Genomic DNA, 229,027 nt, shown 5'->3' on the forward strand with positions numbered 1-229,027 from the left:
AACCCCGGCCCGGCCGTCCTCATGGGACACGTCGACTCCCGCGACGGGCCCGCCGTCTTCTTCGACCTCCGCGACCTGACGGCCGGGGACGTGATCGAGGTCGGCCGCAGCGACGGTACGACGGGCCGGTACGCCGTCGAGTACACCCGGCAGGTCCCGAAGGACGAGTTCCCGACTTTCGAGGTCTTCGGGGCCGCGCCGGAGGATGTGCTCCGGCTCGTCACCTGTGCCGGCGAGTTCGACCGCGGTGAGCGCAGCTACCTCGACAACCTCGTCGTGCACGCCCGCGCCGCCTGACGACCGCCGTTGCAGGACGCGCCGAGATGTCCGGTTACCGCCCCGGGGTCCGGCTCTGGCGGACACTGGACGGGTGACCGTGCCGCGAGCGAGGACGCCGTCCGGGCCGGACCGCCGGTCCGCGTGGTCCACGCTCGTGTCCGGCGTGTCCCGGCTCGGGAAGGTCCCGCCGCTGCACGTCGTCCTGGCCGTGACCGGGATGCTCCTGCTGGTCGGCGTCGTGATGGTCCTGTCGGCGTCGGCCGGTGGACGGACCGTCGCGGACGGGATGGTGCTCACCGTCTTCGTCCGGCACCTGATCTTCCTGCTGGCGGGCGTCGCCGCGTTCGCGGCCGGGATGACCCTGCGGCCGTCGGTGCTGCGGGCGTGGACGCCCCTCTTGCTGCTCGCCTGCGTCGTCGCGCTCGTGCTGGTGCTGGTGCCCGGCATCGGCGAGGTCCGTGGCGGCGCCCGCAGATGGATCTCGGTCGGCGGGTTCACCGTGCAGCCCGGCGAGGCGGTCAAGGTCGTGCTGCTGCTGTGGGGCGCGCACGTGCTCGCGTTGCGGGGCAGGGCCGTGCGGCACGCCCGCTACGCCGTCCTCCCGCTGGTCCCGGTGGTGATGATCGTCGCGGCGCTGCTGATGCTCCAGCCGGCGCTGAGCACGACGGTCGCGCTCGGCGTCGTCCTCGTCGCGCTGCTGTTCTTCGCCGGGGCGCCACTGGGACTGATCGCCGCGCTGTCCGGCGGTGCCGTCCTCGGGGCCACCGTCCTCGGGCTCACCGCCGGCTACCGGCGCGAACGGCTGACCACGTTCCTCGGCTCCGGCGACGAGCTCGGCGCCGGCTACCAGTCCCGCCAGGCGCTGCTCTCACTGGCCGACGGCGGACTGTTCGGCACCGGCCTCGGCCAGGGCCGCGCCAAGTGGGACTACCTGCCCAACGCCGCGAACGACTTCGTCTTCGCGGTGATCGGGGAGGAGCTCGGACTGCTCGGCGGGATCGCCGTGCTCGGGCTGTACGCGGTGCTGGCCTGGGTGGGCCTGCGCGTCGCGGCCCGCACGAGGGACCCGTTCCTGCGGCTGGTGACGGCGGCGACCGCCACCTGGGTGGTCGTGCAGGCGGTGATGAACGTCGGCTACGTCGTCGGGCTGCTCCCGGTGACCGGGCAGCAGCTGCCGCTGGTCTCGGCGGGCGGCACGGCGCTGGTCAGCACCCTGTTCCTGCTGGGGCTGGTCGCCAACGCCGCCCGCCGGATCAGGTAGACCGCAGGTCCCCGCGCAGCACCGTCGCCCCACCGGTGTCGACCACCCGGAAGCCGGACGCGTCGGAGCGGAGCACCGACGAGTTCAGGTTGCAGACCATCGGGTTCTCGCCCGTCCCGATGAACTCGCCCGCCCCGACCTCGCGGCCGTCCGACGCCTCGACGACGACGCGGTACGTCGAACCCGACCGGAACCCGTCGGCGTCCAGCACGATCTCCACGCCCCACGTGTGCGGGATCGCGACCGCGGTGGCCTCGACCGCCGGATCCATCGCCTGGACCGCCACCGGCTCGCGGGGGATCCCGTCGTGGTCGCCGACCGCGTACCCGACCGCGCCACCGACCAGGATCGCGACCGCCGCCGCGGACGCGACCGGGAGCCAGCGTGGACGCTTCCTCGTACCGGGCTCGCGCCCCTCGGCGCGGGCGGCCGCCACGATGCGGTCGCCCAGGTCCGGTGGGGGAGCGGGCGCCCGGTCCAGCTGCGCGGGATCGACCCGGCCCAGTGCGGGCAGGACCGACGAGATCTCCGCCAGCTCGGCCCGGCACTCGGCGCAACCGTCCAGATGGGCCGCCACCGCGGCGGCCTCGTCGCGTGGCAGACGTCCGATCGCGTGGTCCCCCAGCGACTCACGCAGTGCCCGGTGCTCGTCCGGAGTCACGGTTCCACCCCCATCTCGTCCATCGCCAGTCGCAGTGCTTTCAAGCCGTAGAACACCCGGCTGCGGATCGTCCCGACCGGGACCCCGGCCTCCGCCGCGATCTCCGCGTGTGGACGGCCGCGCAGGTACGCCTCCACGATCGCCTGCCGGTGCTCGGGCCGCAGCCGCCGCAACGCCTCCTCGACCAGCCAGGTGTCCACCAGCGCGTCGTCGGCGGGGCCGATCGAGTCCCTGCCGGACTCCGGCTCGTCGGTGAGCTGCCGGCGCCAGGGTCGCACCGTCAGCCGGCGGATCTCGTCGATGACGACGTTACGGGCGATCGCGAACAGCCAGACCCGCAGGCTCGCCACCGACGGGTCGAACGCGTCGGCCCGGCGCCAGGCGCGGAGGAAGACCTCCTGGACCGCCTCCTGTGCGCCGCCGTCGTCGCCGAGCTGGCGCAGGGCGTACCGGTAGATCTCGGGGCCGTGGGCGCCGTACGCGGCGCGGAGCCCGGCCTCGGTGTCGAGCCCGGGGTCCGGGGGTGGGGCGACAGCCCCTCCGCCCACGGACCGCAAGCCGCGTCTGCGCGCCGTCATCGGTGTCCGGAACCTCCTGAACGTCCCCTGTCCGGGGTGGGTACGTACCCGGGGGCGGGGGTGTTCACGGGTTCGGTGTGGGATAGGCTCGTGGATGTCCGATCGACACGATCGGGCATGCGGGCGTAGCTCAATGGTAGAGCCCCAGTCTTCCAAACTGGCTACGCGGGTTCGATTCCCGTCGCCCGCTCAGAGCTTCTACCAGCGAAAACGGCGCCCACTCCCGATCATGGGAGGGGCGCCGCTGTCGTTCCGTGCAACTAGCGTGCAATTAGCCGACATCGTCTTCGGTGCTGTCCTCGTCGCCCTGGACCAGGTCGTTGAGCCGTTGGGCGATGGCGCGGTCCCGCTCAGTCGTCGCGTGCTGGTAGATCAGCGCGGCCCGCATGGAGCCGTGGCCCATCCGGTGCATCAGCTCGCGGGTGCTGGCCCCGGCCGTCGCGGCGAGGTGGTTGCCGGTGTGGCGCAGGTCGTGGAAGTGAAAGCCACTCGGTAGGCCCGCGGCGACGACGGTGCGGGTCCAGGCAGTGGCGCGGTGGAAGTTGCCCCGGCGCAGCGGGCCGTCACGGTCGCCGGTGAACACCAGGCCCTCCGTGCCGTCCTCGGCGTACTCGGCGATGTGCTCGCGCAGTTCGGTCACCAGGACGTCGGGGAGGGCCACGGTGCGGGCTCCGGCCACGGACTTGGTCGGGCCTGCCTCGATCTCTCCGTTCTTGTGTTCAGCCAGCCGCCGGTAGACGTGGACTGCTCCGCCGTCGAGGTCGATGTCGCAGCGCCGTAGCGCGACCAGCTCGCCCCAGCGGAGCCCGGTGAAGGCCGCCGCGAGCACGAGGACCCGGAACCGCGGTGGGACGAGCCCGGAGAGCTTCGTGACCTGGGCGACGGTCGCCGTCGGTCGCTCCGGAGTCCGGTGTTGACCCGCTCCCTTGATCCGGCACGGGTTGCGCTTGATCAGGCCGTCGTCGACGGCGGTATTGAGGACGGCGCGCAGCAGCCGGTAGGCCTTGGCGGTCCGGTCCTCCGAGCGTCCCTCGCGGAGCAGGGTGGCTCGCCACGAGCGGATCAGGTCGGTGCTGATCTGGCCGATCGGGTAGTCACCGAGGTACGAGGCGAGGTGCAACCTCCACACGCTGGCGTACTCCTCCCGAGTCCTGCGGCTGATCTTGTGCTCGGCGATCCATTGCTCGGCGAACTCGCGCAGCGGGATCTTGCCGAGGGCCGGGTCGGTCCAGTCGTCGCGGAGTAGCTCGGTCTCGACAGCAGCGAGCCACTGCTCGGCCTCACGCTTGCGAGCGAAGGTGTCGGGCGCGGCCCGTCGTCGGCCGTCGGGGCCGAGGTAGGAGGCCTGGTAGCGCCCGGAGGGCAGCTTCCTGATCAGCCCGAAGCGGCGGTGTCCGGGGCGGTTGCCGCGTGCCATCAGCCCACCTTCCGAAGCTGTCGGCGGACGTCGCCGGCGGTCACCGGTTCGACCCGTCCGGACTGGACGAACTCCTCCAGGTCGGCGACCCGAAGCCGCACGTGCCGGCCGACATAATGGAAGGCGATCCGGCGTTCAGCGATCAGCCGGCGGACGAAGCGCACGGAGGTATTGAGGTAGTCCGCCGCCTCCGGGACGGTCAGGTACCGCGTGGTCATGACGTCTCCTTCCGGGATCGCGTGGTGCGTTGTTCGCGTCGTCGTTCGGCGATGCCGAGTGCGATCTCTCGTTCGGCGTCGTTCCGGTGTCCGAACTGGACGACCTGCCAGTCGTTGACGACCAGCACGGAACCCGAGTCGGCGGGGGTGTCGAGGCCGGCGAGGGTCTCGCCGAGGCGGTAGGTGCGGCGCTCCCCGCGGATAGTGCCGAAGGTCGTGGAGTAGGCGCGGGACTTGGTCAGGAAGTGGCCGCGGAAGCCGAGCATGTGCGCCCACCGGCGCAGGTTCAGCGCCTCGTACTGCTCCTGGCCACCGAGCTCCCACGCGGTTTCGATCAACCGTCGGTGGTGCGGGGTGATGTCGAGATGCCGGACGTGGGCGATGTCGCGGATCGGCCGGTCGGTCGCCTCGGACTTTCCGGTGCCCTTGGTGGCGTACTTGGCGACGTAGGCGGCCAGGGCATTGTCGGTGATCTCGCCGTCGTCGTCCTCGAGCGCGGCCGCTGTAGTCGAGGTGATGGGGCGGATGTCGACCTGCTTCCCCCATGCCAGCGGGAGCGGTGTCCCGTCCGGTCGGGCCACGACGAGGGACACCGAGCTTGCTGCGTCCCGGACCGCGACGCCCAGGGCCTCGGTGGTGATCCAGCCGGGTGGTGCGGTGGTCGGCCCGTCGGGTCCGTCGAGGCGGACGACTGCGTGGAAGTGCACGAGCCCGCGGCGCTGGTACTCGGCGACCTTGGCGTAGGAGAGCCGGGCGTGGTCGTGGAACTCGCGGACCTTGACCCCGAGCATCCCGGCGAGCAGCCGTCGGAGTCGGATGGCGAAGCGGTTCCAGAGCTTTCCGGCGTGGGCCTGCCAGAGCACGGCGCCGACGTAGTCGTGGGTGTCGGGGTCGATTGCGGTGCCGACGCGGGGGTCGTCGCGGTGGTGCTTGTCCCCGCAGCCGCAGGGGACGACGAGCCCGCGGGCGGTGACGCGGCGGGTGTGGACCGGCCCGAACGACGGGGCGGTGAGGGTGACGAACGCCCGTGGGTGCTCGGTGGCGGTGTCGGGGACGCCCTTGCCGCCGGCCATTCCGGAGCGCAGGAGGTGGTAGGCGTCGGAGGCGTAGCGATCCGAGCAGGCCGGACAGACCGACGCGCGCCGGTTGCCGCACGGAGCGAGGATCTCGCCCTCCCGCTCAGCGAGGACGGTGCCAGTGGCTCGGTCGTGGATGCGCGACGAGCCGGTGAGGTGGATCGGGGCGGCGCAGCCGCCGATGGCGGTCACTTCGCGGCGCCAGTCCTGGAAGTTCTCGGAGCGCAGCAGGTGGGACAGGTCGTGGTCGTGCTGGGTGGTTGTGGCAGCCGTCATCGCGGCATCCCTCCCGGGACGGGTCGAGGCTGTGGGTGGGCGCCGGCCCCCGCTGGGAGCTGGTCGCACAGCGGCGAGGCCGGGCCGGGTTACCGGCGGTGGGCGCGGTGTTCGTGCTCGATCTCGACCGGTCCCGGCGTGTAGCCGTGGTAGCGGGCGAGCAGGCGGGCGGCGGCCCGGTAGGAGCTGGCGTGACCGACGAGTGCGCCGTGGTCGTTCTCGACCCGGTAGCGGCCGGCCTCGCGCAGCACAGTGCCGCCCTGGCCGGTGTGGCCCAGGCACACCAGGGCCTTGCCCGGCTCGACAACATCGACCCCGATGAGTCCCGTGGAGCGCTGCGGCACCTTCTTCGGCTCGGAGGCCCGGGCTGGTGTGGGGATGGGGTGCAGGTGGTCCCAGCGGGACACCATGTCGCGCGTCTGCTTGGGCACGAGCACGGAGCGGGCCGGTCCTTCCGAGCCTGCGTGGTGGACGTGGTGGGTGCCGCCGAGCCGGAGGTGGCCGGTGTCGAGGAGCTGGGCCACGGTGTCCCCGTCGTGGCGGGCGAGCGCGTCCGTGCAGCCGGGGCGGGCAGGGTCGGCCCGCAGGACCTGTCCGGAGCGCTCGACGAGGAACAGCCCCGGGTCGTGGGCGAGGCCGACGATGCGGGCGACCTCGCGCGGGTCCTGGGTCGCGGCCGGGCCGTGGTCGTCGGGCTGGACGGTGACTGGGTCGCCGAACAGCGCGTCCTGCACGGTGCCGGCCTGATCGGTCATGCTGACCACCACCAGGTGGCGCGGGCTTCCCAGGACCACTCTCGGGCGAGCTGGCGGATCACGTACCACTCCGCCACTAGCGCGCCGCCGGTCACGATCCAGAACCAGCCCGAGGCCGAGCCGAGGTAGAGCCAGGTCCCGCCGACGATCACGGCGAAGAGCAGGGTGAGCTTGGCCCAGGTGCGCAGGGCCCATGCGGTGGTGGTGCGCATCAGGCAGCCCCCCGCTCGGTGTCGCCGTCGTTGTGGAGGTCGATCACGTCGGCGTCCGGCGGCGGGGCGCAACGTTGGACGAGTTCGGCGATGTCGTCGTCGGAGACGAACGCCGCGCGGAAGCGGACCGGGAGCCGCGACCCGCGGTCGATGACGAAGCCGATCCCGGCGTGGCGGGCGTCGCCAGGGATCTCGTCGGCCAGCGCCCCGCGCTCGCGGGCGCCTTCGCCGAGGACCATGTCGACATGGGATGCGGCGGTGACGCCGAGGCAGATCCGTTGGGTGAACAGCTCTCGCACGTCGAGGACGTCCTTGGACGGCTCTTGGAGGTAGCCGTGGACCGCGAACAGCGAGGCGCGGCCTTGGGTCATGATCTCGGCCAGCAACCGCAGGGCCTCGCGCACGGACGTGCGGTCGCCGTAGGCGGTGAGCATGGCCATCTCGTCGATGACCAGCAGCTCCACCGGTGTTTCGATGCTGGGTGTGGCGGCGCGGATGTTCTGTTCGCGCATGTCGTCCTGGCGGTCGCGCATGGCGTCGCGGAACTCGGTCAACAGCTCCAGGGCCTCGGCCATGGTGGTGGCGTAGCGGTGGAACAGCGGCGCGCCCTGTTCGGTCTCCACGCCGCCCTTGAGGTCGACCATCCACACCCGCACGACCCCGTCGCGCAGGCACGGCCCGACCCCGCGCAGTGTGGACCACAGGATTGACCCCTTCCCGGACCCGGAGGCGCCAGCGACGAGCCGGTGTCCGCCGACGAGGGGCGCGGTGAAGGGTTCGCCGCGTTCGTTGTCGCCGATCTCGACCGCGCCGAGGTCGACGTCGTCGGCCTGTTCGGGGATGTCCGGCGCGGGGATGGTGCGGGTGAAGGGCAGCTCCCACTCGATCACCACCGCGACGACGCCCGGCCGGTGGCGGGTGATCGCCACCCGGTGCGCGATCAACGCCTCGTAGAGAACAGAGGCGCGTTCCTGCCAGAACGCGACGTCCTGCCCGCGGACCATGCGGACGTAGACGGTGTCGATCGTCGACGACGAGGAGCGGACCCGGAGCACGCGGGGGACGAGCTGTTCGCCGCTGTGGCGGTGCTCGCGGGTCAGGCCGCAGTCCGACATCAGCTGTGTCCACCGGCGACCGCGGTAGACGGTCCAACGGCGCCAGGCGGCCCGCAGGTGCGGGGCGGCGAACCGGTCGAAGCTGGCCGGGTGCGCCCGTCCCCACACGGCCACACCGGCCATCAGGACCGCGAGAGCGGCGGCGGTGATGAGCGGGCCGAGGCTGAGCGCGAGGCCGAGCCCCAGCAGTGGGGCGGCGATGAAGCCGGGGTGTCGGGCGAGCCAGGCGGCGGCCTGGAACTCGCGGCCGGGTGGCCGGGTGGCCCGGGTGCCGTGCCGGGCGGGGCCGTTGATGCGAGTTGCCGATCTACTACGCTTGCTCATTGCTACCAGTCCTCACGAATCGAGACCGGGTAGCGGGGCGCCCGCCGTGTGTTTCCGCCAAGAATCCATCTCGGCGGGCACCCCACCACCCGGGTGGTCACTTCTGTGCGCGCAACGCGCCGCGCGCCGAATCCAGATGCACGGTCAACACGGCGACGTCGCGGGCGAGGTTGTCGTGGGTGTTCTTGAACCCACCCGTGCGATACGGGATCCCGTGCAGGGACCGGCGCAACTCCCGCATCGCGGCGTCCAACTCCTCGACGGTGCGGTCGACGGCCTTGGACATGTCACTTCCTCCACTCCCGGGAGACCAGTTCGGCCTCCCACTTCTTCGCCGAACTGGCCATCACCTTCAGCGAGCTGTGCGACTTCTTCGCCGCCGCCGAGATCTCGTCCGGGGAGGCGTGCGACCAGTGCTGGCCGTCGCCGCCGGCCTTCGCTGACGTGCCCTTGCCGGCGGTCCGGCCTTGCTTGCCCCTGCCGCTGTCGCCTGCCTTGGCGGCGACCTTCTCTGCGTCGGTCAGGGCGTCGCCGACCAGCTGCAGGGCCCGCCAGAACTCGCCGTACTTGCGCAGCGCGCGCCGGTTGACCTTCGGCAGGGTTTTGATCCGGTCCCGCGGCCCGAGGCTGAGCGCCATGACCTCAGACCCCCTTGCGGATCGCGACCTGGGCCAGCCGGAGGCCCTCGGCGACCCCGGCCTGCCACGCCTGCTCGGTCGGGATCACCGGATGGTCATGACGCGACCAGCGACGCCGCTCGATCTCCAGGCGTCGCACGAGGCGTCCGACACCGGTGGTGGCGCGCAACCGGGTCTTCGTGGTCGTGGTCATCGCAGTACCTCCTCCATCTCGCTGTTCTTGGTTTCGGTGGTCAGGTCGACGTGTCCCCAGCAGTGCGGACACACCCCCGACCCGCCGCATTCGCCGCACTCGTCACCGGCGATCGAATGGCCGTAGCCATCACATTCGTCGCAAGCCCGGCTACCGCTGCATTCCGTGCACGTCATTGGTGCTCACCCCTTGATGTGAGGACACAGGTGTCCCCGTCTTGGAACTGCCATGGAGTCGCCGGAAAGCACTCCGGCCGGAAGGAATGGGCCGGGTCAGGCGGCCGGTCCGCTGATCGCGCGGACCCCGATCTTCTGCTGCTGTTCGGTCAGGTCCTGCTCGGCCTGCTCCAGCACCCCGCGTAGGCGGGTGATCTCCGGGCGGTCGAGGAACAGCGTCACCGTGCCGCCCGACCCGGCCGCGTCGAGCGTGACTCGGTCGTCGTCCGGGTAGAGGTGCGTGGCGAACGTCGTGGTCTCGTACAAGTGCATCCCGACCGAGACGGTGGAGGAGGGCAGGAAGTCCGGGCGGTCGGTCACGACTCGCCCCCGTCGTCCTTGCCCCGCCGTGCCGGCATCGGGGCCGGGGTGGCGTGCTTGAGCCCCATCGCCTTGAACGCGATCCCGGAGACCGTGCGCCCGTCCGGCGACTCGATCGAGTACGGGTTGATCTTCGCGTCGATCAGCTGCACTCGCGCGTCCTCCGGGAACCCCTCGCCCGGGTCGGCGGTCAGGGTCACCTTGATCTCCTCGCCCTTCGGCGCCCGCTGGCCCGCCTGGACCTGGAGCTTCGCGAACAGCGACACCACGAACTGCGTAACGCCGTCCCGGTCGGTCACCGGCACTTCGGCGCCGTTCGCGTCCTGCCGGGTCTTGGGTGCGGGTGGCTCCACCACCGTGAGCTTGAAGCCGTCGAGCACCACCGGAAGATCCCTCATCACTCACTCCTTCGTTAACCTGACCAGCTTGGCTAGCCATATCAGGGTGACTGGCCTGACTAGTCATGTCAACCGTGGATAAGGAAGATGGCTAGCCGGGCTAGTCAGCAGACCGATACCGTGGTGACATGAGCACGCCAGCCGAGTTCCTCGCGCATCTGGACCCGGAGGATCCGCGCACCCCGTCGCAGCAGATCTCCAACCAGATCCGCGCCGCGATCAAGCTCGGCAAGCTCAAGGCGGGGGAGAAGCTGCCCTCGCAGCCTGACCTCGCCGAGCGCTACGGCGTCGCCCGCGAGACCGTGAAGGCAGCGCTGCGTCCCCTCTATGCCGAGCGGCTGCTCATCAGCCGGCAGGGGAGTGGGGTGTTCGTCCGCGCCCAGACCGAGCTACCGGTGGGGCTGCGCCCGCACATCGAAGCCGCGTTCGAGCGCCCCGACGTGCGCATCGACTTCGCCGGGTTCTCCGGCGAGACCCTCGCGGGCACCCTGTCCGAGGTCCTGGACAAGGTTCGCGCCGGACGACTCACCCCGGAGTCCATCGCTATCCGGATCATGCTGTCCGACCCCGGCGCACCTCTCGCCCTGCCGTGCCGGGCGGACACCGCCGCCGACGACCCCGCCGTCCGCACGCGCGCAGACCGCATCACCCGCCGCGCCGTGGACAGCATCACCGACGGCGTGCAGGAGCTTGCCGGCCTCGGGCTCGTGAAGACCGCGACGGCCCAGGTCCGCGCGCACAGCGCAGCACCCCTGTTCAAGCTCTACCTGCTCAACGACGAGGAAGCGTTCTTCGGCTTCTACCCCGTCCTGGAACACACCGTCACCATCGACAAGGAACAGGTGCCGATCTTCGACCCGATGGGCAAGGACGCGACCCTGTTCCACTTCTCCACCGGTGACGACGCCGAGACCAGCAACGGCCCCCAGTACGTCACCCAGGCACGCACCTGGTTCGACTCCGTGTGGAACACGATCACCCGGGAGTATCCACGGTGACCCTCCCGACCGGAACCCACACACAGCTTGTCGACCTGCTCCGTGGCGCCCGCGTCGTGCTGCTGGATTTCGACGGCCCCGTCGCGCACCTGTTCGCCGGCCATCCGGCACCCGACGTCGCCGCCGCCGTCCGCCAGTTCGCCACCGTCCGTGGCATCGATCTGACCGAGGTCCGCACCGACGACCCGCTCGTCCTGCTCCGCGTCGCATACCGCCACTCGCCCGAGTCCGGTCGCGATGTCGAGGCCCATGTGATCGAGCACGAGACCCGGGCCGCTGCGGTGGCTGAGCCGGCCCCCGGAGCGCACGAGCTCATCCGGACCGTGGTCGCGACCGGGCGCACGGTGCTGGTGGTCAGCAACAACTCAGAGCGGGCCATCCGGACCTACCTCGCCCGCCACGATCTGACCGAGCACGTCGCGCACATCATCGGCCGGCCCTTCGGGCACCCCGAGCAGATGAAACCCGACCCGCACCTTCTCCACGCAGCGCTGGATATCGCCCGAGCGGCACCGGCCGACGCGGTGTTCGTCGGTGACTCAATCACCGATGCACTCGCCGGGGTCGCCGCCGGGGTGCCGTGCATCGGCTACGCCAAGCGGCCCGAGCGCGCCGAAGGGCTCACCGACGCGGATGCCCTGCTCGTCGTCGACGACATGCACACCATCGCGACCGCGCTACGCCCGTGACCACGCTCCGTCCCGACGTCGCCCAGACCGCACACGCGCGATGGCCTGACCTCGCACCCGCGTGGACCGACACCCTGTCCGAGGAGCTGGCCGACGTCTGCGCCGCGCTCGCGGTGACGCCGACCGGCCGGACGTTTCCCGCCAGATCCGCCCACGTGGTCGAGGCGACGTCCAACTCCGGCGCACGCCTGGTCCTGCGATCGAGTCCCGACCCGCATGCCGTCCACCAGGCCGCCGTACTCGACCGACTCGCGCATGCCGGCCTCGCGCCCGTCGTCCACCTGCTGCGAAAGACCGCTACGGGCATGTGGACTGCGATGGACGTCGTCGAACCCGGGACATCGTTCGCCGAGCAGGAGCCGAAGCCCTCGGATCTCGCGGGGGTGGCAACGATGCTGCGCACCCTCTCCGTCGAGGACGGGCTGCCATCGCTGCCCAGCATTGTGCCGTGGCTTCGTGCGCGTCTCACCGATCCGCCGTCTGATGACCAGCCGCCTCACCGAGGTCCCGAGCCCGCCGCCGTCCGTCAGGCAGCGACCGTCGCTCTTGATCAGCTCGCCGCCGACATGTCAGCCGCGTTGTGCCACGCCGACCTGTCACCACCTAACGTGCTCCACGGCGCCTCCCAGCTGTGGTTCATCGACCCTCGCGGGATGAGCGGCGAAGCCGCCTACGACATCGCCGTCCTCGCCTTGAAGCTCAGCGATGACCACTTGGACACCGCCAGAGCGCTCGCCCGCAGCATTGCGCTGTCCAGCGGCAACGACCCCGAGCGTGCCGACTCATGGGTGACTGTCGCCGACGCCGCGACCGTCTGACCCCGGCGGCTGTCCGGACGTCAAGCATCAGGTGAGACCGGAACGTCAAGCATCAGCCGGGACACGACAACGGCGGCAGCGCACGCTGTGTCTAGACCTTCCATTCGGTATCAAGCGGCGCCTCCGGCGCCGGGTTGCGCGCGGCGCTGCGGCCTCCGGCCGGTCGCCGCGCTACCCCCCGCTCGTTCAGCAAGCCGCGATCCCGTGCGTGGCCAACGGACGGGGGCAGCTACCTGGGGCACTGCGCGCACCCGATCAGTAACACTCGGTCGCCTTCTCGCGATGTTCGTCGTTGCAGACACCACCGCACAAACCGGGGGCCCAACGCACATGGCACGAACTGGCGAGAGCGACACTGTCTGGGAGCTGAAGCCCCACACGAGTGCTAAGCACGACCTCTTGACCGGATACCTCAAAGGATGGTTCCCGATCTTGAGCCGTTGGAACGACCGGATCGTCTTTCTCGACGGCTTCGCTGGACCCGGCGTCTATAAGAACGGGGAACCCGGGTCGCCGACCAAGGCCCTAGAGGTTCTACTCTCCCATCGTCATCTTCCAGCCATGACGAACAAGACTTTTGTGTTCCTGTTCAATGAAGCAGAGCCGGACCGGCACGAATCCCTAAACGCGGTTGTCCAAGAATTTATCGCCAGTCACCAGCCCTGGCCTCCCAATATTAAGGTGCAGGTCGCAGGCGACAGCTTCGAGAACGTGGCCGAAGGCATTTTGGCGCACCTAGACGAACAGAAGAGGAATCTCGCTCCTACCTTCGCCTTCGTCGACCCATTTGGCTTAAAGGGACTGCCCATGGATCTACTCAGGCGCCTCCTGTCGTTCGACCGGTGCGAGCTATTTGTATATTTTGACTTCAACGCAGTCAATCGGTTCGCAAGCGCTGGAAACATCGACGATCGCCTGACCGAGCTATTTGGTACTGACCGCTTTAAGGACGCTGCAGGGCTAGCCGGTCCGGAGCGGAAGAAGTTCTTGCATGACCTGTACCAGAGTCAATTGATAGAGGCCTGCGGATTCCCGTTCGTCAAGAGCTTCGAGATGGTCAACGAGACGGGTCACACTGGATACTACCTATTCTATGGAACCCGCCATGTCACCGGACTTCGTGTGATGAAGGACGCGATGTGGAAGGTGGATCCGGGCGGTGGCGAAAAGTTCTCTGACGTTCTAGCGGGTATCCCTGTATTGTTCGGAGACGAGGTCGACACCGAACCACTCCAGATCGACCTAGCGCAACATTTCAAGGGTCAGACCGTGAGCATAGAGCTACTGGAGCATTACGTCCTAACGGAGACGCCATACGCGGCTTCACACCTCAAGAAGCTGACTCTAAAGCCGATGCAGATCGCGGGTCAGATCACGTGCGTAAATCAGGCTCGGCGAAACACATATCCCCCTGGGACCCAGGTCGTATTCCCAGGCTAGACGGCGCCAGTTTCAGGTTTCGGATACTCACTCCACTCGCGACCGTCGAGGGTCCGCCCTCCTTGTTTCGGAGTTCGTCCGCCCCATTGCTTAAAGAAGAATGGAACCCCTTGAGCCTTGGTCTCGTCCCGAAGCGAACGCACCCAGTCGGGATCGAGATGCCTAGCGCCCGCTCCACTTTCACCACCGGCGATAACCCAGTCGATTCTATCGAGGTCAATACCGTACAGCGGGCCGATTAGCGGTTCGGCAGATAGGAACTTGACCGCCGCGCCAGTTGATCGGAGATGATCGATCCGGCCAAACTGATCACTAGACTCGACACTGACTCCCATCCACAGGTTGGCTGGCCAATTCAGCTTTTCCGCGAGCCGGGCAAGACGCAGCGACCGCTTAGTCAGAACTTGGTACGTATGCCGCGGAGTCTCCGCAATCTCCGCAAAGACGTCCCGAATGTAGCTCAGAGGAACTTTCGCATGGAAAAGATCGCTCATGCTATTTACGAATATAATCTTAGGGCGTCGCCAACGTGACGGAACTCCCAACGCGTCAGGATGAAGAGTGACTCCGAAACCTGGCCCTGAGGTAACACCGTTGCCGTCGTTTTGATATCGCGGTTGGCCCATTGCCTTAAGCCGACCTGCAAGCTTCAGCGCGTAGCAATTGTCGCATCCCGAACTGATGCGATCGCAGCCCGTCGTCGGGTTCCAGGTTGCCTCGGTCCACTCGATCGCGCTGCTTTGTGCCATAGAGTCGAGACTATAGCCTCCGGGGCCGCACGTCGAACACGCGTTCGGCATCGGAGTGTGGCCAGTGCCGACCGCAGCTCTCCAGGAACGTCAACCGCTCAAGACGATGCCCTCGCCGGGCGGCAGGTCTCCGGGATGGCCGGGGTGTGGCATCCCGACGACCTCCCGGAGGGCTACCACACGACGTCCCGGGGGCGGAGCTGGACGAGGTCGGCCAGGCGGTTGCGTCGGGGGCCGCCCCCGGGCCGACGCGCGGTCGGGGGCGTTGCCCAGGTCGACGGGATGCCACACGAGCACCGGGCGCGGGTGCGTGAGGAACTGAGTGACGATCGGTCCATACGAGCCCGGAACCGCGCGGACGTCCACGGACGCACGCAGCCGCTTGACCAGCGCGTTCAAGCCGTTCGGCCGGTCGCCCTCGTTGCTTCGGGACGAACGAGTCTCTACTGCCCATGCATCACGCACTCGCAAGCGATTGGATCACACAGATAGCCTGCCGTGCGTGGTCGATGCTCCGCAGCCTGTCAGTGAGATGCCGACGTGGGACGGCTTCCTACTCCCTGTCCTGCAGGTCCTCAAGGACGGCGAGACCGTCCAGGCTCGCGAGGTCCAAGATCGTGTGGCTGACCACGTCCAGCTCACTGACGCTCAACGGGCTGAAGTCCTCGAATCCGGGCAGCAGCGCTTCCGAAATCGCATCGGTTGGGCGGTCTCATCGCTGGCGCGTGCAGGAGCGCTCGACCGCCCTCGGCGTGGGTCCTACACCGTGACCGACGTTGGACGGCGACTGCTCGCCGAGCACCCACAGCGCCTGGACGAGGTCCACCTGAGGCAGATCCCGGCGTATCGCGACCACGTTCCGGCCCGGCGTGCGCATTTCCCGTCGACCATTTCGGTGGAGCAGAGTCAGCACAGCTCTGGTCTTGACCCGATCGAGCAGATCGAGGCCGGTACCGCCCGACTCCGAGCCGAGGTCAGCACGCAGCTTCTCGAACGGTTGCGCGCCGCGAGCCCGGACTTCCTCGAGCAGTCGGTCCTCGACGTGCTGGTCGCGATGGGCTACGGAGGGGTCGAGCAGCGCGCCCGCCGGATCGGTGGCAGCGGCGACGGCGGGGTCGACGGCGTCATCGACCAGGACCCGCTCGGTCTGGCCCGCATCTACGTCCAAGCCAAGCGATACGCCCCGGACACCGTCGTCGGTCGGCCGCAGGTGCAGGGCTTCGTCGGCGCCCTACATGGCCAACAGGCCACCCAAGGTGTCTTCATCACCACGAGCACCTTCTCCCGCGAGGCCCTCGACTACGCCCGCTCCGTCAACGCAAGCGTGATCCTTATAGACGGGGAGCGGTTCGCGAACTTGATGATCGACCGCGGGGTGGGCGTTCAGGTCGAACGAACCTACACGATCGTCAAGCTGGACGAGGACTACTTCGAGTAGTGCCCGGACCGCACGGATCGCCGACCCGCCGCCTATACGCGGACCGCTACAGCGGTCGGGTGAGCCGGAGCAAACCCGGAGCGGACTCTCGACGACCACGCACAACGCCCGGTGACAATGCGACACGAACGCCCAGCTCAGCTGGCACTAAGCGACATCTGGTGACACCACCGGGCACCGCGCGACCGCTTTCGGGACGAAGTGCCCATGCCCTCGCCGGGCGGGCGGGTCTCCGAGATGGGAGCGCCCCGGGTCCGGCTGGCGGTTCCCGTCGTGGGGTGGCAGCGGGCGTGCCATCTCGACGACCTCCCGGAGGGATCACGCCACGGACAGGGAGCAAGCCTGTGCGGGTGCTCGGGGTGCGGCCGACGTCTAAGAACGGGGCGTCGCGACGTAGGTGGTCCAGTGCGATGGGCAGGTTGCCCCGTGTCGGCGACGTGATCGGGCTACGCGAAGTCGACGAGATGGCGCGAGCCAGATCTGAGCTGCACAGGTTCAGTGCCCTGGCGCGTTGATCGCGGGTAGCCGGTCGAGCAGGGCGCGGGCGTCGCTGGTGATCCGCGAGGTCCGGTGACGGAGTGTCCGCCGACATGGACATCGAACGGTGCGCAGCGGATTCAGTGCTGGGTCCTCAACCCCTGTGCAATTCGGGTCAGGCGGCTCCGCGAACTACCTGGCGCGCCTGCCCTCAAGGAGCTTCAGCACCGGGCGCGGTTCCGCTGAAAGGCCGGACCGGGCCGGCTCGGGCCAGACCGGCACGTCGTCCGCCTCACCGCCGAAGGCGAGCACCGTCTGGGCAGCGAGGTCGCCAGCCGCCTGTATGAAGCCCTCAGCACCCATGAGGCGCATCGAATTACCCCCGTTGATCAAGGGCCATAGCGCACCAGACGCGTTCGACACCTTGTTCGGGTCTGATCCGTGGGCGAGCAGATCACGGAGGTTCTTCATGTCGGCGAGGTAAGCGACCAGCTCCTGCTTTCCTGAGTACACGACCCACCTAGATCTATTGCCTGCGGACGTGCCTTTTACGCGCGTCCGCAGGCCCCAATCGCTTGTGAAGAGCTTGACGCCATGCTTGTCGCCAGCGCTGCGGAGCTTGTCCGGATTCACCGGCAGCGTCCGCTGACTCGCTGTATCGCGGAGGATGTCGTTGAAGAACGACTCGAGTGCTGCGTACGACATGGTGAAGATGGCCCACCGGAGCGCGTACTGCTTGTTCGACCGGCCGAGCCTGCGCCCATCGAGGCCCTCGAGCTCGTCGATGTCGCGATGAAGGGTCACGAGCAGCGTCGGATTGACGAGCCCCGCAGCGAGGGAGCTGGCCGCTTCGAGCACGATTGGCAGACGCGGGTGCGCGGACATGCTCGAACGCTACAGAACGTGTGCCACGTAGTCGTGTCCGAGTCGCACTAGTGCCCCAGAGCCCTACCTGGTACCCCTCCCACCAGCACCGATGCACCACGGGGCTCCAACACCAGTGCAACTCATGCCAGAGCCGTGGGAGATAGAGGCCTGTTTGACCAACTGCCTGACAACTGCGGCGGCACCCGGCGGACGTCCAGGAACTTCACGAGCCCGCTCACCTGATCGTCGTCGCCCGCCCAGCCGGTGTCACGGTTGCTTCACACCGAACGAGTCGTGCCCTCGCCGGGGGGCAGGGCGCCACCTGCGATTCTCATACTCACTATCTCCGGGATGGCACTCAGTAGGCGCGGGGGAGCGGGCTCACTCCCGGGTAACCCTCAGGAATCAACGGCAGATGCAGCCGATGGACCCGTCGCCCATGGAAGATGCGGTAGCGAGTCCGTGCAGCGCACGAGGGGTAACGGCGAACGTCGAGTGTCGCCGGAAGCAGTGGATCTTGTCTCCGGCGGTTTGAGGGGTAGATGTTGACGTTCGCGATGGGGGTGGTGGCCGTCCCTCTTACAGCTCGCGGACGAGTCGGCCCGGATTCCCTGCGACGAGGACGCGGTCAGGCACGTCGCGCGTGACGACGCTGCCTGCCCCGACGACGGTGTTTGCCCCGATGGTCACGCCGGGGCAGACGATGACCCCGGCTCCGAGCCAGGTGTTGCTTCCGATGCTGATGGGAAGGGGGCGTTCCCATCCTTCGCGCCGGCGGTCGTGGTCTTCGACGGGGTGCTGTGCTGTGAGGAGCTGTGTCCGCGGTCCGATCCGGACGTCGTCGCTGATGGTGATCGTGGCGTCGTCCATGAACAAGGCATCGTGGTTGACGAAGGCGCGATGGCCGAGGGTGATGTGGGTTCCGTAGCTGCACTGGAAGCGGGGCATCACCACGACGCCGTCGCCGAGCTGTCCGACGAGCCGCCGGAGGAGAGACTCGCGCTCGTCGTCGTTATCGGGACCGGTCGCGTTGAACCCATGGAGGAGGCGCCAGCAACGACGTCGGTCGTCGACGAGGTCGGGTTCGTCGAGGTACCAGTCGTTGCGGAGCATGCGTTCCTTGTGCTCGCCCACACTTACGATCCTGCGTCCAGAGATCCGCGGGTACAAATCCGGTACAAGTCAGCCTGACCAGCGATGCCCAGCGACAACCCACCCCGACCAACGAACCAGCAGGTCAGAGGCTGAGTCGCCGGTGTTATGGGTGGTCGGTATTTCCCCAGCGGCAGTACATCTCCAAGTGGTCGGTCAGCGGGACTGTCAAGTTTCCGGTGTAACTGAGGTTGGTCGGGTTACGTGCGTCCGGCGGACAGGCGTCCGTCGAAGGCGATGTCGAAGGCGTTCAGGGCGGGACCACCGGGGAGGTCCAGGCTCACCTGGCCGAGGTCTACGGCGCCCAGGTGTCCCGGCAGACGATCTCGACGATCACCGACAAGGTCATCGAGGCGATGGTCGAGTGGCAGAACCGGCCACTCGACCCGGTCTACCCGGTGATCTTCATCGACGCGATCCACGTCAAGATCCGCGACGGGAAGGTCGCGAACCGGCCCGTCTATGTCGCGCTCGCGGTGACCTGTGAGGGCCGCCGGGAGATCCTCGGGCTCTGGGTCGGGGACCCCAGCAGCGGTGGCGAGGGCGCGAAGTACTGGCTGCACGTACTCGCCGAGATCCGTAACCGCGGCGTCGGTGACGTGCTCATGGTTGTCTGTGACGGCCTGGCGGGGCTGCCGGATGCGATCGGCGCGGTCTGGCCCGCCACTATCACCCAGACCTGCGTGGTGCACCTGCTGCGCAACAGCTTCCGCTACGCCGGCCGCCAGCACTACGACGCGATCGCCAAGGCCCTGCGACCGGTCTACACCGCACCCACCGAGGCTGCGGCGACCGAGCGGTTCCTGGAGTTCTGCGAGGCCTGGGGTGAGCGGTATCCGGCGATCGTGCGGCTCTGGGAGAACGCCTGGGCCGAGTTCGTGCCGTTCCTGGGGTTCGACGTCGAGATCCGCAAGATCATCTGCACGACGAACGCGATCGAGAGCGTGAACGCCCGGATCCGGCGGGCGGTCAAGGCCCACGGGCACTTCCCGAACGAGGCCGCCGCGCTCAAGTGCGTCTACATGGCGATCATGAGTCTCGACCCCACCGGCACCGGGCAGCACCGGTGGTCGATCCGCTGGAAGCCCGCCCTGAACGCCTTCGACATCGCCTTCGACGGACGCCTGTCCGCCGGACGCACGTAACCCGACCAACCTCAGTTACACCGGAAACTTGACAGTCCCCTCCCCGGCGGCGCATCGATGCCCTGGCGCTCGATGTGCGCGTCGATGGTGTCCTTGATGGACTCGCTGACCTGGTCGGCGTGGTCGAGCGCGTCCGCCAGGCCATGGCGGAAACGCAGGGTGCCGCCTGCGTGGTCGGCGAGCGGACCGTAGAGCCGCATCCCCTCGGTGGCGAACCGGTGCAGGTCGATGTCGCGGCCGCCGTCGCGGCCGGTGACGTAGTGGTTCGCCTGGGCGCGGACGGCCTCGCGGCGCGGGTGCTCGGTGACCGGCATCCGGTAGTAGCCCATCTCGTCGGGCCAGTCGGTGACGTCCCGGCCCCGATGGAAGCGCGCCACCCGCGGCGCGCTGCCGGCCGCCAGGTGCTCAGGGAGAGCCGGGCGCGGTTGACAGCCGCGGGTACCGAGCGTAACTTTTGCTCAGTCGAACTGACAAAATAAGCACAAAACGTCAGAACGTCTGACACACGCCGAAGTAGGAGAGAAGCTCGGATGGCCAAGATCTTGTTCGTGATGACCGGTGCGACGTACTGGACGCTCAACGACGGAACCAGGCACCCGACCGGCTACTGGGCCGAGGAGTTCGTGGCTCCCTACTCGGCGTTCAGGGATGCCGGACACGAGATCGTTGTCGCCACTCCGGGTGCGATCGCGCCGACCGTCGACGCGGTCAGTCTGACTCCGGACATGGCCGGTGGTGAGGACGCCGCGAAGGAGCAGGCCGCGGTGATCGACGGAGCTGAGGAGCTCCGGAGGACGATCGACCTGGGGGAGGTGCAGCTCTCAGACTACGCCGCCGTGTACTACCCTGGTGGACACGGCCCGCTGGAGGACCTGGCCTTCGACAGGGACTCAGGAAAGCTGCTGATCGACGCGCTGGGATCCGGCAAGCCGCTCGGTATCGTCTGCCACGCACCGGCGGCCCTGCGCGCGACCGTCGCCGACGACGGGACGACACCGTTCGCGGGCTACCGCGTGTCCGCGTTCTCCAACGAGGAGGAGCGGCAGGTCGGTTTGGCGGAGAAAGCGCCGTGGCTGGTCCAGGACGAGGTTGTGAGCCTCGGTGCGAAGTACGACGAAGGCGAGCCGTGGGCTCCGCACATCGTCGTCGACCGTAACCTGTACACGGGCCAGAACCCTGCTTCGTCCGCCCCGTTGGCAGAGGAGCTCCTCAAGGCGCTGCCCTGATGACGGTGCTCCGCTGAGGTGTCGACCCACCGATGCACCGACAGGAGAGGGCTGGACCGGGCTGACATGACGAGCGCACCCCGCCTCGACCACGTCCTGGATGCCACCTACGCGTGTCTCACGCGGCATGGTGTGCGGCGCACGACGATGGATGACATCGCCCGAGAAGCGGGGATGTCGCGGTCAGCGGTCTACCAATATGTCCGCAACAAGGACGACGCCGTGCGGCGGCTCGCCGCGCGCCTGCACCTGCAGGCGACGGAGCGAGCCTCCGCCGCGGCGGAGTCCGACGCACCATGGCAGGAGCGAGTGCGGTCAGTGCTGCAGGTCAAGCTCGACCTGGTGCTCGAGCTGGCAGGCGACTCTCCGCACACCGCCGAACTGCTGGATGCGAAAGCACGGCTCTACGGCGACATCTGCATCAATTTCACCGGCCGCGTCGGTGAGCTCCTGACGAGTCTGTTCGCTGAGGCGAGTCCTTCCGGAACGGCGCCCGAGGACGCCGCCGCGATCTGCACTGCGCTGGTGACCGGCCTGGAGTCGACCCCGGACAACGTCCGACTGCTGCCGACCGCTGTCGATCTGCTCACGGCTGGACTGGCCACCTCCGATGAGCCGGCCTGAGGCTCGCGTCGCCGCTCGTCGGCACGACCGGTGGGGGTGGCGCAGACGGTCGGCGCACTGACCGTCGGTCAGTGGTGTCCACCAAAGTGGTGTGCGACCCGGTCCTGTTGAGGGCTGTGGTGTCGACGTGTAGGGCGGCCACCGCGTGATCTTCTGGAGACCTTCCACAGTGCTTCAGGAGTTCCACGCGATGACCGCACCCTCCAGTATCGACCCCTCTGAGTTCCTGCACGAGCAGCTGTCCCAGGCGAGGTCCGGCTCTGCTTCGTCGGCAAGGTCAGCCCGGTGCACTTCTTCTGGGGCGGGATGGACCTGGCCTGCACCCGGTTCTCTGGGCGCCCGGCACCGCCGCACCCCGGCGGCGCCCCGAACTGCGGTTGACTGGGTCATGGTCGAGGGCTACTCCCGCGAGCTGAGCAGCTGCGGGTTCTGGCCCGGCGGCGGCGACGAGGGCGCCTTCTACGCCTACGCGGACCCGGCACCCGACGGGTTCGCCGAGCAACCGGCCGGACCGGACGGCGCCCACTACAGCACCGAGTTCCAGCAGTTCCTGTTCCCCTACGAGGCCGCCCGGGCCGCCGCCGACCCGGACCGTGCCGTCAGCGAGTTCCTGCACGCCACGTACGAGGCCGCGGCGAACCTCGGGCACTGGGACCGGGCCGGCCTCGAGGACGACCCGTTCCGCTGGACCACCGACCCCGCAACTCCGAGGAGGAGTACATGACCGTCAAGCTCGCCGCCGTCTACTACTCGGCCACCGGCACCGTCGACGCCATGGCCCGCCGCGCCGCCGAGGCAGGCGAGAAGGCCGGCGCCGAGGTCCGGCTGCGCCGGGTCGCCCGGCACGCCACAACCGGCGGACGTGCGGCGACCGACGCCCAGGCCGCACACGCCGAAGCCGCACCCGAGACCCCGGAGGCCACACCCGACGACATCGTCTGGGCGGACGCCGTCCTCTTCGGATCCCTCACCCGCTACGGCAACATCGCCGGTCAGCTCAAGACCTTCATCGACGGGACTGTAAGAACATCGGTGTAACTCCGATCAAGGAGTGTGGACCCGATGACAGACCTGGCAGACGAGCCGGTGGTTGACCTCGACGCGGTAACCGACGGCCCGGCCGAGGGTGCAGGCCCAGCCGGGCTGGACCCTGTCGATGAGCAGCTGATCGCCCAGCTCGCCGGCCGGGCACGGGCGAACGGGCTGGAGCTGACCGGGGAGAATGGTCTGCTCGCGCAGCTGACCAAGCGGGTCCTGGAATCCGCTCTGGAAGGTGAGATCACCGATCACCTCGGCTACGAGTCCCACGACCCGGCCGGCCGTGACGGCGGGAACTCTCGCAACGGTCACCGGTCGAAGACCGTGCTGACCGAGGCCGGGCCGGTCGAGCTCGATGTGCCCCGGGACCGGGACGGCTCGTTCACCCCGAAGATCGTCGCCAAGCGGCAGCGCCGCATGTCCGGGGTCGACGAGCTCGTGCTGTCGCTGTCGGCGAAGGGCCTGACCACCGGGGAGGTCCAGGCTCACCTGGCCGAGGTCTACGGCGCCCAGGTGTCCCGGCAGACGATCTCGACGATCACCGACAAGGTCATCGAGGCGATGGTCGAGTGGCAGAACCGGCCACTCGACCCGGTCTACCCGGTGATCTTCATCGACGCGATCCACGTCAAGATCCGCGACGGGAAGGTCGCGAACCGGCCCGTCTATGTCGCGCTCGCGGTGACCTGTGAGGGCCGCCGGGAGATCCTCGGGCTCTGGGTCGGGGACCCCAGCAGCGGTGGCGAGGGCGCGAAGTACTGGCTGCACGTACTCGCCGAGATCCGTAACCGCGGCGTCGGTGACGTGCTCATGGTTGTCTGTGACGGCCTGGCGGGGCTGCCGGATGCGATCGGCGCGGTCTGGCCCGCCACTATCACCCAGACCTGCGTGGTGCACCTGCTGCGCAACAGCTTCCGCTACGCCGGCCGCCAGCACTACGACGCGATCGCCAAGGCCCTGCGACCGGTCTACACCGCACCCACCGAGGCTGCGGCGACCGAGCGGTTCCTGGAGTTCTGCGAGGCCTGGGGTGAGCGGTATCCGGCGATCGTGCGGCTCTGGGAGAACGCCTGGGCCGAGTTCGTGCCGTTCCTGGGGTTCGACGTCGAGATCCGCAAGATCATCTGCACGACGAACGCGATCGAGAGCGTGAACGCCCGGATCCGGCGGGCGGTCAAGGCCCACGGGCACTTCCCGAACGAGGCCGCCGCGCTCAAGTGCGTCTACATGGCGATCATGAGTCTCGACCCCACCGGCACCGGGCAGCACCGGTGGTCGATCCGCTGGAAGCCCTTCGCCGACAGCGACAGCACGAGCTCGTCGACCCCGGACATGCGGCGCTGCCGCTTGGCGACGATCTTCGGGGTGAACGAGCCGTCCCGGTCCCGGGGCACATCGAGCTCGACCGGCCCGGCCTCGGTCAGCACGGTCTTCGACCGGTGACCGTTGCGAGAGTTCCCGCCGTCACGGCCGGCCGGGTCGTGGGACTCGTAGCCGAGGTGATCGGTGATCTCACCTTCCAGAGCGGATTCCAGGACCCGCTTGGTCAGCTGCGCGAGCAGACCATTCTCCCCGGTCAGCTCCAGCCCGTTCGCCCGTGCCCGGCCGGCGAGCTGGGCGATCAGCTGCTCATCGACAGGGTCCAGCCCGGCTGGGCCTGCACCCTCGGCCGGGCCGTCGGTTACCGCGTCGAGGTCAACCACCGGCTCGTCTGCCAGGTCTGTCATCGGGTCCACACTCCTTGATCGGAGTTACACCGATGTTCTTACAGCCCCCGGTCAGCAGCCCGTCGCTGTCGGATACGTGGAGCAGAACTGCTGTAGCTCGCTCGGCCCGCCGGGAGGGCTGGAGGTGAGGGAGGAGAATTGGCCGAGGGGGCTCTCGTCGATCGCTCTCTGGATTTGGTTGATCTTGACCGCTGTCCAGAGAGTGATGATGAGGAACGTGATGGAGGCAAGGCTGGTCAGCACGTAGGTGACCGCTCGGAGAGCCTGCATCGGACGTGACTCGCGAGACAGAGCCACCTGCCCCCGCGCAGGGGTAGCAGGAGGAGCGGGCCGAGGGCCGTACTGGCCCGGCGAGGTTGGATGGGTCACACAGGCTCATCGACGTCCGGTCCGGTAGTGCTACACGTACCGAGGCCGCCCCAACTACCAGACGACACAGGCTGGTCGTGCGTCGACCCCTTCACACTGAAGTGGCCGTGACCAGAGCCGTGCGACCCAGTGCGTGCAATTGGCGTGCAACTATCAGCGGTCAGCCACGGTCACTCGTAGGGTGTGCTGTCCACTGTTTTCGCAGGTCGGGGTCGAAGAGTCCCAGTCTGGCGAGGCCTTCCAAACTGGCTACGCGGGTTCGATTCCCGTCGCCCGCTCCACCATCTGACCAGCGATAACGCTGATCGGATCTGATCTTGAGACAGACTTCGTGCATCAAACGTGGTGCGAGTCGGTCCTAGCGTTGACTGCATGGCAGGTCGTCAGCCCGCGAGTACGGCTCGCGCACGGGGCAGCATCACCACGCTTCCGAGCGGCACCATCCGGGTCCGGGTGTACGCCGGGATCGACCCGGTGTCCGGTCGCCGGCACTACCTCACCGAGCTGGTCCAGCCGGGCAAGAAGGCACAGCGCGAAGCCGAGGCCGTACGCGCCCGGCTGCTCGCCCAGGTCGAGGAGCGCCGGAACCCGCGGACGAACGCGACGGTCGACGAGCTCGTCCGGCGGCACCTGGACCAGTTCGTCGGGGCGCCGAACACCCTGCAGATGTACCGCGGTCACGTGAAGAACCACATCTCGCCACTGCTCGGAAGGATCAGCATCGGCCGCCTGGATCCGGAGATCCTGGACTCGTTCTACGCCGAGCTGCGCAGGTGTCGCATCCACTGCTCAGGCTCAGGGCTCGTTGACCATCGGACTCGCAAGGACCACGAGTGCGACGACCGATGCCGTCCACATCAGTGCAAGCCGCTGTCGGCGACGACGATCCGGCACATCCACTTCATCCTGTCCGGTGCCTACAAGCGTGCCGTCCGCTGGCGGTGGGTCGGGGTGAACCCGCTCTCGCAGGCCGAGCCGCCGCCGGCACCGAAGTCGAACCCGCGGCCGCCGAGTGCCGAGCAGGCCGCGCAACTCCTCAACAGGGCGTGGGACGACCCGGACTGGGGCGCCCTGGTCTGGACGGCGATGACGACCGGGGCCCGCCGGGGCGAACTGTGCGCCACCCGCTGGACGTGGCTCAATTTCGAAGAGGGCCGCGAGACGCTTTGGTTGCAGAGCGGGATCCGCAAGAGCGAGGACGGCTGGGTCGAGGGTGACCTCAAGACCCACCAGCAGCGCCGGATCGCGCTCGACGCCGAGACTGTCGCGGTACTCAAGGACCTGCGATTGCGGGCCGTGAAGCGAGCCGAGATGCTCGGGATCGAGCTGGCGGCGGACGTGTTCGTGTTCAGCCCCGCCCCCGACGGGGCGATATTCCCGACGCCGGACAGCGTGACCCAGCGCTACGACCGGATGGCGAAGAAGCTCGGGATCGAGACGACATTCCACAAGCTGCGGCACTACTCGGCGACGGAGTTGATCGTGGGCGGTGTCGATCCGCGGACCGTCGCCGGGCGGCTCGGGCACGGGGATGGCGGGACCACGACGTTGAAGACCTACACGGCGTGGGTATCGGAGGCGGACCAGCGGGCTGCGGCCGGGCTGGGGGCACGGATGCCGGAGCGTCCTACGCGTGCCGAGGAGGAACGGCGGGCTGTCCGGGTGTCGGAGCATCCCTACGAACACCTGGCCGATGCAATTGCTGCGAAGATTGTAGCGGGCGACCTTACGACTGGGACACCGCTTCCGCCAGCGGAGCACATCGCTGTGGAATCTGGCGTTTCGCTGTCAACGGCTCGGCGGGCAGTTCGATTGCTGAAGGAGCGAGGTATTGTTAAGTCACTGGGGGGTCGCCCGGTCATTATTCTGAATGCAGTGACTAGTGCACCGGTCCGAGACAGTTCTACTGCGACCGACTCGACTTCGACCCCCACCGACCAGCGAGGCGGCAGTCGAACTGTGCCGCACCGGGGCGCTGCGGGTGTGGGCGCTGGTCGAGGACGTGGTGATCGTCGTCGGCGGCCCGCGGACCGGGAAGACCGGCTGGTTGGCCGGGCGGGTCCTCGACGCCCCGGGTGCCGCTCTGGTGACCTCGACCCGGATGGACCTGCTGGACCTGTGTGGGCCGTTGCGCGCGGCTCGGGGGCCGGTGGCGGTGTTCAACCCCGCCGGCCTCGGCGATCGGTCCTCGACGATCACGTTCGACCCACTGACCGGATGTGCCGATCCGGTGACTGCGACCGAGCGGGCCACGGACATGCTCGCCGCGGTCGCGTCCGGTGCGGGTGGGGATCGGGAGTTCTGGGACGGCCAAGCCCGCCGTGTGCTGGCTGCGTTGCTGCACGCGGCGGCGTTGGGCGGTAAGGCGATGGCCGAGGTCCTGGGGTGGGTCGCGGATCCGGACACGGCGGGGCGTGAGGTGCCGGCGTTGTTGCGGCGCTCGGGGGTCACGGCGTTCGAGCAGGACGCGATGCAGTTCCTGACCACCAACGAGCGCACCCGATCGTCGATCACCTCGAGCGTGATGCCCGCGCTGGGGTGGCTGACCCATCCGGCCGCTGCCGCGGCGGCCGAGGCGGGGGAGGGCTTCGACGTCGCCCGCCTACTCGAGGAGCGCGCCACGGTGTTCCTGCTCGGGGCGGAGGAGGCCCAGACCGCGCCGCTGGTGTGTGCGCTGACCGGTCACATCGCCCGCGAGGCCCGCCGCCTCGCGGCAGGGCGACCCAAGGGCCGCCTCGACCCGCCGCTCGGGTTGTTCCTCGACGAGGCCGCGCTGATCTCTCCGGTCCCGCTGGAGTCGTGGACGGCGGACATGGGTGGTCGCGGGGTGACGATCGTGTGTGCGTTCCAGTCCCGTGCGCAGTTGTTGGCGCGGTGGGGTGAGCACAAGGCGGCGACGATCCTGAACAACACCGCCGCGGTGATGATCTTCGGTGGGACCCGGGACAAGTCCGATCTGGAGTTCTGGTCCACCCTCGCAGGCGACCGGGACGAGAAGGTCGCCACCACCGACGAGCACGGCCGGGTCGCCTCGCGCAGCGTGCGCAAGGTGCCGGTGCTGGCGCCGGCGCAGATCGCGAACCTGCCCGCCGGGCGGGTCGTGGTGATCCGACGCGGGATCTCGCCAGTGATCGGCCGGGCCCGGATGGCGTGGCGCCGTCGCGATGTCCGCCGCCGCGCCCGCGGCCTGGCGCGGGTCGAGGCCGAGTCCCGCCGTCACCACCGACGCGAGGCGGTCCGGACGTGGGCCGATCTGCAGGTGGAGCGGGTCCTGGTGGTGCTGGCTGCACGGTGGCCTGCCCGGTTCGGGGAGGCCGCGGCGCGGTTGCGGTCGTCGAACGCGATGTTCGCCGAGCTGCGCGCTATCCGCAGCACCGACCAGCCCGAGGACCGGCCGGCGCTGATCGAGCCCGCCGACACCCCGCACGAGAGTGACGGCAGGGAGCAGCGATGAGCGCCGGAGACTACGAGCTGCTGACCCCGGGCGAGGCCGTGGACCGGCTCGCGGCCGACCTGCCCGGCGGCCGGGCGGACGCCGAGCAGGTCATCGCCTCCTACCTGCAGGACGCCACCGGCAACTACGGCCGACCATCCGAAGGCTGGCGACTGGATGAGTTCGACCTCGACGACGCCCAGACCCGGTTCGGGTGGGTCGACTTCGCCGGCGGGGAGACCGTCGCCCGAGCGCGGGCTCGCGCCGAGGGGGTGGCGGTGGCCGCGGTGCGGGAGTCCGCCGGAACCTCGGCGATCACCGACCGCGAGCGCCTGGAGGGGCTGCATTCGGATGCGGAGATGTGGGGTTACCGCTCCATCTCCGTCGGACTCGACGAGCTCACCACCACCGTCGGATGCGAGCCGCAGCCGCGCTTGGTGACCGTCGCCCGGGACGGGCGGGAGCGCTCGCACCGCGAGGCCACCGCCGCCCACGACGCCCGCGTCCGTGCCGCAGAAGCCGCGGCCGAAGCCGCCGCGCTGAGCCAACACCAGGAGCACAGCCACGACGGCCACGCCGACGACACCGACCAATCCGATCGCGATGACGAGGAGGACCGAGTGAGCGCCCCGGACCATGACCGCGACCACGCGACGGCCGAGGTCGAGACCGACGAGCGCGGAGATCGCGAGCGGGTCCTCGACGAGGGCCCGGGCGCGTTCGCGGGCGGGTTGTGGTTCACCCCGGACGAGGACGCCGAGGGCAGGGTGCGGCCGTTGACCGAGTCCGAGATGCGCCACTTCTCCCACCTGGTCCAGCAGTCCCAGGCCGACGCCGTCGCAGGCGACCTCGACCAGGAACCGGCCACCGGAAGACCTCCAGCCGGAACCACTGACGCTGATGCCGGAGCCGATGCGGCGGGGTGGGAGCAGTGAGCGGGCCCTCCCACCCGGCCCACCCCGACCCGGGCCCGGCCGAGGCCGGCGGGGCCCTAGCTGGGCTGGCGCGGGAGATCGAGGTGCTTCGCCGGCAGGTCGCCGAGTTCGAGCCGCTTCCGGGGCAGGTGGGGGAGCTGGGCCGCTTGGTCGGGCAGCTGTCTGAGGCCCTGGCCGCGGTGACCGCGCGGCGCCGGGTCCCGGCGGCGCCGTCGTGGCTGATGGCCCCGACAGATACCGGTGAGATCGCCGCGCTGCTCGAGGAACTGTGCGTGTGGGCGGAGTCGGTGTTCCTGCGCTACCCGGACGGGGCGAAGGTGCTGGCCGAGTGCTGGATGTGGCATCCCGACGTCGTCGAGGAACTGCTCTGGCTGATGTATGCCTGGTGCGCCGCGTACCAGGGCCCGGCGGCCTCGGTCGGGGCGGCGGGGGACTGGCACGACCGCCAGCGCCCCGGCGTCGTGGCCCGGCTACGCAAGTCCGTTGGGTCCTGCTCGATCGAGACCCACCAGACCCGCCCCGGCTGGAACACCCCACCCGGCGGCCCGGTCACAGTTCCCGGTGTCGAGCACACCGAGCTGATCGTCAGCTGGTGGGCGGGGGCCCGCGACAGCGCCCCACCTGAGCCCACCGCACCCGCCGGGCCGGTCGGGGGTGATCGGTCGTGACCGGGCAGGGCTACTGGGCCCGGTTGCGGGCGGCGGTGGCGGTGGTGCGGGAGGTGAAGCGCGCCTATGACATCGACATGCAGCAGATGCGAGCCCGGGCCGAGGCGTCTCTGGACGGCGGTGAGGAGTACCGGGCGCTGGTCGATCAGCGGCGAGGAGATACCGACGTCGCCGACGAACGCGCAGACCGGTTGTTCGCACTGGTCGACCAGGCCAGGGCCGACGTGCTTGATGCGCTCCGGGGCCGATCGGTGGACAGCGCCTGGCTGATCGAGCAGGCCCGCGAGGTGGCCGAGACCGCCACCAGGGCTTACAGCCACTACCCGGACAGCGACAAGGACGACGACCGCACTCGCCCGGTGCCCGAACAGAACCGGGAGCTCCCCGAGGGCAGTGCCGCGGAGGCCGCCGCCGAGGAGCCCCTCATCGAGCGCACCGACGATGCGGACACAGCTGGTGTGGTCGACGCCCGAGCCACCGAGGCTGCGGGCGAAGCGGGGTCGGTAGTCGCGAGCTGGCCGCCGTGGCAGGACGCCCAGCGACTACGCGACCCGGACCTCGACGGGCTGGCCGAGGTGCTGGAGGAGATCACCGCTGCCGAGCGGGAGCGGTGGGAGGCCGCGTTCGACGAGGCCGACGAGCTGGACTGGATCGTCGCCGGCGTCGATGACGAGCGGGACCGCCAGCAGTGGCAGACCGAGACGGACGGCCAGCCCGACGAACTCGACGACTCATCCTCCGAAGACGACCCTCCCGGCCCGAGCCCGGACGACAGGGTTGATCCGTCCCGGCCAGACGAAGCCGCCGCGGGCGACCGCGGTGACGAAGGCGGTGCCGGTGGCCTGGTGCCGGATCCACTCGAGCAGGCGCGCCAGGCGCTGGCGGCGGTCCGGCTGGATCTCCTCGACGATGCCGACGAGACCGGGCGTGGCTGGTGCGAGGACCCGTGGCGAGACACCGGGGCCGACGACGGACAGGACGATCAGCGGTGAGCGCCCACCCCACAGCGGCCTCCACACGTGGGGCGCGGTCGCGGGTGGCGCTGTGGCTGCCCGGCCTGGCGGTGGCGATCGGGGCGGCGGTGGCGACCGCGCACGGCCTGTTCGAGGTCGCCGTCGCCGCCCGGGTCCCGGTCGGGGTCGCCTGGATCTACCCGCTGATCACCGACGGCCTCGCCCTGGTCGCCTACGGCGCCACCGCCCGCCTGCGTGGCTCGGGTGCCCGCTACGCCTGGGCGGTCGTGATCGTCTCCGCCGGGCTGTCCGGGCTCGCCCAGGCGGTCTACCTCGCCTCCGACAGCGTCACCACCGGCGGCGCCCTGGAGGTGAGCCCTGCCCTGCGGTTCGGGGTCGGGGCCTGGCCCGCGATCGCCGCCGCCGTCGTGGCGCACCTGCTCTACCTCCTCGCCGCCGACCAGCCAGCCGACACCGGCGAAGGACCAGTCGAGGAGGGGCACGAGGAGATCGGGTCCTCCCGCCCGCGTGTCCCGGCGACCATCTCCGTCCCACGGGACAACGGGACGCCCCTGTCCCACTCGGACTCTGTTGAACCGGGGCCCGGTGTCCCGCCCGCGGTGGACGGGCCGGTGATCCCAGCGCCGCCGCGACCGGCTTCCCAGCCCGCGCAGCGCCCGGCGTCCCGTCCCGGGGACGGGGTGGGTGCGGGCGCGCAGGAGCGCGCCCGCACCACAGCCCAGCACCACTGCGACACCCACGGGGCCCTGCCCACGGTGCGCGAGCTCCAGGACCTCGCCGAGGTCGGCCGGGGCACCGCCGCCCGAGCCCTCCAACAGCTCCGCGACCACCCGCCACAGACCGCCAGCGGCCTGCACCTGGTCCCCGACGAGCCCCACGACAGGACCCAGTCATGACCACTTCCGCCCGACAGAGCCACCTGAGCACCCGCGCCACCCACGCGACCGAGCCCAGCACCGGAACCGAGCGCGACTTCACCGAGCAGACCATCAAGAGCCCAAGATCAAAGCGATCACACCGAGGCATCACGATCCGAAGGGAGTGGCCGGCCTCCGGCCGGCCACTCCAATACCCGGGTGCCTCCGGCCGCCATGACCCGCGTTTCATGATCGTTTCGGGGTGGTCGGGGTGCTGAGGATCGCCACGGGCTACTCGCCGGACTACCTGTTGAAGGAGGTCGCGGCCGGGCGAGAGAACTACTACACGGGCGCGGTCGCCGAGGGTGAGCCGCCGGGGCGCTGGTGGGGTGCCGGGGCGGAGAAGCTCGGTCTGCACGGCCTGATCGACGCCCGGGATATGCGCGCGCTCTACGAACAGTTCCTCGACCCTCGTGACGAGGGATTCCGCGACCCGTTCCGGTGGGACGAGGTCGAGACGCTGGGACACACGGGACGCAAGTACCTGTCCCAGGACGACCTCTACGCCGCCGCGCTGGAACGCGAACCGGACGCCTCGGCGGAACGCCGTGCCGAGCTCCGGACAGAAGCCGGGAAGGCGGCCCGGCACAACGTCGCGTTCCTGGACGCGACATTCAGCGTGCAGAAGTCGGTGACACTGCTGCACACGGCGTTCGAGGCCCGCGAGGTCGCTGCCCGCAAGGCGGGGGACGAGGAGATCGCAGTGGCGTGGGGCGAGTTTCGCACGGCGGTCGAGGACGCGATCTGGGCTGGCAACAACGCCGCCCTGACCTACCTGCAGGACAAGGCCGGATACGCCCGGATCGGTCACCACGGCGGCTCGGCGGGCCGGTGGGTCGACGCGCACGCGTTCACGGTGGGGTCGTTCTTCCAGCACGACTCCCGGGACCGGGACCCGCAGCTACACATCCACAACGCGATCCTGAACCGGATCCAAGGCCCGGACGGGGCATGGCGGACCCTCGACAGCCGGGCGATCCACCGCTGGCGAGCGGGGGCCGGCGCGGTGGGGGAGCGCACCACCGAGGAACGACTCGCCTCGACGATCGGCACGCTGGTCGCGACCCGCCCCGACGGGAAGTCCCGCGAGGTCGTCGGGGTCTCCGCCGAGGCGATGTCGTTGATCTCCACACGGCGTCACGCGGTGACCGCGAAGGCCGCCGAGCTGATCGAGGCGTTCGAGACTCGCTACGGGCGAGCGCCGAACGGAATCGAGCGCGACCGCCTCGCCCAACAGGCCACCCTGGCCACACGGGCGGCGAAATCCCACGACGGCGAGACCCGCGAGCGGTTCCTCGACCGCATCAACGGCCGGCTGCGCGCCGACATCGACGGGGGCCTGGCCGGGATCGCCGACACCGCCCTCCTGTCCCGCCGCGCCGGAGTCGAGCCAATGGCGTTCAACCCGCAAGCCGTGATCGAGATCGCTCTGGAGGACGTCGCCTCACGCAAGTCGGGCTGGACTCGCTCGGACCTGACCCGGGCAGTCAACGCCGCACTACCGGACTACCTCGGCGTCGCCGACGGCGACGACGTCGCCACGCTGCTGGACCAGCTCACCGACCACGCCCTCGAACACGCAGTGGCGCTCGATTCCGAACGCCCCGCAGCCACACTTCTACCCGACGAGCTGCGCCTGGCTAACGGCGAGTCCGCCTACGTCGCGCCGGGCGGCCGGGTCTACAGCACTCCGGATCAGGTCCGCTCCGAGCGGATCCTCCTCAGTGCGACCAGCGCACGCGACGGCACCGCGCTCACCCCCCACAACGCCGACAGCTTCTTGCGCACGTTGAGACACGAGGGGACCGAGCTCGGCGTGGACCAGGCTGCCGCCGTGCGCGGGATCCTCACCTCCGGCGCTCGCGTCGAGACCCTCGTCGGGCCGGCCGGAACCGGGAAGTCCTTCGTGGTCGGGTCCCTCGCCCGCGCGTGGGGCGACCCCACCCTGCGGTGCCACACTTCGGATCTTGATCCCGTCGGGCCGTCGGCCGGGCGCGTGTTCGGGCTGGCGACCAGCCAGCAGGCGACCGAGGTCCTCACCGGAGAAGGCCTCCAGGCCTCGAACATCACCCGCTGGCTCGCCACCCAGGATCGACTCACCGCTGCGGCGTCCGAGCGCCGCGCGGTCGACGGTGACGAGGGGTGGCGGCTGCGAGAGGGTGATCTGGTGGTGGTCGACGAGTCGGGGATGACCGAGACTGCCGCCTTGGCCGCGATCCACGACCACGCCGACCGGGCGGGAGCGAAGCTGCTGTTGGTCGGGGACCACCGCCAGCTCGCCGCGGTCGGTGCCGGCGGTGGCATGGATCTGCTCGCGGCGGCCGGGTCACGCTACGAGCTGGCCGAGGCCCGACGGTTCACCGCCGAGTGGGAACGCGACGCAACGCTGCGTCTGCGGTCGGGAGACGAGAGCGTCCTGCGCATCTACCACCAGCAGGGGCGTCTCCTCGACTCCGGCACCCAGGATCAGGCCGAAGCCTCCGCCGCACGGGCCTGGCTGGCCGACACCCTCGATGGACGACGCTCGATGCTGCTGGTCGACTCCAATGAGCAGGCCGCCCGCGTCTCGGCCGCGATCCGCAACGAGTTCGTACGCCTCGGGCGGGTCGACGAGCAGGGAGTCCTGCTCGGGCGGCAGGGTACGACCGCCGGGGTCGGTGACCTGGTCGAGGCCCGCGCCAACGCTTGGGACCTGGCCGGTTATGAGGGCAACCGGCGTGGGCCGCTCAATCGCGATCTGTTCCGCGTGACCGCCGTCCGAGACGACGGCGGACTGGAGGTCACCATCGACCCGCAGGGCCAGGGTGTCGGGTCCCGGCTCGTGCTGCCCTCCCGCTACGTGGCGGAGAACCTGGTGCTCGGATACGCCGGGACCACCCACGCCGGACAGGGGGCCACCGTCGACACCACGCATTCCGTCGTCAGTCCTGCTACCCGTGCGAACTCTTTCTACGTCGGGATGTCCCGCGGCCGCGCTGCCAACACTGCCCACGTCACCACCCGCACAGCGCCCGATGACCCAGCTCACGGCAGCACAGACCGCCACGAACTGCGGCGCGACCCGGTCGCGGTACTCGCCGGAATCCTCGAGACCGGCCACGCAGCGCTGCCCAAGTCTGCAGTCGCGATCGCCACCGAGTCCGCCGACGAGGCGATCAGCACGCGGACCGCAGCCGAGCTGCTCGCCGACGCGGCCCAGCTCGCCGCCACCGAACGCACCGCATCATCACTGGACCACCTTGTCAGCGACGGATCGCTCACCCCGGGTCAGCGGGCTCGGATCGCCGCCGAGGACGGAACCGCCACCCTGACCCGGGTCCTGCGTCGCGCCGAACTCGCGGGCCACGACCCCCACATCGTGCTCACCGAAGCAATTCAACGGGGCCCACTGACCGGAGCCCGCAACGTCAGCAACGTCGTCTACTCGCGCATCCGCGACACCCACCGCCTCGACCCCGTCGGCGAACGCTGGACGGACTGGACCCCTCGAACCGACAACCCGGAGTGGAACGACTACCTCAGCCGACTCGCCGACACCGCGGACCAATGCGCAGTCGGCCTCGGAGCCGCCGCGGTCGAGGAACCACCTGCTTGGGCAATCGAGGCCTTCGGCCATCCACCTGCAGACGCACGATCCCGGGCGCGCTGGCGAGACGAGGTCGGCCGAATCGCTGCCTACCGCGAGCTCCGGGGTCACAACGATCCCGTCGACGCACTCGGCCCCGCACCGAAACCGGGACAGGTCGAGGAGTTCGCCGCACACCGCGCAGCCTGGCGAGCCCTGGGCTGCCCGGAGATCGACCGCGAGCACCTGGAGCTCTCCAACGGACAGCTCCGCATACGAATCCGCGCCTACGAACGCGAACTGGCCGCCGCGCCCCGCTACGTCGCCAACGAACTCGCCTGTACTCGACAGGCGATCGCAGCGAACGAGCGAGACGCCGCCGTGCACCGTGCGGCCGCCGAGAACACCGCTGACCCCACCGAACGTGGACGCCTGACCGAACTCGCCGCCGACGCTGCATCGATCGCCGGAGTCCTCGACGAACGCGCGCGTGAGCTCCAGGGTATCGACGATGCCCGCGCCAGATGGCTCTTCCACACGTCACAGACTCGGATACAGGCCGAACTGTCCAGAGCCGAACTGTCAGCCCGCGACGCCGACGACGACCCCGAAGACAGGGTCACCGCCGTGGAATGGAAGGCCGTGCACGACCAAGCACTCGCCGACGACGAACGACACCGTGAGATCACCGCGAACGACATCCATCTCGACGCCCCGATCGACACAGAGCGGCCCACACATGGCGACACTGACGGCCTTGCGGACAGTGGCCGTGCCGACGTCCGCGAGGACGCCGAGCGACGTCCGGTCCCGGTTCTGGAAGACGCCGTTCGGATCCCCGACGCGGCTGAGACCACGAATCATCTCGACTACGCCGGGCGAGTGCTCGACGAGATCCGCTACCGGGACTCGGCCGAAGCGGCAGAGGCGGAACGCACGGACGAGCTGGCTCGCTGGTACACCGAGCGGCGCTCGGACGCCGACGGCTACGTGGACGAAGATGGTCTGGCGGAGATCTGGGCCGACGAATGTTCCTGACTGCGCTGCGTGGGAGCAGTAGTCGATCGACCGTCCTCGGGCAACGCGGGGATGATGTCCAGGGGTGGCGGGGCCTGATGGCGCCACGCCCACCGCAGCGTCGCGCGGACCCCGTCCCCCCAGCCGGGCTGCAATCGCGCAAGTCTCGGCTGCAGCTCCTCGAATCTCTCCGCCGCCAGATATTCGGCTTCGATCAGCTCCTCGTAGGCCGATTCCCGGGTCCGCGTCGCCGGCGCCTCTGCCGGCCGAGGGTGTCCCCACGCCGGCCGACAGACGGCGCACGCGAGCCACTCGCACGTCGCCAGCACCGCGGCCGCGTACCAGTCCAGAACGCCCCGGTCACCTTGCTCCGCGTTGAGGCGGTTAGCGGCGGCCCAGGCAACCGCGAACTCCGCACGGGGGACGCGCAGATTCCCCGCCGGGATACGTGCCACCTGCTCTGCGGGGACTGCCACGAGCCAAGAGTGTCAGCCGACACCGACATCCACCACCGACAGCGCCCCGTTCGGACGTGCATGCTCGCTGCTCCAGTCGGGGAAACAAGGACGAGGCAGCTCAAGCTGAGTAGCCGTGAGCCGCACGGTGAGTCGGATCCGTCGCTCCGACAGGCGTCCGGGTGTTCACCGGCCTCAGGGGCTCGACTCAATATCTCAATGAGTATTAGTATGTTTGTGTGGCTCTCGATGACACGTGCGAACTCCTCTGTCTGGATCTACCCCATGCCGAGCGCATCCGGGCCAACCTGCCCGAGGTCGGACATGTGCAGCCGGCGGCGGAGACGGCCCGCGCCGTGGGAGATCCGAACCGCCTGCGGATCGCGGCAGCCCTGTTGGACGGCGATGAACTCTGCGTATGTGACACCGCCTGGGTCGTGGGCGCTTCACAGGCGCTGGTCTCCCATCATCTGCGGCAGCTCCGGGGTGCCGGTGTCGTGACGTCCCGGAAGGACGGGCGGATGGTGATGTACCGGCTCTCGGAGCGTGGGCGCGCGGTGCTGTCGGTGCTGTTCAACCTCGAGGCCGAGCCTGTGAGCGAAGGAGCCGACCGTGTCTGATGTGTGCTGCGGACCAGACCAGGCAGGCCCTGGAGCCGAAGCCGAGGAGGGGCCTGCCCGGATCTGGGAGGTACGGGAGCTCCAGCTCGCTGCGCTCGCTGCCGTCCTCCTCGCGGCTGCCTGGCTGCTCGAGCTCGTCGGCGGCGTGCCCGAGCTCCTTCCCACAGGCGTTGAGTTGGTGGCCGCGGTCGTGGCGGCCTCGACATTCGTTCCGGCCGCGCTGCGCAACCTGCGTCACGGGCGGATCGGCGTGGGCACGCTTATGACGATCGCAGCGATCGGTGCGATCGCCCTCGGGCAGGTTGCCGAGGCCGCCCTGCTCGGGATCCTGTTCTCGATCGCGGAGGGCCTCGAGCACTACGCCGTCACCCGAACCCGTCGCGGCCTGCGCGCTCTGCTGGGGCTCGTCCCACCCACCGCATCGGTTTTGCGCGAGGGCAGCGAGGTCATCCTGTCGCCCGACGAGCTCGCGGTCGGGGACATGTTGCTGTTGCGCCCAGGTGAGCGGGCGGCCACCGACGGGATCATCCGGACGGGCCGCACGAGTCTGGACACCTCCGCGATCACGGGCGAGTCCGTTCCCGTTGAGGCCGGCCCCGGCGACGATCTCTACGCAGGCACCATCAACGGCGACGGCGCGATCGAGGTAGAGGTCACAGCACCGGCGTCGGACAGCTCGTTGGCCCGGATCGTGCACATCGTCGAGCAAGCACAGGAGCGGAAGGGCGCAGGCCAGCGGCTCGCCGATCGCATCGCTCGGCCATTGGTTCCGGCGATCATGATCCTCGCCGCGCTCATCGCCGGAGTCGGCGCACTACTCGGCGACCCGTTGCTCTGGTTGGAACGCGCACTCGTCGTCCTGGTCGCCGCCTCGCCGTGCGCACTCGCGATCTCGGTGCCGCTCACGGTCGTGGCCGCGATCGGTGCCTCCAGTCGTCACGGTGCCCTGATCAAGGGTGGTGCCGCCCTGGAGGAGCTCGGCCGCATCCGTGCAATCGCGCTCGACAAGACCGGCACGCTGACACGCAACCGGCCCCAGGTCATCGATGTCCTCACAGCGTCCGACCGCGTCGCTGGGACCGACGTCCTCGCTATAGCAGCGGCGTTGGAATCCCGCAGCGAGCATCCCCTCGCCCGAGCGATCCTCGCCGCTGCAGAGGAGCGGTCGATCGCGCTCGAACCTGCGGACGACGTCACCGCGGTCGCCGGGCACGGTCTGACGGGAGCTCGGGACGGCGTCACGATGAGATTGGGGAAGCCGGGCTGGATCGAGGCGGGCTCGACGGCTGCCGACATCGCACGGCTGCAGGACGAGGGGGCCACCGTCGTGCTCGTCGAGCGTGCCGGGGCATTGATCGGTGCCGTCGCCGTCCGGGACGAGCTGCGCCCTGAGGCGCCCGAGGCGGTCCGCCGGATCCGCGACCTCGGAATCGATGTCGCCATGCTCACCGGCGACAACCGGCGTACCGCAGGAACGCTGGGTGAACAGGTCGGAATCGACATTGTTCACGCCGAGCTCCACCCCGAGGACAAAGCTGCTCTGCTGCCTCACATCGCCCGTGGCCGCCGCATCGCAATGGTCGGCGACGGCGTCAACGACGCTCCCGCCCTTGCCACTGCCGACGTCGGGATCGCGATGGGTGCGATGGGTACCGATGTCGCCATCGAGACCGCAGATGTCGCGCTCATGGGTGAGGACCTGCGTCATCTGCCTCAGAACCTTGCTCACGCGCGCCGTGCGAGAACGATCATGTTGCAGAACGTCGGCTTCTCGTTGCTGATCATCGGTGCGCTGATCCCACTCGCCGCCTTCGGGATCCTGGGCCTGGCCACCGTCGTGGTCATCCACGAAGCGGCTGAGGTGCTGGTCATCCTCAACGCGGTACGAGCCGCCCGCGCCCGCCCCGTGCCTGGGCTGACGGCCGCACCGGCCGGAAGCGGACCGCACCACGTGACCATCGAGGCTGCGCCCGTCGCCGACGACCCGTGCTGCGCACCGGCCGCTCGCGCGGACGGGACATGGCGGACCACAGATGGATCTGAGCCAACCCTGCAGATCGTGCCGACCGACCAGCCCGACCTGGTTGACGACGAAGGAGGCAGCTGCGGGTGTTGTGGCTCCACGTCTCCGGTGCGGGCGGTGGCAGATGACAGGACGCCGGGACTCTGATCCGGCCCGGTGGGACGTGCGCTGAGCGTGTCAACCTGAGTTGGCCCCACCGTGACGGCTTGATCTGGCCCCACCTGGAGCCGGAGCGGCCTGTTGTGACGGTCTGATTTGGCCCCACCCCGCCGACACGCCGGGCGCGATGACGGCTTGAATTGGCCCCACCCGTGTCCGGGCAGGCCATGATCGGGCTCCAACCCGTTCGCGGGAAGGAGCCGGGGTTGGGGTCGAGCAGGGTGGAGCTGTTCGAGGCGATCCGCCGCGACGCGAGACGCGAGGATCTCGGGGTCCGCGAGCTCGCGCGGAAGTATCGGGTGCATCGGCGCACGGTGCGCCGGGCGTTGGACTCGGCGCTCCCGCCGCCGCGCAAGGTCCCGGTGCGGCGCGCACCCCGGCTGGATCCGCTCAAGCCGCTCATCGACGGGATGCTGCGCGAGGATCTGACCGCGCCGCGCAAGCAGCGCCACACCGCCCGGCGGATCCACGCCCGCCTGGTCGACGAACATGGTCAGGACGATCTGAAGTATCCGACGGTGCGCGACTACGTCGCCCGTCGGCGCGCGGAGATCGCGCTGGAGGCCGGGCAGCTGCCGGAGGCGTTCGTCCCGCAGACCCACGAGCCGGGGGCAGAGGCTGAGTGCGATTTCACCGAGCTGTTCATCGATCTGGCCGGGACCCGCACGAGGATCTTCCTGTTCACGCTGCGGCTGTCCTACTCCGGGCGGGCGGTGCACCGCGGGTTCACCTCGCAAGGCCAGGAGGCCTTCCTCGAAGGACACCTCGAGGCGTTCGCCCGGTTCGGCGGCGTCCCTTGGGACAAGATCCGCTATGACAACCTGACCCCGGCGGTCGCGCGGGTCCTCGGCGGCCGCGAACGCGAGGAGTCCACCCGCTGGGTGACCTTCCGCAGCCACTATGGGTTCGACGCGTTCTACTGCGAGCCCGGCAAGCGCGGCGCGCACGAGAAGGGCGGCGTCGAGCACGAGGGCGGCCGGTTCCGCCGCAATCACCTCGTCCCCGTGCCGAAAGTCGAGTCGTTGGCCCAGCTGAACAGCCGGCTCGAGGCCGCCGACGACGCCGATGACGCCCGCCGGATCGCCAACCGGGTGCATACCGTCGGGCACGACTTCGCCACCGAGGCGCCGATGCTGCGCCCGCTACCGGCCGAGCGCTTCGAGCCCGGGGTGATGCTGACTCCGCGGGTCGATCAGCACGCCCGGATCCCGGTCCGCCAGGCCCGCTACTCGGTGCCTGCCCGACTGATCGGACGGCGGGTGCGGGCGCTGCTGCGCGCCTCCGAGCTCGTGGTCCTCCACGATCGTCGCGAGGTCGCCCGACACGCCCGAGCCACCGCCAAGGGCGCCGAACGGCTCGTGCTCGACCACTACCTGGAGGTCCTCGAACGCAAGCCCGGCGCGCTGCCCGGCGCGACCGCGCTGGTCCAGGCCCGCGCCTCGGGGGCGTTCGCCAGCGAGCACGAGGCGTTCTGGGCCGCGGCCCGCAAGGCCCACGGCGACGCCGGGGGTACCCGCCAGTTGATCCAGGTACTGCTGCTGCACCGTCACCTGGACCGCGACGCCGTCCTGGCCGGGCTGCGCGCGGCCACCAGCGCCGGCGCCACCTCCGCCGACGTCGTCGCGGTCGAGGCCCGCCGCATCGCCGACGAGCAGCCGCGGGCGGCCGAGGCGATCGCTCCGGCGCCCGCCCCGCAGCGGGTAGTGAGCCTGACCGAGCGCCGTCTGGCCGACCCGGACGCCACGGTCGCCGCCCTTCCCCCGGACCGTCGGCCGCTGCCCGCGGTCAGCGCCTACGACGAGCTCCTACACCGCCGCACGACGACAGGGTCATCGGCACCGCCACCAGCGACCACGTCATCGGCCAGCCTCGAGGGAGGAGCGTCATGACCCAGTCCCGTCGTCGGCGCCGGAACATGACCGAGCAGGCCGCCACCGCGGCGATCGATCAGGCCTGCCGCACGCTGCGGCTGCCGACCATCCGCACCACCGTTGACGACGTCGTCATCGGCGCCGAGCACGAGCAGCTGACCTACCGCGGGTTCCTGGCCGAGCTGCTGCTGGCCGAGTGCGACGACCGGGACCGGCGGCGCTCGGTGCGCCGGGTCAAGGCCGCCGGGTTCCCTCGCGAGAAGTGGATCGAGGACTTCGACTTCGCCGCGAACCCGAACATCAACCCGGCCACCATCCACACCCTGGCCGGTTGCGCCTGGATCCGCGCCGGCGATCCGCTCTGTCTGATCGGGGACTCTGGCACCGGCAAGAGCCACCTGCTGATCGGGCTCGGCACCGCCGCCGCGCAGCAGGGCTTCCGGGTCCGCTACACGCTGGCCACGAAACTGGTCAACGAGCTAGTCGAGGCCGCCGACGAGAGACAGCTGGCCAAGACCATCGCCCGCTACGGCCGCGTCGATCTTCTGTGTATTGACGAGCTCGGCTACATGCAGCTCGACCGCCGTGGCGCCGAGATGCTGTTCCAGGTCCTCACCGAGCGGGAGGAGACCGCGTCGATCGCCATCGCGAGTAATCAGGCGTTCTCCGGCTGGACCGGCACCTTCACCGACCCGCGGCTCTGCGCGGCCATCATCGACCGGCTCACCTTCGCCGGACTGATCATCGAAACCGGTACCGACTCCTACCGGCTGGCTCACGCGAAGGCCCAACGCGCTGCGACCGCCTGACTTCGAGTCATCGCGAATGCCCGGCGGCCCGTCCGTTCGTGTGGTCTCCGAGCGTGTCGGGAGCAAGCCGGGGCGGCCAGCGCACTTCTCGACCGCCCCGGCCGCCACAGGGATCAGCTGCTGACCTTCTCCATGCTGTGTCCGGAGCAGCAGGTGGGGTTCTGCTGCCCCGGGCAGCCCTCTGCGGCGCTGCGGGTCACGGTGACCTCGCACCCGCACTGCGGGTCCGGGCAGCGGTAGATCTCGCCTTCGCGCAGGGCCATCACAATCACACTCCTCGTCTGTCCACTCGCTGGTGATCACCAGCTGTCTGGGACGCTAGAACCCGGCCCCCGGGGCCGGGTCAACAATGAGGACATGGCCATGCCACACGCTGATCGCGGACCAGCCGCAGACGCCGCCGACACCGCGAGGTTGACCACCGGACAGGCGTGCCGAGCGGCCGGGGTGACCCGCAAGGCGATCCGCGTCTACGAGCAGCAAGGCCTGCTGACCGCCCCCGCCCGCACCACCAGCGGCTACCGGCTGTTCAGCGAAGCCGACGTGGACACCCTGCGGTTCATCCGTCGCGCCCGGACGCTCGGACTCGGGATCGACGACGTCGCCGAGGTCCTCGCACAGCGGCGAGCCGGCGCCTCCCCCTGCGACGCAGTACGGACCCACGTCACCGCGCGCATCGACGAGATCGACACCACCATCGCCGAACTCCAGGAACTACGCGCCAGCCTCGTCGCCGCCACCGACACCGACTGCACACCCCCAGCCGCAGACCCGACGATCTGCCCGATCATCGAATCCCGATAACGGCTGGCCGACCCGGCCAAGGCGCGAGATCTAGGCATGAGCCCCATGCCCGACCATCGGCCCGCCGGACCTGGTCCGATCAGCCTCGACGCTGGCGACGCGGCCGAACTCGTGGAGATGCTCGCCTTCCTCGGCGACTGGCTCGACGGCACCGACACTGACTTCGCCGGATCGCTCCGACGATTCACCAGCGGCGGCTACAGCCTCGCCGACCTGCACGCCGACCTCGCCCGCTTCGCGTTCCTGCTCGGCGACGACGGGGACCGACTCGTCGGACCCAGCCAGACATAACCCCTGGCCAAAGCCTAGATCATCAAGTGGGGCCAGATCAGGCCGTCCACGTGGGGCCAGTTCGGGTTGACACACTCAGTGCGCCTGTGCCGTCATTCATCGTGTCCACGATCGGTAGTGGTGTGACGCTGGATCGCGCTGATCAGCTCTGGACGGTGCGTCGTTCTAGGAACACGGTGTCGCGCCATCGACCGTCGTGCTGGCCGATGCGTTCGCGGACGCCGAGGGTGCGGTAACCGGCAGCGCGGTGCAGGGCGAGGCTGGCGCGGTTCTCGGGGAAGATCGAGGTCTGCAGGGTCCAGAGGCCGGCATCGTCCGCGGCGCAGACCTGCTGGCGGATGAGTGCCTTTCCGATGCCGCGGCCCCGGAAGCCGTCGGCGACGTAGATCGATGTCTCTCCGACGCCGCTGTAGACGGGCCGGTTCGAGACGGGGCGGACGGCGGTCCAGCCCACGACCTGGCCGTCGAGCGCGGCGACCCAGCGGTGCTCGCGAAGCCAGCCGGCGTCGAGGTCGGCGCGGTCGGGCACGTCGGTCTCGAAGGTCGCATGGCCGGTGGTGATGCCCTCGCCGTAGATCCGGAGCACCGCGTCCCAGTCGTCGTCGGTCATGGCGCGGACGGTGACGTCGTCGGGAATGTCGTCGGGGCAGCAGGGGCCGGGGGCGAGCAGGCCCATGACGGCGTCCGCGGCATGGGGCAGGCCGGTGCAGCAGTTCGGGTTGACCGTGACCTGTGTGGTGGTGCCTTCCTTGCGGAGGATGACGAACCCGGTTTCGGCGAGCTTGCGCAGGTGGTGGGAGCAGGTCGCCTGGCTGATGCCCACCAGCTCGGCCAGCCGGCCGACCGGGACCGGGTTCCCGGCAGTGGCGACGGCGTGCAGCAGCCGCACCCGCACCGGCTCGGCGAGGCAGGCGAACCAGTGCGCGTAGGTGGTGGCGTCGTCCGCAGGGAGCTGTGCTGCCTGCGAGTCGGTCTGGAGCACGCTCATGAACCCAGTATCGACGACGATCGATGGTTGCGTCCATCGATGTCGGTCGATACCTTCGAGCGACATCAATCGATGAGCGTCGATGGAGGCGTGATGGACGGAAGCGCGGGGCTGCCGGTCGTGGTGATCGGTGCCGGCCCGGTCGGATTGGCTGCGGCGGCTGAGCTGGCCGAGCGTGGTGTCGAGCCGCTCGTGCTGGAGGCCGGAGCGAGCGCGGGAGCGTCGGTGCTGGAGTGGGGCCACGTCCGGCTGTTCTCACCGTGGGGCTGGCTGATCGACCCGGCCGCGGAGCGGCTGCTCGCCCCGACCGGTTGGGTGAGTCCGGATCCCGAGGCCTATCCGACCGGCGCGGAGTGGTTCGCGGGTTACCTTGCGCCGTTGGCCGCTGCCCTGGGGACGCGGGTGCGGACCGGGGCTCGTGTGGTGGGAGTGACCCGCCGCGGTCGGGACCGGGTGGTCGACGCCGGTCGCGACAGCGAACCGCTGATCGTGCGGACCGCGGACGGGGAGCGCATCGCGGCTCGAGCGGTGATCGACGCGTCGGGTACCTGGACGACCGCGAACCCGCTCGGCGGTGACGGTCTGCCCGCGGTCGGTGAGACGGAGGTCTCGCAGCGGGTGCGGGCCGCGATCCCGGACCTGACCGATGCCGCGCAGCGGGCACGCTACGGCGGTCGGCACGTCGTCGTCGCGGGGTCGGGACACTCGGCGCTGACCGCGTTGGCCGGGCTGGCGGCGCTCGCCCGTGAGGAGTCGGGAACCCGGATCTCGTGGGTGCTGCGCCGGCCAGACTTCGGTCAGGTGTTCGGCGGTGGCGAGGGTGACCAGCTTCCCGCTCGCGGGGCGCTCGGGGTGCGGGCCTCCGAGGCTGTCGAAGCCGGACTGGTGGATCCGGTGTTCGGGTTCCGCACCGAGCGGATCGAGCAGGTCGCCGACGGGACGGTGGTCCTGATCTCCGACGAGGGTCGCAAGCTGTCCGGCGTGGACGAGGTGCTCGTGCTGACCGGGTTCCGGCCCGAGCTGGGCTGGTTGTCGGAGGTGCGGACCGAGCTGGATCCGACGCTGCAGGCGCCGGTCCGGCTGGCGCCGCTGATCGACCCGAACGTGCATTCCTGCGGGACCGTGTACCCGCACGGTGCCGCCGAGCTGGCGCACCCCGAGCCGGGGTTCTATCTGGCGGGGATGAAGAGCTACGGGCGCGCGCCCACGTTCCTGGCCCGTACCGGTTACGAGCAGGTCCGATCGATCGCCGACGCCCTGATCGGTGATCACGAGGCTGCCGCACGCGTGGAGCTGGTGCTCAACGAGACCGGTGTCTGTGGGGGAGCGGGACTGTTCGACGCCGACGAGTCGGACGCCGCGACGGCATCGGGTAGCGGTTGTTGCGGTCCCGCCGTCCCGGTTACGGACCCGGCTGGGGCAGCCTCCTCGTCGTGACCTCCGACGAGACACCGGCCCGACCCGCTCGCCGTCGCGGCGGGCAGGCCGGCGGAGGGTTGACGTCCCGTGGCCGGTGGCGGGTCCTCGTGGTCCTGTGCGTCACCGAGATCACCAGCTGGGGCGTGCTCTACTACGCCTTCCCCGTGCTGACGCCGTCGATCGCGGCCGACACCGGATGGTCCGTCCCGTCGGTCACCGCGGCGTTCTCCGCGGGGCTGGTGGTCTCCGCGCTGGTCGGGATCCCGGTCGGGCGTGTGCTGGACCGTCACGGTCCCCGCTGGGTGATGACCGCGGGCGCGGTCGTCGGCGTGCCGGCCACGCTCCTGATCGCCAGGGCCGGATCGTTCCCGGCCTTCGTGGCGGCGTGGCTGCTGGCCGGGATCGCGCAGGCGGCGACGTTCTACCCGCCGGCGTTCGCGGCCCTGACCCGGTGGTGGGGCTCCGACCGGGTTCGTGCGCTGACGGTGCTGACCCTGGTCGCGGGCCTGGCCAGCACCGTGTTCGCCCCGCTCGCCGCGGCGTTGCTGGAGCCGTTCGGATGGCGGGAGACCTACGTGGTCCTCGCCGTCGTCCTCGGGGGCGTCACGATCCCGGCGCACCTGTTCGGGCTGCGCGGGCCGTGGCCCGACCCGGTCGCCGCTCCCGTCCACGACGGCGCCGCTCCGGCGGTCGTCGACGACGATCCGGCCCGGATCCGGCATAGCAGGGCGTTCGGGCTGCTGGTCGTGGTGGTCACTCTCGGCGGGTTCACCAGCTTCGCCGTCACGGTCAACCAGGTTCCACTGCTGCTCGACCGCGGGATGTCGACCGATCTCGCCGCCTGGGCCCTGGGTCTGGGCGGACTCGGGCAGGTCCTCGGCAGGCTCGGCTACGGCCCGCTCGTCCGACGCAGCACCGTCCGCGGCCGCAGCATCGCCGTGATGGCCGCGCTCGGCGCGACCACGATCCTGCTCGCCGCCCTGCCGGGGCCGGTGTGGGCACTGATCGCTGCAGCGATGCTCGCCGGCGCCGCCCGCGGAATCTTCACCCTTCTGCAGGCCACGGCGTTGTCGGACCGCTGGCACCCGCGCGTCTACGGCCGCCTCAACGGGATCCTGTCCGCACCGGTCATGGTCGCCGTGGCGATCTCCCCATGGGCGGGGAGCGCGCTCGCGGGTCCGCTGGGTGGCTACCCCGAGGTGTTCGTCGTACTCGCCGGAGCCGCGGTGGTCGCCGCCGCTCTGGCAGGTGGAACCCTGCCGCGTCGAGCGGACTGACAGCGGCGACCCGGCCCGGCGCCATCTGTTCACTTGACTCATGGATTCGATGCTGATCAAAATAGACGAGTGTCGAACCAAGGGTCGATCTGTCGCTCGGTGCTCGTGGAGCGCCCCCTCGACGAGCCGGAGTCGACCGAACTTGCGCGAGTGTTCAAGGCACTCGGGGAGCCGGTACGCCTGCGGCTGCTGTCGCTGATCGCCTCGCACGCGGGGGGCGAGGCGTGTGTGTGCGACCTGTCCGGCGTGTTCGAGGTGTCCGGCCCGACGATCTCGCACCACCTCAAGGTGCTGCGCGAGGCGGGTCTGATCACCGGGGAGCGGCGGGGGACGTGGATCTACTACCGGACGGTCCCGGCCGCCCTCGGTCGTCTCGCGGGTCTGCTCACTCCCGCCGACACCGACACCGACACGGCTCCTGCGGCCACCGCACCTGCGAACTGACGTACGAGGACGGACGTGACCACCCAGAACCCCACCGACGACGGCGCCGCGGTCGTCGCCCGCCTGTCGACCCTCGACCGCTTCCTGCCGGTCTGGATCATCGCTGCAATGGCGGCCGGCCTGCTGCTCGGCCGTCTGGTTCCCGGACTCGCCCCGGCCCTGGACACCCTGGCCGTCGACGGCGTCTCGTTGCCGATCGCGCTCGGCCTGCTGATCATGATGTACCCGGTGCTGGCGAAGGTCCGCTACGACCGCCTCGACACCGTCACCGGCGACCGCAGGCTGTTGCTGGCCTCTCTGCTGCTGAACTGGGTGCTCGGCCCGGCTCTGATGTTCGTACTGGCCTGGCTGATGCTGCCCGACCTGCCCGAGTACCGGACGGGTCTGATCATCGTCGGGCTCGCCCGGTGCATCGCCATGGTGATCATCTGGAACGACCTCGCCTGCGGTGACCGCGAAGCCGCCGCCGTGCTGGTCGCGCTGAACTCCGTGTTCCAGGTCGTCATGTTCGGCGTGCTGGGCTGGTTCTACCTCTCGGTCCTGCCCGGATGGCTCGGCCTGCCGGTGACCGACCTCGACGTCTCCACGTGGGAGATCGTCAAGTCCGTGCTGATCTTCCTCGGCATCCCGCTGCTCGCCGGCTACCTCACCCGCAAGCTGGGGGAGCGGGCCAAGGGCCGCGAATGGTACGAGGAGAAGTTCCTTCCCCGGATCGGGCCGTTCGCGCTGTACGGCCTGCTGTTCACGATCGTGCTGCTGTTCGCCCTGCAGGGCGAGGCCATCACCTCACAGCCACTCGACGTCGCCCGCATCGCGCTGCCGCTGCTCGCCTACTTCGCCCTGATGTGGGCCGGCTCCTACGCTCTCGGCCGAGCCGTCGGCATGGGCTACGAGCGCACCACCACCCTCGCCTTCACCGCCGCCGGCAACAACTTCGAGCTCGCCATCGCCGTCGCCATCGGTGCGTTCGGCGTGACCTCCGGGCAGGCGCTCGCCGGCGTCGTCGGGCCGCTGATCGAGGTGCCGGTGCTGGTCGGGCTGGTCTACGTCTCCCTGTGGCTTCGCCGCCGCCTGTTCCCTGCGCAGCCCGATGTCGTGTCCCGCACCTGATCCACCACGTCCACACCACGATCGCCCTTCGAGGAAGAAGGCCCGCCATGACCAGCCCGTGGCACCGCGACACCCTCTCGATCGACCAGCAGCTCGCCCTGACCACCGCGGCCACGAACCTGGCCCGGGAGTTCGACGACACGTTCGGCAAGGAGACCATCGAGCGGTTCCTGCACTCGTCCTACGACGAGTTCGCCGGCCGCGCGGTCGTGCTGAACTTCCTGCCGCTGCTGGCCGAGCGCTTCGCACGCCAGCGGCTGCGGGCCCTGGCACGGGTCGAGGGCCATAGCAACGACGGGCGACCGGTCGCGCTGTTCCTCTGCACCCACAACGCCGGTCGGTCACAGATGGCCCTCGGCTACTTCACACACCTGGCCGGGGACCGGGCCGTCGGCTGGTCGGGCGGCTCGTCCCCCGCACACACCGTCAACCCGGCCGCCGTGGCGGCCATGGCCGAGGTTGGCATCGACATCAGCTCCGAGTTCCCGAAACCGTGGACCGACGAGATCGTCCGCGCCGCCGACGCGGTGATCACGATGGGATGTGGCGACGCCTGCCCCGTCTTCCCCGGCCGCCGCTACGAGGACTGGGACATCGCCGACCCGGACGGTCTCGACCTCGACGCCGTCCGTCCGATCCGAGACGCCATCGAGCAGCGGGTCCGCCAACTCGTCGGCGAGCTGCTGACCGCCCCCGTCTGACATCGATCCCACCCCGGACCACCGATCCCAGGAGAGCACCCTGATGGCCGACGCCATCCCCGAAGTCCTGTTCGTCTGCGTCCACAACGCCGGCCGGTCCCAGATGGCCGCCGCGCTGCTGGACCACCACGCCGCCGGAACGGTCCGCGTCCGATCGGCCGGCTCCGCACCGGCGGAGAGCATCAATCCCGCGGTGCGCGAGGTCATGGCCGAGCTCGGTATCGACCTCGGCAAGGAGATCCCGAAGCGGTTGACCATAGGCTCCGTCGAGGCTGCCGATGTCGTGATCACGATGGGCTGTGGCGACGCGTGCCCGGTGTTCCCGGGCAAGCGCTACCTCGACTGGCAGCTCGACGATCCCGCCGGGAAGACCCTGGACGAGGTACGGCCGATCCGCGACGACATCGATGCCCGCGTTCGTGCCCTGCTGGGCGAGCTGACCGGCGTCGGGGCGCAGGCGAGAACGTCATGACCGGTGTGCCGTCGGTCCTGTTCGTGTGCGTCCGCAACGGGGGGAAGTCGCAGATGGCTGCCGGTCTCATGCGGGCCGCTGCCCAGGACCGGGTCGAGGTCCACTCCGCCGGTACCAGCCCGGGCGCAGCCGTCAACGCCCTCTCCGCGCAGGTGCTGGCCGAGGCGGGCGCGGACATCACCGGTGAGACGCCCAGACCGATCGACCCTGCGCTGCTCCAGCGCGTCGACCTCGTGGTCACCCTCGGCCGGGAGGCCCACGTCGAGGGAGGGGACACCGGGGCCCGCAACTGGGACACCGACGAGCCCTCGGAACGAGGGATCGAGGGGCTCGAACGAATGCGCCTGATCCGCGACGACATCGCCGCCCGAGTGGACGCCTTACTCACCGAGCTGGCCGTTCGTAACTCTATGCCGAATCAGCTCTCTCGGAGTGTGGTCGTCTGCCTCGGGCCCCGGTGGCCAGGCGGGTGGAGTTGTTCGAGGCGATCCGCCGCGGCCGGCTACCGGAGACTGTCGATCCGGGCGCTGGCCGAGCGTCATCGGTACACCGGGGCACGGCCCGCCAGGCCCTGGCCTCGGCGGTCCCACCGCCGCCCCGTAGAGCGGGGCTGCGGCCTCGGCCGACGATCGAGTCGTGGAAACCGACCATCGACGCCTGTGGAGGCCGGCCGGTCGGCGCCGTGCCAGCAGCGTCCCATCGCGCACCGGGTCTGGCAGCTGCCCAGCCAGATCCGGGCCATCGCAGATGACGGCAGCCGGAGCCAGAACACTTGACGTCACTCATCTCTCCGCGCACGAGCGCCCTCGGTGCACACTGAGGCGATGCGGGTAGAACTATTGGTGATCCGAGACTGCCCCAACGAGGAGACGGCAGCGAGTCGTCTACGTGATGGTCTCGACGCCACCGGGCATGAGGCGACACCCGTGGAGGTCCGGACGATGACCGAGGAGTCGATCGCCGGGACCCCGGAGTTCGCAGGATCCCCCACCATCCTCATCGACGGGATAGATCCGTTCGCCGAGCAGACAGCCGGACCAGCTGGGAATTCCTGTCGGATCTACCGCTCGGAGGCTGGGGTGTCGGGCGCTCCGTCGCTAGAGCAGCTCCGACAGGTTCTGAGCAGCTGACCCGGCCCCGAAAGAAGGTGGCGGATGGCGTGCTTGATCCAAGCTCGCGATCGACGGCCAGCTCGTAGCGGGAACCGAGGCGCTTGGCCACGACGCCTTCCAGCCCCTGAGCATCTACGGGGGCCAGGACCGCGCTCGCTGAGACGTCGGTGAAATGCGCTGGCGTCGTGAGCCGGCCCGGCATGGAGAGACCGAGCTCGCGGAGCACTTCTCGCCGGTGTCTGGACGGGTGGTTAGCTGCGGCATGTCGTCGACTCTCAGGACGTCGAACACCACCATCGACACCGGGACGGCTTCGACGAGGGCAGGCGAGGGGCTGGAGTTGTGCAGCCGCTGCTGCAGGAGCTCGAAGTCGCTGCGGCCGCGCGCGTCGAGGGCGACGATCTCGGCGCCGAGCATCAGTCCGGGCGGGAGCTCGAGCTCTGCGAGCATTGGGTAGCCGTCGGTCAGATCCCGTCCGTTGCGGGACCGCAGCCGGATCCCGGATGACGTGGTGGCCACCAGTCCGCGGCTATTTGACTGAACTCCGACCGAGGAGGTGGTGCAGCCACTGCGATTGCACCACCTCCTCGAGAGGGATGCGTATCAGACCGCGTGCCCTCGGAACCGACGTAGCCGCAGGCTGTTGCCGACCACGAAGACCGAGCTGAACGCCATCGCTGCCCCGGCGATCATGGGGTTGAGCAGGCCTAACGCTGCGAGCGGAATCGCCGCGGTGTTGTAGGCGAAGGCCCAGAACAAGTTGGTCTTGATCGTGCCCAGGGTTCTGCGTGCGAGGCGTACGGCGTCGGCGGCGGCGCGCAGGTCGCCACGGACGAGGGTGATGTCGGATGCCTCGATGGCGACGTCGGTGCCGGTGCCCATGGCCAGGCCGAGGTCGGCCTGGGCCAGTGCGGCGGCGTCGTTGACTCCGTCGCCGACCATGGCGACGACTCGGCCTTCGCGCTGCAGGCGCTCGATGACGGCGAGTTTGTCGGCGGGCATGACGTCGGCGATGACGGTGTCGTCGGCGACGTCGATGCCGACCTCTGCGGCCACGGAGTCTGCGACGGCGCGGTTGTCCCCGGTCAGCAGTACCGGTCGCAGCCCGAGGCGGCGGAACTCGGTGATGGCCTCGGCGGAGGTGTCCTTGATGGTGTCGGCGACGACGAGCACGGCGCGTGCCTGCCCGTCCCAGGCGACGGCGACGGCGGTGGCGCCGCGGGCCGCGTCGGCCGCGGCTGCGTCGGCGAGCTCATCGGTCAGTGGGGTCGACCATTGCTCGAGCAGGCGTGGTCGGCCCACGATCACGGCGTGACCGTCGATGACCCCCTGGACACCGAGGCCTTCGTGGTTGGTGAAGTCCTCGACGCCGGGGAGATTCCCGGTGCGTGTCTCGGCGGCCGTGGCGATCGCGGTGGCGATTGGGTGCTCGGAGGCCTTCTCCAGGGCGCCTGCCAGTCGAAGCGCGGTGGCCTCGTCGGTTCCGTCGGCGGTGTGGACGGCGGTCAGGGACATCTTGCCGGTGGTGACGGTGCCGGTCTTGTCGAGGACGACGGTGTCGACCTTGCGGGTGGACTCCAGGACTTCGGGCCCCTTGATCAGCACGCCCATCTGGGCGCCCCGGCCCGTTCCGACCAGCAGCGCGGTCGGTGTGGCCAGGCCGAGTGCGCAGGGGCAGGCGATGATCAGCACGGCGACGGCAGCGGTGAACGCCGCGGTGGCGCCGGCCCCGGCGCCCAGCCAGAATCCGAGCGTCACCACAGCGACCGCGATCACGATCGGTACGAAGACTCCTGAGATCCGGTCGGCGAGGCGCTGGACGGCGGCCTTGCCGTTCTGGGCGTCTTCGACCAGCGATGCCATCTGGGCGAGCTGGGTGTCCGAGCCCACCCGCGTGGCTTGGACGACCAGGCGCCCGCCGGCGTTGACGGTGGCGCCGACGACGGTGTCGCCGACGGCGACCTCGACCGGGACGGACTCGCCGGTGAGCATGGAGGCGTCGACAGCCGAGCGGCCGTCGACGACCGTGCCGTCGGTGGCGATCTTCTCTCCGGGCCGGACGACGAACCGGTCCCCGACAGCGAGTTCGGCGATCGGGATGCGAACCTCCGAGCCGTCGCGCAGGACGGCGACGTCCTTGGCCCCGAGTTCGAGCAGGGCGCGCAGGGCGGCGCCGGCGCGGCGCTTGGAGCGCTGCTCGAAATAGCGGCCGGCGAGGACGAACGTGATGACACCGGCCACGACCTCGAGGTACATGTTGCCGGCGCCGTCGGTGGGTGAGACCGACAGCTCGAAGGGGTGGACCATGCCCGGAGTTCCTGCGGTACCGAAGAACAGCGCATAGACCGACCAGGCCATCGCCGCCGTGGTGCCCATGGAGATGAGGGTGTCCATGGTGGCCGCGCCGTGACGCAGGTTCGTCCATGCTGCGCGGTGGAACGGGGCGCCGGCCCAGGCCCAGACCGGCGCGGTGAGGACCAGGCAGAGCCACTGCCAGTTCACGAACTGCAGGGGCGGGGTCATCGACAGGACCACGACCGGGACCGACAGCAGGGCTGCGCCGAGGAGACGGTCGCGCAGGGGACGCAGCTCGTCGTCCTGTTCGGCGGTGTCGTCGGCGGTGTCGTCGCCGCGGTGCGGCGGGGTCGGAAGGACGGCCGAGTAGCCGGCCGATTCCACGGCGGCCACGAGCGCGTCGGTGCCGACGCCGCCCGGCGCGGAGACCTTCGCCTTCTCGGTCGCGTAGTTGACCGTGGCGCTGACTCCGTCGAGCTTGTTCAGCTTGCGCTCGACGCGGTTCGCGCAGGACGCACACGTCATGCCGCCGATGGCCAGCTCGATTTCGCGGACCTGGTCACCGGACGGGGGAAGGGTCGCGGTCATCAGTGGCCTCCGTCAGTGTGCGGGTGGCCGGTCTCGACCGAGCCGGGCGTGGCCGGCGCGGCCGGCGCGGACCCGGTGGTCGGGACCGTGAACTGCGCGGTGCGGACCTGGCCGTCGTGCTGGAAATCGAGGAACAGCCGGTAGGTGCCGGTCGAGGGGACCTCGGTGTGGAAGGTGATTCCGGGCCCGGGCTCGGTGGTGCCGTCCCCGGGTGCGCCGTCGGGGTGGACGTGGAGGTAGCCGAGATCGCCGCTGCGCAGCGCGACCAGGTGGCCGTAGGCGCCCAGGTAGGGCTGCAGGTCGCGCACCGGCTGGCCGCGGCGGGTCACGGTGAGGGTGACCGGGCTCGACCGGCCGGGCTCGAGCACCCCGTCGAGGGTCACCTCGTAGCCCCCGGGGGCGATGGCGCTGCGGTTGGCCTGCGGTGTGACGGGCGCGAAGGTGCCCGGGGCGAACAGGTCGACTCCGAGCGTCGTGGCCTCGCCATCGGTGGGGGCGAAGTCGGCGAAGGCACGATAGGTGCCTCCGCCGGGCAGGGTGATCGGGGCCCGCCAGGTGCCGTCCGGGTCCATCGTCGGGTGCAGGTGCTGGAAGTAGGCCGTGTCGCTGCGCACGACGATCAGGTGCATCCGCTTCTCGTGCTCAATGTCGAATCCGGTGATCGCGGCCCCGTCGGGGCCGGTGATCCGGAACGCGAGCTCGCTCGCCTCCCGGGCGGGGAGCGTGCTCGAGGTGGGCGTCAGCGTCAGGCCGCCCTCGGTCGAGGCCAGGCCGGCGGGCCCTGTCGATCGGGAGGCGGTGGGAGCGCCGTGACCCGCCGCCGGGTCAGCCCCGTGGTCGGCGGTCTGCGCGGTGGGGCGCAGGTGTGCGGTGGGGGCATCGATGGTCGCGCCGGTCGCGAATGCGCCGGCTCCGAAGAGGACGACAGCCGCGCCGTAGGCGGACAGTCGTGCTGCGGTCTTCATCGTCGGAAGTCCTTCGGTGAGACCCGGCACGGGTGGACGGCCGCGCGCAGCGGGCTGCGGGGCCGTGACCCGTACCGGGTGGCGGACTGGTGCTGGTCCTGCTCAGGCGGCGGTGACCTCGTACCCGGCTTCCTTGACCGCTGCGCGGACCGCGTCAGGGGCGACCTCGCCGTCGCTAATGACGGTGACCGCACCAGTCGGCAGGTCGACCGTCACGTCGGTCACACCGGAGATCTCGCTGATCTCCTCGGTGACCGACGAGACGCAGTGCCCGCAGGTCATGCCGGTGACGGTGTAGGTGGCTGTGGTCACAGCGCTCATTCCTCTCTGTCGTCGTACTCAGGAACGGACCAGTCGCGCGATCGCGGCGCTGGCCTCTTGGATCTTCTGCTCGGCGACGGGGCCACCTTCGGTGGCGGCGTCGGCGACGCAGTGCTTGAGGTGCTCGTCGAGCAGGCCCAGGGCCACCGCCTCGAGGGCTTTGTTGACCGCCGACACCTGGGTCAGGATGTCGATGCAGTACTTGTCCGACTCGATCATCTTCGTGATCCCGCGGACCTGGCCCTCGATCCGACGCATCCGCTTGATGTGGGAGTCCTTGCTGTCGGCGTATCCGTGCTGCATCGCCCTACCTCCTCGTGACACCTCCAGCATACCCCTACGGGGTATACGCATACAACCGTGTCGATCCATGATCCCCACCGGATCGCCGGGGGCAGGTATGGCGCAGCACCAGCCGATCACCCGAGATCGGACGACCGAGCCGAGCCATGTCACGAATCAGTCAACTAACTGAGCACGCCCTTGCTTGATACCCCCATGGGGTATGGGGTATCCATGTGACATGAACCCCGGAGAGCGATCGAGCAAGGACGCAGACGGGCCTGCTCACCACCCACACCGAGCGACCGAGACGACGGGCAGCGCTGCCGGACCGGCCGAGGAGGTCCGCCCGGCGGTCGCATCGGTCGGTGTCGGCCCGGGCGAGCAGCCGCACCATCACGAACCCGGTGCGCACGAGGGGCACGGCGGGCATCAGGGACACGACGGTCACGGCGGTCACGGCGGTCACGGCGATCACGGCGATCACGTCGGGCAGTTCCGGCGGCTGTTCTGGGTCATGCTCGTCCTGGCCGCCCCTGTGGTCGGGTTCAACGACATGTTCGCCCACCTGGTGGGCTATCACCTGCCTGCTGGCGAGTGGGTGCGGTGGGTCTCGCCGGTGCTGGGCACAGTGATCTACCTCTGGGGAGGGCGCCCGTTCCTCACCGGCGCCATCGCAGAGGTCCGCTCGCGCACGCCGGGCATGATGCTGCTGATCGGCCTGGCGATCACAGTCGCGTTCATCGCGTCCTGGGGTGCCAGCCTGGGCCTGCTCGACGGCGAGCTGAACTTCTGGTGGGAGCTCGCGCTGCTGGTCGTGATCATGCTGCTGGGGCACTGGATCGAGATGCGCTCACTGGCCCAGACCACCTCGGCGCTGGACTCCCTGGCGGCACTGCTGCCCGACGAGGCCGAGCGGGTCGACCACGGCGATGTTGTCGTCACCGTCTCACCGGCCGACCTGGTGGTCGGCGACATGGTCATCGTCCGGCCTGGCTCGTCGGTGCCCGCCGACGGAACGATCGTGGACGGGTCGGCGAACATCGACGAGTCCATGGTGACCGGCGAGTCCCGCACGGTGCGGCGCCAGGCCGGTGATCAGGTCGTGGCCGGCACCGTTGCGACCGACTCGGGACTGCGGGTCGAAGTCACGGCGACCGGGGACGACACCGCGCTGGCCGGGATCCGCCGGCTCGTGGCCGACGCCCAGGCCTCGTCGTCGCGGGCTCAGCGTCTCGCCGACACCGCGGCCGGTTGGTTGTTCTGGTTCGCCCTCGGCGCTGCCGTGCTCACCGCGGTGGTCTGGTCTCTGGTCGGGTTGCCCGACACCGCCGTGGTGCGCACCATCACCGTGCTCGTCATCGCCTGCCCGCATGCTCTCGGGCTGGCCATCCCGCTGGTGGTGTCCATCGCCACCGAGCGTGCCGCCCGGGGCGGCGTGCTGGTGAAGGATCGTCTGGCGTTGGAGTCGATGCGCACCGTCGATGCCGTGCTGTTCGACAAGACCGGGACCCTCACCCGGGGCGAGCCGACCGTCACCGGCATCGAGCCGGGCGAGGGCCGCGCCGCGGACGAGGTTCTCGCTCTCGCGGCCGCGGCCGAGTCCGACAGCGAACATCCCCTGGCCCGAGCGATCGTCGGCGCGGCCCGCAAGCGGGGTTTGACCGTGCCCCCGGCGCGCGAGTTCTCCTCGTCTCCCGCGGTCGGGGTCGAGGCCACGGTGGACGGCACGCGGATCCAGGTCGGCGGACCCCATCTGCTCGACCAGCACGGCGCCGCCGAGTTCTCGGTCGCGGACCAGTGGCGCCGCCAAGGGGCGATCATCCTGCACGTCCTCGCCGACGGGGAGGCCATCGCTGCGCTGCGACTGGCAGACGAGATCAGGCCCGAATCCCGGGAGGCCGTCGAGGCCCTGCACGCCGTCGGCACCCAGGTGGTCATGATCACCGGTGATGCCCGGGCCGTGGCCGACACCGTCGCCGCCGACCTCGGCATCGACCGGGTCTTCGCCGGAGTCCGCCCGGAGGACAAGGCCGCCAAGGTGGCCGAGCTGCAGAGCGAGGGGCGTCGGGTCGCGATGGTCGGCGACGGCGTCAACGACGCTCCTGCCCTGGCCCAGGCCGACGTGGGTATCGCGATCGGGGCCGGGACCGACGTCGCGATCGGTTCCGCCGGTGTCATCCTCGCCTCGTCCGACCCGAGGTCGGTGCTGTCGGTGATCGACCTGTCGCGTGCGTCCTACCGGAAGATGAAGCAGAACCTGTGGTGGGCGGCCGGCTACAACCTGGCCTCCGTCCCGCTGGCGGCCGGGGTGCTCGCTCCCGTCGGGTTCGTCCTGCCGATGAGCGTCGGCGCGATCCTGATGTCCGCCTCGACCGTCGTCGTCGCCCTCAACGCTCAGCTTCTTCGCCGTCTCGACCTGACGCCGGCGCGCAGCACAGCACGTCTCGCCGGCGCCGACACCGGGGTGACGCCATCGCGTGGCGGTCCGGTCACAGAAGACCGTCGATCGACGTGACACCCTCGCGCCGGGACGACGGCACGGCACGCGCGGACCGGGCAGCCGCCCCGGTACCGTGACCGACATGGGCAACAGGCGAGAAGGGCTGCAGCTGGTGCTGCTGGTCCTGCCTGTCCTGCTCGGCCTGCTCGGGATGCACGCACTCGTCGCCCCGGCCCCCGCCGCAGACACCGGGCACGAGGTCGCGGTCGCAGCGACAGCGACCGGGCACAGCGACCACCGTGCCGACGCGGCATCCGCGCCACCGGCACCGGTGGCAGCTGAACAGCCGATGCCGGCCGACCACGGCGAGCACGACGCCACGCACGCGCTGCACCTGTGCCTGGCCGTGCTGGCCGCCGCCGGGCTCGCCCTGCTCTCGGCGTGGCTGTTCCTCGGACGCCTGCCGCTCCCGGTCGCACTCACCGCGGCCCGCCAGCGTCCCCGCGGCCGACCTGCCCAGCGGCCACCACCCGTCCCCCGACGACTCGCTCAGCTCTGCGTCCTGCGGACCTGATCGGCCCCCGGCGCGGCAGAGCGCCGGATCCCGGCCCGATCACCCGTAATCGACACGGAGAGCCAGAACCACAGATGAAGATCACCAACGTGGCCACCGCGGCCACGACACTGACCGCTGCCCTCGTCCTGTCCGCCTGCGGCGGCGCAGAGCCCGCCGACAGCGCCCCACCCGCGGCCACGGCCCCCGCCCCGACCAGCGCCGCCGCTCCGGGCGCGACGGTCTCGACCGAGCACAACCAGACCGACATCGCCTTCGCCCAGGGCATGATTCCGCACCACCAGCAGGCCGTGGAGATGGCGAAGCTGGCCACCGACCGCGCCGGTAGCGACGACGTCCGCGGCCTCGCCACCGCGATCGAGCAGGCCCAAGGCCCGGAGATCGCGCAGATGCAGACCTTCCTCACCACCTGGGGCGCACCCGCATCCGGTGGTATGCCCGGGATGGACCAGGGCGGCATGTCCGGGATGGACCACGGCGGAATGGGCCAGGGCGGGATGGGCCAGGGCGGGATGGATGACGGCGGGATGGCCGGGATGATGACGCCTGACCAGATGCGCCAGCTCGGGCAGGCCGACGGCGCCGCCTTCGACCGCATGTTCCTCGAGATGATGATCGCCCACCACGAGGGTGCGGTGCAAATGGCCCAGACCGAACTCGCCGACGGAATCAATCCCGAGGCGAAGGCACTGGCCCAGCAGATCATCGACGCCCAGCAGGCCGAGATCGGCCAGATGCGCCAGCTGCTCGGCTGACCATCCTCCGGCCACGGGCGACGACGGTAAAGAGAGCCGCACTCACCCTGGCCGATACGGGTGGGGGGTATGTACCGTGAACCGGAATACCCCCCACCCGTATCAACGATGGAGACTGCCAGATGGTGAAGAATGCGAGTCGGCCCGCTGCCCGAGATCCGCTGTCCGCCATGGTCGCGGCCGTCACATCCGAGCCCGGCCGGGCGGTTCTGCGCTGTCTGCTCGGGTGCGCGGTGCGAGCGCTGTCTGCCCACACACCGCCCCGCGATCGCGGCTCTGCACCTTGCGAGGGTCGATGACCACGCAGCCCCGACGGTCTCCACATGTTGTCCATGGTTCGACCCGCCGAGCCCACCGCGATGCCGGAGCACGCCCCGGCTGAAGAGAGACCACCACCGCTGATGATCAACGCACGTCCGGTAGACCGCACGAACCTCAAGCTCGGTAGACCCCGAGCACCCCTGACCTACGCCGTGCTGGCCGCGGGCATCGCCGTACTGCTGGTGGGCTGCGGCGGGCCGGCGCAACCGGCCGCCGCGCCCGCCGCCGCCGGCACCACCGCCGACGTGTTCGAGCAGGTCGGCCACGTCCACGGGGTCGGAGTCGACCCTGCCGACGGCAGCACGGTCATCGCAGGCCACCACGGCCTGTTCAGCCTCACCGCCGAGGGAACAGTGACGCCGCGCCAGAATCCGCAGGCCGGCGGCCCCGACCTGATGGGCTTCACCGTCGCCGGCCCGAACACCTACCTGGCCAGCGGCCACCCCGCCCCGCAGGACACCAGCACACCGAACCCGCTCGGCCTGGTCCGCAGCACCGACCGCGGTGCCAGGTGGGAGCCGATCAGCCTGCACGGCGAGGTCGACTTCCACGCCCTCGACGTCGACGGCACAGCTGTCGCCGGCCTCGACGCCACCCGCGGACTGCTCCTGACCAGCACCGACAGCGGCCAGAACTGGCAACGACAGGCCTCGCTGTCCGCTCTCGACATCGCCTTGGCGCCCGGGGAGAACACCCGGATCCTGGCCACCACCGAGGCCGGCGTGATGGCCAGCCAGGACGGCGGCACCACCTTCACCAGCGTCGCCGGAAGCCCGCTACTGGCCTACCTGGCATGGGCCGACGACGGCAGCGTGTACGGGATCGCGCCGGAAGGAACGCTCTACTTGAGCACCGACCGGGGCGTGACCTGGCAGCGTCGGGGTGCCACCGCTGCCCCACCGCAAGCGATCAGTGCCGACCCCGGAGGGCGGCTGACCGTGGTGACCGAAGTCGGGGTCGAGCGTTCCACCGACGGCGGCGTCACGCTGGAGCGGCTCGCCTAACCGGGAGCTCTCACCAGAGCCAGGCGCTACTGGAAGTGATCGTCCCCGCAGGAATCCCCGTCGGCTTGCGATGGGGTAGAGCGATCAGGGCATGCAGATCAGGGCATTCGTCTGCGGCGATGCTGCGACCGTGTCGTCCTCACCAGCGAAGACATGGGGGCGGCCATGCGTCGGCCGGCCACCGACCACTGCAGCCCGATCGCTCGGGGCACCAGGCCACAGCGCGCATCCCCATCGTCCGACTCCGTGTTGCTCGACGCGACGACGCGGATGCAGGGTCGCCACGAGCCGGCTGGAGCGAGCTGATTCCGCCGACAGCGCGGTGTGGTCGTTCAATCACGGGTACTGCCGAGGCCGATTGGAGCTAGCCGTATCGGCGGCAGCACGCACTACCTGGAAGTGCGTGCTGCCGCGGAACCGGACGGGACGCACGATGCGTCCGTCGGACCGCCTGTACACCCGCACTCGTGAAACCTGTTGCGGGGTACGTGCCGTGGCCCGCCGCCATCGGCCAAGGGCCTCGCCACAGAGGGCCGGGAGCCGCTGCGTCTCGTTCACGATGACGCCCGCGAATCGGGTTCATAGATAGAGCTGGTGCAGTCGTCCAGTTGCCGGGCTGTGTGATCTTGAGGTCCTGGCCCTCGGGTTGTGCTGTCCTGCACCGACGCGCCACGTGGCTTGAGTGGGGCCTTGTCTCCACCGGTGCAGAACCGAGCGGCCGAGGCGTGGTCGGCGTACTCGGTGCTACCACCGGTAGTCGACCATGGCGTGCCGGGAACGCCTCTCTCGGACGCTGCCCGATCGTTGAGCTCAGCACGGGGCACGCGGGCTTCGAATGCGAGTAGCTCGAGGCGATGCTCGATAACAGCCGATCGCTCCACCCAGCGGCCCGTGCGCACCAGCAAGACCGTGTTGCCGTTGTCGGCGATGAGCCCGTGGCGGAGGACCGCCGTGGCGTGGTCGAGGACATGTCTAGACCCGACGGAACCACTCGGCATACCAGGGTCATGGAGACTGAGGACGAAACGGTCGATGAGCATATCGGGACTAAAGCCGGGAGCACCAGTCCAGGTCACAATGAGTGACGCCTTCTGGGGGGTCGGTCTGTGACCGGTCCGGCTGAGAACCTGCCGCCGACCTCGTCCGCTCAACAACGTGTCACTCCGGAGAGCAGAAAGCACAGAGTCTCGCACCCAGTGGAAAGAATGAGTGTTGTCACACATGAATAAATCCCTTGATGTCGAGTCGCAATCGGTAACAGATTTGGATAAAGTGGGGCAGTGGCGGACAAGGTGAGACATTGGCAAGTATTTGGCAGCGGCCGCATAGGCGCTGGAAGAAATTCCGACCGGAAGCAGCCCATCATCAATTGCCTGTCGATATGAAGACAGCGAAGTATGTGCCGAGGGGCAAGGTCAGGCGGCAACTAAAGGCGTCGAGGTAGACACCTAGGTAACCTAGCTCCTGAATGATTGAAGGAGAGAGTAGGGCGACCCGTAAATCTCCCTGGCGAATATTGCGCGAGCCGGGCAATCAGAAACGCTCTCAGCGGCGCTGCCCGGTTCGCATAGCCGCATCTGCAGGCACGCCGCAGGCGCCGTCGGCGCATAGCTCACCCAGTCAGCTCCGGCGGCTCATCAGCCCTTCAGTAGCCGGGAGCCTCAGCCCTGGAGGGCCGCGACGAGCCGATTGCAACCTCCAGCCGCACCACCGCAGCATCGAGCCATGCCGACGCGCACGAGACAGGCGAGTGACGGGTCGCCGCACCGAACGACTGCGCGGATTCAAGCGAGCGAATCGCGCTCGCAAGTAGCCCACCACGAGGTCGGTGGCAGCGCCACAGATCAGGGCCATCGCGACGGTCAGCACACTGACAACGAGCTGGGGCCCGGTCACCCCATCCGAAAATGGGTGAGGCCAGACACCGCCCGGCGGCGTCAACCACTCGAGCCCAGATGCTTCAGACGGGCGCCCCAGCCACTTACCCGCTAGGTGCAGGGCGGGCTGGATCACGATGGTCGCGCTGAGGAGGATTAACAGGCTGCGGAATTGCGGCGCGATCCACCAATGCAGCCCGGTGACTGTTCCGACGAGGACAACCAGGTAGAGAGCGTGTGTCGGTTGTTCCCGACCGAGCACATCAACCATCAGCGCCGCCACAACCGTGGCGATCAGCCCACTGGCCCAAGCGCCGCGTGACTGTGACATCCCGCCGACGCGCGCAATCCTCGTCCGAGACTGCGCGACCGCTGCCATGTCCCCAGTCTCCCTATGCCGTGCTGTGACAACGCTGAGAGACCGTGCCGGACCATCGTCGCCAGCAATCCGCGAGAGGAGCTTGGTCGCGCTGCTGCGATACTACTGTGCGTAACCGCCTGCCGTGCATCGTCACTCGTGCCGGTGGCTCGGCTGAGTGGTGTCGGACCGGGCCCGCAATCGGACTGGATGGATACGTGCGATGCAGCACCGGCGGGTAGCGGCGTTGCCAGAGCGAGCCTGTCGTCGCGGACCGTCAGGGCCAGGCCCGCAGCTAGGCGGTAGTGATCGGCAATCGCATTCGCCGGCCGACTAACGCGATGGCGTCCCATCAGCCGTCCGACTGCCCCCGGCCGCGGCTCTGCGCCGCTTGACCAGTAACTCGATCAGCGGCGAAAGGACACGTGGATGTGATCGTAGTGCCCGCCCACCGGATCTGCGGCGTCGTACACCCCGCCGCCGGTGTAGTCGCTCCACTGTCCGGAATCTGTCTCGGGCCGTAGCCAGATCTGGCCCTGCCAGATGACGTAGGAGACGTCGAGGGCGACGGCGTTGCGCCGGAACCATTCGGCGATCAGCCAGCCGTCGTCGACGTCGCGGCCGGAGGCGAAGGTGCCGGCGGGTCCGGGGAACAGGTCGCACCCCTTCCCGAGAGGGTGATCGCTGGTCGGGTTCGCCGGGCGGTCGGCAAAGCACCGTGTCGATGCCAGGTACGTGGTCTCGCTGAGCGCACCGAAGGTGGTCCGCACCTGCTCCAGTGCGAACCGCGTCGTGGGGGTCACACAGCCCCGGGTGGTCGGGTCGTCCTCGGTGCAGCCGGCTGGGCGCGGCCGCGGGCCGCCGTCAGTCATCGGGCGCGGGGGAGCACAGCTCCCGCCTTCCGCAGTCTTGCTCACCCCGGTGGTTCGCGCGCCGCCACCGACCTCCGCAAGCACGCTGGCGGCGGTGTCCTCCCATTTGGCATAGGCAGTCGGGAACGCCGAGCGCTGGACCGCCTGGGCGGCCTCCCACAGCTCCATGTCGGCCCATCCGGGGATCTGTAGCAGCCGGTCGTAGAAGATCGCGGCCGAGTACCGGGGATCGGTGACCTGCTCGGCCGAGCCCCAGCCCATCGACGGGCGTTGCTGGAACAGCCCGAGCGAGTCACGGTCGCCGTAGTCGAGGTTGCGCAGGCCGGACTCCTGTAGCGAGGTGGCCACGGCGATCCACACAGCCCGCTCCGGTACCGCGTGGTCCCGGCCAACCGCGACGATGGTTGCGGCGTTGGCGAGTTGCTCGGCGCCGAGTCCGCTGGAGCCGGTCGCGGTGATGGGCACGGCCGCTGCCGGGGGCAGGCACCCCGGCCTGGTCGCTACCGGGGTGAGGAAGTGTCCCATCGTGCTCCGGACCAGTACCAGCCCCGCGGCGAGGACCCCTACGACGACGCCGACGGCGAGCAGCCGAGCACCCAGCCGTCGCAACGCAACGGCGGCGTGTCCGACGCCGTTCACCGCCCCATGGCGGCCGCTCCGCTGGGTGGTCGTCGCGGACGGCTGGGTTTGTCCGCTCCTGCGGGGATCACCATCGTCGGGCGGCCCCGGGCAGGTCGGCCAGTGGCCGCGTCGTCTCCACCGGGGTGGGGGCCGGCGGCTGCTGGACAGCACGGATGGCCGGTAGCGGGCGAGTGGGGCTGTCGTCGCGCTGGCCGACCGCCCACAGTCGGATGGTCGGGGGGTCACGATCCGCTTCGCTCTGCGCTGCTCGGGTGTCCTCGGCGGGTGCGGTGAGCAGCCCGCGCCGATACAACAGCGCGAGGGCGAACCCGCACAGCAGCCCGATGACTAGTAACACCAACCACGGCGCGTAGGGGGCGCCGAGCGAGCGAGCCAGGTCGATCGCCCATCCCGTCCCTGCGTTACCGAGCAGGATCCCGACCCCGCACACGGTGTTGTAGAAGCCGTAGTGGGTGGCGACGAGCCGGTTGCGGGCGAGCCCGACGATGGTGTCCATCTCGAAGGGCAGGACCACGGCGGTCCCGATCGCGAGCAGCGCCGCCGTCGCCAGCAACGCAGCTATCCCCACCACCGTCGCGGCCACCGCGGCGACGTCGGGGAACGCGACGAGTACGGCGTCGGCGGCGAGCAAGGGCACGAACGCCGCACCGAGCACGAAGAGGCCACGGCTGAGCGAGGCTGCCGGCCCCCAGCGCGCACGACACCACGCGGTGACCTTCATCTGTGCGGCGATGGTGACACCACCGGAGACGACATAGAGCGCGGTCACCAGCGCTGTACCCAGCTCGCCATCACCGGCCAGTGTCCGCGCGTGCAGCGGCAGTGCCAGATACACCTGGTAGGACAGGACATAGGTGCCGATCATCGCGACCGAGAAGGGTAGGAAGCCGCGGGTCGCGGCGACGTCGCGCCACTGGGTCAGGACCGGACGCCGATCGGCGTCGGTCCCTCGGTCGGCATCACCTCGTCGGGCCGGCAGAGCCCGGATCTGGAGCACCGTGAGCACCGCGAACACCGCCGCCGCCACCAGGCAGGTGACGGTGAAGTCGATCCCGGTCAGCAGCAGCCCCACGACCGGGCCGACCACGATGCCCGCTTGGTAGAACACGCTGAACAGCGCGAACGCCTCGACCCGCCGTTCTCCGGCGTCGCGGGCGATGTAGGCGCGCACGGCAGGGTTGAACAGCGCCCCGGCGAACCCGGTCGCTGCCGAGGCCACGACCAGGGTCGCCACGTTGTCGACCAGACCGAGCAGTGCGAATCCGCCGGTCCGTAAGGCGCACCCGGCCACGATCATCGGCTTGTAGCCGAACCGGTCGGCCAGGCTGCCGCCCACCAGGAACATGCCCTGCTGGGAGAAGTTCCGCACCCCGAGGATCACCCCGACCAGCAACACTGAGAGTCCCAGGCCCTGGGACAGGTGATCGGCGAGGTACGGGATGAGCATGTAGAAGCCGAGATTGATGGTCAGCTGGTTGAGCAGCAGCAGCTGGACTGGCCGGTCGAACGACCGGTACCTGTCGAGGACGCGCATCAGCTCTCCGGCCTGTTGGGCGCGAGCACTGTGGTGCAGCGGGTCCAGCGGTGGACCTCGATCGCGTCGGGTCGGTCGATGACGTCCGGGGCGTGCACGGGTGGGCCGCTGACGGTGATCCCCTTCGCCTCGCAGAACTCGTCGTTGTAGACGGTGTCGAAGTAGCGCTGCGGCCCGTCGGGAAAGATCGCGGCAATCCGGGTGTCCTGCGGCCGGGTCCGGGCGAGCCAGCCGGCCACCGCACCGACCGCGCCCACGCTCCAGCCGCCGCTGGCATAGCTGGCACACGCCATCGCCCGGCATGCCGACACTGCTTCGTCCGCCCCGACCCAATGCACTTCGGAGAAGATGCTGTGATCGACGTTGCGCGGATGGATGCTCGAACCCAGCCCGCGCATCAGTCGCGGCCGTGCCGGCTGCCCGAAGATCGTCGATCCGACGGTGTCGACTCCGACGACCTCGAGGTCGGGCAGGTACCGGCGCAGCGCACTCGAGATTCCCGCCGAATGGCCACCGGTGCCGACCGAGCACACCAGCACGTCGATGTGGCCGAGTTGGCTGCGCAGCTCGTCGGCGAGGGTGGCGTAGGCGCTGACATTGTCGGGGTTGTTGTACTGGTCCGGGCACCATGCGCCGGGATGCTGGTCGAGGATCTCGGCGACGCGCTCGCGACGCGCCTGTTGCCACCCACCGCACGTTGCAGCGGCCTGCACGGTCACCACCTCGGCGCCGTAGGCACGCAGCAACCGGTACATCAGCGGTTCCATACCCGGATCGGATACCAGCGTCACTGGGTGGCCGAAGGCGATACCGGCCAGCGCCAGTCCCAGGCCTAGCGTGCCGCTGGTCGATTCGACGATCCGGGCACCCGGGTGGAGGTCACCGCGCTCGCGTGCCTGCTCGACCATGTGCAGCGCGGGGCGGTCCTTGATGCCGCCGGGGTTGGCGCCCTCGAGCTTGGCCCAGAAGCCCCGCCCGCTGGGGGCGAACGGCGCATCGATCCACACCGTCGGGGTGGACCCGACGACGTCGGTCAACGTCAGGCAACGCCGGGGCGCGACGCCCGGGCGATCGAGGGGAACAGTGGTGAAGGGCAGGGACATGACAGACCTCGTTCAGGCACAGCGCTACGCCGCGCCGGGGAGCAGTGATGGGACGCAAAGAGACGGCGCCTCGGGGCGATAGGCCCGAGGGCGGCCGCTTCTAGGTCCGAGAGATCTGCGCCAAGGTCAGGTGGTCACGCCCGGCGGCCGGCCGGGCGGGTGTGGTCTCGACCGCGCTCATCGTCCACGGGGGTGCCCGAGGTGCAGCCACCACGCGAACGGCGATACCAGTTCCCGCCACGACGTCGGGCGGGGCGGGACGCTCCCCGCGAGCCGTCAGAGTCGACTCGTCATGGCCGCCTGCGTCGTGGCATACCGGAGCTTCGTGATCCGAATGCGGCGCGGTGCCGCCATCGGACTCGGCCTCGTCGTGATGGTGCTGACCCGACGGCTGACCGACTGCAGCTGTCACGTACAGCTGCGGTCCCGCGGACTGCGTCGGTGGTCCGTCGGCGACGAGGTCAGGCTCGTGGGACGAGGCGGGGTGCAGCCCACACACCAGCACCATCGCGGCCAGAACGACAAAAAGGACAAAACGCCGGGTCCAGAGGGTCAGCTCCCGCGCGTTCAGCGCACCGACGGTCTCGCTCACAGTGACCGAACCGTACCAACGCCACGGTCACGGCGGCGCCGGGGAGTCGGGACCAGACATCGACCTCCCGGATCCGCCCCCGCCGCGGAGAGCCTGCGGTCGTCACCCAGCGGTCCTGGGTGCGCTCTCGGGGGCCCGGCCCCTTCAGCGGGCGGATTGAACGGGGGGCTCGGTCGCGACCGGCAGCAGCAGTGTGATCGTCGACGTGATGGTGCCGACAGTGAGTCGCCCGCCTTCGCTCTCGGCGAGCCGGCGAGCCAGCGGCAGGCCCATGCCGACCCCGATATGGGTGTCGGTAAGGGCAGACGTCGGGATACCGGGACCTTCGTCGCCGATCTCGACGGCGATTGCGTCCTCGCCCAGCTCGCGGGCGGCGACCGACACGGCCCCTGTGCCGTGGACGAAGGCGTTGTCGAGGAGCACGCCGAGGATCTGGCGGATCGCGGCCGCCGATGCGTTCGGCCGGGGGAACGCATCGGGAACCAGGATCGAGAACCTGCGTCGGTCCTGGGCGAGGCGAGGACGCCACTCGTCGTCAAGCTCGGAGAGCAGCGTGGAGAGCTCGGCCGGTGCCGAGGTCGTCTTGCGTTCGCGGGCCAGGGCGAGCAGCTCGGCGATCGTGCGTTCGAGCCGATCGATCGATCCCAGACTGTCGGCAATCTCGGCCGTCGTCATGCGCTCCGGCCGGTCGAGTGCGGACTCCAACCGGAGCCGCAGGCCGGCCAGGGGCGTGCGCAGTTGATGCGAGGCCTCGGCCGAGAAGGCTCGCTCGCGTGCGATCAGGTCGTCGAGGCGCTGCGCAGTTCGGCTGAGGGCTGCGCTGGCCCGGTCGGTCTCGGCGATACCGGTCGCATCCGGGCTGATGCTGAAGTCTCCGTCGCCGAGTCGGTCGGCGTCGTCGACCAGGCGGTCTAGCGGCCGGGACAGCCGTATCGCCAGCCGTCGTGCCAGAAGCCATGCCGATACCAGCACCACAGCGGCGAGGCCCGCCATCCCCAGCCAGATGGGCCCCAGGGCCTCGTAGACCTGGGACGAGGGTGCAGAGGTGCGGATCGCACCGATGATGTCGCCCGTGTCGTTGACCGGGACCGCGACGATCAGATCCTCGACAGGTGCTGGGCCGGTCCGGTTGCCGAGAACGTAGTCGACCGGCGCATCGCCGTGCGCGGGGCCAGCTCCGAGCAGCAGCGTCCCGTCGTCGTCGTAGAGGGCGATCGCTGTTCCGCTCGGACCGTCCGGTAGGCGTGTCGGTACGCGGTCCTCGGTGAGGTCGTCCTGCACCGTGCGAGCGGCGAACTGGGCGAGTCGCCGGAGCGAGGAGCGCTCCTCCGACACCACGAACTCGGCGAGGCCGATGAACAGCGGTATCCCGAACAGCGCCACCGCGAACGCTGCAGCGGTGACAGCGAGTGCCACGATCCGCGACCTCATCGCTCGGCCCGCGTGCCCTCGGACGGCCACGTCGCCGGAGCCGGTCCTGGATCCTGTGCAGGATCCTTACCTGGGCGGTGAGTTACACGGTGTGTGTGCACTGGTCGGCCATCGCAGCGAGGACCTCCCGCGGCCCTGTGTAGGGATCGCGGCCGTGGGCAGTGCGGATGTTGTCGACGAACAGGAGGTCACCGCTGTGCCATGGCTCGCGGACAGCGTTGGCGGAGTATGCCTGGATGATGTGGGAAACGAGGTCCCAGCCGATGGGGGTGCCGTCCCCGAAACAGGTGGTGGCCGGTAACCCGTCGGGCCCGAGCACGTCGCGCAGTTCAGCGGCTGCGTCGGGTCCGAAGACCCACTCGCTGTAGTAGGCGATGTCGTTGAACCAGCAGCGCACGCCTGTGACGGGGTGTCGGATCACGGCCGGCCGTCGTTGTCGGGTGCGGAGTTGCCCGCCGCGCCGCCACTCGACGTCGATGGAGTGGGCTCGGCAGTAGTCCTCGACGCCGCGTCGGTCCCCGACGCCGAAGGCCTCTGACCAGGACGGGCCTACGTCGCCGTTGTACGTGCGCATCAGCATCCAGCCCTCGCGCTCACACCGCTTGACCAGACTCGCGGGCAGCGCCGGGAGAACTGCCGAGGAGTCGACGAGCACCGTGGCCCCGCCGACGACCGGCGGGGACAGACAGACGAACATCATCGAGGCGGGGAATCTGTCGCGGTAGGACAGTTCGTGGTGCGGACACATCGGGATCCCGCGTGGCCACCGCGTCACCGAGTACAGGCCGTCGGCGTAGGACAACCGGGGTGAGAATGTCTCGCACTCGAGCATCAGGTCGTCGGCGAGCATCCGAACCACGTCGCCGGCCAGGATCGGGTCGTAGAGGCCCAGCCCGCGGACCAGCACGGCACCGTGTTCCACCACGGCGTTGCGCAGCGCGCGACGCGCCTCGAACGCCCACCGCAAGGGATCGTCCGGCTGGATCTGCAAGAGGGCAGGTGCGTCGGGGCGGCACACGATCTGGAGCTCCTCGACGTCGCTCCACGTATGCCGTGGGGAGAGTGGCCGCGGCGGGCGAGGGTGGTGCGAGGACATCTCGACTCCTCATGGTGCCTGCCCGGAAGTTACGTCGACGCCGGGACAGCTCTGGTGGCCAGTTCGCGGGCCGGGTTGCCGCCCCAGGTCTCGCCTGCGGGGACTTCCTCGCCCTTCATGAGGAACGAATCGGCCTCGATCACGGCGTCATCGCCGATGGTGATCCCGTAGTGCACGAAGGCGCCGATCCCGAGCGTGACCCGGGCCCCGATGACAGTGGAGTCGGATTTGAACGCGCCGTCTTCCTGGGAGTGGTTCTGGACGATGCTGCGCTCATTGAGCGTGCAGTCGTCACCGAGACCGACGAACGGTCGCTCGATGAACGAGGCGCCGTCGTCGAACAGGCGAGCACCGACCCGTACGCCGAGCATTCGCAACAGCAACCCCTTGAACGGTGTGCCGTTGAACAGCATCAGGTAGCTCGGAGCCGGCACCTTCCAGAACCGTTCATGACCCCAGAAGATCGGCGCATAGATCGAGCAACCCCCCGGCGCCTGCAGGAGCAGGCGTCGCACCGACCGCTCGACCGCGGTGAACCACCCGACGGTGAACGCGATGATCAGGACCTGAGCGACCAGGATCTCGGCCGCGCCGAGTGTGACTTCCCAGAGCGCGACCCCGGGCACCAGGATCACGATCCCGAACACGTAGAGCCAGCGCGCTATCAGGTGCAGGGCGATCGTGACGGCGTTATGGCGGTTCTTGCCCCGAAGCGCATGCCGAAGTCGCCGCTCGCCGAGTTCGAGTCGTGCGTCGCGCGCGACCGTGCGGGGGATTTCGAAGCTCGGCGAGCCGAGCAGGCCGACGCCCTCGCGGACGGGCCCCTCGACGGGGATCATCACCTTGGTGCCGAGCAGGCAGTTGTTCCCGACCCTGCCATGCGAGGGGTAGACGATCCGGTTTCCGAAGAAGCTGTTCGCGCCGATCGTGGTCCGGGACAGACGAAAGGAGGTGCTCGAGTACTCCGCATTGACGATCGAGAGGTCGTCGGCGACCACGGTTCCGGTGCCGATCCTGGTGAGGTAGGGCGATTCGTGTTTGATCAGCATCCCGAAGTTGTTGCCGGTCTGCACGAGCGGCCGCAGGTCATAACCGACGGCCCGTAGGTAGTGTGGGATCGCCGAGCTGTCCCCGAGCAGCATCGTGAACGTGACACTGTTGGTCAGCAGAGCGACGGCTCGATGCAGGAAGTAGTGCACTCCGTAGAGTGGATACACGTGGTCCGGCCGCACCACGCGAGCCAGTAGCCGCGGCACGGTGATCATCACCAGAAACGCCACGAGTAGGACGCCGAAGAACACCACGAAGCTCAGAGCGAGGATCTCGGCGTAGAAGTACCAGTGGACGAACGCCTCCGGGCCCGGGAACAGCAGGGCGCTCAGCTGGGGGACCTCGCGTAGCAGTAGTGCGATGCCGCCGAGTGAAAGTGGGAGGGCTATGCCGAGGGTGATGGTCAGCTGGACCAGTGAGTAGATGATTTTGCGGGTCGGTCCCGGCCTGGCTGGTGGAACGGTGCAGTAGTCCACGCCGGCCGGGCGGGCGGGTGAGCCGTGCCAGCGCTCGCCTGCGGGTATCTGCTGACCGCTCAGCAGCGCAGAGGTGTGTCCGAGCTGGCCGCCGTCGCCGACGTGCGTGCTGATTTCGAGCACCGTGGCCTCACCGACGAACACATCGTCTCCGAGGGTGACTGATCCGATCTCGATGACACCGTCCCGGGCCCGGTAGCAGGAGAACATCGCGTCCTTGCGGACGACCGAACGGTGCCCGATCGAGAGCAGGTCGGTGCACACCGGCACGGCCTGGGCGAACAGCGCCACGTCGCGACCGATCCGGGCACCGAGCGCGCGGAGGTAGAGCACATACAGTGGCGAGCCGCGGAAAAAAACCAGAGGATTCCTGCGGACAAGCGTCTTGACGATCCAGAACCGGACATAACCTAGGGACCAGATCCGGATCGTGCGCGGCGTCCACCGCCCGATCAACACCCACTTCACCACGATCGGGAACAAGCACAGGAACGCGAAACTCGCGGCTCCGATCGTGACCGCACGCCCATAGAGATCGAGCAGTGTCGGTGACACGAGGAACCACTCGTAACCCAGGTACAACACCAGCGCCATGAGGTAGGTCCAACCCAGCACGAAGGCCACCTGGAGCACACCGCACAGGACGTAACCCGGGGTGCCGACGCGGCGGACCGACGCCCCCCGGTCGAGAACCATCGCCGGCTCCTGTGGCGCAGTCGACGGACGGTGCGCGGTCGGAGCGACGGAGGCCGCCAGGCCGGCGAGTGTCGGAGTGGCGTACACATCGTGCATCGACAACGTCGGCAACTCGGGGTCCCTGCGGACATAGGCGCAGAACTTGGCCATCGTCAACGAGTCCGCGCCGAGCTCGAAGAAGTTCGCCTGCGGAGGAACCTCGTCGCGGTCGAGTACCTCCGCCATGATCTCTGCCAGCCGCTTCTGCGCCGAGGACGGCGACGTCGGCGCCGATGCTGAAGCCGGCAGTGCAAGGGCGGTGGCCAGCTGGCGCAGCGTGGGGTGCTCGTAGATGTACTGGATCGACATCGACGGCAGGTCCGGGTGCTTGCGTACCTGGGCGCAGAACTTCGCCATCGTCAACGAGTCGGCCCCCAGGTCGTTGAAGAAGTCTGCGTCGGCCGGTACCAGTTCGCGGTCCAGAACCCCGGCGAGCACCTCACCCAGGAGTGCTTCGGCGCCAGTCGGGGCCGCGGCGACACCCTTCGGTACTCGAGCAGGGACGACCAGCGACGCGTGCTGTACCGCCGTCGGCTGCGGCGTGGATGCCCCCGAAGGGACGGCATTCGGGTTCGGAGGTTCCAGCTCGAAACGACGACCCCGTGCGAGCGCCCCTGCCTCGAGGCGGCCTCGGTACTCGATGCGCCCGTCGGGGGTGATGTACCCGAGATCGCCTGTGCGGAAGATCCGCTCGGACGGGTTGCCGGGCACCCCCAGTGTGTCAGCGACGAAGGCCGACTTTGCCAGCTCGTCACGGTTGACGTAGCCGCGGGCCAGGCCGACCCCGGCGATCCCGATCTCGCCGATCAGGCCGTGCGGAAGTGGGGGATGCGGGGCCTCGAGGTCCAACACGACGATGCTGTAGGTCGGCAGTGGAACCCCGAGCGAGGTCGGGCGACCCGGCTCAAGTTCGGCCCAGGTGGAGGCGACGGTGGCCTCCGGCGGACCGTAGGTGCCGATCAGTCGACGTCCGGGACGTCGCCAGCGTCTGATCACCTCTGGTGGGCACGATGCATCCGAGAGCACCAGCCGCAGAGCGAGCAGCCCCTCGTCAAGCGCTGCGAGCGTCGCGGCTTTGGCCCGCAGCGCGGTCACATACTGCTCTTCCAGGAAGCGCCACAGCGCGTTCCCGTGCAGGGTCGGCCCGGCCGGCGGAGCTACCACCGTGGCCCCTGAGATCCAGGGCAACCAAGTCGCCTCCACCATCAGGTCCGACGCCGGTGATTGCCCCTGGAACACTCGGTCACCGGGCCCGATGCCGTACACCTCGCCCGCCACACGAACGAAGTTGCATACGCTGCTGTGCTCGATCGCGACCCCGTGCGGACGTCCGTCGTTGTCGAAGGTGTAGACGATGTAGGCGACCGACCCACCCGGTAGGTCGCGCTCAAAATCCAGCAATCGCCGGGAACTCAACTCGCCGATGAAGCGCCCCGCCAGGTCGAGCGCGACGACGGTCGTCGCTGCCCACCGCTCGAACTCGGGGACCCCGGCCGCGACGATCGAGGTCGTGAACACCAGACGCGCGCCCACATCGACGACGATGGCAACCACCTGCTCGGCGCTGAGGCGCACATCCAGCGGAACATAGGCAGCACCGACCTTCACCACGGCAAGCATCGCGACGCAGAGATCAGCCGGGTCGTCGAGCAGGAGCGCGACCCTGTCCCCGCGACCGATGTGGTGCAGCCGCAGGTAGCGGGCCATCCGGTTCGCCGCGTCGTCCAACTCCAGGTAGGAGAGGGCGCCATCCGCCGTATCCACCGCCAAGCGGTCGGCGCAACCGAACTGGACCAACCAGTCGCACTGCGCTTCGAACAGCCCCTCAAGCCGCTCGGCCAGACACGTGTGTACGGCTTGTGGCCCGTCCTGATCGATCAGAATCCGTTCTGACGCAGGACTCTCCGCCTCTGTTCCGGTCGTCTGCGACGTGTCGGGACCGCGTCGTACGCCCACCCGAACAAGATCGTCAGGGACCTGCGCGAGTCCTTTCCAACGGGTCATCGGTCCGCTCCCGAGCTGCCACGCGGCGCCTCAGCACCCGCTCGGTTAAACAAGGGTCGGTGCTTTTGTTCGAATAGTCTGCTATGGGGCCCATCTAGCAGTGTGGTGCTGATGTCGAGCTGTGTTGCGATGCCCGAACGCCCGGTGAAACGGGCGACGGTGCTCTCCCTGTGCGGCAAGCTTCCTCGCCTCGGGCGCATGTGCCAGGAAGTGACGGGCCGACCCTTGCCCCGAGAATCGCGAACGCCTCTGTCACTTGTAGCGAGCATCACCGAAACGGCCGTACCTGCGTCGCGAGCCTCAAGGGAGGGCCACTCTGAGAAGACGTCACTCGCGCGACCAGGTGAGTCGAGTCGACAAGGGCCACGTCGAGTGTCGGGGCTTATGCGGCTCCGGGCGCAAGGCGTCACCGGCTCTGTGATCGTCATTTGATTCCTTGAACGCGACAAGGGCCCCTGCAGGCCGGTGATCTCTCCGTGCATAACCGAAAACGGCTCCAGCGCTTCCCGCTGCACCTCCGAATGCGTTATGGCAACGCAATATAGCGCCGCCTCAGCAAGAGGATGGCAAAACGATCGCGAGGTAACCGAAAGAGAGCGATCAGCTGAAACAATCTTGGTCAGAGAGGGTGCGCCCCAGGGCAGGGAGAGGCGCCGCGCCGCCGAGCGGGTTGCGACAGGGCCAGGCCCGTGCAGGGGCGGAACTGCCCGTGGTCAGACTGCGCTCAGGCGTCCGAGCGGCGGCCTCGCCGGACGGCGATCGACCATCCGCATTCCCCGATCAGCGAGTGGCGCGGAGCTTCCCTGACGACCGGGGCGATGCGCGGGGCCGACTCGACGGCGGCAGGCAGCGCCCTGATGAGGGGGCGGGCAGATCGGACGTGCCGCCGCAGGAGGTGGAGGACAGCGGTGATCCCCACCAGCACAGCAGGGAATGCGATCTGGGTGGCGACCGACGGCGCCGCATCGGTCACCAGGTGGCGTAGATCGTTACCGGGACCAGGCAGGTGGCCGGACAGCGTCCACAGCCCCGCAGGCACGTGCAGAAGGGGCAGTGCCGCCAGGGCACCTGCCAGAGCAGGAGGTGCCGCGACCGAGCGTGCGGTATCGAGCCGACGCCACAGCCATCCGATCAGCAGCGCGCCGAGAGCGTTGGTCGGCATGTGGACCGGATGATCGCTACCGAGATCCTCTGCCAGCCCGGCGCCAAGGGAGCCGGCCGTGGCCAGGAGCAGGAGCACGATCGACGTCGGGGCGTAGCCGCGAGGCCCGCGGCCCCTGGGCCCCGCACCGCTACGGTCCGCTCGACGTCCCGGACACGCGACACGCGGGGTGCTGCTGTCCGGCACGATTCTGCCCCCTGCTTCTTCCCGGATGACTACCAGCGGGGTTGCGCTAGGGGTGGGCTCGGTGCAAACCGTCACCGTGTTACGCCGACATGGCGCCACTTGCGGCGTGCCGATCTCAGCGGGCCGCCCCGCCTCCACGAGCCTTCTCCTCGGCTGATGCGCGCACGACCTGGACCTTGTCACCCTCGACGAGATCGTTGAAGAACGCCTCGGCCTCGCCGGTGTCGAGCTTGACGCATCCCGCGGACGCTCTCGCCCGGTCGCCGCCGTGGAAGGCGACACCGCCGTCGGCGAAGAAGACCGACCACGGCATCGGCGCAGGGTTGCCGTCAGGACCGGTGAACTCACCGCTGACGTGGTCCTTGTTCTTGCGGTAGACCCGGAACGAGTGTCCCAGAGGCGTCTCCTGTCCGGCTCCGCCGGACGCGATCGGAACCGGACCACGGGTGACCTTGCCGTCGCGCAGGAGCCAGGCGCGTTGCGTGTCGAGATCGACGCACGCCCGTGCCGAGACCGAGCACGGAGTACCCGGTGCGACGGCCTCCGCGTGGGCCTGGGTCGCGACGTCGCCCTGCTCGACGTCGGCGAGCGCGGTTCCACCGAGGCCGATCCCGGCTGCGGCGACGATCGCGGCGACGACGATCCGGCTGCGGCGTGGTCGTCGGGTCGTCGGATTCCCCATCTGGTGCTCCTGTTCGTGGGTCGCCGTCACCGCACTCGGGGTAACGAGACTCGGCATCATCCGTAACGAGAGACGTTCGAGGCTGACCGAGGTTGTCACGCTTCGGAGTCGGATCTGGCGGTGGGTGACCCCGGGGGAGTCCCGGAGGGCCGCGGCCGGGTGGTCGAGAGTGGCCGACCCTGCACCGCTAACCTCGTCGATGACGGAGGGAGTGCACGTGCGGCGGATTGCTCGATGGTCAAGCGCCATCGCGGTCGCCGTACTCGCCGTGCTCGCGGTGGGTGTCTTGTGCGCAGGAGGTGCGACTGCGGGCGAGCCCCCGGCCCCTGTCGGTCAGGAACGCTCGCACGGATGCCACGGTGCTCCGCTGCAGGACATCGAGCACGCCGCCGCGAGTCCGGTCCGCTTCGCCGACGGCGTGACGAGTGTGCCGACCGTCGACCTCGCCGTTCTCTGCGTCAGGACCGTTCCCGTAGGAGTGGTCCGCTCGGCGGTGCCGGACGACACCCCGCCGGCTCCCGCACGCGTCTCGACAGCTGATCTCCAGGTCTTCCGGATCTAGACACCGCTGCGCGCTCCCACGCCCGCAGCCCCTTGTCAGATTCGGGATACCCGTATGTCGACGTCCTGTACGTCCCTGTCCGCCTGCCTCCCTGCTCCGCCGCCCGCCGGTGCCGGAGCCGTCGTCGCACTCGCGGCCGGAGCCCTGGTCACCGGTGCTCAGGCCACCTACGACGAACTCGATCTCCAACTGGTCGACGACGAGGTCCGTCCGGTCGCGGCGCTGTCGCTCGAACCGGCCTCGATCCCGACTCCCGACCGTCCCGCGGTCGTCACGCCTGTCGCTGCGTCCGAGCTTCCTGACGCCGCCGACCCGGACGACCTCGCCGCACTGGCGAAGGGCACCCGGATCGGACAGGAGTCCGCCCGGCGAGCCGACCAGCTCTCGGCCGCCCGGGCCGAGGGGGCCCCGGCCGCCGTGACCGCGGCCGGCGGTGAGGTCACCGTGCAACCCGTCAGGGGCCGGATCACCTCGACGGCCGGTCCGCGCTGGGGCTCCACCCACTACGGCCTGGACATCGCCAACCGAATCGGGACCCCGATCTTCGCCGTCGCCGACGGTGTCGTGGAGAAGTCCGGTCCGGCGAACGGGTTCGGACTGTGGGTGGTCGTCCGCCACCCCGACGGCAGCCGATCGGTGTATGGCCACATCAACCAGGCGTTCGTCGCGGCAGGGGAGCGCGTGGCGGCCGGGGACCGGATCGCCGAGGTGGGCAATCGCGGTCAGTCGACGGGGCCACACCTGCACCTGGAGATCCGGCAGGGCTCGGTGTCGGGCGAGAAGGTCGACCCTGTCGGTTGGCTGAGAGCTCGCGGTCTGGAGCTGACCGGATGACGAGGCAAGCCGGGAGTGCCTCAGATCGGAGGCCAGCCCCACCGCGCATAGCCGGAGACGGCATCGGCCATCACGGCCGACCACACCCCGCTGAGCATCAGGAGGCCGGTGACCACCAGCATCACGCCGCCGGCGACCTCCAGACGGTGGGCGTTGCGGCGGAGCCAGGCGAATCGGTCGCGGCCACGCAGGAGAGCCCGTGCCAGCAGCAGGAAGGGGAGCCCGAGCCCGAGCGCGTACGCGGCGAGAAGCACGACACCGGTCATGAGCCGGCCCGAGGTCGCGGCGACGGTGAGGATCGTCGCGAGCACCGGACCGACGCACGGGGTCCAGCCGAGCGCGAACGCCGCGCCCAGGCCGAACGAGCCGATCGTGCCGGATGTCGCCCGGCGCAGGCCGGGCCGGAATTCGCGGGCGATCAGCGGAATTCGGAGGACTCCGGTCATCCCGAGCCCGAGAACGACGACGACCACTCCGGCGACCCGGGTGAGGACGTCGAGGTTCTGCCGCAGCAGGAGCCCGACCGCCGAGGCCGTGAGACCCATTGCGATGAAGACCGCGCCGAACCCGGCCACGAACAGCGCAGGTCCCCGGTGCGGCCGCCCCCTGTCCTGGCTGCCGGAGCGGCTGACGAAGGAGACGTAGCCGGGCAGCAGCGGCAGGACGCATGGGGAACTGAACGACACGGCCCCGGCGACGAGCGCGAGCGCCGTCATGGCCAGGAGTTCCACGACACCTCCGAGGTCGACCAGGGCCCCTCTGGACCCGTTATGCGAAGTATGTCATCTTCTACGTATCGTAGAAGTTTGGGAGTCCTCGTGAACGACGCGCTGCCGGTGGCCCGCCTCGCAGGAGTACGGGTGGACCTGCACCAGGCCCCGGTCCTGCGCGATCTGGACCTGTGTCTCGAGCCTGGCGAGGTCGTCGGCCTGATGGGCGCCAACGGTTCGGGGAAGTCGACGCTGCTCTCCGTGCTCGCCACCCTCGTCCGCCCTACCGCCGGAACGGTCGAGCTGTTCGGCCGGCAGATCGACGCCACCAGCGCTCGCGCGGCGAGGTTGCGCGTCGCGCTCGTCGGACACTCGGCGGCGCTCTACGACCGGCTCACCCTCGAGGAGAACCTGCGGCTGGTCGCTCGCCTCACCGGCCGTTCACGTCGCCGGGTACCCGAGGTGCTCGCCGACGTCGGTCTCGCCCGGGCGGCCGGTCGGCCGGCGATCGCCTGCTCGCAGGGAATGCGCAGGCGCGCGGAGCTCGCCAGGGTGATGCTCACCGAGCCCGACCTGCTGCTCCTGGACGAGGTGCACACCGGGCTCGATCACGACGCCGCACCGTTGGTGGGCCGGGTTCTCGCGGCAGTGTGTGCGCGGTCGGGAGCGGGGGTCCTCGTCTCGCACGAGGCCGGAAGGGTCTCCGACCTCTGTGACCGGACGGTCGGTCTGCGCTCCGGCCGGGTCGAGACGGTGGTAGGCCGATGACTCCGTCGGTGTCTCCGCTGGCGCAGGCGGTCGTGCTCGCCCGCAAGGATCTGTCCGTCGACCGTCGTACCGGTGAGGTCTTCGGGGTCGTGGCGCCCTTCGGTGCGGTCGCGCTGTTCCTGGTGCCGTTGGGTGTGGGCGCCGAGACCGCCCTGCTCACCGCCGTCGGACCGGCACTGTTCTGGCTGATCGTGCTGCTCTTCGGAGTTCTCGTGACCATGCGGGGCGGCGCGGTAGACAGCCCCGCCCACAGAGCGCTCCTGCATCTGTCCGGGGTCACACCCCGGGTCCGTCTCGCCGGTCGCGCCATCGGGAACACGGCGCTCTTGTTGGCGTTCCAGCTGGTCATCGCTCCGGTGGCGATAGTGCTCTACGCGCCGGACCTGGGCGGGTGGCCGTGGTTGCTGCCGATGCTCGTCCTCGTCGCTGCAGGCCTGGGCACGCTCGGTGCGTTCGCCGACCTCGTCTCCGAAGGGCTCGCCGGGCGCACCACGCTCGGTCCCCTGCTCGTCACTCCGATCACGGTTCCGTTGCTGCTTGGCGCCGTCGGAGTCATCGACGCCACCCGCTACGAGCGCCCGGCGTGGCCGTGGCTCGTCCTCGTGCTGGCCGTCGATCTCGCCATCGCGTTGTCGGCCGCGTGGTGCGTCCGGCACCTGGAGGACCAGACATGATCGAACCCCACCTGACCCAGACGACTGCGGTGACACCGCTGACCGTCTTCGGGCGTCGGTTGCCGCTCGCGGTCGCGACCGCCGTCGTCATCGCGGCGGCTGCCGCGATGCTCTCGCCGCCCGACCGGTTGCAGGGTGAGCTCGTACGGCTGATGTACGTACATGTCCCCGCGGCGTGGACGGCGTTTCTCGCCTACGGCGTGACTCTCGTCGCCGGCCTGGTCTGGTTGCGGCGGCGCACCGCCGTCTGGGATCGGCTGGCGGCATCGAGCGCCGAGGCCGGGGTGTTCTTCACCGGTCTCGCAATCGGCCTGGGCTCGATCTGGGGTCGACCTACCTGGGGCGTGTGGTGGACGTGGGACGCCCGGCTCGTGACCACGGCGTTGCTGTTCTTCGTCTACCTCGGGTACCTCGCCCTGCGGCGCGCGATAGACGACCCGGTCGCTCGGGCCCGCCGGTCGGCGGTGTTCGGCGTCGTCGCCTTCGCCATGGTCCCGCTCGTGCACTTCTCGGTGCTGTGGTGGAGGACGCTGCACCAGCCGCCGTCGTTGCTGCGTCCCGCTGCACCGGCGATCGGCGGCGGCATGCTGGCCGCGCTGCTGCTCTCCGTCCTGGCCTTCACCGCCCTCTACCTGCTGGTAGTCCGGACCCGGATGCGGATCACCGCTGCCGAGGACGCCGCCGACGCTGCTGAGAGCGCCGGAGATGGGCCGGTCGCCGGCGATGCCGTGACCGCACCCCGAAGGGAGACCGAGCGATGACGCAATGGGCCTGGGTGGTTCTCGGGTACGGCGTGACCGTGACGGCGACCGTCGCCTATCTCGGGGTGCTCGTGCGGGCCGCCGCCCGGATCGGCGAGAGGACGGAGGGGAGGCGATGACGACCTCACACATCCGCGAGCGCCGTGTCGTGCGGCGCTATCGCCTGCTCGGCGCTTCTGCGACCGGTGTCCTGGCCGTCCTCGTCGGCCTGCTGCTGTTCGGCAACCTCAACGGCAACCTCGTCTACTACCTCGAGCCCGCCGAGGCGGTGGCCCAGCGCGCGAGCCAGGCCGAGGGCACCCGGTTCCAGCTCGGCGGCCTCGTCGTGGACGGCACTGTCGTCGGCGAACCAGGCCGGGTGCAGTTCGAGGTGACGTCCTCGGCCGGGCCAGCCGGTGTCCGGGTGCCCGTGGAGTTCAGTGGCGCCCCGGCCCAGCTGTTCGGCGCCGGCGTCGGGGTCGTGCTCGAAGGGCAGTGGCAGGGGGACACCTTCGTCTCGGACTCGATGAAGGTGAAGCACGACGAGAACTACCAGCCGCCCGACGACGAGGGTTCGGCATGACGACGGCGGTGCCCTCCGCCGGGTGGACCGGCCTCATGCTCGGCCTCGCAGGGTCGGTGGTGCTGGCGGTCCTCGGCTTCCTCGCCCAGCACCGGCCCGGTGCCGTGCGTCGCAGGCAGCTGCTGGTCGGGGCGGGTTTCATGCTCGGTGGCTCGGTGCTAGCGATGGCGGCGCTCCAGGTCGCCCTGCTGACCGACAACTTCGCCGTCGCCTATGTCGCCGAGAACCACTCCCGTGCCACCTCGACGTTCTTCAGCATCACCGGGGCCTGGGCAGCGCTCGAGGGCAGCCTGGTCCTGTGGGTGCTCGTCCTGTCCGGATTCACCGCAGCGGTGATGCACGGAGTACGCGACACCGATGACCGGCTCGGCACCGGGGCGCTCGGCGTGCTGGGTTCAGTCGGCGCCTTCTTCTTCGGCCTGGTCGTGCTGGCGGGCAATCCCTTCGAGATTCTTGCCGAGGTACCCGCAGACGGGCCCGGGCCGAACCCGATCCTCGCCGACCACGTGCTCATGGCCGTCCACCCGCCCTTGCTGTACGTGGGCTACGTCGGCCTCACGGTGCCGTTCGCGTTCGCGATGTCGGCGCTGCTCGGCAGCGTTGCGGGAGTGGAGTGGCTGCGCCGCACCCGCCGCGCGAACCTGACGGCCTGGAGCTTCCTCACGGCGGGTCTCGTGGTGGGCGCCTGGTGGTCCTACGAGGTCCTGGGGTGGGGCGGCTACTGGGCCTGGGACCCCGTGGAGAACGCCGCACTGGTTCCGTGGCTGGTCGCCACCGCCTTCCTGCACTCGGCCGTGGTACAGGTCCGGCGGGGAATGTTGCAGTCCTGGAACTTCGTCCTGGTGCTGGCGGCATTCGCCCTCACCGTCCTGGGCACGTTCCTCACCCGCAGCGCGGTCGTCCAGTCGGTACACAGCTTCAGCCAGTCCGACGTGGGCCCACCGCTGCTGGTGTTCTTCGTCGTCGTGGTGGTGACCGGGTTCGTGCTCATCGCACTGCGTGCCGAGCGCATCGCATCCCGGGGCGGTCCCGAGTCGCTGGCCAGCCGGGAGGGCACGTTCCTGCTGAACAACCTGCTCCTGAGTCTGTTCGCGTTCGTCGTGCTGCTCGGAACCCTCTACCCGGTCGTCCTCGAGGCGATCACCGACGAGCAGGTGTCGGTCGGACGGCCGTTCTTCGACCGGATGGCGGTCCCGCTCGGTTTCGCCCTGCTCCTCGCGATGTGGGCCGGACCGGTCACCCCGTACCGCCATGCGTCGCCGGCGGTGATCTGGAGACGCCTGCGCGTGCCGTTGCTGCTCGCGGCCTGTGCCGCGACGACGACGGCCCTTGCCGGGGTGAGCTCACCGGGGGTCGTGGCCGTCGTGGCCCTGGCTACCGGGATCGCGTCGAGCACCGTGCGCCAAGCCCTGGTGACCGCCCCCGCACGGACTCCCGCCGGTCTGTGGCGCCTCATCTGCGGGCAGCGCGGGTACTGGGGCGGGCAGCTGGCCCACCTCGGTGTCGCTCTCTTCGTCGTGGTGGTCGCCACCTCGTCCGGTCTGGCCGAGCGGAGCACCGTCACCGTCGCCCGCGGGGACTTCGTCGAGTTCGCCGGGTACACGCTGACCTTCGACTACGTCGACGAGCACGAGCTGCCCGACCGGCTGGTCACCGACGCACACCTCACCGTCACCGACGGGGAGCGCGTCATCCGGGAGATGACACCGTTGTTGAACTCCTTCCCCGGCAGGCCACAGGCGGTCGGTAACCCCGATGTATGGACGACCCCGGCACAGGACGTCTACGTCGCCCTCGGGGACCTGGAGCCCGAGCGCGTCACGCTCAACCTGTTCCGCTACCCGCTGATGGTCTGGATGTGGGTCGGCGGGGGCATGGTCGCGGCCGGCGGGTTCTGGGCGTTGGGCCGGCCGCGCCGGACCGCGCGGGCCTCGGCCGATCGCGGCATGTCACAGTCGGGGAACCGGTGAACAGCGATGCCTAGCCCGGGCCAGAGGGCGGTCTCCGTCGTGATCGGCGGGGCGACTCTTCTGCTGACCGTCGCCGTCGCACTGGTGCTCGCCATGGCCCCCGCGGCGGGGGAGGACCGGGTGCAGGAACTGGCCGAGCGGCTGCGCTGCCCGGTCTGCACGAGCGTGTCGGTCGCCGAGTCGCCGTCGGACACCGCTGTCGCGATGCGGCAGGTGATCGAGGACCAGGTGGCGGTGGGGCGGTCGGACGACGAGATCGAGGCCTACTTCCGTGCCCGGTACGGCGACTGGGCGGTGATCGACCCGCCGGCGTCGGGCAGCACGCTGCTCCTATGGCTGCTGCCCGCCGCGGCGACGGTCGCAGGTGCGGCACTGCTGCTGACCCGCCGGTCCCGGCGCGCCGGCCTCGACGAGCCGGAGCCGTCCGAGGCGGAACAAGCACGGGTCGACCAGGCGCTCGACCGGAGCCGCGAGTCGCAGGCCCGGCGGGAGCTCGAGCCGTGAGCCGGGGTGACGAGATCGCCGACCAGGCGCTGGCGGACATCCTGGAACTTGAGGCGCAGGTCGCCCAAGGCGAGATCGACGAGGAACGAGCCCGGCGGATGCGCCGGCATTATGTCTCCGTCGCCGCCGAGGCGATGGCCTCGCCGGACGACGCCAGATCGCCCGGGCCCCGGAGCCCGGCAGGTCGAGCACCCCGCCCGTGGACGCTCGCCTACGTGCTGGCAGCCACGGTGGCGCTGGTCGCCGGGATCATTGTGCTCCCGGCGTCGATCGTGGAGCGCCCCGAGGGTGGAGCGGTCACCGGGATCGAACCGATGGCCGAGGCACCCGGTGATGCCCCGGCGGTCGACCCTGCCGCCGTCGACGACGAACAGCTGGAGCAGGTGGTCGCCGAGAACCCCGGGGTGATCGGGATGCGGTTGGCCCTGGCGGACCGCTACGTCGCGGCAGGCGACCACGGTGCCGCGATGCGCCACTACGTCGAGGCGGTCCGCCTCCGTCCCGACGACCCGCAGGTCCGCACGCGCCTGGCCTGGCTGCTGCTGACGATCGGGCAGACCGGACCGGCCCTCGAGAACGCCGACCGGGCACTCGCACTGAGCCCCGGCTCCCCTGACGCGGCCTGGGTCCGGGCGAACGTGCTGATCGACGGTCTCGGCGACGTGCCCGGTGGCGTCGGTGTCCTCGAGGGCCTGCTAGCCCGTCCGGACCTCACCCCGGACATCCGGTCCCAGGTGGAGGACCTGCGCCGCCGCGCACTGACCGACGGAGAAGGCGGGCGATGACGCGCAGTCGTCGATGGAGTGGGGTCCGCGCAGCGGCGGTCGCCGTGGTCGTCGTGGCGATCGGGGTCGGTGCCGTGTTCGGTTGGCGCCTTGTCGGAGGATCGACGGTCGTCGACAGCCCGCTGATCGGCCGCCCGGCCCCGGCAGCGGCCCTGCCGCAACTGGACGCCGGCGGCACGGTCTCGCTCGCCGACCTCCGCGGTGACGTGGTCGTCGTCAACTTCTGGGCCTCGTGGTGCGTGGCGTGCCGTGGCGAGCATCCGATCCTCGTGGAAGCGGCCCGTGACTACCGGGACCGTGGGGTGATCTTCCTCGGCGTCGACTACCAGGACTCGCCGGACTCGGCCCGGGCGTTCCTCGACGAACTCGGCCGCGGCGGCCCGAACTATCTCTACGTCAGCGACCCGGGATCGCGCGCCGCGTTGGACTTCGGGCTCTTCGGAGTCCCGGAGACCTTCGTTCTCGATCCCGATGGCGTGATCGCAGCGAAGATCACCGGGCCGGTGACGACAGGGCAGCTGGACGGGGTCCTTGAGGCCGTGCTCGCCGGTGGACGCCCCGAACCCGGGACACCCGGGTCCGTCCAGCCCGCACCGGGCGCGCCGTACAGGTCCCCCGGATGACGGCGCCGCCCACTACCGGACGAGTACCGGACGGTCCCGGTCGCAGGCGGTTGCCGTGGAGCGTCCTACTGCTCGCCCTCCTCCTGCCCCTGGCGATGGGATGTCTGCCGGGCTCCGAGGTCACCGCAGGTCCGGCGGCGTCAGCCATCGGAGCCTCGGCGACCGCGGTGGAGTCCACCGCCGCAGAGCAGGATCACGACGTCTGCCCGTTGCAGCCTCTCTGTCCGCACGATGCCGGGCAGGACCACGCCACCGACGACGCCCCACCCCGCCTGACCGGTCCGGCCCCGCACGATCCGCTGTGTCCGTCGGGCCAGGGCGTCGAGGGGATCCGCGGGGAGTCCGGGACGGCCGCAGCCCCACGCGGCGAGCCGATCGTCCTCCCCGCCGTCCGGACGCCGGTCTCGGTCCTCTGCGTCGACCGGAACTGATCGACCGCACGAGCCGGCGCCTGTTCGTCCCGCGACCGGCCCGCCCGTCACGTCAGTCCCGACACCCGCGGCCCCACAGCCGCAGAGCCCGAGGTCTCCCATGTCCCGCAAGACCCGTACGCGTTCGACACCCTCGCTCCCCGTCAAGGGCGGGATGTCCAACCTGAAGTTCTCCCTGATCATCGTCGTGGTGTTCGTCGTCGGAGTCGGCACCCTGTTCGGCATCAGCCGCTTCAACGCCGACGACACGTCGGACGCTGCGGCAGTCGCCGTCCGCGAGAACAGCCTGAGGCTGTCGACTGCACCGGGCGCCACAGTCGACTTTGTCGAGTTCCTCGACTTCGAATGCGAGGCGTGTGGCGCCGCCTACCCCGCGATCGAGCAGCTGCGCCAGGAGTACGGCGACCGTGTCAACTTCGTCATCCGGTACTTTCCGGTGCAGAGCCACGCCAACGCCGAGCGAGCCGCTCGTGCCGTCGAGGCCGCTGCACAGCAGGGCGCGCTCGAGCCGATGTACAAGCGGATGTTCGAGACACAGGCCCAGTGGGGGGAACAGCAGGTGCCGATGGACGATCGGTTCCGCGGCTATGCTCGTGACCTGGGCCTGGACCTGGTCCGCTTCGACGTGGCCTACAACGACCCGGCCACCATGGATCGTATTGACGCCGACCGGAACGACGGTCTGAGCCTCGGAGTGCAGGGCACACCGACGTTCTTCGTGAACGGCGAGCGAGTCACGGTCCAGACCTTCGACGACCTTCGCCGGGCCCTCGACGATGCACTCGCCGCGAGCTGAGGTCGGTCGTCGGGCGACCGCGTCGGTGCCTGCCGTGCTGACGGGACTGACCGTGCTCAGCTCGGCGGTACTCGCTGCCTGGGCCTGCCTGCGGTTTACCGCCACGGACGACCGGGGCACCTCGGTCCCCGGCCGTCGCCGGTGATGCACGGGAGCGACGAGCTGATGTGCGTAGGGACCGCATGTTCTACGCTGTGTCGGAGTTCGAGGGAGCCGACGGTGGAGCTGGTCACGTGATGTCGAATCGAGGTGCGGTCGTGCTGGCCGTCCTCGGCGCGCTCCTCGGCCTGCTGGCACTGCACCCGTTGTCGGCGGCGTATGCGGGAGTGGCCCCGCACCCGGTTGCGGTGACCGCGGTGCCCGCCTCCGCCCCGGCTGCGTCGTCGACGCCCGACGCCGGCGCCGGACATGTCGTGGGATGTCCGGAGTCGCCGGCCGACGGGCATCCCGCGCCGCTGTCGCCGAGCCGTGACGACGATCGGCCGATGCCCACGCTCGTGGGCAGGGTGGCGGCGACGGCCCCTGTCGAGTGGGCATCGGCTCTACGGTCGCCGATCACTGCAGAACCGCCTGCGCTCGCGGGGACACGTCTCCTGATCGGGATCTGCGTCTCCCGGACGTAGATGCGCCCGCGACCCCTGGTCGCCAGTCGCCGTCCCGCGCGGTCCTCCGCGCGGATGCCCCTCGGCGGCGGTCGTCCCGACGACCGCCGCCCCTGCTCTGTTCCGCGCCCGGATCCGGCACGTCGTCGACGACCCGGATCGCCGCACGGAGCCGAAAGGACACACCATGACCCAGGTCGGTCCACAGCCGGTGACGGTTCGCCCGAACCCGACGCGCTCCACCGGGAAGGGGTCCACGTTCCTCAGGATGCTGAGGACGACGGATCCGAAGGACATCGCGATCCTGTACCTCTGCACGTCGTTCGCGTTCTTCGCGGTCGGCGGCGTGATGGCGCTGCTGATCCGCGCCGAGCTCGCGCGACCGGAGCTGCAGTTCCTGTCCACCGAGCAGTACAACCAGCTGTTCACGATGCACGGCACGATCATGCTGCTGCTGTTCGCGACGCCGATCGTCTTCGGCTTCGCCAACTACATCGTGCCGCTGCAGATCGGCGCGCCCGACGTGGCGTTCCCCCGGTTGAACTCGTTCTCGTACTGGCTCTACCTGTTCGGCGGGATCATCGTCGTCTCCGGGTTCCTGACCCCGGGCGGCGCCGCGGACTTCGGCTGGTTCGCCTACACCCCGCTGTCCGACGCGATCCGCTCACCAGGTCCCGGTGCGGACCTGTGGATCATGGGCCTGGTCGTCTCCGGCCTGGGCACGATCCTGGGTGGCGTCAACTTCGTGACGACCATCGTCTGCATGCGCGCGCCGGGCATGACGATGTTCCGGATGCCGATCTTCACCTGGAACATCTTCATCACCGCGCTGCTGATCCTGATCGCGTTCCCGATCCTGACCGCGGCCCTGCTGGGCCTGGCCGCGGATCGGCACCTCGGTGCGAACGTGTTCAACCCGGAGAACGGCGGTGTGGTGCTCTGGCAGCACCTGTTCTGGTTCTTCGGCCATCCCGAGGTCTACATCGTCGCGCTGCCGTTCTTCGGCATCGTCTCGGAGATCTTCCCGGTCTTCTCGCGCAAGCCGCTGTTCGGCTACAAGGGCCTGGTCTTCGCGACGATCGCGATCGCGGCGCTGTCGGTCGCGGTGTGGGCGCACCACATGTACGCCACCGGCGCGGTCATGCTCGCGTTCTTCTCCTTCACCACGTTCCTGATCGCGATCCCGACGGGCGTCAAGTTCGTCAACTGGATCGGGACCCTGTGGAAGGGCAAGATCACCTACGAGACGCCGATGCTGTTCTCGGTCGGCTTCCTCGTCACGTTCCTCTTCGGTGGCCTGACCGGCATCCTGCTCGCGATGCCGCCGGTGGACTTCAACGTGTCGGACACGTACTTCGTCGTCGCGCACTTCCACTACGTGCTCTACGGCACGATCGTGTTCGCGACGTTCGGCGGGATCTACTTCTGGTTCCCGAAGATGACCGGGCGGTTCCTCGACGAGACCCTCGGCAAGATCCACTTCTGGCTGACCTTCGTCGGGTTCCACCTGACGTTCCTAGTGCAGCACTGGCTGGGCAACGAGGGGATGCCCCGGCGTTATGCCGACTACCTGCCCTCCGACGGTTTCACCGTACTGAACACGATCTCGTCGATCGGTGCGTTCGTGCTCGGTGCGTCGACGCTGCCGTTCTTCTACAACGTGTTCAAGAGCTACCGGTTCGGTCGCGTCGTGCAGTCCGACGACCCGTGGGGCTTCGGCAACTCGCTGGAGTGGGCGACCTCCTGCCCGCCGCCGCGGCACAACTTCACCGAGCTGCCCCGGATCCGGTCCGAGCGTCCAGCGTTCGACCTGCACTACCCCCACATCGTGCAGCGAGCACGGGCTGAGGCGCACGTCGGCGGGAGGGCGCACCCGACGGAGGTGCTCGCCCACGGGGTCGCCAAGGAGTCCATGCCGAGCGACGACCCGAGGGAGAACTGACTCGCGTGACAGATCGTCACTCCACCGGCACGGGGCGCGAGCTCGGGACGATCGACGGGGACGATGCCACGGTCCGGCCGGTGGAGATCCACGTGTTCGCGATCGGAGGGATGACGTGTGCGGCGTGTGCTGGACGTGTCGAACGGAAGCTGAACAAAGTCGACGGGGTCGTGGCGACGGTCAATCTCGCCACCGAGCGTGCCCGGGTCGCCGTTCCGTCCGGTACCGATCCCCGCTCGCTCGCCAAGATCGTCGAACGTGCCGGCTACACCGCACGGCCACTGCCTCCCGCCCAGGATCTCACTGGTGGCGGCGCAGCGACCCGGACGCATGATCTCCGCCGCCGGCTCGCCGTCGCGGCGGTGCTCGCCATGCCCCTGGCCGACCTGTCGCTCGCGCTCTCCCTGTTCCCCGAGCTCCGCTTCGCCGGCTGGGAGTGGGTCTTCCTCGGACTGGCGTTGCCGATGGTGCTCTGGTGCGGGTGGCCGTTCCACCGGGCCGCGTGGATCGCGGCCCGCCGCGGCGGGGCGACGATGGACACGCTGGTATCGGTCGGCACGCTCGCGGCAACCTGCTGGTCGCTGTGGATCATGCTTCGAGGGGGCGAGGCGGAGCCGGGCTTCGGCACCGGGTGGGCGGCCCTCACCCGGACCGACGACGCGCTCTACCTCGACGTCGCGGCAGTTGTGATCACGTTCCTGCTCGCGGGACGCTACTTCGAAGCACGTGCGAAACGTTCGGCAGGGTCGGCGTTGAGTGCACTGCTCGGCTGGGGCGCGAAGGACGTCGAGGTCGTGCGCGACGGTGAGCCCGTCCGGGTTCCGGTGGGGGAGTTGCGGGTCGGCGAGCTGTTCACCGCCCGGCCCGGCGAGAAGATTGCCACAGACGGCCTCGTCGAGGAGGGCCGTTCCGCTGTGGACACCGGTGTGGTGACCGGCGAGTCGGTCCCGCGCGAGGTCGGGCCGGGTGACCGGGTCGTCGGTGGCACGATCAACACGGTCGGGCACCTGCTGATCGTGGCGACCCGGGTCGGCGCCGCGACCCGGCTGGCACGGATGACCCGACTCGTCGAGGAGGCGCAGGAGGGCAAGTCCGCCACCCACCGCCTCGCCGACCGGGTGTCGGCTGTGTTCGTGCCGTCGGTCCTGGTCCTCGCGATGGCGACGTTCGCGGGATGGTGGCTGCTCGGCCCGTCGACCGCGAGTGCGATGACGGCCACGCTCGCCGTGCTGGTCGTCGCCTGCCCCTGCGCGCTCGGACTGGCCACCCCGACCGCTCTACTCGTGGGCACCGGCCGGGGAGCGCAGCTCGGGGTGTTCCTGAAGGGGCCCGAAGCGCTGGAATCGACCAGGCGCATCGACACCGTCGTCATCGACAAGACCGGCACCCTCACCGAGGGAAAGGTCCACCTCGAGGCCCTACGACCGGCAGCCGGTGAGGATCCGCAGGACGTACTGGCTCGAGCCGCAGCCGTCGAGCGCGGTTCGGAACACCCGATCGCCGCCGCCCTGGTCGCGGCGGACACCTCACCCGGACGGCCGGCCCACGGCATCGTCGCGATCGCCGGGCTCGGTGCCCGCGGCACCGTCGACGGAGTCGAAGTGCTGGTCGGCAGTCCGCGGATGCTGGCCGAGCACGGTCACGAGCTGACGGACGCCCTGGCATCGGAGTGCCGCAGAGCGGAGGACGCCGGTGGCACCGTGGTCGCCGTCGGGTGGGCCGGTCGGGTACGCGGGCTCTGCGTCGTCACCGACCGGATCCGGCCGAGCGCCGAGGGGGCCGTCGCCGCGCTGCGCTCGCTCGGGATCGAACTGGTCATGGTGACCGGCGACAACCCGCGGACGGCCGCTGCCGTGGCCGAGGCCGTCGGGATCGACCAGCTGATCGCTGAGGCGATGCCGGAGGACAAAGTCCGCCACGTCCGCCGTCTCCGAGCCGGCGACCGGTCGGTCGCGGTGGTCGGGGACGGCATCAACGACGCCGCGGCGCTTGCCGCGGCCGATCTGGGGATCGCGATCGGGAGCGGCACCGACGTCGCCATCGAGGCGGCCGACGTCGTCCTCGGCCGCGACGACCTGTCGGCGGTGGCGGATGCGATCGAACTCGCCCGCCGCACGCACCGAACCATCGTGCGCAACCTGCGATGGGCGTTCGGATACAACGTCGCCGCACTGCCCCTCGCCGTCGCCGGCCTGCTCAGCCCGCTGATCGCGGGACTGGCCATGGTCCTGTCCTCGGTCTTCGTCGTCTCGCAGAGCCTCCGCCTCCGCCGGTTCACGCCCTCTACATCACCCGGGACCGGGCCGTGAAACGGACCGGAACGATCACCCTCGCGATGCGGCCCGGCTGGTCCTGGCTCGCCTGGTGGGTGCCCGTCGCCGTGCTCACAGGTCTTGCGGTGGCCGCAGTGGCACCCGACATCGCGGTCCTGTTCGGCTATCGCTCGCTGGGCGTGACAGCCTCCGTCGGTCAACCGTTGGCCCGCACACTGGCGATCGGCGCGGCGTCGGTGGCGGTGGCCGGCCTGCTCGCCGCCGTCGTCCACGCACCGGGCACCGCACGAGGTGCCTTGAGTCCGACGGGATACGCCGCGCTGCAGGTGGTTCGTCCCGCGGGCCTCGTCTTCGCTGCCTCCGCGATCGCTGTCGCCCTGCTCACGATCGCGGAGTCTGTCGGGATCGGGCCCGGACGGCTGCTGCAGAACCCACCGACGCTCGTCCAGGCGCTGCTCACCATCGATGCCGCAGCAGGGTGGGCGATCGCGGCACTGATGGTCGGATCGGCCGGCCTGGCCGCCAGGACGGTCCTCACCTGGCGTGGTGCGACGGGAGTGTTCGCAGTCCTTCTCGCCGGTCTGATCGTGCCCCCGGCCACCGCGGTGTCGAACTCCGAGCGTTCGCACGACTGGTACGGAGACGCCGTCACCGTGCACACGGTCGCCGCCACACTCTGGATCGGGAGCACGCTGGCGATCTGGTGGCTCGGTCGCGGCGGCGAGGTCGGTGAGCACGCACTGCGACGTCACGATCGCCTTGCCACGGCCGGCGGAGTCGTCCTGGTGATGACGGGCGCCGTGCCGTTCACACTCGACGTCGGGGCCGACGGGCTGACCAGCGAATACGGCCTGCTCGTCGTGGCCAGTGCCGTGGCCCTGATCGCGGGGCTGGCCGTCGCCCGCGGCAGCAGGCGACGCGGCTCCGGGCGGCTCGGGCTCGTGGTGGAGATGGTCACCCTCACCGCTGCGGCAGCAGCGGGTGCAGCGATGACGCGACTGATCCCCCCAGGTGCAGAGATCCCCGAGCCGCTGGACGCAGACCGGCTCGTCTTCCTGCTCGGGTACGAATTGCCCGACCGGATGGGGTGGCCCGAGATCGCCGGCCTCTGGCGGGTAGACCTTCTCTTCGCCCCGGCCGCGCTCATCGCGGCCGTCGCCTACGTCGCCGCGGTCAGCCGTCTGCGACGCCGCAGCGAAAGGTGGCCACGTCACCGGACTCTTGCCTGGTCCGCCGGCTGCCTGACGGTCCTCGTCGCGACGTCGTCGGGAATCGGCGCCTTCTCGCCCGCCGTGTTCGGAGTCCATCTCGTCGGCCACGCGCTGCTTGCCACGGTCGCCCCGTTGCTCCTGGTCTGGGGGCATCCGCTGACGATGCTCCGGCGTGGCTCGTCCCCAGGAGCGAGCGACCGCATCGACGCGCTGCTCGAGAGCGGGCCGATGCGGGCGCTCTACAACCCTGCGGTCGCGTGGATGGCAGCGGCCGTGTCGCTGTTCGGCGTGTACGCCACCGGACTGTTCGACGCGGTGGTGCTGGAGCACTGGTCACATCCGGCCATGGACACCCTCGCTCTCGTGACCGGCACCCTGCTCTTTCGCGCAGTGCTCGGTGCCCGGGACCCCGAGCCGCCGGTGTTCGTCCGGCTGGGTCTTCTGTTCGCGGTGATGATGCTGCACTCGGCCTTCGCGATCTGGCTCCTCCTGCGCGCCGAGCCGGTCGCGGGCTCGTTCTATGCCGCGGTGGCGATGCCGTTCGTCCCGGACCTGCTCGCAGGACAACGCCACGGCGCCGTCCTCGCATGGCTCGTGTCCGACCTTGCGGTCGTGGCCGCGGCACTGGTCGTCGTCCGTTCGTGGGGCCGAGAACCGGGTCCCGGCGCCGACCCGACGGGAGTGACAACCCCATGATCCACACCGTTCCCGCAGGATTGCCACCTCTGGATCCGCCACCGTTGACGGTCGAGACGATGCTGTTCAGCTGGACGTTCGACAGCGTCGTCCTCGTACCTCTGGCACTGACCGGGGTGCTCTACCTCTGGGGAGTCCGGCGTCTTCGCCGCCGCGGTGACGCGTGGGCGCCTCGACGTACCGCGTTCTTCCTGCTCGGCCTCGGGCTCACGGTGGTCGGCACGGCGTCGTTCCTCGGTGTCTACGACCGTGTGCTGTTCTCCGTGCCCGCGATCCAGCACATGGTGCTGCAGATGATCGCACCGGTGGGTCTGGTGCTCGGCGCTCCGATCAGCCTGGCGTTGCGGGCGCTGCCTGCTCCGGGGCGCCGAGTCGTCCTGGCCGCACTGCACAGCCACTGGAGCCAGCTGGTCTCTCACCCCGCAGCGGCTTTCGGGATCTTCGCCGTCACACAGTTCGCCTTCTACTACACGCCGCTCTACGACCTCTCGTTGACGAACATGTGGGTGCACGACGTGATGCACCTACACTTTGTAGCTGTCGGCTTCCTCTTCTACTGGGCCCTGCTCGGGATCGATCCGACACCGCATCGCGTCCGGTTCAGCCTGAAGATGATCCTGGTCGTCGGAATGGGGCCGCTGCACATCCTTCTCGGCGTCCCGATCATGATGACCAGCACGTTGTTCGCCGCGGACTACTACGAAGCACTGGGCCGGGACTGGGGACCGTCGTTGCTCGACGACCAGCACCTGGGCGGCGCGATCCTCTGGGGATTCGGGGACATCGCGGCGATCGGGCTCATCGGAGCCTTCGTACGCCAGTGGTTCGCCTCGGACGAACGCGCAGCGCGCCGGACGGATCGTCAGCTCGACCGCCTCTACGGTGACGGCCCGACCATCCAGCCGTGGTGGCTGTCCAGGGAGGAGGACACCCCAGACGTTCTTGGCCCGCAGCGGGACGGCACGTGAGGCGGTCAGTCGAACGAGATGTGTACGTGGTCCATGTGGTTCGCGGTGACGCCGCCACGATCCTCCTGCATCTCCCATCCGCTGCCGGTGTCGATGCGCTGGCGGTAGATCACGTAACTGATGCCGAGCTCGTCCATGTTCTGACGGGCGTAATCGGCGAGCTTTTCACCGGTCGCACGGTCGGCCATGAAGTCGAGTGCCTTGCCCTTGGGGTGGTCGGAGGCGTTGGCGCGGCCCGCGACCCCGTAGACGGTGTCGACGCCGAACATGCAGCGGAGCCTCTCGCCCGCCGTGGCCGTGCCCGTCGCCACGGCGCCGAACCCCTCGGTGCCCGCAGCACAGCTACCCGGTCCGCCACTCGCGTCGCCGGAGCCGCTCTCCGGTGGGCTCTCCCGCTCCGCGTCCTGGCGGACCTGCTCCGCCTCGTCGACTGCGGTGGTCGCGGCGCGAGTGATCGCGTCGACGTCCAGGGGAGGGGGAGGGTCGGCGAGTGCCCGGGTCGCCCCGTCCGACGGAGCCGGTGCGACGGGCAGCGTCGCCACCGGTGGGGAAGCCGTCTCGGTGACCGGGGCGGTGAAGGCCTGCAGAGCGAGGTCCTCGACGTGGACCGTGTCATCCCCGAGCGCTACGTGACCCGCCACGAGTCCGCCGCCGGCCACCGCCGAGGTCAGGATCCCGACCGCGCTGCTGCCACGGTGCCGGACCGGGCCCGGTCCCTGCGGTGCAGGGGCGTCTCGTGTCACGAGCGAGCGGTTCGGAACGGGTCGGCTCGGGGAATGCCGACCGGGTCCCGCACCGGCGCGATGGTGCCTCGGCACAGTGGATCGCCCTTCGTCGAGCGGAATCGGCGGCATCCGGAAGCGGGGGAGCAGGACACCACGACCTCGGGGGTAGGTCGTTACCGTTCCGAGATCAACGCTACCGGTCGGACTGCACTCTTCCGACGTATCGGGCGCCCGGCCGCGACGATCGGTCGCGTCGAGGCTGTGAGCGGATCATGCTGCGGGAGCGGCGGCGGGCTGGCGCTGTGGCGTGCACCAGATGCGCGTGTGCCACTATCATGCACACATTCGCATATATTGATGGGAGATCCGATGGGACACGGGCATGGGCACGGGGTTGGCGGTTCGGCGACTGCCGGCAGTGCCTACACCAGGCGCCTGACCGCGGCGCTCCTACTGACAGGCGGCTACATGGTCGTCCAGATCGTCGTCGGTCTGGGCTCGGGGTCACTTGCGCTCCTCTCCGATGCCGCGCACATGGGTACGGATGTACTCGGGCTGGGTCTCGCGCTGGCAGCCGTCGTCCTGGCGAACCGCCCCAGCGCCACGCAGCGCACCTTCGGCAACTATCGGCTGGAAGTGCTCGCTGCCGTCATCAACGGGTTGCTGCTCTTCGCGGCGGCCGCCTACGTGTTCGTGGAGGCAGTTCGCCGGCTCGCCGATCCTGCTGAGGTCGCGGGCCTACCGGTGCTCGTGACCGCGGTGTTCGGGCTCGTGGTCAACGTGATCAGCCTGCGCCTGCTCGCCGCGGGTGCACGGGAGAGCCTCAACGTGAAGGGGGCCTACCTCGAGGTCATGGCGGACATGATCGGGTCGATCGGGGTCATCGTGGCGGCGGTGATCGTCTGGTCCACGGGGTGGATGTACGCGGACAGCATCGTCGCGGCGGCGATCGGACTGTTCATCCTGCCCCGCACCTACGTCCTGATGCGCCACGCCCTCCGGATCCTGATGGAGGTCGCACCTCCCGAGATCGACGTCGCCGAGGTCGAGCGGCGGCTACGTGCGATCAGCGGTGTGACCGAGGTGCACGACCTCCACATCTGGACGATCACCTCGGGCGTGGAGGCTGCGAGCGTGCACGTCCTCGTGCGCTCGGACGACCGGATCCATCCCGTGCTGGACCGGGCGCGCGAGGTACTGACCGAAGCGGGAGTCACCCGGTCCACCGTGCAGGTGGAACCGGTCGATCACGTCGATCAGCAGAACACGACCGCAGAGGCCGGGGAGCCATGACGGCCGGCACGCCCGACCGGTCCGTGGCACGCCGTCGCCGGCAGGTGTCGGCAGGTTCGTGGGGCTCGGCCGTCGCTGCGGTCGGCGGTGGGCTGGTGCTGTACTCGACGTTCGCTCCCCGCGACTGGTGGTGGCTGGCGCCCGTCGCGTTCCTGGCGATCGGCTTCGCCTGGCGTGGCAGGGGAGCGCGACGCGGCGCTGTATCGGGGATGCTGGCGGGGCTCGCGTTCTTCGTGCCACTGTTGTCCTGGACCGGCGAGTTCGTCGGCCCGATGCCGTGGCTCGTCTTGGCCACATTCCAAGCGTTGTTCATTGCAGCGACCGGCGGTGCGGTCGGAGCATTGCCGGATCGCTGGTGGTGGCCGCTCGCCGGAGCTGCGGTCTGGACGGCAGGTGAGGCTGCACGCGGCAGGATCCCGTTCGGCGGGTTTCCGTGGGGTCGCGTCGGATTCGGGCAGGCCGAGGGGATCTTCACCCCGGTGGCCTCGCTCGCTGGTGTACCGGGGCTGGGATTCGTCGTCGTCCTGTCCGGATTCGCGCTGCTCGAGCTGATCCGGTCGACGGTTCACCACGCCGGCCCGATGCCCGTCGCCCCCTGCGTGGTGCTCGTGCCGATCATCGTCGTGATCGCAGCTCCACTCGCCACCGCGCACACCCGGCCTGACAGCCAGATCGTGGTCGCTGCGGTGCAGGGCAACGTGCCCCGATCGGGACTCGACTTCAACTCGCAGCGTCGAGCTGTGCTCGACAATCACGTCCGTCGCACAGAGCAGCTTGCTGCAGACGTCACTGCCGGCAGGGTGGAACGGCCGGATGTCGTCCTGTGGCCGGAGAACTCGGCGGACATCGATCCGCTGCGCAATCCCGATGCCCGGGCCGCGGTCGATCGCGCAGCCCGGGCGATCGAGGCTCCGATACTCGTCGGTGCCGTCCTCACCCCGCCGGAGGCTGACCCGACGAACACGATGATCGTGTGGGAACCGGATAGCGGTCCGGGGGATGTGCACGACAAGCGAAGGCTGCAACCGTTCGGTGAGTACGTGCCGTTCAAGGACTTCTTCCGCACCTTCAGTCCTCTGGTCGACCGGTCGAGCAACTTCGCCGCGGGTGACGGCAGCGGTGTGGTCGCCACCGCGGGCACGGTGATCGGCGCGGCCACCTGTTACGAGGTGATCTTCGACGATCTCGTCCGGGACAGCGTCCTGGCGGGAGCCCAGATGCTGGCGGTTCCCAGCAACAACGCCACGTTCGGGCGGACGGAGATGACCTATCAGCAGCTCGCCGTCGACCGTGTCCGTGCGGTCGAGTTCGGGCGGGCAACCGTCGTACCGACGACGAGCGGGGTCAGTGCGGTCATCCTCCCGGACGGCACGGTCCTCGCCCAGTCAGGGCTGTTCGAGCCGGCTGCCCTGGTGGAATCGATCCCGCTGCGCCGCGACATCACTCCGGCGGCCCGTGTCGGGCCGGCGGTCGAGGGAGCCATCACCGGGGCCGCCGCCCTCGTCGTCCTCGGATGTGCCCGCGCTCGCGTCGGCCGCGTTTAGCGCCGGCGAGGAGTCACGGGTGTCGCGAGCGGATCTCAGCACAGTCACAGGAGTGGTGCGGAGAGTGGACGTCGTGTCGCCTTCGCGCTCAACCTCCGGCGGTCCTTCTCGCGGCCCGATGAGCGCTGCCGCCGGCACTACGATGGGAGCGCTCGCTCTCGATCTGATGGCCGGGGGGCATCCCGTCCACGTGATCGCCCTGGCGGGCCTGGTCGCGTCCGCGACGGCATTCGGGCACGGCCTGACTCCGCGCGGCCGCGCGATGGTGGACGTGGTCACCGTGCTCGGTCTTCTCCAACCCGCGATCCACGTCGTCGGGGGGTGGACTGACTCCGTCCTGCTCGCGACCGACGCCGGATCGCCGCTGCACGAGGTCTGGGTCGCTCATGAGTGGACCCAGGTCGCCATGGCCTGCCTGCTCTGTGTCGCCGTCGTGGCCGGTGGTCGGGCGACAGACGGGATCTCAAGGCTGTTCCGTGCCGCCGTGGTGAAATCGCGCGAGGCACTCCCCGAACCCGCCGGCCACCACAGCGGGGTTCGCACGTGCCGTTGCGGACGGGTTCTGCGCTGGTGTGGATGGACGCTGGTCGCGGCCCGCCGTGGTCCGCCGCTCGATGCCATCGCTGCGTAGAGGTTCACCCTCGACGGCCGTCGTCGGGCTCCGCGAGGACGACGACCTCGCCTGAGGGCCGATCACATCCTGACGCGGCGACCCCTTGCCCCCGCGCCGAGCGGCGCGCACCTCGAGCGCGGGTGCCGAGACACGTTCCGCACCCGGCTCAACGATGTACGGAGAGCTCATGCGCCCATCCAACGTGGCGGAACAGATCAACCGAGTACTGGCCGACGATCGGGTCCTCTCCTCGCTGGGCTTCGACCGGCGGGCCGTCGGAGACTCGGACAAGATGCCGACACATCGACCGGCCCTTCTCCTGCTGTGGGACGACCGGTGGTACGAGACTCCGTTCGGATGTCTCGGCTGGCTGACCGTCCAGCCTGTCGCCGTCGACGAGCTGAGCAACGCCGTGTTGCTCAGCCGGGTGGCCGACGTGTTCGCTGGAGTCCGACCAGGCCGCGGCCCTGTGCGAAGGGTCGCCCAGGACCCTCGTCGACCTGGTCGCTTCGCGATTCTCGCCCGCGGTGATCGGAGGCGGGCGATCCGGGAGGCTGGCACCGAGCGCCCGGTGCCATGGTCACAGGCTCCACGCCCGGACTCGTCGCGATGTCATCCGGGCGACCAGGGCGGCGGCGTCCCGGCCGACACCTCCCATGAGATGGGAGGCCGCCGTTCGCTGGTACGGCCATCCGATCCAGAGGATCTCGGAGGGTGGGACGACACCGACAGGATCAGATAGGTCGTCCGCGAGCCAGCCCAGGTCGGGCCGGAGGCCGGTGCACCAGACCACTGACGTCGGTCGGTCCATGTACTCACCAGTGCGGCTCGGGGCGCCGTCTACGACCCCGTCGATTCGCCCGACCCACCGGACCCCGGCCGCCGCCAGATCCGCCGGGCGGACGCGACCGAGCGGATCTCCGCGCCCCGCCATGTGCAGGGCGAGACGGCGCCCGGGGCCGACGTCGGTGCGGACATGGCGCATCGCAGAGAAGAACCACGGGCCGACCTTCGGTAGCCGGCCGACATCGCGTCCGGCGAGCGTGACGGCACGTCCACCAGCCTGGGCGATGTCGAGCGCGATCTCAGCACCCGAGTTGGCGGCTCCGACAATGAGGACCGGGCCGTCCGGCAACTGAGCCGGACTGCGGTAGTCGGTCGAAGACAGCTGCACGATGTCGCGGTCCAGGTCACCGGCGGAGCGCGGGATCACTGGGCGACGATGCGCACCCGTGGCGACGACTACTCTGCGGGCCTGGACTCGGCGTCCACGAATCGTGGCGACGTATGTGCCGGAGTCCCGGCTCAGCCGGGCCACCGGGCTGTCGAGATGGGCTGGCAGGCGGAACTTGTCGGCGTAGCGTTCCAGGTGATCTGCTGCCTCGCCCTTGCTTGGATGACGGTCGGCACCTGGCATCGGCATGCCCGGAAGGCCGTTTGCCCCTGCTGGGGTGAACAGGCGAAGGCTGTCCCATCGATGTCGCCAGCTGTCTCCTACTCGGGCGCCGGCGTCGACGACGGCGTGGTCCACGTCCGCGCGCGCGAGGTGCTAGGACGTCACGAGACCGGCTTGACCTCCGCCGATCACCAGAACGTCGATCGTGGGGGGAAGCGGCGCAGTCATGTTCGGCCGTCGATCGCAGATGTGCCCCGAACTGACGGGAGTGAACTTGACGATCGTGCCGAGGGGACCAATTTCACCGGATTCACACAAACATAGTAACGTATATTTGAGTCTTGGAAGTGCCGAGTGGGTCGGCTACCGGGCGCTCAGGACATCCCATGGGCGTTCGGTGTCAAGATCAGGCTGCTTTGGCGGCGTGGCGGTGGCTCCAGGCGCGGTTCTCGTCGTAGGGCTGTCCGGTTGTCAGGCAGCCGTGGAGGATCCCGACGAGTCGGTTGCTCAGCTGGCGCAGTGCGGCGTGGTGCCCGACGCCGCGGGCGCGGATGGTGTCGTAGTAGGCGCGGGCGCCGGGCGAGGCTGTGAGCGCGGAGAACGCCTGCTGGTGCAGGGGGTCGGCGATTCGATTGTTGCGGACCCGGCGTGCGGTGACGGTGCGCTTCTTGCCCGAGGCGCGGGTGATTGGGCTGTTGCCGGCGTAGTTCTTGCGGGCTCGTGCGCCGCTGAAGCGGTGCTGGTCGTCGCCGAACTCGCCGAGGACCCGGGCGCCGAGGACCTCGCCGATCCCGGGCTGGCTGCGGTAGATCGCTGCCGATTTGTGCTGGTCGAACAGGCTCTCGACCTGGTCGCGGAGCTGGCGGATCTGGGTGTTGAACGCGGTGATGACCGGGCAGCTGGCCTGGACCAGGGCGGCGTAGGCGGCGATGAGCTCGACGGGGAGCTGCAGTTGCTCGCCGGTGAGCGTGGCGTGGATCTGTTCGGCGCGGGCCGCGGCGTGGCGGCGGTGCGCGCGGCGCAGCGCTGCTGCGATCCGGGTCTTCGACAGCCGGGCCGCGCTGGCCGGGTCCGGTGCCCGTTCGAGGAGCTCGAGCGCGTCGGCGCCGGCGAGGTCGTCGAAGGCCTCGATCGCGGCAGGGAAGTAGTCGCGTAGGGCTGCGCGCAGCCGCATGAGGTGGCGTTGGCGTTCCCAGATCAGGGTCTGGTGGGCGCGGGCGAGCAGTTTGATCCCCTCGGCGAGGGCGCTGTCACCAGCGATCGGTCGAAGTTGGTGGGCGTCGGTGCGGACCATGTCGGCCAACGCGTGCGCGTCGCCTGCGTCGCTCTTAGGCCCGGCCATGGCGTGGCGTTCCCGGAAGCGTGCGACCTGGCGCGGGTTGACGGCGAAGATCGTGTAGCCGGCGGCGACCAGGGCGGTGACCCAGGGTCCGCGATCGGTTTCGATGCCGATCAGGACCTGCTCGGGCGCAACGTTGTCGGTGGCGTGCTCGCCGATCAGCTCGTGGAGCTTGGCGATCCCGGCGACGCCCTCGGGCAGGCGGGCCTTGGCCAGCCGGCGGCCGGTGCTGTCCTGGATCTCGACGTCGTGGTGGTCCTCGGCCCAGTCGTCGCCGACGAACAACACTGCTGCTGTCACTGTTGCCTCCCGCTGATCCGGTTGTGTGTGCAGCCGCGGGAGATCACCAGCGGCCCAATGGATCAGTGCTCGCGCCGGAGCGTGGCGGGCAACGTCATCCCATCAGCGGTCAGCTCTCCCGACCACCGGCAGGGGCACTGTCCTGAGCTAAGGACTCGACGTCCAGGCCGCGCGAGTGCTCACCTGCCGGCGGCTACCGGCACCGAGCCTGGCCTTAACCGAGCCCGGTCGCCCCATTGGGCCGCGCGGGCCACGGATCTGAGCGGAACGCCTTCGGCGTGGCCTGTCGGCCCGGTGGCTTAGCACGGCCGATCTCCCGGTCAAGGGCGCTGCGCGTCGCTGCGCGACCGGCCTGCGGCCGGCCCTTGACCGCGAGCCTCGCCGGCCGTGCCGGGACGCCCTTACGGGCAGGCGGGGAACAAGCGCCCCGCCACCCGCAAGGGGTACCCGGGCCGTCAGGCCCGATGGCGATCGGAGGCCACCGTGGACGCAGTCGAGCACCGCACCAGCACGCAGGACACCGGGACTGCTCACGCCCGGCAGGGCGCTGGGGGTGCGGTGGAGGTGATGGGGATGGTGCTGCGCGTCGCCGGGCCGGTGGCATGCCGGGTGGACCTGCAGTTCGCCGGGACCCCGGAGCGCCAGCTCGGCCTGTCGATGGGAACCGTCCTGATTTATCTGCGTAGCCACTACACGGCGGTGAAGATCGCACGGGCGTGGAGCTCCGCGGCGCCGCTGGCCGCGTCGTTGGCGCCGGTGCTGACCGGTTCGAAGCGGGGTGTGATGGCGCCGACGGGGCCGTGGTCGACGGCGACGATGGTGCGTTTGAACGGGTCCCCGAGCGTGACCGGAGGTCTGATCGAGCCGGTGGCGGGCACGGAGGCGACGCCGATGCTGCGGATGCGGGTCGGGCCGCTGGTCTGGGAGCTGTGCGACGGGGCGGCGTTCGCGGCGACGGTGAAGGGCTGGAAGTTGGCCGCGGACATGCTGGCTGTGGACAGCGACGACACATGATCATGGATGTGTGGATGGTTCGGCCCGGCCGCTGGCGCGGCCGGGCCGTCCGCGTCACCGTGCACGCATGAGATGGCGGGTCGGGGTGCTGCGGCCGGCGGCGGAGAACGTTGACTGGACCGCCCGCGGGGACGCAGCGGACTGGGCGACCGCGCGCGGGCAGGCAGTGGATGCGCTGCGTGGGTTGATCGTGGGGGAGGGGCGGGTGCAGGAGTACCGGATCGAGATCGACGCGGTGCCGGGGATCGTCTGGCCGGGCCTCGACGACGCCGGCCGGGTGGAGCTGGCCGGAATCGACGACGTCCTGCCCGTCGAGCGAGGCCGGCCCGGCGCCTGGCCACACTGACGCTGCGCCGACTGGGCGTTGGGAGGCGGCGTCCTGATGGTCGTCAGTTCTGTCGATGCCCCGTTCGGCGGAACAAGGCTGCGTGCGGTGGAGGACCCGGCGGTGCCACACCGACTAATCGGCGATGTACTGGCGGGGAACTCGGAATCCGTGGCCAAGCTAGCGGGATTGATTCGGGAGTCGGTGCGGGCGATGAAGGACGAGCGCGGGCTGAGCTACGGCCAGATCGCCGCCGAGCTGGGTCTGATGCGGTCTCGGACCAGTAGCTCTACAGCGGTCGGTGACTCCTTACCGGGTGGGTGGGTCAGGAGTGGCCGGTGATTCGACAGGAGCGTTCGATGTCGTCCTAATGAGCCGGTCACCGGGGAGTTGCCGAGGCCGGACTCGTCGGCGGCCACTGAGGTGCGCCCCGATCGCGATTTGCTTTTGATCAGTCCAAGGTCGACCGCTTCGAGGGTTCGCCCCTGCTGACTCGCAGCGCCGACGTCACGCGCTCGTGCAGGGCCACGAGCGCGTCAACGCCATCGGGGCTGGGCGTGGCCTCGCCGTTCTCGACTAGCCAGTTCGCCAGCGCGACCTTAGACGGAGCCTTCAGTCCCTGCTGCTCGATCCAGATCTGTGCCGCAGCTGCCATCGGACCGGCGTTTACGGCCTCGAACTGGGGGGCCGCTTCGAGCGATTTGCCCCTGATATTTGGGTTGCACTCGCCGACTAGCGCGAGCACGGCAGCCCGAAAAGATGCAGGAGCAACGGCATTCTCGATGCCGGGAAGGCCGAGATCGATGATGACGCGCTCGGGGATACCGGCGGCGAGAAGCGCCTTCTTGATCCTCGCTCCGCCGTCGTCGCTGTCGACGAGGTACGCCACTCGGGCCGCCTCCAAATCTAGCTCCGGCAAGAAGTCGTGCGGAACTTCAGACAGGCCCGGAGCGATCTGATACGGCAGATCGGCCATACCTACTGCCGATCGCAGTAATGTTGGCAGAAGAATCATCTCTGTCGCACCCTCCGCCAGAACAACGTTTCGTGCCGGGGTGAACGCAGCCGCAGCGGCACCCATCGCCAGCATGGGTGGCGAGTAGCCCGCAGCGCCTTGCCAGAAGCTGTTTCTGACGTCACTGATCTGGGAGCCGTTTCGTGGCACTACAGTGCGAATCCCAGTCCCGAGGTCAGTCGGCAGACATGCGGGGCTGTGAGTTGAGTAGATAACTTTAATCGCATGTTCCTGCGAAGCGAACATGTTCACTAGGTCAGCCTGTGCGTCAATATGCAAGTGGTTCTCGGCCTCGTCGATTAATAGGATCGGCGGCTGGCTCGAGCCGTGGATCTTGAGGAATGCAATGAGGGCGACGAACATGCGCAACCCGGCGCTCCGCTCATCGAAGACGGTGACGTCAGCGCCGTTTTCCATAAGCTCGATGCGGAGTTTATCGCCGTCCACGTCGAAGTGGACCGAAAGTCGTGACTGCCTCCAGGAGGCTTCGAAAATCTCGTCCATGCGCTTATTGGCTTGGACGATCTTCGTGCGCCGACGTGCAATATCTCCGAACGCGATCAGATCATGCAATTCCGTCAAGTTTAACGACGCCATGCCGGCTAGATTTTCGAGTGCCGCCGGAGGTGTAGTGGCTAATTGCTCGTCAAAATCGTAGCTCGATCGGATCGAGCGGTCTTCCTCGCTAAACAGGATGAAAGCGGGGGCTCGATTCCAGATCCGGTCGCGAACAGCGGCGTCGGGGGCCTTTCGGCGCGCCCACATCGTGACCAGTCCGAGCGCCACCCGTAACCGCTCGCCGTCCGGAAGTGTCGCAGATCGAAGCGATTCTGCCAGTTCGGCCGGTTCCTCGGCGATGGGCGTACCCGGCTCGGCCACCGCTGCCTCGACGGCGTCGATCACCACCTGCAATTCAGTGCGGTAGTTGCGAGCTGTGTCGGGATCAGGGTCGGAGTAGGCTGTCTCCGGGGCGATCCATCGGTCCAGAGTTTTCTGTGTGTGTCTATTTCTTAAGGTGGTGAGAGCGGCTTGGAGTGGTGCAATTGACTTGATCGCTCTCGGGGTGACTTTCACTGTAACATTGGCACTTGACGCGGTTCTGGCGATTTCTGCGCGGGTAGGCAGTTCGTGGAGGTCGAGGTCGGAAAGTGCCTCAAAGTCGATGGTGTCGAGTGAAAAGTCGAGGGTTACGATACGCGTCTGATCCGTGACTTGACCTGCGCGTGAGCGCTGTGTTGGCGGTACCGAGTCTCCGCTGTTGATGTAGGCTAGTGCGTCTAGGAGAGTTGTCTTGCCGGCCTCGTTCGGGCCAACAATTGCGATTACTTTCGAGTCGAGGTTGATTTTGGTATCGACAAGTCGCCCATAGCCCTGGATTCGGGCGGAGATCAGCCGCATCTTGTTTCCTCCGGTCCGTTTAAAGCGTGTTCGTCTCAGCTATGCGAGTACAGTTCATGCGAGCTTGGGTATCGATGAGGCGCCGCCTCCGTGCGTTACTAGAATTCGTGTAATGCAAAGAAGGCGTCAGTTGGTGAGGGTGATGTTGCGTTCTTGCAACGCGCTGGCGAAGTCGACTATGCCACTTCCGTTCAGGCGCGACGCCATACGCAAGGGGTGTGAGTTTGGGTGTCAGGAGGGGCTGAAATCCCATCTCGGCCGGACTTGCCCAGTCGCCGGCCGCTTCTCGGCTTATCCATCGCCCTTGGCTCCGGCAAGCGTTCACAGAACGCAAGACATGCCGACCGATCGAGGTTCCCTTCGGTATTATCGTGACGTCGTGGCGCCTCTTGAAGCGAGACGGACTCCCGTTGATCGTCCTCGTTAGGTAACTACTTTGGCTCGTTAGTGCAACCGGCGCCTGCGAATAGAACGGGTGAGTGCTCGCGCGACGGAGACCCAGTAGCCTGGTTGCGACAGACTACTCGAAGTGGTCTGCCTGGTGTCCACTGCTCAAGACGTTGAGGCAATGCGCCCGGAGATGGTGCCCGCGGTGGCCTGCGTGCTGGCCGAGATTGACAGGACGACCGTGCCGGTCTGTCCAGGGCTGATCTGGATGTAGGGCGTGCTCGCCTGGCTGATGCTCCAGCCGGTCGGCACCTTCTCAGCGGTGAATGCAGACGCGGTGAGTGGAACCTGTCCGGTGTTCTCGATCCGGATCGAGACGGAGCAGGAGCCGGGGATCACCTCGGCGTTCTTTCCCTCGACGAGCGTGCGCGAGACCAGTGGGTTGAGAGACACGGCAGCGTTGCCTTCGACGTTGACGTTCGAGCAGTCGGCTGATGACTTGGTGCCCGACGCGCTCGCAACCTTGGCAGAAGCGGTCGAGTCGATGAAGCCGGTGGTGCCGCCGATGGTCGTGGTGAGCACGACGATGGCAAACGCGATCCCGCCGGCGAGTAGGAGTCCAAGTGGGATGCCCACGAGGACGGCGGTGCGGCGGCTGATCTTCTTCACGGCTCTCTCTTCCTGAGGTTCGCGCCACCGTGTCGGCGGCACCCGTGAAGACGATGAAGATCGGCTGGGCGTTAACGTCCATCATCAGGACTGATGAGTGTCGCGCGGGGTTACCGAGGGGCGGCGTGCATCAGTCGTGGTGCGAACTGATGTCGAACGAGGGCGGTCCCTGAACCTGCTGCACCGTCCTGCGCTGCTGTCGCTGCAGCTCAGAGGTTCGTGTTGGAGGTCACGGCTGCCTTCCAAACTGGCTACGCGGGTTCGATTCCCGTCGCCCGCTCACACGGTCCGACCAGCACGAACGGCGCCCACTCCCGATCCCGGGAGGGGCGCCGTTCGGCGTTCGTGCCAGATTCGTGCCAGATCGGTTGCCGGAGGTCAGCTCGCGGCCTCCTCTCCGGCCGCTCGCGCTTCGCGGATCATCAGGTCGAGCGCCTCGGCGATCCGGTGGTCCCGCTCGCTCGTCGCGTGCTGGTAGATGAGCGCTGCTCGCGCGCTGCCGTGGCCGATGCGGGACATCACCTCGCGCAGGGTCGCGCCGGTCTGCGCGGCCAGTGTTCCGCCGGTGTGCCGGAGATCGTGCAGGTGCAGAAGCGGGTTTGCCCCCGCCGTCCGTGCGGCCTTCTTCCAGATCTTGTTGAACGCGCTTCGGCGAGGCGATGCCCCCTTGGGGCCGATGAACAGCCGGCCGTCGGAGCCGGCCTCGGCGTACGACCGCAGGTGCTCGCGGATCTCCGGGAGAATCGCGGCCGGCAGGGCCACGGTGCGCCGGCCGGCGGCGGACTTCGGCCCTTTCAGGGCCCGCTGCCCGCTGTTCAGCTCGGCGAGTGCGCGCGAGACCCGGAGGACCGGAACGCCATCATCGATCGGCGAGTCCGGGTCCGCTCCGGCCGCAATCTCGGTAGCCGTCGGCTTCCGTCGTAGCCGGCCAGCACGGTCAGCTCGGCGAGTGTCTCGTCGTCGGTGCCGACCCGCCGCAGCGTGTGCGGCATGCTGCGCGCGGGCCTCGGCGTGACATGGGCGTCGCGGGCATCGGTCTTGCCCAGGCCCGGTGCAGGTCAGCGATGCGGCGCATCGCCAGTCCAGATACGACCGTGTGGTCGGCGCCGCCGGGATCAGCTGGCCCCCTCCGGCGGCGGGCGGGGTCATCCGCGTGGATCGCGTTCGGCTCGTTCACGGCGAAGGCGATCGAGGTCGCCGGTGGCCAACGCACTCCAGAACCTCAGCGCGGCGTGCTCCATCTCCAGTCCCAGCTCGAGAGTGATCATGCGAGGCTCGGCCCAGTCCTCTCGGCCGTGTCGGGCCACCATGTCCTCGTAATCGGCGATCCGGCTCTCGTGCTGGCGGATCTGCTCGCGGGCCAGCTTCTCGACGTCGTCCGGGGACCCTGCCTCGTTGAAGAACAGCTTCAGCTCGGCGACGTCGCGCATCTCGAAGTGTTCGGGGGTGGGCGCTGCCAGCCACTCGCGCAGCGCAGCCCGACCCTCGCTCGTCAAGGAGTACGTCTTGCGTCGCCGTCCGCGATCCTCGGTGTCGAGGGCGAGCAATCCGGCATCGGCGAGCCGGTCCGGCTCGGAGTACAGCTGCGCGTGAGGAAAGTGCCAGAAGTAGCCGACGGAACGGCCGACCGCGCGCTTGAGGTCGTACGGCGTCGAGGGCCCACGCAACGCGATCATGCCCAGGACCAGATACGACGTCGTGGACAGTCGCATCTGATCTCCTCTCGTGGCGGCCGGTGCACCGCGAACTCTAGACGAGGGGGGCTGTCGAGCCGCGGATGCGGCTCGACCGGCACGCGCGGCGCCACGGCTCCGTGACCGCTCCCGTACCTGCCCGGCACCGTCGCCTGGGCGCCGCATGGTCCCACGTCCACGGTCGGGAGGACCCGGGTCTTCTCTTTTGACCATCTGAACCGTATGGTCTGAAACAGACCAACGACGAGGGGGTCGGATGGACCTGGTGACGACGTTGCGGTGGGCGGTCGAACGCAACCCCGACCGACCGGCGGTGCGGGGGACCGGCAGGTGGCTCTCCTACCGGGAGTGGGACGCGCGGACCGACCGGCTGGCCGGGGCCCTGCGAAGCCTTGGTGTGGAGCCGGGGGCGCGGGTGGGCCTGGTGATGCACGGCGGCGAACAGCTCGCGAGCCTGCACCTGGCCGTGCAGAAGCTCGGTGCGGTCTCGGTGCCGCTCTCGACCCGCTTCGGGGTCGAGGAGCTCGGCTACTGCCTGGGCGACGCCGACGTCCGCCTGGTGGTCGCCGACGCGGCGCACGCCGAGCGGGTCGCCGCGTCCGGCCTGGGAGACCTGCTGCGTGACGTGGCGGCGGTCGACGAGCTCGCCGAGCGTCTCGACAGCCAGGCCTGCGTCGTCCCGGCCGAGACGGACCTCAGCGTCATGCTGTACACGTCGGGGACCACCGGGAAGCCGAAGGGCGTCCCGCGCACGCACCGTGCCGAGCACCGCGCGGCGGTCGCGCACGTGATGCAGACCCGGCAGCGGCAGGGCGTCGCGACCCTCGGCGTGATGCCGCTGTTCCACACGATGGGCCTGCGCACGCTGCTCGCGTCCGTCGTCGTCGGCGGTACCTGGGTGGGGCAGCCCGCCTTCGACGCCGACGAGTCGATGCAGCTGATCCTCGACGAGAACGTCGGATCCCTGTACCTGGTGCCGACGATCTACTGGTCGCTGCTGCGCACCGGCCGGCTCGGTGACGCCCGGGCACTCGACAACCTCGCCTACGCCGGTGCCGCCATGACGCCGTCGCTCGCCGAGAAGCTGGTCGAGCAGGTCGCGCCCACCTCATTCGTCAACCACTTCGGCTCGACCGAGATCTACACCTTCACCATCGGGCCCGACGTCGCCGCCAAGCCCGGCTGCGCCGGTCGTGCCGGGCTGTTCTCCCGGGTACGGCTGATCGCCCCCGACGCGGGCGCCCCCGTGGACGAGGAGGTCCCGCGCGGAACGCAGGGTCAGGTGATCGTCTCGATGGCCTCGCCCGAGGCGTTCGGCGGCTACCGGAACCGGCCGGACGCGAACGCCAAGGCCATCCGGGACGGGTGGTACCACACCGGTGACCTCGCCGTCGCCGACTCCGACGGCGATCTCTGGGTCTCCGGCCGCACCGACGACATGATCAACTCCGGGGGCGAGAACATCTACCCGGACGAGATCGAGTCCGTCCTGGCCCGCTGTCCCGCGATCGACGACGTCTGCGTGGTCGGGCTGCCCGACGAGCGCTGGGGACACGCGGTGACCGCGTTCGTGGTGCCCGCCCGCGGGACCGACCCGCTGAGCGCGGCCGAGCAGGCCCTGGCCTACGCCCGGCAGCAGCTGCCGTCGCTGAAGCGGCCGAAGCGGGTCATCGCCGTGGACTCGATCCCGCGGTCCGGGGTCGGCAAGACGCTGCGCCGCACGCTCGTCGCCGGCGAGTACGACCTGAGGGGAGAAGCACGTGTCTGAGGCCACCCGCACCTGGGTCCCCAGCCGGGACGAGGACGCAGCCCTGGTCACCGGCAGGGGCGCGTTCCTCGACGACCTGGACCCGCTGCCCGGCACGCTGGTCGCCACCGTCGTGCGCTCCACCCGTCCGCACGCCCGGCTGCGTTCGGTCGACCTGTCCCGGGCCCGGGCCCACCCGGGGGTGGCCGCGGTGATCGGCCCGGAGGAGGTGCGCGCCGCGCTGCGGCCGTTCCCGTTGTCGACCGGGGCGGTCATGCCGTACCTGCCCACCGGCGTCGACAAGGTGCGCTTCGTCGGCGAGCCGATCGCCGTCGTCGTCGCCTCGGACCGCTACGTCGCCGAGGACGCCGCCGAGCTGGTCACCGTGGAGTACGACGAACTGGGTGCGGTCACCGCGGCGCGGGCCGCGCTGGAGCCGGACGCACCGCTGCTGCACGACGACGCCGGGTCCAACGTCGCCACCGACCGGACCTTCTCCTTCGGCCCCGTCGAGGAGCGGTTCCGCGACGCCGCACACGTGGTGACCGGCCGCTACGACTTCCCGCGCTACTCCTCGGTGCCGATGGAGTGCTACTCGGTCATCGCGCAGTGGAACGAGGGCGATGCCGGCCCCTCGGTCGAGGCCTGGGCGAACTTCCACGGACCGTTCTCGATGGTCCCGGTCATGGCCGGTGCGCTCGGGATCCCGACGTCGCGGGTGCGGCTGCACGTCCCCGCCGACATCGGCGGCAGCTTCGGGATCAAGGCCGGCATCTACCCCTACGTGGTGCTGATGGCGCTGGCCTCGAAGCACTCCGGCACGCCGGTGCGGTGGGCCGAGGACCGCGTCGAGCACCTGATGGCGAGCTCCACCGGCGCGGACCGGGCGATGACCTTCTCCGCCGCCGTCGACGCCGACGGCACCGTGACGGCCCTGCGCACCGACCTGATCGACAACGTCGGCGCCTACCTGCGCCCGCCGGAGCCCTCCACGCTCTACCGCTGCTACGGCAACATCACCGGGCCCTACCGCATCGACGCCGTCGAGATCCGGGCCCGCGCGGTGGTCACCAACACCATGCCGACCGGGCTGAACCGGGGCTTCGGCGGCCAGCAGCTCTACTTCGGACTGGAGCGGCTGATGGACGCGGTCGCCTCGGCGACCGGGCGCGACGTCGTCGAGGTGCGCCGGCGGAACCTGGTGTCGTCGTTCCCGCACGAGACGGCGACCGGCGGCGTGTACGACTCCGGCGACTACGCCGCGGCGCTGGACCTGGCCGTGAAGAACGCCGACCTGGCCGAGCTGGAGCGCCGGCGCGAGGCGGCCCGGGCCGAGGGCGCCTTCTACGGCATCGGCACCGCACTCGTCGTCGACCCGTCCGGCACCAACATCGGCTACGTCGGCCTGGCCACCCCCGCCGAGGACCGCAAGCCGGGCCGGGACAAGTCCGGCTCCACCGAGCACGTCCGGATGTCGGTGGACCTGCAGGGGAAAGTCACCGTGCTGCTGGGGTCTGTCCCGCAGGGCCAAGGCCACGCCACCGTGGCACGGAAGGTCGCGGCGCAGCGGCTCGGGCTGCCGCCTGCGCAGGTGCGGGCGGTCGTCGACATGGACACCGCGACGACCCCCTGGACGGTCACGTCCGGGTCGTACTCCTCGCGGTTCGCGCCACTGGTCACGAGCGCGGTCGTCGCGGCCGCGGACACCATCGCCGCCACCGTGAAGGCGGCCGGGGCGACGCTGCTGGAGGGGGCCGACCCGGGCGAGCTCACCCTCGCCGACGGGAAGGTCGTCCACCCGGACGGCCGCTCGGTCGCCTTCCGGCACGCGGCGGGCGTCGTGCACTGGGACCCGGCGTCGCTGCCCGACGGCGTCCCCGCGCGGCTCTACGCCGAGGCCGAGTTCTCCCCGCGGGAGACCCGTGCGGCCACGGCGGACGACCGGATCAACTCCTCGCTCTGCTACGGCTTCGTGGCCGAGATCGTGGCGGTGCGGATCGACCCGGACACCCTGGAGATCGAGGTCGACCGGGTGTCCTCGGTGCACGACGCCGGCACCGTCCTCGACCAGACCCTGCTCGACGGCCAGGTCTACGGCGCGCTCGTGCACGGCCTCGGCGGCGCCGCCTACGAGCAGTTCACACACGCCGACTCCGGGCAGCCGACGGCGGCGACGTTCCTCGACTACCTGTGCCCGACCAGCGCCGAGGCCGGGTTCGACTTGCGTACCGACCACGTGGTGACCCCGTCACCGCTGACCCCGCTCGGCGCCAAGGGCTGCGGCGAGGGGTCGTCCATGAGCTTTCCCGTGGCCTACGCCAACGCCGTCGCCGACGCGCTGGCACCCCGCGGGATCGACATCACCCGCCTGCCGCTGCACGGCGAGGTACTGCACCAGCTGCTCACCGAGAAGGAGAACTTCTGACATGGCACTCACCGGCGGCGACGTCGTCCTGACCCGCGAGCACGACGGGCGGGTCGCCTACCTGACCCTGTCCCACGGGAAGTACACGGTCGTCACGATGGAGATGCGCCGGCTGGTCGCCGAGCGCTTCGCCGAGATCGACCGGGACCCGCAGGTCCGGGTCGTGGTGGTCCGCTCCGACGGCCAGCACTTCACCTCCGGCGGCGACATCGCCGGGTTCATGGAGGTCGACCCGATCGACCTCACCGACCTCGGCCAGGACGTCACCGCCCCGGCCCGCAGCACCAAGCCGGTCATCGCCGCGATCGACGGCTACTGCTTCGGCGTCGGGCTGGAGATGGCCCTGTCCTGCGACATCCGGCTCGGCACCCCGCGTACCCAGCTCGCGCTGCCCGAGATGAACCTCGGCATGATCCCCGGTTCCGGCGGCACCCAGCGCCTGGCCCGGCTGATCGGGCTGTCCCGGGCGAAGTTCCACATCATGACCGCGACCCGGATCCCGGCCGAGCAGGCGCTGGACTGGGGCATCCTGGCCGGCCTGTACGACGACCGCGAAGAGCTGTACGCCGAGGTCGACGCGCTGGCGCTGAAGATGGCCGGTTTCTCGCCGGCCGCGCTGCGCACGGCGAAGGAGGTGCTCGACCGTGGCGTCGACGGGCCCCTCTACACCGGCATCGAGCTGGAGCGGAAGGCCTACTCGATGCTGCGGGCGACCGAGGACTTCGCCGAGGGCGTGAAGGCCTTCGGGGAGAAGCGCACCCCGAACTTCACGGGCCGCTGATGAAGGCCGCACCGTTCGCCTACGTCCGCCCCGGCCGGCTCGACGACGTGCTCGGCGAGCTCGCCGGCGGCGACGGCAAGGTGCTGGCCGGCGGCCAGTCCCTGGTGCCGGTCCTCGCGATGCGCCTGGGCCGCCCCGGCACCCTGGTCGACATCACCGCCGTGCCCGAGCTGACGTCGGTGGGACCGGACCGGGACGGGTACCGGATCGGCGCGGCGGTGCGGCAGCGCGCGGTCGAGCACGACCGGGCGGCCCACGCGGTCCCGCTGATCGGGATGGCCATGCCCTTCGTCGGGCACCGGGAGCTGCGCAGCCGGGGCACCGTCTGCGGCAGCCTCGCCCACGCCGACCCGGCCGCCGAGCTGCCCGCCGTCGCCTGCTGTGCGCAGGCGAGCGTCGAGCTGGCCGGCCCGGCCGGACGGCGGAGCATGCCGGCCGAGGAGTTCGTGACCGGCGCGATGACCACCGCTGCCGGGCCGGAGGACGTCGTCGTAGCGGTGACGTTCCCCCGCGCCCGGCCGGGGGAGGGCTTCGGGTTCGCCGAGATCGCCCGCCGGCACGGCGACTTCGCGCTCGCCGGCGTGGTCACCCGGGTCCGGGTCGGCGACGACGGCGCGGTGACCGACGCCCGGCTGACCGGGTTCGGGATCTCCGACCGGGCCGTCACCCGCGACGTGACCCCGCTGCTCACCGAGCACGAGGACGACCTGCGCCCGGCCACCGCCGCGCTGGCCGAGGACGTCGTCGACACCGGCGGGGACACCCACGGTTCCACCGGCTACCGGCGCCGGTTGTTCGGGGTGCTCGCCGCCCGCGAGCTGTCCCGTGCGCTGCACCGCGCCCGGGACCGGAAGGAGCGTTCATGACCACGGTGGAGCCGAGGCGAACAGGTACTGCGGAGCCGCGGGACCGCGTCGCCGCCGACGAGACCGTCGGGATCACGATGACGGTGAACGGCACCGAGACCACCGTCACCGTGCCGCCCCGCGCGCACCTCGGTGACGTCCTGCGCGAGCAGCTCGGTCTCACCGGCACCCACCTCGGGTGCGAGCACGGCGTGTGCGGCATGTGCACCGTGCTCGTCGACGGCGAGGCCGCCCGCGCCTGCCTGCTGTTCGCGGTGCAGTGCGAGGGCGCCGAGATCGTGACCGTGGAGGGCCTGGGCACGCCCGACGACCAGCACCCGCTGCAGCAGGCGTTCTCCGCCCACCACGCGCTGCAGTGCGGGTTCTGCACCCCCGGGATGCTGATGAGCAGCTACGACCTGCTCACCACCACCCCGGAGGTGGAGAGCGAGGAGCTGCCCGAGCAGATGTCCGGCGTCCTCTGCCGGTGCACCGGCTACCGCGGGATCCTCGCGGCCGTCGACGACGTCCGGCAGAGCTACCCCGACGGCGTCCCGGGACCCCGGGCGTGCGGCGCGCGCACCCTGGTCGGGCGGGGGACCGGTGGCGGGAGCGGTGCCGGAGCCCCCGCCGAGGACGTCCCGGCGGCGGCCCTCGCGCAGGAGGTGCGGCTGCCCTCCGGCCCGCCGTCCGCGGTCGTCGACGTCACCAGCACGCTCCGGTCCCCGGTCGAGCGGGTCTGGGCGGTGCTCGACGACTTCGACCTGCTCGCCCGCTGCCTGCCCGGCGCCCGGCTCACCGAGGTGCTCGACGGCGACCGCTACCGCGGCCGGGCCGTCGTCGCGCTCGGCCCGGTGAAACTGTCCTTCGACGGTCTGGCCCAGGTCGTCGAGCGGGACCCGGTCGCACACCGGCTGCGGTTCCACGCCCAGGGGGCCGACGCCGGCGGCAGCGCCACCCAGGCGGACGTCGTGCTGGCGGCCGAGGCCGGACCGGACGGTGGCACGGTCCTGACCGCGCACGCCGACGTCCACCTCACCGGCCGGGTCGCGCAGTTCGGCCGGGCGCTGGCCGGTGACGTCTCGCGGCGGCTGTTCGAGCAGTTCGCGGCGAGCGTCGACGAGGCCGCGGAGACCGGGTCGGTCACCGAGCCGGGCCGCGGCGCGCAGCTCCGCCTGGTGGCGGGCACCGTCCGGGACACCGTCCGCGCACTCGTCCGCCGCGGGTTCGCCCGCGTCCGCACGCTGCGGCGCCGGTAGCCGTCCCGCCCCCTGTCCGGTGAGTGATCGCAAGGAGGCGACACGATGACCGCACCGACCGACGAGCCCGCCGAGGGCTCCACCGCTGCACCTCCCGCCCCGCCGGCCGAACCGCGGCCGTCCCGTCGTATCGAGCCCGGTCCGGGTATCCGGTCCGGGCTGCGCGGCCTGCCCCGGCGGTTGAACCCCGCGACGGTCGGCGCCGGCGTGGTCGCGGCCGTCTTCGGCTGCACCGGGCCGGCGCTGATCGTGATCGACGGCGCCGCCGCGAACGGGCTGGACGGCCGGCTCATCGCGTCGTGGATCTTCGGGATCTACGTCTTCGGCGGCCTGATCTCGCTGTTCCTCGCGCTGCGTTACCGGATGCCGGTCGTCGGTGCCTACTCCATCCCGGGGGCCGTCCTGGTGGTCGGGGCGCTGGGGACGTTCCCGTTCTCCGCCGTCGTCGGGGCGTTCCTCGTCGCAGGGCTGATCGTGCTCGTGCTCGGGCTGTCCGGCCTGATCGGCACCGTGTCCCGGTGGCTGCCGCAGCCGATCGTGATGGCGATGATCGCCGGAGCACTGATCCGGTTCGGCACGGAGGTGGTGACCGCAGCGGAGTCCGCGCCCTGGATCGTCGCCGCCGCCGTCGCCGGGTTCCTGCTGCTGTCCCGGTTCGTGCCGGCGGTGCCCGGCGCGCTCGGCGCGCTGGTCGCCGGGGTGGTCGCGGCCGCGGCCACCGGCGGGTTCGCGGCGCAGGCCACCGCCGTCGACGGCTGGACGGCACCAGTGCTCGTGGCCCCGACGTTCGACCTCGCCGCGATCCTGGCCGTCGGGATCCCGCTGGCGGTCCTGGTGATCGCCGCAGAGAACGCCCAGGCCTACGGTGTGCTGCTCAGCCAGGGCTACCGGCCCCCGATCAATGCGATGACGGTCGTCAGCGGTGTGGGCGGGCTGCTGGCCCCGCTGACCGGCGGCCACAACGCCAACGTCGCGGGCCCCATGACGGCGATCTGCTCGGGCCCGCAGGCCGGGCCCGACCCCGACGCCCGGTACGCCGCGAGCGTCGTCAACGGCGTGCTGTTCATCGCGTTCGGCGTCCTCGCCGGGGTCGCGGTCACCGCGGTCACCGCGCTGCCGACCGAGCTGGTGGCGGTCGTCGCGGGGCTCGCCATGATCGGGGTGCTGGTGTCGTCGTTCCGCGGCGCGTTCGGCGACGGCCGGTTCCGGACCGGTGCGCTGACGGCTCTGGTGGTCGCGATGAGCGGGGTCGCGCCGCTGGGGATCTCCAGCCCGTTCTGGGCGCTCGTCGCCGGGGTGGCGATGTCGGCGGTGCTCGAGCCGGGCGATTTCAGGGTCCGGTCCGAGGCCGGATGAGGTCGGCACGGTCGGCCGGGCCCGTCACGTTCGGCAGATGCCCGACCCGCGTGCGCGCCGGCATGGCGAGAGACAGTATGGAACAGACGGTCCGGGGTGACCTGTGGAGCTTCATCAACTTCGGTACTTCGTGACGATCGCGCACGAGCGGAGCTTCACCGCCGCGGCCGCTCGGCTCTACCTGTCCCAGCCGTCGTTGTCGGTGCAGATCCGCAAGCTGGAGCAGGATGTCGGCGCCCGGCTGTTCGAACGGACCGGCCGGCAGGTCGTGCTGACCGCGGCCGGGTCCGCGCTGCTCGAGCACACGGAGGTCGCGCTCGCCGAACTCGAACGCGGCCGGGAACGAGTGGCCGAGGTCAGCGGCCTGCGCGAGGGTGAGGTCCGGGTGGGCGTGTTGCCCAGTATCGGCGCCCGGATGCTGCCCGAGGTGCTGGCCGAGTTCCGGCGCGCGCACCCACTGGTCGGGGTGCGGATCGTCGAGCACGACATCTCCCGGGAGTTCGAGCAGCTCGTGCGCTCCGGGGAACTGGATCTGGCGATGACCCGGATGCCGCTGACCCTGAGCGGGCTGTGCGTCGACGTGCTGGTCCGCGAGCCGGTGCTGGTGCTGGTTCCTGCCGCGCACCGGCTGGCCGGACGTGCGGAGGTCACGCTCGCCGAGCTGGCCGGCGAGGATCTCGTCGGGATGCGTACCGGGTACGGCCTACGCGACCTTGCCGACCAGTTGCTGGCCGAGGCCGGTGTCCGCCCGCGGGTGGTACTCGAGACCGGACAGTTGGCGATCGTGCACGGGATGGTGGCCGCCGGGATGGGGGTCGCGCTGCTGCCGAGGCTGGCCGCGGGCGAAGGCCCCACGGTCCCGCTCGCCGACTCCTGTGCGTTCCGTGAGCTGGGCGTGGTCTCGCGGGCCAGCGCGCACGTGTCCCCGCCGGTACAGGCGTTCCGCCGGTTGCTCCTGCGCACGGCGCGCTGCTGAGGGCGGGGCGTCGGCCGCGTGTCTACCACCGGTGCACGACAGCTCTTCCGTCTCGCTCGCCGGTCCAGCGGGCGACGGCGTCGGTGTCGACGTCCAGGAGGTCGAGCGCCCGACCGGTGGTGTGCTCGACGATGTCGGCGACGCTGTGCGGGCGTGCGTAGAAGGCAGGCACCGGCGGCATCACGATCGCGCCGGAGGCGGTGACCTCGGACATCAGCCGTAGGTGGCCGGCGTGCAACGGGGTCTCCCGCACCAGGAGCACCAGGCGCCTGCGCTCCTTGAGCGCCACGTCCGCGGCCCGCACCACGAGCGACTCGTCGTAGCTGGAGGCGATCCCGGACAGTGTCTTCACGCTGCACGGCGCGACCAGCATCCCGGCCGTCCGGAACGAGCCGGAGGAGATCGGTGCGCCCAGGTCGCCGTCGGAGTGCACGACGTCGGCGAGCGCGCGTACGTCGGCGACGCTGCGGTCGGTCTCGTAGCCGATGGTGGCCCGCGCCGCCTTCGTCAGCACCAGGTGCGTCTCGACGTCGGGCACCTCGCGCAGCAGCTCCAGCGCGCGGATCCCGTACACGGCCCCGGACGCCCCGGTGAGCGCGACGATGATGCGTCTCATCGGAGGTCCCCCAGCTCCGCGAGATGGCGCTCGAGAGCCGAGGGGTCGCCCGGGGCCACCGTCATCTGCCGGTAGCGGTCCCGGTCGGGGGCCGGGACGGTGGCGTCGAGGCCACCAGGCGGAGCGCGACGAACACCAGCGGTGCGGCGACACCGATCGCGGCGTAGGTCGGCAGCGTGCCCATCAGGGCGGTGGCCAGACCGACGCCGCCCACGGTGACCAGCATGGTCTGCTTGCGGCCGTGCCGGTCGGCGTAGCGACCGAACACCGCCCCGCCCAGCGGGCGCATCACCAGGCTCACCCCGAACGAGGCGAACGTGGCCGCGAGCGTGAGTGTGGGGCTGTCGGTGGGGAAGAACAGGGGGCCCACCGTGGAGGCCACGTAGAGCAGGATGAACAGGTCGAACAGATCGAACGCGAAGCCGACCGTGGACGCGGTGCCCGCGGTGACCATCTGACGGGTCGTCGGCGCGGGGGCCGGGGCCGGGTCGGGCACGGCGGCGCTCACCAGGTCACCGGCAGCCGCCGGACGCCGAGGTGGCGCCCGCCGCCCTCGAGCGGGTCGGTCCGCTCGACGTCGCCGTCCACCCGGAACCCGGGGATGCGCTCCAGCACGACCTGGACCGCTGTGCGGATCTCGAGCTTGGCCAGGGCCATCCCGGGGCAGGTGTGGATCCCGGCGCCGAACGCGAGGTGCCGGTTCGGCCGCCGGTCGATGACGATCTCGTCGGCGCGGTCGAAGACCTCGGGATCGCGGTTGGCCGAGGCGAACAGCAGCAGCACCCGTTCACCCGCCTTCATCTGCTGACCGTGCAGGCAGGTGTCGGCCGTGAGCTGTCGTGGGAACCAGTGCAGCGGGGTCTCGTGGCGCAGGATCTCGTCGATCATGGAAGGAATCAGCTTCGGCTCGTCGAGCAGCCGCTGCTGCACATCCGGGTGCTCGGCCAGGTACAACAGGGTGTTGCCCAGACCGAGCGCCGTGGAGTCGTGCCCGGCGTAGGTCAGGATGAACATCATGTTGGCGAGCTCGTCGTCGGTCGCCCCGAGCTCGCGGTTGGCCTCGACGAGTCCGGTGAGGAAGTCCTCGCGTGGGTTCTCGCGCCGGTCGGCGAACAGGCCGACCCAGTATCGGCACACCCGGTCGATGATCTCCGGGCCGCGGGGGCCGGAGGCGTGGGTCAGGAACTCCTCGGAGTAGCCGCGGATCTCCTCTGTGTCCTCCGGACCCAGGTCGTAGAGCCGGGTGATGACCTCCAGCGGAAGCGGAGTGGCGAGCTCGGCGGCGAGCTCGGCGCGGCCCGGTCCGGTGAACCCGTCGACGAGGCGCTCGGCGATGGCGCGGACCGCCGGTTCCATGGTCTTCGCCGCGGCGCCGCTCGTCAGCGGCGCGATGAGCTCGCGGAACCCGGCGTGTTCGGGCGGGTCGTGGTCGATCGGGGGAACCGGCTCCCGGACACCGGGGGCAGGTAGACGCCGCCGGTCGAGGAATAGGTCGTGTGGTCGGTAGCGGCGTCGCGGACGTCGGCGTACCGCGAGATCGACCAGTAGCCGCCGTGGCGCTCGCCGTGCGAGACCGGGCAATGTCGGCGCAGCTGCGCGTAGGTCGCGTAGGCGCGCTCGGGGGACAGACCGGGATCGTGCGGATCGAAGTGCGGGACGACCCCGCGCGGACTGTTGTCGGGCACCGTTGCCTCTTCTCTACCGTCGGCTCTCCACCCGCTGGCGTGGTGTGCCCCGAGTCTGCGCGGCGGCGCGCCGCCCGACGATGCGCAGCCGGCTATGCCAGCGATAGCCGTCCGGTCAGGCGCCGACCACCGGATGCGGGTGCAGCCCCGGCATCCCGGCTGGACTGCCGTGCGGGATCCACCGGGCGAGCAGGTCCCGGCCGAACAACTCGTCGACGACCATGAAACCCGCGCCGGTGGGACCCGACTGTTCGCCCAGCGATGTCCGCGCTATCTGCAGGTCGCGTGTGGCCAGCGGAAGCGACCGTCGGTAGACGGACTGACGAACGCTGGCCAGCAACAGATCGCCCGAGGCCCCGACACGGCCGCCGAGCAGGATCGTCGACGGGTTGAAGAAGTTGACCATCGCGGCCACCGTGTCGCCGACCAGGCGACCGGCCCGGGACAGCAGCTCCACCGCGATCGGGTCGCCGAACTCGGCGGCGAGCACGACGTCATCCGGGACGATCTCGCCGGCTCGGCTCAGCCGCGCGACCAGGTGCTCGCCCCGGCCTTCTCGGGCGGCCGCAGTTGCGTCCCGGGCCAGAGCGGCCCCGCCGACCAGCGCCTCCAGGCAGCCGACGTTGCCGCAGCGACACACCACCTGCTCGGCGCCGGGCACCGATCCGGTCAGTCCGACGTGTCCGATGTCGCCCGCCGAACCCTGCGCGCCGCGGTGCAGCCGTCCGCCGGAGATCAGCCCGGCCCCGATCCCGGTACCGATCTTGACCAACACCAGGTCCCTGGAGCCGGCTCCACGGCCCGCCCGGAACTCGCCCAGCGCCATCAGGTTGACCTCGTTGTCCACGAACGCGGGCGCGTCGTAGCGGGCGGCCAGCCGATCGCGGACCGGGTAGCCGTCCCAGCCCGGCATGATCGGTGGCGCCACCGGACGGCCCGAGGCGAACTCGACCGGCCCGGGCACCCCGAGACCGATGCCCCAGACCGGGGGAGCGTCCCGTTCGGCCAGCAGCTCGTCGAACAGGCCCTCGACCCGGCTCAGACTGGCCTCCGGTCCGGTACCGATGTCCCAGTCGTGACCCCGGTGGTCGATCAGGCGCCCGCTCAGGTCGGCCACGCCGGCGTCGAACCCGGTCGCCCCGAGCGAGGCCACCAGCAGCACCCCCGCATCGACCTGGAAACGCAGCTCGCGCGGCGCCCGGCCGCCGGTGGACATGCCGAGGTCGCCCTCGGTCACCAGGCCGGCGGTCTCCAGCTGACCGAGCCGCTGCGATATGACTGTGCGCCCGAGCCCGGTGCGACGGGCCAGTTCCGGGCGCGTGCGCGCACCGCCGGAACGAACCAGGTCGAGCACGGTGACCAGCGTGTCCAGCTGGTCCGGCGCGACACCTTGCACGGACAGTCCCACTCGTGGCCCTCCTCGTTCCGCGTCGGCCCCGGACTTCCGAGATTAGTTCATTGACTTCTGTGTAGATCAAACTTTAGTGTCATTGCATCGATCGGAAGTGCGGCGCTGCGGCCGCACCGGAGGAGGTGGGCCGTGCGTCTGGGCTATCACTCGATCACCTGGGGCGGAGTCACCGGCGCCGCCGCCGGGGTGACCAGCGTGAAGGATCTCGTCTACCGGGTGCCCGGTGACATGCGGCTGGCGCTGCGCGAGATCTCCGCCGCCGGTTACCGCGGTGTCGAGATGTTCGACGGGAACGTGCGCGAGTTCGCCGAGCTCGCCGACGGTCACCCCGGCTCGCTTCCCCGGCTGCTCGACGAGACCGGGCTGTCACTGGTCGGGGTCTACACCGGAGCGAACTTCATCTACCCGGACACCCTGCCCGACGAGCTGCACCGGGTGCGCCGGGCCGCAGAGGACGCCGCCCGGTTCGGTGCCGGCCAGCTGGTGGTCGGTGGCGGCGCTCCGCGTGCACACGGGATCGCAGACGGCGACCACGACCGGCTCGCTCAGGCTCTCGACACGGTGGCCGGGATCGCGGCGGAGCACGGCCTGTCGGCCTGCTACCACCCGCATCTGGGGACGATCGGCCAGTCGCCGGAGCAGGTCGAGGCCGTGTTCTCCCGGTCCTCGATCGGCTTCTGCCCGGACACCGCGCACCTGGCCGCCGGCGGCGGGGACCCGGCCGCGATGATCCGCCGGTACCCGGACCGGATCCGGCACGTGCACCTCAAGGACCTCGGAGCCGACGGTGCCACGTTCCTCCCGCTGGGCCGCGGCGAGCTCGACCTGGACGGCGTGCTCGCCGCCGTCGCCGAGTCCGGCTACGACGACTGGCTGGTCGTCGAGCTGGACTCCTACGACGGCGACCCGGCCGAGGCAGCCCGGATCAGTCGCGCCTGGCTCGACGGCGCGCTGGACCGGGCCGGGCTGACCGTGACGACGAGTTGAGACGTGACGACGAGTTGAGACAGGAGCAACCGATGGCGGACAGGCTCCGCGCCGGGATCATCGGCGCCGGCTTCATCGGCGGCGTGCACGCGCACGCCGTCCGGGCGGCCGGCGGCGAGGTGACCCGCGTCGCGGCATCGAGCCCCGACCGGTCGCACGAGGCCGCCGTCCGGCTCGGTGCCCGCACCGGGGCCGTGAGCGGCGAGGCTCTGATCGATGCCGACGACGTCGACGTGGTGCACGTGTGCACTCCGAACTCGACGCACGTCGCTCTGGCCCGCCGGGCGCTGGCCGCGGGCAAGTCCGTGATCTGCGAGAAACCCCTCGCGACGACGCTGGACGGCGCGCGGGAACTGGCCTCCGCGGCCCACGGGCTGGTCGCGACCGTGCCGTTCGTCTACCGCTTCTATCCCGCGGCCCGGGAGATCCGGGCCCGGGTCCACGCGGGCGAGTCCGGGCCTCTGCACCTGCTGCACGGCGCCTACCTGCAGGACTGGCAGGCCGCCGGAGCACCGGCCGGCTGGCGTGGCGACGCCGCCGAGGGCGGCGCACACCGTGCGTTCGCCGACGTCGGAGTGCACTGGTGCGACCTGGTCGAGTTCAGCAGCGGGCACCGGATCACCCGCCTGCAGGCCGCGACCGCGGGCGGGGGTACCGCCAGCACCGTGCAGTTCGAGACCGACACCGGTGCCACCGGTTCGGTGGTGGTCAGCCAGACCGCGCTCGGCCGGCGCAACGCCCTGCGGATCTCCCTCGACGGCGAGCGGGCGGCGTACCGCTTCGACCAGGAGGCCCCGGAGGCGGTGCGGATCGGTGGCATCGACGGCGATCGGACGCTGCACCGTGGCTCGTCGGCGTCGTCCGAGGCCGCAGCGCGTTACTCGCTGCTCCCGCCCGGGCACCCGCAGGGCTACCAGGACTGCTTCAACGCGTTCGTGGCCGACACCTACTCCGCGGTCCGCGGTGGAGTACCGGACGGGTTACCGACGTTCGCCGACGGCCTGCGCGCCGCCGCACTGACCGACGCGGTGATCCGTTCATCGGAGTCCTCGACCTGGGTGGAGGTGCCCTCGTGAAGCTCGGAATGCTCACCGCCTGCCTTCCCGACCAGCCGCTGGAGCAGATCGCGGCATGGGCTGCCGGACAGGGCTACGAGGCATTGGAGGTGGCGGCCTGGCCGGCCGTCGGCGACCGCCCGTTCACCGCCAGCCACCTCGACGTCAGCTCGTTCGGCGAGCGGGAGGCCGAGAGCACACGCGCGCTGTTCGACCGCCACGGCCTGACGCTGAGCTCGCTGGCGTTCTACGACAACAACCTGCACCCCGACCCGGGCGAGCGGAAGGCCGTCAACGACCACGTCGCCGCCTGCATCGATGCCGCCGCGTTGCTCGGCTGTCCGAGCGTCGGCACGTTCGTCGGGCGACACCCGGGAAGGACGGTCGCGGAGAACCTGCGCGACGCCGAGGAGATCTTCCCGCCCCTCGTGGAGCGGGCCGGCGAACACGGGATCAAGCTGATCGTCGAGAACTGCGTGATGGAGGGCTGGCACCCCGACGGCTACCCGGGCAACCTCGCCTACTCCCCGGAGCTGTGGGAGTGGATGTTCTCGCTCGGGCTCTATCTCAACTACGACCCGAGCCACCTGCTGTGGATGGGCATCGACCCGGTCGAGGCGCTGAGACCCTACGTCGACCGCATCCCGCACGCGCAGGCCAAGGACATCCAGCTCTTCCCGGAGCGGCGCCACCGCTACGGCTGGCCGGGGAAGGCCGTCGAGCGCGAGGACCCGTTCGACGTCGGGTGGTGGCGCTACCGGGTGCCGGGCCTCGGCGACGTGGACTGGCGCCGGGTCGTCGACACCCTCTATGAGGGCGGCTTCGACGGCGTGCTCTCGGTCGAGCACGAGGACCCGGTCTGGGGTGGCACCGAGGACAGGATCCACACCGGCCTGCAGGTCGCCCACCGCACCCTGCGGCCGCTGATCGTGGCCTGAGGGGCCCTCACACACTGCCGCAGCAAAGGAGCTTGCGAGTTGAGCGAGAGTGTCGATGTCGTCGTGGTCGGCGGCGGTACGGCCGGGTGCATCGTGGCGGCCCGGCTCAGCGAGGACCCCGGCCGCAGAGTGCTACTGCTCGAGGCCGGACCCGACTATCCCACCACGGTACCGACCGCGGTCCTCGACGGCCGGGTGGTGCCGATGCGCGGGCACGCGGCGGACGTCGACCCCCGCCACGACTGGGGTCTGTCCGCCGAGGGGGCCGGCGGCGCATCGATCTCGGTGCCGCAGGGGCGGTTGATCGGCGGCGGATCCGCGATCAACGGCATGATCGCGCTGCGCGGGGCCACGGCCGACTTCCGGGAGTGGGCCGAGCGGGGTAACCCACGTTGGGACTGGGCGCACGTGTCGGCCGCCTATCGCGCGCTGGAGGACGACCCGGCACCCGGTGCGGACATCCACGGCCGCGGCGGCGCGTTCCCGATCGCGCGGGCGGAGGAACACGAGTACGCCCCGCTCCAGGCCGCGTTCGTGCAGACCTGCCGGGCGCTCGGGGCCAAGGAACAGCCGGACCTCAACGCTCCCGACGCCGAGGGCGTCGGGCCGGCCCCGATGAACCGGGTCGGCGCCACCCGGATGTCCACTGCGACGACCCACCTGGCGCCGGCGCGTGCGCGACCCGGCCTGACCGTGCGTGGTGACCTGCACGTCCGGCGCGTCACCTTCGACGGCACCACCGCGACCGGCGTGGAGCTGACCGACGGCACGGTGATCGGTGCCGGCGAGGTCGTGCTCACCGCCGGCGCGATCCAGACCCCGGCACTGTTGCAGCGCTCGGGTGTGGGTCCGGCGACACTGCTGTCCGGGCTGGGGGTCCAGGTCGTGTCGGACCTGCCGGTCGGGGAGAACCTGGGCGACCACTTCTCGGTGCCTCTGCTGGCAGCGCCGCGCGAGGGCACGTGGTCTCCGGAGGACTTCAGCCTCCAAACGGTGCTGCGCACCTCGACCGAGGCACAGCCGGGCGCCATGGATGCGCAGCTCACGATGTTCACCTACCTCGACGTGTCGACCACCGAGGCCGGTGCACGGGGGTTGGCCGGCACCGGCGGGACGGGCCTGGGTCAGCTCGCCGGGATGGGTTGCGTTCTGAACAAGCCGCGCTCGGTCGGCTCCGTCCGGATCACCTCCACCGACGCGAGCGTGCTGCCCCGCGTGGCGCCGGGCTACCTGACCGAACAGGTCGATCGGGACGCGATCCGCGAGATCGTGCGGCTCGGCTGGGCCGTCATCACGGGCGAACCGCTGGCCGGGATGCTGCACGAGCCGATCGGGCTCGACGCCGCCACCGTCGCCGACGACGCCGCCCTGGACGCCGCGATCGAGAGCATGACCGCGTCGGGCTACCACTTCACCGGCACCTGTGCCATGGCGCCGGCCGAGCGCGGTGGTGTGGTGGACCAGGACGGCAGGGTGCACGGACTGACCGGGCTCCGGGTCGCAGACGCGTCGGTGATCCCGGTGGAGCCGGCGGCCAACACGATGCTGCCCACCGTGATGACCGCGGAGCGGCTGGCCGCCGCGGCTCGCGGGCGCTCCTTCCCGGAGGCGTCATGAGCGCCCCGGTGGTCGAGCTGTCCGGGGTCGCGAAGCGCTTCGGCGGCGTTGTCGCGGTCCGCCACGTCGACCTGGCGCTGTTCCCCGGCGAGGTGCACGCGCTGCTCGGGGAGAACGGCGCGGGCAAGAGCACGCTGGTCAACATGCTGGCTGGCATCCACCGGCCGGACGCCGGCACGATCATCGTGGACGGCGCCGAGGTGACGATCCCGAACCCGCGTGCCTCGCGGATGCTCGGGATCTCGGTGGTCCATCAGCATCCCGTGACCTTCCCCGACATGACGGTCGCCGAGAACCTCATGCTGGCCGGCTCCGCCCCGCGCCGTCGCACCCGGCTCCTGGATTGGGGCGCCGTCCGCCGGCACGCCCGCGAGGCACTGGCCCGCCTGAATGTCCACCTCGACATCTCGGCCGAGGTCAAGCACCTGTCCGCGGCCGACCAGCAGCTGCTCGAGATCGCCAAGGCACTCGACACCGACACCCGGTTACTGGTGCTCGACGAGCCCACCGCAGCACTGTCCACCCGTGAGGTGGATCGGCTGATGGAGATCATCGCTCGACTCAAGGCCGACGGGGTCTCGGTCCTGTTCGTCGGCCACCGGCTGAACGAGGTGTTCGCGCTCGCCGACCGGGTGAGCGTGTCCCGGGACGGGGCCACTGTGATCACCGGTCCGGCGCACGAGTTCACCCCGGAGTCGGCGGTGGGGCACATGGTGGGCCGTTCGGTGGAGACCGTGTTCCCCAAGGCCGACGTCGAGCTCGGGCCGGTACGCCTCGACGTACGTGGTCTGAGCCGGCACGGAGCGTACACCGACGTGTCGTTCACCGTGCGTCGCGGCGAGATCCTGGGTCTGGCCGGCCTGGTCGGTGCGGGTCGCACGGAGATCGCCCGCGGGTTGTTCGGGCTGGAGCCGTCCGACTCCGGCGAGATCGTGCTGGACGGCGCTGCGGTGAGCATCAGGTCCCCGCAGCAGGCGATGCGCTTCGGGGTCGCCTACGTGCCGGAGGACCGGCATTCCGAGGGTGTGGTGCTGGAGCACTCGATCGGTTTCAACCTGCCGCTGGCGCTGCTGGAGCGCCGCCCTCGGTTCGGGTTGCTCTCCCCGCAGGCCGACCGGGTGCTGGCGGGCGACTACATCGACCGGCTCCGGATCCGCACCAGCGGTCCGGACCAGGTGGTCGGTGCCCTGTCCGGGGGAAACCAGCAGAAGGTCGTCATCGCGAAATGGCTGGCCACCGACCCGTCAGTACTGATCCTGGACGACCCGACCAAGGGCATCGACGTCGGCGCGAAGGCCGAGGTGCACCAGCTCGTGTCCGAGATGGCCGGACGCGGCCTGACCATCATCCTGATCAGCAACGAGCTCGAGGAGCTGCTCGCCGTGTCCGATCGCGTGATCACGTTCTACCGCGGTGCGCAAGGCGCGGAGTTCGACCGGCGCCCGTTCGACGCGGAACTGGTGCTGGCGGCGATGACCGGGCAGGTGTCCGATGTCCCAGTCTGACAACCGCACGGCGGCCGTCCCGGCGCTGCTCGAACCCCGGCGCCGGATCCACCGGGAGGCAGGCCTCGGTGTCGTCCTGGTCGTACTCGTGCTGTTGTTCGCGGTGCTCACGCCCCGGTTCGCCACCGGGGACACGTTCGCCCAGATCGGCACCGACCTGTCCATCGTGCTGATCGTCGCGGTCGGCCAGGCCCTTGTGCTGTTCACCCGCAACATCGACGTCTCGGTCGGGTCCACGGTCGGGCTCACCGCCTACCTCGCGGCCGGCCTCACCGCGGCCGTCCCCGGGCTGCCGTTGGTGCTGACGGTGCTGGTCGCCTGCCTGCTCGGAGCCGCCCTGGGAGCGGTGAACGGCGCCCTGGTCGCGACGCTCAAGGTGCCCTCGATCATGGTCACGCTGGGCACGCTCTACATCTTCCGCGGGGTCAGCTCCGCGTTGGCGGGCAGCTCGCAGATCACCGCGCAGAACCTGCCTGACTCCTACTCGGCGATCGCCACCGGGACGGTGCTGGGGATCCCGCTGATGTTCCTCTACGCACTGGCGGTAGCCGGGCTGGCGCACGTGGTCATCCGGCACACCTTCACCGGGCGCGCGATGCTTGCCGTGGGCAGCGACCCGGCCTCGGCCGAACGGACCGGCATCGCCTCGAAGCGACTGGTGTTCGGGGCCTATACCGTCACCGGGCTGCTCTGTGGGCTCGCCGGGGTGCTCTGGGGTGCCCGCTACGGAACGGTCGACTCCTCGGTCGCGACCGGCTTCGAACTCGTCGTCCTGGCTGCCGTCGTCGTCGGCGGGGTCCGCATCACCGGCGGGGTCGGCACCGTCGGCGGGGTCGTGCTGGGCGCGGCGATCCTGTCCGTGATCAGCACCGGTCTGGCCCTCGCCGACGTCTCCCCGTTCTGGCTGCAGGCGATCCAGGGACTGGTGATCATTCTGGCGATCACTTTCGACCTGGTCCTGCGGCGCCGCCTGGAATCCCGAGGAGTGTCCACATGACCGCGCAGACGACCGGTCGGCAATCGCCCACACCCGTCCCCGCCGCCGTGCGACGGCGACTCCCGAGCTGGTTCGGCACCTGGGAGATCACGCTCCTCGCACTGGTGGTCCTCGCGGTAGTGGTCGCGTCGGCCACCAGCCCGTACTTCGCGACCGGACAGAACTTCTCCATCTCGGCGACCGGCGCGCTCGGGCTGAGCCTGATGGTCGTCCCGATGGCCTGGCTGATGGTCGCCGGGGAGATCGACCTCTCGGCGGCGTCGACGTTCGCGCTGTCCGCGACGGTGTTCGGTCTGGCCGTATCGGGTGGGCTCGGCACCTGGCCGGCGATCGGATTGGGCGTGCTGACCGGGGCGGTGGCCGGGCTGGTCAACGGGCTGCTGGTGGTGGATGTCGGACTGCCGTCGCTGATCGTCACGATCGGGACGCTGGGCCTCTACCGCGGGCTGTCCTACGTGCTGTTGGAGAACCGGGGGATCAGCGACCTGCCGCCCGGGTTGACCACGTTCGCCCAGGAGAATCTGCCCGGCACCCTGGTGCCCTACGGCTTCGTCGCCTTCGTGCTGGTGGCCGTCCTGGCAGCGGTACTGCTGCACCGCGGTGCGTTGGGCCGGGCTGTGTTCGCGATCGGCAGCAATTCCCAGGTGGCCCGCTTCTCCGGGCTGCGGGTGGGCGCGATCAAGCGCGGGTTGTTCGTGTTCTCCGGGGTCGTGGCTGCGACAGCCGGCATCGCCTACGCCGGATACATCAGTACCGTCCGGGCCAGCAACGGCACCGGGCTGGAGCTGATCGTGGTGGGCATCGTGCTGATCGGCGGGATCAGCATGTACGGCGGAAAGGGCTCGTTCGTCGGGGTGCTGCTGGCGCTGCTGCTGGTCACGACCCTGACGAGCTGGATGACCCTGGGCGACGCCGAGACCGCCGTGCAGTACATGGTGACCGGTCTGTTGATGGTAGGCGCAGTCGTCGTGCCCGCCCTGTCCCGGCGCCTGCACATGTCGCGTGAACGCCGTCGCTCGGCCGGGAGCGTCCGGTGAGGCGCCCGGGTGCGGGAGCCGCAATCGCGGCGGCGGCGCTGCTGGCACTGACCGCCTGCGCCGCCGCGGAGCCGTCCGGACCTCCGCCGCCGCGACCGGTCCGGGACTGCAACCTGACGATGATCCCGAAGAACACCGACAACCCGTACTTCGCCGCGGTGCGCACCGGGATGGTCGACGCCCAGCGTGAGCTCGGTGGTGACCTGTCGTTCGTCGGCCCCGCGGCCGGCGACGTCACCGGACAGATCCAGCGAATCCAGAGTGGACGTCAGCGCGGATCCTGTGTGATCGGCATCTCCGCAGTGGACTCCTCTGCGGTCGCGCCGGCATTGGACGCTGCCCGTGCCGACGGGGCGCGGGTCATCAGCTACGACGCCGACGTCTCCGACGGCTCGCGGGGCCTGTTCGTCAACATGGCCACGGCCGACGAGCTGGGTCGCGCCCAGTTCGACATCCTCGCCCGGGCAATGGGCAACACCGGCGAGTTCGGCATCGTGTCCTCGCAGAGCACGGCCGAGGTGACCAACGGCTGGATCGACGTGATGATCGCCCAGCTCGACGAGCCGGAGAACAGCGGGATGCGTCTGGTCAGGACGTCCTACGGGGACGACGACGCGAAGAAGAGCTACGACGCCGCCGTCGCACTGCTGCGGGCCCACCCGAACCTGCGGGGGATCATGGCGCCGACCCCGATCGCGATGGAGGCCGGCGTCAAGGCCGCCACCGACCTGGGGGTGGCCGACCGCGTGGTGGTCACCGGGTTGGGCAATCCGGGTAACCAGACCGAGCTGCTCAAGGCCGGCCAGGTACCGGCCTACGTGCTGTGGAGCCCGCGCGACCTGGGCTACCTGACCTACTACGCGGCCGCCGCCTACACCGCGGGCGAGATCACCGGCCGGGCCGGCGAGACGTTCGCCGCCGGGCGTCTCGGGCACAGGACCATCGGGCCCGGCGGCGAGGTCGTGATGGGCCACCCGATCACGTTCACCCGGGACAACGTCGACCGCTACCTGCACGACTTCGAGACCACCGGCTGAGCGAGGAGACATGTTCCGCTACACGTACAACACCCTGGCCTACGGCCGGGAGCCGCTGGCCGAGGGGATCGCCCGGCTGGCCCGGTACGGCTACGACGGCGTCGAGCTCGTCGGGGAGCCCGCCGAGCAGGACGTCGGGCAGATCCGCGCCACGCTGCACCGGCATGGCCTGGTCGCGTCCTCCATCATCAGCATCTTCACGCCGGAACGCGACATCGTGAGCACCGACCCCGCCGTGCGTCGCCGTGCCGTCGACTACGTACGCGGCAACGTCGACCACGCGGCCGCGCTCGGCGCCGAGGTCGTCACGTTCACCCCGACGGCGTGCATGAAGATCCTTCCCGGTGCCGAGCGGGCCCGGGAGTGGCAATGGGCGGTCGAGGCCGCACGTGAGGTCGGTGACCACGCAGGTGAGTGCGGGGTACGGATCGCGGTCGAGCCGTGGAACCGCTACGAGACCTATCTGATCAACCGGATGGACCAGGCTGTCGCGTTCGTCGACGAGGTGGCCCGCCCGAGCGTCGGCGTCATGGCCGACACGTTCCACATGGCCATCGAGGAATCCGACATCGCGGCCGCGGTCCGCCGTGCCGGGGCGCGCCTGACCCACGTGCACCTGGCCGACTCCAACCGCGCCGCGCCCGGGTACGGGCACATCGACTTCCGTCCGATCCTCGCCGCGATCACCGACGTCGGTTACGACGGCTGGATCTCCTACGAGCTGCTGCCCGCGGCCGGGGACGTGTGGGGAGTGCTCTCCGGCGCCGGCGCCCCGGAGTTCGGCGACGCCTACACCGATGCGGCGATCACCCATACCAAGAAGATCGTCTCCGACCTGAGGACGGTCCGGTGACCCGCCCGTTGGGCCTGAGCACGTTCCTGCTGGCCTCCCCGTTCTCCGACGACGCCGCGCGGCCGGCGTTCGAGCAGGTCGCGGCACTCGGCTACGACCTGGTCGAGGTGTGTGTGGAGGACCCGGGGTTGCTCTCCGCGCCGGCGCTGACGGAGGCAGCCCGGGCGACCGGTCTGGCCGTGGGCGTGTGCGGCGCGTTCGGCGCCGAACGCGATCTCTCGCACGACGATCCAGGGCGGCGCCGGCAGGGGGTGGACTACCTGCGCGGCTGCATCGACCTCGCCGCCGCGGTCGGGTCGCCGCACGTCGCCGGACCGATGTACGCCACGACCGGCAAGGCCCGGATGCTCGGGCCGGACGAGCGCGCGCAACAGTTCCGGTGGGCCGCCGAGAGCATCCGTGAGGCCGCTGACCATGCAGGGGAGTGCGGGGTCACGCTGGCGATCGAGCCGCTGAACCGGTTCGAGACCGACCTGGTGAACACCGTCGAGCGAGGCCTGGAGCTGTGCGCCGCGACCGGCCGGGACAACGTCGGCCTGCTGCTGGACACGTTTCACATGAACATCGAGGAGAAACACCTGGCCGACGCCGTGCGGCTGGCCGGTGACCGGGTGTTCCACGTCCAGGTCGCCGAGAACGACCGGGGGACGCCGGGCAGCGGGCACGTGCCGTGGGCGGAGTTCTTCGGCGCGCTCGACGAGATCGGCTACCACGGCCAGGTCGTCGTCGAGTCGTTCCTGCCCACCGTCGCCGAGATCGCCCGCGCGGTGTCGCTGTGGCGCAAGGTTGCTGACTCGCCGCAGGCACTGGCCCGTGACGCGATCGAGTTCCTCCGTTCCATGGACGATCTCCGGGACCGGTCGTGACGGGCGCGGCGTCGTGGCGTGCGGGGCTGCCCGGTGTCCGTTCCGGCATCGGGCTCGGTCCATACCAGAACGACCGGGACGGCTCGGCGTTCTCCGAGGAGCTGCTGTGGGTGCGGTGACGACGGTCGTCGGTGTGGTCGTCCTGGCGCCGGCCCGGTCCTTCCCCCATCGACCAGCGCCGGTGCCGGCCCACGACGAGAGGAACGATTGATGCACGACGTCACCGACCACGCAGGGCAGCCGGTCACGCACGGCCGCGCGACCGTCAATGGTGTGCGCCTGCACTACGTCACGGCAGGTTCGGGCCCCCCGCTGGTGCTGCTCCACGGCGTCCCCAAGAGCTGGTACTACTGGCACCGGGTCATCCCGCTGCTCTCCGAGAGGTTCACCGTCGTCGCCCCGGACGTGCGCGGTTTCGGCGACTCCGCCCGCCCCGACGACGGCTACGACATGGGCATGATCGCGCGCGACATCGGCGCGCTGATGACCGAGCTCGGTCACCAGAGGTTTGCGATCGCCGGCGAGGACTGGGGTGCCGCGTTCGCCTACGCCGTCGCCGCCACCTACCCGGAGCGGGTCACGAAGCTCTCGTTCGCCGAAATGCTTCTGCCCGGGTTCGGCCTGGAGGACTGGTCGGCGCTGACCGCCGACAACGTGTTCTCCGACCACTTCCTCTGGCACGTCGGATTCTTCCACGTCCGGGACTTCCCAGAGATGCTGATCTCCGGACGGGAGGAGCAGTTCTGGTCCACCTGGATGAAGAACGAGACCTACAACCCGGCTGCCATCACCGACGACTGCGTGCGCGAGTGGGCCCGCTGCTCTGCCGCGCCGGGTGGGCTTCGGGCCATCTTCGAGGTCTACCGCGCGACGTTCACCAACGTCGAGCTGAACACGGAGTGGGCCCGCACACCGCTGCCGATGCCGGTGCTCACGATCGGCAGCAGCCACTTCATCGGCGAGGAGTCCCGCCGGCAGATGGAGCGCACGGCCACCGACGTGCGCTACGTCGAGATCGCCGAGTGCGGGCACAGCCTCGCCCTGGAACGTCCCGCCGAGCTGGCCCGGTTACTCGGCGAGTTCTTCGCCGACCAGCCGTGACGGTCCCACCGAGGAAGGAGGCCCCGTGTTCCGCTACACCGCCGAAATCCTGCCCTATCACGACGTCCCGTTGGACACCGCGCTCGGCGAGCTGTCCGGCCTGGGCTTCACCGAGGTCAACCTGTGGTCGTCGGCCCCACCGCTGGCTGCGCACATCGATCCTGGCGACGACCCGTCCGCGATCAACGCGGCGCTGCGCCGGCACGGGCTCACCGCGTGCGGCCTGACCTGCTACGGCAAGAACCAGGAGGAGGTCCGCGACCGGCTACGGCTGGCGCACGACCTGGAGGTCGACACCGTGGTGTTCGACTGCGAGGCGCACTACCCGGTGTTCGTGTCCGAGTTCCTGCCGCCGCTGCTGGACGAGGCAGAGCGACTCGGAATCCGGATCGCGGTGGAGAACCACCTCACGGTGCCCTTCAGCGCCGACTTCGAGTCCGGTGCCGGCGAGGAACAGCGTTGGGACGAGGGCGTGGACAGCCTCGTCCAGATCAAGCGGCTGCTCGCGGACCTGCACCACCCGAACCTGGGCATCTGCCTGGCGCCGCCGCACCTGTGGGTGATGAACGAGTCGATCACCGAGACGATCGGCTACCTCAGCGAGCGGGGCAAGCTCTTCCACTACTACGTCTGGGACATCGACCACGCCTATCGGCGCGGGGTGGACGGGCTCAACTTCGGCCCGGGCGAACGCCAGCTGCCCCGTCCCGACGGCGTGCTCGACCACGCCGTGCCCTTCGCCGCGCTGGCACGGTCCGGGTACACCGGAGCCGCCAGCCTCAAGTGCCACGGCACCGCGGGCTGGCCGCTCGAGCAGATCACCCGCGAGCTGCGCGGCGCCGACGCCTACGTCCGCGAATGCCTCCGACAGGTGAGCGGATAGCGCCGCGCCGCCGAGGTATCCGTGCACGACCGAGATCGAGGAGAGACAACCGATGGACCGGATGACCGGCAAGGTCGCCCTGGTGACCGGTGCCGCCCGTGGACAGGGTCGCGCGCACGCGGTCACGCTCGCCGCCGAGGGAGCCGACGTCGTCGCCGTCGACGTGCCGGGTGAGATCGGCACCGCGCAGTACCCGATGGGTTCCGCGGACGAGCTGGCCGAGACCGTCCGCCTGGTGCAGGCGCACGGCCGGCGGGCGTTGGCGGTGCGCGCCGACCTGCGTGACACCGTCGCCGTGGAGGCGATGGCGCAGCAGGCGATGACCGAGTTCGGCCGGATCGACGCGTTGGTCTGCAACGCCGGGTTCATGAGCGCCGCGGAGAACACCTGGTCGCTGACCGACGCCCAGTGGGCCGACATGCTCGACGTGAACCTGACGTCGGTCTGGAAGACCACCCGCGCCGTCGTGCCGCACATGATCGCGGGCGGGAACGGCGGCGCGATCACGATCACCGGCTCCACCGGCGGTCTGCGCGCGGTGGCCGGGTGCACTCACTACAACGCGGCCAAGTACGGCTGCATCGCGCTGATGAAGACCCTGGCGTGGGAGTTGGCACCGGACAACATCCGGGTCAACGTCGTGCATCCGACCGGGGTGGACACCGACATGAGCAACAACGACTGGTTCGTGCGCTGGCTGGGCGAGCACGAGGACCTGGCCGAGCCGATGCGCGGCAACCGGATGCCCGCCGAGGTGGTCCAGCCCGAGGACGTCTCGAAGATGGTCGCCTTCCTCGTCTCGGACGACGCGCGCTACGTCACCGGCGTCGAGCACCGGGTCGACGCCGGCTTCATGATCAAGTGAGTGAGGAGCGGAACCACATGCAGATCGTCGACCATCATGGCGACCGGGTCCGGCACGGCCGGGCCACCGTCAACGGCGTCCGGTTGCACTACCTGACCGCGGGCGAGGGCGAGCCCGTCCTGCTCCTGCACGGCGTGCCCAAGACCTCCTATCACTGGCGGCACGTGATCCCGTTGCTCACCCCGCACTACCGGGTCGTGGTGCCGGACATGCGCGGGCTCGGGGACTCCGAGCACGCCGACGGCGGCTACGACATGGCGAACGTCGCCGAGGACTTCGCCGCGCTGATGACCGAGCTCGGCCACGAGCGCTTCCGGGTGGTCGGCGAGGACTGGGGCGCCGCGGCCGCCTACCAGCTCGCCGCCCGCCACCCCGACCGCGTGCAGCAGCTGGTCTACCAGGAGATGATCCTGCCCGGGTTCGGGCTGGAGGACTACTCGTTCCTGACCCCGGACAACGTGCGCAGCTACGTCTGGCTCTGGCACATCAACTTCTACTCGGTGCCCGAGTTCCCCGAGATGCTGATCAACGGCCACGAGCGGGAGTACTTCTCCTACTTCATGAAGCACGAGACGCACGACCCGTCGGCGATCACCCCGGACGCGCTCGACGAGTACGTGCGCTGCTACTCCTCGCCCGGCGGCGTGAAGTGCATGTGCGAGATCTACCGGGCCACGCTCACCGACGGCGACCAGAACAAGGAGTCCGCGAGGACCCGCCTCCCGATGCCGGTGCTGGCCGTGGGCAGCGAGCACTTCATCGGCGCCGACAACGAGCGGCAGATGCGCGAGGTCGCCGACGACGTGCGCGCGGTGATCCTGCCGTGGGGCCACCAGCTCGCCGAGGAGTCGCCGGCCGAGCTGGCCGGGCACTACCTGCGCTTCTTCGCCGGGGAGACGTCATGACCTACGCGGTCCGTGACGGCCGGCTCGTCGACCCGGACGGGAACCCGTTCCTGTCCCTCGGTCTCAACCACACCGACGAGACGGCACTGAAGTACCCGCGCAACGTCGACGTGTGGCGGGAGCGCTACGGGTCACGGCAGAGCTGGATCCGGGACGGCGTCGTCGCGGACCTGCGCGGGTGGGGGTTCAACACGCTGGGGTGGACGAGCGAGTACGTCGCGGGCGGCTGGGGCGAGGCGCTGGACTGGTTCGGCGACCCGATCGACCTCAAGCACTCCGAGCAGTGGTCGGCCGCGGAGCTGCGCGGCACCGGGATGCCCTATGTCGCCCAGGTGCGGGTGGCCGAGATCGAGGACTGGAACGGCCACCCGGCGTTCCGCCCGCTCGACGACGACTTCGCCGACTGGTGCGACCACCTGGGCCGCGCGATCGCGGCCGAGCATGCCGACTCGCCGGACCTGCTCGGCTACTTCCTGGTCGACATCCCGGCCTGGTTGCCGCACGCGTCCGGGCGGGACTTCGCCGAGCTCGCCGGCCTGGACGCGGCCGCACGGGAACGCAGGCTCTACGACGTCGCCAGCCGGTACTACGAGACGATCGCGACGGCGATCCGTCGCTACGACCCGCACCATCTGATCCTCGGCGACCGGTTCAACGGCAACAAGGGGATCCCGGAACCGGTGCTGCGCGCGATGGCCCCGCACGTCGACACGCTGTCGGTGCAGTACTTCACCGAGCCCACCGACGAGTCCCGTCGCAGGATGCACGACGACCTGGCCCGCTGGCGCGCTCAGTGCGGGGACAAGCCGGTGATCGTCGCCGACGTCGGGAACTGGACCCCGACCGAGCTCAACCCGCACCGCGAGGGCATGGCCGACCACGCAGCCCGCGGCGCGGACTACGGCGCCGCGATGGGGGCGCTGCTCGACGAGCCCTGGTTCGCCGGGTGGCACTGGTGCGGCTACGTCGAGAACACCGGTGGGCGCGGCTGGGGGCTCAAGGACCCGTGGGACGAGCCCTACCGGCCTCTCACCGACGCGATCACCGAACACAATCGCCGCGCGGCGGCGTACCGGAAGGAGAACTGAGATGGGGCAGCTGGACGGTAAGGTCGCGGTGATCACCGGCGGCGGCCGCGGGCAGGGACGCGCGCACGCGATCCGGCTCGCCCGGGAGGGCGCCGACATCGTGACCTGCGACATCACCGAGCAGGTGGGCTCGGTCCCGTTCGACACCGGACGCCCCGGCGACCTGGACGAGACCGTCGCGCAGGTGGAGAAGCTGGGCCGCCGCTGCGTCGCCCTCGAGGGCGACGTGCGACGCACCGCGGACATGGCCCGACTGGCCGACGCGGCGATGAGCGAGTTCGGCCGGATCGACGTCCTGCTGGCCAACGCCGGGATCCTGAGTCTGTCGGACAACACCTGGGAGCTCACCGACGAGGCCTGGGACGACATGATCGACATCAACCTGACCGGGGTGTTCAAGGCATGCCGGGCGGTGGTCCCGCACATCAGGGCGGGCGGCGACGGCGGCTCGATCGTGATCACGTCGTCGATCGCGGGCCTGCGCGGGGTGGCCGGTTGCACGCACTACACGGCGGCCAAGCACGGCATCGTCGGGTTGATGCGCACGCTGGCCAAGGAGCTCGCGCCGGAGTCGATCCGGGTGAACACCATCCACCCCACCGGCGTCGCGTCGCCGATGTCGAACAACGACTTCTTCCCGCAGTGGCTGACCGAGCACGAGGAGCTGGGGAACGCCATGCGGTTCAACCTGATGCCGGTGGACGCCCTGCCCGAGGCCGACGTGTCCGAGGTGATCGCGTTCCTCTGCTCCGACGCCGGAAAGTGGATCACCGGGACGACCGTCCCGGTGGACGCGGGTTTCATGCTCAAGTAGGCAGCCGGAATCCCGCATCGACAACCTCGGCGGGCTTCCCGGCATCGCCGGAGACCAGCGGTGAACGGTGGGGCCGGGCGTGGTCGGAGACGGCGACGTCCGGGCCCCGCCGCGGGCGGCGGTGACCGCGGTGGCATCGTCGGGCCCGGGCCGGACCACCTCCGACGGCGCCGTCCACGAACTGCGCCCCGGTCCAGGACGGCGACGAACGAGTACACCCCGGCCCGGGATCATCTGCGCGTCGCCCCTACCGCGGCCATCGACATCGCAGAACAGCCGATCTGCCCTGGTCGGGGCGTCGGCGCACAGGACCGCGCCGGTGACACCCGGGTCCGCGCGCCGCGCGCCACAGGCTCCTCACGACCGGCGCACGGCGGTCTCGGCCCGGCGTGAGTGGCGGGCTGAGGCTCGGCGTTCAGTTGGGGTCGAGGGGGCCGTCGTCCATCAGGCCGTCGCCGTCGGCGTCGGTGCCGCACGCGGCGGTGCCGTAGTCGGCGCTGGTGGGATCGGAGCAGGTGTACTCGCGGTGGTCGCCGACGACGTCGCTGTTGAGCTGCTCCAGGTAGTCGCGCTGGGCTTGTTCCTTGGCGGCGTTGAGGGCTGGGCAGTCCTTGTTGACGATGATGCCGTCGATGACGCGTGCGTCGGCGGCGGGTTCGCAGGTGTAGCGGGGGCGGGAAGCCGCGGCCGCGGCTTCGGCGAGCACGTCGTCGGCAGCTGTGCGGGCGGCGGCGACCGTGTCTGCGGCGGAGGACGAGGCGGGAATTGCGATCACGGGGGACCTGTCGACCGCTGGGCCGGTGGTGACGAGCGGGCTGGGCGTCGGCGCCGTCACCGTCTGCGAGGCGTAGACCGTGCCCCCGCTCGTCACGCCGACGGCGACGACGGCGGCGCTGAGGAGAAGTTGGACGGTGCGGCGCATGGCGTGTCCCCGGGAGTGGATGTGCGACTGCGGTCGGCCGGTGTGTCGTCGTCCGGGAGGGGGCGTTAGCTGCGGCCATCCGGGCTCATCAGATCTGACGAGGCGCTCCGGATGGTGGTTCCGCCAGTGACCTGCCTCGCATCCGTGTGGAGTCCGACGTGGCGTCAGGGTGTTCGGTGATCGGACCGGCTCCCGACGAGAGGTCCCGACCATGACCGACCAGACCATGCCCGTCCGGCTGACCGACGCCGACTACGCCCGTGCGGAGCAGATGCTCGCCCCGTACCGGGCCCGGCTGATCCCGGACGCTGCGGTGGTCCCACAGTGGTCCGCCGACGGCTCCCGGTTCCGGTACCGGTCCGGGACTCGGCACGTCCTGGTCGACCCGGCGACGGGATCCCGACGAGACGCGTTCGACCACGAGCGGCTCGCCGTGGCACTGTCGGAGGCGTCCGGGCACGCGGTGGTGGCCGACGATCTGCCGCTCACCTCGGTGGAGTTCGAGGTTCCCGACCGGGAGCCGGACGTGGTCCGGTTCTCTGCGTTCGACACCGGGTGGGAGTGGTCGGACCGGGCCGGGACCTGCATGCCGGTCGAGGACGAGGGTCCCCCGGTGGGACCGGGGGAGATCGCGTCACCGGACCGGGAGTGGGTGGCGTTCCGCCGTGACGGTGACGTGTGGGTGCGCAGCCGGGACGGCCGGCAGGAGTTCGCGCTCACCGACGACGCCGAACCGCACTGGGACTACGGCGGGTTCCCCGAGGCGGCCACGAAGGTCAAGCTCCCCTTGCTGGGCATGGGATCGCTGCTGCTGGCGGAGTGGTCGCCGGACTCCACCCGACTGATCACTCACCGGATCGACCAGCGCGAGCTGCCGGAACAGGTCCTCGTCGAGGCAGCGCCGAAGGGCGGCGAGCGGCCGGTGGCTCATCGCGTCCGCTATCCGATGCCCGGCGACGAGACGCAGGCGACGATGACCTGGCACATCCTCGACGTCGGCACCCGCCGGAACGTGACGGCCTCCGGTGGGCCGGAGGTCCTGACCTCCCCCTACGCCCTTTCCCGGCGGTGGTGGACCGGGAAGAACGGCGATGCGGTGCACGTGTTGCACCAGTCCCGTGACGGACGCACCCTGCAGCTGCGCCGGCTCGACCCCGGCACCGGCGCGATGACGACGCTGATCACCGAGACCGCCCGTACCCGGGTGGACCCCTCGCCCTACCTGCACGTCCCGCCGCTGCTGCGCGTCCTGGACTCGGGCGAGATCCTGTGGTGGTCCCAGCGCGACGGCTGGGGCCATCTCTACCGCTACGCCGCCGGCGGTGAGCTGCTCGGCCGGGTCACCGGCGGGCAGTGGCTGGTCCGCCGGGTCCTGTGGGTGGACCAGGACCGCCGCCAGGTCTGGTTCCTGGCCTGCGGGCTGCACGCCGATCCCTACATCCGCCAGATCTGCCGGGTCGACCTCGACGGCGGCGGGTTCGTGCGGATCACCGACGACGATCTCGACCACGACGCCCTCGCCCCACCACTCGGTGGCTACCTCCTCGACCGCGCATCCACGGTCGACGTGGCGCCCCGGGCGAGGGTGCTCGGCGGCGACGGGGAGGTGCTGGTCGAGCTGGAGGATCCGGACACCGCAGCACTGGAGGCGGCCGGGTGGACCCCTCCGGAACGATTCCGGACGACCGCCGCCGACGGGCGCACCCCGATCTACGGTCTGCTGTGGCGTCCGCACGGCTTCGACCCGGCACGGCGCTACCCCGTCGTGGACCACGCCTACCCCGGACCCAACATCCACCGCGCCTCACCGGCGTTCGGTGACCTGTTCACCGGGGAGCCCGAGGCGCTGGCGGCACTCGGCTTCGCGGTCGTCGCCCTCGACGGCCGCGGCACCCCGGGGCGCAGCCAGGCCTTCCTCGACCACTCCTACGGAGACCTCGGCATGGCCGCGGCTCTGGACGACCACGTCGCCGCCATCCGCGAACTCGGGCGCCGCCACCCGTGGCTCGACACCGACCGGGTCGGGATCACCGGCCACTCCGGAGGCGGGTTCTTCACCGCCAGGGCGCTGCTGACCCATCCCGAGTTCTTCTCCGTGGGCGTCGCCCAGGCCGGCCCGCACGACTTCTCGATCTACCTGCCGTTCTGGGTCGAACAGAACCACGGGGAGATCACCGAGAGCACCCGCCCGAAGCTGGTCAACACCCCGCACGCCGGCAACCTGCGCGGCAAGCTCCTGCTGATCGACGGCGAACTCGACGACAACGTGTTACCGCACCACAGCATGCGCCTGGTCGACGCGCTCATCGACGCCGACGCCGACGTCGACATGCTCGTCATCCCCGGTGTCGAGCACAACTTCACCGGCCGCTTCCACTACGTCACCCGGCGCACCTGGGACTACCTCGTACGACATCTGCACGGCACCGAACCCCCCGCCTACTCGCTCGCACCGTTCCCCGAGATGCCCAGCTGGGCCGTCGACCCCTCCGACTGATATCCCGGGAGCACGCCGGAGCCACGAGCCGAACGAGACGCCGAGCAGCGTTCACCGCCGTGACAGGGCTGGCCGGCGCGTTGTAGTGCGTCTCGGACGGGGAATCGTCTGCTTCACGGTGGCGTGCAATCAGCATCGGTTGACCACGGTCGAGTACGGAGCGTCGTGTCGTGGGAACCCGTAGGTTCTGGCCGGTGAGCGCGAGCCTCGCTAGGCCTCTCAAACTGGCAACGCAGGTTCGATTCCCGTCGTCCGCTCAACGCTCTTCGCGATATGACTCAAGATCGACAGACAGAGTCGTGACATCGCTCGTCGTCAACCCCCGAGCCCGCAGGGTGCCAGAAGGGGCAGCATCGACGTCCTCCCCGAGCGAGGCGTTGCGCGTGCGCGTCCACGGCGGCCACGACCCGATCATCAAGCGTCGGCACAACCTCGTCGACATCGTCCCCGCCGGTCCGGGTCTGGAGAAGCAGGCGTACGCCGTCCGGGACCGGATGCTGCGTGAGATCGAGGAGCGCCCGAACCCGCGAAACGAGCGCGACGGTGGCCCACCTCCTGGAGAAGCACCTCGAGCAGCAGTCCTCCGGGGCGTCCAACATGCCGCAGCTTTGCCACGGGTACGTGAAGAAGTGCATCGGACAATTGTGACGGTGGCGCGGCTGAATGGGCGAAAGGCGAGTCGGTCCCGCCGTGGGGAGCACGGCGGGACCGGGGTGTGCCGCCGGGTCAGACGTCGGCGGCACGCTTCTCGGCGAACCTGCGCCAGCCCGTCCAGGCCAGTCCGGCGAGGAGCAGGAGGTAGAGCACGACGGTGATCGGGCTGGAGACCAGGACGGCGGGGTCGTTCTCGGAGTTGCCCATGGCGTCGCGCAGCGAGTACTCGGCCAGCGGGCCGAGGATGACCGCGATCAGCACCGGTGCGACCGGGATGTCGTAGAGCCGCATGGCGAGTCCGAGCACACCGATGACGAGCATGATCACGAGGTCGACGGTGCTGGCCCCGGCGGCGTAGACACCGAACGCGGCGAACACGGCGATGCCGGCGTAGAGGTAGGACTTCGGGACCCGCAGCAGCTGTGCCCACAGTGGTGCGAAGGGCAGGTTGAGGATCAGCAGCACGATCATCGCGAGGAAGAACCCGGCGAGCAGGGCCCAGACGATGTCGCCGGAGCGTTCGAGCAGCAGCGGTCCGGGTTGCAGGCCGTACTGCTGGAACGCGGCGAGCAGGATCGCCGCGGTCGCCGAGGTGGGCAGGCCCAGTGCCAGCAGTGCTCCCATGGCGGTGCCGGCGGTGGCGTTGCCGGCGGCTTCGGGGCCGGCGACGCCCTGGATGGATCCCTTGCCGAACATGGGGGTGTCGCGGCGGCGGTCGAGGCGGCGTTCGGTGCCGTAGGCGAGGAAGGTGGGGACCTCGGCGCCGCCGGCGGGGATGACGCCGAAGGGGAGCCCGTAGCCGGTGCCGCGCAGCCACGCGGGCAGCGCGGCGCGGAACTCGGCGCGGGAGAGCCAGGGGCGTCCGGTGGGCAGGACGGTCTCCTGGTCGGTGGTGCGGCCGAGTTTCGCGGCCTGGTGGAACACCTCGCCGAGGGCGAGCAGGGACACGGTGATCACGACGATGGAGATGCCGTCGAGCAGGGCGGGGAAGCCGAAGGAGAACCGTGGGCTGCCCGAGGGCTGGTCGATGCCGATCAGGGCCAGGGTCAGGCCGATGGCCAGGGCGGCGAGGCCGCGGATGGCGGAGTCGGCGACGACCGCGGAGATCGCGACGAAGGCGAACACGGCGAGGGCGAGGAACTCGGCGGGCCCGAACCCGGTGGCGAGCTCGGCGAGGGTGGGGGCGAAGAACACCACCAGCACGGAGGCGATCATGCCGCCGATGAAGGCGCCGATGGCGGCGGTGGCCAGTGCCTGGGCGGCCTTGCCGCGCTGGGCCATGCGGTAGCCCTCGAAGGAGCTGGCGATGGCGGTGGAGTTGCCGGGGGTGTTCATCAGGATCCCGGCGATGGAGTCGCCGAACAGTCCGCCGAAGTAGATGCCGGTGAACATGATCAGGGCGTTGGTCGGTTCGAGGACGAACGTCAGCGGCAGCAGCAGCGCCACCGCCATCGACGAGCCGAGGCCGGGCAGGACGCCGACGGCGGTGCCGAGCAGGGCGCCGAGGAAGACGAACAGCAGGGCGGAGGGGCTGAGGACGTCGGCGAAGCCGCCGAGCAGGTTGGTGAGCTGGTCCATCACAGGCCACCTCCCAGGAGGCCGACGAAGCCGGCGGGCAGGGAGATGCCGAGCAGACCGCTGAACACGACCTGGATCGCGGAGGCCAGTGCGAGGCCGGCCAGGACGACCGGCAGCCACCTGCGGTTGCCCAGTGCGGCGGCGACGGCGGTGAACAGGCCGGTCGCGGAGAGGATCCAGCCCAGCCAGGGCAGGACGACGATGAAGGCGACGACGCCGCCGACCGCGGTGAGCACGGCCGGGGCGTTCACCCCCTCCGGATCGGTGCGCTCCGCGGGCTCCTCGTCCGTGTCACCGGCGGCCGTGTCCCCGGAGGCCGGGGCGGGGCCGTCGGACGCGCCGGCGGCGACCGCCGGCTCCGGGGTCCGGGCGGGGGTGTCGTACTCGCGGCGCGGCCGCAGGATGTCGAAGGCCAGCCCCACCGCGACGACGAAGCACAGCACCGCGACGATCCACGGCATCGTCGTCGGGCCGAACAGGCCGCCGTCACCGACGACCTCCATCGTCAGCGTGCCGTAGACCAGGAACAGCCCCAGCGCGGTCAGGATCGCGGGCACGACCAGCGCGCCCCTCGACAGATGTGGCGGACGGCGGCTCATGCCAGCCCCAGCTCCTTCAGAAGATCGTCGACTCGGGCCTGTTCGGTGACGAGGAAGCGCTCGAACTCCGCGCCATAGAGCTCGTTGCGGTCCCACCGGTTACGGTCGATCGCCTCGGCCCAGGACTCGGTGCCGACCATCTCGCGCACGATGGTCTCGAGTTCACGGCGGTCGTCGGCGGTGATCCCGGCAGGGGCGACGATGCCGCGCCAGTTCACCAGGTTCACCTCGGGCAGTCCGAGCTCGGTCATCGTCGGAGCGTCCACGCCCTCGAGACGGTCGGGTGCCACGACCGCCAGTACCCGCAGCTGGCCGGCGTCGACGAGGTCGCGGAAGTCGTTGTAGCCGGAGATCCCGACGCCGACGGTGCCGGCTGCGCTGGAGAGGAGGCTGAGCGTGAGCTCGCCGCCTCCGGCGTGGGGCGTGTAGACCATACGATCCACCGGGACGCCGCTGGCCTGAGCCAGCTGCCCGGTGATCAGGTGGTCCACCGAACCGGCCGAGCCTCCACCGACGGGAATCGCCGCCGGGTCGGCCCGCCAGTCGGCGAGGAACTCCTCGAGGGTGGTGTACGGCGAGTCCGCGGGTACCGCGACCACGTCGAAGTCGTCCGAGAGGCGTGCGATGGGGGTCGTGTCCGCCATGGAGACGCCGCTGTCCGACTGCCCGATGCCGCCGAGCATCGCCGAGCCGGTGATCATCGTCGTGGTCGGCTCACCTGCGAGTCCCTGTAGCTGGTTGAGCCCGATCGTCCGGCCGGCGCCGGGGATGTTCACGACCTGCACGGTGTTGACGATGCTGCCGGTGCGCATGGCCTGCTGCGCCTCGCGGGCGGCGAGGTCCCAGCCGCCCCCGGCGGCCGCGGGGGCGATGACGCTGAGGTTGGAGCGCGCCGCCTGACCCTGCCCGGAACGGGCGGCGTCGGCGAACGCGGTCACCGCGAGAGCGGCGACGAGAACGATTCCCAGGGCTGCAATGACCTGCCGTCGTGGCATAGCCGGAGACGCTCGCAGGTCGGGGATCCTCTGCCAATGGATGAGGGTCGGAAATCGCTCCACCTGTGATGGAGCTCAACTAGGTATAGCTTATAAGCTGGCTGAGCGCTATCGTCGCCCCCTACATCAGCGCGCAAAGGAGCGGTATGACGATCTGCATCGCCTACGGTCCGACCCCCGAAGGGGCGGCTGCGCTCGAGCTCGGGATCGCCGAGTCGCGGCTGCGTGACACGCCGTTCGTCGTGCTGGCCACCGAACGCCAGGAGCGTTTCGACGCCGATGCCCACGACGGGGCCACCGTACGGTCGACGATCGAGGCTCTGCTGGCCCGGATGGCGCAGGTCGGCGACCCGGGAGGCCGTGTCGACGTCGTCGACGACGGAGGTGACGCCGCGGAGGCCCTGCTCGACCTCGCGGCCGGGCACGGGGCGACGCTACTGGTCGTCGGGGTGCGGCGGCGTAGCCCGGTCGGCAAGCTGCTGACCGGTAGTACGGCGCAGCGCCTGATCCTGGATTCGCCGATTCCTGTACTCGTCACCCACGCGGCGCGCTGACCTGCCGGCTGGTTGCGGAGCCGGTCCGCGGGTTCGTCTCAGCACGGGAAGGCGCATATTCTCGCTATTAGGTTATAGCTGCCGTCCCTCTGAGTTGCGCACAGTAGACCCGGAATCGGTGGCCGCACCCCTCCGGCGGGCGCCCCGTTGTCGGGCGGCCCGCCGGAGGGGGTCACCTCCCCGTTCGGTTCTCGTCGTGCTCGTCGTCGAGGACGAGGCTGCGTGTGACGTAGGGCAGGATCCCGCCGTGGCGGTGATAGGTCTGATCTCGCACGGTGTCGAGCCGGACCACGGCGCGGAAGCGGAGATCGTCGGCCTGCACGTCGACCTCGGCGGGGTATCGGCCGGGTTCCGCGCCGGTCAGCCCGGTGATGGAGAAGGTCTCGTGGCCGCTCAGCCCGAGCGAGGCCGCGGACTCGCCCTCGCGGAACTGGAGCGGCAGGACTCCCATGCCGATCAGGTTCGACCGGTGGATCCGTTCGTAGGACTCGGCGAGGACCGCGCGGACCCCCAGCAGGGCCGGCCCCTTGGCTGCCCAGTCGCGCGACGATCCCGTGCCGTACTCCCTGCCTGCCACGATGATCACGGGGGTTCCCTGCTCGCGGTAGGAGAGCGCCGCATCGTGGACGTCGGTGACCTCGCCGTCCGGGCCGATCGACCAGCCGCCCTCGCGGTCCGGGACGAGCCGGTTGCGCAGCCGGATGTTGGCGAAGCAGCCCCGCATCATCACCTCGTGGTTCCCTCGGCGGGAGGCGTAGGTGTTGAGCCCGGTCCGGTCGACGCCGCGTTCGAACAGGTGTAGGGCAGCGGGTACCCACCTCGGTATCGCACCGGCGGGGGACATGTGGTCGGTCGTGATGGAGTCGCCGAGCAGCAACAGCGTGCGGGCGTCGACGATGTCGGTGACCGGCGCGGGCCGGGCGCTCATGCCGTCCAGGTACGGAGGGCGACGGACGTAGGTGGAGCCGGGGTCCCAGGCGAAGGTCTCACCGGTGGGTGCGTCGAGGTCGCGCCACCGGCGGTCACCGGTGAACACGTCGGCGTAGACGTCGGTGAAGGTCTCCGGCCGTACGGTCTCCTCCACCGTCCGGCGGACCTCGTGGGGGTCCGGCCAGATGTCGCGCAGCAGGACCGGCGCGCCGTCGGCGTCGAACCCCAGCGGGTCGCGGTGGAGGTCGATGTCCATCGTGCCCGCGATCGCGTACGCGACGACCAGGGGCGGGGAGGCGAGGTAGTTCATCCGGACGTCGGGGTTGATGCGGCCCTCGAAGTTCCGGTTGCCCGACAGGACCGACACCACGCTGAGGTCGTGCTCGGCCACGGCGGTGGCGACCTCGGGGATCAGCGGGCCCGATGCCCCGATGCAGGTCATGCACCCGTATCCGGTGAGGTGGAAGCCCAGCTCGTCGAGGTGGGTGGTGACTCCGGCCCGCTCCAGGTAGTCGGTGACCACCCGCGAGCCTGGGGACAGCGTCGTCTTGACCCAGGGTCGCCGGCGTAGCCCGCGGCGCACGGCGTTGCGGGCGAGCAGTCCCGCGGTCGTCATGACAGCCGGGTTGGACGTGTTGGTGCACGAGGTGATGGCCGCGATCGCGACGCTGCCGTGACCGATCTCGTGCAGTCCCCCGTCCAGCTCGATCGCGACCTGTTCGCGGGCGGGGGTGGAGCGCAGCTCGCCGCGGAAGGCGCTGCGGGCCCGGTCGAGCGGAACCCGATCCTGCGGCCGCCGGGGGCCGGCGAGGGAGGGGACCACACTCCCCAGGTCGAACTCGATGTCCTCGGAGTACAGCTTGGGCCGCTCCGGGTCGTGCCAGAGTCCCTGGATACGGGCGTAGCTCTCGATCTCGGCGACGCGCTGCTCGTCGCGGCCGGTGAACCGCAGGTAGTGCACGGTCTCGGCGTCGATCGGGAAGTAGGCACACGTCGCCCCGAACTCGGGGCACATGTTCGCGATGGTCGCCCGGTCGGCGAGCGGGAGCCGGGCGACCGCCTCGCCGTGGAACTCGACGAACTTGCCGACCACACCGTGCCGGCGCAGGAGCTCGGTCAGTGTCAACACCAGGTCGGTGGCCGTCGCACCGGCCGGAAGGTCGCCCCGCAACCGCACGCCCACGACGTGCGGGACCAGCATCGATACCGGCTCGCCCAGCATCGCGGCCTCGGCCTCGATCCCGCCGATGCCCCAACCGAGCACCCCGAGCCCGTCGACCATGGTGGTGTGCGAGTCGGTGCCCAGACACAGGTCGGGGTGGAGCAGGTCGCCGTCGCGCATCACCACGCGGGCCAGGTGCTCCAGGTTGATCTGGTGCATGATCCCGGTGCCGGGCGGGACGACCGCGAAGCCGTCGAAGGCGTCGCGGCCCCACTTGAGGAACCGGTAGCGCTCGGCGTTGCGGCCGTACTCGATGTCCACGTTGCGCTCGAGCGCGTCCGGACGCCCGAACACGTCGGCGATCACGGAGTGGTCGACGACGAGCTCGGCTGGGATCGCCGGGTTGATCCGGGTGGGATCGGCGCCCAGCTCGTGGGCGGCGTCCCGCATCGCGGCCAGGTCGACCAGCGCCGGGACACCGTTGGTGTCGTGCAGGAAGATCCGCGACGGGTGCAGCGCGATCTCGGTGAGGTGCACGTCGGGGGCGCCCCACCGGCACAACGCCTCGATCTGGTCGCGGGTGACGACCACGCCGTCCTCGTGCCGCAGGAGGTTCTCCAGCACGATCCGCAACGTGTAGGGCAGCCGGTCGGGCGCCACTCCCGCGAGGGGGTGGACGCGGTATGCGACCTCCCCGACCCTCAACGCCGAGGTCTGCCGCAGGTCGGGTGGTCCCTGACTGGTCGTCGTCACTGTCACTCCACGTCGCCGCCGCACTCGTCGATACCGGATGCCCGGTTTCTATAAGTTATAACGAGCATTGGTCGACGAGTCCAGCGGCGATCGTGTGCGCTGCATCCCGGACGTGCCTGTTCCGCACTCACGGCCCCTCCGCTAGCCTATAAGTAGCGAGAGGAGATCGATGGCCGACACGAACCCGTACGCGACGAAGAGCGACTACGCGTATCTCACGCTGCGCGAGATGATCCTCGGCGGGCAGGTCGAACCCGGTGCGGTGCTCAACCAGGCCACCCTCGCCCGCACGATCGGTATCTCCACGACTCCGCTGCGGGAGGCGTTGCGCCGGCTGTCCACGGAGGGACTCGTCGAGCTCGGTGCGCATCGCGACGCCCGGGTGACCGGCCTGTCCGCCGAGGAGGCCCGCGACCTGCTCGAGATGCGTCGTTCCCTCGACCCGCTCGCCGTCGGGCTCGCGGCCGAGCGCCGCACACGTGATGACATCCGCCGCATCCGCGAGGCGGCCGTGGCGGTGTCGCCGCTGCCCGAGCGCCCCGCTGCCCACGACCTCGACGCGCACCGCCGCTTCCACGCCGCCCTCTACGGCGCCTCGCACAACGAACTACTGATCCACACGCTCGACGGACTCTGGGACAAGGCGGACCGCTACCGACGGGCCGCGCTGCCCGACCGCACCCGGGACGAGCGCGACGAGAAGGCGCACGAGCACGTCGCACTCGTCGACGCCGTCGTTGCGGGCGACTCCGAGGGGGCGTCCACGCTCATGTTGCGCCACATCGACACCAGCCTGGGGGCGAAGGCCGCAGCTCGTCTGGCCGCACGGGCTCACCCTTCGGCATCGGCCTGACGCACTCCACCACCCACCTCGCACCACTCAGGAGAAGATGTGCCCACGAGCAGTCCCGCGACCGCCGATCTCGCCGACGAGTACGGGGACTCCCTCTACTCGTCCGACACCCAGTTCCGTCAGTACGGAGGGCGGGCGGCCTTCGGCGGAGCAGCGGTCACGCTGCTGGTGCACGACGACAACCTGCTCGTGAAGGAAGCGGTGTCGGAGCCGGGGGCGGGCAAGGTACTGGTCATCGACGGCGGCGGGTCCTGCCACTCGGCCCTGCTCGGCGACAACATGGCGGCCAAGGCAGCGGCCAACGGCTGGGAAGGGATCATCGTGCACGGCGCGGTCCGCGACGTCACCGCGCTGCGCGGCCTCGACATCGGTATCAAGGCGGTCGGCTCCAACCCGCGCCGCAGCGGCAAGACCGGCTCCGGTCGCCGCGATGTCACCATCGCTCTCGGCGGTGCCACCATCACGCCTGGAGCCCACATCGTCAGCGACGACGACGGGATCGTCGTTCTTCCCCATGGCCGGTAGACCCTCCTCTGGAGCGGCTCGCACCGATCGACGAGGTCGTCACATGGCGTGCTCGACGCGTAACCAGCGGACGAACCCGCCGGCGGCGGTGAGCACGGCAAGAGCGACCAGGAGCCCGCCGGTGGCCGAGCGGATTGCGGGGACCGGGAAGGCCGGGACGAGTTGGACGACGACGACACCGACGGCGAGCAGGGCCAGCGAGATCCGGACCCAGGCCAGGTAGGTGCGTTCGTTGGCGAGCGTGAATCGGTAGTCGGGCTCGTGTTCGGAAGTGCTCGCGGCCGGCGTGTCGATGCTGCTCACGGTCGGGCTCCAGAGAAGATCCGATCGGGTCAGGTCTGGACGGTGACGGCGATCGAGGGCCACGAGTTGTTGATGTAGCCCTTGGGGTTCCACAGGCTGGCCGCGTGCTCGGGTTGCAGGGCCGCGGTGTTGTCCCAGGCGCGGGCGACGATCTCGTGCTCGCCGGGCGGCGGGGTGATCGTGGTGCGCCACAGTCGCCACGCCCACGGGCTGAGCCGCTCGTCGAGGTCGGCCTGCTGCCAGGTCCGGCCACCGTCGGCGGAGACATCGACACGCACGATGTCGCGGTCGCCTCCGGCGAAGGCGTATCCGCTGACCCCGATCGGCCCGGTGGGCAGAACGGCGTGGTCGTCGGGGTGCAGGATCGCGGAGTTCAGCGCGACCGCGGTCAGTTCGACGCCGTCGCCCGGCGCCGGATCGCCGTGGTCGGCGGGCAGGAGCCGGTAGGCGCTCTGCTGGAAGAAGTTGTCCGAGGGCCGGTCCTGGGCGGTGATGCGCTCGATCCATTTGACGCTGCGGGCACCGATCCACCCCGGCACCACTACGCGCACCGGCGCGCCGTGGGCGACGGTCAGGGGTTCACCGTTCATCTCCCACGCCAGCAGGACCTCTGGGGAGACGGCCTTGTCGGCGGCGATCGATCCTCCGTAGGAAGCCGGAGGTGTCGCCTCGGGTGCGACGTCGGGCGCCACGAACGCGATGTCGGTGGCGCCGGGGTGCATCCCGGCGGCGTGCAGGACATCGGCGAGCCGCACGCCGACCCAGCGGGCGGTGGACGTTGCTCCCGCGCCCCAGGGGTGCTGACCGGGGATGTCGCGGACGCCGAGGAGCTCGGCCCGGCCGTTGCCGGCGCACTGCAGAGTGGCCACCACCTCGTGGTGGTCGAACTGCTGCCGCAGATCGTCGAGCGACAACGTCAAGGGTGTGTCGACCAGACCGTCGACCTCCAGGCGCCACTGCTGCGGGTCCAGATCGGGCATCGCGCCGTGGTTACGGCCGTAGAAGGTGTCGACCGGAGTGATCGCCAGATCGGCGAGCGCGGCGGGCGGCGGTTCTGCGTTGTAGGGGTCCTGCTCGTGAACCTGCATGTCGGGGCGCTTCGTGCCCGCGGGCATGGACTCCTCCTGCGGATCGGTCGTACAGCGGTCGTCGGGTGTGAGATCCACCGTGCAGCACCACCGATCTGCGCGGTAGACGCCCCGAGGTTGTGTACCCACAACCTCCGCTAATGGCCGTCGGCGACCGCAGCTGGAGGACCTGGATGAAGCCCGCGCACTTCCTTCCGAACTGGCTACGCGGGTTCGATTCCCCTCGCCCGCTCCACTGTCTGACCAGCGGAAATCAGACCGGGTCTGATCGTGAGACAGACTTCGTGCATCAAACGTGGTCCGGCCAGTAGATGTCACTTCACGGGCCGCCGTTGGCACGTTTGACCTGCGCGAACGTCAGATGCGAAGGGATTCGCTGCTGCCGATCCGCGGGCCCGCCTGCCCGCCGGGTGGCTCCGGCGCGTCAGGGGTGTGGGGGCGTACTGAGTAGAGCGTCACCCAGTGATCGCGTTCCGGGTCGTGGAGCATCTCGGTGTCGACGTCCAGCCAGCCCCGCTCGGGGTGTCGGATGCGCTTGAACGCCGATCGCCAGAACCCGACCTCACAGTGCTCCCACCGCTCTCGGAACTCGGGACGGACCGTCAGGTCCTGGATCAAACCGAGCAGGTAGGGGTCGTCGGGATAGCGTGCCAGCGCGGCACGTAGCTCCGCCGTGGCCACTCTCAGGAGCTGGTCGATGCCGCCGGCGTCAAGGAGCTCCGTGAAGACCGGCGAGGTGAAGGCCCGGTGGACGATGTTGCGGCCGTAGCTCCCACCACCGGTGACCGACCCGAAGAGCTCCCTGGCGAAGGAGTTCAGGGCGACGACGTCGAGCCGGCCGTCGTGGACCGTGATCGGAATCGCCGGGCCGAGCTGATCGATCAGACGTAACAGGCCTGGACGGACGGCGCCGGACGGCTCGGACGGCGTGGGCGGCAGCTCGCCGGCGAGCCGGAACAGGTGGTCCCGTTCAGCGGCGGTGAGCTCGAACGACCGGGCGAGCGCGGCGAGGACATCGCGGGACGGCCGCGGCGCCCGCCCCTGCTCGAGCCGCGTGTAGTACTCGACAGAGATGGACGCGATCTCCGCCAGCTCCTGGCGGCGCAGGCCCGGCACACGACGATGGGAGTGCCGGGAACCGCCGGCACCGGTCGGCGGGGTCATCGTCGCCCGCCGGCTCCGGAGGAAACTCCCGAGATCCGCCCCTCCAGCGTTCTGCACGGCACCAGTCTGCCGCGCTCGACGCACCGGAGGCTGGCCCTGTCGGAACCAGGCTCGCCGGGAGCTTCTCCACCTGCGGCGCGGCCAGCACCGTCGTTCCCGACGGACGCCGGATCCATCGGATCACGGCGAGGTCCGTCGACCACACAGACGGAGGAACGACCCGTGCCCACTGCCACCCACACCATCGTCATGACCGGCGCCACCCGAGGCATCGGCCTGGAAGCCGCGCAGGACCTGCTGCGGCGCAGCCCGGAGGCACATCTCGTCGTCCTGGCCCGCGCGGACTCCGCCGCACAGGTGCTGCCGCGACTGCGGGCCGTCTCGCCGCACGTGTCCACCATCGAGGTCGATCTGGCGAGCACCGTGAGTATCGACGTCGCCGCGTCCAGGGTGGAGGACCTGCTCGACGCCGGCGAGTTGCCCGCGTTGGACGGTATGGCGTTCAACGCTGGGGTACACCTCGACAGTGCTGTGCACGCCACCGTCGACGGATACGAGACGACGTTCGCGGTCAACGTGCTCGCGACCCATCTGGTGTTGCGCAGGCTGCACCCGCACCTGCGGGCGCCGGCCCGCGTCGTCGTCACCGTGAGCGACGCCCACTTCGGCGACCTCCGCCACACCGGGGGCACGTTCCCCGCGCCCGGCTGGACGACGCCGGAGGCGCTGTTCCGGCCCGGCGCCTACCCGCGTCCCACCACGGTGCGGGCCGGCCGGCGGGCCTACGCCACCAGCAAGCTCGGCGGCATCCACCTGGTCCACGAGTGGGCGCGCAGACTCCCCAACGGCGTCGACATCGTGGCCTACAACCCGAGCCTGGTCATCGGCACCGGTCTGGCCCGCGAGGCCGGCGGCGCCTCCGACCTCCTGATGCGCTACGTGGTCCCGCCGCTCGCGCTCACCCCACTGGTCGACACCCCTCCGGTCGCAGGTCGCAAGCTCGCCGACGTCGTCCTCGGGGCGACCGCAGCGCCCACCGGGTCCTACGTCCACCGCACCACTGTCACCGCGTCGTCGAAGGAGTCCTACGACGCGGGCCGGGAGGAAGAACTCTGGTCATGGCTCGAGGACACAGCCCGGGGCGTGAACAACGGGGCGAGTGGCAATCCCCGGAAAATCTGATCGGGGTCGACCCTGCGAGTCGATGATCCCCGCACTCGGCTCCGGGACACGACCCTCATCAGCGCGCGGCTGCCTGCCGGGCCCGCGGTCGCGAAGGCCGGTGATCGCGGCGCTCCCGTGCGCGGCCGCGCGGAAAGTGTCGACGGCGTCGGTGTGGTTGTGCCTGGACCAGGCCAACGCCGCGACGGCGGGCGGTCCCTCGATGGGAACGAACCGGACGTCCGGGTGGGGGAAGTAGGTGCGGGCCGGTTCGGCGTGAAGCCCGAGCCTGCCCGTCGCCGCGACCGCGGCAGCGACGCCGGCCGGGGATCGGACCTCGACGGCGCGGTCCAGGTCGCCGTGGCCGGCCCAGTCCGCGAGCCCGGACTGACCCACCGGGGTGATCCACGGACGGTCGGCCACGTCGCGGGGGGTGAGTACGTCGGCGTGTGCGAGATCGGATTCGGCGGGCACGACGACACAGCGATCGGTCACGCTCAGTGGCTCGACGACGAGGCCGTCCGCGCCGCCGACATCGTGGAGGACGGCGACGTCGACCTCCCCGGTCCGCACCGCGTCGTACTGCGTGGTCCAGTCCAGCTCGACGTAACGGATGCTGATGAGCTGGTCGGCGAGAAGACCCCGGGTGGCGGACCATCGATCTGCGAGGCCGAACCCGACCACGCCGATCCGCAGCTCCGTGTCATCGGTGGTCGCGGGTGTGGCGCGGAGGGCGTCGACGTGCTCCAGCGCGAGGCGGGCACGGGGGAGGAACCGTTCCCCGGCGGGGGTCAGCGCGACACGGCGGGTGGTCCGCTCGAACAACCGGACGCCGACCTCGCGCTCCAGCTGCCGGATCCTGCGACCGAACGGCTGGTCGGCGATGTAGTGCGCTGCCGCGGCCCGGCCGAAGTGCAGCTCCTCGGCGAGGGTCACCGCATAGCGCAGCGATCGAACGTCCACGTTCCACCTCCGCGCCGGCGAGCGTACTCGTCGGCCCGGGCCGGATCGCAACCGAAACGGCACATGATCCGTGGGGTCCGGCGCGTCAGCCTGGAGTCTGCAATGACGCATCGGAGGACGGCATGACGACACATCGCACGGTGATCCGCAACGGTCATGTGCTGACGATGGACCCTGCCCTCGGCGACCTGGCCGGAGCGGACGTCCTGATCGAGGACGGCGAGATCCTCGCGGTCGGACCCGGGCTGGACGCCGGGGACGCCGAGGTCATCGACGCGACCGGGCAGACCGTCCTCCCCGGCCTGGTCGACACCCATCGGCACACCTGGCAGTCGCTCGTCCGCGGGATCTGCGGGGACTGGACACTCGCCGACTACTACTTCGGCGTGCGGCTCGGCATCTCGCCCGCCTACACACCGGACGACGTCCGGCTCGGGAACTTCTACGGGGGCGTGGACGCCCTGAACTCCGGGGTCACCACGATCCTGGACTTCTCCCACTGCAACAACACCCCCGACCATTCGGATGCCGCGGTCACCGGGCTGCAGGAGGCCGGCCTCCGTGCCGCCTTCTGCTACGGGTTCTTCGAGAGCTCGCCGGAGGCCAGCCGCTTCGGCACCCACGCCGACCGCCTCGCGGACTTCCACCGGCTCGCCGACGCGAACTTCTCCTCCGACGGTCTGCTCACCCTGGGGGTCTCGCTCTCGGAGCTGTTCGGGCTCCCGTGGCAGGACACCGTCGCCGAGCTCGCGGCCGCTCGCGAGCGAAGGGCGCTGCTGGCGAACCACGCCGGATGCGTCTTCGGCAGCGTGCTCGCGACCGGGATCACCGAGATGGAGACGCTGGGCCTGCTCGGGCCGGACATGGTCCACGTGCACTGCAACAGCTTCGGTGACGACGAATGGCGTGCGGTCAGCCGGACCGGAGGCAAGGTCTCGAGCTCGGTCGAGACCGAGCTCAGCATGGGCTTCGGTGTCCCCGTGTTCGACAAGTGCGCCGAGCACGGAGTGAAACCGTCGCTGTCGATCGACGTGGTGTCGCTCAACAGCGGCGACCTCTGGCACGAGATGCGGTTCGGGCTCGGGATCGCCCGCGGGCAGCGGGCCCTCCCGGTGAACCGCGCCGGGGCGATGACCGACGAGGTCGGTGTGTCCTGCCGCGACGCCGTCGAGTGGGCCACCGTGAACGGGGCCGACGCGCTGGGCCTCGGAGACCGGATCGGCTCGCTGACGCCGGGCAAGCGCGCGGACGTCCTGCTCGTGGGCGGTCCCGCCCTGGAGCAACACCCGCGGATCGATCCCTACGCCACGCTGGTGTTCCAGACCACCGCGGCCGACGTGCGCACCGTGTTGGTCGACGGGCGGGTCGTGAAGCGGGACGGCGTGCTCACGGTGACCGACCACCATGCGCTCAGCACCTCCGCCGACGCCGCAGCCGAGCGCATTCTCGGGCGAGTCCGGGACGCGGGCCGCGACCTGCCCGGCACGCCACCCGGTGCCTGGGCTGCCATCGAGCCCATGGCACGCAGCAACTACGAGCAGGCGCGCAGAGAGGCCCAGGGGCAGCCGCGATGATCGACAAGGTCGCCTCGGTCGCGTCCGTCCCGGGGGGTCACCGCCCTCGGCGTCCTCCACGTCACCGAGCGTGGCCTGGTGCTGCGCGAGACCGCGCCCGGGGTCGACCCCGGCGACGTGCGACGGGCGACCGCCGCGGACATCCACGATTGCGAGACGACATGAGTACCACCCCTGATCTCCTGCAGTACCGCCGCGGCCTGCACGACCTGGGCTCGGGCTGCTTCGCCTGGCTGCTGCCGGACGGTAGCTGGGGCTGGAGCAACTCCGGCCTGATCACCGGCTCCGGTACCTCGCTGATGGTCGACACCCTCTTCGATCTCGCACTCACCGGGGAGATGCTGGAGGGAATCCGGCCGGTCACCGACCGGCATCCCCTGCAGACGCTGGTCAACACCCACTCCGACGGCGACCACGTCTTCGGCAACCAGCTCCTCGCGGAGCGGGACGTCGAGATCATCGCCTCCGAGGCCACGGCGGAGCTGATCACCCAGGACCAGGTCGATGCACTGGCGTCGGTGCGCCGTCGCTCCGGCCCCATCGGGGAGTTCACCCGCCACGCCTTCGGCCCCTTCGTGTTCGACGGCATCGTCGCGACCGGGCCGGACCGCACGTTCACGGGACAGGAGTCCCTCGACGTCGGGGGGCGCGAGGTGCGCCTGATCCAGGTCGGACCGGCCCACACCCCTGGCGACACCCTGGTCCACGTCCCCGACGCCCGGCTGCTCTACGCGGGCGACATCCTCTTCATCGGGGGCACACCGGTCGTCTGGGCGGGGCCGACCTCACGGTGGATCGCCGCCTGCGACCTCATCCTCGACATGGACGTCGTCACGATCGTGCCGGGCCACGGCCCGGCCACCGACAAGTCGGGCGTCGGACCCGTCCGGGACTACCTGCAGTTCGTCCTGGACGAGGCGACGAAGCGCTACGAGGACGGGCTCGGCGTCGAGGAGGCCGTCGCCTCCATCGACCTGGGCCGTTTCGCCGGTCTCCCGGAGCACGGCAGGCTGGCTCAGAACGTCCTCAACGTCTACCAGGAGCTCGATCCGGCGGTGCCGCGCCCGAGCCGCTACGACGTGCTCGGTCGCATCGCGGCGCTGGAGGGTTTCGGTACGGGGGAGGAGGAGTCGCGGTGAAGTGGGTGACGTACGAGGCGCGCGCCGGTGAACGTACCGGGATCCTGGACGGGGAGACCGTCCGCGGGCTCGCGCCGGGTACGACGCTGGCGGGTCTGCTCGCAGCGGGTGCGCTCGTCGAGGCCGGGGACGACGCCCGGCGTGCACCCACCGAGGTCGTGGGGACCGACGACGTCCGGCTGCTGGCCCCGCTGCCCCGCCCCGTCTCGATCCGCGACGGACTCTGCTTCCTCGACCACCTCCGTGGCTGCTACCGCGCGCTCGGCCGGGACGAGAGCCTCCACCCGGCCTGGTCGGAGAACCCGGGCTTCTACTTCGCCAACGCCGACGCGATCGTGGGCCCCTACGACGACGTGCCCGTATCGCCCGGGTCCACCATGTTCGACCTCGAACTGGAGATCGCCGCCGTCATCGGGACCGGCGGACGGGACCTCGACCCGCAACGGGCCGAGGAGCACATCGTGGGCTACACCTTCTACAACGACTGGACCGCGCGCGACCACCAGCTGCGGGACATGGCCCAGGGCATCGGGATGGGCAAGAGCAAGGACTCGGCCATCACACTGGGGCCCGCACTGGTGACCGTTGACGAGCTCGAGCCGTACCGCCGTGACGGTCGCCTCGCGTTCGAGGTGTCGGCGACGGTCGGTGACCGTGAACTGGCCCGCGGTTCGCTCGCCCTGATGGACTGGTCCTTCGGCGAGCTGCTGGCCTACGTCTCGCGCGGCACCGATCTCGCCCCGGGCGCTGTCGTCGGCTCGGGCACCGTCCCCGGTGGCTGCCTGCTCGAGCACGTCGACACACCGGATCTCGCCGCCTTCACGGGGTGGCTGCAGCCGGGTGACGTCGTGAGCCTGCGTGGCGAAGGCCTCGGCGAGACCCGGCAGACCGTCCGGCCTGCGCCGCCGGTGATCCCGCTCCGCACCGGGGTCTGACTTCCCTCGAAGATCCAGGCGGCCGCCGTCCCTGTGCCCGGACGAACGGGCACTCTCGCCGGACGTAGGCGGCCGGCGGTGGGACGGCCTCGTCAGAGGCGTTCGATGCGGTCGGCCTGCGGGCCCCGGTCGCTCTGACGCACCGCGAACCGGACCCGGTCACCCTTCTGCAGCGGCTCCGACCCCATGACCACGGACACGTGGGCGAAGAGATCGTCGCCGCCTGCGTCCGGGGTGATGAAGCCGAAGCCGCGGTCGTCGTCGTAGCGCGCGACGACGCCCTCGCCGCCTCGTGCGGGAACGTCCCGCCCGGCCGTAGCGGGTGCGGGCCGCTGCGGCGCCGCCCGGGGCTCCCGGACCAGGTGCACGTCGCGGGCCTGCGGGCCCTTGTCCCCACTGGCCACCTCGAAGGCGACGCGGTCGCCCTCCATGAGCCATGTCAGCCCCTCGGCCAGGGCCCGGGCGTGGACGAAGACGTCCTCGTCGCCGGAGTCGGGGTTGATGAAGCCGAAGCCCTTGTCCTCGTCGTACCAGGCCACCGTGCCGTCGGCACCGTCCGCGGTGTCGTCCGCAGCGGGTGTGCCGGCCCCCGCTCCCAGCGGGATCACGTGCCCGGCCTGCGGGCCGCGCTCGCCGTCGACGACGAGGAAGGCCACCCGCTGCCCCTCGGTGACCACGCCGCCGGTCACGATGGCGGAGCTGTGCACGAAGATGTCGGCGCCGCCGTCGTCCGGCGACGCGAAGCCGTACCCCTTGCCCGGCTCGTACCAGTTGACGGTGCCGAGCCGGCCCACGGCGCTGCCGGCGGCCGCGTCGGCGGTGACGCGAACGCGCAGCGCCTGGGGCCCGCGGTCGTTCTCGCCGATCTCGAACTCGACGGCCTGACCCTCGCGGAGCACTGTCGCGCCGCCGCCCCCGACGATCTCGGAGGCGTGCACGAACACGTCCGGCGAGCCGTCCTCGGGCGCCAGGAAGCCGAAACCCCGTTCGGCGTCGAACCAACGGACGGTTCCCTGCTGCATCGAAGGCTCCAGATCGAGAGGACGGGTACCGGGCCAGTCTCTCTGACTGCCCTCGCGGTCCGTCGGGCCGGGCCCACCGGCGGGCGGTGCGGAGCCCGCGACAGCCCGGTACCGGATGACACGACGCGGCCGCCGTCGACCGGGTGGCCGCAGATCTCGGAGCGGACGCGCAGGCAGCCGACGGCCTGGGTCCGGGTGAGCAGGGTCGATCTCCGTCGCCGAGTTCGCGATCTGACGCACGATCGACAGACGGACTCGTGGGTGGACGGTCCGGGTGGGCTCAGCCCACGACGGCGAGGCCGGCGGCGTCCAGCGCGAGCTGGCCGCGCTCCAGGGCGAGCAGCGCCTTCTTGACCGGCAGGCCGCCGGAGTAGCCGGTGAGCGCCCCGGTCGCGGAGACGATCCGGTGGCACGGCACGACGACCAGCACCGGGTTGCGGGCGCAGGCGGCGCCGGCCCGGCGGGGGCCGTCGTCCGTCAGCTCCGCGGCCCGGGCCAGTTGCCCGTAGCTACGGGTGCTGCTGTAGCCGATCGCGCACAGCTCGTCGAGCACCCGGCGGTGCTCCGGCTCGACGCGGGACAGGTCGACCGGCACCTCGAAGGTGGTGCGGTCGCCGAGCAGGTACTCGCCGAGCTCGGCGACGGCCTGCTCCAGCACGGCGTGCTCGGGGCTGCCGGGCTCGGGCGTCGGGTCCTGCGCGGCTCCGGCCGGCCTGCCGAAGCGCAGCCGGGTCAGACCCCACGGCGAGGCGGACAGGGTGACCGGGCCCAGGGTGGTGTCGTGGACGAGGGTCGTCGGGGTCGACATGACGGAGGTGCTCCTCTCGCGGAACGGCGAGGTCAGCCGGTTGCCCGGCGGACGTGGTGGCGGACAGCACCGTCGACGGTGACCAGCCCTGCCGGTGCGGTGGTAGTGGTCGTGCAGGGTGCTCGACGGTCACGGTGCAGAACCCCGGACGGGCGCGGCGGGTTGCGGCGGGGCGGCCCGGTCCCGGTCGTCGTCGGTGAACCCGGAGACCCGCAGCGTGATGTTCAGCCGCCCGGCGCTGAGCCCGATGTCCTCGGTCCCACCGGGCTCGGGCGGCAGCACCCTGGGCACGCCGTGGTAGGCGAGCCTGCTGTCGTCGCCGAACACGAGCAGGTCACCGGACCGCAGCTCGACGTCGGTCCACGGCCTGCCGCGGTGCTCGGTGTTGCCGAGGCGGAACACGCAGGGCGCGCCCAGCGACACCGAGACGACCGGGTCCGGGGCGTGTTCGTCGCCGTCGCGGTGCATGCCGAGGCGGGCGTCCCCGGTGTAGTGGTTGATCAGCGCGATGTCCGGGGAGTAGCCGAGGCCGCGCGTGGGGTCGCCGTAGGCGTCGGCGACCGCCTCGCGGCCCAGGTCGCCCAGCCAGATCGGGAACTCGGCTACCGGTGAGCCGTCCTGGTCGTCGCGGGTCCGGGAGTAGCGGTAGGGGATCCAGTGCCAGCCCAGGCAGACGGTGCGCACGCTCATCCGGGCGCCGCCGGGCAGCGCGGCGGCCCGGATCCCCGGGCCCTGCGCCGCCCACTCCCGGCAGCGCTCCACCAGGAACCGCTGCCGGCGCAGGTCCAGCCAGCCGGGCACGTGCACCGCGCCCGGCGCGAGGTCGCGGCGGTCCCGCGGGATCAGTTCCAGGGTCATCTCAACCCTCCTCGGGGTCGGTGCCGGTGACACGTCGGCCCGGGTCGACCGGCCCGGCCGCGGGAGTGCGGGGAACGGGACTGCCGTGCACACCGGGCAGAACCCCGGCCGGCGCGTCCCGGTTGCAGCGCCTGCGAGACGGACCCGGTCACCGGCCGGCGCGGCGCTTCCAGGCGGCGAAGCGGGCGGGCAGGCAGACCGCGCAGGGCCGGTAGCCCGCCGCGACGGCGGTGGCCTCGTCGGCGAAGAAGACCCGGTGCCGCACGTAGTCGCCGCGGGCGATCGCCCGGGCCGCGGACGGGCAGTCCAGCCTGCCGTAGAGCCGTTGCCTGCGATGCCCGCCCAGGGTGCCCGGGACCGGGCTCGGGTAGGGGTGGCCGTCGGCGTCGAGCAGTGTGACGACCCCCAGCTCCCCGACCGGTGTGTCGACGACGCGGTGGTGGTTCGGGGTGCGGATGGCGGTCCCTGCGGTGGCGGTGCTCATCTCGTGCTCCAGGGATGGTCGGTACGCGGCCGGCAGGGCGCCCGGTGGTTGTCGCGGTGGTCGCGGCGCTCAGGCGGCCGCCGGGCGGCAGGTGCGGCAGGGCCGGTAGCCGGCGCGCCGGGCGTCGTCGAGGGTGGTGAAGCCGTGCCGGTGCGCCCCGGTGATGCGCCGTGCGTCGCGGCAGGTCGGGAAGCAGACGATCCCGGTGGTGTCGCTGGCCAGGTAGTGCACGCCCGTCCGGGCCAGCGTCGCCAGTTCGTCGAGGTCGGCGCCCTCGGCGGTGAGCAGCTCGGCCTTGCGGTCGGTGCCGAACATGTAGCCGCCGAGAGCGCCGTCGGAGCGGACCACCCGGTGGCAGGGCACCAGCAGCGGCAGCGGGTTGCGGGCCAGCACCGTGCCGACCGCGCGGACCGCGGCGGGGTGTCCGGCCTCGCGGGCGACCCAGGCGTACGGACGGACCTGGCCGGGCGGGATCCGCCGGGTGGCGGCCAGCACGGCGCGTTCGAACGGACTGCCCGCGCCGAGGTCCAGCTCGGGCCGGGCCGCGGTGGTGCCGCGCAGCGACGGGCCGACGCCCGCGGGCAGCCGGCCGGCCGGGCGCAGCGGCCGGGCGAACCGGCTGCGGTACTCGGCGGCGAACGCGTCGTCGTCGGTGCCCTCGGTGGGTCGCAGGAACTGCGCACCGTCGGCGGTGAACGCGACCCGGACGTCGCCGACCCTGCTGGGCGCGGTGGCCCAGCGGGTGAACACCCGGTCGTCGAGCCCGTCCGGCGCGCGGCCGGCGAACCCGGCGAGCGCGGTCAGCAGCGGGTCCGCCGCGGCGTCCCGGCCGGGCTCCGCGTCGTCGGCGGATCCGGCGGACAGGGAGATGACCGTGCGGTGCAGGTCGCCGCGCCGCGCGGCCGGCCGTCCGTTGCGGCGGGCCGGGACCGATGTCGTCGTCATGAGGTCCTCCCTTCGAGGGGACGGGGATGTGCGGGTGGTGTGTCCAGGACGGTCCGCAGCCGGGCCAGTCCGCGGGACACGTGCGACTTCGCGGTGCCCTCGGCGCAGCCGAGTACCTGGGCGACCTCGGCGGTCGGCAGGCCATGGACGTGCCGGAGCACGACCGCGGTCCGCTGCACCTCGGACAGCTCGCCGAGGGCGGCACCGAGTGCGCGTTGCAGCTCACCCCGCTCGGCCTGCTCGGCCGGGCCGGGCTCGGGGCTCGGGTCGTCCGGTGGGCCCGCGTCGAGCGGGTCGAGCCGGGGCGGGGGCGGCGGCCTGCGGGCGGCGTCCCTGGCCCGGTTGCGGGCGGTGTTGCGCAGGATGGTGAGCAGCCACGGGCGTACCCGCAGCTCCCCGATCCGTTCCGCCGCGTACCCGCAGAGCGCCCGGTAGGCGCGCAGCAGGGCGTCGGCGGCGAGGTCCTCGGCGTCCGCGGGACCGCGGACGAAGCTCCGGGCCACCGAGAACAGCAGGTCCCGGTGGGCGTCCACGAGCACGGCGAACCCGGCGTCGAGGTCGGCCGCGATCGCGCGGGCGACGGCGTCGGAGCCGTCGTCCCCGGGGCCGAGGTCGTCGTCGGTCATACCGTGCAGAACACCGTCGGGCCGGATCCGGTTGCGGTGCTCAGCCGTAGTGCTCGGTGGTGCCGTGGGACAGCTCGACGACGGCGCACCCGCTGCCGCCGACCGACCGGCGCGCGCCCGGCTCGGCGTCGTCGGACGATCCCCGCACCATCGGTGCGGACGGGACTGTGGTCATGACGGTCTCCTCAGCGCGCGTTGTGGAAGATGATGCCCAGCACGTGCCGGTTCCCGCTGTGCACGGCGCTGACGCCGTGCCGCATCTGGACCCGGTGGTCGCCCCGGGTGCCGCGGCGCGGCCGGTTGCGCACCGGGAAGATCACCGCCTGGCCCTGTCCGGGGCGCAGCACCATCGGGCGGGACTGCTGGCGCGGGCGCTGCTCGACGAAGACGCTCTCGCCGCCGGTGAAGTCGACGTCCGGGCGGGACAGCATCACCAGGAACTGCAGCGGGAACGTCAGGTCCCCGTAGACGTCCTGGTGCAGGCAGTTGTAGCCGGACTCGCCGTAGCGCAGCACCAGCGGCGTCGGCCTGGTCTGTCCGTGGGTGGCGCAGGCCTCGAGCAGCCCGTCCAGGGTCTCCGGGAAGGTGTCCTCGCCCAGCCGGCGGGCCCAGTCGTTCGCGATCCGGGCCAGCGGCGGGTAGAGCTCGGTGCGCAGGGTCTGCACCAGCTCCGGCAGCGGGTCGGTGAAGTACCGGTAGCTTCCCTCGCCGAAGGAGTGCCGGGCCATCTGGACGGTGGAGCGGAACCGGTCGTGCTCGTCGAACATCGCGGTGATCTCGTCGCACTGGGCGGGCTCGATCAGCCGCGGGGTCGCGGCGACGCCCTCGGTGTCCAGCCGCTCCGTCAGCCGGGCCCAGTCGAGGGCGTCCAGGTGCGGTCCGGCGGTGGCGGTTCCGGCGTCGGCCGGGGTGGTGGTCATCGGCTGCCTCCGTGCTCGCGGCGTGCTGGCGGTGGTCCCAACACCACCGTGGCCGAGCCGGTTGCGGGCGTCCGGCCGGGGCGATCGTGGGACCGATGGCCGCCGGACCGCTGCCCGGCCGTCGAGCAGGGTGGACGGACCAGTCGTCCGGACGCCGTTCCGTGACCGACCGGCAGCCGAGTCGTTGACCGGGTATACGCAACGGAGCGGGGGCGTCGTGGCTGGACCGACATGGGACGCGGACGCCGGCGTCTGGGTGCTGGACGACGAGGCGGCCCCGCCGCGTCACCGGCGCCCGCCCACCCGGCTGGTCGACCCGGCTGGACCGGGGCGGGACAGCGGGTCGGCCGCGCGACCGGACCCGGGCCGGCGTCGCACGACCCGCGCGGGACGGCCGGCGAGCAGCGGTGCCGGCTCCCGGCGTGCTGACCCGCCGGTGATCGATCGGAACGACGGCGACGACCGGTCGCGGCATCGCGCCCCCGTGACGTCCGCTCCGGGAGGGAGCCACCCCGAGCCGTACCGGCGCGCCCGGGTTCCCGACGGTGGGGCCCGGCCGGGTGCCCGCGGGCCCGGCCGCCACGGCGGATCGGGCGATCTGGCCGGGGACATCGTCGCGCTCGGACTCGGGCCCGGGGAGCCTGTCCCGCAGCACCTCGGCCACCGGCGGTGGGACGACGACCGCGACCCCGGTGGACGTCCGGTGCACGGCGGGTACGGGATGCACGACGGCCGCAACGTGCGCGTCGAACGCCCGGTGCTCGCCGACCGCCCACCGCACGACGAGTACACCGAGTACACCGATTACACGGAGTACGCCGAGTACACGGAGTACGACGGTGACACCGGGTACGACGAGGGCCCCCGGGAGGAGCGGGAGCCCGGCCGGTACCGGGCGGACCCGTCCCCGGGCAGCAGGCGACCGGCCCGGCGGTGGTGGCCGTGGCTGGTCGGGGGCGTCGTCGCGGTCGCGGGGATCGCCGCGGCCGTATCGGCCGGGGTCGCCGTCCTGGGGGGCGGTGCGGACGATCGGCCGCCGTCCCCGCAAGCCGACACCTCGGCCGTCGGGGCCCCTCCCGGTGCGCCCGCCGCAGCACCCCCGCCGTCCGGGTCGGCCCCGGCAGCCGCTGCCGGCCCCGCTGCGGCCCAGGTCACCTTCGAGGTGTCCGGTTCCGGGACGGCGAGCACCCTGACCTACGGCCGGGGCACGTCGGTGTCACAGGTCCTCGACGCGGAGCTGCCCTGGACGCGGACCGTGGACGCGGCCGGTGAGCCCGCCGAGTACACGATCTCCGCGGCCGGTGGTTCCGGCGAGATCGCCTGCCGGATCATCGTCGACGATGCCGTCGTCGTGGAGGACACGGCGGACGGCGACTTCGCCGCCGTCTCCTGCAGTGGCCGCCGCTGACGGCGGGCCTCCACCGCTCGGTCACGGCCGGTCGTCGGGACGGGTGACCCCGCGGGCCTCGCCCGGATCGCCGTCGAAGCCGTTGGCCCAGTACCTCCCGCGGAGGGAGAGGTCGAGCAGCATCGTGGTGATCTCCTCGGCCGAGAGCTCGGGGTCGTCCTGCTCGATCCACCACTGCAGCACCGCGATCTGCTCGCCGACCCACGCCCGCGCGAGGACCTCGGGATCGATCCGCAGTTGCGCGCCGTGGTGCGCGGCACGCTGCGCGAAGATCTGCGCCGCGGCGGCGACGCGCCGGTCGACGAAGGTGCGCAACGCCCGGCCGTGGCCCTCGCCACGGAGGATCACCCGGTAGACGTCCCGCTCCTCGCGGGCGTGCCGGAACATCTCGAGCACCGGCTTGCCGGTGAAGCCCCGTGAGGACTCCGGTGCGAGGGGGAGCAGGCGCTCCAGCAGGTCGGACTGGACGTCGACGGCGATCTGATCGAGCAGCGCCTGCTTGTCCCGGTAGTACTTGTAGAACGTCGCGCGGCCGATGTCGGCGTGCTCGGTGATGTCCTCGACGGTCACCGTGTCGAACCCGTGTTCCAGGACGAGCTCCACCAGGGCGCCCCGGAGCAGCCGCTTGGTCCGCCGTACCCGCCGGTCCTCCGCCATGGTCGCCGCGCCCCTCGGATGTCGAATCTGCCGATCACCGTACCGGCCGGGGGACGCCCTGCTTGTATCCGGACAGAGAGTCCGGAATCGATCCGGTCGCCGCGACCTGTTGCTGCCGATCTCCTCACGATGATAGACACACTGTTCATAAACATGCAGCTCGATCGGAGCAGGACGAAATGTTCGACAGTGGCAACGTCGCCGGCGTCACGTACCGGCAGAGGAGTGGGCGGATCCCGGGCGGTGACCGGGCGTGCTGAACCTCGGCACCTACGTCGCCCGGAGCGCGTCGTACTGGCCGGCTCGCGAGGCGCTGGTCTGTGACGGTGTGCGGCGCACCTACGCCGAGCTGGACGTGCGTACGGATCGGCTGGCCTCCGCGCTGGCGCGCGGCGGGCTCGTCGCGGGGGACGCGGTGGCCACGTTCGCGTCGAACCGGGCCGAGCTCGTCGAGGTCGAGGTCGCCCTGTACAAGGGCGGTCACCTGCGGGTCCCGATCAACTTCCGGCTGGGCGAGGAGGAGGTGCGCCACATCCTCGCCGACGCGGACGTCCGGCTGATCATCACCGACTCCGCCCGCGCCGAGCTCGCCCGGGCGGCCGTCGACGAGGCCGGTCGCGAGATCCGGCACGTGGTGTTCGACGACGGTTCCTACGATGATCTGCTCGCCGAGGGCGGGGACGCGCCGGTGGCGGTCGACGTGGAGCCGGACGCGCCGTGCGTCCTCAACTTCACCTCCGGGTCCACCGGCGCGCTCAAGGCCGCGGTGCAGACCACCGGGAACCGGCTGGCCAACATGCGCAAGCGGCTGATGGACCCGGACGCCGCCGCCTCGCCGACGGACGCCTACCTGGTCGCCGGGCCGATCACGCACGCGTCGGGAATGGGGGTACTCGCCCTGCTCAGCCGCGGGGCGACGGTCGTCGTGCTCCCCGCGTTCACGCCGCAGGCGTTCCTCGACGCCGTGGCGGCCGAGCGGATCACGTCGTCGTTCGTGGTCCCGACGATGCTGAACATGCTGGTCGCCCACCCCGGGCTCGCGGCGGCGGACACCTCGTCGCTGCAGGTGCTGCGCGTCGGGGGCGCCCCCATCTCCCCGCAGCGTCTCAAGGACGCCGTCACCGCGTTCGGACCGGTGATCATGCAGGGCTACGGCCAGGCCGAGACGACGAGCGGCGTCACCACGCTCACCCGCGAGGACGTGCGCCGGGGCGTCGAGAGCGACCCGGAGATCCTGCTCTCCTGCGGGCGGGCGATGTTCGACACCGAGATCCGGATCGTCGACGAGCAGCTGCGGCCGGTGCCGGCCGGGCAGACCGGTGAGCTGGTCGTCCGGGGTCCGGACTGCGTCACCGAGTACTGGCACGAGCCGGACCTGTCGGCCGAGACGTTCCGCGACGGGTGGGTGCTGACCGGCGACATCGCGCGGCTGCGCGAGGACGGCTACCTGTTCATCGTCGACCGCAGGAAGGACATGATCATCTCAGGCGGGTTCAACATCTACTGCAGCGAGGTCGAGGCCGCGGTCCACGAGCACCCGGCCGTCGCCGAGGCCTGCGTGGTCGGGGTGCCGGACGAGAAGTGGGGCGAGGCGGTCACGGCCGTGGTGGTGCCGCGTCCCGGGCACGGGCTGGACCCGGAGGAGCTGATCGCCTTCTGCGCCCGGCGCCTGGACGGCTTCAAGAAGCCGCGCACCGTCGACGTCGTCGACGAGCTCCCGGTCAACCGCAACGGGAAGATCGACCGCCGGGCCGTGCGGGCCCCCTACTGGGCCGGCGCCGAGCGCGCGGTCGGCTGAGGAGCGACATGACCTTCTCCCTCGCCCCCGACCACGACGACCGTCCCGCACTCGCGCCACTCGTGAAGGAGCTGCGCCACTACCTGTCCGGCGAGCTGGCCGACTACGAGCGCGAACACGGCCTCGGCCCGGAGTCGCACTACGACCGGTCGGTCCTGCAGCCGGTGTGGAAGCGCAGCCGGGAGCTGGGCTTCTACGGCGTCCACCTCCCCCCGGAGTACGGGGGCCGCGGACTGACCGCGACCGAGCTGGCCGTGCTCAAGGAGGAGGTCGGTGCCTCGGGCCGGGCGCTGTCGCACAGCGTCCTCGGCGACATGGGCGGCCCGCTGCGGGCGGGTCCGATCTTCCGGTACGCGACACCGGCCCAGCTGGATCGCTACCTCGTGCCGGTCGTCGAGGGCGACCGCGCCTGCTGCTTCTCCCTCACCGAGACCGACGCCGGGTCGGACGTCCGCGCCATGCGGACCACCGCCACCCCGGACGGCGACGGCTGGCGGCTGACCGGGAAGAAGGTGTTCAGCTCGGCGGGGCCGTTCGCCGACTTCTCGGTGCTCGTGGCCCGGATGGCGGGCACCGAGGACACATACTCGGCGTTCCTGGTCGACCTCGACGCACCGGGCTGCACGGTACTGCCGGGCGAGGTCCCCCTGTCCGGGCAGCACATCGAGTCCGACATCGAGCTCGACGGCTGCTACGTCGGACCCGACCAGCTGCTCGGCTCGGTCGGGGACGGCTTGACGATCGGGCTGGGCCGGGTGACCACCAACCGGCTGCTGCACTGCCCGACGATCCTCGGGCACGCCCGGCGGGTCATCCAGCTGACCGTCGAGCACGCCCGCACCCGACGCGTGTTCGGCGGCACCCTCGCCGACCTGCAGTCGATCCAGCACAAGCTCGCGGACATGGCCACGACGTACTACGCGGCCCGGTCGATGACCTACGACGCGCTCGCGGACCTCGACGCGGGCCGAGCACCGCGGACCGAGGCGTTCATGTGCAAGCTCTTCGTGGCGGAGAACGTGTTCCGGATCGCCGACGAGGCCATGCAGATCCACGGCAAGGCCGGGATGGTCCAGGGTTCGGAGATCGAGTGGATGTTCCGCAGGCTGCGCATGTTCCGGATCCTCACCGGATCGTCGGAGATCCAGAAGAACGGCATCGCCAAGGACCTGCTGCGCTGAGCCGCGGCCGAAAGGACGACACGGTGGACGCCACCGATCTCTCCCACATCCTGGCCTCCGTGCGCGAGTTCGTGCGCAGCGAGGTCGTGCCGCTCGAGACGACGATCGAGGCCGACGACGCGGTCCCGGCCCGGATCCTCGACCAGTGCCGCGCGATGGGGCTCTACGGATTCGCGATCCCCGAGGAACACGGCGGCCTGGGGCTGTCGAGCCACGAGGAGGTGCAGCTGGCGATGGAGATCGGCTGGACCACCCCGGCGCTGCGCTCGGCGTTCGGCACGAACAACGGGATCGCCGGCCACGTCCTGCTGGAGGGTGGCACCGAGGACCAGAAGAAGGAGTGGCTCCCGCGCCTGGCCTCCGGCGAGATCACCGCGTCCTTCGGCCTCACCGAGGCCGACGCCGGTTCGGACCCCTCCGCGCTCCGCACCATCGCGGTCCGCGACGGTGCCGACTGGGTGATCACCGGTTCGAAGCGCTACATCACCAACGCGCCCACCGCCGACGTCGTCATGGTGTTCGCCCGGACCGACCCGGACGCCGCGGGCAACCGCGGGATCTCGGTGTTCCTGGTACCCGCCGACGCCCCCGGGCTCGGTGTCGGGCCGCCGGACCGGAAGATGGGTCAGAAGGGCGCGCTGACCGCGGACGTCCACCTGGACGAGGTCAGGGTCCCGGCGGCGGCACTGGTCGGCGGCGTCGAGGGGCTCCACGCAGGCTTCCGGATCGCCGCGAAGTGCCTCGCTCACGGCCGGCTCAGCATCGCGGCCGGATGCGTCGGCATGGCTGCCCGCCTGGTGCGGGAGAGCACCGAGTTCGCCCGTACCCGGGAGCAGGGCGGCGCGCCGATCGCCCGCTTCCAGCTGGTTCAGGCCCTCGTCGCCGACTCGGTGACCGACCACCTCGCAGGCCGGGCGATGGTCCTGGAGGCCGCCCGTGCCTACGACGACGGCACCGACCGGATCACCGGTCCGGCGGCCGCGAAGTACTTCGCCTCCGAGATGGTCGGCCGGGTCGCCGACCGCGCCGTGCAGATCCACGGTGGGGCCGGCTACATGAGCGACACCCCGGTGGAGCGGTTCTACCGCGACGCCCGGCTGTTCCGGATCTACGAGGGGACCAGCCAGATCCAGCAGGTGATCATCGGACGCAGCGTGCTGGGCGCCGCGAGCCGCCACGCCTGAGACCAGGCGGGCCCGTCGGTCAGAGAGGACCGGACATGGCAGCGAGGACGTGGAGGGGGCTCGTCGCCCTCGTCGGGGTACTGGCCCTGGCCGGATGCGGCGTCTCCGGGGCTCCGGCCCCGGGGGCGGCCGACAGCACGATGCGCTACATCGTGCCGTACGCCACCGGCGGCGGGACGGACGCCGCGGCACGCGAGACCACCCGGGTGCTGACGTCCGGACGGCTCGTCGACGGAGACGCCTATGTCGAGAACATCACCGGAGCCACCGGCCTGCTCGGCATACAGGCACTCGTCGAGCAGGGCGACGACAACACCCTGCTGCAGTGGGTGGACGTGCTCTCCCCCCTGTACCGGGCCGGATCGCCGATCCCGCCGGACGCCGTCCGGCCCGTCGCCCAGCTGGGCACCAGCCCGCTGGTCGTCGTCACGTCGCCGGCGGGCGGGGCAGCCGACCTCGCCGCGTTCGTGGACCGGCTGCGGGAGGGCACGGCCACGATCGGCCTCTCCGCCACCCTGCTCAGCTCGGAGGCGGCCAACTGGCGGCGGTTCGCCGCCGCCAACGGGATCGACCCGGCGACGGTGAACCTGGTACCGAGCGAGGGGATCTCCCAGACCGTGCCGGACGTGATCGCGGGACGGATCGACGCCACCCTGCTGGTGCCGTCGCTGGCCCGTGGCTACGTCCGGACGGGACAGCTGCGGCCGCTCGCGGTGACCGCCGACGCACCCCTGCCCGCGTTCGACGGGGTGCCCACCCTGCGCGAGTCCGGCACCGACATGTCGGTCTACCGCGCACAGGGTGTGCTGATGGCCGGCTCGGCCTCGGACGCCGCCGTCGACCACTGGGCGCGTGTCCTGCGCGCGGTGAGCGAGACGCCGGAGTGGGCGGACTTCGCGGAGCGCAACGGGATGATCCCCGAGTTCAGGGGACCGCAGCAGTACGGCGAGTGGCTGCGGACCGAGGGCGACGCGTTCGCCGCCTACCTGAGGGAGCGTGACTGAGATGGCGACGGTCTCCGACCAGGCCACCGAGCAGGGGTCCGGGGCTCCCGGGGTGTCCCGGATCGCGCTGGTGTTCCCGGCGGTCGCCGCGGTCTGGGTGCTCACCGTCGTGGTCCAGGCGATCGTCCTGGTCACCGGGGGGACCGAGGGTGCCGACCCCGGACCCGGGTTCCTGCCCCTGGTCCTCGGCGTGCCGACGCTGCTGGGGCTGCTCGCGACGATCGGTGCCGGGCTCCGCCGCCCGGCGCCGGCCGCCGCGGGCGCGCCGCTCGCGGCGCCCGTGGTCCGCCTCGGCGTGCTGGTGGCCGCCGTCGCGCCGGCGATCGGCTGGATCGGGGTCGGTCCCGCGGTGCTGGTGCTGCTCCTCGGCTGCCTGCGGCTCGAGGGTGCGGGCTGGACCCGCAGCCTGGTGACCGGCGCGGTGCTCGCGGCCGGGCTGTACGTCGTGTTCGTCGTCCTGCTGCAGGTCCGGGTGGACCTGCTGCCCACCTACTGAGCCGGCACGCGGACCGGAGGAGATGTCGACGTGGACGTTCTGAACCCACTCGGTGGCGGGTTGGTCGCGGTCCTGTCGGACCCGGCGACCCTGCTGTGGTGCGCGCTGGGGGTGACGATCGGCACGCTCGTCGGGGCGCTGCCGGGGATCGGCACCGTGACGGCGATGGCGGTCCTGCTCCCGCTGACCTTCGGGATGTCCCCGGTCAGCGCACTGGTCCTGCTCGTCGCGATCTACATGGGCGGCATGTTCGGCGGGCGGATCAGCTCCATCCTGCTCAACATCCCCGGAGACGCCTCCAGCGTGGTGTCCACCTTCGACGGCTACCCGCTCGCACGGCAGGGCCGGGTCGGCTACGCGCTCACGCTGAGCGCCGTCGGTTCCTTCGTGGGCGGACTGATGGGGTTCGCCGGCCTGGCACTGCTCGCCGCGGTGCTCGCCCAGGTCGCCGTCCTCTTCGGACCGGCGGAGTACCTGGTGCTGGTCCTGCTGGTGCTGGTGCTGACCTCGAGCATCTCCACCGCCTCCCGGCCGAAGGCGATCATGGCCGTCGGGCTGGGGGTGCTGCTCTCCGCGGTCGGGCTGGACCGGATGACCGGCGACGAGCGCTTCACCTGGGGGGTCATCGACCTGTGGGACGGCGTGGACCTCGTGGTGGTCGCCATCGGCCTGTTCGGGCTCTCCGAGGTGTTCATGCGGCTCACGGCCGGCGCCCCGGTCTCCGACGTGCAGAAGGTGCCTCTGCGGTCGCTGTTCCCTCCCGCGTCGAGCGTCCTGCGGTACACGCCGAGCATGGGGCGCGGCGGGCTCGTCGGGTTCGGAGTGGGCATCTTCCCCGGTGCAGGGGCGTCCATGGCGACGTTCATCGCCTACGCCCTGGAGAAGGCGATCGGGAAGGACCGGGCGAGCTTCGGCAAGGGCAACCCGCGCGGGCTCGCCGCCCCGGAGGCGGCGGACAACGCGTCGGTGGGCGGCGCGCTCATCCCGACCCTCTCGCTCGGTATCCCTGGCTCCGCCAGTGGCGCCCTCATCCTCGGCGGGATGATCATGGTCGGTCTGCAGCCGGGGCCCGAGCTGTTCACCCGGTCCGGGCCGGTGGTCTGGGCGGTCATCGCGGCGGTCCTGGTGGCCAACGTGATGCTGCTGGTGCTGAACACCGCGCTCGTGCCCTTCTTCGCGACGGCCCTGCGGGTGATCACCCCGTTCCTCACCGCGTTCATCGCGAGCCTGTGCGTCGTCGGCGTGTACTCGCTGCGCGGCAACGCCGTCGACGTCGTCCTGATGGTCGGTTTCGGCATCCTCGGCTACCTCGCCCGGCGGGCGGGCTTCCCGCTCACCAACCTGTTGCTGGGACTGATCCTGGGAGCGATGCTGGAGGACAACCTGCGCCGCGCGCTGCTCGTGTCCCGCGGCGACCTCGCGGTGTTCTGGTCGAGTCCGATGGCGGCCACGCTGCTCGGTGTCACCGCCGTCGCGCTGGTCGCGCTCGTGGCCCAGCCCGTGTGGAGGAGGTACCGCGCCGCACCCGCGACCGAGGAGGCACACCGATGACCGACGACGGGAACGACGGGCGGGGGTCGGTCGACGAACTGCTCGAGGTCCTGACCCTGCGGGCCGCCGGTCCGGGCGTCCGGCGGGGGACCAGCATGTCGCGGCCGGGCGGGCGGGTCTACGGCGGGCAGCTGCTCGCGCAGGCGTCGCTGGCGGCCGCGTACACCCCGGGCCTCGGCCCGGGCCGGCTCCTGCATTCGCTGCACTGCACCTTCCTCGCCGCCGCCGACCCGGCGCGGACCCTCGAGTTCCGGGTGACGACGCTGCAGGACGGGCGGTCGTTCACCCGGCGCCGGGTGAACGTCGCCCAGGACGACCGGGCGGTCGCGGAGGTCGCGGTCTCGTTCCACCGGCCGGGTACCGGCTTCGAACACGGTGGGGGGCACGTGCTCCCGGATCCGCCGGAGGCGGGCGCCGTCCAGGGGCAGTTCTCCGATCCGGCCACGGGCGCCTGGCTCGCCGGTCCGGTACAGGTGACCGAACTGCCGGCGCCGGACGGCGGCCCGGAGGCCCCGACCGACCTCTGGGTCCGCATCCCGGGGCCGCTGCCCGACGATCCCGTCCTGCAGGAGGCTCTCCTGCTCTACCTGTCGGACATGCGGATGCTCCGCAGCCTGTTCCGCGGACACGGGGTCGACCGCAGTACCGTCCGTACGGCCAGCTTGGACCACGGTGTGTGGCTGCACCGTCGCTGCCGGGTGGACCGCTGGCTCTGCTACCGCACCCACAGCCCGTGGGCCGCGCACGGCCGTGCCCTCGGTGCCGGAGAGCTGTCCACACCGGACGGTGACCGGGTCGCGTCGACGGCGCAGGAGATGCTCGTGCGGCCCCGGAAGGATCACGGGTGAGCTCCGGGGACGGGACGTGCCGGAACAGGGTCTCGGCCGTGGGGCCGGGGACCACGGATCGTCCAGCGGGACGAGCCGCTCCGGGCGCTGGTCGAGCACGCTGTCGGCTCCGAGGTGCTGATCGTGCCTGTCGGCCGGCCGCGCGCGACTGCTTCCGGGCCGGCGACCGCCGCGGCGACGTCGCCGCCCTTACCACGGACGAGCAGCTCGCGTCCTGAGGCACCATCCTTGTGCACCTGTCGGCGGTGCTGGAGTCAGCACGATCACCCTGCACGCGGTGCTCGCGTTCGTGTTCGACACGGTCGTCCTCGGTGCGGTGGTCGGCGTCCTCGTCCCGTAGGACCGGGCCGCCCGCGACGTGGTCGCGGGCGGCCCGTGCCGTGATCAGCCCGGGAAGTTCCCCGGCTTCTCCTCGAAGATCATGGTCTTGTTCTCCAGGTACGGGAGCAGACCGTCCACGCCGCCCTCGCGGCCGGTCCCGGACTGCTTGAACCCGCCGAAGCCGATGCCGAAGTCGGTGCGGAAGTTGTTGTGCCCGACCGTCCCGGCCCGCAGCCGTCCGGCCACCTCGCGCGCCCGGTCGGCGTCGTGGGTGAAGACTGCGGCGTTGAGCCCGTAGATCGTGTCGTTGGCGATCCGGATCGCGTCCTCCTCGTCCTCGGCCGGGATGACCGAGAGCACCGGGCCGAAGATCTCCTCCTGGGCGATCTTCCAGGAGTTGTCGACGCCGGAGAACACCGTCGGTTCGATGAACCAGCCGCGGTCGAGGTCCTTCGGACGCCCGCCGCCGGTCACCAGCCGCGCGCCCTCGGCGACGCCCTGGGCGATGTAGCCCTCGACCCGGTCGCGCTGGCGTTCCATCGCGAGCGGTCCCATCTGGACGCCCGGGTCGAAGGGGTCGCCCAGCTTGACCTGGGAGAACGTCCCTGCGAGGGCGTCGGCCAGTTCGTCGTGGCGGCGGCGCGGGACGACGATGCGGGTCAGGGAGGAGCACACCTGGCCGGAGAGGAAGCACTCCGCGCCGGACAGGCTGGCGGCTGCCTCGCCCAGGTCCATGTCGTCGAGGACGACCGCGGCGGACTTGCCGCCGAGCTCGAGGGTGTAGCGGCCGATGCGCTCGCCGAGGATGGAGGCGATGCGCCGGCCGGCCGCCGTCGAGCCGGTGAAGGCGATCTTGTCGACGCGGGGGTCGCGGACCAGGCTCTCGGAGACCTCGCGGTCCGCGGTGAGGACGTTGAGCACCCCGGGCGGCAGGCCGATCTTCTCGGCGATCTCGGCCATGATGTACGGGGCGCCGGGGGCCTCGGGCGAGGCCTTGAGGACGACGGTGCAGCCGGCGAGCAGCGCGGGTGCCAGCTTGTAGGCGATCAGCGTCATCGGCGCGTTCCACGGGATGATCGCGCCGACCACCCCGACCGGCTCGCGGGAGATCATCCCGTACGTCCCGCCCGCGGTCGGCGTGGCGGGCTCCTCGAAGGCGAACGTGTCGGCGAGGTCGGCGTAGAAGCCGTAGGCGTCCGGGACCCCGCCGATCATCGCCTGCGCGGCGCCGAGCACGATGCCGGACTCCCGCGGCCAGACCTGCGTGACGTCGTCGGAACGCTCACGTACCGCCGCCCCGATCGCGCGGAGGAACTCCGCGCGCCGGGCGTGCGTCATCGTCGGCCACGGGCCCTCGTCGAAGGCGGCCCGGGCCGCGGTCACCGCGCGGTCGACGTCGGCGTTCTGCGCCTCGGGGACCTGGTAGTAGACCTGCTCGGTGGCGGGTTCGATCACCGAGATGGTGTCGTCCGAGGACGGTGCGACCCACTCGCCGCCGATGTAGAACCTGTCGAGCCTCGTGAGAGGGGCCCGCGTGTCGCTGGTGATGCTCATGGAATGCCGAACCTCCGTCGGTCGACGTCACTCCGTGGCGGACGGCCTCGTGGACGCACCGCCCTGATGTACGTCCGAGAGTGACATCGCTCTCCGGAATCCGCTACCGCGGAACGAGAGCATCTTACGATCCGCGTATGCGGAGCAAAGGGGGGATCCGGTCCGCGAGTCAGAACATCGCCCGCAACCGGTCCGAGCTTTCGACGAGCAGTGCCGCGTCGGTGCCGACCGCGACGAACGTGGCCCCGGCCTCCAGGTAGCGGACGGCCGACTCGTGCCGGCGGGTGAGGACCCCCGCCGCCCGGCCCGCCTTCCGGACCCGTCCGACGGCGTCCTCCACGGTCGTCCGTACCTGGGGGTCCTCGGGCTGCCCGAGCAGCCCGAGTGACGCCGACAGGTCGGACGGTCCGAAGAAGACGCCGTCCACACCGTCGACCGCGACGATCTCGTCCAGCGCGGCGATGCCGTCCACGGTCTCGACCTGGACGAGGATGCAGATCTCCTCGTTCGCCCGGTCGAAGTACCCCCGGTCCCGGCCCCAGGCGGCGGCACGGGCGGCGGCGACCCCGCGCACCCCCGCGGCGGGGTAACGGCAGTGCCGGACGACCTCCCGCGCCTGGGCGGCCGACTCGATCATCGGGACCAGGACCGTGCGGGCGCCCAGGTCGAGGCAGCGCTTCAGCATCGCCTCCCCGTAGCCGCCGAGGCCGGTCGGGACCCGGACGACGGGTTCGACGCCGGGGTGGGACGCGACGGCCAGCAGCTGGGACTTGATCACCGCGAGGTCGAAGGGGCCGTGCTCCCCGTCGAGGACGAGCCAGTCGAAGCCGGCGGCGGCGACGATCTCGGCCGACTCGGTGCAGGGCAGCCCCAGCCACAGGCCGAGCTGGGGACGCCCGTCGGCGAGGGCCTGCTTGAAGGTGCCCGTCACAGCGAGTAGACCCGGCTCGCCGTGCCCGAGAAGAGATCGAGCCGCTCCGCCTCCGTCATCGCCGCCGTCACCTGCTTGAAGGTGTTCCACAGCGTGGCGTAGGGGACGCCGACCTTGTCGACGGGGTAGTTGCTCTCGAACATGCACCGGTCCGGTCCGAAGGCCTCGATGCAGGTCTCGATCCACGGCCGCCACAGCGTGGCGAGCTCCGTCGAGGACGGCGGCCGCTCGGCGGTGCGGTAGTCGAAGGCGGCGAGTCGGGCGACGAGCCCGCCGATCTTGCAGGTCACGTTGGGCCGCTCCGCGACCGCGCGCACGCCGCGGCGCCAGGCGGCGAAGTCCTCGTCCCGGTGACCGGCGTAGTGGCCGTATCCGAGCGGGCCACCGCAGTGGTCGAGCACCACGGACAGGTCGGGGAGGGCGTCGGCGGCCCGGGCGACGTCGTCCAGCTGGGGGAAGAAGACCCAGGTGTCGAGCACGAGGCCCAGGTCGCTCAGGACCGCCATGCCCGCGCGGACGTCGGGGTCCCCGAGCAGGTGCGGGGCGCTGCCGGTGTGGCTGTTCTCGATGTCGGGGTCGCTGTCCCAGCTCGTGGCGAACCGGATCCCCCTGAAGCGGCCGTCGCCGGCGTCCTGGTGGGCGCGCAGCACGTCCTCGACGGCGGCGCCGAGCCGGAGGTCGGCGAACCCGGTGATCCCGGCGCCGACCCGGACCGGCGAGGCACCGCCGGCGGCCCGTCCGGCGACACCGGCGACGAACTCGGTCTCGCCGACGGGGCGCAGCGCCTGCGGTCCCTCGGTGCGGTACTCCGACAGGCACTCGGCGAACACGGTCGCGACGACGTCGTGGCCGGTGGTGGCGTCCGCGGTGAACTCGTCGAGCAGGTACGGGTAGCCGGGGTGGTCCCAGAGGTGGTGGTGGGGGTCGACGATCGGCAGGTCGGGGAACAGCACGTCCTCGGCAGGCGCCTTGCGGAGCCAGCCGCGGTCCGGTGGGTAGATGCGGCCGAACTCGGTCGGCCTGCCCTCGGCGGTGCGCATCAGGGGGGAGCTCACGGTGTGTCCTTTCCGGTGGCGTCGATCTCGTCGAAGGTCACTCGCGCGGTCTCCCGGGCGAGGTTGACGCCCACCAGGCTGATCACCGAGGCCATGACGAGGTAGGTGAGCACGAGACCGTAGTGCGGGGGGCCGCCCGCCGCCGCCGAGAGTCCGGTGGCGATGAGGGGGAAGAATCCGGCGCCGAGCGTCGCGGCGAGCTGGAAGCCGATCGACGCCCCGCCGTACCGGAAGCGGGTCGGGAACATCTCCGCGATCCAGGCCCCGACGGGGCCGAAGGCCATGCTGTGGGCCACGGCGGGGAGGACGGCGGCGACGATCGCGAGACCGAACGAGCCGGTCCCGAGCGCCTCGAAGGCCACCCAGGCCGTGAACGGGATGAGGACGATCCCGCCGACGGCGAGGCGCTTGCGCCCCCACCGGTCGGACAGCCCCGCGAAGAGCGGCACGAACAGCAGCCCGGTCGAGGTGCCCAGGAGCGTGATGGTGAGCGCCTGGGAGGAGGTGAAGCCGAGCTGGATCGCGTAGGCCGGTTTGTACGAGCTGTTGAACGCCGACGCGGTGGTCACGGCGAAGGCTGCGAGGACGACGACGGCGAGGCCACGCCACTGCGTGCGGAAGAGATCGCGCAACGGGCGGTGCGCGAGCTCCTCGCGGCGCTTCGCCCGCTCGAAGACCGGGGTCTCGTCGACCCCGGCGCGCACCCACAGGGTGACGGCGACGAGGACGAGGGAGAAGTAGAAGGGGAGGCGCCAGCCCCATCCGAGGAACATCTCGCGCGGGAGCAGGGAGACGAGCAGCAGGCTCGCGTTCGCCAGGATGATCCCGGCGTAGAGCCCCACCTGCGGTGCGCTGCTGGCGAGGCCGCGGCGTTCGTCGCGGGCGTACTCCATCGACATCAGCAGCCCGCCGCCGAACTCCCCGCCCGCGGCGAGCCCCTGCACGACGCGGAGGACGACGAGCAGGACCGGAGCCCAGACGCCGATCGTGTCGTAGGTGGGGAGCAGGCCGATGAGCAGGGACGCGATCCCCATCGCGAGCACCGTGACGAGCAGGACGTTGCGCCTGCCCAGGCGGTCGCCGACCGCGGTCATCAGCAGGGCACCGACCGGGCGGGCGACGAACCCGACCGCGAGGGTCGCGAAGGACGCGAGCAACGCCGCGGCGGGGTCGCTCCCGGGGAAGAACAGCGGCCCGATCGCCACCGCGGCGAGGAGGCTGTAGAGGTAGAAGTCGTAGTACTCCACCAGTGTCCCGAGCAGGGCGGACCACATCGCGCGACGGCGCTGCGTGTCGTCCTCGACGTTCCCGGGAGCCTGTTCGGAAGTGCGGTCCAGCGTCATTGCTCCACCTGGTTCCGGGGTCGGGGCTCAGCCGTGGCCGGGCACGAAGGGTTCGCGGAGGCCGCGCTGTTCGAGGACGGGGAGCAGGTCCTTGCTCAGCCGGCCGAGGCCGTCCTCGAAGTCGACGTAGCCGATCAGCATGCCGTCGATGCCCGCGTCCGAGATCGTCTGGAGCTGGTCGGCGACGTGGTCGGCGTCGCCGCAGAAGATCGAGCCACCCGCTCCGGCGGCGGCCCTCAGGTGCAGCACGTCGCGGGTCTCCTGGGACAGGGCCTGGGAGTTGATCGCGCGCTCCTTCATCCAGGCGCGGATCGAGTCCTCGTCGGCGTTGTCGACGGCGATCCGCTTCAACGCGGCCTCGGCCTCGGCGTTCGTGTCCCGCTGGACGATCGTCGACATGATCCAGACCTGCGTCTCGCGGCCGGTCTCCTCGCGGGCGGCGGCCTTGTAGGACTCGACCTGCGCCCGCCAGGTGGCCGGATCGGACGAGGTCAGGCTGATGAAGCACATGTCAGCGTTGGCCAGCGCGAACGCACGGCCCGCGGACGAGCTGCCCGCGCTCATGATCGCCGGGCGTGGGCGCTGGACCGGTCGTGGGCGGGAGGCCGCCTTCGCGACCTGGAAGAACGGGCCGTCGTGGTCGAACTCGACGTCCTCGGTCCACAGCCGCGTGATGATGCCGAGCCACTCGGCGAGGTGGGCGTAGCGCTCGTCGTGCTCCTTGAGCGGCGCACCGAACATCTCGAGCTCGGGACGGCTCCACCCGGCGACGACGTTCAGCCCGAACCGGCCCCCGGAGACGATGTCCACCGTCGCCGCCATCTTGGCCGCCGCGATCGGGTGGATCGTGGGGGCGTGCGAGGTGGCGAACACCGCGGCGTGCCGGGTCGCCTGGGCGATTCCCGCCGCCCAGGTGAACGGTTCCAGGGTCACCCCCGACGGATGGTCGGGGTGGCCGACCTCGTGTCCCTTCCAGCGTGCGTAGGCGACGATCGCCTCCAGGCCGGCGGCGTCGGCGAGCTGGGCCGCGCGCAGGTTCTTCTCCCAGGACGGGGTGTGGACCTCGGGGACGAGCGTGTTGGCCGTCCCCTTCCCGTTGAGCCCGAAGACACCCATCTTCAACCGGTTGGGCCCGAAGATCGGGTTCGTGGAGGTCGGGTCTGTCATCGTCGATCACCCATTTCTCGTGTCCGGTCAGCGGTGGAAGGTCGCGAAGGTCTCCACGGGGACCCGCGAGGTGCGCAGCGAGTTGGCGGGCTCGTCCGGGTCGATCCACCCGATCCCGACGCCGCACACGACGATCTCGGTCTCGGGGATCAGGAGGCGGCGGCGCACGATGTCCGGCCAGGACGCGACGGCGACCTGGGGCAGGAGTCGAGCCCGTGGCCCCGCGCGGCGAGCATCAGGTTCTGGACGAACATGCCGGCGTCGAGCAGGCTGCCCCGGCCCATGTCCCGCTCGACGGTGACGAACACGCCGACCGGGGCCCCGAAGAACGTGTAGTTGCGGGCGCGCTGCCGGTGCGCCGCGTCCCGGTCGCCCCGGGCGACGCCGACGGCGCTGTAGAGGCCCCACCCGCACTCCCGTCGCCGGTCGAGGTAGGGGCTGCGCCACTGCCCCGGGTAGTAGTCGTAGTCCGGGCGGGGTGCCGTCCCGCGGTCGTGCTCGGCGACCAGGTCGGCACCGAGCTCGCGCAGGGTCCCGCCGGTGACGACGGAGACCCTCCAGGGCTGGGTGTTGCTGCCGCTGGGTGCCCGGGAGGCGGTCGCGAGCAGCTGCCGGACGAGCTCCTCGGGGACGGGGTCCGGGAGGAAGCCCCGCACCGCCCGCCGACCGATGATCGCCTCGTCGACGGCGGTGCTCACGGCCGTGCTCACGAGGCCGCCCTCGCACGCCGGAGCTGCTCGACCTCCGCCGCGCTGAAGTCGAAACGGCCGAGGATCTCGTCGGTGTGCTCACCCGCCAGTGGCGCGCGGGTGGTCACCGGGTCCCCGGCGCCCATCTTCACGGCCGTGGTCATGGTGCGGTACCGGCCCACCTCGGGGTGGTCGTGCTCGGTGACCAGTCCCTCCGCCAGCACCTGCGGGTGCTCGAACATCTCCCCGATGTCCCGCAGGGCGACGACCGGGACGCGGCCGACCATCTCCTGCTCCCACTCGACAGCCGTCCTGGCGAGCAGGGCCTGCTTGATCTGCGGCATGAGGGTCGCCCCGTGCTGCGCGCGCTTCACCAGGGTGTCGTAGCGGGGATCGTCCGCGAGCTCCGGCAACCCGATGGCCTCGCAGAACGCCGTCCAGAACTTCGCCGTCCCGGCCTGGAAGTACAGGTAGCCCTCCTTGGTCTCGACGGCGCCGCTGGCCTGGCTCGAGTCCGGCTCCCGCTGCACGTCCCGCGGTTCCGAGTCCGCCCAGACGAACCGCCCGACCTGCAGCGCGATCGCGGACCGGAGCAGCGAGATCTCGACGTGCTGGCCCGCCCCGGTCCGGTACCGGTGCAGCAGCGCCGCGATCACCCCCTGTGCGAGCAGCGCCGAGGCGTAGAAGTCCACGATGGACCCGCGCAGGATCTGGGGGGACCCGACCGACAGTCCCTGGGCCATGGCCATGCCGGTGAAGCACTGGAGCATCTGGTCGTATCCCGGGTGGCGGCGCATCGGCCCGTCGCCGTTCCCGTAGCCGGTCAGCGAGCAGTAGACGAGGTCCTCGCGGACGGCACGGAGCGCCTCGTAGCCGATGCCCAGCGACTCCGCGACGCCCGGCCGGAAGTTGTGCACGACGACGTCCGCGGCGGCGACCATGCGCAGGAACGCCTCCCGGCCCTGCTCGGACTTGAGGTCGAGCCGGATCGACCGCTTGTTCCGGTTCGCGCCCAGCACGGCGCGGTTCTCCCCCTTCAGCGTGGAGGGGTAACGACGCATCATGTCGCCGTCCGGCGACTCCACCTTGATCACGTCGGCGCCCTGGTCGCCGAGGAGCGCGCAGCCGTAGGGGCCGGCCAGGTAGCTCGTCAGGTCCAGGACGACCATGCCGTCGAGGGCTGAGCTCATCACTCGTGTCCTTCCGTCGTCGAGGCGAGTAGTTCGCGGGCACGCGCCACGACCGGGTCGTCGATCATGCGTCCGTCGAGCAGGAAGGCACCGGCCCCGTCGGAGGCGTGCCGGGCTGCCGCGTCCACCACGTCCCGTGCCCAGCCCAGCTGGCGGGCGGTCGGGCGGTAGACCTCGCGGATCACGTCGATCTGGGCCGGGTGGATCGCGGCCTTGCCCCCGTAGCCGAGGGCCTTGCCCCGCGCCGCGCTGGCCCGCAGGCCCGCGACGTCGGCGACGTCGGCGAAGACGGTGTCGCGCGGCCTGCCGAGCCCCGCGGCCCGGGACGCGATGGGGAGCAACGCACGCGGCGTGTCGAACACCGACTCGTCGGGCCCCCAGTCGATGCCGAGGTCCGTGGTCAGGTCGCCGGCCCCGAAGGAGAGCCCGAAGGGCCGGGCGAGTGCGGCCCCGGCGCGTGCGACGAGCGGGAGATCCACGACTCCCTTCGCGGTCTCGATCACGGCACCGAGCGGGACGGACCCCTCCGCGACACCGGCCCGCCGTTCCGCGCCCGTGAGGTGGTCGTCGACGCGGTGCAGCGTCTCCACGTCGTCGATCTTCGGGGCGACGACGCCCGCGAGACCGGGCCGCACCACGGCGGCGAGGTCGTCCGCGGCGGCGGCGACACCGAAGGCCCGCGAGACGGCGACGGGGTTGATCCGTAAGGTGCAGCGCCCCGGCAGCCGCCCGACGAGTTCGGCGGCGGCGTGCCGGGCGGTCTCCTTCTCCGCGGCAGGTACCGCGTCCTCGAGATCGAGGACGAGCGGGACGCCGAGCGCCTCGGCCTTCTCCCGCAGCCGCGCGACGTGCGCGGGCACGAACAGGGATACGACGTCGCGCCACGTCATTCCGGGATCCGGTACGTCGCGGCGGCCGTGCGGTAGAGGACCTGGTCGCGCTCGTCGTCGGTGAGATCCGCGATCGAGGCCGTGTAGCGCGACCACAGATCGGCGTAGGAACAGGCGAGCCGATCCACTGGGAAATTGCTGGCGAAGAATGCGCGATCCGTTCCGAACAGATCGAGGAGTTCGTGCACGACCGGACGGATCGACTCCGCGGTGAAATCGAGGTCGTACAGCATGAATGCGGAGATCTTCATGCGCACGTTCGGCAGCCCGGCGAGCTCGGCGACGCCGCGCCGCCACATCGGGAAGGTCTCCGCGTCCCGCTGGTCGACCAGCGCACAGTGGTCCATGACCACCAGCAGCTCGGGATGGTCGCGGGCGACGGACACGGCGATGTCCAGCTGTGTCGGGTGGACCTGCAGGTCGAGCGAGAAGTCGTGCTTCGCCAGCAGGCCGACGCCGGTGTGCCACGCCGGGTCCTGGGAGGGGTCGGCATGTCCCGCCGTGACGGCCTTGCTCAGGATCTGGCGGACCCCACGCATCCGGCCGCTGAGTGCCGCCTGGCGCTCGATCCCCTCCTCGACGTCGTCCACCGTGAGGTCGGCACCCGCGACGATCGCGTGCGGGAAGCCGCGCGACCGGGCGGTGTCGTTCGCGGTCTCCTCCAGCCAGGCGGTCTCCGCGAACGGTTCGGTGCCCGCCGCGAGGTGCACGGACTTCGTGACGCCGGCGCTGTCGACGTCGGCGAGGAAGTCCTCGACGAGATAGTTGCGGCGGATCGCGGAGTAGTCGCCGTACGACTTCGGCTGGATGTCGTCCGTCAGCCACGGATAGTGCAGCGTGCCCAGGTCCCACAGGTGGTGGTGGGCATCGATGATTCGCACGGACGATTCCTCCCCGATGAGGTGATGATTGTCTGTCGCGACGTACGGGGAGAACGGTAATCGCGACGAACGGAAGGAGTCCAATCGAATGGTGTGATACGCTCATAAATGAAATTTATTGATGGGTGGGGGCGTGGACGGACATCGCAGGCAGGCGCTCGAGCACTTCAAGCTCGCGGAGATCGAGGCCTTCGTCGCCGTGGCCGAGCTCGGCAGCTTCACCGCCGCCGCCAAGCGGCTGCATCTCACCCAGCCGGCCACGACGAGCCGCATCCAGCGCCTCGAGGCGGCCGTGCGGACCCAGCTGCTCACGCGGAACACCCGCCGCGTCGAGCTGACCGCCGCGGGGGAGCGGTTGCTCGCCGGGGTGGATCCCCTGCTCGACCAGCTGGACCGCTTCCTCGGCGGGTTCGTCCAGGACGGCGAGGAGCCGGCGGGCTCGGTGATGCTGGCCTCGACCCCCCACCTGGCGACCTCGTTCCTGCACCCTGCGCTGCAGACCTTCCACGCGCGGTACCCGGCCGTCGAGGTCGTCGTCTCGGACCTCGAGTACGACGACGTGCTCGCCGCGGTCGACGACGGTGAGGCCGACCTGGCGCTCCTGACGGCACGGGCCGCCGGACGGCCGGGAGCGATCGAGCTGGGGAGCGACGAGGTGGTGCTCGTGGTCCCCGTCGCCCATGAGCTGCACGGGGCGGACCGGGCCGGCGTCGCGGCCGTCGCCGGCCTGGAGCTGCTGGTGATCCGCCCCTACCAGGCGGTCTTCGATCAGCTGTCCGCCGGCGCCCGCGCCGCGACCGGCGGCCCGGGGCCGGGCGTCCGCTGGATCGGGAGTCTGACGACGCTGCTCGGCCTCATCGACTCGGAGGCCTCACGGACCGCGTTGATGACCCGGCGTGCGGCCCTCCGGCACGGCATCGCGGCCGACCGTCTCGTGTCGGTCGTCGGGGTCGATCTCCGCCGCTACTACAGCCTCTTCCAGTCCCGGTACTCCGCACGGAGGAGTGCGGTCGTGGCGCTCCGCGAGCACCTCGAGTCGGCTCTGCCCTTCCGGTGACGGCGGAGGGTCAGCCGGCCGGGTCCCCCTGGTGTGCCGCTGTGGTGCAACAGGTGCCGGCGGATCCCGCCCCGCCGGCGGTCCGTCCGCACTCGCAGCGTCCCGCCGCCCCTCCCGGTGTGCCGGCCGGGTGCACGGAGGTGGCCTCGGGGGCGTCGGCCTTGACGGTGTAGACCTCCCACGGTTCGGCGCCCGGCGCGTGTACCCACACCTTGTCCTGCAGGGCATAGCAGCAGGTGGTGTCCTCCTCGGTCCGGGTGAACAGGCCGAGTGCCGACAGGCGTCCGGTGGCCCGGTCGACCTCCTCGGTGGTCCCGACCTCGACGCCGAGGTGGTCCATGACGGTGGGCTCGCCGGCGTCGCCCTCGATCAGGACGAGCTTCAGCGGGGGGTCGGTGACGGCGAAGTTCGCGTAGCCGGGGCGCCGCTTGGCGGGCTCGACCCCGAACAGGGACCGGTAGAAGGCGATCGAGCCCTCGAGGTCGGCGACGCGTAGTGCGAGCTGGACCCGTGACATGACGACTCCTTGATTCGATGACTGTCGATACAGAGCTTGCGCCGCTGTTTCGACATCTGTCAAGGTAGATGGATGTCGAAACACGTGCGGACGAGCGACGTGGTCGGGTGCTGCTCGCCGCTGGTGGCCGAGCCGCTGTCCGCCGACCGGTCGGCCGAGCTGGCCCGGGTGTTCAAGGCGATGGGCGACCCGGTGCGGCTCCGCCTGCTCTCGCTGATCGCCTCGCACGCCGGCGGTGAGGCGTGCGTGTGCGACCTGACGGACGTGTTCGACCTGACCGGGGCCACCATCTCCCACCACCTGAAGGTCCTCCGCGAGGCGGGCCTGATCTCGGGGGAGCGGCGGGGGACCTGGGTCTACTATCGCGTCCACCCGGACGTGCTCGGCCGGCTGTCCGCCGTCCTGCTCCCCACCCGTTCCGCGGAGGACGCGGCGGTGGCGCCGTGAGCACCGGGCCCGGCGCCGGCACCTCGACCGGTCCCGGGACGGCGCCGGTGGCCGCCCGTATGTCCACCCTGGACCGGATGCTCCCGGTCTGGATCCTGGTGGCGATGGCCGTCGGCCTGCTGGCCGGGCGCCTGGTCCCCGGGCTGGGGCCCGCGCTGGACGCGGTGACGGTCTCGGGGGTCTCCCTGCCGATCGCGCTCGGGCTGCTCGTGATGATGTACCCGGTGCTGGCGAAGGTCCGCTACGACCGCATGGACTCGGTCGTGGGGGACCGGCGGCTGATCGTCGCGTCGCTGGTGCTGAACTGGGTGGCCGGTCCGGCGCTGATGTTCGCGCTCGCGTGGCTGCTGCTGCCGGACCTGCCCGAGTACCGGACCGGCCTGATCGTCGTCGGGCTGGCCCGCTGCATCGCCATGGTCGTCATCTGGAACGACCTGGCCTGCGGGGACCGGGAGGCCGCGGCCGTGTTGGTGGCGCTCAACTCGGTGTTCCAGGTGATCGCGTTCGCCGCGCTGGGCTGGTTCTACCTCGACCTGCTGCCCGGATGGCTGGGGCTCCCCGTCACCGACCTGGACGTCTCGCCGTGGCAGATCGCCGGGTCGGTGCTGGTGTTCCTCGGCGTGCCGCTGGTGGCCGGCTACCTGTCCCGGCGCGTGGGCGAGAGCACCCGCGGGCGCGACTGGTACGAGTCACGGTTCCTGCCCCGCGTCGGCCCGCTCGCGCTGTACGGGCTGCTGTTCACCATCGTGGTCCTCTTCGCGCTCCAGGGGCAGGCGATCACCTCACGGCCGCTCGACGTGGCCCGGATCGCGGTGCCGTTGCTGGCCTACTTCGCGCTCATGTGGGCCGGTTCCTTCGCGCTCGGGAAGGCGATCGGGCTCGGCTACGCCCGGACCACGACACTCGCCTTCACCGCGGCCGGCAACAACTTCGAGCTGGCCATCGCCGTCGCCGTCGCCACGTTCGGTGTCACCTCCGGCCAGGCACTGGCCGGGGTCGTCGGACCGCTGATCGAGGTCCCGGTCCTGGTCGCACTGGTCTCCGTCTCGCTCGCCGCACGCCGACGCTGGAAGGGTCCCGCATGACCGCTGTACCGGAGGTCCTGTTCGTCTGCGTGCACAACGCCGGCCGGTCCCAGATGGCCGCCGCGTTGCTCGCCCGTCACTCGCGGGGCACCGTGACCGTCCGCTCCGCCGGATCGGCACCCGCCGCCACGATCGACCCGGCCGTGCGCGAGGTGATGGCGGAGATCGGGATCGACCTCGACCGTGCACACCCGAAGCCGCTGACCACCGACGCCGTCCGGGCGTCCGACGTCGTGATCACGATGGGCTGCGGCGACGCCTGCCCGGTCCTCCCCGGCAGGCGCTACCTGGACTGGCAGCTCGACGACCCCGCAGGACGCACCCCCGACGAGGTCCGGCCCATCCGTGACGAGATCGACCGCCGGGTCCGGGACCTGCTCGCCGAGCTCGTCCCCGGCGCGGCTCCCGGCGGCTGACGCCCGGGACCTCAGTGGACGGCGACGGGAACGCGCGGCCGCTGGGACCGCCGGTACTCGGCCACCAGCGTCCGCAGCACCCGGGTGCCGTCGGCGAAGGTCCGCAGGTTCGTCTCGCCGTGGACGCGGGCACGCTCGACCGACGCGACCTCGGCGATCCTCAGCCCGGCGGCGGCGATCCGGCAGTTGAGGATCGTCTCGATCTCGAACCCGTCGCCCCAGGCCAGCGGGCCGCCCGCGTCCGGCGTCTCGACGGCCGGCAGCTCCAGGACCGGCAGGACGTCCGCCCAGAACGCGTTGTAGCCGTAGCAGAGGTCCGTGTAGGACGTCCGGAACAGCAGGTTGGCGACCGCGTTGAGGCCGGCGTTGCCGCACCTGCGCAGCGGGGTGATGTCGTCGCTCCCGCCGCCGGAGCGGAACCGGCTCCCCTTCGCCACGTCGGCGCCGTCGACGAGGGCCTCGACGAAGGCGGGGATCTCGGCGGGGTCCGCCGACCCGTCCGCGTCGAACATGACGACGATGTCGCCCGTGGCCGCGGCGAAGCCGCAGGCCATCGCGTTGCCCTTGCCGCGCCGGGTCTGCGTGACCACGGTCGCGGCGGGCAGCACCCGGCGCGCCACGTCCGTCGTACCGTCCACCGAGTGCCCGTCGACCACGACGACCTGCGAGACCAGCGGCTGGGCCGACAGCTCCGGCAGCACGATCTCCAGGTTGCGCGCCTCGTTGCGGGTCGGCACGACGACCGACACCGTCGGGCACGAGCTGCGTACGGGACCGGTGCCCGCCGGGTGGATCGGCGATACGGGGTGGTGGTGCGGCATGGGTCTCTCCTCTGTGGGGCCGGGTCTCAGCGTCCGGGTGGAGTGGCTCCAGGTAAGGCCGTGCCGCTGCGGCACCCTCAAGGGGCCGCGGCATGACGTGCGTCACGTCTCCGACTTCGGTCGGGTGGTCCCAGCCTCTCGACCGATGCGCGACACCGGACGGCGTTCCTAGCGTCGGGCCCGTGCCCAGATCCCGTCCGCCCGTGCCCGGTCCGTCCACACCCACCCCGGAGTCGGAACGCCTGCTGGCCCCCGACCTGGCGCGGGGGGTGATGCTGCTGCTCATCGCGCTCGCCCACTCCCGGATGCTGCACGGGGGAGGCAACTCGATGACCACCCCGGCCGGTGGCGGCCCGCTCGACGTCGCCGTCCAGTGGCTGCTGACGTCCTTCGTGGACGCGCGGTCCGCCCCGCTGTTCGGGCTCCTCTTCGGATACGGCCTCGTGCAGATGACCCGGCGCCTCTCGGGCCCGGGCGGGGACCCGGCGCAGGCGCGGCGGCTGATCCGGCGCCGCGGGGCGTGGCTGGTCGTGTTCGGTGCTGCCCACGTCGTCCTGCTCTACGGCGGGGACGTCATCGGTGCCTACGGTGTGGTCGCCGTGGTGTTCGCGGGGGTGGTCTCGTGGTCCGGGCGCCGGCTGGGGATCGTCACCGCGGTGACCCTCCTGATCGGGGTGGCCGCCTCGACCCTCCTCCAGACGGCGGCCGCGTCCGACACGCCGCTCGCCGTCGGGCCGACGCTCGTGGACAGTGCGCTCCAGCGCGCGGTGGCGCTCCCGCTGCTGCCTCTCTCCGCGCTCACCGTGCTGCCGGCGGTGCTGGTCGGTGTCTGGGCCGGCCGGATGCGCCTGCTGGAGCAGCCCGACCGCTACCGGTCGCTGCTGTGGCGCGTCGTCCTGCTCGGGTTCCCGGTCGCCGTCCTGGGGGCGCAGCCGGTCGCGCTGCAGGCCGTCGGGGTGTGGACGCCGGGCACGCCCGGTGCCGCTGCCGTCGCGGTGGCGGTGTTCGCCGGGACCGGCATCGCCGGGGGGCTCGCCTTCATGGCGGCCATCGCGCTCGTCGCCGACCGCATCGGGGGCACGCGCGGCCGGGTGACGACCGCGCTGGTGGCGTGCGGCCGGCGGTCGATGACCTTCTACATCGCCCAGTCGCCCGTGTGGCTGGTCCTCACCGAACCGTCCCTGCTGGACCTGGGCGGCGGGCTGGGTGCCGCCGCGGCCGCGGGGGTCGCGGTCGCCACGTGGGCGGCCACCGTCGTCATCGCGGACCTGCTGCGCCGCACGGGCCGGCGCGGGCCGGCCGAGGCGCTCCTGCGCCACCTCACCTACCGGACCCCGGCGCGACGTCGCGAGACCGCACCGGCGTAGGCGGCCCACGGCGCGCGGCGCGGCGCGGTTTGCCGCGCCGCGGAACGGGAACCATCGGGCATGGCTGACACGTATCGCGTGACCGAGATCGTCGGGACCTCGTCGGACGGAGTGGACGCCGCCATCCGCTCCGGTATCGCCGACGCCTCCAAGACCCTCCGCAACCTGGACTGGGCACAGGTCAGCGACATCCGGCTGCACCTCGACGACGGCGCCGTCCAGCACTTCCAGGTCGCCATGAAGGTCGGGTTCAAGGTCGAGACCGACTGAGGCCCCGACCGGTCCGTCCGCGGACCGGGACGATGATGGCCGACCGTGGACCCACGGATCCGGCGGCGCAGCCCGGACGACCTGCCCGGGTGCGTCGCCGCGCTGGCCGCGGTGCACGGGACCGACCGGTACCCGATGGTCTGGCCCGGCGACCCCGCAGGGTGGCTCGCACCGGACGGACTCCTGGGTGCCTGGGTGGCGACGGTCGACGACGTCGTGGCCGGGCACGTGCTGCTCACCGCGGACGCCGGCGCAGCGCACGTCGGGACGGTCGGCCGGCTGTTCGTAGCCCCCCGGGGACGGCGCCGGGGGATCGCGCGGCTGCTGCTCGACCATGTGCGGGAGCACGCCCGGCGGCACGGGCTGACGCTCGGGCTCGAGGTCGCCGAGCCCGGCGGTGACGCCGCGATCGAGCTCTACGAGCGGACCGGGTGGACGCACGTCGGGACCGGGACCGCCGGCTGGACGGCGCCCGGCGGCGGCCCGGTGACGCTCCGGTACTACCGGTGCTGAGCCGCCGCTCCCGGCCGGACCGGGGTACGGTGCCCCTCGACGGCGATGGGGCTCCGCCGACAACCGCCCGCCCGGGCTGATGGCTCCTACCCGACCGGAGACGGCCGTGTGGGAGTGGTGTGCGTGGACGAGCATCGGTCACGGAGGAACCCGCGGACGCCCGCGGTGCTGGGGGCGGTGGCGGCCGGCGGCGTCGCCGGCGCGGAGGCCCGCTGGGTCCTGGGCGTGCTGTTCCCCGACGGGCCGGGCGGCTGGCCGTGGACGACGTTCGTGATCAACCTGTCGGGCTGCCTGCTGATCGGGGTCCTGCTCACCGTCCTGGTCGAGCTGACCACCCCGCACCCGCTGCTCCGCCCGCTGCTCGCGACCGGCGTGCTGGGCGGGTACACGACGTTCTCGACGTGGTCGGTCGACCTGCTGCACCTCGCCGCCGCGGGCCGCACCGCCGCCGCCGTCGGCTACCTGGTGGCGACGCCGCTGCTCGCCGTCGCGGCGTGCGGTGCGGGTGTCGCGCTCACCCGCCGGGCCGCGCGCCGGGGGACCGGCCGGTGACCGCGTCGTCGGCGCTTCTGGTGGCGCTCGGGGCGGCGGTCGGGGCACCGCTGCGGTACCTGCTCGACCGGCTGGGCCGCCGGGTGGTCCGGACCGCGTTCCCGTGGGGGACGTTCGCCGCGAACGTCATCGGGTCGTTCGTGCTCGGCGGGCTCGCCGGTGCGTCGGCGGCGCTCCCGCCGTGGGCCCAGCTGCTGGCCGCGACCGGCTTCTGCGGCGCACTGACGACCTACAGCACCTTCAGCTACGAGGTGGTCGCACTCCTCGACGTCCGCGAGCGGCTGACGGCGACGGCGTACCTGCTGGTCAGCATGATCGTGGGGGTCGGGTCGGCGGCCGCGGGATGGGCGCTGGCCGGACTCGCGGTCTAGGCCAGCCGGGCCAGCATCGTCCGGTTGCTCGTCCTGGTCTTGCGCAGCAGCGAGCCGACGTGCTTCTCGACCGTCTTCGCCGAGATGGCCAGCGTGCGGGCGATCTGGCGGTCGGTGAGGCCGTCGGCGACGAGCGCCCGGACCTCCTCCTCCCGCGGCGTGATCCCCGGGAGACCCACGGTGCGCCGCGGCGCGGCGAGCCGCCCGAGCTGCTCGTCGGCGAGGAGGGTCTCGCCGCGTCCGGCGGCACCGACGACGGCGGCCAGGCGTGCCCCGTCGGCGTCCGGGTCGACGCAGCCCTTCACCCCGGCGGCGACGGCGGCGCGCAGCCGCTGGTCGGGGCAGTCCTCGGCGAGCAGGACGACGGCCGGCGGGTCGGGGAGGGCCGCGAGGCGGTCGAGCACGCCGAGGTCGTCGCCGAGCAGTTCGTGGTCCACGACGAGCACGTCCGGGCCGAGGAGCCGGCAGGCGCCGGCGATCCGGTCGGCGTCGGCGGCGTCGGGGACCTCCGAGACCATGCCGAGCCCGGGTTCGCCGAGCTGCAGCAGGCGGACGATCCCGGCGCGCACCACCGGGCGGGCCGCGGCGACGAGCACCCCGGTCCGGACCCGGCCCGGTGCGGCCGGGGCCACCGTCGTGCAGGGCACGGTCAGGCGCAGCCGGGTCCCGGACCCGGGGCTGCTGTCGATCTCGAGCTCGCCGTCGAGGCGGCGGGCCCTGGCCGCCATGGAACGCAGGCCGAGGCGCGCGCCCGCGGCCGCGACGTGCAGCCGGGTGCCCGCCGAGGCGTCGAACCCGCGGCCGTCGTCCTCGACCAGGACGGTGAGCGTGCCGGGGCCGTGCACCACCCCGACTCGCACGCAGGCCGCGCCGGCGTGCACCGCGACGTTGAGCAGCGCCTCCTGCACCGTCCGGAACACCTCGTCGGCGGTCTCGGCGGGGATCGTCCCGGAGCCGACGGTCACGAGGTCCGCGCGGGGGGTCCCCTGCGCCTCCACCCAGGCGAGCTCCTGGCGCACGGCCTGTTCGAGGGTGCGCCCGGCGAGCGCACCGCTGTCGGCGAGCGCGAGCGCGGCGTAGTCGGCGAACAGTTCCGCGAGGTGGACGTCGGCGGAGGAGAAGCCGGCGATCCCGCCGGTGACGACACAGGCGCCGACGATGCGGGGGCCGCGCCGGACCGGCACGGCGAGGACCGGGCGGCGCCCGGGGGACTCGTCGTGCACCGGCGCGCGGGTCGCGAGCAGCCGGGCGACGACGTCGCCGGGCACGCCGCCGTCGTCCACCGCCCCCGCCCACGATCCGCGGGCCTCGTCGACGCGCACGACCCACCCGGCACCGCCGGTGAGCGTGCGCAGGTGGTCGGCGATGCGGTGCAGCAGGGGGTCGCCGTCGCCGGGGTGCACGGACCCCGGGGGGCCGGGACGGGCCGCGAGTGCGCCCGACGGTGCCGCTGCGACCACCAGCCGTCCTCCTCGACGCATGATGCATACAAGATGCATTGATGGAGTGAGAGTAGGGTCGCGCCGAGTCGAGGGCAAGGGCGGTGACGTGGCGGGAAACGGTGGTGTGCCGGCGGGGACATCGGCCAAGGAGCGCGCCTACCGCGACACGAAGTCACGCATCCTCGACGGCTCGTTCCCCGGCGGGGACCTCATCACCGAGGGCCAGGTCGCCGAGACGCTCGCCATGAGCCGCACCCCGGTGCGGGAGGCGTTCCTGCGCCTCGAGGCCGAGGGGCTGCTGCGGCTGTTCCCCAAGCGCGGGGCGCTCGTGGTCGCGGTGTCGCCGCACGAGGTCGAGGACGTGCTGGAGGCCCGCGAGCTGGTCGAGGGGCACGCGCTGGAGAAGCTCTGCGCGGTGTCCGAGGCCGAGCGCGCCGTCGTGGCCCGCGCCCTGCGTGACGTGCTGGACGTCCAGCGCGCCGCGCTGGCCTCGGGCGACCAGCGGGCGTTCGCCGAGGCCGACCGCCGCTTCCACATCACCGTCGTCGAGAGCGCGCGCAACGCGATCCTGCTGGAGCTCTACGCCTCGCTGCGCGACCGTCAGCTGCGGATGAACCTCGGCTCGCTGGAACGGGGGCCCTCCCGGCCGCACGAGATCCTCACCCAGCACGAGGCGATCGTCGACGCGCTGGGCCGCGGGGACCGCGCCGGGACCCGCGAGCGGCTGCGGGACCACCTCGACGCCACCCGCGTCTCCGTGCTGGGGGGCCAGCGGGCCGGTACCCGCCCCGCAGGGGGTCATCCGATCGGCGGCTGACCCCTCGTCGTGGGGGAGATCCCCCAGGGCCGGGGGTGGGGACTCTCCCCGTGGTCGGCCGGTCGGGGCGCTCCTAGTGTCCGTCGTCGCCGGGCGGTGCCCGGCCGCCCCGCCGGACCGTCGCACGGCGACCGGGAGCGGGGCGCCCACCGGATCCGCGGAGGACCGCATGCCGGGACTGACCCTTGCCGAGGCACGCCGGATGCTCGACGCCGGGCTGGCCGAGGCCGACCGCATCGGCCAACCGATGAACGTCGCCGTCGTCGACGCCGGCGGGCACCTGCTGGCCTTCGCCCGCCAGGACGGCGCGATCCGCGCCAGCATCGACATCTCCCAGCGCAAGGCGGTGACGTCGGTCCTCATGGAGGCCCCGACGGGCGCGCTGACCCCGCTGGTCCAGCCCGGCGCCGAGCTGTACGGCCTGGAGCAGACCGCCGGCGGGCTCGTCGTCTTCGGCGGCGGGATCCCCGTCCACCGCGACGGCGAGCTGGTCGGCGCCGTCGGCGTCAGCGCGGGCTCCGTCGAGCAGGACACCCTCGTCGCCGAGGCCGCCGTCGCGGCGATCAAGGAATGAGGGGCCCGCGATGACGCGATCCGTGGCACCGTCGCCGCTCGTCCGTGAGTGCGTCGGCGAGCTCGCCGGCACGTTCGTCCTCGTCGTCTTCGGCACCGCCGCGGTGGCGCAGATGGTGGTCTCCGGCGGCGACGCCGGTGACTGGGCCACCCTGACCTGGGGCTGGGTCGCCGGCCTGATCATGGGCATCTACGTGGCCGGGCGCCTCGGCGCCGGCCACCTCAACCCGGCCGTCACCCTCGCGATGGCGGTCTACCGCGGACTGCCGTGGCGCAGCGTCCTGCCCTACATCGCCGCGCAGACCCTCGGGGCGTTCCTCGCCGCGCTGGTGACCCGCGGGGTGTACGCCTCGGGGATCGCGTCGGTCGACCCCGGCCTGACCACGGCGTCCCAGACGATCTTCTCGACGCTGCCCAACCACGGGATCGGGACGGCGTTCTTCGACCAGATCGTCGGCACCGCGCTGCTGGTGTTCGTCCTGTTCGCACTGCTCGCGACGCTGCAGGGCGCCGCGGGCCAGCTGCTCCCGCTGATGGTCGGGTTCCTGCTGCTCGGGATCGGCTTCGCGTGGGGCACCAACGCCGGCTACGCGATCAACCCGGCCCGTGACTTCGGGCCCCGGCTCGCACAGTGGCTCACCGGCTACGACGGCGCCTGGGGCACCGCCGACGGCACGCCGTACTGGTGGCTGCCGATCGTCGCGCCGGTGATCGGTGCGCTGATCGGCGGTGGCCTGTACGTCCTGCTCATCGAGCGTCTCGAGGTGCCCGCGGCCCTCGCCGCACCGGCGCCCGCACCGACCCCGGAGTCCGCCGAGGCCGGGGCCGTCGCCGACCCGCGCCACCCGATCACCGCGGTCGAGGTCGTCCCCGGCGACCTGCCGTCCCAGCCGTCCCCGCCCCCGAAGGAGGCGTCCCGATGACCGTCGACCTGACCCCCGCCGACTACCCGCTCTCGGTCAACCGGCCCGAGCTGCTCCGCACGCCCACCGGCAAGGCGCTGTCCGACATCACGATGGCCGCCGTCGTCGCCGGTGACGTCACCGCCGAGGACCTGCGCGTGACGCCCGCGACGCTGGTCATGCAGGGCAGCATCGCCGAGTCGATGGGTCGCCGTCAGCTGGGCGAGAACTGCCGCCGTGCCGCGGAGATGACCGCCATCCCCGACGACGAGGTCCTCGCCATGTACAACGCGCTGCGCCCCAACGCGTCGAGCGCGGACCGGCTCGAGTCGATCGCCGCCCGGCTGGAGGCCACCTACTCCGCCCCCCTGTGCGCCGCGCTCGTCCGCGAGGCCGCGCAGGTCTACGCCGCCCGCAACCTGCTCGCCGAGGAGGACTGACATGACCGCCGTAGCCCCGCGTCCCGACTCGACGGTGCGGACGTCCACGCGCACCGGAATCCTCGAGGACCGCCCGGTCAACCTGGACGGCTTCGTCGAGGAGTGGCCCGAGAAGGGCCTCGTCGCGATGGAGTCCGACTTCGACCCGAAGCCGGGCGTGCGCGTCGAGGACGGCCGGATCGTCGAGCTCGACGGCCGCACCCGCGACGAGTTCGACTTCATGGACACCTTCATCGCCGACCACGCGATCGACGTCGCGACCTGCGAGGACGCCCTCGCGACGCCGTCGATCGAGATCGCCAGGATGCTCTGCGACCCGCGGACCACCCGCGAGGAGGTGGTCGCGCTCGGCCGTGGGATGACCCCGGCCAAGATCCTCGACGTCGTCAAGCTGATGAACGTCGTCGAGATCATGATGGGCATCCAGAAGACCCGCTCGCGGCGCACGCCCGCCAACCAGGCGCACTCCACGAGCGCGAAGGACAACCCGATCCAGGTCGCGGCCGACGCCGCCGAGGGTGCGGTGCGCGGGTTCGCCGAGCTGGAGACGACCCTCGGCGTCGTCCGCTACGCGCCGCTGGTGGCGATCGGCCTGCAGGTCGGCGCCCAGGTCGGGCGCGGTGGCGTCCTCACCCAGTGCGCGCTGGAGGAGGCGACCGAGCTCGATCTCGGCATGCGGGGGATCACCGCCTACGCCGAGACGATCTCCATCTACGGCACCGAGTCGGTGTTCGTCGACGGCGACGACACCCCGTGGTCGAAGGCGTTCCTGGCCTCGGCCTACGCCTCGCGCGGGATCAAGATGCGTTTCACCTCGGGCACCGGTTCGGAGGTGCAGATGGGCAACGCCGAGGGGCGGTCCATGCTGTACCTGGAGATCCGGTGCATCCTCATGGCGCGCGGCGCGGGCGTGCAGGGCCTGCAGAACGGCTCGATCTCCTGCATCGGCGTCCCCGGGGCGGTGCCCGGCGGGATCCGGGCGGTCGCCGCGGAGAACCTCGTCGCCAGCTGGATGGACCTGGAGTGCGCGTCGGGCAACGACCAGTCGTTCTCGCACTCGCCGATGCGCCGCACCAGCCGGCTGCTGCCGCAGATGCTGCCGGGCACCGACTTCGTGTGCTCCGGTTACTCCGCGGTGCCGAACCGGGACAACATGTTCGCCGGGTCCAACCTCGACACCGAGGACTACGACGACTGGAACGTCATCCAGCGCGACATGCAGGTCGACGGCGGCCTGCGGCACGTCCGCGACGACGTCATCCTGCAGGTCCGCAACAAGGCCGCCCGCGCGCTGCAGGCGGTGTTCGCCGAGCTCGACCTCCCCGCGATCACCGACGAGGAGGTGGAGGCGGCGACCTACGCCGACTCCAGCGACGACTACCCCGACCGCGACGTGCTCGCCGACCTCGAGGGCGCCCGCAGCGTGATGGAGCGCGGCGTCACCGGGCTGGACCTGGTGCGGATCCTGGAGCGTTCCGGCTTCGGGGACGTGGCGGAGAACTACCTGCAGGTGCTCCGCCAGCGCGTGTCCGGGGACCTGCTGCAGACCGCGGCCGTGCTGACCGGCGACTTCGTGCCGCTGGCCGCGATCAACGACGCCAACGACTACGCCGGCCCCGGCACCGGCTACCGCCTGTCCGGCGAGCGGTGGGAGGAGCTCAAGAAGCTCCGCCACGTCACCTCCGCCGAGAACCCCGAGGAGGAGGTCTCATGACCGCCGCAGTCGAACCGCTCCGGACACTGACCCTGCGCGAGACCGGGACCGCGGAGCGGGGCACCCGGCCCGAGGAGGTCGTCGTCGCGCTCTCGCCGGCCTTCGGCGACCCGTTCACCAAGACGATCGTCGAGGTACCGCACGCCGAGGTCGTCCGGCAGCTGCTCGCCGGCATCGAGGAGCAGGGCGGCACCGCACGGCTGATCAAGGTGTTCCGGACCGCCGACCTGGCAGCGATCGCGCACTTCGGGGCCTCGCTGTCCGGCTCCGGGATCGCGGTGGGCGTGCTGTCCCGTGGCACCACCGTCGTCCACCAGCGCGACCTGCCGCGGCTGTCGAACCTGGAGCTGTTCCCGCAGGCCCCGTTGCTCGACGCCGAGGTGTTCCGCATGATCGGTGCGAACGCGGCCCAGTACGCCCAGGGCCGGTCGCCCCGCCCGGTGCCGACCCGCAACGACCAGATGGCGCGGCCGCGCTGGCAGGCGAAGGCGGCGCTGCTGCACATCAAGGAGTTCGAGTGCATCGACCACTCCCGCGCCGCGGTGGAGGTCGAGCCGGTCATCACCCGCGTCGACTGACCGAACCCCGCGGCGTGCGCCGTACCGAGCAGGAAGGCCGGGAGTGTCCCTCGTCATCGGCGTCGACATCGGCAACTCCACCACCGAGGCGTGCGTCGCCGAGGTGTCCGGCGGTGCGGTCGGACGCCTCGCGTCCTCGCTGACCGCGACGACGGGGGTGAAGGGCACCCCGGCCAACACGGCGGGGGCGGTCACGGCCGTCCGGCGGGCCCTGGAGGCCGCCGGGCGGCCGGCCGGTGACCTCGCGACCGTGCTGCTCAACGAGGCCACGCCGGTGATCAGCGGGCTCGCGATGGAGACGATCACCGAGACCGTCATCACCGAGTCCACGATGATCGGGCACAACCCGGAGACCCCGGGGGGCGAGGGGATCGGGGTCGGCACGACCGTGCCCCTCGACGGGCTCGGCGGCACCGCGGCGGGGAGCCCGGTCGTCGTCGTGGTCGCCGCCGGTGCCGACTTCGACGACGTCGCGGAGCGGCTGAACCGGGCGTCCGACCGCGGCGTCGTGGTCGTCGCCGCGGTCCTGCACGGCGACGACGCGGTCCTCGTGGTGAACCGGCTGCGGCACCGGATCCCGGTCGTCGACGAGGTGTCCGCCGTGGAGCGGGTCCCCCTCGGGATGCTCGCGGCGGTGGAGGTCGCGCCGCCGGGGAGGACGATCCGCACGCTGTCGGACTCCTACGGGCTGGCGTCGACGTTCGACCTCGACGCCGAGCAGACCCGGCAGGTCTCCCCGGTGGCCCGCGCGCTCTCGGGCAACCGGTCCGCCGTCGTCGTGCGGACACCGGCCGGTGACGTCACCGACCGGCGCATCCCGGTCGGGACGCTGACGCTGTCGGGCTCCGGGCGCACGCTCGACGTCGGCGTCGACGACGGCGCGGACGCCATCATGGACGCCGTCGCGCGGGTCGCCCCGCTGACCGACGTGCACGGCGAGCCCGGCACCCACGTCGGCGGCATGCTCGCGAACGTCCGCGACACGATGACCGACGTGACGGGGCAGCCCGCGTCGGAGATCCGGATCCGGGACGTCCTCGCCGTGGACACCGTGGTGCCCGCCGCCGTGCGCGGCGGGCTCGCGGGCGAGGTCTCCCGGGAGAACGCCGTCGCGCTCGCGGCGATGGTCCGCACCAGCCGCAGCCGGATGCAGGCGGTGGCCGGCGCGCTCGCCGCCGAGCTCGGCTGCGACACCGTCATCGGTGGGGTGGAGGCCGAGGTCGCGGTGCGCGGCGCGCTCACCACGCCGGGCTCGTCGGTCCCGATCGCGATCGTCGACATGGGTGGCGGCTCGACCGACGCGGCCCTGCTCGACGCCGACGGCACCGTCTCGACCGTCCACGTCGCCGGTGCGGGCGAGCTGGTCACCCGGCTCATCGGCTCCGAGCTGGGGATCGACGACCGCGAGGCCGCCGAGTCGGTGAAGCGGCATCCGCTGGCGAAGGTGGAGAGCTTCTTCCACGTCCGCCACGAGGACGGGTCGGTGCAGTTCTTCGGTGAGCCGCTGCCGCCGCACGTGTTCGCGAAGGTCGTCACCGTGACCCCGGACGGGCTCGCGGCGGTGCCCGTGCGCGGCTCGCTGGAGGAGGTCCGCCGGGTCCGGCGCGCCGCCAAGCAGCGGGTGTTCGTCGTCAACGCGCTCCGCGCCCTCGCGCAGGTCGCCCCGCAGGGGTCGCTGCGGCTGCTCGGGTCGGTGGTGCTGCTGGGCGGGTCGGCGCTGGACTTCGAGATCCCGGCGATGGTCGCCGACGCGCTCGCCCCGTACGGCGTGGTCTGCGGCATCGGCAACGTGCACGGCACCGAGGGCCCGCGCAACGCCGTCGCGGCCGGGCTGGTGGACGCCCACGCCGGCGTCGCGGCGGGGACGACGCGGCGGGCCGGGCACCGGGTGGCGACGTGAGCCGGGACGGTCCGGCCCCGTCACCGCCCGCGGTGCTCGTCGCCGTCCACGCCGCCGCCCCCGCGGTCGTCGTGCGCGAGGTGTACGCGGGCGTCGAGGAGCAGGGCATCCCGACGGCGCCGGCCGGGGCCGTGGACGGAGGAGCGGAGGACGCCGGCGCGGAGCAGCTCGGCAGGCACGCCGCGGCGGAGTCGCGGCTCGAGGTCGGCGTGGGCGTCGCCCGCGACGGGACGGTCGCGGTGCACCACGCCCTCGTGCCGCACGTCCTCCTGACGCTCGGTCCCGGTGCCGGCCCGGCGCAGGTGCGGGTGCTCGGCGGCGACGCGGCGCGGATCGTCGCCGGGCTGCCGCTGCGGACGTCACTCCGTCCGGTGGAACCCCCCGGACGCTGCTGACCTCCGCTCCCACCCGTGCGGATTCCGGGCGAAGACGACCCCGCGGACGATGCCGCGCGTTCCGGCCGGCCCGTGTTCGTCCGGTCCGCGTCGCCGTTGGCCAGTTCACGACGCCGGTCGTGAAGAGCCTTGTAGGTGATCATCGAGGGGAGTAGCCCTGCTAGTTCCGGTACCGGCGGCGGAGCGCGATCGATCCTGGTCACGAGCGTCGCACGGGTGGCGACCGGCGAGCGAGCGAGAGGATGGTCGTGATGGTCTCGGCCGGTTCGCGACGGGATCGGGCCGGTGCGCCCGCCCGGGTGCGTGTCTGCCCCGGTGCCCCCGTCGAGGGGTGGGGACACCCGACGGTCCCGCCTCGGGACGGGGCCGCCTGCGGGCGTGGTGTGCATGGCTGAGCTGCGCCGGACGAGGGCCCCGGACGTCCTCGACGAGATGATCTCCACGTTGCGTGTCCGGCTCGGGGACGGCAACGGGAGCGCCGGGCGCGACGTCCGCGTCGACGACTTCCACCGGGGCGCGGTCGCGGCCCTGGTGTGGGTGCGCGACGGCGGGGCGGCCCCGTTGACCGGGTGCGTCGATCCGGTCCCGGTCTCACCGGCCGCCGTCGTCCGGGAGCTGTCGGCCGCGAACGAGGCCATCTTCGGCCGGTCCGAGATCGGCCGCCTCTACGGCGGCGGGGTCGAGCACGCGATCATGTGGGCGCACCTCGCCTCGGCGAACGCGCCCGTCTGGGACCGGGCGAATCTCGCGTACCTGGCCGAATGTCCCGACGAATGACGTCGGCCGGACGCGACAACCAACCAGGGTAGGGCCGCCGCCGAGTGCTCCCCTCCGGCGGCTGCGGAGTGTGCGAGCGGAAGGGGAGTGCCGTGGTGCGACGGGTCCGGGGCGGTGCCGCGACGGGGGCCACCGGGTGGTGGTCACCCGGGAGGACACGGGGCGGCGGGCGCGACGAGCGCCCACGGACCGGACCGGAGAGGAGTCCCGGATCCGCACGCTGACCGCGCTCCGATGGCGTCGACGGTCGGTACCGGCGTGGGGGACCTCTGGATCCCGCTGTGCGTCCCACTGCTGGTCATGGTGCTCACGATGGGGATGGCGTGGATCGAGGCACGCCTTCCCGAACGACGTCCGCGGCGCGGCGCCGACGCCGGCGCGGCCTCGCCCGCCGAGGGGGCCGACGCGCCCGTGGCCGATCCGGGACTCCTCCCGGTGGAGGTGATGACGGTCGGGACCACGGTGGCCCTCGCCGAGGACCAGGGGTGACCGCGGCGGCCCGGACCCGGCCGGCACCGGCCGGACCTCAGCCGGTGGACGCCTGCCGGGCCGGACGTCCGCCGTTCAGCTCGGCGTCGATCTCCTCCAGCGTGCGGCCACGGGTCTCGGGCAGGCGCCTGTAGAGGAACACCAGGCCGAGGCCGCCGAGGACGGCGTACAGCCAGAACAGTCCGCTCGGGGTGATCGCGTCGATCGTGGTCAGCACCGTGACCGAGATCAACAGGTTCAGGATCCAGTGCGTGGCGAGGCCGGCGCTGCCCGCCTTGCCGCGGACCTCCGTCGGGAAGACCTCGCTGTTGACCAGCCACATCGCCAGGCCGAGGCTGGCCGCGAAGGACGCCTGGTAGATCATCAGGAAGGCCAGCAGGACGGCGGCCCAGATCCCGCTCAGGTCGGTGAACGCGTAGACCGCGCCGATCACCACGAGCGCGACGACGACGAGGCCGGTGCCGCCGAGCACCAGCGGGCGGCGCCCGATCCGGTCCACGAGGACCAGGCCGACGAGGGTGAAGGCGACGTTCGCGACACCGAGCCCGACCGACGACAGGATCGCGGCCGACTCCCCGAAACCGGAGCCGGTGAGCAGGGTCGGGGTGTAGTAGGTGACGGCGTTGACGCCGACCAGCTGGTTCGTCGCGGCCACGCCGACGCCGAGGACGATGCCCGGCCGGAACCGGGAGCCGAGCAGGTCGCGGACGGTGGACCGGGTCTCGGCGTGCATCGCCTCGGTGATGCCGCGGACCTCGTCGTCGACCTCGGCCGGGCTGCGGCCGTCGGCGAGCAGGGCCCGCGCCTCGTCCTCACGGCCCTTCGCGAGCAGCCACCGTGGGCTCTCCGGGAGCCGGGGGAGCGCCACCAGCATGACCGCAGCGGGGACCGCGGCGATCGCGAGCATCCAGCGCCACGCCTGCGCGTCCGACAGCGCGTAGCCGGTGACGTAGGAGAGCAGGATCCCGGAGGAGATCATCAGCTGGTTGACCGACACGAGCCGGCCGCGCAGGTGTGCCGGCGCGATCTCGGCGATGTAGGCGGGAACCGCGACCGACGCGGCCCCGATCGCCAGGCCGAGCACGATGCGGGCGAGGAGCAGGACGGTCAGCGAGCCCGCCAGGCCGGAGGCGACCGCCCCGGCGAGGAACAGCACCGCGACGCCGAGCAGGGTGCGCCGGCGGCCGATCCGGTCCATCACCGTGCCGCCGCCCGCGACACCGACGATCGCGCCGACCAGCAGCGACGCGACCACGATCTCCTTGGCCTGGTCGCTGAGCCCGAACGCGGGCCCGAGGTAGAGCAGCGCGGCGGAGATGATGCCGGTGTCGTACCCGAAGAGCAGCCCGCCGAGGGCCGCGATCACCGTGGCCCCGGTCCCCCGTCGTGGTGTGCCGACGACCGCGTTGTCGTTCATCTGATGTCTCCGGTTGTTCTCGAGGTGTCTCTCCGGCGTCAGTAGAAGACGGCATGACACCGATGTCAAGCGCGACCGCGACATCGGTGACATGATCGGTCCGTGGTCCCTCCGGGGCGGTGGCCGATAGACTGCGCCGACCCGACCGGGACCGGCCCCGCTGCCGGCGCCGCCGGTCGCCGCACCCCCTGTGGAAAGGTCCGGCCACGTCGTCATGACCACGATGCGAGACGTCGCCGCCCGAGCCGGTGTGAGCGCGAAGACGGTCTCGCGTGTCTTCAACGACGACGAGCACGTGCTGCCCGAGACCCGCACCCGCGTCGAGTCCGCGCTGCGCGAGCTCAACTACGTGCCGAACTCGGTGGCCACCACGTTCCGGAAGGGCCGCGCGCCGGTGGTCGGCGTCGTCGTCCCGGACCTGCTCGACCCGTTCTTCGCCGCCGTCGCCGAGTCGGTGAACCGGCTCGCGCTCGACCGCGGCATGTCCACCGTGGTCACCAGCGTCGGGCACACCACGCGCACGGAGCACGAGACGGTCGGGCGGTTGCTGAGCCAGTCGCTGAGCGGACTGGTCGTCGCTCCCGTCGAGGCCGACCACTCGTACCTGGCCCGGTGGCGGGAGCGGCTGCCGATCGTGTTCGTCGACCGCGCCCCGGTGGGCGTGGCGGCCGACTCCTTCATCGAGGACGACGCCGGTGGTGCCCGTGCGGCCACCGAGCACCTGATCGGGCACGGTCACGAGCGGATCGCGTTCGTCGGCGACCTGCCCGAGCTGCCGACCGCCCGCAACCGGCTGCTCGGCTACCGCGGCGCGCTCGCCGACGCCGGCCTGACCGTGCCGGAGGGCTACGAGGAGTTCGGGGCGATCGACCGGGCGAGCGCCGCGGCCGTCGTCGGGCGGCTGGACGCGCTGCCCGGCCCGCCGACGGCGATCCTGTCGTCCAACGCGCGCAGCAGCATGGCGCTCGTCCCGGTGCTGCGGCACCGGAGGCTCGCGGTCGTCGGGTTCGGCGACTTCCCGATGGCGGACATGCTCTCCCCGGCCCTCACCGTGGTCGACCAGGACCCGGTCGCGCTCGGCGAGCACGCCGCGCAGCGCGTGTTCGACCGGCTCGACCACCCGCGCAGGCGGTTCCGCCGCCGCACGGTGCTGCCCGTCCGCCTGGTGGAGCGCGAGTCCTGCCGGTAGGTGCCGGTGCTAGGCCGGGGTGACCGACAGCCCGTCCGCGCCCGCGGACACCCGGAGCCGGTCCAGTCCGTCGACGACGAGATCGGCCTCCGCGAGCTCCCCGGCACCGACGGTGCCCAGCACGCCCACGACCGCGCAGCCCGCGGCACGGGCCGCCGCGACGCCGGCCGGGGCGTCCTCCAGCACCAGGCACCGGGCGGGGTCGACCCCGAGCCGGCGGGCGGCCAGCAGGTAGGGCTCCGGGTCCGGCTTGCCGTGCCGCACGTCGTCGGCGGTGACGAGCACGGCGGGTGGGGCGATCCCGGCCGCGTGCAGGCGGGCCCCGGCGATGGCGGGGGTGCCGGAGGTGACGACCGCGACCCGGTCGCCGGGTAGTGACGCCATCAGCTCGCGTGCGCCGGGGACCGGCTCGACGCCGGTCGCGTCGGCGACCTCGATCGCCTCGATCCGGCGCAGGCCCTCCTCCACGCCGTCCGGGTCGACGAGCGCCTCCACCAGCATCCGGGCCGGCCGCCCGTGGTTGCCGTGCACGGCGGCGGGCGGGGCGCCCAGCTCCCGGGCGAACCGGTCCCAGGAACGGACGACCGACGCCGTGGAGTCGGCCAGCACGCCGTCCAGGTCGGACAGGACGGCGTCGAACGTCCGGGTGAACACCGGTGCGTCCGGATCGACGGCGGTCCGCATCCCGAGCGCGCGCAGCACGCGCAGCTCCTGCTGGGCGGGGGACAGCTCGGCGTCGACGGCCAGGTGTGGCGCGGCGGGCGGTGCCGGGCCGGTGCCGGTCGGCGCGGCATCGGCCGGGCGGTACGCGTCGCGCGGCTCGGCCCGGGCGGACCGGCGCCGGGCGAACAGCTCCGCGTCCCCGCGCAGGTGGACCATCCGCAGCTCGGCGGGGGCGACGGCAGCGGCGAGCGCCTCCCACTCCGGCCCGCCGGTGAGCTCGGCCGTGAAGGGCGCGACCAGCACGACGGTCCCGGCCGTGCCCGCGACCTCGGCGGCCGTCGCGCGGAGGGCGGCGTAGCGCGCGTCGCGGATCGTGGACCGGTGCTCCCCGGTGAGCCAGTGCTCGGTCAGCACCGGGCCGTGCAGACCGTCGAGCAGCGGATTCGTGAGCGTGTCGAGGTCGAGCAGCGGGGCCCGCAGGGTCGTGGCGAGGGTGCGGCCGAGGGTCGACTTGCCGCTCCCGGCGGCTCCCGAGACCGCGATCACCGTGGACCGGCCGGGTTGACAACGCGACGTCATGCTGCCGACGATATCGGTACAAGTCACCGGTGTCATGGCAAGCCATGACACCGGAGTCATCGGCGAGGTGCGGGAGGGGGTCCGGTCCCATGGACGACCGGCTCGTGGCGGGGATCGACCTGGGGAGCACCGGGATCAAGCTGCTCGTTCTCGACGAGGACGGCACGGAGGTCCTGGTCGAGGAGATCCCGACGCCGTGGCGGCCCGGTCCGGGCGGGACCGCGGACCTCCCGGTTCCGACCCTCGTCTCCGCGGTGCACCGGCTGGTCGGCGCCGCGGCCGGGCGGCTCGCCACCGTCACCGACCGGACGGTCGGGGCGATCGCCGTCGCGGGGATGGGGGAGAGCGGTGTCCTGCTCGACGGGGACGGCGACGCCGTCGCCCCGGCCTTCGCCTGGTTCGACCCGCGCGGTGCGGAGCAGGTGGCGAACCTCCCGGAGCGGATCCGGTCCGAGTTCGCGGGCCGGACCGGGCTGCCGCTCGGCGCGCAGACCTCGGTGGCCAAGCTCGCGTACCTGCGCGACAGCGGGATCCGGCTCGTCGGCCGGTGCTGGCTCAACCTCCCCGAGTTCGTCGCCACCGTGCTCGGCGGCCGCCCGACGGCGGAGTACTCGCTGGCCTCCCGCACCGGGCTGCTCGACCAGGACACCGGCCTGCCGTGGGACGCGATGCTCGACGAGCTCGGCGTGACGCCCGCGTTCCTACCGCCGCTCGAACCGGCCGGGACCGATCTCGGCGCGGTCTCCGAGCGGTTCCCGGCGCCCTTCGCCGGCGCCCGGATCGCCGTCGGCGGGCACGACCACCTGGTGGCGGCCGAGGCCGCGGGGACGATCGGCGACGGCCGCTACCACGTGTCCATCGGCACCGCCGAGGTCCTGCTGCGGGTGGTGGACGCCCCGCTCGGCTACGCGGCACGGGCCCGGCTGGCCGAGTACCTGATCAACGAGGTCCGGCACGTCGTCCCCGGGAAGCACGTGCTCGTCGCCGGGGTGAAGACCGGCCTGCTGCTGCGCCGCGCGCTGCAGACCTTCGGCGTCGGCGACCGCGCCGGACGGGACCGGCTGGACGCCGCCGTGCTGGACCTGCCCTACGAGGGCGCCCTGCCCGACGGCGGCATCGAGGTGTCCGGGGCCCGCAACGACGACGGGGAGCTCGCGATCACGGTGCGCACCGACGGCGTGAGCCCCGCCGAGGTCGTCGCCGCCGTGCTGCGGCACAGCAACGACGAGATCGCCCGCCTCGTCACCGCGATCGACCGGGAGCTCCCGCCCGCGACGTCGGCCACGCTCACCGGCGGATGGGCCGGGATGGACAGCGTCCGGCGGGCCCGCGCGCAGGTGCTGCCCGGCGTGACCGTCTCCGGCCGGGCGCAGGAGACCGCGTACGGCGCGGCACTCGTCGCCGCCCGGCTGACGCCTGCCGGCGACCCCGCGCCGGCCCGCTGACCAGGCACCACACCAGGAGGAACCGATGAACGCACTCACCACCCCCGAGCGCCGCGGCCTGACCGCGATCTCGACCCCCGGCGGGCGGATGCTGATCGTCGCCGCCGACCAGCGCAACGGCATGCGCAAGGCCATGACGGACGCGCCGGACGGCGCCGACGCGATCAGCGCCGAGGAGCTCGCCGCGGCGAAGTCCGACCTGGTCCGCCACCTGGCCAACTCCGCGCCGGCGATCCTGCTGGACCCGGAGGTGGCGCTGCCGGGCGTCGTCGACGACGGCACGCTGGCGCGCGACACCGCACTCGTCGTCGGGATGGACGCCTCCGGCTACGAGACCGTCGACGGCCTGCGCCACACCCGGTTCGTGCCGGGCGTGACCGCGCGCCGGGTCCGTGACCTGGGTGGCGACGTCGCCAAGATGCTCTTCTACACCCGCCCGGACCGCCAGGGCCCGGACTCGACGGTCGCCGCACAGATCCGCGACTGCGTGCGCGACTGCGCCGACGAGGGCGTGCTCCTGATCGTCGAGCTGCTCACCTACCAGCTCGACGGCGAGTCCGACGCGGACTACGCCGCCGCGTTCCCGGCGCTGGTCGCCGACGGGGCGAAGCTGGCCGTCGGCTGCGGGGCGAAGGTGCTGAAGCTGCAGTACCCGGGTTCGGCCGAGGCGGCCGCCGCGGTGACGGAGGCGGCCGCGGGCGTGCCGTGGGCGGTGCTGTCGGCCGGCGTCGACCACGAGACCTTCATCGGCCAGGTGAAGGTCGCCGTCGACAACGGCGCGGCCGGGGCGATGGCGGGCCGGTCGCTGTGGAAGGACAGCCTGTCGATCTCCGCGGAGGTGCGGGAGCAGCACCTGACCGGGCGCGCCCTGCCGCGGCTGCGGGAGCTGGAGTCGGTCGTCGACGCCTGACGGCCGCGGGTCAGCGCGGGTCCCGCCCGATGAAGGCGAGCAGCCGGGTCTGCACGTCGGCGTCGTCCGGGACCGCCACCCGCGGGCCGTACTGGCCGCTCGCTCGCAGCAGGTCGTCGAGCGGCAGCATCCCCTCCAGCATCGTCGCGCACCGTCCGGGATCGAGCGTCGCGTCCTGGCCGGTGGCGCGGGCGAGGTCCCAGGTGTGCAGGAAGACGTCGGCGGTGAAGAAGCGGGAGACGGCGGTGGGGACGTCGAGCTCGCCGATGTGCGGGTTGCTCAGCGTCCGGCCGGCCGACGCCGGGTCGTCGAGCAGGGCCTGGACGCCGTCGCTCAGGGTGCGCCAGGCGGCGACCGGGTCCTCGTCGACGCCGGGCCCCGCGGGCAGCGTCACGCCGGCTCCGCCCGCGAGGAACGCAGGGAACCACTCCACGAGGTGACCGACGACGTCGCGGGCGGTCCACTCGGGCACCGGCGAGCGCCGGTCCCAGGCGTCGTCGCCGGGCACGCCCTCGACGACCTCCGTGAACCGGCCCGCGATCTCGCGGTACTCGTCGGCGGGGGTCCGGTCGGCAGTCACGTCGCCCATGGTCGTCGCCCTCCCTGGTGCGGCCGCGCGGCGCGGCCGCCGCGCCGTCGTAGGTTCCGACCGTGGCGACGGGCCCGGCTCATCGGTCGACGACGATCCGCACGTGTCGGGACCGGCGTGCCGGGTACGCGACGGGCATGCAGTACGACACGTTCATCAGCACCGTCCGCGACAGCGGCGAGCTGCCCGACCAGTCCGCCGCCGACCGCGCGGTCCGGTCGACCCTGCGGGTGCTCGGCAGCCGCCTCGCGGGCGGGATGCCCGGCAACCTCGCCTCCCAGCTCCCCGGTGACCTGGGGGAGGCCCTGCCCGCGACGGGCGGGGGCGAGCGGTTCGACGTCGACGGGTTCTACGACCGGGTGGCCGACGACGAGGGCGTCCCGCGAGCCGACGCCCGGCGCCACGCCCGCGCGACGCTGGCGACGATCGCCGTCGCGGTGACCGACGAGGAGTACGCCCACCTCGCCGCCCAGCTGCCCGGCGAGTACGCCGACCTGCTGCAGACCGACCTGGTGCGGCACCGCTGACGACCACTCGGCTGGTGTGCGGGCGGCTCCCGCCCGCGCACCAGCCGCGACTCAGCCCTGACGCCCGCCCTCCTGGCGCTCCTCCTCCCGGTCCAGCCGCGCCCGCCGCTCCTGCTCACGACGGCTGTACGCGGCCTGCCGGACCGCCGACTCGTCGGCGAAGCCGGATCCGAGCGCGCCGGCGACGGTGCCCATCGAGGTCGAGAGCAGGGCGATCATGAGGTAGTCGTCGAACCCGGACTCGCGCATGAGCGTCGAACCGAGGTAGTCGGGCGGGACGACCAGCGCCGCGGCCACCAGCGACATCGCGAACAGCAGCGCGAACATGATCAGGACCCCGACCCCGACGGTGATCACCGTCGAGGCATTGGACAGCAGCATCTCCTCGCGCAGCGACCGGCTGCGCCGCGACTCCCAGAGCCCGTTGTTCAGGATCAGCCAGGCGGTCATCCCGACGAGCGCGAGCAGCATGACGGTGATCTGCCGGGTCACGCCGAGCGCGGTCGCCAGCTGCCAGATGTTCGAGTAGAAGATGCCGAACGCCGCCCCGCCCGCGGCCGCCGCGATCGCGGGGGACAGGCTCGGCACGAGCCGCCACGGGCGGTTCGCGCGGACCAGCCCGGCGAGCAGCCGGAGCCGGCCCCGCACACCGACCAGACCCAGGCGGACGTCGACGCCGTCCTCGACGCCCGCGCTGCCGGCGTCGTCCTCGTTCCCGTCACCGGGGTCGAGTCGGGTGAGCGAGCCCGCGCTCCCGGCCTGCGCGCTCTCGCCGACCGCGGCCCGGTCCTCGGCGGGGAACAGGTGCCGGGTCACGAGCCGGACGACCGTGTCCCGGCAGCGCCGGTACTGGTCGAGTGCCCCGAGCGCGGGCAGCGAGACCAGGCCCACCCGGTCGCCGGTGCCGGCGTCGGCGGCGACGGGGTCCTGCCCGGCCCGGCGCGGCAGGTCGGTGATCAGCACGACCGCGTCGGCCGCGTCGTTCTCGCGGGCGCGCCCCCCGATCTCCAGCATCGGCAGGGACCCCTGCGCATCGAGCGCGATCTGCTCGCCGGACAGCCGGACCTCCCACCGGCCGTCCCCGTGCCGGTCGAGCTCGGTGGGAAGCTCGCGGGCCAGCCGCTCGGCGAGCTCGGCGGGCAGCCCGGGATCGGCGACGAGTGTGAGGACGGTGGCACGGGACGTATCGGTCACGGCGGGGCACGGTAGATCGCGTACGCGCCGTACGCACGCGCAGGGAAGAGGTTTGGAATGAGGCAGACGGGGGAGGACGGTCGCGTGCGTGACGTACGACTCGATCCCTGCCCGAAGCGGATGGAGTTCGGACCGTGCGGGGGCGTCCGCGCGGACCTGACCTGCGAGCTCGGGACGGTGCCGTGCCCCTTCACCGGCGGTGCCGCCGTCCCGTGGACCGGGCCGCCCGGCCGGTCGGCGGCACCGGCGGCGTTCGGGCACGAAGGGCCCGTCGTGCTCACCGATCTGACGTCGCCGCCGTACGATCCCGCCGCACTCGGCCGGATCGTGCGGACGATCGCCGGCTCGTGCGACGCCCTGCTGATCGGCCAGCACCACGACGAGCCGGACTTCCCGCCGACGATGCTGGCCGTGCTCGCCCGGGAGGCGGGCGGACACCCGTGGGTGACGCTGACCTGCCGGGACCGCAACCGCGTCGTGCTCGAACAGGACGTCGCCGGGCTGGCCGCCGCCGGAGCGGAGGCCGTGTTCTGCGTGACCGGCGACGCCCGCGGCCCGAGCGTGCGGCCGGACGTCTCCCAGGTGTTCGACCTCGACGGCACCCGGCTGGCGTCGCTCGCCGCCGCGGCCGGGCTGCCCGCCGTCGTCCCCGAGGCGCCGGACGCCCCGCCGACCGGGCTGCGTCCGGCGCGGCTGGCCGAGAAGCAGCGGGCCGGCGCGGGGGCGGTCGTCCTGAACCACGCGGCGTCACCGGGGCGGGTCGCGGAGTTCGTCACCGCCGCCCGCGGCCGCGGCGCGACGCTGCCGGTGGTCGCCGGGGTCGCGGTGTTCACCGACGAGCCGGGCGCGCGGCGGCTGGAGGCGTTCCCCGGTCTGGAGATCGACCCGGCCGCGGTCGAGCGGGTGCTGACCGCGTCCGACCCGGTCGAGGCGGGCATCGAGGCGGCCGTCGACGAGGCCGTGGCGCTGCTGGCCGTCGACGGCGTCGCCGGGGTCAACCTGTCCGGCCGCGGTTCCTTCGGCGACGACGACACCGCCGCCGCGATCAAGGCCGAGATCGGGCACCGGATCCGGAGTAGGGCCGGGACCCGCGGGTAGGCGGACGCCATGGCCGACCTCGTCCCCGAGCGGATGGAACTCGAGTTCGACACCGTCGCGGAGTGGACCCGCGTGGCGGTCGCCGAGCTCGGCGACGACCACGCGATCCCGGCGGCGTGCCGGGGCAGCGCCAGCCCCGACGGTCTGGACCGGTTGGTCGCGGCCTGCGGGGTGGGCCGCGGCACCCGGCTCGCCGACGTCGGCGGCGGCACCGGCGGGCCCGCCGCCTACGCCCGCGAGTACTTCGGTGCCGACCCGGTCGTCGTCGACCCGATGCCGGGGGCCTGCCGGGCCGCGGCGTCGATGTTCGGGCTGCCCGCCGTCGTCGGGGACGGGCACCGGATACCGCTGGCGACCGGATCGGTCCCGGCCTGCTGGTGCCTCGGGGTGCTGTGCACGGTGCGGGAGAAGGACGTCCTGCTCGGCGAGCTGCACCGGATCCTGCGCCCCGGCGGTGGGCTGGGCCTGCTGGTGTACACCGCCGATGAGCCGCGGCCCGCGGGGGCGCCGGAGGGCAACCTCTTCCCGACCGTCGCCGGGACCCGGGACCTGCTCGACCAGGCCGGGTTCACGGTCGTCGAGGAGGCCCCGCTCACCGGGTTCGCCGACGCCCCGAGGAGCTGGCACGACCGGATCGGCCGGGTCGACGAGGTGCTGACCCGCGACCACGGCGACGATCCGCGGTTCCGCGCGGCGGAGGAGCAGGCGGACCGGATCGGCCGGTTGATCTCCGAGGGCACCGTGGCCGGGGTGCTGGTGCACGCCACGGCCCGCTGAGCACCTCGCGGCCCCCGGTGACGAGCGGGAGTCAGCGATGCGTGGACAGCCTCCGGTACTCCGCGACCGCAGCGTCGTCGATCCCCGACGCCGCCATGGCGGCATTCCGTCTGCCGGTCACCGAACCGGGGTCGTACTCATCGGACTCGATCCCGATCTCGGCGAGATCCGTGACGCGCGCGAAGGCCAACTCGTCTCCGCGCTGCGGTCGTCCGAGGATCAGGACGGAGAACCTCGCCGGGCCGGCGGGGAGGAGCGTCACCGCCCCGGCGAACCGCCATGATGTGCAGTCGACGACGTCTCCGTCCAGGACGACCGAGCAGTCCGTGCCACTCGGACTCCCGATCTCGTCATTCGCCAGGGACAGTGCGAGCGGTACCGCCCCCGGGTACTCGTCGGCCGGCCCGGGGAGGGTCGCTCCCACGTGAAGAGCGGCTGCTGCCCCGATCAGGTCCGGCCGTCCCTGGTCGGGTAGCGGGGTGTGGACGTAGACCAGCCGTGCGCCGCTGAAGGCACCGGACGGCGAACCGGTGGGGACCGCGGTACAGGTCGTCATCGCTGTCACAGCATCCGGAGCACCGGTCACGGATTCGACAAAGGTCTCGCGCGGGCTGTGTGGGAAGTCCGGAACGACTGCCGTCAGTCCCTGCGTCCTGAATCTGAGAACCACGTGAACTTCTTTCTCGTGCACCGTCCGACAGGAGGTGGCTGGGAATCGTATCTGATTTCGATCCATGAGCTTCACCGACTCACCTGCGGGCGACCAGGCCAGGATTGCGGAGTGTCAACGTCGCGTAGCAGGCCAAGCTACCACTGGCGCGGAAGACATCGACGCGCACATCGATCGAGGGCCGCAACGTCGTCGTGTAGCTGACCGGAACGCTTGCCCTGCGGGGCGACGCCACGAAAGGTCCACGGACGGACCGCTCGAAGGTCGCCGTAAAACTGCCTGCCGGAGCCTGCGGGCCTCCAAGGTGGTTCTCGATCCCCGCGAGATTGATGCGGAAGGACCATGTCTCGGTTCCAGAAACGGGTCCGTCTGAGGGGCGGACATCAAGTTGACTGGCGCTGACCGAGTCGCTGCATAGAGGTGCGGATTGGCCGGAGATCGAAGATCTCGCTCCCTTGGCGTGAGCCACACTCGAGCAGCACAGAGTGATTACGAGAAGTAATCCAAGAACGATCAACACTCGCTCATGAAGCGATGATTTTCTGATCGCGTGAGTCATGTATCGACGATAGACCGATCGACCTCCGGTCTACGAGAATCTGTACAGGTCGAGCCTGTGTCGCCCAGTCGAGTTGAGGAGACGCGGAAAGTTTCCTCGGCTAGGCGAGAAGAAGTATAAGAGGCGTCTGTGTGTGGGAAAGGGAGCGAATATGGCTGGCTCTCTTGTGTAGTCGAAGATCATTTCGTTCACGCCACCGGTCGCCCCGCCTCCGGGCTCTCCGAGCCCGTGTCCCGCAGCAGGTCGGCGAGCCCGCCGCGGGCCCGGCCCCGCTCGCGGGCGCTGGTGCGGACCGTCCCCGGCGCACCGGGGACGACCCGGAACCCGTGTGCCCGCAGCCGGGCGACGATCCCGTGGTCCTCCCCGCTGCCCACCGCCGGGAAACCGGCGACCGCGAGGAAGGCGTCCGCCCGCAGACCGAGGTTCGCCGCGTAGACGGGATGGTCCGGGGCCGGCGGCTCCCCGGGCGGCCGCGGGGAACCGGGCAGGTCGAGGACGACGCCGCCCGCCACGGCGCCGGCCCCCGTGTCGGCGATCGCGAGGTGCTCGCGCACCCACCCGGGTGCGACGGTGCCGTCGGCGTCGGTGCTGAGCAACCAGGTCGTCGCCGGATCGGTGCCCAGCGAGCGCAGCACCGTCCGCCCGGCCAGGGTGCGCGCCGCCCCGACGACCGGGGGCAGCCCGTCGCGGACCGCCTGCGGGCCCCGTTCGAGCACGGTGACCCGGACCCGCCGGGCGGCCGGGTGTCCGGCGGCCGCCGCCCGGGCCCGCGCGGCGGTGGCGTCGGAGCAGCGGTCCGCCACCACGCACAGCGCCCGGGCCCGCAGCCCCGGTGTCCTGTCGAGCGCCGTCAGGACGGACCCCACGCAGGCGCCGATCGAACCGGCCTCGTCGTGCGCCGGGATCAGCACCCCTGCCGCGGTGACCGGCCGCGGGGTCACCGCCGCCGCACCACGAGCAGCAGGAACTCCTCGTCGGTGTGGTCGACGACGGTGCGGAACCGGTCGTCGTCCCGTACCCGGCCGTGCACGGTGGCGGCGTCCGCGGGAGCCTCGGCCGGCCAGCGCCGCCAGTGCACGAGGGCGAGGTCGCCACCGGGCTCCAGCGCCGTCGCGACCCGGTCCAGCACGGCCGTCACCCGCTGCGCGGGCAGGTAGTACAGGAACTCCGACAGCACGACGAGATCGGCGCCGTCGGGCACGGCGCGCGCGTCGTCGACGTCGGCCCGCGCGACCTCGACGCCGGGTGCGTCCGCGACGGCCGCCGTCGTGGCGGACACGGCCTCGTCGACCGCGTCGGTGGCGACGAGCCGCCGGCACCGGCTCGCCAGCGCACGGGTGAGCTCACCGATCCCGCACCCCGGCTCGGCGGCCAGCCCGTAGTGCTCGCGGGGCAGCGAGGCGAGCAGGACCGCCTGCTTGCGCCGCTCGTACCAGGAGCTCCGTACCCGCCACGGGTCCGGGTCGTCGCGGTAGCGGGCGGCGAACAGCTCCGGCGGTGCCCCGGTGGCGGGCGGCTCCCGGAAGTAGACCTCCTCGGTGCCGTGGAAGTGTTCGAGCGTGGCGGCGGACAGCACGGCCCGGCTGCCGCCGGCCGGGACCGCGGTCTGCGACGCGTGCGCGGCGATCGCCCGTCGCTTGGCGGCACGGTCGCCGGGGGACAGCCGCAGCCGGTGGCCGCGCTCCCACGGGACGTCCGGGCCGTGCGGGTCGCACCGCGTCCGCGCCCAGACCGGGAAGCCGAAGCCGTGCACGGTCACCGGTGCGGCCGCCCGGCACGCCTCCGCGACGGCCGCGTGGTCGGGGTGCGGGTCCGCCCGCCACGGGCTCGCCCACGCGTCGGCACCTCCCAGGTACGGCATCAGCGCCGGGACGAGGTCCTCCGTCCGGAGCGCGGAGTCGGGCATCCCGAGCCGGTGCACCGTCGCGGAGACGCCCAGCTCGGCCAGTGCCGCGTCGAGCTCGGCCCGGCGGGTGCGGGCCAGCGCGGCGCGGTCGAGCCCGCCGATCTCGGGGAGCGCCGCCTCGCCGTCGCTCGCCAGGACGACCTCGACGGTGCCACCCGCCGCGGCGACGCCGCGGAGCAGCCCGGCCGCACCGAGTGTCTCGTCGTCGGGATGGGCGCAGACCACGACGAGACGGCGGAACCCCGACGGTTCCAGCTCGTGGACGGCGCGCGTCGCGACGGCGTCCTCCCACACGTCGGCGGGCTGGATCGGCTCCATCAGTCCTCCTCGCCGAGCACGGCCCGGCCCAGGTCGGCCAGGTCCCGCGCACCGTGGTGCTGACGCAGGTAGACCTGGAGGTCGGCGAGCCGCGCCGCGAGCCGGTCGGAGCCGGCCAGCACGGTGACCCCGGCGGTCTCGGGCCCGGCGTCGAGCACCGTGCGGCAGGCCCGTTCCACGGCGGCCCGGGCGGCCGCCACCGCGATGCGGTGCGGGTCGGCCGGGTCGGCGTCGATCGCGGCGGCCGTGGCACCGAGCAGCGCGTCCGCCGCGGCGACCGCGGCGTGCAGCGTGCCGAGACCGGCGAGCCGGTGCGGGTCCCCGCCGGTGCCGCGCAGGCCGGCGGCGATCTCGTCGACGATCCCGGCGGCGCCGCCGAGCCAGACGGCGGCGACCCCGGCGCCCCCGTGCCGGAACCCGGGCCGTCCGGTGTAGGCGTCGGGTCCGCCGACGACCGCCTCGGGCGGGACCGGTACGTCGTGCAGGACGACGTCGTCGGTGTCGGCGGCGGCCATCCCGGCTGCCCGCCACGCCCCGGTCCGGCGTTCGACCCGCGGATCGCGGAGGTCGACATCGACGATCCGGGTGGCGCCGTCGCCGGCACCCGCGACGACGAGCGCCCGGTCCAGCAGGTGCGTGCCGGAACAGAACCGGACCGTCCCGCCGAGCCGTGGCCCGCCCGGGCCGGACCCCAGACGTGCCCCACCGCCGGCCCGCGACGCCCACACCCCGTAGGTGACGCCGGGGGCGGCACCCCGGCCGTGCTCGGCCAGGATCGCGACCGCGTCGGTGTGCCCCTCGGCCAGTCGCGCGACCGGCAGGTCACGGCGGCCGACGGCGGCCAGGCGTGTCCAGCGCTCCGCGGTCGCCCCGGAGCCGGGCAGCGGGAGGTCGAGGTCGCCCGCTGCGACGGCGCCGGCCAGGGCCGCGGCGGCGGCGGGGAAGGGAGTGGGTGCCCCGGCGGGGTCGGGGACCCGGCCGAGGATCCCGGAGGGACCCGGGACGGTCCCGGTTCCGGCACCCGTCCGGGAGTGGAGGTGTTCGGGATCGGTCACCGGCGACGTATCACCGTTGCCGGGCGGTCCAAACCCGACACGGCGCCGGACGCCGGATCAGCCGTCGAGGTCGTGCCGCAGGGTGGCCACGGTGCGGGTCAGCAACCGCGAGACGTGCATCTGCGACACACCGATGTCCTCGGCGATCTCGGACTGGGTGCGGTTGCCGTAGAACCGCAGCAGCAGGATCCGGCGCTCCCGTTCCGGGAGCTCGCCGATCCGTTCCCGGAGCTCGGTCCGGACCGGTGCGCCCTCCAGGGCGCCGTCGTCCTCGCCGAGGCGTTCCCCGAGCGTCGTCTCGCCGTCGGGTCCCGGCTCGTCGAGCGAGACCGCGTTGTAGGACTCCATCGCGCCGAGCGCCTCGACGACCTCGGAGGTGTCGACGTCCAGTTCGGACGCGAGCTCGCTGGGGCGCGGGGCACGGCCCAGCCTCTGGGTCAGTGTCACGGCGGCCCGGTTGAGGCCGACGCTGCGCTCCTTGAGGTCGCGGGGGACGCGCAGGGCCCAGCTGTGGTCGCGGAGGTAGCGCATGAGCTCGCCGCGGACGCAGGGCACCAGGTACCCGAGCGGGCCGCCGGTGGCGACGTCCGGGTCGTAGCGGTCGACCGCCTTGATCAGGCCGAGCGTCGCGGCCTGCTCGACGTCGTCGGCCGAGTGCACGCCGGTGACGTAGCGACGCGACAGGTTGCGTGCCAGCGGGAGGAAGGCGCAGATGACCCGGTCCCGCAGCGGGCCGCGGGCGGGATCGGCGGGATCCATGCCGGCGAGGCGCCGTAGGTCGGGCTCGACGTCGTCGTAGGCGTTCGGGCCGTCGCGGCGGGCACCGGTGGTGCCGGGGCGCGACTCGGACGAGTGGGATGCGGTGGTACGCACGGGGACTCCCGGTTCTTCGGGGCGTCGACTCCGCTGCGTGATTGAACGGCTGTCGTCTCGACATCGGACGTGCCGACGGTACGAACATCACCTGGTCCCCACAAGACCACCCGCCGCACTGCTCTGTTCGCGCCCGCCCGGATCGGGCCCGCACCGCGTCCGGTGCCGGGTGTGTGGCTCCCCGCCATGGTGGGTACCGTCCCGGCGGCTGCTGCGCACCGGGTCCGGTGCGCCGGCCGGTCCGCCTTCCCGCGACCGGCTCCGGTGGCCCCCTCTGCGGTCGAGACCACGGCCCGTCCCCGAGACACGCACGACCGCGACGGAGCCTTGTTGAGATCGCGTCTCCCCCTGTCCACGGCCGGGTCGTTCCCCGACGACCTGCGCCACCGCATGCGCCTGGCCTGGCGCGCCGGCGCCGCGACCGCCGCCGCCTGGTACCTCGCGACGCTGGTCCCCGGCGTCGTCGGCGACTACCCCTACTACGCCCCGATGGGTGCCCTGCTCGTCTGCTACCCGACCGTCGTCGACTCGCTGCGGCAGAGCCTGCGCGCGCTCACCGCCACCGCCGTCGGGGTCGGCCTCGGCGCGGCGGCGGTGCACGCCGCCGGTGCCACGTGGTGGGGTGTCGCGCTCGCCGTCGTCCTCGGCATGGCGCTCGGCGCGCTGCCGTACCTCGCACCGCAGCGCGACACCGTCCCGCTCGCCGCCCTGTTCACGATCCTCGTCGGGGCCGTGGACCCCACCGGCTTCATGGCCGGCTACCTCGGGCAGACGCTGCTCGGCGTCGCCGTCGGGATCCTGGTCACCGTGGTGCTGCCGCCGCCCCCGCAGAACGGGCGCGCCTCCCGCCGGGTGACCCGGCTCCGCGACGGGATCGCCGACCACCTGCACGAGATGGCGGCCGTGCTGGCCGAACAGTGGCCGCCCGAGCGGGAGGAGTGGATCCGGCACCGGCACGACTTCGAGCCGCTGATCGACGCGACCCGGGAGGCCGTCGTGGCCGCCGACTCCGGGCGGCGCGCGAACCTGCGTGCACGCTCGTACCGGATCCGCGGCCAGCAGCTCTACGAGGCCGCGCAGACCCTGGAGCAGCTCGCCGTCCTGGTACGGGACATCAGCACCGTCCTCGCCCAGACGGCGTGGGCCGAACGCACCGTCCTGGTACTGGACCCGGACCTGCGCCGCCCGGTCGCCGACGCCATGTCCGGTCTCGCGACGGCGGTCGGGTCGGCCGACCTCCTCCACCTCGCCCGCGGCCCGGAGTCGCCGGACGGCGACACCCACACCAGGAACCTGGCCGCCGCGCGCGACTCGCTGGACCGGGTGACGGAGCGGCTCGACGGGGCGGCGGCCGGCTGGGAGGACAGCCTCGCCGCGTCCGGGATCGTGTTGCACCTGCGCCGCTGCCTGGACCACGTGCAGGCCGGACCGTCCGACCGGTCCCCGGATCTGCACCCGGCGGCGGGCTGATCCCCGGACGATCGCGCCGGATGCGTGTGGGACCCGCGTGTGCGGGTACCTCCCTCTCATGCCGCCGTCGGGCCCGGGCGCGTCGCCGGCTCAGGTCCTGTCGGTTCAGCTCTGCAGCCGGCGGGGCCGCCCCCTACCCTGGACGACGACATCGACGAGCGGAACGGCAGCGCGTGACCGACGAGCGTTCCTGGATCCAGACCCTTGAGCAGGGGGCCTTCGGTGAGACGCGCGCCGACGCCGATGCCGCCGCCGCGCCGGAGACCCTCGCATCGGTGATGGCCGAGGTGTCCCGGTACCTCTACCTCGCGGAGGACGCCTCCGACGCGTGTGACCGCGTGCTCGAGGCGTGCACCGAGATCGTGGAAGGGTGCAGCCACGCCGCGGTGTCGCTGACCTCCAAGGGACGGGTCACGACCCCCGCCGCCAGCGACCGCACGGCCGAGCAGCTCGACGAGCTGCAGCACGAGATGGACGAGGGCCCGTGCCTGCAGGCGATCCGTGACGACCGCAATTTCTCCGTCCCGGACCTGGCCGGGGACCCGCGCTGGCCGCGGTACGGCCCGGAGGCGGCCCGCCGCGGCGTCCGGTCGATGGTGGCCTGCCGCTTGTTCATCGACTCGCGCACGATCGGGGCACTCAACGTGTTCGGGCCGGTCGTCGACGCCTTCGACGAGAGCGACCAGGACCGCATCGTCGTGCTCGCCGCGCACGCCGCCGTCGCGATCGACGCCGCCCGCACCCGGTCCGGCCTGCAGGAGGCGGTCCGCAGCCGGCAGGTGATCGGTGAGGCCATCGGCATCCTCAAGGAGCGGTACTCGATCTCCTCGGACACCGCCTTCGAACGGCTCACCCGTGCGTCGCAGCACCTCAACGTCAAGCTGCGCTCGATCGCCGAGCACCTCTCCCGCGAGCCGGAGGAGCGCGACGCCGGGTGAGCCGCCCGATCAGACGGCGTGCCCGCGGAAGCTGCGCAGGCGCAGGCTGTTCGACACCACGCACACCGAGCTGAACGCCATCGCGGCGCCGGCGATCATCGGGTTCAGCAGCCCGAACGCGGCCAGCGGGATGGCCGCGGTGTTGTAGGCGAACGCCCAGAAGAGGTTCCCCCGGATCGTTCGCAGGGTCCGGCGGGACAGCCGCACGGCGTCCGCGGCCGCCCGCAGGTCGCCCCGCACCAGGGTGATGTCGGACGCCTCGATCGCCACGTCGGTGCCGGTGCCCATGGCCAGGCCGAGATCGGCCTTCGCGAGCGCCGCGGCGTCGTTGACGCCGTCGCCGACCATGGCCACGACCCGGCCCTCGCGCTGCAGCCGCTCGATCACGGCCAGCTTGTCGGCCGGCATCACGTCGGCGATCACGCTGTCCGGCCCGGTCCCGATGCCGACCTCGGCGGCGACCGACTCGGCGACGGCCCGGTTGTCACCGGTCAGCAGGACCGGGCGCAACCCGAGCCGGACGAACTCGGCGATCGCCTCGGCCGAGGTCTCCTTCACCGAGTCCGCGACGACGAGCACCGCCCGGGCCTCGCCGTCCCACGCCACCGCGACCGCGGTGCGGCCGCGGGCGGCCTCGTCGGCCACCGCGGCGGCGAGCGTGCCGGTCAGCGGGACCGACCACTCCTCGAGCAGCCGCGGCCTGCCGACCAGCACGGCACGGGACCCGACGACGCCCTGCACCCCGAGGCCCTCGTGGTCGGTGAAGTCCTCGACGGCGGGGAGCTCGCCGACCCGCTCGGCCGCCCCCGCGGTCACGGCGGCGGCGATCGGGTGTTGGGAGGCCCGCTCCAGCGCACCGGCCAGGCGCAGCGCCTCGTCCTCGTCGACGCCGTCGGCGGTGTGCACGGCGACCAGCGTCATCCGGCCCGTGGTGACGGTGCCGGTCTTGTCCAGGACGACGGTGTCGACCGTGCGGGTCGACTCCAGCACCTCCGGGCCCTTGATCAGGATGCCCATCTGGGCGCCGCGACCGGTGCCGACCAGCAACGCCGTCGGCGTCGCGAGGCCGAGCGCGCACGGGCAGGCGATGATCAGGACGGCGACGGCGGCGGTGAAGGCCGCCGACACCCCGGCGCCGCTGCCCAGCCAGAAGCCCAGCGTCACGAGCGCCACGACGATCACGATCGGCACGAACACACCGGAGATACGGTCGGCGAGCCGCTGCACCGCGGCCTTGCCGGACTGCGCCTCCTCGACCAGCCGCGCCATCTGCGCGAGCTGCGTGTCGGAGCCGATCCGGGTCGCCCGCACGACCAGCCGGCCACCGGAGTTGACGGTCGCCCCGACGACGGTGTCGCCCGTGCGGACCTCCACCGGGACGGACTCGCCGGTCAGCATCGACGCGTCCACCGCGGACCGGCCCTCGACGACCTCGCCGTCGGTGGCGACCTTCTCCCCGGGGTGGACGACGAACCGGTCGCCGACCGCGAGGTCGCCCACCGGGATCCGGTGCTCGACACCCCCGCGCAGGACGGTGACCTCCTTGGCCCCCAGCTCCAGCAGCGCCCGCAGCGCGGCACCGGCCCGGCGCTTGGAGCGCAGCTCGAACCAGCGCCCGGCCAGCACGAACGTGATGACGCCCGCGACGACCTCGAGGTAGATGTTGCTCGCACCGTGCGACGCCGAGATCGACAGCTCGAAGGGGTGCACCAGGCCGGGAATGCCCGCGGTGCCCCAGAACAGCGCGTACACCGACCAGGCCAGCGCCGCGGTCGTCCCCATCGAGATGAGGGTGTCCATCGTGGCCGCGCCGTGCCGCAGGTTGGTCCAGGCGGCCTTGTGGAACGGCGCCCCGGACCACGACCAGATCGGGACGGTCAGCACGAACGCCGCCCACTGCCAGTTCACGAACTGCCAGGCCGGGACCATCGACAGCACGACCACGGGCACCGCGAGGACGGCGGCGATGACCAGCCGGTCGCGCAGCAGCAGGGCCGCGGCGTCGCCGTCGTCGTCCTCCTCGGACGCCGGGGCGGGCGGGGTCGCGGTGTAGCCGGCGGACTCGACGGTCTCGATCAGCGTCGCGGCGGCGACGCCGTCGGGTGCGGTGACCCTGGCCTTCTCGGTGGCGTAGTTGACGCTGGCGGTGACGCCGTCGAGCTTGTTGAGCTTGCGCTCGACCCGGTTGGCGCAGGACGCACAGGTCATCCCGCCGATGGCGAGCTCGATCTCCTGGACGTCGTCGCTCCGGTCACGACCGGACCGCGGGGCGGTGGTGGTCACCGGAGGTCTCCCTCGGGGACGAGGGTTGTCATGGCTGGACCCTTCGATCGGACCCCGCCGGGGTGGGCCGCGTGCGCGGCGACCCCTGCCGGGTGCGTGGGTGGGGGACGGACGGGCCGCGGGACGGGCCCGCCCGCGGGATCAGGAGCCGGTGACCTCGTACCCGGCCTCCGACACGGCGGCGCGGACGGCGTCGTCGGAGACGGGGCCGTCGCTGGTGACGCTGACGGCGCCGGTGGACAGGTCCACGTCGACGCCGGTCACCCCGGAGATCTCGCCGACCTCCTCGGTGACCGAGGCGACGCAGTGCTCGCAGGTCATGCCGGTGACGGTGTAGGTGGCGGTGCTCATGGCGTGCGTACCTCCTCGTGGTGTCCGCGGGGTGCGGGCAGGGTGGGTGGGGGAGCTAGGACCGGACGAGACGGGCGATGGCGGCGCTGGCCTCCTCGAGCTTCTGCTCGGCGACGGGGCCGCCCTCGGCGGCGGCGTCGGCGACACAGTGCTTGAGGTGTTCGTCGAGCAGACCGAGCGCGACCGCCTCGAGTGCCTTGTTGACCGCGGCGACCTGGGTCAGGACGTCGATGCAGTACTTGTCCGACTCGATCATCCTGCTGATGCCGCGGACCTGGCCCTCGATCCGGCGCATCCGGTTGACGTGGGCGTCCTTGTTGTCGGCGTAGCCGTGCATCGCGCACCTCCTCGGTCCGGATCCGACGATACCCCTAGGGGGTAGGGGCATCAAACGATGTGGGGTGGGTAGCCTGCGCGGTATGACGAGCGGAGGTCCCGGACGACGGCTGGTGCTCGTCGTGCTGCCGGTCCTGCTCGGGCTGGTGGGCATGCACGCCCTCGTGCTGCCCGCGGCCGCCGCGCCCACGGGGCCGCCCGCGATGGTCGCACCGGCCGCGCCCGTCCCGGGGCCTGTCGCCGCCGACGGGGCCGACGGTGCGCCGGGCGTCCTGCCGCCCGCGGTGGCCGGGGCACCCGCGCACGGGGACCACGGCGGTCACGGGGACCACGGCGGCGCCGCGCACCTCCTCCATCTGTGCCTCGCCGTGCTCGCCGCCGTCGGCGTCGCGCTGCTCGCGGCCCTGCTGTTCCTCGGCCGTGTCCCGCTCCCGGCGACGGTCACGACGTCGCGACGCGACGTTCCCGGCCCCGCGGCCGGACGGCCGCCCCCGGTCGGGCGGCGGCTGGCCCTGCTCTGCGTGTCGCGGACCTGATCGGCCCCCGGCGCGGGAGAGCGCCGGAGTCCGGCCGATCACACCGTTCCGACACGGGAGTCCACATGACGACCACCCACGCGGCGGCGCTCGCCGCCGCGACGATCACCGCTGCCCTCGTCCTCGCCGGCTGTTCCGGCGGGACCGCGGCGGAACCCGCTGCCCCGGCGGCTGCGCCTCCGGCGGCGACCGCCGCCCCCGGCGCCGACGCCCGGCACGGCGACGCGGACATCGCCTTCGCGCAGGGGATGATCCCGCACCACCGGCAGGCCGTGGAGATGGCGCGCCTGGCCGAGGGGCGGGCGTCCGGCGACGGGGTGCGCCGCCTGGCCGCCGCGATCGAGGCGGCGCAGGGCCCGGAGATCGAGCAGCTGCGCGGGTTCCTCGCGGCCTGGGGTGCACCGGAGTCCGCAGGCGCGGCCATGGAGCACGGCGCCCACGGCGGGCACGGTGACATGTCCGGGATGATGACCGCCGACGACATGGCGGAGCTGGAACGGGCCACCGGGCCCGCGTTCGACCGCCGCTTCCTCGAACTGATGATCGTCCACCACGAGGGAGCGGTCGCCATGGCAGGCGCGGAGCTCGCCGACGGGGAGAACCCGCAGGCACGTGAGCTGGCGCAGCGGATCGTCGACGCCCAGCGGTCCGAGATCGACGCGATGCGCGGCATGCTCGACCGGGCCTGATCCCGCCCGGCCGGGCGGTCAGCGTGCGGCGAGCAGTGCTCGTGCGTGCGCGGCCGCCCGGTCGAGCGCGTCGGGGGTGCCGTCGAGCCCGCGCTGGAAGGCCGCGCCCTCCAGCAGCAGGGCCAGCAGGTCGGCGAGCTCCGTGGCGTCGCCCGGGACGTCCTCGGCGAGCAGCCGCGCGATCTCGGCGCGCACCGCCGTCTTGTGCTCGGTGATGACGGCCCGGCCCGGGTGGCCCTCGTCGAGCTCCGCGGCCCCGCGCTGGAACGCGCAGCCCACGTCGCTGTCCAGGGCAGGGTGCTCGCGGTAGGCCTCGAACACGGCGAGCACCCGCGGGGCCGGTGCCGCCTCGATCCGGCGCTGCAGGTGCTCCCACCACGTGCGGTGCCGGTGTGCCAGGTAGGCCGCGACCAGCGTGGACTTCGAGCCGTAGCAGTCGTAGAGCGTCTTCTTGGTGACGCCTGCCGCCTCGGCGATCCCGGCGACGCCGACCGCGGTGATGCCCCGGCGGTAGAAGAGCTCGGACGCGGCGGCGAGCAGCCGGCGTCCGGCGTCGGTGGTGGGGGTGAGGGTGTCCGGCACGACGCCGACTATACCGACCGGTGGGTTGACATGACACGGGTCGCGCTGTTCTCCTTCGTGGGTATACCGATCGGTTTACCTGAGGAGGAGACATGAGGGCGGTCCTGCTGACCCGTCACGGCGGCCCGGACGCGCTGGAGTACCGCGACGACGTGCCGGACCCGGTGCCCGCACCGGGCGAGGTGCGGATCCGGGTGCGCGCGGCGGCGCTGAACAACACCGACGTCTGGACGCGCGAGGGCGCCTACGGCACCGGCGACGACCCCGGCGCGCGGACCGGGTGGCGGCGCTCGGCGTTCGCGTTCCCGCGCATCCAGGGTGCCGACGTCACCGGTGAGATCGACGCCGTCGGCGACGGGGTGCCCACGAGCCGGATCGGGGAGCGGGTGCTGGTCGACCCCATGATCTACGACGGCGGCGAGCGCGCCCTGGTCACGACCGACTACCTGGGCAGCGAGCGCGACGGCGGGTTCGCCGAGCTGGTCACCGTGCCGGCGGGGAACGCGCACCCGGTCGGCGGTGCGCTGTCGCCCGCCGAGCTCGCGGCGCTGCCGACGGCGGCGACGACCGCGATGCGGATGCTCGGCCGGGCCGGCCTGCGGGCCGGGGAGTCGGTGCTGGTCACCGGGGCCTCCGGCGGTGTCGGCGCGGCGCTGGTGCAGATCGCGAAGGACCGCGGCGCCCGCGTGGTCGCCGTCGCCGGTGCGGCCAAGCACGAGGCGGTCCGCGCGATGGGCGCCGACGTCGTGCTCGACCGCGACGCCGTCGCCGAGGCCGGTGAGGTGGACGTGGTCGCCGACGTCGTCGCCGGGCCGTCGTTCCCGGCGCTGCTCGGCGCGCTCGCCCCGCTCGGCCGCTACGTGGTCGCGGGCGCGATCGCCGGTCCGCTCGTCGAGGCGGACCTGCGGACCGTCTACCTGCGCCAGCTCACGCTGGTCGGGTCGTCGTTCGGCACCCACGACGACTTCGCCGAGGTCGTGGAGCTCGCCGGGCGCGGGGCCCTGCGGCTGCCGGTCGCCGCCCGGTTCCCGCTCGCCGAGCTGGCCGCCGCCCAGGAGCGGTTCGCCGGCAAGGGCTTCGTGGGGAAGCTGGTGGTGGAGCCGTGACGCGGGTGCGGGCGCTGAGCTTCGACGTCGTCGGCACGCTGATCGACTTCGAGACCGGGATCCTCGACTGCGTACGGCGGCAGGGCGTGACCGCACCGGACGAGCAGGTCCTGGCGGAGTTCGCCGCCGCGGAGGACGTGCAGCAGCACCGCACACCGGAGATGCCGTTCACGCAGATGCTCGACCCGATCTCGGAGCGGCTGGGGCTGCCCGACCCGGCGGCGCTGCGGGCGTCGTTGCCGGGGTGGCCGGCCTTCCCGGACGCCGCCGGGACGCTCGCCCGCCTCGGTCACCGGTTCCGGCTGGTCGCGCTGACCAACGCCGACCGGGCCGGGACCCTGGCGATGGCGCGGACGCTCGGCGACCCGTTCGACGACGTCGTGACGGTCTCCGACGTGGGCGTGAACAAGCCGGACCCGCAGATGTTCGCCTGGATGCTGGGCCGTCTCGATCTCGCCGGGATCTCCCGCGGCGAGCTGCTGCACGTCGCGCAGAGCCGCTACCACGACGTCGGCACCGCGCACCGGCTCGGCATCAGGACGTGCTGGGTGGAACGGCGGCGCGGGCGGGCCGGTACCGGCGCCACGCCCGCGCCGCCCTCGGCGGTCGCGCCGGACCTGCACGTCGGCGACCTGACCGAGCTGGGGGAGCTCAGGGAGCTCAGCTGAAGGAGATGTGCACGTGGTCCATGTGGTTGGCGGTGTCGCCGCCGCGGTCCTCCTGCATCTCCCAGCCGCTGCCGGTGTCGATGCGCTGACGCCAGATCACGTAGGTGATGCCGAGCTCGTCCCGGTTGGCCAGCGCGTACTCGGCCAGCCGGTCGCCGGTGGCGCGGTCGACCATGAAGTCGAGCGCCTTGCCGCTCGGGTGGTCGGACGTGCCACCGCGGCTGCCGATGCCGAGCACGGTGTCGACGCCGAACATGCAGCGCAGCGTCTCGCCGGCGTCGGCGACGTTGCCGGCGACGCCCTCCATGCCCTCGGTTCCGGCCGCGCAGCTGCTCGGCCCGGTCCCGCCACCGCCGGACGACGGCTCCGGCTCGTCGGGCTCGGCCGCCGCGGCGGCGGCCGCCTTCGCGGCGGCCTCCGCGGCCCGGCGCTGCTCCTCGCGGGCCGCGACGGCGTCGTCGACCGCGCCGGTCGCGGCGCCGACGATCTCGTCGACGTCCACCGGGGGCGGCGGTTCGGCGAGGGCCCGGGCCGCGCCGGCCGACGCGGCGGGTGCGGCGGGATCGGCCTGTGCCGCCTCGGCGGAGGGGAGGCTGAACGACTGCAGCGCCAGGTCCTCGGTCTGCGGGGCGAGCCCGCCGGTCGCGACGTGCCCGGCGACGAGGCCGCCACCGGCGAGCGCGGAGGTGAGCATCCCGACCGCGCCCGCCGGTCGGCGGCGGACGGGTCGGTGGACGTCGCGGGTCACGACGGTGCGGGACGGCACGGGCCGGCTCGGGGAGCGCCGGACACGTGCCGTGCCGCCGGGGGTATGCCTCGGCACAGCTGGTTCGTCCTTCCTCGTCGGAAGCGGTCGCGCCCGGATGGGGGAGCGGGGCGCGTGACGCCGCTGGGGATCGACGTCGTTACCGTTCCGAGACCGACGGTATGCCCGGTTCCGGGGCGGGTGGCCTCCCTGAGAGCGACCGGCGGTGACCGGGCGCCGCCGCGCTGTGAACGGGGAGCGGCTCGGCCGGACGGCTCAGTGCCCTGCGGCCGACCGGGCGTCGGCGCAGCTCAGACCCGGCCGGCGGGCCGGTCCGCGGCCCGTGCCGCGGCGACGAACGCCGCGATCCGGGCGTGGTCCTTCACCCCGCGGGTCGCCTCGACGCCGCTGGAGACGTCGACGCCCCAGGGCCGGACCCGCCGGACGGCGTCGCCGACGTTGTCCGGGTCGAGACCGCCCGCGAGCAGCCACGGCCCGTCCGGACGGTGCTCCATCGCCTCGGCCGCCCAGGTCTCGCCGGAACCGGCGACCGGCGAGTCCAGCAGCAGGACCTCCTCGCCGAAGGCGCCGACCCGCAGGTCGGGACGCTGATCGAGGGAGGTCGCCCGCCAGAGCCGGACCGGCTCCGCGGCGGCGACGGCGAAGTCCCCGGCGGTGTAGCGGCCGTGCAGCTGGAGCACGTCGGCGCCGATCTCCCGGGTGGCGCGGGCGGCGTCGGCGGCGGTGTGGTCGGCCACGACGACCACCGACAGCACCCCCGGCGGCACCTGGCCGACGAGGTCGCGCGCGGTCCCGGGATCGACGTAGCGCGGGCTCGGCGGGTGCAGCACGAACCCGATCGCGTCGGCCCCGGCCCCGACCGCGACCCGGACGTCCTCGGCGGTACGCAGGCCGCACACCTTCACGAACACGGCACGACCCTACGTGGTCCCCGGCCGTGCTCCTCAGCGCGCGACGAAGCTGCTCAGCAGCGCCTGCACCTCGTAGACGTCGACACCCTTGCCGAACTGCTTCTGGATCGGCGCCGGGCTCCCGGACAGCCAGATCTTCAGCTCCGCGTCCAGGTCGAACGTCCCCGCCGTCTCCACCGAGAAGTGCGTGATCGCCCGGTAGGGGATGGAGTGGTACTCGACCTTGCGGCCCGTCATGCCCTGCTTGTCGACCATGATCAGCCGCCGGTCGGTGAAGAGGAACGAGTCCCGCAGCAGCTGGTACGCGGCGTGGATCTGCTCGCCCTGGGCGAGCAGCCGCCCGAACTCGTGCGCCGCCGCCTGCGGATCGACCCGGGACGCGTTGCCCATGACACCGTCGAGGAATCCCATGGCGCCATTCTCGCGGGCTCAGACGTCGTAGTCGATCGTGGCCCGTCCGGACACCGGCCGGCTCTGGCACGTCAGGACGAACCCGGCCGCGACCTCGTCGTCCTCCAGGGCGAAGTTGCGTCGCATGTCGACCTCGCCGTCGGTGACCTTCGCCCGGCACGTGCCGCAGACCCCGCCCTTGCAGGCGAAGGGCAGGTCGCCCCGCACCTTCTGGGCCGCGTCCAGCACGGTCTCGCCGCGCGGCAGCGCCAGTGTGGTCGACCGTCCGTTGAGGACGACGGTGACCTCGCTGCCGGTCCCGTCCCCGGCTGCCACGTCGTCCTCGGCGCGGTGCACCTCGGGCGGCGGCTCGTCGACGTAGAACAGCTCGCGGTGCACCCGCCGGCGGTCGGTGCCGAGCTCACCCAGGACCGCGACGGCGTCCTCGGTCATGCCGAGCGGTCCGCACAGCCACCACTCGTCGACGTCGGCGGTGTCGACGAGCGCGGTGAGCAGCGTCCGGATCCGTCCCGCGTCGAGGCGCCCGTTGACGATCTCGGCCTCGGTGGGTTCGCGGGACAGCACGTGCAGCAGGTGCAGCCGCGGGCCGTGGGCGTTCTTGAGGTCGGCGATCTCCTCGGTGAACATGACCGTGTCGGTCCGGCGGTTGCCGTAGAGCAGCGTGACCCGGGTGTCGGGGTGCGCGGCCAGCAGCGACGCGGCGATCGACAGCACCGGTGTGATGCCCGAACCGGCGGCGATCAGCCCGTGGTGGGTGCCGGCGTCCAGGTCGGGGGTGAAGGAGCCGCCGGGCGGGCCGACCTCGACGACGTCGCCGGGCTCGACCCGGTCGACCAGCCACTCGGAGAACAGCCCGCCGTCGACCCGGCGCACGCCGACCCGCGGCGCGGAGCCCGCGGGGGAGCAGATCGAGTACGAGCGGCGCTCCTCGCCGTCGTCGGTGCGGCGGCGCAGGGTGAGGTACTGGCCGGGCCGGAAGGCGTAGTGCGCGCGCAGGTCGCCGGGCACGTCGAAGGTGACGGCGACGGCGTCGTCGCACAGGCGGTCCACACCGGACACGACGAGCCGGTGGAACCCGGCCGGGAGGGCGTCCGCACCGGGCTCGCCGGTACCGGCCAGCAGCGCCTCGATCTCGTCGTCGAGTGCGAGCGTGGTGCGGCCGGACGCCCGGTTCGCCCGTGCCTGCCAGGCGGCGGTGCGGCGCTGCTCGCTCATCGTCTAGAGCTCCTTCATGTGCTCGAACGGCTCCCGGCAGGCGGTGCACCGGCGCAGTGCGGTGCACGCGGTCGGGCCGAAACGGGAGAACTCCTCGGTGGCCGGCGATCCGCACTGCGGGCAGCGGACGACGGCCGACGGCGGGTCCAGCGTCAGGGGGACCGGCCCCGGTGCGTGCGGCGTGGCCCGGCCGGGCGGTGCGACGCCGGCCTCGGCGAGCTTGCGCCTGCCGGTCTCGCTGATCCAGTCGGTGC

General features: G+C 71.4%; 222 protein-coding genes, 1 tRNA gene, 5 pseudogenes and 1 riboswitch (2 of these 229 running past the window's edge). Of the genes and pseudogenes, 131 read left to right on the top strand and 97 right to left on the bottom strand.

Annotated features, from left to right (window positions below; genetic code table 11):
* Positions 1-297 carry the 3' portion of a class F sortase gene (locus PP1_RS23860; protein WP_157178950.1) on the top strand. The gene continues 291 nt to the left of window position 1, outside the view, so the window shows 297 of its 588 coding nt (coding positions 292-588); its start codon lies beyond the left edge, outside the window; it ends in the stop codon at positions 295-297.
* Between the two features lie 73 nt (positions 298-370).
* Complete coding sequence (locus PP1_RS23865; protein WP_010228091.1) at positions 371-1,540, top strand: FtsW/RodA/SpoVE family cell cycle protein; 1,170 nt, start codon at positions 371-373, stop codon at positions 1,538-1,540.
* On the opposite strand, the gene PP1_RS23870 is transcribed toward PP1_RS23865, so the two are convergent.
* Positions 1,533-2,201 carry an anti-sigma factor family protein gene (locus tag PP1_RS23870; RefSeq protein WP_010228088.1) on the bottom strand — a complete coding sequence of 223 codons (669 nt, stop codon included), beginning with the start codon at positions 2,199-2,201 and terminating at the stop codon, positions 1,533-1,535. The genes PP1_RS23865 and PP1_RS23870 overlap by 8 nt on opposite strands.
* Positions 2,198-2,749, bottom strand: a complete 552-nt coding sequence (locus tag PP1_RS23875) for a sigma-70 family RNA polymerase sigma factor (RefSeq protein ID WP_227012794.1) — start codon at positions 2,747-2,749, stop codon at positions 2,198-2,200. The genes PP1_RS23870 and PP1_RS23875 overlap by 4 nt, the downstream gene beginning before the upstream one ends.
* A gap of 149 nt (positions 2,750-2,898) precedes the next feature.
* Between PP1_RS23875 and PP1_RS23880 the strand changes: the two genes are divergently transcribed.
* Positions 2,899-2,969 (top strand) — tRNA-Gly (locus tag PP1_RS23880).
* A gap of 81 nt (positions 2,970-3,050) precedes the next feature.
* On the opposite strand, the gene PP1_RS23885 is transcribed toward PP1_RS23880, so the two are convergent.
* From PP1_RS23885 to PP1_RS23935, 11 genes are all read right to left on the bottom strand, one after another.
* On the bottom strand, positions 3,051-4,196 hold the full coding sequence (locus PP1_RS23885) for a tyrosine-type recombinase/integrase (RefSeq protein ID WP_010228084.1): 1,146 nt from the start codon (positions 4,194-4,196) through the stop codon (positions 3,051-3,053).
* Complete coding sequence (locus tag PP1_RS23890; RefSeq protein WP_010228082.1) at positions 4,196-4,414, bottom strand: helix-turn-helix domain-containing protein; 219 nt, start codon at positions 4,412-4,414, stop codon at positions 4,196-4,198. The genes PP1_RS23885 and PP1_RS23890 overlap by 1 nt, the downstream gene beginning before the upstream one ends.
* The gene (locus tag PP1_RS23895; protein WP_010228080.1) at positions 4,411-5,766 is read right to left on the bottom strand and encodes a replication initiator; all 1,356 of its coding nucleotides are present in this window, start codon (positions 5,764-5,766) and stop codon (positions 4,411-4,413) included. The genes PP1_RS23890 and PP1_RS23895 overlap by 4 nt, the downstream gene beginning before the upstream one ends.
* Positions 5,767-5,855: 89 nt before the next feature.
* A complete protein-coding gene (locus tag PP1_RS23900) occupies positions 5,856-6,521 on the bottom strand; it encodes a hypothetical protein (RefSeq protein WP_029239416.1) in 666 nt (221 codons plus the stop codon).
* Positions 6,518-6,733 (bottom strand): hypothetical protein, encoded by a 216-nt coding sequence (locus PP1_RS23905; RefSeq protein ID WP_010228076.1) that lies wholly within the window; start codon positions 6,731-6,733, stop codon positions 6,518-6,520. Before PP1_RS23905 ends, PP1_RS23900 begins: the two co-directional genes overlap by 4 nt.
* On the bottom strand, positions 6,733-8,172 hold the full coding sequence (locus PP1_RS23910; RefSeq protein ID WP_010228074.1) for an FtsK/SpoIIIE domain-containing protein: 1,440 nt from the start codon (positions 8,170-8,172) through the stop codon (positions 6,733-6,735). Before PP1_RS23910 ends, PP1_RS23905 begins: the two co-directional genes overlap by 1 nt.
* A 97-nt stretch (positions 8,173-8,269) precedes the next feature.
* Positions 8,270-8,458, bottom strand: a complete 189-nt coding sequence (locus tag PP1_RS23915; protein ID WP_010228072.1) for a hypothetical protein — start codon at positions 8,456-8,458, stop codon at positions 8,270-8,272.
* Position 8,459: 1 nt separating this feature from the next.
* On the bottom strand, positions 8,460-8,810 hold the full coding sequence (locus tag PP1_RS23920; protein WP_010228070.1) for a hypothetical protein: 351 nt from the start codon (positions 8,808-8,810) through the stop codon (positions 8,460-8,462).
* 4 nt (positions 8,811-8,814) lie between these two features.
* The gene (locus PP1_RS23925) at positions 8,815-9,003 is read right to left on the bottom strand and encodes a hypothetical protein (RefSeq protein WP_010228068.1); all 189 of its coding nucleotides are present in this window, start codon (positions 9,001-9,003) and stop codon (positions 8,815-8,817) included.
* A 272-nt stretch (positions 9,004-9,275) separates the two neighbouring features.
* A complete protein-coding gene (locus PP1_RS23930; RefSeq protein WP_010228066.1) occupies positions 9,276-9,539 on the bottom strand; it encodes a hypothetical protein in 264 nt (87 codons plus the stop codon).
* Entirely contained in the window at positions 9,536-9,937 is a 402-nt protein-coding gene (locus PP1_RS23935) for a hypothetical protein (RefSeq protein WP_050802327.1), read from the bottom strand. Before PP1_RS23935 ends, PP1_RS23930 begins: the two co-directional genes overlap by 4 nt.
* Before the next feature lie 128 nt (positions 9,938-10,065).
* Between PP1_RS23935 and PP1_RS23940 the strand changes: the two genes are divergently transcribed.
* The 4 genes from PP1_RS23940 to PP1_RS23955 all read left to right on the top strand — a co-directional run bounded on the left by PP1_RS23940 (position 10,066) and on the right by PP1_RS23955 (position 13,882).
* Positions 10,066-10,935, top strand: a complete 870-nt coding sequence (locus PP1_RS23940; protein WP_010228062.1) for a winged helix-turn-helix domain-containing protein — start codon at positions 10,066-10,068, stop codon at positions 10,933-10,935.
* Positions 10,932-11,624, top strand: a complete 693-nt coding sequence (locus PP1_RS23945; protein ID WP_010228060.1) for an HAD family hydrolase — start codon at positions 10,932-10,934, stop codon at positions 11,622-11,624. Before PP1_RS23940 ends, PP1_RS23945 begins: the two co-directional genes overlap by 4 nt.
* A complete protein-coding gene (locus tag PP1_RS23950; RefSeq protein WP_010228058.1) occupies positions 11,621-12,442 on the top strand; it encodes a phosphotransferase in 822 nt (273 codons plus the stop codon). Before PP1_RS23945 ends, PP1_RS23950 begins: the two co-directional genes overlap by 4 nt.
* Before the next feature lie 282 nt (positions 12,443-12,724).
* Complete coding sequence (locus PP1_RS23955; protein WP_202796353.1) at positions 12,725-13,882, top strand: three-Cys-motif partner protein TcmP; 1,158 nt, start codon at positions 12,725-12,727, stop codon at positions 13,880-13,882.
* Here PP1_RS23955 and PP1_RS23960 read toward each other — a convergent pair.
* The gene (locus PP1_RS23960) at positions 13,879-14,682 is read right to left on the bottom strand and encodes a DUF5131 family protein (protein WP_337819677.1); all 804 of its coding nucleotides are present in this window, start codon (positions 14,680-14,682) and stop codon (positions 13,879-13,881) included. The genes PP1_RS23955 and PP1_RS23960 overlap by 4 nt on opposite strands.
* Before the next feature lie 451 nt (positions 14,683-15,133).
* On the opposite strand from PP1_RS23960, the gene PP1_RS23965 reads away from it, so the two are divergent.
* A complete protein-coding gene (locus PP1_RS23965; RefSeq protein ID WP_202796352.1) occupies positions 15,134-16,069 on the top strand; it encodes a restriction endonuclease in 936 nt (311 codons plus the stop codon).
* Between the two features lie 669 nt (positions 16,070-16,738).
* On the opposite strand, the gene PP1_RS23970 is transcribed toward PP1_RS23965, so the two are convergent.
* Both PP1_RS23970 and PP1_RS23975 read right to left on the bottom strand, forming a co-directional pair.
* A complete protein-coding gene (locus PP1_RS23970) occupies positions 16,739-17,431 on the bottom strand; it encodes a hypothetical protein (protein WP_010228048.1) in 693 nt (230 codons plus the stop codon).
* A gap of 561 nt (positions 17,432-17,992) precedes the next feature.
* Entirely contained in the window at positions 17,993-18,547 is a 555-nt protein-coding gene (locus tag PP1_RS23975; protein WP_010228045.1) for a sugar O-acetyltransferase, read from the bottom strand.
* 269 nt (positions 18,548-18,816) lie between these two features.
* Here PP1_RS23975 and PP1_RS23980 point away from each other — a divergent pair.
* A pseudogene (locus PP1_RS23980) lies at positions 18,817-19,710 on the top strand (IS256 family transposase); the annotation flags it as partial.
* Positions 19,711-19,721: 11 nt separating this feature from the next.
* Here the strand turns inward: PP1_RS23980 and PP1_RS23985 are convergent.
* Positions 19,722-20,087 (bottom strand): hypothetical protein, encoded by a 366-nt coding sequence (locus PP1_RS23985; RefSeq protein WP_010243518.1) that lies wholly within the window; start codon positions 20,085-20,087, stop codon positions 19,722-19,724.
* Positions 20,088-20,240: 153 nt separating this feature from the next.
* On the opposite strand from PP1_RS23985, the gene PP1_RS23990 reads away from it, so the two are divergent.
* From PP1_RS23990 to PP1_RS24015, 6 genes and pseudogenes are all read left to right on the top strand, one after another.
* Positions 20,241-20,936 (top strand): type 1 glutamine amidotransferase domain-containing protein, encoded by a 696-nt coding sequence (locus PP1_RS23990; RefSeq protein WP_010243516.1) that lies wholly within the window; start codon positions 20,241-20,243, stop codon positions 20,934-20,936.
* A 66-nt stretch (positions 20,937-21,002) separates the two neighbouring features.
* Positions 21,003-21,560, top strand: a complete 558-nt coding sequence (locus PP1_RS23995) for a TetR/AcrR family transcriptional regulator (protein ID WP_033200722.1) — start codon at positions 21,003-21,005, stop codon at positions 21,558-21,560.
* 285 nt (positions 21,561-21,845) lie between these two features.
* Positions 21,846-21,941: a DUF5996 family protein gene (locus PP1_RS24000; protein WP_337819678.1), complete on the top strand. Its 96-nt coding sequence runs from the start codon at positions 21,846-21,848 to the stop codon at positions 21,939-21,941.
* Between the two features lie 7 nt (positions 21,942-21,948).
* On the top strand, positions 21,949-22,284 hold the full coding sequence (locus PP1_RS24005; RefSeq protein ID WP_010243512.1) for a DUF5996 family protein: 336 nt from the start codon (positions 21,949-21,951) through the stop codon (positions 22,282-22,284).
* On the top strand, positions 22,281-22,598 hold the full coding sequence (locus tag PP1_RS24010; protein WP_083697211.1) for a flavodoxin family protein: 318 nt from the start codon (positions 22,281-22,283) through the stop codon (positions 22,596-22,598). The genes PP1_RS24005 and PP1_RS24010 overlap by 4 nt, the downstream gene beginning before the upstream one ends.
* A 24-nt stretch (positions 22,599-22,622) precedes the next feature.
* A pseudogene (locus PP1_RS24015) lies at positions 22,623-23,891 on the top strand (IS256 family transposase); the annotation flags it as partial.
* Here PP1_RS24015 and PP1_RS24020 read toward each other — a convergent pair.
* Positions 23,888-24,244: pseudogene (locus PP1_RS24020) on the bottom strand (transposase); the annotation flags it as partial. The pseudogenes PP1_RS24015 and PP1_RS24020 overlap by 4 nt on opposite strands.
* A 1,536-nt stretch (positions 24,245-25,780) precedes the next feature.
* Here PP1_RS24020 and PP1_RS31620 point away from each other — a divergent pair.
* The 11 genes and pseudogenes from PP1_RS31620 to istB all read left to right on the top strand — a co-directional run.
* A pseudogene (locus PP1_RS31620) lies at positions 25,781-26,542 on the top strand (tyrosine-type recombinase/integrase); the annotation flags it as partial.
* A gap of 157 nt (positions 26,543-26,699) precedes the next feature.
* Positions 26,700-28,148 (top strand): type IV secretory system conjugative DNA transfer family protein, encoded by a 1,449-nt coding sequence (locus PP1_RS24035; protein WP_249266036.1) that lies wholly within the window; start codon positions 26,700-26,702, stop codon positions 28,146-28,148.
* Positions 28,145-29,062 (top strand): hypothetical protein, encoded by a 918-nt coding sequence (locus tag PP1_RS24040; RefSeq protein WP_010242786.1) that lies wholly within the window; start codon positions 28,145-28,147, stop codon positions 29,060-29,062. Before PP1_RS24035 ends, PP1_RS24040 begins: the two co-directional genes overlap by 4 nt.
* On the top strand, positions 29,059-29,730 hold the full coding sequence (locus tag PP1_RS24045) for a hypothetical protein (protein ID WP_010242788.1): 672 nt from the start codon (positions 29,059-29,061) through the stop codon (positions 29,728-29,730). Before PP1_RS24040 ends, PP1_RS24045 begins: the two co-directional genes overlap by 4 nt.
* Positions 29,727-30,722 (top strand): hypothetical protein, encoded by a 996-nt coding sequence (locus tag PP1_RS24050; protein ID WP_010242791.1) that lies wholly within the window; start codon positions 29,727-29,729, stop codon positions 30,720-30,722. Before PP1_RS24045 ends, PP1_RS24050 begins: the two co-directional genes overlap by 4 nt.
* Entirely contained in the window at positions 30,719-31,600 is an 882-nt protein-coding gene (locus PP1_RS24055; RefSeq protein ID WP_075314595.1) for a hypothetical protein, read from the top strand. The genes PP1_RS24050 and PP1_RS24055 overlap by 4 nt, the downstream gene beginning before the upstream one ends.
* A 223-nt stretch (positions 31,601-31,823) precedes the next feature.
* The gene (gene mobF, locus PP1_RS24060) at positions 31,824-36,224 is read left to right on the top strand and encodes a MobF family relaxase (protein WP_010242796.1); all 4,401 of its coding nucleotides are present in this window, start codon (positions 31,824-31,826) and stop codon (positions 36,222-36,224) included.
* Positions 36,225-36,897: 673 nt separating this feature from the next.
* Positions 36,898-37,278, top strand: coding sequence for an ArsR/SmtB family transcription factor (locus tag PP1_RS24065; RefSeq protein ID WP_010242798.1), 381 nt, complete (start codon positions 36,898-36,900; stop codon positions 37,276-37,278).
* Positions 37,271-39,448, top strand: a complete 2,178-nt coding sequence (locus PP1_RS24070; protein WP_010242799.1) for a heavy metal translocating P-type ATPase — start codon at positions 37,271-37,273, stop codon at positions 39,446-39,448. The genes PP1_RS24065 and PP1_RS24070 overlap by 8 nt, the downstream gene beginning before the upstream one ends.
* 218 nt (positions 39,449-39,666) lie before the next feature.
* Positions 39,667-41,349 (top strand): IS21 family transposase, encoded by a 1,683-nt coding sequence (gene istA, locus PP1_RS24075; protein WP_249266035.1) that lies wholly within the window; start codon positions 39,667-39,669, stop codon positions 41,347-41,349.
* Complete coding sequence (istB, locus tag PP1_RS24080) at positions 41,346-42,140, top strand: IS21-like element helper ATPase IstB (protein WP_010242803.1); 795 nt, start codon at positions 41,346-41,348, stop codon at positions 42,138-42,140. The genes istA and istB overlap by 4 nt, the downstream gene beginning before the upstream one ends.
* 113 nt (positions 42,141-42,253) lie before the next feature.
* Here istB and PP1_RS24085 read toward each other — a convergent pair whose 3' ends face one another.
* Complete coding sequence (locus PP1_RS24085) at positions 42,254-42,403, bottom strand: hypothetical protein (RefSeq protein WP_162832153.1); 150 nt, start codon at positions 42,401-42,403, stop codon at positions 42,254-42,256.
* A 100-nt stretch (positions 42,404-42,503) separates the two neighbouring features.
* On the opposite strand from PP1_RS24085, the gene PP1_RS24090 reads away from it, so the two are divergent.
* Together PP1_RS24090 and PP1_RS24095 are read left to right on the top strand one after the other, a co-directional pair.
* The gene (locus PP1_RS24090; RefSeq protein WP_075314593.1) at positions 42,504-42,944 is read left to right on the top strand and encodes a heavy metal-responsive transcriptional regulator; all 441 of its coding nucleotides are present in this window, start codon (positions 42,504-42,506) and stop codon (positions 42,942-42,944) included.
* A 45-nt stretch (positions 42,945-42,989) separates the two neighbouring features.
* The gene (locus PP1_RS24095; protein ID WP_010242809.1) at positions 42,990-43,235 is read left to right on the top strand and encodes a hypothetical protein; all 246 of its coding nucleotides are present in this window, start codon (positions 42,990-42,992) and stop codon (positions 43,233-43,235) included.
* A gap of 142 nt (positions 43,236-43,377) precedes the next feature.
* Here the strand turns inward: PP1_RS24095 and PP1_RS24100 are convergent, their stop codons facing one another.
* Positions 43,378-44,223 (bottom strand): helix-turn-helix domain-containing GNAT family N-acetyltransferase, encoded by an 846-nt coding sequence (locus PP1_RS24100; protein ID WP_010242812.1) that lies wholly within the window; start codon positions 44,221-44,223, stop codon positions 43,378-43,380.
* A gap of 93 nt (positions 44,224-44,316) precedes the next feature.
* Here PP1_RS24100 and PP1_RS24105 point away from each other — a divergent pair, with 93 nt between their 5' ends.
* The 8 genes from PP1_RS24105 (at position 44,317) to PP1_RS24140 (ending at position 50,776) form a co-directional block, all read left to right on the top strand.
* Positions 44,317-45,660, top strand: a complete 1,344-nt coding sequence (locus PP1_RS24105; RefSeq protein ID WP_010242814.1) for an FAD-dependent oxidoreductase — start codon at positions 44,317-44,319, stop codon at positions 45,658-45,660.
* An 89-nt stretch (positions 45,661-45,749) separates the two neighbouring features.
* Positions 45,750-46,919: an MFS transporter gene (locus PP1_RS24110; RefSeq protein ID WP_010242816.1), complete on the top strand. Its 1,170-nt coding sequence runs from the start codon at positions 45,750-45,752 to the stop codon at positions 46,917-46,919.
* Between the two features lie 105 nt (positions 46,920-47,024).
* A complete protein-coding gene (locus PP1_RS24115; protein ID WP_337819679.1) occupies positions 47,025-47,363 on the top strand; it encodes an ArsR/SmtB family transcription factor in 339 nt (112 codons plus the stop codon).
* Positions 47,364-47,378: 15 nt separating this feature from the next.
* On the top strand, positions 47,379-48,473 hold the full coding sequence (gene arsB, locus PP1_RS24120) for an ACR3 family arsenite efflux transporter (protein ID WP_010242820.1): 1,095 nt from the start codon (positions 47,379-47,381) through the stop codon (positions 48,471-48,473).
* A gap of 47 nt (positions 48,474-48,520) precedes the next feature.
* On the top strand, positions 48,521-49,174 hold the full coding sequence (locus PP1_RS24125) for an arsenate reductase ArsC (protein ID WP_010242822.1): 654 nt from the start codon (positions 48,521-48,523) through the stop codon (positions 49,172-49,174).
* Between the two features lie 43 nt (positions 49,175-49,217).
* Positions 49,218-49,646 (top strand): arsenate reductase ArsC, encoded by a 429-nt coding sequence (locus tag PP1_RS24130; protein ID WP_010242824.1) that lies wholly within the window; start codon positions 49,218-49,220, stop codon positions 49,644-49,646.
* The gene (locus PP1_RS24135; RefSeq protein ID WP_083697210.1) at positions 49,643-50,422 is read left to right on the top strand and encodes an arsenate-mycothiol transferase ArsC; all 780 of its coding nucleotides are present in this window, start codon (positions 49,643-49,645) and stop codon (positions 50,420-50,422) included. The genes PP1_RS24130 and PP1_RS24135 overlap by 4 nt, the downstream gene beginning before the upstream one ends.
* A gap of 33 nt (positions 50,423-50,455) precedes the next feature.
* A complete protein-coding gene (locus PP1_RS24140) occupies positions 50,456-50,776 on the top strand; it encodes a hypothetical protein (RefSeq protein ID WP_202796469.1) in 321 nt (106 codons plus the stop codon).
* A gap of 114 nt (positions 50,777-50,890) precedes the next feature.
* Here the strand turns inward: PP1_RS24140 and PP1_RS24145 are convergent, their stop codons facing one another.
* The 5 genes from PP1_RS24145 to PP1_RS24165 form a co-directional block, all read right to left on the bottom strand.
* Entirely contained in the window at positions 50,891-51,277 is a 387-nt protein-coding gene (locus PP1_RS24145) for an ATP-dependent DNA ligase (RefSeq protein WP_075314591.1), read from the bottom strand.
* 84 nt (positions 51,278-51,361) lie between these two features.
* A complete protein-coding gene (locus PP1_RS24150) occupies positions 51,362-53,641 on the bottom strand; it encodes a heavy metal translocating P-type ATPase (protein ID WP_010242831.1) in 2,280 nt (759 codons plus the stop codon).
* Positions 53,641-54,606 carry a hypothetical protein gene (locus PP1_RS24155; RefSeq protein ID WP_010242833.1) on the bottom strand — a complete coding sequence of 322 codons (966 nt, stop codon included), beginning with the start codon at positions 54,604-54,606 and terminating at the stop codon, positions 53,641-53,643. The genes PP1_RS24150 and PP1_RS24155 overlap by 1 nt, the downstream gene beginning before the upstream one ends.
* A gap of 102 nt (positions 54,607-54,708) precedes the next feature.
* On the bottom strand, positions 54,709-54,918 hold the full coding sequence (locus PP1_RS24160) for a heavy-metal-associated domain-containing protein (RefSeq protein WP_010242835.1): 210 nt from the start codon (positions 54,916-54,918) through the stop codon (positions 54,709-54,711).
* Positions 54,919-54,945: 27 nt separating this feature from the next.
* Entirely contained in the window at positions 54,946-55,230 is a 285-nt protein-coding gene (locus PP1_RS24165) for a metal-sensitive transcriptional regulator (RefSeq protein ID WP_010242837.1), read from the bottom strand.
* 496 nt (positions 55,231-55,726) lie between these two features.
* Between PP1_RS24165 and PP1_RS24170 the strand changes: the two genes are divergently transcribed.
* The 4 genes from PP1_RS24170 to PP1_RS24185 all read left to right on the top strand — a co-directional run bounded on the left by PP1_RS24170 (position 55,727) and on the right by PP1_RS24185 (position 60,306).
* Positions 55,727-57,727 (top strand): heavy metal translocating P-type ATPase, encoded by a 2,001-nt coding sequence (locus PP1_RS24170; RefSeq protein WP_249266034.1) that lies wholly within the window; start codon positions 55,727-55,729, stop codon positions 57,725-57,727.
* 67 nt (positions 57,728-57,794) lie between these two features.
* Complete coding sequence (locus PP1_RS24175; RefSeq protein ID WP_139323935.1) at positions 57,795-58,226, top strand: DUF6153 family protein; 432 nt, start codon at positions 57,795-57,797, stop codon at positions 58,224-58,226.
* A gap of 74 nt (positions 58,227-58,300) precedes the next feature.
* Positions 58,301-58,981, top strand: a complete 681-nt coding sequence (locus tag PP1_RS24180) for a DUF305 domain-containing protein (protein ID WP_010242843.1) — start codon at positions 58,301-58,303, stop codon at positions 58,979-58,981.
* A 401-nt stretch (positions 58,982-59,382) separates the two neighbouring features.
* Positions 59,383-60,306, top strand: coding sequence for a F510_1955 family glycosylhydrolase (locus tag PP1_RS24185; protein ID WP_075314589.1), 924 nt, complete (start codon positions 59,383-59,385; stop codon positions 60,304-60,306).
* 2,642 nt (positions 60,307-62,948) lie between these two features.
* On the opposite strand, the gene PP1_RS24190 is transcribed toward PP1_RS24185, so the two are convergent.
* From PP1_RS24190 to PP1_RS24230, 9 genes are all read right to left on the bottom strand, one after another.
* Positions 62,949-63,878, bottom strand: a complete 930-nt coding sequence (locus tag PP1_RS24190; protein WP_139323934.1) for a hypothetical protein — start codon at positions 63,876-63,878, stop codon at positions 62,949-62,951.
* Between the two features lie 241 nt (positions 63,879-64,119).
* Positions 64,120-65,589: an MDR family MFS transporter gene (locus tag PP1_RS24195; RefSeq protein WP_010242849.1), complete on the bottom strand. Its 1,470-nt coding sequence runs from the start codon at positions 65,587-65,589 to the stop codon at positions 64,120-64,122.
* Complete coding sequence (locus tag PP1_RS24200) at positions 65,589-66,692, bottom strand: PLP-dependent cysteine synthase family protein (RefSeq protein ID WP_083697208.1); 1,104 nt, start codon at positions 66,690-66,692, stop codon at positions 65,589-65,591. The genes PP1_RS24195 and PP1_RS24200 overlap by 1 nt, the downstream gene beginning before the upstream one ends.
* A gap of 100 nt (positions 66,693-66,792) precedes the next feature.
* Positions 66,793-67,284, bottom strand: a complete 492-nt coding sequence (locus tag PP1_RS24205; RefSeq protein WP_010242853.1) for a hypothetical protein — start codon at positions 67,282-67,284, stop codon at positions 66,793-66,795.
* Positions 67,285-67,428: 144 nt separating this feature from the next.
* Positions 67,429-68,700 (bottom strand): sensor histidine kinase, encoded by a 1,272-nt coding sequence (locus PP1_RS24210; protein ID WP_010242855.1) that lies wholly within the window; start codon positions 68,698-68,700, stop codon positions 67,429-67,431.
* A gap of 97 nt (positions 68,701-68,797) precedes the next feature.
* Positions 68,798-69,811 carry a TauD/TfdA family dioxygenase gene (locus tag PP1_RS24215; RefSeq protein WP_010242857.1) on the bottom strand — a complete coding sequence of 338 codons (1,014 nt, stop codon included), beginning with the start codon at positions 69,809-69,811 and terminating at the stop codon, positions 68,798-68,800.
* Positions 69,812-69,840: 29 nt separating this feature from the next.
* A complete protein-coding gene (locus PP1_RS24220; protein ID WP_083697207.1) occupies positions 69,841-74,076 on the bottom strand; it encodes a Pls/PosA family non-ribosomal peptide synthetase in 4,236 nt (1,411 codons plus the stop codon).
* Between the two features lie 724 nt (positions 74,077-74,800).
* On the bottom strand, positions 74,801-75,316 hold the full coding sequence (locus PP1_RS24225) for a hypothetical protein (protein ID WP_010242862.1): 516 nt from the start codon (positions 75,314-75,316) through the stop codon (positions 74,801-74,803).
* Positions 75,317-75,539: 223 nt separating this feature from the next.
* Positions 75,540-76,106, bottom strand: coding sequence for a L,D-transpeptidase (locus PP1_RS24230; protein WP_010242864.1), 567 nt, complete (start codon positions 76,104-76,106; stop codon positions 75,540-75,542).
* 616 nt (positions 76,107-76,722) lie between these two features.
* On the opposite strand from PP1_RS24230, the gene PP1_RS24235 reads away from it, so the two are divergent.
* Positions 76,723-77,502, top strand: a complete 780-nt coding sequence (locus PP1_RS24235) for a M23 family metallopeptidase (RefSeq protein ID WP_010242868.1) — start codon at positions 76,723-76,725, stop codon at positions 77,500-77,502.
* A gap of 20 nt (positions 77,503-77,522) precedes the next feature.
* On the opposite strand, the gene PP1_RS24240 is transcribed toward PP1_RS24235, so the two are convergent.
* Positions 77,523-78,233 (bottom strand): cytochrome c biogenesis CcdA family protein, encoded by a 711-nt coding sequence (locus tag PP1_RS24240; RefSeq protein WP_010242870.1) that lies wholly within the window; start codon positions 78,231-78,233, stop codon positions 77,523-77,525.
* A gap of 75 nt (positions 78,234-78,308) precedes the next feature.
* On the opposite strand from PP1_RS24240, the gene PP1_RS24245 reads away from it, so the two are divergent.
* From PP1_RS24245 to PP1_RS24310, 14 genes are all read left to right on the top strand, one after another.
* A complete protein-coding gene (locus PP1_RS24245) occupies positions 78,309-78,980 on the top strand; it encodes an ATP-binding cassette domain-containing protein (RefSeq protein ID WP_050802575.1) in 672 nt (223 codons plus the stop codon).
* Entirely contained in the window at positions 78,977-79,654 is a 678-nt protein-coding gene (locus PP1_RS24250) for a heme exporter protein CcmB (protein ID WP_010242874.1), read from the top strand. Before PP1_RS24245 ends, PP1_RS24250 begins: the two co-directional genes overlap by 4 nt.
* Positions 79,651-80,415 carry a cytochrome c biogenesis protein CcsA gene (ccsA, locus tag PP1_RS24255; protein WP_010242876.1) on the top strand — a complete coding sequence of 255 codons (765 nt, stop codon included), beginning with the start codon at positions 79,651-79,653 and terminating at the stop codon, positions 80,413-80,415. Before PP1_RS24250 ends, ccsA begins: the two co-directional genes overlap by 4 nt.
* The gene (locus PP1_RS24260; RefSeq protein ID WP_010242878.1) at positions 80,412-80,534 is read left to right on the top strand and encodes a hypothetical protein; all 123 of its coding nucleotides are present in this window, start codon (positions 80,412-80,414) and stop codon (positions 80,532-80,534) included. The genes ccsA and PP1_RS24260 overlap by 4 nt, the downstream gene beginning before the upstream one ends.
* A complete protein-coding gene (locus PP1_RS24265; protein WP_010242880.1) occupies positions 80,531-80,977 on the top strand; it encodes a cytochrome c maturation protein CcmE in 447 nt (148 codons plus the stop codon). Before PP1_RS24260 ends, PP1_RS24265 begins: the two co-directional genes overlap by 4 nt.
* Positions 80,974-82,947, top strand: coding sequence for a heme lyase CcmF/NrfE family subunit (locus PP1_RS24270; protein ID WP_010242882.1), 1,974 nt, complete (start codon positions 80,974-80,976; stop codon positions 82,945-82,947). Before PP1_RS24265 ends, PP1_RS24270 begins: the two co-directional genes overlap by 4 nt.
* A 39-nt stretch (positions 82,948-82,986) precedes the next feature.
* Entirely contained in the window at positions 82,987-83,451 is a 465-nt protein-coding gene (locus PP1_RS24275; RefSeq protein ID WP_010242884.1) for a cytochrome c-type biogenesis protein CcmH, read from the top strand.
* Positions 83,448-84,236, top strand: a complete 789-nt coding sequence (locus PP1_RS24280) for a tetratricopeptide repeat protein (protein ID WP_010242886.1) — start codon at positions 83,448-83,450, stop codon at positions 84,234-84,236. The genes PP1_RS24275 and PP1_RS24280 overlap by 4 nt, the downstream gene beginning before the upstream one ends.
* On the top strand, positions 84,233-84,859 hold the full coding sequence (locus tag PP1_RS24285; RefSeq protein WP_029240077.1) for a TlpA family protein disulfide reductase: 627 nt from the start codon (positions 84,233-84,235) through the stop codon (positions 84,857-84,859). Before PP1_RS24280 ends, PP1_RS24285 begins: the two co-directional genes overlap by 4 nt.
* 531 nt (positions 84,860-85,390) lie before the next feature.
* Positions 85,391-86,086, top strand: coding sequence for a DsbA family protein (locus PP1_RS24290; protein ID WP_139323933.1), 696 nt, complete (start codon positions 85,391-85,393; stop codon positions 86,084-86,086).
* A gap of 789 nt (positions 86,087-86,875) precedes the next feature.
* Positions 86,876-88,630 carry an aa3-type cytochrome oxidase subunit I gene (gene ctaD / locus PP1_RS24295; RefSeq protein WP_010242895.1) on the top strand — a complete coding sequence of 585 codons (1,755 nt, stop codon included), beginning with the start codon at positions 86,876-86,878 and terminating at the stop codon, positions 88,628-88,630.
* A 92-nt stretch (positions 88,631-88,722) separates the two neighbouring features.
* Entirely contained in the window at positions 88,723-90,939 is a 2,217-nt protein-coding gene (locus PP1_RS24300; RefSeq protein WP_337819690.1) for a heavy metal translocating P-type ATPase, read from the top strand.
* Entirely contained in the window at positions 90,936-92,810 is a 1,875-nt protein-coding gene (locus PP1_RS24305; RefSeq protein ID WP_010242899.1) for a cytochrome c oxidase assembly protein, read from the top strand. Before PP1_RS24300 ends, PP1_RS24305 begins: the two co-directional genes overlap by 4 nt.
* Before the next feature lie 44 nt (positions 92,811-92,854).
* On the top strand, positions 92,855-93,778 hold the full coding sequence (locus PP1_RS24310) for a cytochrome c oxidase assembly protein (RefSeq protein WP_010242901.1): 924 nt from the start codon (positions 92,855-92,857) through the stop codon (positions 93,776-93,778).
* A 5-nt stretch (positions 93,779-93,783) separates the two neighbouring features.
* Here the strand turns inward: PP1_RS24310 and PP1_RS24315 are convergent, their stop codons facing one another.
* Positions 93,784-94,419 (bottom strand): hypothetical protein, encoded by a 636-nt coding sequence (locus PP1_RS24315; RefSeq protein ID WP_139323932.1) that lies wholly within the window; start codon positions 94,417-94,419, stop codon positions 93,784-93,786.
* Positions 94,420-94,872: 453 nt separating this feature from the next.
* Here PP1_RS24315 and PP1_RS24320 point away from each other — a divergent pair, with 453 nt between their 5' ends.
* The 3 genes from PP1_RS24320 (at position 94,873) to PP1_RS24330 (ending at position 97,971) form a co-directional block, all read left to right on the top strand.
* A complete protein-coding gene (locus tag PP1_RS24320) occupies positions 94,873-95,796 on the top strand; it encodes a cation diffusion facilitator family transporter (RefSeq protein WP_029240079.1) in 924 nt (307 codons plus the stop codon).
* Positions 95,793-97,340, top strand: a complete 1,548-nt coding sequence (lnt, locus tag PP1_RS24325) for an apolipoprotein N-acyltransferase (RefSeq protein ID WP_010242906.1) — start codon at positions 95,793-95,795, stop codon at positions 97,338-97,340. The genes PP1_RS24320 and lnt overlap by 4 nt, the downstream gene beginning before the upstream one ends.
* Positions 97,341-97,404: 64 nt before the next feature.
* Positions 97,405-97,971: a hypothetical protein gene (locus PP1_RS24330; RefSeq protein ID WP_139323931.1), complete on the top strand. Its 567-nt coding sequence runs from the start codon at positions 97,405-97,407 to the stop codon at positions 97,969-97,971.
* A gap of 562 nt (positions 97,972-98,533) precedes the next feature.
* Here PP1_RS24330 and PP1_RS24335 read toward each other — a convergent pair.
* Both PP1_RS24335 and PP1_RS24340 read right to left on the bottom strand, forming a co-directional pair.
* Positions 98,534-99,484 (bottom strand): NAD(P)-binding domain-containing protein, encoded by a 951-nt coding sequence (locus PP1_RS24335; protein WP_083697204.1) that lies wholly within the window; start codon positions 99,482-99,484, stop codon positions 98,534-98,536.
* A gap of 271 nt (positions 99,485-99,755) precedes the next feature.
* The gene (locus PP1_RS24340; protein ID WP_010240766.1) at positions 99,756-100,976 is read right to left on the bottom strand and encodes an IS110 family transposase; all 1,221 of its coding nucleotides are present in this window, start codon (positions 100,974-100,976) and stop codon (positions 99,756-99,758) included.
* A 495-nt stretch (positions 100,977-101,471) separates the two neighbouring features.
* On the opposite strand from PP1_RS24340, the gene PP1_RS24345 reads away from it, so the two are divergent.
* Both PP1_RS24345 and PP1_RS24350 read left to right on the top strand, forming a co-directional pair.
* Positions 101,472-102,002 carry a hypothetical protein gene (locus tag PP1_RS24345; RefSeq protein WP_029239453.1) on the top strand — a complete coding sequence of 177 codons (531 nt, stop codon included), beginning with the start codon at positions 101,472-101,474 and terminating at the stop codon, positions 102,000-102,002.
* A 67-nt stretch (positions 102,003-102,069) separates the two neighbouring features.
* Positions 102,070-102,348, top strand: coding sequence for a hypothetical protein (locus tag PP1_RS24350; protein ID WP_029239454.1), 279 nt, complete (start codon positions 102,070-102,072; stop codon positions 102,346-102,348).
* A gap of 430 nt (positions 102,349-102,778) precedes the next feature.
* Here PP1_RS24350 and PP1_RS24355 read toward each other — a convergent pair whose 3' ends face one another.
* The 5 genes and pseudogenes from PP1_RS24355 to PP1_RS24375 form a co-directional block, all read right to left on the bottom strand.
* The gene (locus tag PP1_RS24355; protein ID WP_075314583.1) at positions 102,779-104,740 is read right to left on the bottom strand and encodes an AAA family ATPase; all 1,962 of its coding nucleotides are present in this window, start codon (positions 104,738-104,740) and stop codon (positions 102,779-102,781) included.
* A 552-nt stretch (positions 104,741-105,292) separates the two neighbouring features.
* The gene (locus PP1_RS24360; protein ID WP_139323930.1) at positions 105,293-105,796 is read right to left on the bottom strand and encodes a hypothetical protein; all 504 of its coding nucleotides are present in this window, start codon (positions 105,794-105,796) and stop codon (positions 105,293-105,295) included.
* Positions 105,797-106,174: 378 nt separating this feature from the next.
* Entirely contained in the window at positions 106,175-106,558 is a 384-nt protein-coding gene (locus PP1_RS24365; RefSeq protein WP_010228556.1) for a tyrosine-type recombinase/integrase, read from the bottom strand.
* A gap of 155 nt (positions 106,559-106,713) precedes the next feature.
* Positions 106,714-106,883, bottom strand: a pseudogene (locus PP1_RS24370) (IS110 family transposase); the annotation flags it as partial.
* A gap of 58 nt (positions 106,884-106,941) precedes the next feature.
* Complete coding sequence (locus tag PP1_RS24375; protein WP_010228558.1) at positions 106,942-107,508, bottom strand: PadR family transcriptional regulator; 567 nt, start codon at positions 107,506-107,508, stop codon at positions 106,942-106,944.
* A 238-nt stretch (positions 107,509-107,746) separates the two neighbouring features.
* Here PP1_RS24375 and PP1_RS24380 point away from each other — a divergent pair, with 238 nt between their 5' ends.
* The 7 genes from PP1_RS24380 (at position 107,747) to PP1_RS24410 (ending at position 116,879) form a co-directional block, all read left to right on the top strand.
* Positions 107,747-109,258, top strand: coding sequence for a class I adenylate-forming enzyme family protein (locus tag PP1_RS24380; protein ID WP_010228561.1), 1,512 nt, complete (start codon positions 107,747-107,749; stop codon positions 109,256-109,258).
* Positions 109,251-111,662, top strand: a complete 2,412-nt coding sequence (locus PP1_RS24385) for a xanthine dehydrogenase family protein molybdopterin-binding subunit (RefSeq protein ID WP_010228563.1) — start codon at positions 109,251-109,253, stop codon at positions 111,660-111,662. The genes PP1_RS24380 and PP1_RS24385 overlap by 8 nt, the downstream gene beginning before the upstream one ends.
* 1 nt (position 111,663) lies before the next feature.
* Complete coding sequence (locus PP1_RS24390; RefSeq protein WP_010228565.1) at positions 111,664-112,443, top strand: enoyl-CoA hydratase/isomerase family protein; 780 nt, start codon at positions 111,664-111,666, stop codon at positions 112,441-112,443.
* A complete protein-coding gene (locus tag PP1_RS24395) occupies positions 112,443-113,309 on the top strand; it encodes an FAD binding domain-containing protein (RefSeq protein ID WP_010228567.1) in 867 nt (288 codons plus the stop codon). Before PP1_RS24390 ends, PP1_RS24395 begins: the two co-directional genes overlap by 1 nt.
* Entirely contained in the window at positions 113,306-114,547 is a 1,242-nt protein-coding gene (locus PP1_RS24400) for a xanthine dehydrogenase family Fe-S subunit (protein ID WP_010228568.1), read from the top strand. The genes PP1_RS24395 and PP1_RS24400 overlap by 4 nt, the downstream gene beginning before the upstream one ends.
* A gap of 45 nt (positions 114,548-114,592) precedes the next feature.
* Positions 114,593-115,903, top strand: a complete 1,311-nt coding sequence (locus PP1_RS24405) for a benzoate/H(+) symporter BenE family transporter (protein ID WP_010228570.1) — start codon at positions 114,593-114,595, stop codon at positions 115,901-115,903.
* A gap of 103 nt (positions 115,904-116,006) precedes the next feature.
* Entirely contained in the window at positions 116,007-116,879 is an 873-nt protein-coding gene (locus tag PP1_RS24410) for a LysR family transcriptional regulator (protein ID WP_075314581.1), read from the top strand.
* Between the two features lie 22 nt (positions 116,880-116,901).
* Here the strand turns inward: PP1_RS24410 and PP1_RS24415 are convergent, their stop codons facing one another.
* The 5 genes from PP1_RS24415 to PP1_RS24435 all read right to left on the bottom strand — a co-directional run bounded on the left by PP1_RS24415 (position 116,902) and on the right by PP1_RS24435 (position 120,588).
* Positions 116,902-117,495, bottom strand: a complete 594-nt coding sequence (locus tag PP1_RS24415) for a UbiX family flavin prenyltransferase (RefSeq protein ID WP_010228574.1) — start codon at positions 117,493-117,495, stop codon at positions 116,902-116,904.
* A 61-nt stretch (positions 117,496-117,556) separates the two neighbouring features.
* Positions 117,557-118,003: a hypothetical protein gene (locus PP1_RS24420; protein ID WP_010228575.1), complete on the bottom strand. Its 447-nt coding sequence runs from the start codon at positions 118,001-118,003 to the stop codon at positions 117,557-117,559.
* Positions 118,000-118,851, bottom strand: a complete 852-nt coding sequence (locus PP1_RS24425) for a cytochrome P450 (RefSeq protein WP_010228576.1) — start codon at positions 118,849-118,851, stop codon at positions 118,000-118,002. Before PP1_RS24425 ends, PP1_RS24420 begins: the two co-directional genes overlap by 4 nt.
* Positions 118,852-118,874: 23 nt before the next feature.
* Positions 118,875-119,180, bottom strand: a complete 306-nt coding sequence (locus PP1_RS24430; protein ID WP_010228577.1) for a cytochrome P450 — start codon at positions 119,178-119,180, stop codon at positions 118,875-118,877.
* A 115-nt stretch (positions 119,181-119,295) separates the two neighbouring features.
* On the bottom strand, positions 119,296-120,588 hold the full coding sequence (locus tag PP1_RS24435) for an ROK family transcriptional regulator (protein WP_010228578.1): 1,293 nt from the start codon (positions 120,586-120,588) through the stop codon (positions 119,296-119,298).
* A gap of 132 nt (positions 120,589-120,720) precedes the next feature.
* Here PP1_RS24435 and PP1_RS24440 point away from each other — a divergent pair, with 132 nt between their 5' ends.
* From PP1_RS24440 to PP1_RS24520, 17 genes are all read left to right on the top strand, one after another.
* Positions 120,721-121,578, top strand: a complete 858-nt coding sequence (locus PP1_RS24440; RefSeq protein ID WP_010228579.1) for a sugar phosphate isomerase/epimerase family protein — start codon at positions 120,721-120,723, stop codon at positions 121,576-121,578.
* 32 nt (positions 121,579-121,610) lie between these two features.
* The gene (locus PP1_RS24445) at positions 121,611-122,654 is read left to right on the top strand and encodes a Gfo/Idh/MocA family protein (protein ID WP_010228580.1); all 1,044 of its coding nucleotides are present in this window, start codon (positions 121,611-121,613) and stop codon (positions 122,652-122,654) included.
* Positions 122,651-123,571, top strand: a complete 921-nt coding sequence (locus PP1_RS24450; RefSeq protein ID WP_010228581.1) for a sugar phosphate isomerase/epimerase family protein — start codon at positions 122,651-122,653, stop codon at positions 123,569-123,571. The genes PP1_RS24445 and PP1_RS24450 overlap by 4 nt, the downstream gene beginning before the upstream one ends.
* Positions 123,572-123,610: 39 nt before the next feature.
* A complete protein-coding gene (locus PP1_RS24455; RefSeq protein WP_029239456.1) occupies positions 123,611-125,188 on the top strand; it encodes a GMC family oxidoreductase in 1,578 nt (525 codons plus the stop codon).
* Complete coding sequence (locus PP1_RS24460) at positions 125,185-126,693, top strand: sugar ABC transporter ATP-binding protein (protein WP_010228583.1); 1,509 nt, start codon at positions 125,185-125,187, stop codon at positions 126,691-126,693. Before PP1_RS24455 ends, PP1_RS24460 begins: the two co-directional genes overlap by 4 nt.
* Positions 126,680-127,690 (top strand): ABC transporter permease, encoded by a 1,011-nt coding sequence (locus PP1_RS24465; protein ID WP_010228584.1) that lies wholly within the window; start codon positions 126,680-126,682, stop codon positions 127,688-127,690. Before PP1_RS24460 ends, PP1_RS24465 begins: the two co-directional genes overlap by 14 nt.
* Positions 127,687-128,727, top strand: a complete 1,041-nt coding sequence (locus PP1_RS24470; RefSeq protein WP_010228586.1) for an ABC transporter permease — start codon at positions 127,687-127,689, stop codon at positions 128,725-128,727. The genes PP1_RS24465 and PP1_RS24470 overlap by 4 nt, the downstream gene beginning before the upstream one ends.
* Positions 128,724-129,764 carry a rhamnose ABC transporter substrate-binding protein gene (locus PP1_RS24475; protein WP_010228589.1) on the top strand — a complete coding sequence of 347 codons (1,041 nt, stop codon included), beginning with the start codon at positions 128,724-128,726 and terminating at the stop codon, positions 129,762-129,764. Before PP1_RS24470 ends, PP1_RS24475 begins: the two co-directional genes overlap by 4 nt.
* A 10-nt stretch (positions 129,765-129,774) precedes the next feature.
* On the top strand, positions 129,775-130,617 hold the full coding sequence (locus tag PP1_RS24480; RefSeq protein ID WP_010228591.1) for a sugar phosphate isomerase/epimerase family protein: 843 nt from the start codon (positions 129,775-129,777) through the stop codon (positions 130,615-130,617).
* The gene (locus tag PP1_RS24485) at positions 130,614-131,483 is read left to right on the top strand and encodes a sugar phosphate isomerase/epimerase family protein (protein ID WP_010228593.1); all 870 of its coding nucleotides are present in this window, start codon (positions 130,614-130,616) and stop codon (positions 131,481-131,483) included. The genes PP1_RS24480 and PP1_RS24485 overlap by 4 nt, the downstream gene beginning before the upstream one ends.
* Complete coding sequence (locus tag PP1_RS24490) at positions 131,480-131,602, top strand: hypothetical protein (protein ID WP_010228595.1); 123 nt, start codon at positions 131,480-131,482, stop codon at positions 131,600-131,602. Before PP1_RS24485 ends, PP1_RS24490 begins: the two co-directional genes overlap by 4 nt.
* A gap of 91 nt (positions 131,603-131,693) precedes the next feature.
* A complete protein-coding gene (locus tag PP1_RS24495; protein WP_010228598.1) occupies positions 131,694-132,584 on the top strand; it encodes an alpha/beta fold hydrolase in 891 nt (296 codons plus the stop codon).
* 25 nt (positions 132,585-132,609) lie between these two features.
* Entirely contained in the window at positions 132,610-133,467 is an 858-nt protein-coding gene (locus PP1_RS24500; protein WP_010228599.1) for a sugar phosphate isomerase/epimerase family protein, read from the top strand.
* A gap of 52 nt (positions 133,468-133,519) precedes the next feature.
* Positions 133,520-134,332 (top strand): mycofactocin-coupled SDR family oxidoreductase, encoded by an 813-nt coding sequence (locus PP1_RS24505; protein ID WP_010228601.1) that lies wholly within the window; start codon positions 133,520-133,522, stop codon positions 134,330-134,332.
* A gap of 17 nt (positions 134,333-134,349) precedes the next feature.
* Positions 134,350-135,237, top strand: a complete 888-nt coding sequence (locus tag PP1_RS24510; protein ID WP_033199347.1) for an alpha/beta fold hydrolase — start codon at positions 134,350-134,352, stop codon at positions 135,235-135,237.
* The gene (locus PP1_RS24515) at positions 135,234-136,325 is read left to right on the top strand and encodes a hypothetical protein (RefSeq protein WP_010228605.1); all 1,092 of its coding nucleotides are present in this window, start codon (positions 135,234-135,236) and stop codon (positions 136,323-136,325) included. The genes PP1_RS24510 and PP1_RS24515 overlap by 4 nt, the downstream gene beginning before the upstream one ends.
* A gap of 1 nt (position 136,326) precedes the next feature.
* Positions 136,327-137,139 (top strand): mycofactocin-coupled SDR family oxidoreductase, encoded by an 813-nt coding sequence (locus PP1_RS24520; protein ID WP_010228607.1) that lies wholly within the window; start codon positions 136,327-136,329, stop codon positions 137,137-137,139.
* Between the two features lie 415 nt (positions 137,140-137,554).
* On the opposite strand, the gene PP1_RS24525 is transcribed toward PP1_RS24520, so the two are convergent.
* Positions 137,555-138,061, bottom strand: a complete 507-nt coding sequence (locus PP1_RS24525) for a hypothetical protein (protein WP_010228609.1) — start codon at positions 138,059-138,061, stop codon at positions 137,555-137,557.
* Between the two features lie 211 nt (positions 138,062-138,272).
* Here PP1_RS24525 and PP1_RS24530 point away from each other — a divergent pair, with 211 nt between their 5' ends.
* Complete coding sequence (locus PP1_RS24530) at positions 138,273-140,558, top strand: S9 family peptidase (protein WP_010228611.1); 2,286 nt, start codon at positions 138,273-138,275, stop codon at positions 140,556-140,558.
* A gap of 726 nt (positions 140,559-141,284) precedes the next feature.
* Here the strand turns inward: PP1_RS24530 and PP1_RS24535 are convergent.
* Genes PP1_RS24535 through PP1_RS24545 form a run of 3 tightly spaced genes read right to left on the bottom strand, consistent with a single transcriptional unit; the run spans position 141,285 to position 144,384 of the window.
* Entirely contained in the window at positions 141,285-142,790 is a 1,506-nt protein-coding gene (locus PP1_RS24535) for a tripartite tricarboxylate transporter permease (RefSeq protein ID WP_010243265.1), read from the bottom strand.
* Positions 142,790-143,389 carry a tripartite tricarboxylate transporter TctB family protein gene (locus tag PP1_RS24540; RefSeq protein WP_075314579.1) on the bottom strand — a complete coding sequence of 200 codons (600 nt, stop codon included), beginning with the start codon at positions 143,387-143,389 and terminating at the stop codon, positions 142,790-142,792. The genes PP1_RS24535 and PP1_RS24540 overlap by 1 nt, the downstream gene beginning before the upstream one ends.
* Positions 143,386-144,384, bottom strand: coding sequence for a Bug family tripartite tricarboxylate transporter substrate binding protein (locus PP1_RS24545; protein ID WP_029240064.1), 999 nt, complete (start codon positions 144,382-144,384; stop codon positions 143,386-143,388). The genes PP1_RS24540 and PP1_RS24545 overlap by 4 nt, the downstream gene beginning before the upstream one ends.
* Before the next feature lie 146 nt (positions 144,385-144,530).
* On the opposite strand from PP1_RS24545, the gene PP1_RS24550 reads away from it, so the two are divergent.
* On the top strand, positions 144,531-144,938 hold the full coding sequence (locus tag PP1_RS24550) for a universal stress protein (RefSeq protein WP_010242706.1): 408 nt from the start codon (positions 144,531-144,533) through the stop codon (positions 144,936-144,938).
* A 172-nt stretch (positions 144,939-145,110) separates the two neighbouring features.
* On the opposite strand, the gene acnA is transcribed toward PP1_RS24550, so the two are convergent.
* Positions 145,111-147,783 carry an aconitate hydratase AcnA gene (acnA, locus tag PP1_RS24555; protein WP_170918913.1) on the bottom strand — a complete coding sequence of 891 codons (2,673 nt, stop codon included), beginning with the start codon at positions 147,781-147,783 and terminating at the stop codon, positions 145,111-145,113.
* A gap of 169 nt (positions 147,784-147,952) precedes the next feature.
* On the opposite strand from acnA, the gene PP1_RS24560 reads away from it, so the two are divergent.
* The gene (locus PP1_RS24560) at positions 147,953-148,636 is read left to right on the top strand and encodes a GntR family transcriptional regulator (protein WP_010242701.1); all 684 of its coding nucleotides are present in this window, start codon (positions 147,953-147,955) and stop codon (positions 148,634-148,636) included.
* Positions 148,637-148,675: 39 nt separating this feature from the next.
* A complete protein-coding gene (gene rraA / locus PP1_RS24565; RefSeq protein ID WP_010242699.1) occupies positions 148,676-149,161 on the top strand; it encodes a ribonuclease E activity regulator RraA in 486 nt (161 codons plus the stop codon).
* Positions 149,162-149,200: 39 nt separating this feature from the next.
* On the opposite strand, the gene PP1_RS24570 is transcribed toward rraA, so the two are convergent.
* From PP1_RS24570 to PP1_RS24580, 3 genes are all read right to left on the bottom strand, one after another.
* Positions 149,201-149,464, bottom strand: coding sequence for a YidH family protein (locus PP1_RS24570; protein ID WP_010242697.1), 264 nt, complete (start codon positions 149,462-149,464; stop codon positions 149,201-149,203).
* A 29-nt stretch (positions 149,465-149,493) separates the two neighbouring features.
* Complete coding sequence (locus PP1_RS24575) at positions 149,494-150,579, bottom strand: sulfite oxidase (protein WP_029240062.1); 1,086 nt, start codon at positions 150,577-150,579, stop codon at positions 149,494-149,496.
* Between the two features lie 330 nt (positions 150,580-150,909).
* Positions 150,910-151,800 carry a helix-turn-helix transcriptional regulator gene (locus PP1_RS24580; protein ID WP_337819681.1) on the bottom strand — a complete coding sequence of 297 codons (891 nt, stop codon included), beginning with the start codon at positions 151,798-151,800 and terminating at the stop codon, positions 150,910-150,912.
* 138 nt (positions 151,801-151,938) lie between these two features.
* Here PP1_RS24580 and PP1_RS24585 point away from each other — a divergent pair, with 138 nt between their 5' ends.
* Positions 151,939-152,898 carry an SDR family NAD(P)-dependent oxidoreductase gene (locus tag PP1_RS24585; RefSeq protein ID WP_010242691.1) on the top strand — a complete coding sequence of 320 codons (960 nt, stop codon included), beginning with the start codon at positions 151,939-151,941 and terminating at the stop codon, positions 152,896-152,898.
* Here PP1_RS24585 and PP1_RS24590 read toward each other — a convergent pair.
* Complete coding sequence (locus PP1_RS24590) at positions 152,833-153,840, bottom strand: LysR family transcriptional regulator (protein ID WP_139323927.1); 1,008 nt, start codon at positions 153,838-153,840, stop codon at positions 152,833-152,835. The genes PP1_RS24585 and PP1_RS24590 overlap by 66 nt on opposite strands.
* Before the next feature lie 122 nt (positions 153,841-153,962).
* Between PP1_RS24590 and PP1_RS24595 the strand changes: the two genes are divergently transcribed.
* The 3 genes from PP1_RS24595 to PP1_RS24605 all read left to right on the top strand — a co-directional run bounded on the left by PP1_RS24595 (position 153,963) and on the right by PP1_RS24605 (position 157,488).
* Positions 153,963-155,414 carry an amidohydrolase family protein gene (locus PP1_RS24595; RefSeq protein WP_033200650.1) on the top strand — a complete coding sequence of 484 codons (1,452 nt, stop codon included), beginning with the start codon at positions 153,963-153,965 and terminating at the stop codon, positions 155,412-155,414.
* 161 nt (positions 155,415-155,575) lie between these two features.
* Positions 155,576-156,553: an MBL fold metallo-hydrolase gene (locus tag PP1_RS24600; RefSeq protein WP_010242686.1), complete on the top strand. Its 978-nt coding sequence runs from the start codon at positions 155,576-155,578 to the stop codon at positions 156,551-156,553.
* Positions 156,550-157,488 carry a fumarylacetoacetate hydrolase family protein gene (locus PP1_RS24605; RefSeq protein ID WP_010242684.1) on the top strand — a complete coding sequence of 313 codons (939 nt, stop codon included), beginning with the start codon at positions 156,550-156,552 and terminating at the stop codon, positions 157,486-157,488. Before PP1_RS24600 ends, PP1_RS24605 begins: the two co-directional genes overlap by 4 nt.
* A gap of 92 nt (positions 157,489-157,580) precedes the next feature.
* Here the strand turns inward: PP1_RS24605 and PP1_RS31625 are convergent, their stop codons facing one another.
* The 8 genes from PP1_RS31625 to PP1_RS24660 all read right to left on the bottom strand — a co-directional run bounded on the left by PP1_RS31625 (position 157,581) and on the right by PP1_RS24660 (position 163,151).
* Positions 157,581-158,510, bottom strand: a complete 930-nt coding sequence (locus PP1_RS31625; RefSeq protein ID WP_010242681.1) for a cold-shock protein — start codon at positions 158,508-158,510, stop codon at positions 157,581-157,583.
* A 280-nt stretch (positions 158,511-158,790) separates the two neighbouring features.
* Positions 158,791-159,318 (bottom strand): methylated-DNA--[protein]-cysteine S-methyltransferase, encoded by a 528-nt coding sequence (locus PP1_RS24630; RefSeq protein WP_010242679.1) that lies wholly within the window; start codon positions 159,316-159,318, stop codon positions 158,791-158,793.
* A 129-nt stretch (positions 159,319-159,447) separates the two neighbouring features.
* Positions 159,448-160,176, bottom strand: coding sequence for an alpha-ketoglutarate-dependent dioxygenase AlkB family protein (locus PP1_RS24635; protein WP_010242677.1), 729 nt, complete (start codon positions 160,174-160,176; stop codon positions 159,448-159,450).
* A gap of 148 nt (positions 160,177-160,324) precedes the next feature.
* Entirely contained in the window at positions 160,325-160,660 is a 336-nt protein-coding gene (locus PP1_RS24640) for an Ada metal-binding domain-containing protein (protein ID WP_010242675.1), read from the bottom strand.
* Positions 160,661-160,729: 69 nt separating this feature from the next.
* Positions 160,730-161,605 carry a methylated-DNA--[protein]-cysteine S-methyltransferase gene (locus PP1_RS24645; RefSeq protein WP_083697202.1) on the bottom strand — a complete coding sequence of 292 codons (876 nt, stop codon included), beginning with the start codon at positions 161,603-161,605 and terminating at the stop codon, positions 160,730-160,732.
* A complete protein-coding gene (locus PP1_RS24650) occupies positions 161,602-162,231 on the bottom strand; it encodes an RNA polymerase sigma factor (RefSeq protein WP_010232616.1) in 630 nt (209 codons plus the stop codon). The genes PP1_RS24645 and PP1_RS24650 overlap by 4 nt, the downstream gene beginning before the upstream one ends.
* Before the next feature lie 40 nt (positions 162,232-162,271).
* Positions 162,272-162,406, bottom strand: a complete 135-nt coding sequence (locus PP1_RS24655) for a hypothetical protein (protein WP_255357014.1) — start codon at positions 162,404-162,406, stop codon at positions 162,272-162,274.
* Between the two features lie 10 nt (positions 162,407-162,416).
* Positions 162,417-163,151 carry a 2OG-Fe(II) oxygenase gene (locus PP1_RS24660; RefSeq protein ID WP_010232619.1) on the bottom strand — a complete coding sequence of 245 codons (735 nt, stop codon included), beginning with the start codon at positions 163,149-163,151 and terminating at the stop codon, positions 162,417-162,419.
* 484 nt (positions 163,152-163,635) lie between these two features.
* Here PP1_RS24660 and PP1_RS24665 point away from each other — a divergent pair, with 484 nt between their 5' ends.
* Complete coding sequence (locus PP1_RS24665) at positions 163,636-164,559, top strand: MmpS family transport accessory protein (RefSeq protein WP_139323926.1); 924 nt, start codon at positions 163,636-163,638, stop codon at positions 164,557-164,559.
* 21 nt (positions 164,560-164,580) lie between these two features.
* On the opposite strand, the gene PP1_RS24670 is transcribed toward PP1_RS24665, so the two are convergent.
* Entirely contained in the window at positions 164,581-165,216 is a 636-nt protein-coding gene (locus PP1_RS24670) for a TetR/AcrR family transcriptional regulator (protein ID WP_010232622.1), read from the bottom strand.
* Positions 165,217-165,469: 253 nt separating this feature from the next.
* Between PP1_RS24670 and PP1_RS24675 the strand changes: the two genes are divergently transcribed.
* From PP1_RS24675 to PP1_RS24705, 7 genes are read left to right on the top strand one after another with little or no spacing between them, the layout of a single operon-like run.
* Complete coding sequence (locus PP1_RS24675) at positions 165,470-167,014, top strand: AMP-binding protein (RefSeq protein WP_010232623.1); 1,545 nt, start codon at positions 165,470-165,472, stop codon at positions 167,012-167,014.
* Between the two features lie 8 nt (positions 167,015-167,022).
* Positions 167,023-168,195 (top strand): acyl-CoA dehydrogenase family protein, encoded by a 1,173-nt coding sequence (locus tag PP1_RS24680; RefSeq protein WP_010232624.1) that lies wholly within the window; start codon positions 167,023-167,025, stop codon positions 168,193-168,195.
* 23 nt (positions 168,196-168,218) lie between these two features.
* Positions 168,219-169,379: an acyl-CoA dehydrogenase family protein gene (locus tag PP1_RS24685; RefSeq protein ID WP_010232625.1), complete on the top strand. Its 1,161-nt coding sequence runs from the start codon at positions 168,219-168,221 to the stop codon at positions 169,377-169,379.
* A 35-nt stretch (positions 169,380-169,414) separates the two neighbouring features.
* Positions 169,415-170,383, top strand: a complete 969-nt coding sequence (locus PP1_RS24690; protein ID WP_075314573.1) for a Bug family tripartite tricarboxylate transporter substrate binding protein — start codon at positions 169,415-169,417, stop codon at positions 170,381-170,383.
* A 1-nt stretch (position 170,384) separates the two neighbouring features.
* Positions 170,385-170,879: a tripartite tricarboxylate transporter TctB family protein gene (locus PP1_RS24695; protein ID WP_075314571.1), complete on the top strand. Its 495-nt coding sequence runs from the start codon at positions 170,385-170,387 to the stop codon at positions 170,877-170,879.
* A 30-nt stretch (positions 170,880-170,909) separates the two neighbouring features.
* Positions 170,910-172,430, top strand: coding sequence for a tripartite tricarboxylate transporter permease (locus tag PP1_RS24700; protein WP_010227591.1), 1,521 nt, complete (start codon positions 170,910-170,912; stop codon positions 172,428-172,430).
* Positions 172,427-173,278, top strand: coding sequence for an acyl-CoA thioesterase (locus PP1_RS24705; RefSeq protein WP_010227593.1), 852 nt, complete (start codon positions 172,427-172,429; stop codon positions 173,276-173,278). Before PP1_RS24700 ends, PP1_RS24705 begins: the two co-directional genes overlap by 4 nt.
* Before the next feature lie 384 nt (positions 173,279-173,662).
* Here the strand turns inward: PP1_RS24705 and PP1_RS24710 are convergent, their stop codons facing one another.
* From PP1_RS24710 to PP1_RS24755, 10 genes are all read right to left on the bottom strand, one after another.
* Entirely contained in the window at positions 173,663-175,153 is a 1,491-nt protein-coding gene (locus tag PP1_RS24710; RefSeq protein WP_010227595.1) for an aldehyde dehydrogenase, read from the bottom strand.
* 169 nt (positions 175,154-175,322) lie between these two features.
* Positions 175,323-176,084 carry an HpcH/HpaI aldolase family protein gene (locus PP1_RS24715; protein ID WP_010227597.1) on the bottom strand — a complete coding sequence of 254 codons (762 nt, stop codon included), beginning with the start codon at positions 176,082-176,084 and terminating at the stop codon, positions 175,323-175,325.
* Positions 176,081-177,139: an amidohydrolase family protein gene (locus PP1_RS24720; protein WP_010227599.1), complete on the bottom strand. Its 1,059-nt coding sequence runs from the start codon at positions 177,137-177,139 to the stop codon at positions 176,081-176,083. The genes PP1_RS24715 and PP1_RS24720 overlap by 4 nt, the downstream gene beginning before the upstream one ends.
* On the bottom strand, positions 177,136-178,482 hold the full coding sequence (locus tag PP1_RS24725) for an MFS transporter (protein ID WP_010227601.1): 1,347 nt from the start codon (positions 178,480-178,482) through the stop codon (positions 177,136-177,138). The genes PP1_RS24720 and PP1_RS24725 overlap by 4 nt, the downstream gene beginning before the upstream one ends.
* Positions 178,483-178,509: 27 nt before the next feature.
* Positions 178,510-179,649, bottom strand: a complete 1,140-nt coding sequence (locus PP1_RS24730; protein ID WP_010227603.1) for an LLM class flavin-dependent oxidoreductase — start codon at positions 179,647-179,649, stop codon at positions 178,510-178,512.
* Between the two features lie 27 nt (positions 179,650-179,676).
* Complete coding sequence (locus tag PP1_RS24735) at positions 179,677-179,817, bottom strand: hypothetical protein (protein ID WP_010227607.1); 141 nt, start codon at positions 179,815-179,817, stop codon at positions 179,677-179,679.
* Positions 179,799-180,359 carry a nitroreductase gene (locus tag PP1_RS24740; RefSeq protein ID WP_010227609.1) on the bottom strand — a complete coding sequence of 187 codons (561 nt, stop codon included), beginning with the start codon at positions 180,357-180,359 and terminating at the stop codon, positions 179,799-179,801. The genes PP1_RS24735 and PP1_RS24740 overlap by 19 nt, the downstream gene beginning before the upstream one ends.
* A complete protein-coding gene (locus tag PP1_RS24745; RefSeq protein WP_010227610.1) occupies positions 180,356-181,528 on the bottom strand; it encodes a CaiB/BaiF CoA transferase family protein in 1,173 nt (390 codons plus the stop codon). Before PP1_RS24745 ends, PP1_RS24740 begins: the two co-directional genes overlap by 4 nt.
* On the bottom strand, positions 181,528-182,418 hold the full coding sequence (locus tag PP1_RS24750) for an HpcH/HpaI aldolase/citrate lyase family protein (RefSeq protein WP_010227611.1): 891 nt from the start codon (positions 182,416-182,418) through the stop codon (positions 181,528-181,530). Before PP1_RS24750 ends, PP1_RS24745 begins: the two co-directional genes overlap by 1 nt.
* Positions 182,415-183,299 carry an amidohydrolase family protein gene (locus PP1_RS24755; RefSeq protein WP_010227612.1) on the bottom strand — a complete coding sequence of 295 codons (885 nt, stop codon included), beginning with the start codon at positions 183,297-183,299 and terminating at the stop codon, positions 182,415-182,417. Before PP1_RS24755 ends, PP1_RS24750 begins: the two co-directional genes overlap by 4 nt.
* Before the next feature lie 133 nt (positions 183,300-183,432).
* Between PP1_RS24755 and PP1_RS24760 the strand changes: the two genes are divergently transcribed.
* A complete protein-coding gene (locus PP1_RS24760; RefSeq protein ID WP_010227613.1) occupies positions 183,433-184,356 on the top strand; it encodes a LysR family transcriptional regulator in 924 nt (307 codons plus the stop codon).
* Between the two features lie 10 nt (positions 184,357-184,366).
* Here PP1_RS24760 and PP1_RS24765 read toward each other — a convergent pair whose 3' ends face one another.
* Positions 184,367-184,873, bottom strand: coding sequence for an ArsI/CadI family heavy metal resistance metalloenzyme (locus PP1_RS24765; protein WP_010227614.1), 507 nt, complete (start codon positions 184,871-184,873; stop codon positions 184,367-184,369).
* Between the two features lie 72 nt (positions 184,874-184,945).
* Between PP1_RS24765 and PP1_RS24770 the strand changes: the two genes are divergently transcribed.
* Genes PP1_RS24770 through PP1_RS24780 form a run of 3 tightly spaced genes read left to right on the top strand, consistent with a single transcriptional unit; the run spans position 184,946 to position 186,821 of the window.
* Complete coding sequence (locus tag PP1_RS24770; RefSeq protein ID WP_029239387.1) at positions 184,946-185,320, top strand: ArsR/SmtB family transcription factor; 375 nt, start codon at positions 184,946-184,948, stop codon at positions 185,318-185,320.
* A gap of 59 nt (positions 185,321-185,379) precedes the next feature.
* Entirely contained in the window at positions 185,380-186,405 is a 1,026-nt protein-coding gene (gene arsB / locus PP1_RS24775; RefSeq protein WP_050802309.1) for an ACR3 family arsenite efflux transporter, read from the top strand.
* Positions 186,402-186,821, top strand: a complete 420-nt coding sequence (locus PP1_RS24780) for an arsenate reductase ArsC (protein ID WP_010227617.1) — start codon at positions 186,402-186,404, stop codon at positions 186,819-186,821. The genes arsB (PP1_RS24775) and PP1_RS24780 overlap by 4 nt, the downstream gene beginning before the upstream one ends.
* Positions 186,822-186,832: 11 nt before the next feature.
* On the opposite strand, the gene PP1_RS24785 is transcribed toward PP1_RS24780, so the two are convergent.
* Positions 186,833-187,642 (bottom strand): glycosyltransferase family 2 protein, encoded by an 810-nt coding sequence (locus PP1_RS24785; protein ID WP_010227618.1) that lies wholly within the window; start codon positions 187,640-187,642, stop codon positions 186,833-186,835.
* Positions 187,643-187,824: 182 nt separating this feature from the next.
* Here PP1_RS24785 and PP1_RS24790 point away from each other — a divergent pair, with 182 nt between their 5' ends.
* From PP1_RS24790 to crcB, 5 genes are all read left to right on the top strand, one after another.
* The gene (locus tag PP1_RS24790; RefSeq protein WP_170918912.1) at positions 187,825-189,009 is read left to right on the top strand and encodes a DUF418 domain-containing protein; all 1,185 of its coding nucleotides are present in this window, start codon (positions 187,825-187,827) and stop codon (positions 189,007-189,009) included.
* Positions 189,010-189,069: 60 nt separating this feature from the next.
* Complete coding sequence (locus PP1_RS24795; protein WP_033200357.1) at positions 189,070-189,279, top strand: dodecin; 210 nt, start codon at positions 189,070-189,072, stop codon at positions 189,277-189,279.
* Positions 189,280-189,324: 45 nt separating this feature from the next.
* Positions 189,325-189,792, top strand: a complete 468-nt coding sequence (locus PP1_RS24800; RefSeq protein ID WP_010239660.1) for a GNAT family N-acetyltransferase — start codon at positions 189,325-189,327, stop codon at positions 189,790-189,792.
* A gap of 32 nt (positions 189,793-189,824) precedes the next feature.
* A riboswitch (Fluoride riboswitch) is annotated at positions 189,825-189,888 on the top strand.
* Positions 189,889-189,915: 27 nt separating this feature from the next.
* Entirely contained in the window at positions 189,916-190,344 is a 429-nt protein-coding gene (locus tag PP1_RS24805; RefSeq protein ID WP_249266033.1) for a FluC/FEX family fluoride channel, read from the top strand.
* Entirely contained in the window at positions 190,341-190,715 is a 375-nt protein-coding gene (gene crcB / locus PP1_RS24810; protein ID WP_010239667.1) for a fluoride efflux transporter CrcB, read from the top strand. Before PP1_RS24805 ends, crcB begins: the two co-directional genes overlap by 4 nt.
* On the opposite strand, the gene PP1_RS24815 is transcribed toward crcB, so the two are convergent.
* On the bottom strand, positions 190,712-192,175 hold the full coding sequence (locus PP1_RS24815; protein WP_010239670.1) for a LuxR C-terminal-related transcriptional regulator: 1,464 nt from the start codon (positions 192,173-192,175) through the stop codon (positions 190,712-190,714). The genes crcB and PP1_RS24815 overlap by 4 nt on opposite strands.
* Positions 192,176-192,263: 88 nt before the next feature.
* Here PP1_RS24815 and PP1_RS24820 point away from each other — a divergent pair, with 88 nt between their 5' ends.
* The 10 genes from PP1_RS24820 to PP1_RS24865 all read left to right on the top strand — a co-directional run bounded on the left by PP1_RS24820 (position 192,264) and on the right by PP1_RS24865 (position 200,742).
* Positions 192,264-192,974, top strand: coding sequence for a GntR family transcriptional regulator (locus PP1_RS24820; RefSeq protein WP_227013342.1), 711 nt, complete (start codon positions 192,264-192,266; stop codon positions 192,972-192,974).
* 169 nt (positions 192,975-193,143) lie between these two features.
* Positions 193,144-193,548, top strand: coding sequence for a GlcG/HbpS family heme-binding protein (locus tag PP1_RS24825; protein WP_029239851.1), 405 nt, complete (start codon positions 193,144-193,146; stop codon positions 193,546-193,548).
* A gap of 10 nt (positions 193,549-193,558) precedes the next feature.
* Positions 193,559-194,470, top strand: coding sequence for an MIP/aquaporin family protein (locus PP1_RS24830; protein WP_033200358.1), 912 nt, complete (start codon positions 193,559-193,561; stop codon positions 194,468-194,470).
* The gene (locus PP1_RS24835) at positions 194,467-194,889 is read left to right on the top strand and encodes a diol dehydratase small subunit (RefSeq protein ID WP_010239681.1); all 423 of its coding nucleotides are present in this window, start codon (positions 194,467-194,469) and stop codon (positions 194,887-194,889) included. Before PP1_RS24830 ends, PP1_RS24835 begins: the two co-directional genes overlap by 4 nt.
* Before the next feature lies 1 nt (position 194,890).
* Positions 194,891-196,603: a propanediol/glycerol family dehydratase large subunit gene (locus PP1_RS24840; protein WP_010239683.1), complete on the top strand. Its 1,713-nt coding sequence runs from the start codon at positions 194,891-194,893 to the stop codon at positions 196,601-196,603.
* Positions 196,600-197,181, top strand: coding sequence for a propanediol/glycerol family dehydratase medium subunit (locus PP1_RS24845; RefSeq protein ID WP_010239684.1), 582 nt, complete (start codon positions 196,600-196,602; stop codon positions 197,179-197,181). The genes PP1_RS24840 and PP1_RS24845 overlap by 4 nt, the downstream gene beginning before the upstream one ends.
* Positions 197,182-197,224: 43 nt before the next feature.
* Positions 197,225-199,081, top strand: coding sequence for a diol dehydratase reactivase subunit alpha (locus PP1_RS24850; protein ID WP_010239686.1), 1,857 nt, complete (start codon positions 197,225-197,227; stop codon positions 199,079-199,081).
* Positions 199,078-199,476, top strand: a complete 399-nt coding sequence (locus PP1_RS24855; RefSeq protein WP_050802498.1) for a glycerol dehydratase reactivase beta/small subunit family protein — start codon at positions 199,078-199,080, stop codon at positions 199,474-199,476. The genes PP1_RS24850 and PP1_RS24855 overlap by 4 nt, the downstream gene beginning before the upstream one ends.
* A gap of 387 nt (positions 199,477-199,863) precedes the next feature.
* A complete protein-coding gene (locus PP1_RS24860) occupies positions 199,864-200,253 on the top strand; it encodes a hypothetical protein (protein WP_060575163.1) in 390 nt (129 codons plus the stop codon).
* A gap of 234 nt (positions 200,254-200,487) precedes the next feature.
* Entirely contained in the window at positions 200,488-200,742 is a 255-nt protein-coding gene (locus PP1_RS24865) for a hypothetical protein (RefSeq protein WP_010239694.1), read from the top strand.
* Between the two features lie 37 nt (positions 200,743-200,779).
* Here the strand turns inward: PP1_RS24865 and PP1_RS24870 are convergent, their stop codons facing one another.
* Positions 200,780-202,159 carry a sugar porter family MFS transporter gene (locus PP1_RS24870; RefSeq protein WP_010239697.1) on the bottom strand — a complete coding sequence of 460 codons (1,380 nt, stop codon included), beginning with the start codon at positions 202,157-202,159 and terminating at the stop codon, positions 200,780-200,782.
* A gap of 214 nt (positions 202,160-202,373) precedes the next feature.
* On the opposite strand from PP1_RS24870, the gene PP1_RS24875 reads away from it, so the two are divergent.
* Positions 202,374-203,348, top strand: a complete 975-nt coding sequence (locus PP1_RS24875) for a LacI family DNA-binding transcriptional regulator (protein ID WP_010239700.1) — start codon at positions 202,374-202,376, stop codon at positions 203,346-203,348.
* A 9-nt stretch (positions 203,349-203,357) separates the two neighbouring features.
* Here PP1_RS24875 and PP1_RS24880 read toward each other — a convergent pair whose 3' ends face one another.
* Positions 203,358-204,590 (bottom strand): HAD-IA family hydrolase, encoded by a 1,233-nt coding sequence (locus PP1_RS24880; RefSeq protein ID WP_212592116.1) that lies wholly within the window; start codon positions 204,588-204,590, stop codon positions 203,358-203,360.
* 89 nt (positions 204,591-204,679) lie between these two features.
* Here PP1_RS24880 and PP1_RS24885 point away from each other — a divergent pair, with 89 nt between their 5' ends.
* Together PP1_RS24885 and PP1_RS24890 are read left to right on the top strand one after the other, a co-directional pair.
* A complete protein-coding gene (locus tag PP1_RS24885) occupies positions 204,680-206,035 on the top strand; it encodes an FGGY-family carbohydrate kinase (RefSeq protein ID WP_010224972.1) in 1,356 nt (451 codons plus the stop codon).
* A 25-nt stretch (positions 206,036-206,060) separates the two neighbouring features.
* Entirely contained in the window at positions 206,061-206,945 is an 885-nt protein-coding gene (locus PP1_RS24890; protein WP_010224973.1) for a tagatose-bisphosphate aldolase, read from the top strand.
* A gap of 10 nt (positions 206,946-206,955) precedes the next feature.
* Here PP1_RS24890 and PP1_RS24895 read toward each other — a convergent pair whose 3' ends face one another.
* Complete coding sequence (locus tag PP1_RS24895; protein ID WP_010224974.1) at positions 206,956-207,534, bottom strand: TIGR03086 family metal-binding protein; 579 nt, start codon at positions 207,532-207,534, stop codon at positions 206,956-206,958.
* Positions 207,535-207,671: 137 nt separating this feature from the next.
* Here PP1_RS24895 and PP1_RS24900 point away from each other — a divergent pair, with 137 nt between their 5' ends.
* Positions 207,672-208,061: a DUF2267 domain-containing protein gene (locus PP1_RS24900; RefSeq protein WP_010224975.1), complete on the top strand. Its 390-nt coding sequence runs from the start codon at positions 207,672-207,674 to the stop codon at positions 208,059-208,061.
* Between the two features lie 51 nt (positions 208,062-208,112).
* Here PP1_RS24900 and PP1_RS24905 read toward each other — a convergent pair whose 3' ends face one another.
* A complete protein-coding gene (locus tag PP1_RS24905; protein WP_010224976.1) occupies positions 208,113-209,255 on the bottom strand; it encodes a hypothetical protein in 1,143 nt (380 codons plus the stop codon).
* A gap of 84 nt (positions 209,256-209,339) precedes the next feature.
* Between PP1_RS24905 and PP1_RS24910 the strand changes: the two genes are divergently transcribed.
* A complete protein-coding gene (locus PP1_RS24910) occupies positions 209,340-210,353 on the top strand; it encodes a methylenetetrahydrofolate reductase (protein WP_249266032.1) in 1,014 nt (337 codons plus the stop codon).
* Positions 210,354-210,362: 9 nt separating this feature from the next.
* On the top strand, positions 210,363-211,130 hold the full coding sequence (locus PP1_RS24915; RefSeq protein WP_010228241.1) for a class I SAM-dependent methyltransferase: 768 nt from the start codon (positions 210,363-210,365) through the stop codon (positions 211,128-211,130).
* Positions 211,131-211,161: 31 nt separating this feature from the next.
* Here the strand turns inward: PP1_RS24915 and PP1_RS24920 are convergent, their stop codons facing one another.
* The 5 genes from PP1_RS24920 to PP1_RS24940 form a co-directional block, all read right to left on the bottom strand.
* Complete coding sequence (locus PP1_RS24920; RefSeq protein ID WP_139323921.1) at positions 211,162-211,875, bottom strand: hypothetical protein; 714 nt, start codon at positions 211,873-211,875, stop codon at positions 211,162-211,164.
* 672 nt (positions 211,876-212,547) lie between these two features.
* Positions 212,548-213,300 carry a glycosyltransferase gene (locus PP1_RS24925; RefSeq protein WP_010228245.1) on the bottom strand — a complete coding sequence of 251 codons (753 nt, stop codon included), beginning with the start codon at positions 213,298-213,300 and terminating at the stop codon, positions 212,548-212,550.
* Positions 213,297-214,583, bottom strand: a complete 1,287-nt coding sequence (locus PP1_RS24930) for a bifunctional PIG-L family deacetylase/class I SAM-dependent methyltransferase (RefSeq protein WP_083697199.1) — start codon at positions 214,581-214,583, stop codon at positions 213,297-213,299. Before PP1_RS24930 ends, PP1_RS24925 begins: the two co-directional genes overlap by 4 nt.
* Positions 214,583-215,638 carry an acyl-CoA dehydrogenase gene (locus tag PP1_RS24935; protein ID WP_249266031.1) on the bottom strand — a complete coding sequence of 352 codons (1,056 nt, stop codon included), beginning with the start codon at positions 215,636-215,638 and terminating at the stop codon, positions 214,583-214,585. Before PP1_RS24935 ends, PP1_RS24930 begins: the two co-directional genes overlap by 1 nt.
* A gap of 57 nt (positions 215,639-215,695) precedes the next feature.
* The gene (locus tag PP1_RS24940) at positions 215,696-216,511 is read right to left on the bottom strand and encodes a sigma-70 family RNA polymerase sigma factor (protein WP_010230482.1); all 816 of its coding nucleotides are present in this window, start codon (positions 216,509-216,511) and stop codon (positions 215,696-215,698) included.
* Between the two features lie 330 nt (positions 216,512-216,841).
* On the opposite strand from PP1_RS24940, the gene PP1_RS24945 reads away from it, so the two are divergent.
* Together PP1_RS24945 and PP1_RS24950 are read left to right on the top strand one after the other, a co-directional pair.
* A complete protein-coding gene (locus tag PP1_RS24945; protein ID WP_139323920.1) occupies positions 216,842-217,981 on the top strand; it encodes an FUSC family protein in 1,140 nt (379 codons plus the stop codon).
* A gap of 173 nt (positions 217,982-218,154) precedes the next feature.
* The gene (locus tag PP1_RS24950; RefSeq protein ID WP_010230488.1) at positions 218,155-218,919 is read left to right on the top strand and encodes a GAF and ANTAR domain-containing protein; all 765 of its coding nucleotides are present in this window, start codon (positions 218,155-218,157) and stop codon (positions 218,917-218,919) included.
* Positions 218,920-218,928: 9 nt separating this feature from the next.
* Here PP1_RS24950 and PP1_RS24955 read toward each other — a convergent pair whose 3' ends face one another.
* The 3 genes from PP1_RS24955 to PP1_RS24965 all read right to left on the bottom strand — a co-directional run bounded on the left by PP1_RS24955 (position 218,929) and on the right by PP1_RS24965 (position 221,890).
* Positions 218,929-221,127, bottom strand: coding sequence for a heavy metal translocating P-type ATPase (locus PP1_RS24955; protein WP_083697374.1), 2,199 nt, complete (start codon positions 221,125-221,127; stop codon positions 218,929-218,931).
* 216 nt (positions 221,128-221,343) lie between these two features.
* Positions 221,344-221,553 (bottom strand): heavy-metal-associated domain-containing protein, encoded by a 210-nt coding sequence (locus PP1_RS24960; protein ID WP_010230494.1) that lies wholly within the window; start codon positions 221,551-221,553, stop codon positions 221,344-221,346.
* 55 nt (positions 221,554-221,608) lie between these two features.
* A complete protein-coding gene (locus PP1_RS24965; protein WP_010230496.1) occupies positions 221,609-221,890 on the bottom strand; it encodes a metal-sensitive transcriptional regulator in 282 nt (93 codons plus the stop codon).
* An 82-nt stretch (positions 221,891-221,972) separates the two neighbouring features.
* Between PP1_RS24965 and PP1_RS24970 the strand changes: the two genes are divergently transcribed.
* Both PP1_RS24970 and PP1_RS24975 read left to right on the top strand, forming a co-directional pair.
* On the top strand, positions 221,973-222,425 hold the full coding sequence (locus PP1_RS24970; RefSeq protein WP_139323919.1) for a DUF6153 family protein: 453 nt from the start codon (positions 221,973-221,975) through the stop codon (positions 222,423-222,425).
* A 65-nt stretch (positions 222,426-222,490) separates the two neighbouring features.
* Entirely contained in the window at positions 222,491-223,114 is a 624-nt protein-coding gene (locus PP1_RS24975) for a DUF305 domain-containing protein (RefSeq protein WP_075314560.1), read from the top strand.
* Between the two features lie 18 nt (positions 223,115-223,132).
* Here PP1_RS24975 and PP1_RS24980 read toward each other — a convergent pair whose 3' ends face one another.
* Entirely contained in the window at positions 223,133-223,696 is a 564-nt protein-coding gene (locus tag PP1_RS24980; protein ID WP_010235214.1) for a TetR/AcrR family transcriptional regulator, read from the bottom strand.
* A 92-nt stretch (positions 223,697-223,788) separates the two neighbouring features.
* Here PP1_RS24980 and PP1_RS24985 point away from each other — a divergent pair, with 92 nt between their 5' ends.
* Positions 223,789-224,802: a zinc-binding dehydrogenase gene (locus PP1_RS24985; RefSeq protein ID WP_010235212.1), complete on the top strand. Its 1,014-nt coding sequence runs from the start codon at positions 223,789-223,791 to the stop codon at positions 224,800-224,802.
* Positions 224,799-225,470: an HAD family hydrolase gene (locus PP1_RS24990; RefSeq protein WP_010235210.1), complete on the top strand. Its 672-nt coding sequence runs from the start codon at positions 224,799-224,801 to the stop codon at positions 225,468-225,470. Before PP1_RS24985 ends, PP1_RS24990 begins: the two co-directional genes overlap by 4 nt.
* Here PP1_RS24990 and PP1_RS24995 read toward each other — a convergent pair.
* The 5 genes from PP1_RS24995 to paaD form a co-directional block, all read right to left on the bottom strand.
* Entirely contained in the window at positions 225,463-226,236 is a 774-nt protein-coding gene (locus tag PP1_RS24995) for a hypothetical protein (RefSeq protein WP_249266030.1), read from the bottom strand. The genes PP1_RS24990 and PP1_RS24995 overlap by 8 nt on opposite strands.
* A gap of 290 nt (positions 226,237-226,526) precedes the next feature.
* On the bottom strand, positions 226,527-227,147 hold the full coding sequence (locus PP1_RS25000) for a phosphoribosylanthranilate isomerase (protein WP_010224391.1): 621 nt from the start codon (positions 227,145-227,147) through the stop codon (positions 226,527-226,529).
* A 33-nt stretch (positions 227,148-227,180) separates the two neighbouring features.
* On the bottom strand, positions 227,181-227,558 hold the full coding sequence (locus tag PP1_RS25005; RefSeq protein ID WP_010224390.1) for a PH domain-containing protein: 378 nt from the start codon (positions 227,556-227,558) through the stop codon (positions 227,181-227,183).
* Positions 227,559-227,576: 18 nt separating this feature from the next.
* The gene (paaE, locus tag PP1_RS25010) at positions 227,577-228,773 is read right to left on the bottom strand and encodes a 1,2-phenylacetyl-CoA epoxidase subunit PaaE (RefSeq protein ID WP_010224388.1); all 1,197 of its coding nucleotides are present in this window, start codon (positions 228,771-228,773) and stop codon (positions 227,577-227,579) included.
* 3 nt (positions 228,774-228,776) lie between these two features.
* On the bottom strand, positions 228,777-229,027 hold the final stretch of the coding sequence (gene paaD / locus PP1_RS25015) for a 1,2-phenylacetyl-CoA epoxidase subunit PaaD (RefSeq protein WP_029239145.1). 256 nt of this gene lie beyond the right edge of the window; the window shows 251 of its 507 coding nt (coding positions 257-507); its start codon lies off the right edge, out of view; its stop codon occupies positions 228,777-228,779.

Origin of the sequence: Pseudonocardia sp. P1 (assembly GCF_000178675.2) — a bacterium.
Lineage (GTDB): Bacteria > Actinomycetota > Actinomycetes > Mycobacteriales > Pseudonocardiaceae > Pseudonocardia.

Bases quoted from the DNA above. Each gene is read 5' to 3' on its own strand.
- PP1_RS24170 (WP_249266034.1), top strand. From the start codon at position 55,727: ATGCTCGTCCTGGCCGCCCCTGTGGTCGGGTTCAACGACATGTTCGCC.
- PP1_RS24695 (WP_075314571.1), top strand. From the start codon at position 170,385: ATGGCGACGGTCTCCGACCAGGCCACCGAGCAGGGGTCCGGGGCTCCC.
- PP1_RS24575 (WP_029240062.1), bottom strand. From the start codon at position 150,579: ATGCCCGCGGGCACGAAGCGCCCCGACATGCAGGTTCACGAGCAGGAC.
- PP1_RS24955 (WP_083697374.1), bottom strand. From the start codon at position 221,127: ATGACCTGTGCGTCCTGCGCCAACCGGGTCGAGCGCAAGCTCAACAAG.
- PP1_RS24730 (WP_010227603.1), bottom strand. From the start codon at position 179,649: ATGACAGACCCGACCTCCACGAACCCGATCTTCGGGCCCAACCGGTTG.
- istB (WP_010242803.1), top strand. From the start codon at position 41,346: ATGACCCAGTCCCGTCGTCGGCGCCGGAACATGACCGAGCAGGCCGCC.
- PP1_RS23990 (WP_010243516.1), top strand. From the start codon at position 20,241: ATGGCCAAGATCTTGTTCGTGATGACCGGTGCGACGTACTGGACGCTC.
- PP1_RS24350 (WP_029239454.1), top strand. From the start codon at position 102,070: ATGAGATGGCGGGTCGGGGTGCTGCGGCCGGCGGCGGAGAACGTTGAC.
- PP1_RS24125 (WP_010242822.1), top strand. From the start codon at position 48,521: ATGACCAGCCCGTGGCACCGCGACACCCTCTCGATCGACCAGCAGCTC.
- PP1_RS24630 (WP_010242679.1), bottom strand. From the start codon at position 159,318: ATGTCGACCCCGACGACCCTCGTCCACGACACCACCCTGGGCCCGGTC.
- PP1_RS24230 (WP_010242864.1), bottom strand. From the start codon at position 76,106: ATGGGGAATCCGACGACCCGACGACCACGCCGCAGCCGGATCGTCGTC.
- PP1_RS24595 (WP_033200650.1), top strand. From the start codon at position 153,963: ATGACGACACATCGCACGGTGATCCGCAACGGTCATGTGCTGACGATG.
- arsB (WP_050802309.1), top strand. From the start codon at position 185,380: ATGTCCACCCTGGACCGGATGCTCCCGGTCTGGATCCTGGTGGCGATG.
- PP1_RS24200 (WP_083697208.1), bottom strand. From the start codon at position 66,692: ATGTCCCTGCCCTTCACCACTGTTCCCCTCGATCGCCCGGGCGTCGCG.
- PP1_RS24530 (WP_010228611.1), top strand. From the start codon at position 138,273: ATGACCGACCAGACCATGCCCGTCCGGCTGACCGACGCCGACTACGCC.
- PP1_RS24375 (WP_010228558.1), bottom strand. From the start codon at position 107,508: ATGCGACTGTCCACGACGTCGTATCTGGTCCTGGGCATGATCGCGTTG.
- PP1_RS24525 (WP_010228609.1), bottom strand. From the start codon at position 138,061: ATGCGCCGCACCGTCCAACTTCTCCTCAGCGCCGCCGTCGTCGCCGTC.
- PP1_RS24645 (WP_083697202.1), bottom strand. From the start codon at position 161,605: ATGACGACGACATCGGTCCCGGCCCGCCGCAACGGACGGCCGGCCGCG.
- PP1_RS24985 (WP_010235212.1), top strand. From the start codon at position 223,789: ATGAGGGCGGTCCTGCTGACCCGTCACGGCGGCCCGGACGCGCTGGAG.
- PP1_RS24095 (WP_010242809.1), top strand. From the start codon at position 42,990: ATGCCCGACCATCGGCCCGCCGGACCTGGTCCGATCAGCCTCGACGCT.
- PP1_RS24270 (WP_010242882.1), top strand. From the start codon at position 80,974: ATGACGACGGCGGTGCCCTCCGCCGGGTGGACCGGCCTCATGCTCGGC.
- PP1_RS24880 (WP_212592116.1), bottom strand. From the start codon at position 204,590: ATGACGTCGCGTTGTCAACCCGGCCGGTCCACGGTGATCGCGGTCTCG.
- PP1_RS24415 (WP_010228574.1), bottom strand. From the start codon at position 117,495: ATGAGACGCATCATCGTCGCGCTCACCGGGGCGTCCGGGGCCGTGTAC.
- PP1_RS24515 (WP_010228605.1), top strand. From the start codon at position 135,234: ATGACCTACGCGGTCCGTGACGGCCGGCTCGTCGACCCGGACGGGAAC.
- PP1_RS24180 (WP_010242843.1), top strand. From the start codon at position 58,301: ATGAAGATCACCAACGTGGCCACCGCGGCCACGACACTGACCGCTGCC.
- PP1_RS24395 (WP_010228567.1), top strand. From the start codon at position 112,443: ATGAAGGCCGCACCGTTCGCCTACGTCCGCCCCGGCCGGCTCGACGAC.
- PP1_RS24690 (WP_075314573.1), top strand. From the start codon at position 169,415: ATGGCAGCGAGGACGTGGAGGGGGCTCGTCGCCCTCGTCGGGGTACTG.
- PP1_RS24215 (WP_010242857.1), bottom strand. From the start codon at position 69,811: ATGTCCTCGCACCACCCTCGCCCGCCGCGGCCACTCTCCCCACGGCAT.
- PP1_RS24540 (WP_075314579.1), bottom strand. From the start codon at position 143,389: ATGAGCCGCCGTCCGCCACATCTGTCGAGGGGCGCGCTGGTCGTGCCC.
- PP1_RS24550 (WP_010242706.1), top strand. From the start codon at position 144,531: ATGACGATCTGCATCGCCTACGGTCCGACCCCCGAAGGGGCGGCTGCG.
- PP1_RS24975 (WP_075314560.1), top strand. From the start codon at position 222,491: ATGACGACCACCCACGCGGCGGCGCTCGCCGCCGCGACGATCACCGCT.
- PP1_RS24235 (WP_010242868.1), top strand. From the start codon at position 76,723: ATGTCGACGTCCTGTACGTCCCTGTCCGCCTGCCTCCCTGCTCCGCCG.
- PP1_RS24890 (WP_010224973.1), top strand. From the start codon at position 206,061: ATGAACGCACTCACCACCCCCGAGCGCCGCGGCCTGACCGCGATCTCG.
- PP1_RS24915 (WP_010228241.1), top strand. From the start codon at position 210,363: ATGGCCGACCTCGTCCCCGAGCGGATGGAACTCGAGTTCGACACCGTC.
- PP1_RS24640 (WP_010242675.1), bottom strand. From the start codon at position 160,660: ATGAGCACCGCCACCGCAGGGACCGCCATCCGCACCCCGAACCACCAC.
- PP1_RS24165 (WP_010242837.1), bottom strand. From the start codon at position 55,230: ATGCAGCACGGATACGCCGACAGCAAGGACTCCCACATCAAGCGGATG.
- PP1_RS24010 (WP_083697211.1), top strand. From the start codon at position 22,281: ATGACCGTCAAGCTCGCCGCCGTCTACTACTCGGCCACCGGCACCGTC.
- PP1_RS24390 (WP_010228565.1), top strand. From the start codon at position 111,664: ATGGCACTCACCGGCGGCGACGTCGTCCTGACCCGCGAGCACGACGGG.
- PP1_RS24100 (WP_010242812.1), bottom strand. From the start codon at position 44,223: ATGAGCGTGCTCCAGACCGACTCGCAGGCAGCACAGCTCCCTGCGGAC.
- PP1_RS24900 (WP_010224975.1), top strand. From the start codon at position 207,672: ATGCAGTACGACACGTTCATCAGCACCGTCCGCGACAGCGGCGAGCTG.
- PP1_RS23935 (WP_050802327.1), bottom strand. From the start codon at position 9,937: ATGAGGGATCTTCCGGTGGTGCTCGACGGCTTCAAGCTCACGGTGGTG.
- PP1_RS24600 (WP_010242686.1), top strand. From the start codon at position 155,576: ATGAGTACCACCCCTGATCTCCTGCAGTACCGCCGCGGCCTGCACGAC.
- PP1_RS24875 (WP_010239700.1), top strand. From the start codon at position 202,374: ATGACCACGATGCGAGACGTCGCCGCCCGAGCCGGTGTGAGCGCGAAG.
- PP1_RS24825 (WP_029239851.1), top strand. From the start codon at position 193,144: ATGCCGGGACTGACCCTTGCCGAGGCACGCCGGATGCTCGACGCCGGG.
- PP1_RS23940 (WP_010228062.1), top strand. From the start codon at position 10,066: ATGAGCACGCCAGCCGAGTTCCTCGCGCATCTGGACCCGGAGGATCCG.
- PP1_RS24175 (WP_139323935.1), top strand. From the start codon at position 57,795: ATGGGCAACAGGCGAGAAGGGCTGCAGCTGGTGCTGCTGGTCCTGCCT.
- PP1_RS24505 (WP_010228601.1), top strand. From the start codon at position 133,520: ATGGACCGGATGACCGGCAAGGTCGCCCTGGTGACCGGTGCCGCCCGT.
- PP1_RS24895 (WP_010224974.1), bottom strand. From the start codon at position 207,534: ATGGGCGACGTGACTGCCGACCGGACCCCCGCCGACGAGTACCGCGAG.
- PP1_RS24040 (WP_010242786.1), top strand. From the start codon at position 28,145: ATGAGCGCCGGAGACTACGAGCTGCTGACCCCGGGCGAGGCCGTGGAC.
- PP1_RS24265 (WP_010242880.1), top strand. From the start codon at position 80,531: ATGACGACCTCACACATCCGCGAGCGCCGTGTCGTGCGGCGCTATCGC.
- PP1_RS24865 (WP_010239694.1), top strand. From the start codon at position 200,488: ATGGCGTCGACGGTCGGTACCGGCGTGGGGGACCTCTGGATCCCGCTG.
- PP1_RS24745 (WP_010227610.1), bottom strand. From the start codon at position 181,528: ATGAGCTCAGCCCTCGACGGCATGGTCGTCCTGGACCTGACGAGCTAC.
- PP1_RS24835 (WP_010239681.1), top strand. From the start codon at position 194,467: ATGACCGTCGACCTGACCCCCGCCGACTACCCGCTCTCGGTCAACCGG.
- PP1_RS24260 (WP_010242878.1), top strand. From the start codon at position 80,412: ATGACGCAATGGGCCTGGGTGGTTCTCGGGTACGGCGTGACCGTGACG.
- PP1_RS24355 (WP_075314583.1), bottom strand. From the start codon at position 104,740: ATGCGGCTGATCTCCGCCCGAATCCAGGGCTATGGGCGACTTGTCGAT.
- PP1_RS24495 (WP_010228598.1), top strand. From the start codon at position 131,694: ATGCACGACGTCACCGACCACGCAGGGCAGCCGGTCACGCACGGCCGC.
- PP1_RS23915 (WP_010228072.1), bottom strand. From the start codon at position 8,458: ATGTCCAAGGCCGTCGACCGCACCGTCGAGGAGTTGGACGCCGCGATG.
- PP1_RS24770 (WP_029239387.1), top strand. From the start codon at position 184,946: ATGTCGAAACACGTGCGGACGAGCGACGTGGTCGGGTGCTGCTCGCCG.
- PP1_RS23920 (WP_010228070.1), bottom strand. From the start codon at position 8,810: ATGGCGCTCAGCCTCGGGCCGCGGGACCGGATCAAAACCCTGCCGAAG.
- PP1_RS24105 (WP_010242814.1), top strand. From the start codon at position 44,317: ATGGACGGAAGCGCGGGGCTGCCGGTCGTGGTGATCGGTGCCGGCCCG.
- PP1_RS24705 (WP_010227593.1), top strand. From the start codon at position 172,427: ATGACCGACGACGGGAACGACGGGCGGGGGTCGGTCGACGAACTGCTC.
- PP1_RS24285 (WP_029240077.1), top strand. From the start codon at position 84,233: ATGACGCGCAGTCGTCGATGGAGTGGGGTCCGCGCAGCGGCGGTCGCC.
- PP1_RS24480 (WP_010228591.1), top strand. From the start codon at position 129,775: ATGTTCCGCTACACGTACAACACCCTGGCCTACGGCCGGGAGCCGCTG.
- PP1_RS24840 (WP_010239683.1), top strand. From the start codon at position 194,891: ATGACCGCCGTAGCCCCGCGTCCCGACTCGACGGTGCGGACGTCCACG.
- PP1_RS24660 (WP_010232619.1), bottom strand. From the start codon at position 163,151: ATGACCACCACCCCGGCCGACGCCGGAACCGCCACCGCCGGACCGCAC.
- PP1_RS24765 (WP_010227614.1), bottom strand. From the start codon at position 184,873: ATGTCACGGGTCCAGCTCGCACTACGCGTCGCCGACCTCGAGGGCTCG.
- PP1_RS24560 (WP_010242701.1), top strand. From the start codon at position 147,953: ATGGCCGACACGAACCCGTACGCGACGAAGAGCGACTACGCGTATCTC.
- PP1_RS23890 (WP_010228082.1), bottom strand. From the start codon at position 4,414: ATGACCACGCGGTACCTGACCGTCCCGGAGGCGGCGGACTACCTCAAT.
- PP1_RS24785 (WP_010227618.1), bottom strand. From the start codon at position 187,642: ATGCCGCACCACCACCCCGTATCGCCGATCCACCCGGCGGGCACCGGT.
- PP1_RS24780 (WP_010227617.1), top strand. From the start codon at position 186,402: ATGACCGCTGTACCGGAGGTCCTGTTCGTCTGCGTGCACAACGCCGGC.
- PP1_RS24460 (WP_010228583.1), top strand. From the start codon at position 125,185: ATGAGCGCCCCGGTGGTCGAGCTGTCCGGGGTCGCGAAGCGCTTCGGC.
- ccsA (WP_010242876.1), top strand. From the start codon at position 79,651: ATGATCGAACCCCACCTGACCCAGACGACTGCGGTGACACCGCTGACC.
- PP1_RS24830 (WP_033200358.1), top strand. From the start codon at position 193,559: ATGACGCGATCCGTGGCACCGTCGCCGCTCGTCCGTGAGTGCGTCGGC.
- PP1_RS24380 (WP_010228561.1), top strand. From the start codon at position 107,747: ATGGACCTGGTGACGACGTTGCGGTGGGCGGTCGAACGCAACCCCGAC.
- PP1_RS24860 (WP_060575163.1), top strand. From the start codon at position 199,864: ATGGCTGAGCTGCGCCGGACGAGGGCCCCGGACGTCCTCGACGAGATG.
- lnt (WP_010242906.1), top strand. From the start codon at position 95,793: ATGACGGCCGGCACGCCCGACCGGTCCGTGGCACGCCGTCGCCGGCAG.
- PP1_RS24655 (WP_255357014.1), bottom strand. From the start codon at position 162,406: ATGACCACAGTCCCGTCCGCACCGATGGTGCGGGGATCGTCCGACGAC.
- PP1_RS24650 (WP_010232616.1), bottom strand. From the start codon at position 162,231: ATGACCGACGACGACCTCGGCCCCGGGGACGACGGCTCCGACGCCGTC.
- PP1_RS24680 (WP_010232624.1), top strand. From the start codon at position 167,023: ATGACCTTCTCCCTCGCCCCCGACCACGACGACCGTCCCGCACTCGCG.
- PP1_RS24750 (WP_010227611.1), bottom strand. From the start codon at position 182,418: ATGACGTGGCGCGACGTCGTATCCCTGTTCGTGCCCGCGCACGTCGCG.
- PP1_RS24155 (WP_010242833.1), bottom strand. From the start codon at position 54,606: ATGAAGACCGCAGCACGACTGTCCGCCTACGGCGCGGCTGTCGTCCTC.
- PP1_RS24545 (WP_029240064.1), bottom strand. From the start codon at position 144,384: ATGCCACGACGGCAGGTCATTGCAGCCCTGGGAATCGTTCTCGTCGCC.
- PP1_RS23955 (WP_202796353.1), top strand. From the start codon at position 12,725: ATGTTCGTCGTTGCAGACACCACCGCACAAACCGGGGGCCCAACGCAC.
- PP1_RS24870 (WP_010239697.1), bottom strand. From the start codon at position 202,159: ATGAACGACAACGCGGTCGTCGGCACACCACGACGGGGGACCGGGGCC.
- PP1_RS24930 (WP_083697199.1), bottom strand. From the start codon at position 214,583: ATGGAGCCGATCCAGCCCGCCGACGTGTGGGAGGACGCCGTCGCGACG.
- PP1_RS23925 (WP_010228068.1), bottom strand. From the start codon at position 9,003: ATGACCACGACCACGAAGACCCGGTTGCGCGCCACCACCGGTGTCGGA.
- PP1_RS23895 (WP_010228080.1), bottom strand. From the start codon at position 5,766: ATGACGGCTGCCACAACCACCCAGCACGACCACGACCTGTCCCACCTG.
- PP1_RS24960 (WP_010230494.1), bottom strand. From the start codon at position 221,553: ATGAGCACCGCCACCTACACCGTCACCGGCATGACCTGCGAGCACTGC.
- PP1_RS24320 (WP_029240079.1), top strand. From the start codon at position 94,873: ATGGGACACGGGCATGGGCACGGGGTTGGCGGTTCGGCGACTGCCGGC.
- ctaD (WP_010242895.1), top strand. From the start codon at position 86,876: ATGACCCAGGTCGGTCCACAGCCGGTGACGGTTCGCCCGAACCCGACG.
- PP1_RS24965 (WP_010230496.1), bottom strand. From the start codon at position 221,890: ATGCACGGCTACGCCGACAACAAGGACGCCCACGTCAACCGGATGCGC.
- PP1_RS24795 (WP_033200357.1), top strand. From the start codon at position 189,070: ATGGCTGACACGTATCGCGTGACCGAGATCGTCGGGACCTCGTCGGAC.
- PP1_RS23960 (WP_337819677.1), bottom strand. From the start codon at position 14,682: ATGCCGAACGCGTGTTCGACGTGCGGCCCCGGAGGCTATAGTCTCGAC.
- PP1_RS24195 (WP_010242849.1), bottom strand. From the start codon at position 65,589: ATGCGCGTCCTCGACAGGTACCGGTCGTTCGACCGGCCAGTCCAGCTG.
- PP1_RS23970 (WP_010228048.1), bottom strand. From the start codon at position 17,431: ATGTCCGCGCACCCGCGTCTGCCAATCGTGCTCGAAGCGGCCAGCTCC.
- PP1_RS24635 (WP_010242677.1), bottom strand. From the start codon at position 160,176: ATGACCCTGGAACTGATCCCGCGGGACCGCCGCGACCTCGCGCCGGGC.
- PP1_RS24150 (WP_010242831.1), bottom strand. From the start codon at position 53,641: ATGACCGCGACCCTTCCCCCGTCCGGTGACCAGGTCCGCGAAATCGAG.
- PP1_RS31625 (WP_010242681.1), bottom strand. From the start codon at position 158,510: ATGCAGCAGGGAACCGTCCGTTGGTTCGACGCCGAACGGGGTTTCGGC.
- PP1_RS24535 (WP_010243265.1), bottom strand. From the start codon at position 142,790: ATGGACCAGCTCACCAACCTGCTCGGCGGCTTCGCCGACGTCCTCAGC.
- PP1_RS24470 (WP_010228586.1), top strand. From the start codon at position 127,687: ATGACCGCGCAGACGACCGGTCGGCAATCGCCCACACCCGTCCCCGCC.
- PP1_RS24250 (WP_010242874.1), top strand. From the start codon at position 78,977: ATGACTCCGTCGGTGTCTCCGCTGGCGCAGGCGGTCGTGCTCGCCCGC.
- PP1_RS24520 (WP_010228607.1), top strand. From the start codon at position 136,327: ATGGGGCAGCTGGACGGTAAGGTCGCGGTGATCACCGGCGGCGGCCGC.
- PP1_RS24425 (WP_010228576.1), bottom strand. From the start codon at position 118,851: ATGGAACCGGCGGTCCGCGCCATCGCCGAGCGCCTCGTCGACGGGTTC.
- PP1_RS24465 (WP_010228584.1), top strand. From the start codon at position 126,680: ATGTCCCAGTCTGACAACCGCACGGCGGCCGTCCCGGCGCTGCTCGAA.
- PP1_RS24710 (WP_010227595.1), bottom strand. From the start codon at position 175,153: ATGAGCATCACCAGCGACACGCGGGCCCCTCTCACGAGGCTCGACAGG.
- PP1_RS23900 (WP_029239416.1), bottom strand. From the start codon at position 6,521: ATGACCGATCAGGCCGGCACCGTGCAGGACGCGCTGTTCGGCGACCCA.
- PP1_RS24090 (WP_075314593.1), top strand. From the start codon at position 42,504: ATGCCACACGCTGATCGCGGACCAGCCGCAGACGCCGCCGACACCGCG.
- PP1_RS24445 (WP_010228580.1), top strand. From the start codon at position 121,611: ATGGCGGACAGGCTCCGCGCCGGGATCATCGGCGCCGGCTTCATCGGC.
- PP1_RS24085 (WP_162832153.1), bottom strand. From the start codon at position 42,403: ATGGCCCTGCGCGAAGGCGAGATCTACCGCTGCCCGGACCCGCAGTGC.
- PP1_RS24510 (WP_033199347.1), top strand. From the start codon at position 134,350: ATGCAGATCGTCGACCATCATGGCGACCGGGTCCGGCACGGCCGGGCC.
- PP1_RS24005 (WP_010243512.1), top strand. From the start codon at position 21,949: ATGGTCGAGGGCTACTCCCGCGAGCTGAGCAGCTGCGGGTTCTGGCCC.
- paaE (WP_010224388.1), bottom strand. From the start codon at position 228,773: ATGAGCGAGCAGCGCCGCACCGCCGCCTGGCAGGCACGGGCGAACCGG.
- PP1_RS25005 (WP_010224390.1), bottom strand. From the start codon at position 227,558: ATGGGATTCCTCGACGGTGTCATGGGCAACGCGTCCCGGGTCGATCCG.
- PP1_RS24135 (WP_083697210.1), top strand. From the start codon at position 49,643: ATGACCGGTGTGCCGTCGGTCCTGTTCGTGTGCGTCCGCAACGGGGGG.
- PP1_RS24290 (WP_139323933.1), top strand. From the start codon at position 85,391: ATGTCCCGCAAGACCCGTACGCGTTCGACACCCTCGCTCCCCGTCAAG.
- PP1_RS23885 (WP_010228084.1), bottom strand. From the start codon at position 4,196: ATGGCACGCGGCAACCGCCCCGGACACCGCCGCTTCGGGCTGATCAGG.
- PP1_RS24220 (WP_083697207.1), bottom strand. From the start codon at position 74,076: ATGACCCGTTGGAAAGGACTCGCGCAGGTCCCTGACGATCTTGTTCGG.
- PP1_RS24970 (WP_139323919.1), top strand. From the start codon at position 221,973: ATGACGAGCGGAGGTCCCGGACGACGGCTGGTGCTCGTCGTGCTGCCG.
- PP1_RS24885 (WP_010224972.1), top strand. From the start codon at position 204,680: ATGGACGACCGGCTCGTGGCGGGGATCGACCTGGGGAGCACCGGGATC.
- PP1_RS24400 (WP_010228568.1), top strand. From the start codon at position 113,306: ATGACCACGGTGGAGCCGAGGCGAACAGGTACTGCGGAGCCGCGGGAC.
- PP1_RS23905 (WP_010228076.1), bottom strand. From the start codon at position 6,733: ATGCGCACCACCACCGCATGGGCCCTGCGCACCTGGGCCAAGCTCACC.
- PP1_RS23995 (WP_033200722.1), top strand. From the start codon at position 21,003: ATGACGAGCGCACCCCGCCTCGACCACGTCCTGGATGCCACCTACGCG.
- PP1_RS24725 (WP_010227601.1), bottom strand. From the start codon at position 178,482: ATGACGCTGGACCGCACTTCCGAACAGGCTCCCGGGAACGTCGAGGAC.
- PP1_RS24405 (WP_010228570.1), top strand. From the start codon at position 114,593: ATGACCGCACCGACCGACGAGCCCGCCGAGGGCTCCACCGCTGCACCT.
- PP1_RS24130 (WP_010242824.1), top strand. From the start codon at position 49,218: ATGGCCGACGCCATCCCCGAAGTCCTGTTCGTCTGCGTCCACAACGCC.
- PP1_RS24185 (WP_075314589.1), top strand. From the start codon at position 59,383: ATGATCAACGCACGTCCGGTAGACCGCACGAACCTCAAGCTCGGTAGA.
- PP1_RS23910 (WP_010228074.1), bottom strand. From the start codon at position 8,172: ATGAGCAAGCGTAGTAGATCGGCAACTCGCATCAACGGCCCCGCCCGG.
- PP1_RS24670 (WP_010232622.1), bottom strand. From the start codon at position 165,216: ATGGCGGAGGACCGGCGGGTACGGCGGACCAAGCGGCTGCTCCGGGGC.
- PP1_RS24845 (WP_010239684.1), top strand. From the start codon at position 196,600: ATGACCGCCGCAGTCGAACCGCTCCGGACACTGACCCTGCGCGAGACC.